The organism is Schleiferilactobacillus harbinensis (assembly GCF_008694105.1).
Lineage (GTDB): Bacteria > Bacillota > Bacilli > Lactobacillales > Lactobacillaceae > Schleiferilactobacillus > Schleiferilactobacillus harbinensis.
The window spans coordinates 57672-288357 of the sequence record NZ_CP041364.1 but is presented as its reverse complement, the minus strand read 5'-3'; the positions used below and the strand labels follow the sequence as shown (position 1 = coordinate 288357).

Sequence of the window (230686 nt, the reverse complement as noted above, 5' to 3'; positions counted from 1 at the left end):
GAACTCCTTGCCGGAGAACACTTTCAGATCTGTTTCCTGGACCAGCTTAGCCACTGGTACTGCATCTGCCATAGTTCAACCCTCCATTGCGATATACATGCTAAATCATACCATAATCGGCGCCGCTTTTTTCTCGCTGACAGAAAAACGACGCTCACCGAAGTCAGCGTCGTTAGTTGATTTGTTAATTAGCCGGACAATTAGAAATCATCCCAAGTATCATCCTTGCCCTTGTCCTGTTTCGGCTTGGCCTCGTTATGGATCTCGCGGCGCGGCCGATTAGGTTGATACGGATGGGCATAGGGCGTCCCGCGGAAATCAGTGGGCCGCTTCGGCCGCTTCGGTGCGAAAAGCCACCGGTAGATCAGATAGATGACCAGCACCGGGAAGAAGAAGCGCAGCAAACCGATGACCATGGCCAGCATCCCAATCCCAGTCGCAAACAGGACCACGAGTAAAACGGGAATCAGAATCAAAAGCACCAATAGTGTAATCATTTTTAGAAATCACTCCAATTATCATCGCTGCTATTCTTAGACCGCGGCTCTTCCTGGGGCTGACTCGGCTTCGCCGGCTTTTCCGGCCGCGGCGCCAGCGGCATGATCATGTCCAGGACGATGTAGACCACGAACATGGTCCCAAAACTGGGCATTAACAGGACAACGAAGAGAATCCGCAGCAGCGTGCTGTCCCAGCCGAAGTATGCGGCAATCCCGCCGAGGACACCATCGACCTTGCGATCGGTCCGCGACTTCATTAATCGTCTCGTGTTATTTCGTTCATTCATGGTCTGCTCGTCTCCTCTAATTCTTAGTCGTTATCCTTTAACATGATGGCGCCAGCGCCAGCGGTCAATTGCAGTTCCGCCACATCACCGGAATCCGTAGTGCGATCCAGTGTCAAGCGCTGACCAACCGTGCCGCGGACCGGTTCACTGGTTAAGCCGGACAAACGTGAGCGCACAGCCCCAACCTTGCTCTGGGCCTCGCCGGTCAGGCCGAGACTAGCCGGTACGGATACCTTGATCGTGCCGCTGGTAGAATTGGCCACCAGCTTGTGCAGGTCGTTGGTTTCCGCAGTGACCCGAATCGTCCCATTGACGGTGCTCAACTCGGCACTCTTGAACGGCGCCTTGGCGGTCAGCGTACCGTTCATGGTCTGGGCCAGCAATTCATCCACTTTGCCGCTGTCGTAGTTCACGGTGCCGTTGATGTCTTCCACATTCAGCAATTGCAGCGTCACGTTGGCAAAGCTCCCAGTCCCATTGGTCAGCTTGGCATAGAAGTCTTGACCATTGAATCCGTCGACGGCCAGGTTGCCGTTGAGGATCTTCACCGAGGTGTGATCGTACAACCGCTTGGGCAGATAAACATCCAGGTCGGCCCGAATCCGCTTATTGGGTACTGAGAATACAATGTGCTCATTTGAAACGTCGATCTGACTGCGGGCAGTCAATGCCGCCAACGGAGTCGGTTCATCATAGTGGCCATAAATCTTGAACTGACCGCGAATCGATACGTTGTCGTTGATGGACGGCTTAATACGAATGTCACCATTGGCGATACGCATCTCAACCGCCGGCGCGTCAATGTGCTCGAACAAGAATTCATGGTCGAAACTGGCACTGACCACACCGGGCACCTTGATCTTCACGTCTTTCCAATCCACGTTGTCGGTGACACTGGTCACCGCGTCGCGGACGGCTTGGCCGACTTGAGTGCCTAAGCTGCCCATCCGCTTGCCAAAGTCGCTGAAGGTTTGGGAGAAATCCCCGGCCCAATCCGTATCTTCGAATTCCTTCTTCGCATTTTGCCAAGTCTTGGCTTGCAAATCATCAACGACTTGCTTCGCTGCCTGCACTTGATCGCTCAGCCGATCCACGTCTTCCTTCAGCGTGATCAGGCTGGCCTGCAGCTTGGAACGCTCTTCCGCCTTTTCAGCCGGCAGATCTTCCAAATCTTCCAGTGTATCCAAGACGGTGATCTGTTCCTCTGTGGCCCGAATCTGACGCTGCTTCTCCTGCAACTGCTGCTGCAAGTCAGCCAAAGTCTCATGGGCATTGCGTAAATCATCGGAAGCCTGCGCGTCGGCCTCTTCCTGCGCTGCATCGGCACTCTCTTGCTCCGCCGACTTGGCCTCTTCCGCCGCCGATTGCTTCTCTTCTGTGCCGTTATCGGCCTTGTTCGCTAAATTTTCCAATAGTACAATCGCTTCTTGCGAGCTGATGACCCCGTCCTTGACGAGCTGCATAATCCGTTCACGTTCGTTCATTAGTATTTGCCTCCATCCACATTGGGTACATGGCTTTATTTACATTCTCATTATGCCAAGGAACCGGCGAGAGTGCATAGGTCCAAAGGTTGATATTTGAATGGGCTATAGTATGGAAGAGAGGGCTCAGGCCGACGGTCAGAAGCGTAAGCAGAAGGACAGCAGGGCACAAAACCCGCACTTAGGTTTTTTGCCCTGCTGTCCTTCTGCTCTAGCTTCTGTCGGCCTGAACCCGTTTACGCGGAAAAGCAGCCCCCTCCGACGAAGCTTGCGGAGCATTGGCACGGCGCACAACGACAAATCTCCCATTTCCTACCGCAAAACAAAAAGACCCGCCAACACCGCTGGCAGGTCACCTGAAAACAACCCCTAAAAGTCGTCTTCCTTCGCATTCGAATTCAATTCCACGATCTTCCCCGTCTGCAAGTAAACGATCCACTCACAGATATTCGTTACATAATCGCCGATCCGCTCCAAATACGAACTCACAAACAAATAATCCATACTTCCCGGCACCGTTGCCGGGTCCTTTTGCATGATCTCCAGACAGGTCTCATAGATCAAGTCTGAATAATGGTTGATCCCGTGGTCTTCATTGGCGATTTGCAACGCCCGCTTATCGTCACTCTTGACATAAGCGTCCAAGACCTCGTTCACCATTTCTTTGACCAGCTCCGCCATTGAGGCGATATCCTGCTCCACCTTCGGCACCCGGGTCGTGCCCTTCACTCGAATGGTGGATTTCGAGATGGATACGGCGTGGTCCCCCATCCGCTCCAGATCTGAACTGGCCTTCATGACCGTCACGATCGTCCGCAGATCCGTCGTTACCGGCTGCTGCAACGCAATTAATTCAAAACTGCGCTTCTCCAAATCGACTTCCCGCTCGTTGATCAAATGATCACTGGTGATCACGTCCCGAGCGAGTTCCTTGTCGTGGTTGATGAACGCTTTAACTGACTTATATATGGCCTCATTGACCATCATGCCCATTTCTGAAAAACGGACGTGTAAATCGTTCAACTCATCTTCAAATACGCGGCGCACGCTGCCACCTCCTGCTCCTTTTATGATTACCCGAACCGCCCGCTGATGTAGTCTTCGGTTTCTTTCTTATGGGGATTCAAGAAAATCGTCTTAGTATCATCATACTCGACCAGATGCCCCTGAAGGAAGAAAGCCGTGCGGTCAGAAATTCGGGATGCCTGCGACATGTTGTGCGTAACTAAAATTATAGTATAGTCCTTTTTCAACGCTACGAGCATACTTTCAATCTGACTGGACGAAATTGGATCCAACGCGGAGGTCGGTTCGTCCAGTAAAACCACATCCGGCTTCACCGCCAGCACCCGAGCAATGCACACCCGCTGTTGCTGACCGCCGGACAGGCCTAATGCACTGTCATGCAGCTTATCTTTGACCTCTTCCCACACAGCCGCTTGCCGCAACGCGGTCTCGACCGCTTCATCCAGCTGTTCCCGGGTGTGCTGCTTGCCCAAGCGCAACCCGTAAGTCACGTTATCATAGATCGAGAACGGGAACGGGTTCGGCTGCTGGAAAACCATACCGACTTCCTTACGCAGGGATACCGTATCGTTTCCCGGCGCGTAAATATCTTTTCCCTTTAATTTCACTTCACCCTTGATGGTCACTCCGGGAATCAGATCATTCATCCGGTTCAAGGTCCGCAGATAGGTGGATTTCCCGCATCCGCTGGGCCCAATCAAGGCGGTGATTTCATGTTCCTTGAAGGTCAAGTTGATGCCCTTCAATGCTTCATTGCTGCCATACCACAGATGCACATCCTCGGTATCAATGATTGGCGGGGCTGCTGTCTTATCCGGTTCTGTTGCTTCAATCGCCATTGCCATATACCGTCACCTCTCTACGGATTAACCGAAGTGTCCAGACACATAATCGTCTGTTGCTTTGACCTTCGGCGTCGTGAAGATTTCTTTCGTCGTATTAAATTCCAACACATGGCCCAAGTGGAAGAATGCTGTGTAGTCGCTGATTCGAGCCGCTTGCTGCATATTGTGGGTCACAATGATAATCGTGTAGTGCTCCCGCAACCGAATCAAGGTCTCTTCCACCGTTGAGGTCGAGATCGGGTCCAACGCACTGGCCGGTTCGTCCAGCAGCAGGATGTCCGGCTTCATGGCAATTGCCCGGGCAATACACAGCCGCTGCTGCTGACCGCCAGAAAGAGCCAGCGCAGATTGGTGCAGGTCATCTTTAACCTGATCCCAAAGCGCGGCCTCCTTCAGTGTCGTCTCTACCATCTCATCCAACTTAGCTTTATCTTTCAAGCCGTGCCGTTTTGGTGCGAACGTAATGTTGTCATATATTGATTTAGAAAACGGGTTGGGCCGCTGGAAAACCATTCCAATGTGCTTGCGCATCTCATAAGTATCGATACCGCTGCCGTTGATATCCAAATCCCGGTACATGATTTTACCAGTCACTTTAGCGCTGGCAATATTGTCATTCATGCGGTTCAAAGAACGCAAATAGGTGGATTTACCAGACCCGGAAGCGCCAATCAAGGCGGTGATTTTGAAGCGTTCGAATTGCAGTGACGCATCGAAGATGGCTTGATTATCGCCATAGTACACATTGAGATCATCGGTAGATATCGCAATTTCGTGTTTTTTCGGGTCCAGGGGTAGAAAATACGTATCATCAAATGAATAGTTCTGCATCGTTTGCCTCCTCTAGACCCCAGTGAGCCGTTTGTAAACCTTGTTACCAATCAGCCGGGCCAGAATATTGAACAGCAAAACGGCAATGATCAACACCGCACTGGCACCAGCAGAAACAGCGGCCGCATCGGGAATGATCCCTTCTGAGTTGATCTTCCAGATGTGTACGGCCAAAGTTTCAGCCGGCCGCATAGGATTAAGCGGTGACGCAATGTAGAACGGATTCCAGTTCGTAAAGTCCAGCGTCGGCGCGCTTTGCCCGGCAGTGTAAATCAATGCTGCGGCTTCCCCAAATACCCGGCCCGCTGACAGAATCATCCCAGTGATGATCCCCGGGAGCGCCTCCGGCAAGATCACGTGAATCACAGTTTCCCACCGGGAAAGGCCAAGCGCTAAACCCGCCTCCCGTTGCGTGAAGGCAACGGAACGCAGTGAATCCTCCACGTTCCGGGTCAACAGCGGCAGGTTGAAAACAGTTAGCGCCAATGCTCCGGAAAGAATAGAGAAACCAAACCCAGCCTGGACGGCGAAAACTAGGAAACCGAACAAACCCACGACAACTGACGGCAGTGACGACAAAATTTCGATGGAGGTGCGAATAATATTGGTCAATCGATTAGGCTTCGCGTACTCCGATAAATAAATCCCAGCCCAGATGGAAATTGGCGTCGAAATCACCATGGACAAAATCAGCAAGTAGAAGGAATTAAAAAGCTGGACGCCAATCCCGCCGCCTTTCTCAAAACTCTGGGCGGGGGCGGTAAGAAAGTGCCAGCTGATATGGGGCAGTCCATTGGCTAAGATATAGAACAGCAGCAAGGCCAGAATCAATACGATGATTCCGGACATGGCGTACAATACCCCCGTGGCAATTTTATCGCTTCGCTTAGCGTTCATTAATGTAACGCTCCCTTCTTACTGATGCGGTGAATCAAAATATTGAACAACAATGACATCAGCAATAGCAGTAATGCCAGCGACCACAAAGCGTTGTTGGACACACTGCCCATTACAGAGTTGCCCATACCCATGGTCAGAATACTGGTCAAAGTCGACGCCGGGGACACCAGGTTCTGGGGCAGAAGAGCAGCATTCCCGATGACCATTTGGACAGCTAGGGCCTCACCAAAGGCTCGGGACATACCAAAGATCACCGCCGTCATGATTCCGGGGACTGCTGCCCGCAGGACGACTTTATAGGTTGTTTGCCAGCGCGTAGCCCCCAAAGCCAACGATGCCTCCCGATAATAGCGAGGGACAGACCGCAGCGCATCCACACTCATGGACGTTACAGTGGGCAAAATCATCACGAACAATACCATCGTCCCGGCTAAAATACCAAATCCAGTTCCGCCAAAGTGATTGCGAATGAACGGTACGACCAGCGACAACCCGACAAACCCATAAACAACAGACGGGATCCCAACCAGCAATTCAATGACCGGTTGTAAAATCTTATATCCTCGCCGGGGCGAAATTTCCACCATATAGATGGCCGCCGCAATCGCAAACGGCGTCGCCACGACGGCGGATAACAGAGTCACGGCAAAGGAACCGACAATCATTGGCAGTGCCCCGATCAGCGGATGCCCGCTTTTATCCGTTGCCCCCGGATTCCATTGGCTCTTTGTGAAGAAGTCCCACAAACTGCCCTTATCCACGGTAAACGTCGCAATTCCCCGGGTGGCAACAAAGATGAAAATCGCCACCACCACGATGACGATCAAGCCAATGGCGGCGAAACTCAGTATTTTGCCGTGCTTTTCCCGTTTGGAAGCTTTCGACTCCTTTAACAGACTGGCTCGAATTTTATCCTCTGCCATACCTACTGCCCCACTCTCTTTGTCACGTGACCGGCAAGATCACGTGCAACTTGCATTTCATTCACAGCAATGTATCCTAATTTCTTAACAATTTTTTGTTGTACAGTATTGCTCAATACATAATCGATGAACCGCTTCGTCAGCCCAGTAGGCGTGCCCTTGGTGTACATATGCTCATAGGACCAGATCACCCATTTGTTGGTCTGCACATTGCGATCCGTCGCCGCGATACCATCCAGCTTGATGGTCTTCACGGTCTTGTTCACATAAGGGAAGGCCACGTAGCTGATGGCGCCGGGGGTGGACGAAACGATCTGCCGTACCATCCCAGTAGAATCCTGTTCCTGAGCCGCTTTGGTCGGCACTTTGTTCATGACCCATCGTTCAAAGGTCACCCGTGTCCCAGAACCAGTGGCGCGATTAACCAGAACAACAGGGACATCAGGACCGCCAACCTGGGACCAATTCGTATATTGGCCAGAAAAAATGCCCCGTAATTGGGCCATCGTTAAATTATCCAGGGGAATATCTTTATTCACGATTGGCACAACGCCGACCACCGCGACCTCATGGTCAACAAGCTTCTTAGCATTGATGCCGCTCTTCTCCTGGGCATACAGATCAGAATTACCGATATCCACGGCGCCGCTTTGGATCTGACTCAAGCCGGTCCCGGAGCCGCCGCCTTGGACATTAATAAACTCACCGCTATGTTCACTGCTATAGCGTTCGCCCGCAGCTTCCACGAGCGGCTGTAAAGCCGACGACCCCACGGCGGTAATGGCCGCTCCCTGCTGTTTGCATCCGGCCAAAATAAACAGGCCAAAGACTGCGGCCAAAAGCCATAATTTATGTTGTCTCACTGGGCATTCCTCAATTCACCAAATATCTCTCTCTATACCAGCATACGGTAGCTATGTAACGATTTATCTTGGGAAATGTAAATTTCTTGTAAATGCATTGCGTACCGGGTGTTTTTTTCCGTATCCGGATTCATTGTACCAGATACCGTCCGGTAAACCGGTGCTTCCTGCTCAACTGAAAAAGCCCTGCCGGCAAAGGCAGAGCTGGGGAAATTAAGCATTCTGTTTTTTGAGCGGCAGAGTGACCGTGAATGATGAGCCGACACCCACTTGGCTGTGCAATGTGATTTCGCCGCCAGCCCGTTGAACAATTGCCTGAACAATGGCCAACCCTAAGCCAGTGCCGCCGTTGCGCCGGGAGCGCATCTTATCCACCCGATAGAAGCGTTCAAAGATCCGCTGCTGGTCATCTTCAGGAATACCGATACCGGTATCCGCCACCACCAGCTTGAAGTTATCCTGGTCGCTGCTGTACCGGACATCAATACTGCCCTGATGGTGATTGTAAATCACTGCATTGGTCAGCAGATTCTTGATGATATCTTCAAACTCAGCCGGGTCAAAGACGACGGTTAGATCCTCAGGACCCTCAATTCGCGTCTGCAAACTGCGTTCTTCGATCCGCGGCTTGAGCATGGTCAAACAATGATCGATCTCTTTCCGCACCGTTACTGGTTGCGGATGGATAGGATGGGGATTGGCAAACTTCGCCACAGAAATCGTGTCAGTGACCAAATCATTCAAACGATCGGCCTCTTGCAAAATGATATGCAGAAATTGATCCAGCGCCTTGGGATCATCCTTTGCCCCGCCCAATAGGGTCTCGGCAAAACCGGCAATCGACGTAATCGGGGTCTTTAATTCGTGGGACACATTGCTTACAAAGTCCAGCTGCATTTGTTCAGCCGCTCGAATCAAAGCCAGATCATAAAGGACAACCACGACTTGTCCGGATTCCTTATCGCCGATCCAAATCACATAGGCATCCACCGGCCGTTCGTTATTCTGCACCAATTTGATCTCCGCGTGATGCGTCTGATGATTCCGCTCCGTATGCTCAATCAAGCTGCTCAGACCATACGTTTTTACGTCATCCAAATAGGAGTGGGGTTCCTGGTCGATGGGTACATCCAGCAGCGTGGCCATAACATCATTGGCCATCTGGACCATATCGTCCGGATTGATGACCATCACGCCCACGGGCAGATGATTGATCAGCCGGTCAAAATCGGCCTGTTTTTGATCAATGGCTACTTTAAACCGATGCGTCTGCAAGTTGACCTGGTTGGCGGCCTGATAAAACTGCTGCCACTCCGGGGCATCCTCCGCCAGCATCAGTTCCGGCGCTTGCAGATGCTGAATCTGTTCCATGTAACGGGTCGCCATTGTCAGCTGCCGCCGATACCGGCGCATGCGGAGATCCCGCAGGGTGCTGAGGAGCAGATAGAGCACCCAGTAAACCACGATTATGCCCCAGAAGATTCCAGGGGCGGCCACTTGGAACGGCTGAGTCAGCCCCAGCATCGGTCCCCACTGGGTCATCCAGATCAGCAAGCCGACGAACAGCACACCGGCGCCCAACAAGCGAAACAACTGTACCCGAAATCTCATTCAGACACCTCCGAAGTCGGCTGCGTCAACTTATACCCGAACCCGCGAATCGTTTGCAGATATTGCGGTTCTTTGGGATTAGCTTCAATCTTTTCCCGGAGATGGGAGATCTGCATGTCCACAGTCCGGGTTTCGGTGGGATAATCCACACCCCAAACGGCATCCAGGATGTGTTCCCGGGAAATGACTCGATTCGGGCGCTGGACCAGATAAGCCAAAACATCGAATTCCTTCGGCGTGAGGGTCAGCGGTGCACCACGCAAGGACGCCTGCAAGCCGTCGATATCCACCGTCAAGGGGCCGAAGGTGACTACCCGGCCGGTTGCCAGCGCTTCAGTGGGTGCCTCCATCCGCCGCAGGACCGCATGAATGCGGGCCAGCAGTTCCTTGACGGAGAACGGCTTGGTGACGTAATCGTCGGCACCCAGCTCCAGGCCAACGATCTTATCCGTCTCGCTGTCCTTCGCGGTGAGCATAATGATCGGTGTCGCATTTTTCTCCTGGCGCAGCGTTTTGGTTACGGCCAAGCCGTCTTTGCCTGGCAGCATCAGGTCCAGCAAGATGAGGTCATAGTCTTGACCCTCGGCCTTTTGCAGTGCCTCATCACCGTCTTCTGCCGTATCCACGGTAAAACCTTCTTGACTTAGGTTGTACTCGATCAGCGTGCGAATGGTAGATTCGTCATCCACCACCAGAATGCGTGTGGTCATGGTATCCCCTCCAATTTCACCAATAGTATACCAGAAAAAAACACCCGCCTGATATTTTCTGAAAAAAATCAGAAAACAGGTGAGTGTTTGACCGTCTTAAATCTTCAAGAAGCGGCCCATGGAGATGGCCGCGCCGACGGCCCCAATGACGATACCGATGACTGCCAAGAGCAAGTCCATGCCGAACAGCAGGCTGCCCGGCGACAACAGTGCATAGCCAGCAGAGGCAAAAGTCTTCGCCGAGGCGCCATAGAGTACTGCATAGCCGATATCCACAATAATGATGGGAATAATCGCGCCGAACAGTCCCGTCCAGGCTCCCTCAAGCAGGAACGGCCAACGAATATAGGAGTTCGTCGCCCCGACCAGCCGCATGATCCCAATTTCTGTCTGACGGCTGAGAATCGTGATCCGCACGGTGTTCGAAATGAGGAAGACGGCCACCAGCAGGAGCAGAATACTGAAGCCCAGCCCCCATTGGCGCAGACTATCCGTCGCCCGGAACAAGTTGCGGGCGTTAGCCCCGCCGTAGTTAGCCTCGGACACATGGGCCAGTTTCTTCGCCGCCTTGGCCACTTTTTCCGTCGCCTGGGGTGTCTTGGTCTTCACGATAAAGACATCGTTCAATGGGTTTGAATCGCCGCCAAACATTTGGAAGGCACTGCCGTAGCTGCCGACCACCTTATCCAGCTCCTGTTGGCGGCTGGAATAGGTGACGCTGCTCACGTCTGCCATCGCCTGCAATTCATCGCGCAGGTCATTGCGCTGGGTCTTGGTCGTCTTTTGATCGATCATCACCCGTACCCGCACATCATTTTCCACTTCCCGGGAGACGTGGTTCACGTTGAAAATCAGGGCGAGAAAGATACCGACTAGCAGCAGAGTCACGGTAACGGACACAATGGCCGCCACGGACATCCCGCCATTCCGCTTGAGACTGCGGAAACTGTCGGTCACGTGGCGCTTGAATGTACTAGCCTTCATTGGCGTAAGTCCCCTCCTTCTCGTCCCGTACGATATCGCCGTTGTTGATCTCCAGCAATCGGTGGACGTGACTGTTCACCAGCTGGTCATTATGGGTAGCCATGATCACAGTCGTCCCCTTCGCATTGATCTTTTCCAATAACGCCATGATTTCTTCAGACGTATTCGGATCCAGGTTGCCGGTAGGTTCGTCGGCAATCAGAATATGGGGATTGTTCGCGATTGCCCGGGCGATCGCGACCCGCTGCTGTTCCCCGCCAGAGAGCTCGTTGGGGAACCGGGCGGCCTTGCCAGTCAGGCCGACTTCAGCCAGCACTTGGGTGACCCGCTGTTTAATTTCTTCCGGATCTGTTTCAATTACTTCCATTGCGTACGCAATATTCTCGGCCACTGTTAATCGGGAGAGCAGTTTGAAATCCTGGAACACGACACCGATTTTTCGGCGCAGAAAGGGGACTTCTCGATCTTTGAGCTGGGTCAGATCGAAATCATCGATCATGATCAAGCCGCTGGTCGCGCGCAATTCCCGGTAGAGCAGCTTGATGAACGTGGATTTCCCGGCCCCTGAAGGACCGACCACGTACACGAAGTCACCCTGAGCAATTTCGACGTTGACGTTTTCTAAGGCCGTCACTTTATTGTCGTATACCTTTGACACATCTACCATACGAATCATAGGGGTGGACTATTCCTTTCCTGTTAAAAGCACGTCGCTATTGTATCAAGCCAACGTAACAATTCGTTTACGAAACAATACAGAGTTGTCTCAAAGTTGTGAATTCCGGTTTTGATGACGGGCCAGTTCCCATTGCAGGTACGCATAAATGAACCCGTCGATGTCGCCATCCATCACAGCTTGGCCATTGCTTGTCTCGTAATTGGTCCGGTGATCCTTGACCATGGTGTAGGGATGGAAGACGTAGGAGCGGATCTGGGAACCCCAGCCGATCTCCTTTTGCTCGCCCTGAATAGCGGCTTCCTTTTCCTTCTGCTCCTCTTGGGCCCGTTCATACAGCTTGGCCCGCAGCATATTCATTGCCGTTTCCCGGTTTTGCAGCTGAGACCGCTGCGCCTGGGATTGGGTAACGATACCGGTGGGCAGGTGGGTGATCCGGACGGCACTGGAGGTCTTATTAATGTGCTGACCACCAGCCCCAGAGGACCGGTAAACATCGACCCGCAAGTCCTCCGGCCGAATATCAATATTGATGCTGTCGTCCAGCACCGGCATGATATCCACGGAGGCAAAGGAGGTGTGCCGCCGGCCGGCGGAATCGAAGGGCGAGATTCGCACCAGCCGGTGGATACCCTTTTCACTCCGCAGCAACCCGTAGGCGTTATGCCCGCTGATCTGCAGCGTCACCGACTTCACGCCGGCTTCATCGCCAGCGAGAAAGTCCAATGTTTCCACCTTAAAGCCCCGGTTCTGGGCCCAGCGGGTGTACATCCGCAACAGCATTGATGCCCAATCCTGAGCCTCAGTACCGCCAGCCCCAGGATGGATTTCGACTAAAACGTCATGACTGTCATAGGGGCCGGTCAGCAACTGGCTCAATTCATAATCATGCATCGCTTTTTGTAATTTAGGAATGCCGGTATCCAGCTGTTTGGCAATATCCGGATCCGGTTCGTCAGCTAATAGTTCCGCTGCTACCTGAAGATTCTGCCAGCCATCGTCTAATTGCTTAAACGTATCCAGTTGGGCCTTGGCCGCATTCGTTTCATCAATGATCTTCTGGGCATGTTCGGAATCATTCCAGAAGTCGGGTTCAGCCATTTTGGCTTCATTCACTGCAATTGTTTCCTGCAAGTGAGGGAAGTCAAAGAGACCCCCTAAACTGATTTATTTTGGTGCGCATTTCATCCAGCACATGACGTGCATCGGCTAATTCCATAGTGTGAGCCTCTTTCTATTCATTTCTTGGATATACGAAAGGCTGGCGACAACGAGCCCCCAGCCTCTCTTTGGTTAACGCCGAATATTCTGGCGGATCTCAGCCCGCATGAATAACCGGGTGGCATCGTAATCGATGTCGGCGATCATTTCTTCAAACATGCGATAGCCTTCTTCTTGGTACTCCACCAACGGGTTCATCTGGCCGTAGCCCCGCAACCCGATGGATTGGCGCAGCTGATCCATGGCGTCGATATGGTCCGTCCAGTGGGAGTCAACAACCCGCAGGATAACGACCTTCTCGAATTCCAGCATTTGCGCCGGATCTTGCAGCGCATGAGCCTTCTCGTCATAGTTTTCTTCAGCCAGCTTATACATGAAGGCCTCGATCTGTTCCGGGGTCTTGCCTTTGATATCCTTCATACTGATCTTGTCTTCGTTGACCATGGCGGTATATGCAAAGTCCAAGATGGCCTGCAAATCCCACTCTTCAGGTTTGCCCTGGGTATGAATGTCCACCTGATTGGCGATGGTCCGCTTGATCATGGGCATCAGCACCGGCTTCAAGTCCTTCTGTTCAGAAATGACTTCCAGCCGCTGCTTGTACATCACTTCCCGCTGTTCCCGCATCACGTCGTCGTACTGCAAGGTGTTCTTCCGGGTATCGTAGTTGTTCCCTTCGACCCGTTTCTGGGCCGATTCAACTTGGCGAGTGATCAAGCGGCTCTCGATCACTTTGTCTTCATCGGGGCCGCTGAGCCGATCCATGAAGCTCTTGATTCGGTCGCCGCCGAACCGTTTCATCAGGTCATCTTCCAGCGACATGTAGAAGCGGGTCTCGCCCGGATCCCCCTGTCGTCCGGAACGGCCCCGCAACTGGTTATCGATCCGCCGGGATTCATGCCGTTCAGTCCCCAGTACGGTCAAGCCGCCCAGTTCCTTAACGCCCGGTCCAAGCTTGATATCGGTCCCCCGGCCGGCCATGTTAGTGGCGATGGTGACCGCTCCGCGTTGGCCGGCATTCATGATGATCTCGGCTTCCTTGGCGTGGTTCTTCGCGTTCAGCACGGCGTGGGGAATATTCAATTGATCCAGCATGTGGGACAAACGTTCCGAGTTTTCTACGGCAACAGTCCCGACCAGCATCGGCTGGCCCTTGGCGTGGCGTTCTTGGATTTCTTTCACCACAGCGTTGAACTTGCTGTCCAATGTTGGATACAGCACATCCGGATTGTCCACCCGGATGACCGGTTTGTTTGTCGGGATAGAAATGACTTCCATGTTGTAAATCTCACGGAATTCTTCCTCTTCGGTCTTCGCAGTCCCGGTCATCCCGGCCAGCTTGTTGTACATCCGGAAGTAGTTCTGATAGGTGATGTTGGCCATGGTCTTGGTCTCATCCTCGATCTTGACGCCTTCCTTGGCTTCAATGGCCTGGTGCAGTCCATCAGAGTACCGGCGGCCTTCCATGACCCGGCCGGTGAATTGGTCAACGATCAGGACTTTGCCGTCTTGGACCACGTAATCGATATCCCGAAGCATGATGTAATTGGCCCGCAGTGCCTGGTCCAAGTGATGGTTCAAGACCATGTTGTCGGTATCATACAGGTTATCCAAGCCAAAGTTCTTTTCGGCCTTGCGAATCCCCTGCTCAGTGAGGGAAATACTCTTGGTCGGCCAATCGATCTTATAATCGTCTTTTTCTTTCAAAGTCTTGACGAAACGATCGGTCCGGATGTAGAGGGCCGTCGACTTTTCGGCTTGACCAGAAATGATCAGCGGTGTCCGGGCTTCATCGATCAGGATCGAGTCGACTTCATCGACAATGGCAAAGTTCAACGGGCGCTGTACCATTTGGTCTTTATACACGACCATGTTGTCCCGCAGATAGTCGAACCCAAGCTCGCTGTTGGTGGAATACGTGATATCGGAATTGTAGGCTTCCCGCTTCTCATCCGTACTCTTTTCGTTCAGGTTCAAACCAACCGTCAGGCCCAGCCAGTTGTACAACTGGCCCATTTCGGTGGCGTCCCGGCTGGACAGATATTCGTTGACGGTGACCACGTGGACCCCTTTGCCGTCCAAGGCATTCAGGTAAACCGGCATGGTCGCGGTCAAGGTTTTCCCTTCCCCGGTCTTCATTTCAGCGATATTCCCCTCATGCAGAGTGATCCCGCCGATAATCTGGACCCGGAACGGGAATAGCCCCAGGACCCGCTTGGCGCCTTCGCGCACGGTGGCGAAAGCTTCGGGTAAAATGTCATCCAGGGTTTCACCGTTGGCTAATCGTTCTTTGAACTTGGGCGTCTTGGCTTGCAGCTGTTCATCAGACAACTTGGCATATTCATCCTCGTAACTGATCACCTGGTCCGCAATCTTACCCATCCGTTTGACTTCGCGGGCGTCGGATTCGACCCACCGCTTCAATACATTTGCCATTTCTAGACCTCACAACCTCAATTGACGTAATATTTCTTTAGCTAACTTCGATAAACAGAGTTCGTTACATTTTACCATAGGGGGCAAGGAGAACGCAAAAAGGCTGGGACAAAGTGGGATTTCCGGGCACTGCCGCGCCAATGCTGCGCTCCGATTGCTCCGCATTGGCACTAGATACACTTGAAATCTTTACTTTGTCCCAGTCCGATCAATTATCTAAATTCTAAAATGGTCGCGCCTATTTTATTCGTCGGTCTCGATCAAGCCGTAACGGCCGTCGCGGCGGCGATAAACGATGCTTGTGCCATTGGTTTCTGCATCTTCGAAGATAAAGAAGTTATGCCCCAGCATGTCCATTTGCAGGACAGCTTCTTCGGGATCCATGGGCTTCAAAGAAACCTGCTTAGTCCGGACAATGGTGAAGTTGTCGCTAGGTTCTGCCGGTTCAGGGATCGGTGCATCCTGTACCCCTTCGGAAGGACCGGTCAAATCAAAGTTCTTGATGCCCTTTTCCCGGCTCTTGCGGTTGATCTTGGTCTTGTACTTGCGGATCTGCCGCTCCAGCTTATCAGTGACCAGATCAATACTGGCGTAAAGGTCCGGAGAAGTCTCCTCTGCCCGTAATACTAAGTACGGCAACGGAATCGTGACTTCGACCTTGGCGTTCTTGTTGGAATACAATTTCAAGTTCACATGAGCGATGGAGTCAGGCGCGTCTTCGAAATACTTATTGAGCTTGCTCAGCCGTTTCTCGACATACGCACGAATGGCCTCAGTGACCTCAATATTTTCGCCACGGACATTAAAAGATAACATAGTACTTCTCTCCCTTCAAAGTGTATCAAAAAAGGTACACCCGGTGGTGAGTAAAACCTCTTGCACCACCCTTACTACGTCTTAATTATAACAAAGTAGGCGCCGTAGATAAACAGCTTTGTAAGCATTTTCGACTTATCGGGCTAAAGTGAAGGTATCCATGACGGCGTCGCTGCCAGCGGCGTGCAATACAGCGGCCGTTTGATGGAGGGTACTGCCCGTGGTGTAGATGTCATCGACGAGCAGAATGCGGCGCCATTGGCGCAGCCTAACGCCGCGCTGGGGCTGATAGATAAACGGCTGGCGCGTGGTCAGACGGGTGGCCCGATCCTGCTGCGCTTGTTCTGGTGTCGTGCCTTGTTTTTCCAGTACCGGCGTGAGCGGCAGGACTGACGCAAACAGGGCCGTCACGGGGTCAAACCCCCGTTGTCGGGCCCGGACCGGGTCACTTGGCACCGGAATGACCGCATCGTAGTGCCGGCGCCGAGTGCGCCACCAATCACCAATGTCTGCCGCAAACACTGCAGCCAATTGATAGTCTCCCTGGCGCTTAAACCGTTCAAAATACGTTTGGATGGGTGAGTGATAGGCAAAAAGGTGCTGGGCTTGGCCGTCCAGCCAGGGCAGCTGCTGCTGCCAATACTGACAATCAGCGCACAGGACCGCGGCCCCCGGCCGGTGGCACCGGGGACATTGGACCATTTCGGCGGACCAGGGCAGAAAAGTGGCCCGACACTCTGGACAAAGGGTCGCGGGCCGCTGCCGCCGCAGGCTGCACAGCGCACCAAAGGTAGGCGTAATCGTCCACGGCCGCCCGCACCAGCCGCATGCCGGCGTCATCGAAAACCGCCTCGCCGATTCATCTGCCGAATCTCCCGCCGGGCCCGGGCAATGGCCAAGGTATAACGGTGGTAAAAGAAATCCACCCGGCCCCAGGGATCATCCGCCGCTCGACCGGCGCGTCCAGCCACTTGAACCAGGGCATTGGTTTGAAAGTGCTCATGATCGGCAGCCCACACGATCACCTGCAAATGCGGAATTGTCACGCCTCGCTCCAGAATCGTTGTGGTGACCAGCAGTGTTGTGCGCCCGTCCCGGAAGGCTTGGACCTTGGCCACCCGTTCGGGGTCATCAGCATGAACACTGACCACGGTTTCTGCTGGGAAGCGGCTGCTTAGCCAAACAGTCAGTGCTGTCAGCAACGGGACAGTCGGGACAAACAGCATTACCGGCCGCCGGGCACTGCGGTGGCACCGTACAAGCCTTTGTAACGGCTGAAAACCCGTGGTCAGTGTATGTTGGCGGCACCAATGCAAGCGGGGCACCGGCAGCGGCGCCCCATGGAACCGCCGAGGCAAATACGCCACCGCCAATTGCCCGCGCCGCAACTGGCGGCGCAAGTGGGCATCCGGCGTGGCGGTCAAATAGACTGGTGCCGTTCCCGGCTGCAGCGCCTGGGCCACCGCTGCGTGCAGCAAGCGCGAATTATGCATAGGAAACGCATCCACTTCATCCACGATAATCAGGGAGAAAGCATGATAGAATCGAAGTAGTTGATGGGTCGTACACACAATAAGCTGCTCACCCATATAGGGCTGTTCCTCCCGGCCGTGACGCAGGCCGGTGCTGATCGTTGGAAAGGCCGTTTGGATTCGCGGAAATAATTCATTGCACACGTCGATCCGGGGTGACGCATAAGCCACAAACCCGCCGGCGGCCAGAGCAGCCGTGACGACCGGGAAGGTCATCTCAGTTTTGCCGGCCCCAGTCACCGCCCAGACCAGGATCCCCCGACCAGCAGTGTGGGCGTGTTGAATCGCCTGCGCTGCCCGGACTTGATTCGGCGTCAGGGTCCCCTGCCATGCACAGCATTGGCCGGCTGGCCGCTCAGGAAATACTGGCGGCGCCAAACGCCATAGCCGATCCCGGGTCGTCACTCGCCCCAGCCCAATACAGTCCTGGCAATACGCCCCGCCCAACGGTAAAGTCTGTATTCCGCGAGGCCAAATCGCCCCGCAGCGCTGGCAGCACAATTGCCGCCCCTGAGCGCGCACGGCCGATACCAGCTGACCGCCCTGCGGCGGTGTCTCACCGGCTGGGACCACCAATTGCTGCCCGGGATAAAATGACCCCGTCATCATTATTCTCGCCGCCTTTCTTCCTTACATAGTTAAATTACGCAAAGGAGCTGCAAGCATGCAAAATAATTACCTCACCATTGCCCAAAATGGCGAATACGAAATCGAAATCAAAAAGTCCCGTTTCATCGGTCAACTCGCCCGAGTCACCACCGAAGACGAGGCGGCAGCGTTCATCGCCCAAATCAAGAAAAAGCAATACAAGGCGACTCATAATTGCAGTGCCTACGTGATTGGCGACAACGATGAACACCAGCGCGCCAATGATGACGGCGAACCCAGCGGCACGGCAGGAATTCCCATGCTGGAATCTTTGAAACTGATGCAGCTGAAAAACGTCGTCGCGGTAACGACCCGCTACTTTGGCGGGATCAAACTGGGGGCTGGCGGTTTGATCCGAGCATACAGCAACTCCGTCACGGAAGCGGCCCACCACATCGGTATCGTCCGCGGCGTCTTGCAGCAAGCGCTCACCTTCACGATTGATTACAACCAAGTGGATCCCATCCAGCATTTCTTCAGCGAAAGTCCTTATACCATCGAAAAGACGGACTACGGGGTGCAAGTCACCATGACCGCGTTGGTCGACATCACTGAAATCGATACGTACCAAAAGCAGCTCCAAGACTTAACCAATGGCCGCATCACCATGACCGTCGGGGCCCAGCAGTTCCGGGAGGTACCTTACACGGATACTGCCGCGCCGCGGTATGAAAATTAGTTAGAGAGCGCAGGCCAACGGTCAGAAGCCAGAGCGCGTTTAAGCAAAAAAAATAGACGGTCGCCCGTCTATTTTTTGCTTAAACTGGATGATCCGAATGGGACAGGCGCTTCACGAAGCGCTGAATTGCATGGAGCAGCGGCTGACGGCCAGCCCCGACCAAGCCGATGGATTCCACAAAGAGTTCCAAGCCCAGAATCACCGCGATCGTCAGCAGAATGCTGCCCCACAGCGTGGACAGCGGATAAATCAAAGCAATGGCAGCGAAAATCAAGGCCAACCCGTAGATTACCATGACGGTTTGCCGCTGGGTCAAGCCCAGAGCCATCAGCTGATGATGCAGATGGTGTTTATCCGCTTGGGAAATCGGTTTGTTGTTCAGCTTGCGCCGTAAAATGGCATAGACTGTATCCGTAATCGGCACCCCGAGGATGATGACCGGAATAACCATGGTCACGAAGGTCACGTTTTTTAGCCCCTTCAGGGAGAAAACGGCCACCATGAAGCCGATGAACAGCGCGCCCGTATCCCCCAAGAAAATACTGGCCGGGTGAAAATTATGGGGTAAAAAGCCGATCAGGGCCGCTACTAAGCAGAAGATCCAAATCGGCACATAGATCTCGCCGGGAAGCAGGAAGAAGACCCCGATGACCCCCATGGTGAACAGCGCGATGATGGCCACCCCAGTGGCCAAGCCGTCCAACCCATCGATCAGGTTCACGGCATTAGTCAGCGCGGCGATCCAGAAGACGGTCACGAAATAACTGGCCCAGCCCAGGTTGAAGTGCAACCCAAACAGGGAGACATCGTCCATCCGAATGCCGGCCAAGAAGTAGATGATACTGGCGGCAATAACGATTCCCAGCATCTTTTGCCAGGGCTTGAGTTCTTTGATATCGTCGATCATCCCGGTCAGAATGATCACACTGCCGGCGAGCAGGACACTGAACAGTTCGTGAGTGGGAAATTGATTGCGCAGCAGGACAAACGTCACAAAGACGAACGCAATGAAGATCCCCAAGCCGCCCATGGTGGGCATCGGTTTGCGGTTTACTCGCCGCGCGTTGGGCATATCCACCGCCCCTAGGACGAAGGCCAATTTTCTAACAAACGGCGTGATGACGGCCGAGAAGAACATGGTACCGAAAAGGGCGACGATTACACGAAACATAGAATGAGCTCCTGTCTAGTCAATTACACTTATTATACCGATTCATCGGGCAAAACAAAAGCAGTCCTGCGCCGATCGGCTGACCGGTGCGGGACTGCTGCTGATAATGCAATTTGCTGTCACTTTAGAAACCCAAGAATCATGGCTACTTAGCAGTTTCGATAAATCGGGTTTCCCGAATGACCGTTACCTTGATATGACCTGGATATTCCAGCTCTTTCTCAATCCGCAAGCGGATCTCGTGGGCCAAAATGGCCGCCTGATCATCAGTGACCTGATTGGGGGCCACAATGACTCGGACTTCACGGCCGGCTTGAATGGCGAAGCTGTGATCCACGCCAGGGAAGCTGTTAGTAATATTCTCCAGCTTCTCCAACCGATGGATATAATTCTCCAGCGATTCAGACCGGGCCCCTGGCCGGGCGGCTGAAATGGCATCGCCAGCCGCGACCAGTACAGCAATGATGCTCTGCGGTTCCACGTCCCCATGATGGGACGCAATGGTGTTGATCACTGTAGGGGACTCGTGATACTTCTTGGCGAGTTCCACACCAATCTCCACATGGGAGCCATCGACCTCATGGTCAATGGCCTTCCCAATATCGTGTAATAATCCTGCGCGTTTAGCCAGGGTAACATCTTCACCAAGCTCACCAGCCAAAATACCGGCCAGCTTTGCCACTTCAATCGAATGATTGAGAACGTTTTGTCCATAACTGGTGCGGAAGTGCATCCGCCCCACCAGTTTGATCAGATCCGGATGCATGTGGTGAATGCCCAATTCAAATAACGCCTGCTCACCGATTTCGCGGATCCGGGCATCCATTTCTTTCCGGGCTTTCTCCACCGCTTCTTCGATCCGGGCCGGATGAATCCGGCCGTCAGCGATGAGTTTTTCCAGTGCGATCCGGGCGATCTCCCGCCGAACGGGGTCAAATCCGGACAACACAACAGCTTCAGGTGTATCATCGATAATCAGGTCAATTCCGGTCAATGTCTCCAAAGTCCGGATATTACGGCCCTCTTTACCAATAATGCGGCCTTTCATGTCGTCACTCGGCAGCGATACAACAGTGACAGTAGTTTCCGTCACCACATCTGCCGCGCTGCGTTGAATGGCTTGGGCAATTAGGTCTTTGGCCTTATGCTCCGCCTCTTCTTTGGCGGTCTGCTCGCTTTCGCGAATCAGAGCCGCGCGTTCATGGGTCAATTCTTCTTTAGTGGAATCAAGGATCTCCTGACGAGCATCATCCCGGGTAAATTGGGCGATGCGGGCCAGTTCATCTTCTTGAGCTTGCAGTGTATCTGTTACTTTTTGTTTGGCTTCATCGATCTGCTGCTGTTGCTGCGCCAGTTTGTCCTCACGTTTATCCAGACTGCCTTCCTTATTGTTCAGAATGTCGTCTTTGTGGTCCAAGGAGTCTTCCCGTTGCAGCAACCGATTTTCTTGCTTTTGTAATTCCTCGCGCCGACTCTTCAGCTCCGCTTCCTGCTCTGCGCGGTAGCGATGGGCTTCATCTTTAGCGGCGAGGAGTTGTTCCTTCTTAGCGGTGTCTGCCTCCCGCTTAATGGCGGCAGCATCCCGCTTGGCACTCGCAATGATCCCCGCGGCATTCGTATGGGCATCGTTAACTGCCCGCTGATGCGCGGCTTTCTTGGTCAAATACCCAGCAACAAAACCAACAACACACATGATGACGGCGAGGATTATTGGAATCCAAAGTTCCATTAGTTCACCTCCGCATCATCAAAAAGTGGTACTCATTTCTTAGAGAATCTTTTCATGATGGTTAATTGTAGATTATTGACACAATCACAATTCTAGAGGGAAACGGTAGGGGTGTCAATAGACAGAGGGCGCAGGCGACCGTTCAGAAGCGTAGGCGGAAGGCCAGGGGCGCAGAAAAACCGCACTTAGGTTTTTTGCGCCCCTGGCCTTCCGCCCTAGCTTCTGGTCGCTGGAGCCCGTTTAAGGGAGAGGCAGCCGCAACCAATTTACGTGATGCGCTGCCTGCCGTGACAATGCTCCGCAAGCTGCGGCAAAATGGGCTGGAACGTGGTGACGGCGCTTGAAGCCAGCAAAAACCGCTGTCTTCAAGTCGCCTAACCACATCAGCGGCAAAGCCGCTGTGTGGTTACCACCACTGAGCCCATTTTGCCTCCGCTTGCTACGCATTGGCACTAGATTCCATACACTAAGAAGCCTCTTTCTTCAGCTCAACCAAAAAAAGCCCACCGGTCACCCGGCGAGCTCATCTCACTCTTAACGAAATCCTTACTTCTTCGCGTCCGTACCCTCAAAGATATCGATCGACTCGCCATCCGCGGCTGCCTTCGTATCCTTGGTCTTCGGCGTATCTTTCGCACTGTCTTTGCTTTCCGACTTCTTCGCGTCCGTTGCGGCAGATTTGGTGTCCCTCGTACCCTTGGCATCTTTATCGGCCTTAGGGGTGTCTTTAGAATCCTTATCCTTGGCCTGATCATCGGCATCCTTCGCATCCGGATCCGCGGCACCGTCAATGCCGTAAGCATGCCGGACCTTAGTCCGCAATTCGGCTTCCATGTCCGGATGATCCGCAATATATTGCTTCGCGTTCTCCCGGCCTTGGCCGATCCGGTCTGAATTATAAGAGTACCAGGAACCGCTCTTATCCACGATATCCTTCTCGACCGCCATATCCAGCAATTCGCCGGTACGGGAGATGCCCTTGCCGTACATAATGTCGACTTCGGCAACCTTAAACGGCGGGGCAACCTTGTTCTTCACAACCTTGATCTTCGTCCGGTTGCCGATGATGTCGGTACCGTCTTTGATCTGTTCTGACCGGCGTACTTCCAACCGAATCGTGGCGTAGAACTTCAGCGCCCGACCGCCCGGAGTCGTTTCCGGGCTGCCGAACATAACACCGACTTTTTCCCGGATCTGGTTGATAAAAATAGCAATGGTTTTTGTCTTATTAATGGATCCAGACAACTTGCGCAATGCCTGGGACATCAACCGGGCCTGCAGCCCAACGTGGGCATCGCCCATTTCACCATCGATTTCAGCCCGCGGAACTAACGCTGCCACTGAGTCGACAACGACCAGATCCACGGCGCCGCTGGTGACCAGCGCGTCCGCAATTTCCAAGCCTTGTTCGCCAGTGTCCGGTTGGGACAGCAGCAAATCATCAATGTTGACGCCCAAATGCTTAGCGTATTCAGGGTCCAAGGCGTTTTCCGCGTCGATATACGCCGCCGTACCGCCTTCGCGCTGTACTTCAGCGACTGCGTGCAGCGCCACCGTCGTCTTACCGGATGATTCAGGTCCGTAAATTTCGACGATCCGGCCGCGGGGGTAGCCGCCGACTCCCAGTGCTGTATCTAAGGCTAATGAGCCCGTGGAAATGGTCCGAATTTGCGTATCGGCTTTATCGCCCATCCGCATAATGGCCCCTTTCCCGAAGTTTTTTTCAATTTTCTTCAGAGCATCATTCAAAGCAGTCTTGCGTTCTTGCTTGTCGGTTAATTCAACGACTTCTTTAAGCTTGGTATTTTTAACAGCCAAAAGCGTCCCTCCTCAATTAGGTTGCTCGTTTTCGTTCACTTTATGCGTCTTATATAGTTTATCGGATTGCCCGGCAAAACACAACAAAAAAGCGAACGAACGTTCAAATTTAATTTTTTAAGGCGTTCTGCAGCATCTTGAATCCCCAAGCCACGGCCCGGGCGCGGACTTCATTACGGCTGCCCAGCAAATGGAACTCCTGCACCGTGGTGCCCTGGGGCCCGGCCAAACCGATGAATACTGTGCCGGCCGGCTGTCCTTCCAAGGTATCGGGTCCGGCCACGCCGGTGAAGCCCAGGGCGTAATCAGTACCGACTTTAGCCCGGGCACCCTCAGCCATCGCCGCCGCCGTTTCCCGGCTGACCACTCCGTACTGCTTAATCGTGGCTGCCGGCACGCCGATCATCGCTGTTTTTTGAGCCGGGGCATAGGTGACAAAACCGCCGGGAAAGACGGCAGAAATACCGGAAATGGTCCCCAGTGACGCCTGAAATTCGCCCGCCGTCAGGCTCTCCGCCGCCGTGATCGTCAAATGCCGCGTAATCAGCTGCTGCCCCACGACCTGGGCCAACGAGCCGTGTTCGCCAGTACCGTAATAGGCATCGCCCAGCAAGTCCTTCACCTGGGCGGCCACCGGCGCCACCAGCTGTTCCGCCGCGGCATGGTCCGCCGCTTGGGCGGTGACCCGCACGGCAATATCTGGAAATTGGTAATAAATGGCGATCGTCGGATTCGTCTGGGCATCGATCAGCGGTGCCAGCTTGGTCGCGATCACTGATTCCGTCAGCCCATAAAAGCGCAGCATGGTCGACGCCAACACCTTATGCGTATGCTGGGCCAGCCGGGGGATCAGCTGCTCGCTGACCATCGGTTTGAACTCTTGGGGCGGGCCGGGCAGCGTCACGTAAATCGTCCCCTGCATGACATTCCAACTGCCCACCGCGAGCCCGGTCCGGTTCGGCAGCGGCTCGCCGCCGGCCGGTAATTGGGCCTGAACCAGGTTGTTCGAGGTTAATGCATGCTGCAGCCGGGCTGCCGTGGCCGTTAATTTTTCCTTGGCCTGAGCGTTAGTCACCAGCGGCTGATGCAGAAACTCCGCTACCGTACGTTTCGTCACATCATCGGCGGTCGGGCCTAAACCGCCGCTGAGAATGACCAAGTCGCTGCGCTGGCTGGCCTGTTGCAGCAAAGCCGTGATTCGCTGGGGATTGTCCCCCACCGTTTCCTGATAATAAATATCGATGCCCAATTGAGCCAGCTGCCGGGCTAAATACGGGCTGTTGGTATCGGTGATTTCTCCCAACAGCATTTCTGTACCGACCGCGATGATCTCTGCTTGCATTGTTGTCCTTCCTTTCCCCACATCATTACATTACGCAATCTGGTGTCAAATAAACGAAGCAAGCCCCAACAACCAGAAAATGGTCATCGGGGCTCACGACTGAAAAAATCTATTCCTTACTGGCGTCCTTAAAGGCATCCTTGCCCTTGATAAAGTACTCCGCCCCCGAGTAAATCGTGAAGAACAGGCAGATATACAGGAGGATCTCGCCAAAGGGAATGTGCCAGTTGCTGAAGCCGATATTGTTCAGCAATAAGAAGATGATGGCGAACATCTGGGTGTTGGTCTTGATTTTGCCGGGCCAAGCGGCCGCCATAACGGTACCGTTCTGCTCAACGATCAAGAGCCGCAAGCCCGTGACAGCCAACTCCCGGCAAACAATAATGGCGACGACCCACGCCGGGGCCTTGCCCAATTCCACCAAGAAGATGAACGCCGTCATGACCAGCATCTTGTCCGCCAACGGATCAGCAAATTTACCAAAGTTGGTGACCAAGTGCTGGCCCCGGGCAATACGTCCGTCCAGCAAATCTGTCAATGACGCGACAATGAAGACAATGGCGGCAATTAGGTAAGTCGTCGAAATACCGGTTCCCAGGAGGACGACGCTGCCCATGTTCCAAGGCACCGCCAGCAATAGGATGAAGACCGGGATCAAAATGATCCGAAAGACCGTTAACTTATTGGGTAAGTTCATTTATTTTTCTCCCCCTGCACAATCAATCCTGACCCGTATCACTGCTGCTGGAACTGGCCGCGCCGCTTTGATCACTGCTGGCTGCGGCTGCGCCGCTGATGGTCAGATTCGCCGTCCGCACAATACTGGTCACACCCGCTTGATTCATATCAATCGTCTGATCATTCAGCTTAGCGGTGGTGTAAGTGGCATTCCCCGTGCGGATCTGAATACTTTGCGTGCCGCTGGGAACCTCCACGGTATGGTCCGCGCCGGCCTGCAGTGTTCCCTGCCAGCTCTGGACATTACCGAAGGAAACGGCCAGCCAAACGGCTTGCGTCGATGCCGCCACCGTGATCTTGTTGCCGGAATCCGGCAAGTCAGTCACCGTATAGTTCATCTGGGACCCGCTGACGCCGGCCGCAGTGATCTTCAATTCCTTCTTGCTGCTTTCCTTCTTCTTACTGGATGACTTGGCACTGCTGCTCTTAGCTGAGCTGCTGGTCTCCTTGCTGCTGGACTTGGCTACTTCACTGGAAGTGGCTTCAGTACTGGGAATAGCCCGTTTGTTGCCCTGGGTTCCCCGCCACGTGAAGTAACTCAGAATAATGATAATGATCGTCACAACAGCAACAATGATGATCTGCGGCAAGTAATTCTTCGCCCGGGCAGTCACTGTAGACGCCCCAAGCAGCGGCCGGGCTTCCCGGCGCTTGTCGGTCGGCTGTTCTTCTTCCTCAGCGGCAGCGGTCGTTGACGCCGACTGGGGCAGCTCGTCAGAATATTGGTCTAATAATTTCTGACCATCCAGGCCGACAGTCTCGGCATACTGTTTGATAAACGCGCGTACGTAAAAGTCACCGGGCAAGGCATCAAAATTACCTTCCTCAATGGCGATCAAATAGCGTTTTTGTATTTTTGTAATCTGTTGCAGGTCATCAATGGTATAGCCCTTATCAATACGGGCCTCCCGCAACTTTTTACCAACTTCATCCATATTCTATATTCACCTACTAGGTATTATTCAAAAACAGTATATCATAGGCCGCCAACGACACCAATGAAAGAAAGTCTTAAGGCCCGCTGGTCTATACCAGCCAGCCGCCGGTGACGTAAATCGTCTGACCCGTTAAATATTGGGCTTCCGGCGCCAGCAGCACCTGCAGCCAGTATGCAACATCCTGGGGCTGGGCCATGCGGCCGGCGGGGATCTCATCCGTCAACGCAGCCTTCGCCCCGCCAGCCAGCATCGCTGCGTTCATCGGGGTATCCACCGCTCCGGGGGCAATGACATTCACCGTGATCCCCAAGGACGCCACTTCGCGGGAATAGGCCTGGGCAAACGCAGACAACGCCCCTTTAGTCATACTATACACGGCTTCCATTGGACTGCCGTGTCCACCATAAACAGACCCTAAGTATATCACACGGCCATGGCCGGTTTGTGCTAATTTTTCCTGTAGTGCTTGGGTGATCAGCAGCGGTGTGCGGACATTGATTTGCCACAGCCGGTCGAGCTGCGCTGCCGGCGTGTCCGCAAATAATTCATAATCCGTGACACCCTGGCTAAAGACCACGGCATCAACACCAAAGAGTGCTGGGCGCAGTTGATCCACCACAGTGGGGTTGGTGAAATCCAATTGAACGGGTAAAAACTCTTGGCCGGGATAACGTACCGTTAATTCCCGGACCAGGTCAGCCACCCGAGTCATGTGCTGCCAGCCCTGCAAGTAAAGGGACCAGCCGGCCGCCGCTAAGGCTCTGGCGGCTGCTTGGCCAATGGCCCCTGTGGCGCCGCAAAGCAAAACGCGTTTCATCCGGCGGCCTCCTCGTCTGGCGAAACCAGCACGGTGGTCATTGCGGCCGGTTGAAACAACTCGTTCGCTAAGGCCAGCACATCGGTATACCGCAAACTGGCGATGATCGCGGCCAGTTTCGGCAGCGGATAAACCACCCGCCGATCGGCCGCCCGGGTATCCGCGGCGTCCACCAATTGAGCACCCAACCAGCCGAAATGGTCGAACCCGGTAATATTGCGCCCAATCAGTTCACGCTGCAGTCGAGTAAAGGCCGCCGGGGTCAGTGCCGCCCGGGCGTGGGCGGGGGTCAAAATTTCTTTCAAGGACTGCGCCAGGGTCGCTGGCGCCGGGGTCTTCCCGCCGACGGTTAAGACGCCAAAGTTGCTGTGCAGTTCCGCGTCAACTAAGAATGAATCATCAATTAAGCCGCTTTGATACAGGCGCAAAAAGTCCGGCGCGGATTCCAATAATAACCCGCTCAGCAGCAGATCCAGCTGCAGTGATACCCGCAAGCGTTGGGTCGGATCCGGCAAAGCCGGCAGCCGCACCCCGACCCAAGCCTCCGGCAGGCTTAAGGGTGCCCGCAGCAGCCGGGGGGCCGTGATCACCGGCGCCGTGGCCACTGCACTGCGGGGAATCGGGCCAGCTGAAGCAGCAGCAGTGGGAATCGCCAGCTGGGTCAGCAGTGTATCGAAGTTGAAGTCCCCCACCACAACCAGCTGCATATTGTTCGGCCGATAAAACGTCTGGTACGCCGCCGTCAATAATTCTGGGGTGATGCCGGCAATACTTTGGCGGGAACCCGCCACATCCTCGGCAATCACACTGGCGGGAAAGAGATGGTCCCAGACCGTCTGCTGCGGCTCATAATCCGGATCATCCCGATACATTTGTATTTCCTGGGAAATAATGCCCTGTTCTTTAGCCACCGTGGCCGCCGTAAAATACGGCGTCAGGACGAAGTTCAGCAAATCCTGAACGTTTTCTTGCAGGTGAGCCAAACCGGAACAATAATAATTGGTCACGTTCCGGGTCGTGAACGCATTGACATCCGCCCCCCGAGCCGCAAACGCGTCGGCAGCATCGTGGTCGCCCTTATCAAACATTTTATGCTCCAAGAAATGGGCCACCCCGGCGGGTAATGACGCGCCCGGGTTGGCCCCCGTCAACCGGCGGGCACTCGCACTGCCGAAAAATACGGTGAGCTGGGCGTAATGCCGGACAAAACCGGGTTTTTCAATTCCCACGACGGTCAGGCCGTTGGGCAGCACGGCTTGGCGCACTTGCTCCGGCAATGGTGGAAAGTCATTCGCCATTCTGGGCCACCCCTTCCTGTAAATAATCCACAACCAAGGCGTAGTGCTGGGCACACGCCTGCACCGCTGCCGGCGTCACCGCCCGCACCTGGCGGACAAAGGCCGCTGTACGCATATCAGCCGCTGGGAGGCGGTATTGCAAAATCAGGCGGCTGTTCACATCGCTCTGGCGATCACTCTCGCCCAACCGATTAGCAATCAGCTCTTCCTGCACACTATGCAGCCGGGCTGCGGTAAACTGGCCGGTTTGCATCCGCTGCAGGGTGTCTGCCACGATTTGGCGCACTTGCGGCGCAGTCCCCGGATCGATGCCGGCTTGCAGCAGGGTGGCCCCCGTCTGGGCATCCAGTTCCGTCCCAGCATAATAAGCCAAACTGGCCTGCTCGCGGACCGCGGCAAACAATAGCGAATTCGCTGAGCCGCCGAACAAGGCATCAGTCACCATATATTGGAAATAGGTCGGGCCGTAATACGTGACCGGCAGATGATACAAGGCCACATATTGTCTTTGCTGAAAATTCTCCATCGTTTGCCACTGACGAAAAGCCGGTACCTGCCCAGTCCATTGCAGCGGCGTGGTTACTGCCGGCCGGGCCGCCAGCGGCCACGCGGCCACCTGGCTCAGTACCGCCGCTGGATCCACATCGCCGGTCACGATGATTTCAATTTCATCCTGACTTACCATCTGCTGCCAATACGCCGCCAAGTTTTCGGCCGTGGCCGCTTCAATGGTCGCCGCTGTCCCCCCAAGCACCGCCGCTTGTTCCGGCGCATGCTGGAAATACTGGGCCTGGGCAGTCAAAACAGCCTTATTGTCAGCACTATCTGTGACGCTCTGCAGCTCATGGCGCAGATTATCCTGTTCCGGCGTGAAGAAAGGCGCTGCATATCCCGCCGTACTGAGCAGCGGGTGCAGCGTAATGGCCTGCAGCAACGCCAAAGCTGGGCCCAAAATGGATTCTCCCTTGGGCAGGACCGCATCGCTTAGAAATTGCAGCTGGCAAGTGGCAATGCTGAGTGCCCCTTCCCGATCGACGCCTGTGCGCAGCGACGCGCCGTACAGATCCTGCAGTGCAACAGTGAGCGCAGTCGGATCCGGATATTGAGCGTTCGCCACCGGCCACAGATTAACGATCAACTGCCGAGGCGTCAGCGTTTCTAGTTGCAGCGGGGCAATAAAATTGACCGTGGCCGCCACTGTTTTAAACTTCTTGCTGGGGACGACCGTCAGCCGCACCCCAGACTTTAATCGTTGTGAAAAAGCCATACACCGTCTGCTTTCTAATCGGCCGCTTGGCCGGTCTTATTGAGTACCTTCCGGGGTTTAGACCCGTCCGGTCCGCTCACGACTCCGTGGGCTTCCAATTCATCCATCAACCGCGCCGCCCGGTTATAACCGATCCGGAACCGCCGCTGGAGCATGGATACACTCGCTGTATCCTGATCTTTCAACATCGTGACAGCGTCATTGAAATATTCGTCTTCACTGTCTTTACCCTGATCACCGCCCAGACCATTAATGTCGTCGTCCGTCGGCTCCATGGACTCATCGTATTCAGCCGGCTGCTGCTCCGCCACGAAGGCCACCACTTTTTCCACATCGTCTGAGGAAATATAAGCCCCCTGGACCCGGACTGGTTTGCTGGCGCCCATGGGCAGAAAAAGCATATCGCCTCGGCCGAGGAGCTTTTCCGCCCCAACTTGATCCAAAATCGTGCGGGAATCGATCCCGCTGGATACTGCGAAGGCAATCCGCGACGGAATATTGGCTTTGATCAGCCCCGTGATAACATCCACGGAAGGCCGCTGGGTGGCAATAATCATGTGGATTCCCGCCGCCCGGGCCATTTGGGCCAACCGGACGATGGCATTTTCCACTTCATTGCCGGCGACCATCATCAGATCGGACAACTCGTCCACGATCACGACAATATACGGCAGAACCGGCATCGGCGTCTTTTTGCCTGCATCGGTCTGGTTAAATTCTTCGGCCTTGGCATTGTATTCATCCATGTTGCGCAAACTGGCATGGGCAAAAAGCTCATAGCGCCGTTCCATTTCGGCCACGACTTTGTTTAACGCTCCGGCTGCCTTCTTGGCCTCGGTGACGACTGGGATCAGCAGATGGGGAACGCCGTTATAAACGTTCAATTCCACCATCTTGGGATCGATCAGCAGCAGTTTCACTTGATCCGGTCGGGTCCGCATCAGCAGGCTGGTGATCATCGTATTGATCATGACCGATTTCCCGCTGCCGGTAGATCCGGCGATCAGTAAATGGGGCATTTTTGCCAAATTAGCGCTGATCACTTTACCCGTGACATCTTTCCCCAGCGGTACCCGCAGCAGATGTTTCCGGTCAGCCGGCAGATGCTCCGCAACATCCCGGAAGGAAACCGTGGAGACTTGCTGGTTGGGTACTTCAATGCCGACGTAAGGCTTCCCAGGAATCGGCGCTTCCATCCGAATATCCTTAGCGGCCAAGGCCAGGGCTAGGTCGTCGGTCAAATTGACGATCCGGGACACCTTCACACCAGCCGCCGGTTGGACTTCATACTTCGTAATCGCCGGGCCTAAGCTAGCCTTTTTTACTGACGCGTGCACGCCGAAACTGGCTAAAGTCTCTTCCAGCTTATTCTTATTGGTATTGATCGTTGCCACCTCCCCGCTCTGATCCGTCGGCGGAATCGCGGTGAGCAGACTGGTGGGCGGCAGCTCGTAATCTTCAGCCACCTGAGTGTCTCCTAAAGGCAGGTCCTTGGGTTCATCTTTGAGCGGCTCCGGCACCGGTGCCGCCGAAGTGGGCGCAGGCGGCGTATCAATAACAAAATCATTCTGGGCCGCCGGTTTAGGCTTAGCCGGGGCTGGGGGAGCTATTTCTTCAGGTGCCGCCGGAGCCGGTTTTTCTGCCGGAGCCGGTTTCTTTGCCGGCCGCGGACCAGCATCATTGAGAAAACGATCAGCCAATGCCTGCCAGAACGACACGGTATGGTGCCGCGCCGCCCGACTCATGGCCGCGCCGCCGGATTCCACAGCTTGCGCGACGTGGGCCACCTTGGCAAAGGGAATACCAAAGAAAATCATCGCCCCGGCCAGCATGAACAAAGTCGCCAGGATATACGTGCCGACCTGCGACACTAGGAAATACGTGCCTGTATAGAGCACAGTCCCGACCATGCCGCCGCCCACACTTTCGGTAATCGTCGCCCGCACGAATTCTTCACGCAAGATCATCCACAAATATTGCAGGAACCGGCTGTGCACGTCCGCCTGGCCAAAATACAGGGCCGCTACAAAGAGCAGACTGCCGCCATAGGTCAGCGCCAGCCCGCCCAGCTTGCTCAACGCAATGTGCGGCAGTTCACCGTTGGCCATCAACGTGAAGCCGCAAAAGCCCAGCAGAAAAGCGGCGATCATGTAAGTATCCCCCACCAGCAGGCGCAGGATATTCACCATGAAAACGCCGATGAAACCCAGCCGAAAAAGAGCCAGTACCGCCAGCAACAGAAAAACAAACCCCACCACATTCATTGTGGGAATCGGCTGTTTTTTACTGGTGCGCGGCCGGCTGGTCGTTGGTCGTTTTTTGGTTGTCCGGGCTGCTCTGCGCTTAGCCATGGTGTACTCCTTCTACTGTATTCTCGGTCTGAAAACCTGTTCCCCATTATAAGTTAAAAAAGCAGGCAAAACCAAACGGTTCCGTCTGCTTTCTACCTTAATGGGCCTTACTTGGCATCGTCTTTCGTTTCCGGTTCGCCAGAGGCTTGGAAGTTCAAAGAAACGCCCTCGTTCAAAGCCACCGAAGTCACCTGATAAGTCAAGGTTTCAATGTACTCCACTAACGGCCGGGACAGCTTCTCCAGCTCTTCCGGCGGCAAATCGCTGGCTTCACCAAAGTAGTTCAGCACTTGGACCACCCGGCTGATGGACCCGGAGATGCGGAAGCCGTTGTTCTCCACAGTCACATCGAAGGGCACCATAATTTCAAAGAAATTACCGTCCTTCTCCGTCCCCTTCAACCGGTCGTCGTTGGGTTGGACTGTCCGCATGGCCACTTGCACGTCCTGGCTGGCTTGATCGTCTTTTTGCAATAAATCATAATGGAACGAATTCACGATGATTGGGAATTTTTTAGTCTCCATGATTATCCTCCAAAGTTTCAGATTGCACTCTCTTTAGTATGGCAATTTTTTGCCAACCTCGCAACCTACTTCCACTTATCGTGGGGATAAACATGATGTTCTTCCAACCCCGTGAAGTGCTGCTGCCGGACTGCTTCGTAAATCACGATGGCCACCGAATTGGCTAGATTCAGTGCCCGCACTTTATCCGTCATGGGAATCCGCAGGCAGCGATCGTGGTACTTGTCCATGAAGTCCTTAGGCAGGCCCGTGGTTTCCTTGCCGAACATGAAATAGTGATCCGCATCGGTATCGCTGAAGTCTTGGTCCGTATACACGAGATCCGAGAATTTAGTGATCAAATAAAGATGCTGGGTATCCGGCAAGGTCGCCATGAACGCATCTAAATCATCATGTTCCACCAGATTCACATTATCCCAATAATCCAGCCCCGCCCGCTTCATGTTCCGGTCGCTTAGTTCAAAGCCCAGGGGATAAATCAAATCCAAAGTCGCCCCAGTCGCCGCACACGTCCGGGCAATATTCCCGGTGTTTGCCGGCATCAGGGGTTCATAAAGTACAATATGGTTCGTCAAGGAAGGTCCTTCTTTCATTGTCAGTTATGGTTTCTAGCATACAGCGGTCGGCGGAACTTTTCACGTAATGCTAGTAATGCTAAAGGATGTTCCCGTACACTGCCGTGCCAAAGCTACGCAATCTCCGGCGGAATGGGCTGGCGACGCGCAGCAAGTGCGAAGCCGAAGGCGTAGCTAGTGGTGACGGCGGTTTAAGCCCGCTGAGGACCGCGGTCTTAAACACGCCTAACAACATCGGCGGCAAGCCGCCGTGTTGTTCCCACCACTGAGCCCATTCCGCCTCCGATTGCTTCGCATTGGCACTACACTGTGGCTCAGCTAACAACACGCCTATCTATACTAAACAACAAAAAAACGCATCGCCTCGGTGACAACCACAGCAAGGCAATACGTTAGTACGTCCTTTTCGTTTATTTTTATCAAAAAAACTTCTGAGAAAAGTAAGCGGAAAGGTCATTGGCAATATAATAACACCTGCTCCAAGGGGTTGCAACAGGTCTAGACTAATTATTTTCAGCAGGTTATAGTCAAGTTAATTCGATGGAAAGTGAGCAAAACCATGCTAAAAATCTACGAGTACGATCGGCGCAACCACCAAGTGGTGCCCACTGATCATTTCGCCAACCAAACCTGGATCAATGCCGTCGACCCCAGTGCCGAGGAAATCGCCACCCTGTTAGGCAAAACAGATCTGCCGGAGTCCTTCGTCTTCTATGGCCTGGATAAGGATGAGAATGCCCGGACTGAATATAATGAGGACGATGATGCGACCCTGATTATTTTCGACGTCCCCATTCTGCAAAAAGATGGCAGCAATACCAACGCAGTGTATCGGACTGTTCCTCTGGGTATTATTTTGACGAAGAATCACATTGTTACAATTTCGAATATGCATATGCCCTTTTTAGATTCCTTCAGCGACAATCGGCGCCATTTGAATCCCACCAAGCCGATCCATGCGGTGCTCAGTATTTTGGCCCACGTGGTGTCCAACTATCAGCGCTATCTGCGGGACATGAATAAGAGCCGGGAACGCACCGAAGACCGGTTGCAGCGGAACATGCACAACCGAGATCTTTACAGTCTCATGCGAATCCAGCGCGGTCTTGTCTATTTCCTAATGTCCCTGCGGACCGACCGTCTGGCGCTGGAGGCTTTGCGTAAGGCGCCCCATTTCCCACTGAACGACGTGGATGATGAATACATCGACGACATCCTCACCGAAGTGCAGCAGAGTATCGAGATGGCCCAGATCAGCAATAACATCCTGACGGAGTCCATGGACACTTACTCTTCGGTGATCAATAACAACATGAACAACGTCATGAAGTTTCTTACGGTTTACTCCATCCTGTTGACGATCCCGACACTGGTCTTCAGCTTCTACGGGATGAACATGACCCTGCCGATTGCCAACTTGGGCGTCAGCTGGGTGATCGCGATTGTGTTATCGCTGATTATCGGTGCTTTGGTCGCATTTCACTTTTGGCGCAAGCATCTTTTCTGAATAGGTGTTCATATGAGCACTTACTAATTGTTAGTCCTTTACTGGCGTGGTATACTAATCTTGTTTGTGGTTCGCTTAAATCGAGTATCCATATTTTTCAATTGAAGGGAGGCCATTGTATGGCCAAAAAGTCAAAGATCCTCAAGGAACAAAAGATCGAGGCCACCGTCGCGAAGTATGCGCCGCTGCGGGCTAAGCTGAAGGCAGAACATAACTATGCCGCGCTGTCCCTGCTGCCGCGGAATGCGTCGCCGGTCCGGATCCATCACCGCGATCGCCTTGACGGCCGGCCGCACGCTTACTACCGTAAGTTCGGTCTGAGCCGGATCAACTTCCGGGAACTCGCCCACAAAGGCGAAATTCCGGGTGTCCGTAAAGCCAGCTGGTAATCAGCTGAAAAAAATCCCAATCATTGGCCGGTCGCCTTTGATTGGGATTTTTTGCTGTCTATTTTTTATCGGCCGGCGGCTCCGGAGCTGGCGATGTCGGCTTATCGGCCGGTGCTGCCGCGGGGGCAGTCGCCGGTGTCGGCAGTTGCGCTTGTTCTTCATAAAGCGACGACGTCGACACGAACCAGTGCCAGATGCGCACCCAGATGATCTTGATGATTGCATAGACTGGAATCCCGAATAGGACACCCGGCAGACCGTACAGCCCGCCAGCCCCCAATAGGACCAGCAAAGTCGTCACCGGGTGCATATCCATCTTACTGCCGACGACCAGCGGCGAAACGACCCGCTGCTCAATGGTCTGCTCGATGGCAAAGACCACCAGCACCCATAGGATCATTTGCGGTGACGTCATCGCCGCCACCAGCAAACTGGGGATCATAGCCAAAAATGATCCCAGATACGGAATGAGGTTCAGGATAGCCGCCAGAATTGCCAGGGTCACGCCGTAGCGCTGGCCGATGACCGTATAGCCGATGGCAAACATCACCCCGACCCAGAAGGCGACGGTGAGCTGCCCGGTGATGTAATTACTGATGGATTGACTGATTTCAGTCAAAATATGACGCAAATGATCCTGCCAGCGCAGAGGCACCACCCGCACCATAGCCTCGCGGAACCCATTGGGGTCCTTCAGCATGAAGAACAGCAAGAAGGGGGCCGTGACGATGGTCATCACCACGCTGGTAATTGTCCCCACCGCCCCGCCAATATTCAGCAGTGTTGCCCCAGCAGCACTTTGCACCGTGGACATCCATGAACTGGAGACATTCTTCAACGCATTTTCCACCTGCTGGGTGACCTGACTGAAGCGGGAGTCCTGAAGCAGCTCGCCGATCCATTTCTCCAGTCCGTTCCAATACCCGGGAAAGGCCGTCAGAAACTGGGTGATCTGGGATTGAATCAGTGGAATCACGGAGACCAGTCCCCAAATCACCAGAGCCAGGATTACGACAAACAAAAGCAGCGTGGAGACGACCCGGGGAATATGCCACTTGCGCTGCATGAAGGATACCGGCGGTTCCATCAGGTAATACAGGACGCCAGCCAGCAGAACGGGCGGCAGTAAAATATTGAAGACTTTGCCGACAGGGTCAAAAATACTGCTTACTTTAGTGAAAACAAAAATCACGATCAGCACCAGCAGCACATTGATCAGTGCCGCGGTGACTTTGTTATTCACGAACCAGCGGAAAAACCACGATTGATTGAACCGGTCAAACCGCCGATTCGGTTGCGATTGTTTAGCTGCCATCGCCTGGCTCCTTTCTTCCTAATAGAACTTACACGTGATGCGTATAGCTGATCGTCGTGCCCGCTTGAAAATCAGGGAACCGCGGGGCATCAGCGATGGGATGCAAATAAAGTCCGTTTTGCAGCCGGTCGCCCTGGGCCGTGTCGCTGAACACAAACGCCACATGACCCAGAGAGCGTAAATTATTCTGGGCCGCCCGGCCGACGTAGGTGATCGTGTAGGCCGCCGCCCCGACCTGGATCGTGTCACCCACAGCGACAGTCAAAGCGTGCTGCTGGGCCGGGTCGGCAAACCGTTGGATCACTGCAATGGCAGCAATCTCCGCCGTGGCTTCTTCGCCAAACAATACCACGATCGGATCCGCATGGCCCAATGCCTGCTCACCGATCTGCGTCACCGTTGCCTGTGTTGTTGTCATCTCATTTTGCCTGCCTTTGTCAATAGTTAGCACATAGTTATAGTTTAGCATAATCCCACCGGCTGACTGCCGGTCCCGAGACCGGTTTCTCTGTTATAATCGATTTAGCTTAGAAATTAAAGGAGTCGATTCGCGTGCAAGAGAAAATCTACCTGGGCGGATACACAAAACGCGTATCCCAAGGCATTTATGAAACGGTTCTGGATACTGACAAAGAAACGGTCGCTCAGCCGCATCTGCTGATCAAAAACAACGGCAGCACCTACATTGCTTGGGATGACAAACACCAGCGTCTTTTTGCCATCACCAGTCAAGACGGTCAAGGCGGCGTGGCCAGCTATGACCTCAGCGGTGATACGCCCCGGCTGATCAATACGGTGCTGGCTCCCGGCTCGTCCCCCGCCCATGTCTTCTACGACGGCGGCCGCTCCCTGCTCTACGCGGCTAACTACCATAAAGGCCAAGTCCTGGTATACAGTGTCGCGGCCGATGGCACCTTGGCGCTAGTGGACACTGTTCAGCATGAAGGCCATGGCCCCAAACCGGAACAAGAAGCCGCCCATGTCCACGAGACGATCCTGACCCCCGATAACCGGCTCATTGCCTGCGATCTCGGCATGGATCAAATCGACACCTTCGACATCAGCGCGTCCGGCCACTTGACCCACGCCGCCACCTTCACGACGCCCGCCGGTTTTGGTCCCCGGCACATTGTTTTCCATCCCAGTGCGCCGATCGCCTATCTCTTAGGCGAACTCGGCAGCGCCGTGATCGTCTTAGCCTATGACGCCGCCAAGGGCAGTTTCACCCAGCTGGAAGAAAAATCTTTGATTCCCGACGACTGGACCGCGTTCAACGGTTCCGCCGCCATCCGCGTCAGCCAAGACGGCCGGTTCCTGTATGCTTCTAACCGCGGCCACAACTCCATCGCCGTCTTCAGCATCAGCCCCGATGGCCGCAAAATCAGCTTGATCCAGCGCATCAGTACCGAAGGCCGGATTCCCCGGGACTTCAACCTAGACCCGACGGACCGTTACGTCCTGGCGGTAAACCAGGATTCCGATAACGGTACTCTGTACCGCCGCGATCCGGAAAGCGGCTTTTTGACCATGATTCAAAAAGATATTGATACCCCGGAAAGCACCTGTGTGCTGTTTGTCTAAGTTTCTGTAAAAACACTACAGTCATAATCCTCCATACGTTATACTTGAGAACGTCAAAGTACTAACGAGGAGGATTTTTCTTGTGCTGAATATTTTCAAAGCAGTGCTGCTGGGCATTATCGAAGGAATTACCGAATTTCTGCCCATCAGTTCCACCGGCCACTTATACCTGGCCAATGAATTCATCAAACTCGACGAGACCCCAGCCTTTATTACCATGTTCATGGTCGTCATTCAACTGGGCGCGATCCTGGCGGTGGTCGTGCTCTACTTCCACCGGCTGAATCCTTTTTCGCCAAAGAAGAGTCATCAGGAAAAAAACGATACCTGGAAGCTCTGGTTCAAGGTCATTCTGGCTGTTATTCCGTCCATGATCATTGGCTTATTGCTGAATGACTGGATGGATGCCCATCTGAATACGTGGCCGGTGATCAGTGCCACCTTGATCATTTACGGGGTCCTGTTCATCGTTATTGAGCGCTGGAACGCCCACCGCACACCCCGGGAGACGGATCTGAACGCGATCAGTCCGAAGACGGGTTTAGAAATCGGGTTCTTCCAGCTGCTGAGTCTGGTTCCTGGGACGTCCCGGTCCGGCGCCACGATCCTCGGCGGGATCACCATCGGGGCCTCCCGCTACGTCGCCACCGAGTTCTCGTTCTTCCTGGCGATTCCGACGATGGTCGGGGCTTCCGGTTTGAAGCTGGCGAAGTATATCTTGAAGGGCAACACGTTCACCGGGGATCAGCTCATGGTCCTGCTGGTCGGCACCGTCGTGTCCTTCCTCGTTGCCTATGTGGCGATCCGCTTCTTGCTCAACTTCATTAAGAAAAACGACTTCCAAGGCTTCGGCTGGTACCGGATCGTTCTCGGCTTGCTGGTCATCGCTTGGTTTGGTTTGCACAGATAGGAGAGATTAGGTTGGCTCAATTTCTGAAAGAACTGGCTGTTGAAAACTTTACCCATATTCCCGCCTTGTTGGCTGCGGGGGCGGATCGGATCGAACTCAACGACAATCTGGCCGTCGGCGGCACCACCGTCAGCCGCGGCGTGATGGCTGAGGCCACCCGCTACATTCACGAAAAGCAGCGCAGCGTGGCCGTCATGATTCGGCCCCGGGGCGGTGATTTCGTTTATAACGATACCGAGATCAAGATCATGGAAGCAGATGTCTTCAGTGCCCAAGAATTGGGCGCGGACGCCATCGTCACCGGTGCGCTGACGCCAGCCGGGGACATCGATACCGATGCCATGGAACAGCTGATCGCCGCGGCCGCGGGCATGGACGTGGTCTTCCACATGGCCTTCGATGCGATTCCCAAAGAAAAACAGGCAACGGCCCTCACTTGGTTGGCCGCCCACGACGTCGTCCGGGTCTTGACCCACGGCGGTCCTTTGACGACCCCGATCGCCAACACCCTGCCGCATTTAGCCGAAACGATCAAAGCGGCCCCAGCCGGCTTGACGATTCTGCCCGGCGGCGGCGTCACCGCGGTGAACGCGGACCAAATTGCTGAGACACTGCACGTTAAGCAGCTGCACGGGACGAAACTGATCACAATTTAAGCAGTCAACAGAAAGAGCGTCTGCCAGGAATCACCCAGCAGGCGCTCTTTTTATATCCTCACTCACTCGTTCGGCAAATCGCCGCTCGCAAATTCTGAATATCCGGCGGCAGCGGCGCCACGACGGTCAGCGGCGCGCCCGTCAACGGCTGAATCAGCCGCAATACGTGGGCATGCAGCGCTTGGCGCGCAATCGCTGGACTAACCTGACCGTAAACGTCATCCCCCACCAAAGGATGGCCCAGCGCGGCGAAGTGGACCCGAATCTGGTGGGTCCGGCCGGTGAGCAGCCGCACCGTGACCACACTGGCATCGGTATTGTAAGCCGTCACTGCAAACGCGGTCTGGGATGGTTTGCCGCCCGCACCCACCATCCGTTCGTAGGTGCTGTTGGGCGCCCGCCGAATCGGCAGATCGATCAAGCCGCTGGGCACAGCCAGCGTCCCGCTCACGATGGCCAAATATTCCTTTTGCATCGTTTTATCCTGCAACTGGGTGTCCAGCAAACTATGGGCCAGACTGTGTTTGGCAAACAGCATCACCCCGCTGGTGTCCCGATCCAAGCGGGACACGACATGGACCGAGTCGCTTTCGTTATGCTGGGCCTGTAAATAACCCTTGACCCGATTGGCCATCGTATCGAAATGATGGTTGGGCGATGGGATTGATGCCACAAAGGGCGGTTTATTCACCACCAGAATATCTTGATCCTCATACAATATCCGCAACGGCTTAGCCGACGGGATAATGGTATCCGCGCCCTGCTCCGGCGGGGCGATCAGCCGGATCACGTCGCCAGGATGAACGGGATAATCGGAATTGCGCTGGCGGCTATTCACAAAAAGGGCCCCACCGTTGAACTTGGTGCGGCCGATGAACGCCCGGGACAAACCCCGGTGGGTCAAAAACTTCTGCACCGTGGCCGGAGCGGGATCCGGGACCACCCATTTAAAAATCACGCCTGGGGCCCCCGTTTGCCATGGGCCTGCTTGCTGCCGATGAACGCATCCTCCACCCGATCCCAGAAGTGCATGTGGCGGTAGCGGGCAAAGTGGATCCGTTCTTTGGCCACCCGGAAGGTCACTTGGGAAATCGGCCGTTCCCGGTGGGTGAAGGAATCAATGGTCAAAATATAGTCTTCCTGGGCGTCCGGGCGCAGCGTGATATCCTCATCCGGGGCAATCACGATGGGCGACGACAACGTCCGGAACAGACGGTTGTTGATCGAGGCAATCTCGGCCATTTGTAAGGCTTCCAGCCGCGGGTGGAGCACCGCGCCGCCCAAAGACTTGGAATACGCCGTGGACCCGGTCGGCGTCGAAATACAGAGCCCGTCGCCCCGGAAACTCTCAAACAGCTCGCTGCGAATATAGACATCCGTCTTCATCGTCTTGTTCACCCGACGAATCGTCGATTCATTCAACGCAATGTAGTGTTCCTTCGTCTGATCGAAATACTGAATCACCACGTCCAGCAACGGATAGCTGACACTTTGACCCGAGTCGTTGGCTAAGGCTTCCACCAGCTCCGGCAGTTCATAATCCCGCCAATCGGTGTAAAAGCCCAAGTGGCCTGTGTGCACGCCAATAAAGCGGATATGGTCGATCTGGTGGGCATACCGGTGAAAGGCGCTGAGCAGCGTGCCATCGCCGCCCACAGTGATGACAATGTCCGGGTCCTGGTTCGTGACAACAATATCCAACCGGCGCAGTTCCCGCATCAATTTGCGGCGGAACATGCGGGATTTCTGTTTATCGTTACTAAATATTGCGATCTTCATGGGTGTTTTCGTCTCCTGTGTCCGGATCCTCGGGATCGTCCGGCGATTGTTGGCCCCGCCGATACATCGTCTGGGCATCCTGGATCTCTTCACGGATCGCGGACATTTCTTTATCCAGCATGAACGCGGCCTCAGCGGCCCGCTTCAAGCGGTCATTGATTTCTTCGGGAAAAGCCTTAGGGTACTTATAACTCAGCGAATGTTCGATCGTCGCCCAGAAATTCATGGCGAGTGTCCGAATCTGAATCTCAGCAAGAATTTTCTTTTCTCCCTCGGCCATTTGCACTGAATACTCGATGACAACATGATAGCTGCGGTAACCGCTGGGCTTATCGTTTTTGACGTAATCCCGTTCCTCAACCACATGCATATCGCTGCGCTCGCGAATCAGGGCGACGACGTCGTAGATATCCTCCACGAACTGGCACTGGACCCGGAGTCCGGCAATATCCTGCATATCTTCTTCCAGCAGAGCGGGGTCGATCACCCGCCGGTGCATCTTTTCCTTGATACTGGCCACGGGCTTGACCCGCCCCGTGACGAACTCGATCGGGGTGTGTTCCCCTTTTTCCAAAAACTCCTTGCGCAGTGCGCGGAGCTTGATCTTTAACTCATTGACGGCCTGCTCATAGGGTAACAAAAATGTTGGCCAATCTCTGTCCATCGTACGTCCCTGCTTTCTCTGTGCCGACTGCCGCGCGCAGTTGACACACAACCTTTGTCATTTTAACATAGTTAGGTGCTTATCCATCAGAAATAAGGCGGCCCGCTTGACCGGACTGGCGCTTGCAGCCAGTCTCCGGCTTAGCGGACCGCCTTACCTTGATTAACGCGAAAGCATATTGCAACACTTCCCCGTAAAAATACGGTATGATTCAGTTAGTTAATCACGTGGTTCACATCGCTGTTGCCATGGTGCTTCTAAAAATTGGAGGTATTCCCGTGCTCGAGATTTTTTTATTTGTCAATCCAATCGGCATCGAATGTCTGTCGGCGGAACGTTCCACCCTCAAGGCCATTGAAGATTACCCGGATACCGTACACTTCTCGTTCATCCCGTTAGTTAATCTGAAAGTAATCAAGCGCTATATGGCGCTTAAACACATTGACCCAGCAGATCTCGCGGCGCAAAACGAGATCAACCGGATCGCTTATTCGGTCGCCCTGGACTTCAAGGCGGCCAACTTCCAGGGTACGAAAAAGGCCCGGGAGTTCCTCTTGTTCATGCAATCCGCCATTAACGAACACGACCGGGAATACACCCCCGACCTCATCGAAGAAGGTCTGCGTGAAGCCGGACTCGATTCGGCCATGTTTTGGGAAGATCGGCACAGCACTTACGTCAAGAGCGGGTACGAAAAGGACCTGGCCGCTGCCACGCGAATGGGCGTGGAGATTGCCCCATCCATGGTGCTGTTCGACTATTCAAAAGATATCGATCATGCCGGCCTGCTCGTGGCCGGGTGTACGAATGAGAACATCATCCGCGGTCTCTTCTCCCACGCCGGCGATTTGCACACCACGAAGGAAATTCAGTCGCGCCGGCATTTTCACGTGCTATAAACCCTGCTGCTGATGCAGCCAGTGGATCGGAAAATCGATCCACTTTTTTTGTGCCGCGATACTGAGCAGGGGCGCGTTCAGCCGCGGCACCACCGGTATAATCCCCAGCCAGTGCTGCACGGCCCAAATGAAAAATGAACCGCTGAATACCGGCGGCAGCGGGGTCAACGGAAAACACCACGCCGGAACATCGTTGACTTGCCGGCCATGGGTGTACAGCAGCTGAAGCAGCTGCTGATACCGCGGATCCCGCCGCCGGCCCTGCCAGACCAAGTGCTCCCGCCACGCCGCCACGGTTAGCGGCGAATACGGCCGACTGGGATGCGGTGCGTTATGCCAGCGCTGAAAATGCGCCCAGTCTTCCGTCAGGGCGAAGCGGTCACAGCCCCCAGCGATCCACTGACTTTTGTGTGGTGCCCGGGTCAAATGATGCCACAATTCTAACTGGCGATACGGTGCGCGAAACAGATACAGATAAAAGCCTAGGGCCGGACTGTATTGGCAGAACTGGGCGGTCTGGGCCTGCCAGCGCTGCTGGGGGACGTAATTTTCTCCCAGGATCCACCAATCCCGCCAGTTGGCCATCTGGTAGCCCTGATGCCGCTGCCGCAGGGCCGTCAGTGCCAACGGACTGCACTGGTACTCGCCGGCCAAGATCAAACTCGGTACACAGACATCGATCCGCTGCGCCCCCGTTAAAATGACCCGCTCATTCTCCGGCGCCAGCCCGCTGGCTGCCAGCCACTGGGTAAGTGCCGCTTTGCCTGCTTGGTGTGCTTCGCTTTCCGGCACGTGCGGGCGCCGTCCCTGCACGTGGCTGAAATACCATTTCTCCCGGCGGCGGCGCAGCACGACGGCTTGGCCGCAATCACAGCAGGTATACGGCGGGCACGGACACTGATTGGCTTCCGCCCCAACTTGCAACTGACCGCGCTGATTCAACGCAACTTTCACGACGATCGCCTCCTCGTCATTACATTACGCAAACCGAGGCGCTGACAACAAAAAAAGCCGTCAAGTTAACTACCCTTGCCGGCCATAGTGCATTGACTGCTTATTTAGATGCTTTCGCGCGCTTCTTCGGTTTCTTAGGTTGCGGGCCGAAGAAATGAGCAACTTGATGCAACGCACTCTTTGCCATCAATTGTTTGCCGTGTTCCGACAACAGTTCCGGCGTGACATTCTGTACTTCCTGCCCGTATTCATTGGCCACCGCTAAGTAGTCTTCCCGGGTCATATCCAACAGGTCTTGATCCGGCATCGTAAATACGAGGTAGTACTTATTCTTGTAAGAGTAAAGATCCACATCAACTTCATCATCGTTCAGCACATCGGCCAACGCGACGATATCTTCAAAATCATCAAAGGCTAATACCTTAGTAAACGGCTGATTGCCATACCGGCTCCGATTCGCGCCAGGGGTGCTGACTTGGCTTTGTGCGCTGGAATCATCATCATAACCGCCCAACTGCCGCTTAACGAATTCAGAGACATCCTCATCACTGGGCCGATCGTCGTGACGGCGGCGACCATGATTTTGATCATCGTCATCCTCTTCATCACGGTCGCCCTTACTAATAAGAAGTTCCAAGCCATTCTTATTGGGCATCACTTGGAAGGTCACAGCATCGTTACTGACAAAGGTGTGGTCTTTATCGACCTCTTCCAAGATGCTGTAGAAAAAGCGTTCGATCTGCTTGCGGTTACCCAGCAAGTCCAGAACAGTGACGCCCCGCTCGGCGAGATCTTCACTGCCCAGTATCACCCGAATCGTATTATTATTGATCCGTTCCATTTCCATTCCGGATGCACCTCGCTTCCAGGAACTGCGTTAACATCGTTCTCAACAACTTAATTATAACAGTGTCTTTGAAAAATGCCCAATGCGCAGTACCCGTCATACTAATGCAGAAAGACAAGCGCGTCAAGTGGGCGCGGCGGGTCTTTCTGTACGTCTGGTTCTGTGATTACTGGTGTATATTGTACCGCACTTTGAGAGAAGGAGTCTCGGTCGGGAGGCGGAGGGAGAAATGGGCGTTGATTGCCGTGCCAAGTGCTCCGCAGGCTGCGGCAAAATTGGGCTGGCGACGCGCAGCAAGTGCGAAGCCGAAGGCGTAGCTAGCTGTGACGGCGGTTTGAGCCGGCAAAAACCGCCGTCTCAAACACGCCTAACAGCATCGGCGGCAAAGCCGCCGTGCTGTTCCCACAGCTGAGCCCATTTTGCCTCCGCCTGCTACGCACTTGGCACTAGCCCCACTGTAATCAATAGACGTTCATCAGCCCGACACTTCAAATTTCTCTGGCCAAAACAAAAAAGCAACCTTACCCCCAGGTAAGACTGCCCTCCTCGTTTTGATCAGGCTAACCCCAAACTCATTGCCTGATCGCACTCCTTTGTTTCTTTAGAACCCAGCCATCATCTGGGCCTGATGTAACTCCAACGCGCGCACTTCCCGTGGCAAGAAGCGGCGGATCTCGTCTTCGTTGTACCCGACTTGCAGGCGTTTGTCATCCAAGATGATCGGCCGCCGTAACAGGCCTGGGTGCTGTTGGACTAAATCGAGCAGCGCGTCAATGGTTAAATCATCCAAATTGATCCCCAGCTCTTGGAAAACCTTAGACCGGGTGGAAATAATTTCTTCCGTCCCGTCTTCAGTCATCCGTAGAATATTCATAATTTCCGCTTTGTTCAGCGGATCAGTGAAAATATTCCGTTCCACGAAAGGAATATTATGTTGTTGAAGCCAAGCACGCGCTTTCCGGCAAGATGTGCAGCTCGGCGAAATGAAAAGTGTCACCATGGTGCAGGACCCCCTCTACCTCTGTGACAATAATTAAATTCAACTACAAGGTTATTATACACAACCCACCAAAAAATGGCTATACAATTTTGATTAAAAAACACTAGGCATACCGAGTGGGACCTTTTCCCACTCTTGGTGGGAACGCTTTTACCGTCAACTTTTGCAGTTTTCAGCGCAAAAGTTGAAATGTAAATGATTAGTGACAAATATGTAAGGCTGGCGACCCTTGTACGGATAAATATACCCCTGCAGATGACCTGCAGGGGTATGTCACGGCTTTGTAATAAAAACCACGCAAGTGTCCTAGATCAATTCTAGACCATGAATATTGCTTGCTAATGTAACCTTAATTGAACCCGCCGCGGCCTGGGCTTGTTCTTGCAGCTTGGTTAGCGATGCTTCCTGGGGCAAGTGGGAGATAATCAAATGTTTGACCCCTGCATCTTGGGCGAGCTGGCCCGACTGTCCGGCTGTCATGTGCCAAGCCACGCCCTGGTGGTCGTTCAGGAAATTCGTGTCGGTGATCAGGACGTCGGCGCCCTGAACAAAATCAGCGAGCTCTGGATAGTAACGAGTGTCTGCAGTGAAAGCCAGCACTTTGCCAGTCCCAGCTTCTGTGATCCGCATGGCAAACGCTGGGACTGGGTGAATCGTCCGCTGGAAGGTGAACGTCAACGGGCCGATGGTCACTGGCGCAGTATCCGTATACGCCCGGCCAACTGTGGCGCCAGGCCAGGTGAGGGTGGCAAACTCAATGGGATTCTGAGTATTGCCGTAGATGGGCAAGATGGGCTCTTTCTTTGGTCCCTGTTTCAATTGCCACAAATATTGCAGGACCCCCACATCCGCGGTATGGTCATGGTGGTAATGGGACAGCACGACGGCATCCAGCTGCAAGGGATCCATGACTTTTTCCAATTCGCGCAGCACGCCGCTGCCCGCATCAAGCAGAATATTAGTATCCCCGCTGCGCAGCAAGTAGCCGCTAGTCCCAGCCGCGGCAGTGGGATAGCCGCCGTAATAACCCAATACTTGAAATTCCATATGCAGTAACCTCCTAAAAGAAAAGTGAGATGATTTTTTTGACCACATTGATCACTGTACTCGGTTCGGCCGAGTACTTGCACAGTAAGCAGGCCAACCTGCCGGCGAGCCGATTGCTCGTCCCGTGGCACGATGACGGCGATGCGTTGCTGTACAGCGTCACTAACCGCACCTTACCACAATTTTCAGCGGCCGCCTATTTTTCTGAAACGAATCGGCTGGGAAATTTTGGCCCAGATGATTTCTACCACTTCTGGTATCTGCATTTTAAACGGACCGACAATGCACTCTTCAACAACGCCTTGACGCCGGCCTTTTTGCAAAATATTTTGAATCAAACCGGCGCAGCCGGGTTATGGCTGGGCCAATCCGCCACGGAAAAACGAGCCTGGCTGATGATCCTTGCGGTGCAGGAGCCGCCCTTGGCGGGAGGCCATTTGCGGGATCAGGCCCCGGCGCAGATGCAGGACTATATCGAACGCAGCCGGCATAGCCTGAGCGGTTTCTTTGCCCACGTATACATCACCGAAGAAAAAGCTAACGCGATACGATCGACCGGCGGACCAGCTGCGCCGACAGCATAAAGAACAGCCAGGAGACCAGTGCCACTGCCCCCAGGACCAGCAGGAACAGGGCTGCTGATTCAGCCGTCCAGGCGACAGTCCACAGCATTTGCAGGGCAAACAGACCATTCAGCGCGGCCATGATCACCGGCAGGGCATAACGCCAAGCCAAGGCATCATTTTGCACGTGACGGATCTCATCGGCGGTCATGCCTAAACTGAAGAACAGGCCCACCCCCTCTTCCCGTTCCGCCCAAGCCCGCAGCGTGAGCATACTGTTCACGGCAAAGAGAATGACGACGCTGAGGACACAGCCGACAAAAACATCAATGCCGGTTTCCCGCCGGAACGTTTGGCGAATCTTGGGGGCCGTCCACAGGGTTTGATCTCGGGAGTCAGTGTAGTGCCGCGTGACGACTTTCCCTTTTTCAGAAAAATAGGCCGCGTTCCGATACTTGCTGGGCATCGTTGCCAGCAGCCGATCGATCTGGGTCACCGTCAGGGGCTTCGTTGCCTGCCCGCCGTACCAGGTAATGGTCGCTTCCGGTTTGATTTGCGGCCACAGCGTATCGCTGACGACCATCACCATATCGGTGGCATAGGCCGTGTTGAAAGTCGTGGCATAGGGTGTCGCGGTGAGAAATCCCACTCGACGCAGGGGTGGCAGGCCCTTTTGGTTCAGGTGCAGCGTGATGTTTGGCCGATACAGCGACCAGGCTGTGTTGCTCAGGGCATCACCGATCATCACGGCGCGGCCCGTCAGCCGCGGCAGCTCCGGCAGGTTCTGCATGCGCTGCACCCGGCGGTATTCCGCTTGGGACATGATCGCCACCGTGTTGTGCACTGCCTGCGCCTGACCCGTTTGGTGATTCACCAGCCGGAACTGAACCACCCTTATTTTGAACGTCGATTGCACGCGCTGCACATCACTGATTGAAAATCGGGTCAGGGCCTTATCTAAGTCCTGCCAGGCCCGCGGATTGTGGGTCACAAACGTCATCCGCGCCTGGTTGGCCGCTTCCCGATTGGCAACACTGATGGTGGTGGTCAGCATCCCCGCCCACGTCACGACGATCGACAGGAGGATCGCGCCGATCCACAGCACGGTGGCTTCGCCGCGGAACTGCCGGGTAAGCCGGGCCAGCTTGAGCAGCCTGTTCCTCTTCAGCGGCCAGCGCGGCAGCCGGCGCAACCCCATTAACAATAATGGAATGGTGGTGTGAATCAGCGCGTGTTCGCCGGAAATGACCAGGATCAAAATCGCGCTCAGCAAGCCCAGCAGCCGCAGGCCCGTCGTGTCCGGCCGAATGAGCCAGAGCCACCAGAAATGCTGGGCAATAATCAGACCGCTTACGGTCGCCAGGACACCGTACACTCCGGCCACCAGCGACAGCCGATGGCGGCCGTGCAAGGTATCCGCCTTTTTGCCATGGAGCAGCTGAACGGGCCGAACCCGATAAACCTGGCGCACCAGCACCAGTTGGGACAACAGGCCGATCGCCGCGAAAGTGGCTAACGTGCGCACCAGGGCAGCACCCTGCCAGGGGGCAACGAACTGCGTGGCCAAGCCCATGAACCGTTGCAGCAGCAGGACCGCCAACGGCATAAACAGAGCACCAAAAGCCAACCCCGCCGTGACCATCAAGCCCAGCACGATCAGATTCAGGGTCAGAATCGTACCGTATAGTTGCCGGCGCGGCACGCCCCACAGCTGATACAGGGCAATTTCTTGGCGATATTGGCCGATGATGTAGCGCTGGCCATAATAGAAAAAGGCCATGAAAAATAAGGCGTTGGTCACTGCCGCGACCAAAAAGACGTTCTGACTCGTGGCCGTCCAGTTTGCCGCCACGGCGTAACAGCACATCATGATGTAAAAAACCGCGACGAGGAAAACCGTCGCCAGCCAAAACAGGACATTGTGGTGCAGGACTCGGCCGATTATCTTACTCTTGGTGCGCCACGTCATGCCAATGCCCCCCTCCACCGATGGTCGCCTGCATATCAATGATCGCATCGAAAAAGGCCTGGCGGTCGCCGGACCGGCGAATCTCCGCAAACAGCGTGCCGTCTTTGATAAAAATGACCCGCGAACAATAACTGGCAGTGAAGGCGTCATGGGTCGCCATCATGATCGTGGTGTGCCACTGCTGATTGATGGTGGTCAGGTAGCGCAGCAGCTCCGTCGCTGCTTTCGAATCCAGCGACCCCGTCGGCTCATCCGCAAAAACCAGGGTTGGCTGGGTGATCAGCGCCCGGGCCACCGCCACCCGCTGCTGCTGACCAATCGACAGCTCCTGGGGATAGCGTTCGGCCAAACTGGTCAGCCCCGTCACTGTCAATACCGCTGCGAGCCGGTCCTGGGCATCCGCGACACCCTGCCGGGCAATCGACAGCGGGAGCAGGATATTCTCCCGTACCGTCATCCCGGATAACAGATTAAAGTCCTGGAACACATACCCGAGATTGGCGCGGCGGAATTCGGCCAGCTTGTCCCCGCGCAGCCGGGTCACATTCGTGTTCGCCACCGTCACCGTGCCGTGGGTCGGGACATCGATGGTCGAAATAATACTGAGCAGCGTCGTTTTGCCCGCCCCGGACGGACCCATGATACCCACGAACTCCCCCTTTTCCACCGCAAACGAGAGACCGTTCAGCGCCCGCACGGGATGGAGCCGGTGGCCAAAAATCTTAGTTAAACCTTGAACAGTAACCAGGGCCATAGCAGTGATCCTTTCTTGTCATTCAGAGTCGGAATCGGTACGATAATACCAGTATACAGAAGGAGGCAACATCCGTGTTCAAAATTCTCATTGTGGAAGACGACCCCACCGTCAGTCGGCACATTGCCCAGGCGGTTACGGAAGCCGGCTGGCAGCCCTTGCTCGTCACGGACTTCAGCGATGTACTGGCGGCCTTTGTCAGTCAACAGCCGGATCTGGTCTTGATGGACATCAATCTCCCCGGCGGCCACGACGGTTTCTATTGGAACAGCCAAATCCGCAGCCACTCCCAAGTCCCAGTGATCTTCATTTCATCCCGCAACAGCAATATGGACATGATCACCGCCATGAACAGCGGCGCGGACGATTACGTGGAGAAACCCTTCTCGGCATCGGTGCTGCTGGCCAAAATCAATGCGCTGCTGCGCCGCACTTATCATTATAGCAACCAAAGCACTAAGACTTTGGAATATGGCGGGGTCGTATTGAATTTGGAGGATTCATCCGTACAAGTTAACGGTGCTAATGTCGATTTAACCAAAAACGAGTATAAATTATTGCAATATCTCCTTCGTCGGCACGGTCAACTCGTCCCCCGCGCCAGTCTGCTCCGCGCCATGTGGGAAGACGAACGCTTCGTGGATGACAACACCCTGACCGTGAATATCAATCGACTCCGCAAGAAACTCAGTGATGCCGGCTTAGCGACCTTGATCCAAACCAAGGTCGGGAAAGGGTATCTGATTCCGTGAACGTTCGCAAATACCTGCAGGACCATCTGCCCCACATCCTATTCTGGATCGCCGGCCTGCTGGTCGCCGATCTGTTATTATGGTTAGCCCCCGGCCAGCGGCTGCTGTCCTGGCCGACCTTAGTCTATCTGGACATTCTGCTGACCGTCTTCTTTTTTATTTTCATGGTCGGCGTTTATTTCTACCGTGCCCGTTGGTATCGCGGCATTCAGCAGCGGGAAGACGCCGGCTCCGATGCTTTGAATTGGCCGCTGACTGGCGCCCAAAACGAAGCCCAGCAGTATACCCAAGATTACGTGAACCGTATCTTGCAGCTGCATCGCGAAGCCACGGACCAGCTGCTGCAGCAACAGGAAGACCAGCTGGCCTTCATCACCCGCTGGGTCCACGATATTAAGGTGCCCCTGGCTGGGCTGCAGCTGACCAGCGATCACTTGGCCGGCCAAGTTGATGAAGAAACCTATGACGACGTGACCACCCAGCTGGAGCGGGTCAATCACTACGTGGAAGAAGTGCTGTATTATTCCCGGCTGAGCAGTTTTGCCAATGACTACCTGCTGCGGGACCACAATCTGCGGGAAATCGTCGCCACCGCGCTGCGCAGCCAAATGAACGGCTTCTTCAGCAAGCACTTCCAACTTTCGGTGTTTGACGAGGACTACCAAGTGCTCACCGATGATAAATGGCTGCTTTTCATCATCAACCAGATTCTCGCCAACAGCGTTCAGTACACCCCGGCCGGCGGCAAGATCACGATTACCGCCGGGCAGGATAAGACAGCCACCTGGCTGGCCATCGCTGATACTGGCGTGGGAATCGACCCCGCCGATTTGCCCCGGATCTTTCAAAAGGGCTTCACCGGCCAAAACGGCCGCCAAGTCAACTCCCAAGCCACTGGTCTGGGTCTCTATCTCGCCCACACGATGGCCGAGCGGTTAGGTCACGAACTGACCGTCACTTCCACTCCGGGCCAAGGCACTACCGTCAAAATCACGTTCCCGTTTCTCAGCTATTACGGCGACGACCAGGCCACAGTCCAAGCACCCAAGTTAAAGAAATAGCGTCCAGACCGCAATGGCTGGACGCTATTTGCTTGGGTTAGAAGCCCTTCAACCGATTCAATGGCCAATACCGGAACTTGACGACGCCGACAATGGCGCTGCGTTTGACATAACCGAACATCCGGCTGTCCTTGGAATCGTCCCGGTGATCCCCCATGACGAAGTAGGAATCCGCCGGCACCTTTTTGCCTAACCCCTTAGATTGCAAGGTGAAGTCGTCGGTGTACAGATCACCCCGAGCCTCGTCGCCCTTCATCAGGGAATTTTTGAGATAGGGCTGGGCGATTTTTTTGCCATTAATGTACATGACATCATTTTTTGATTCCACGGTCTCTCCCGGCAGCCCGATCACCCGCTTGATGTACAGCGCGCCCGGTTCATCCGGCGCGTTCAAGATGACGACGTCGTTGCGGTCTACGTGCCCGTGGCGCAGGGCGATCACCCGGTCATTGCCCTCAAACGTCGGCTGCATCGATGGTCCGGAGACTTGGTCATTGGCCAGAACGAAGGTGAACAGCAGGGTCACGATTCCCACAAACACCAGCGCCATGGCGAAGGTCTGGAGCCACCATTTGCCCCAGCTCTCTTCCTGATTTTCTTGGGCCTTAACCTCTTTGCGACTGCTCGGTTCTTTCACGATTTTGCCACCTCAAATAAGATATATTTCCATTGTACCTTATTCGACCCCAACAAGTGGGGGAAATGTGTTACTGGGCGACGGCCATTGCCGGACGCTGAGTCAACCACCCCTGTATCAGTCGGCTGACGACCATCAAGGCAATCAAGATGGCGCTGCTGCCAATTAATACGCCCAAGCCAAGCCCAGTCGTGTACTGTGCATTATCCATTTGCTTGGCTAAAGTACCCGTAATGACTGGGTCTAATTTGAAATAAGTCAATGGTGAATAGCGCATCGGCGGAGCGATCCAAGCCACTGCTAAAAGAATCAGCTGCAACGCAGTAACCACCCAGGAATTACGAAGCCAATCAGCAAGCACTAAATTGACTGCCGTCAAAAATAGAATTAAGCCGATACTTAACAATAATGCTTGCCCGAGGTATTGGCCCAGCTCGATGAACAGTGGGCCAAAGCCTAGGCCGGTATCACCAAAAGCAACGACCGGATAATCTAGTGCGCCAAAGCCCTGGATGATGCCAATAATGATGCCCATCAACACGATGGGGATAAAAACGATCTGACCGAGTGTATACCCAATCACGCCAAATTCGACGAGTAACTGCTTGCTGAAGGCTGCCCCTTGTAATCTCAACCAATTACTATGGACGTTGCAATTTGCCACCTCTTTTGCCCACTGCCGTCCTGTCACGATCAACCCCACCGCGAGTAGTAAAAACACGACATTTTGTTGCACTAAATCCCAAATATAATACCAGGCCTTTTCATAAAAGAACTGATTATTCCGGCGTAAAAACTTGACCGTATCTGGTGAGACTGTTCCCAAATCGTCTGCACTGAGGATCAGACTATCCGGACGCATGGGGGTAATATGCCGTTTCTGCATCAATTGATAAGCCTTGATCGTCAGGAATGTTGATGACAACAACTGCATTCCCTTGAGTTCATCACCGTTTGGGATTCGCCAGCCTACACCGGAGATGGCCTTTGTTCCCTGTTTTTCCCCAGATCGCACACGCAACGATTCATAGAACCAATGACTATAAGCCGCCGGCGATTGCTTAAAGGCTGTTAATTCCTGGCCCAGAGTGTAAACTGCTGAATGACTCAGCTTTTCCAATTGCGTACGATAAGTCTGCACATACTGACTGCGCTGCTGTTGTAATCTGACAAAGCCGCCAGCCAGTACTGCAGTAAGCACGCCGATCAACAGCCAAACTGGCCACCGGCGATTCCTTTTTTTGATTTCAAAACGCCAGACCGGCCACATTACCATCGCCTCCATCGTTGAACTTGCTGAGTAAAGATGAGCCACATGCCATATCCGCCAACAAAAAATAACCATCCCTGCGCCAGCGCAGCAAGCCATGCCTGAATATTCGTGACTTGGGTGCCGGTTCGCACGGCATGCCATGACATGCGGCCGCTCAACAACGGTTGGCCCCACAATTGGCCCAGTAAATACATCATCCCATTGGCCAGCAGCAGCATGCCTGCCCATAATCCGCTCATCAGAAGCCAATTAGCAACGAGCCAATACCAGCCGGGTTGGACATTCAGCTGCATCCACTGTTGGTTGGGCGTAAAAACAGCGATCACCCAAAGCGTTGATAAAATCAAAACAACCAAAACCAACGTCGCGGGTGAGGCCAACAATTTCTGCCAATTAACGAGCAATCCAGGCACCTGCAAAGTTTCGTCTGGATTCTCAAATGCTTGGCGGGCCTTAGTCAATGCACGATACTGTTTCTCTTGAAGCTGCAGTTGCTGCGTACTCCCCCCTACCGCATAGGCAGGTGCATTTTGGTTGGCTTCAATACCATAGCGGGCCGCTCGCAAACCACCGGCCAGAAACGCTGGGCTTTGCCGCTTTTTAAGCGCATCAATTTGAGCAGCAATGCCATCGTCAGCTGCTATTACGGTACGCAATTGGTCTTGCATTTGTTTTTTCTGCGCCTGGTCATCGCTGTCCTTGATCAGTGAGCGCAATGTATTGATGGCCTGTCCCCAACGCGTATCCTGCTGGATTAATTCTTGTTGTAACTGGACCCGATATTGATTAACTTCAACTTGCGTGAACCAAAAAAAGATACCTGTCATCACCATCGTGAGCATCACCAGTCCGCTCAGCATCCAGCTGTGATACAGCCGCCGACTCTCAAACCATAAGACATGCTTCATCGCACGTGCCCATACAACTCATTGTAACGAGTCTCCGCCGTCTCGCCGGCTTCCAAGTGGAAGAACTCAATATGCTGATTCACGATAAAGAAAATATTGTTGGTGACCCGCATCAGCTCATCCAGATTATGTGACGAAATCAGCGCTGTCTGACCGGCTTCCTTTGTACTAATCAAGGCCTCGCGAACGATCTGCAAACTCGTCGGATCCAATCCGTTCAACGGTTCATCCAGCAGCATCAGCGGCCGCTTCACCAAGAGCGCCATGGCCAGCAGCAAGCGCTGTTTCATCCCCAGCGAATACTTCTGCGTCTTCCGGTCCAAATAATCAGTCATTTCCAGTTCGTCAGCAATCGGCTGGATGGCTTGAATCGGCAGCTGATGCATCTGGGCGACAAAAATCAGATGCTCCCGGCCTGTTAGATATGGGTACAATACCGAATTGTCCTGTAAGAAAGCCACTTGTTCAAAAACCTGGCGGGTCGAATTGGGTGCATCCATGATTTTGATCGTCCCACTCTGTGGTTTCAGCAAATTAGTGATGAGATTCAGCAAGGTGGACTTGCCGGAACCATTGGGTGCCACTAAGCCATAAAGGCCGGGTTCCTTTAATTGCAAATTAGCTTGATTGAACACGGGTTGTTTGCGCCAACCAAAGGACAGCCCATTAATATCGAGAATCATTGTCGTTTGCCTCCCCTTTGCATCCGATTACACTGCTTAATGGAATTGTACCGCCAAACGATGAGAAACGATAGGAAAACGATGATATTAATTTAGGAAATTGCCAAAAGCTACACAAAAACGGCACCGCGCAGAATTTGATCTGTACGGTGCCGCTTGGCTTACCCGGTCAATCTATTCTTTGATCTTCGCCGCCGTCAACCCCATGGCGTTCAACGCCACGATGACGGTGGACAGGGACATCAGAATCGCGCCGACTGCCGGATCAAGGATGATCCCGGCAAAGGCCAGGATCCCCGCTGCCAGCGGAATTGCCAGAATGTTGTAGCCAGCGCCCCACCAGAGGTTCTGGACCATCTTCCGGTTGGTGATCCGGGCCAGATCCAAGAAGTGAAGAATATCCTGGGGATCGGATTTTACCAGCACAACATCGGCGGAGTCGATTGCCACATCGGTCCCCGCCCCAATGGCGATGCCGATATCCGCCTTGGCCAGACTGGGCGCATCGTTAACGCCGTCGCCGACCATGATCACGTGGTGGCCGTCGGCTTGATACTGGCCGACCATTTTCTGCTTGTCATCCGGCAGCAGACCGCCATGAAACTCGGTCAGCCCCAACAGGTTGGCTACGTGGGCCGCCGCCTTGGGGTTATCGCCGGTGAGCATCACCGGGGTAATACCCCGCTTTTGCAAACCAGTAATCAAGTGCTTGGCGCCGGCTTTGATCGTATCCCCCTCAGCCACCAGCCCTTGGACGGTTTCGCCCTGGAGCAGGAAGCTGACAGAGTTGCCCTTGCCGGCCCACTCGTCAGAGACCTGTTCATCAAAGGCGATGTGCCGAGCCGTTAAGTACTTGGCATTGACGATGGTGTATTCAGTGCCGTCAATTGTTCCCTTAATCCCCACCCCGGGCAGGTTCTGCGTATTCTTGGCCGGTGTGAAATCGACCTTGGCCGCTTTCGCCGCCGATAGGATGGCTTGGGCCAACGGGTGGGTCGAGTTGCTTTCAAGAGCCGCTAACCGGCGCAACAACGTATCTTTATCGGTATCACCCGCCGGGACCAGCGCGTTCACAGTGAACTTGCCCTCCGTCAAGGTGCCGGTCTTATCCAGCAGCACATGACTGATCTGGGTGCTGGCCTCAATCGCTTGCCGGTTGCGGATCAGCAGTCCGTTTTGGGCCCCGATCGCCGTTGACCGCGCCACGACCAGCGGGATGGCTAACCCTAAGGCATGGGGGCAGGCAATGATGAAGACAGTGACCATCCGCGCAAAGGCAGTGTCCAGCCCCTGGGGCAGCCAAGCGAAGAAGGCAATAATGCCCACGGACAAAGCCGCATAGAACAGGTACTTGGCCACAGTGTCCGCTTTGCTTTCGGCATTGGACTTGGCCTGCTGAGCACTTTGCACCAGCTGCATGACTTGCGCCAGGTAGCCAGATTGGCCGGTTCCCGTGATGGCGACGGTTAGGGTGCCATCGTTGTTGGTCGCCCCGCCGATCACCTTGTCGCCGCTCTTTTTCGCGACGGCGGCGGATTCCCCGGTAACCAGGGATTCATTCACCGTGGATGTGCCAGCCGTGATCGTCCCGTCGGCCGGAATACTCTCGCCGGCCCGAACTTGGAAGGACTCGCCGACTTGCAGCTGGCTGACCGGCACGTCCTCGGTCCGACCGTCCGCCGTCACCCGGTGCGCCGTCTTCGGCAGCAAGGCCGCCATCTTCTGCAGCGCGTCGCCAGCGCCCATCACCGCGTTCATTTCGATCCAATGACCCAGCAGCATGATCAGGATCAAGGTCGCCAGTTCAAACGAGAAATCCATGACCATGGTCTGGGGATGCAGGAAGTTGTTGGCGATGAAGGCATAGAGGCTGTATACATAAGACACGGTGATACCCATGGCGATCAAGGTCATCATGGCCGGTTCCTTGCTCTGCAATTCGGCCTTCGCCCCTTGCAGGAAGACTTTCCCGCCATAGAAGAAGATGATCGTGTCAAACAAGACGACGACCCAATCTTGGATGATGGAATTGAAATTAAAAACTGGTCGGTTCAAACCCATGATCGGTGCCAGCAGCAGCACCGGCAGGGACAATACCACCGAGACCCAAAACTTCTGCTTCAGGTTGCCCATATGCATCATTTGGCCGCCGTGCATCATCATGTCGTGGCCGCCCATGTCCATATCGCCGTGATCCATATGGCTGTGGTCCATGCCGGACATCTGGCTATGATCCATGCCGGCCGTCTCATGAGTCATCTTGCTGTGCGCCATACCGTGATGATCCATCTTCGCCATCTCATCATGACTCATGTGCGCGTGGTCCATCTTACTGTGGTCCATCTCTTGGTGCGTCATTTGCGAGTGATCCATCCCAGACATGTCATGATCCTTATGCGTCATCTTGTCATCGTTGGCCATCAACATCGTCTCCTTCACTCATACAATTCTCGCCCATCCCCGCCGGCAGACAATTACAGGCCACCATCTGCGGCGCGGTTTTCGCTTTTTCTTGTAAAATCTGCTGCAGCTGGGCAATATCCGCCTGGGACAATTCGCGACTGTTGATCACCGCCGCCACCGCGCTGCCGGCGCGCATGGCACACATCTGGTCAAACAGCCGCACCGCGGCGGCATCCATGGACGCTTGCTCCTGCACCGCCGGGACGTAATCATAGGGCCGGGCATCGCCCACTGGGGTAATAGCGCCCTTCTTGATCAGGCGGCGGAGCAGCGTCTTCGTCGTAGAATCCGCCCACTGCCGTTCTTCTTCCATAATGGTGATCAATTGCCGGCTGGACACGCGTTTCAAGGTCCAGACCGCCCGCATTAATTCCCATTCAGAATCAGTAATCGCGACTTGTTGTTCGTCAATCATGGGTTTCTTCCTTCCTTGGTTACAAATGTAAACTCTCAACACCAATTAGTTTACAACTGTAAACTTAAAAATGCAAGAGGCAGACCCCGCGCTTCAAAAAAAGTTTATGCCCAGCCCAGCAGCCGAATCACCGCCATCGACGCGATTCCAACAATAACGATCACCAGCAGATTTTTCGAAATAATGGCCGCCAAAAAGGTGGGCAGCGACGCTAATAAATTGGCGGCGTTCACCCCCGGCCACTGCCCCGGCCGATACGTGAGCAGGCTTTCCACATAAATTGCCGTCAATATCGCCACGGGAACAAAGCTTAAAAATTCCACCAGCCAGGCCGGCAGCGTAAACCGTTTGACCAAAATGAATGGCACCACGCGAATCAGCCAGGTCGCCAGGCCGCTTAAAATAATGGCTGCTAAAACATACTCAGTCATGCCGGCTCACCGCCATTCCAAACAGACAGCCGAGTACGGTGGCCGCTAAAATCGCCAAGTTGCCGGCCATGAAGCGCATCAAAATGACCATCAGCGCCGCCACAAATACGGCGATATCGACCTGTTTCACCAGCGGGTGGGTCCGGTCCGTGATCACCTGCAAATACAATAGACCAATGAACATCGCCACCACGGCAAAATCCAGTCCGAGAATATCCGGGTCCGGAATCAGCTGGCCGGCCATGGCACCGACCAGCGTCGCCAGCGCCCAAACTAAATAGGCCGCCAGATTCGCCGCGTGCAGCCAGCTGCTGTGCAGGGTGCGGCCAGTATGGTTCAGCTTATTCATCGTCAGCGCAAAGGTCTCATCCGTCAGCAATGACCCCGCGGTGATGTTCTGGAATAAACTTTCCCGCTGTAATAATGGCGCCACGGTCATACTCATCAAGCCCATCCGTGCATTGATCAGCGCTGAGGACAAGACCACCGCCCCCAGCGGACTGTGCACAGCGAGCATACTGACCATCACAAATTGGGCGGAGCCGCCGTACACGATGAGCGACATGAGCACCGCTGCCAAAACAGAAAAACGGCTGGTCTTCGCAATGATCCCGAAGGCCAGACCGATTCCTATGTAACCAAAAACCGTGGGCAGCACATCCTTAAACCCGCTGCGCCACGTGAGTTCATCATCCACCGAACCACCTGCTCCCTGCTTTTTCCCTAGTGTAGCAAAATCCGCCGGCAAAGCAAGGCAGTTTCCATTAAATTAGTCTACTGCATTTTTCTCCCCGTAGGCCTGATTGATCAATTCCTGCAGCTGCTGGGTATCGCTGGACGCGGAGGCCAGGCCGAAATGATACACATGGCCATGCCAGTCCTTGGGCACGTATCGCGGCGCGGACACGATCAATAAATCCGGCGGATCGGCCGGGTTATACGGGATCATATCCACCAGCGGAATGTGTTCCAGTAAATTCCGCACCGGCTGCTGCAAGTGGTAACTCAGCCCCATCCGTAAACTGACCCGGAGATGATGGGTCGTGTAATGGGCCCGATAAGCCGGCCAGAACAAATAGGTCAACAGATTCGTCAGCTGGTCAACCGTGTGGTGCAGCCAGTAGCAGTCCTTGCGCCGCGCCACCTTTTCCCAAAAGGCCCGAATCGACCGGCGCAGTTCTTGGTAGTGGCGGTTATTCGGGGTCAGCTGCATCCGAATCAGCGGGAACAGCACCGGTAAGGGCTGCTGGAAATAAAAGATGGGAATCAGCATCAAATACGTATTCGCCAGCAATACCGTCCAGCGCTCATGGGTCGGTTCCCCGCCCATCTTGTTGGCCAGCGTTTCCGCCAATTCGTCCGTTAACTTGGCCCACGGATCCGCTTCCTGAGCCAGCCGGGCACAAACCAAGGAATGGATGCGGTCACTGGTGGCCAGCACCACAGGACCGGAAAACAGCGCGAACCCCGCAAAAGCCACTTCCGCTTCAATATTAGGGATATGCCGGGCAGCAAAAACATCCGCGATCATTTGTTTGTAAGCGGTCGTTGACATAGGTATCGTGACCCGGTGCAGGCCTCCTTGTAAACTTGGTTTATCAAGTAAACAAGGAGGCCTTTCATGGTTCAAATCAAAGATATCGTGCCGATCCAGGTGACCGACCGGTCGCCGAAGCCGCTGGTCAAACCGCAGGTTGCGGCACGAGTGAAGCTCAAGGACGCCGAGGTCGTGTTTTACACCGGTGTTGACCGGGCAATTCTGCACGTGGTGCTCCAGGAGTTGACAGGCAATGTTCCCCAATATCCAAGAGCTTAACATCTATATCATTTGCGGAAAAACGGACCTGCGCAAAGGAATCGACGGTTTGGCCGCTTCCTTGCGGGAGCTGTACGGCGAAGACGAAGTGCCTTATGATCACTCGCTGTTCTTATTCTGCGGCAGTCAGCGCGATCGGTTCAAGGCTCTGTACTGGGACCGCAGTGGGTTTGTTCTTTACTACAAACGGTACGAGAACGGCCACCTGCAGTGGCCGCGAACGCGCTCTGAGGTGCAGCATCTCAGTCATTACCAGCTGAAGCGATTGATTACTGGTCTAAGTATTCAAGAACGGAGTACCATTCATGATTTCAAGCCAGGATATACCAACTAATTGAGGAGGAGAAGCCATGATTTATTAGCATCTCCTCTTTCCTTCGCCGTATAAAACATGATATAATCCATTTATTATATTTATTGGAGGAACACCGATTGGTAGACACAAAAGATGCAGTGCGATTGGTGGACGCTTCGCCAGAACAATTACGCACCGCACTGCAGAATTCGATAAATGAAAATCAGGACCTCCGGGAACAGATCGCCGTCTTGAAGCGCATGTTGTTCGGTCGGCGCCGGGAATCAAGCGATAACCTGCCGCATGGCCAGACGAACCTGTTCAATGAGCACATCATCACCGGTGAAGAACAAAGCATCATCGACAAGCTCACCGGTGATGACCGCAAGGTCGCCAAGAAGAAGCTCAAGAAAGCGACACGGACCAAGAGCACCGACTTGAACAAGCTGCCGCTGGACGAGCAGGATTGCCTGCTCGAAGGTGAGGAGCGCAAGTGCCCGGTCTGTGGTGAAGAGATGCAGGATATCGGCCGGTCGAAAGTACGCGAAGAAGCAACCTTGATTCCGGCACAGCTCCTGCACACAATCGTCTATCGGCACACCTACGCGTGTCCTAACGGCTGCTTGAATCAGCGCGGCAACCAGTTCCTTAAGAAGTCCGATGTGCCTCGCCCAGCCATACCGCATAGTCCAGCTTCTTCAAGCGTCTTGACCGAATCCATCATGGCTAAGTTTGCCTACAAGATTCCGGACAACCGGCAAGAACGCTTGTGGCACAGTCGCGGGGTCGATTTCACCCGGCAATCAATTGCCAACTGGCACATCAAGGCGTCAGAAGGCTACCTGGAGTCCCTATACAAGCTGATGCACCGAGATCTGCTGACTCAAGACGTTATCCATGCGGACGAAACGCCCTACCGGGTGTTGGATCTAAAGAAGGCGCAGACCTATTACTGGGTCTACACGTCCAGCAAGCACAGCGCCCACCAGATCGTCATGTATGAGCACGGTAATAGCCGCGGTTACGAGGAAGCTGCCCGGTTCCTGGCCGGCTACGAAGGCTACCTGCAAAGTGATGCCTACGCCGTTTACCCTAATTTGCTTGGGGTCACCAATGTCTTCTGCTGGGCTCACGTGCGTCGTAAGTTTGACGAAGCCGTGACCGCCGGAGACAAGGGGCTGGCCCCAACGGGCCGCCAGTATTGCAATGATCTCTTCCAATGGGAAAAGAAATGGCAAGACTTGTCGGCTGATGAACGTCAAACCCAGCGCGAACAACGACTCAAACCTGTCATGGATGCGTTCTTCGCTTGGCTGGTCTCGTTGGACGGCAGCTATCTGCCAAAATCCAAGGTGGGCAAAGCCATCACCTATGCGTTGAAGCATGAGGCTGGCTTGCGGGCAGTCCTGTTGGACGGCCGACTTGAACTATCGAACAACCGGGCCGAACGCGCCGTCAAAGAACTGGTCATCGGTCGTAAAAATTGGCTGTTTTCGCAGAGCAAACGCGGCGCGACGGCTGCGGGGGTCATTCTTAGTCTGCTCACGACAGCACGGGCTAATCACCTCGATCCGAGTAAATATTTCAACTATCTATTCGACACAGTGCCTAATTTGCCGGCTCCCGGCGACATGGTCGCCTTGCAGGACTATTTGCCGTGGGCGCCGAAGGTGCAGGCGTTCTGTCACGAATAACAGCGGGTAAAGCAATGGTGCAATCTTCATGATAGAGGATTGCACCATTTTTGTCTTCACACCTATTTCAACGACCGCTTACATTTGTTTTTCCGGCAGACGGAACCACAAGTCCGGGATCGTCGTATCCTCGACGGCAAAGCCGTGCCGAGCCCGCTCCAGTCCTACGCCCAACACGACCAGCAGCCGTTCCTTGATCACGATTGGACCGGCATTAGCATTGAAGTAATGGCCCAGACGGTCTACCACCGGCAGCAGTTCCGGGTAGCGCACGGCATAGTCCTTAGCGGAACACAGCCCCACATCCACTAATAAGTTAAAAATCATGTACCGGACCAAAGGCTCGCTGCCGACAAACGTCAGCTGGCGTACGTTGATCCGAATACCGTACTGTTCATTCAAATAATCCACCAGCGGCTTCAAGCGGCGAATGACCGTCATCGTGGACAGGTACACCGATTGGCTGAACTCTTCGATCGTGCCCGCCGGGTGATGCAGCATATACGCCATCGCCTGCATCGCCAGACTGTCACTGATCAAATATTGGAAATACACCTCCGCCGCCGGCAGCCGGTCATCGACTGCCACGTCGCCATTAGCATCAACGAAAGCCGACATATTCGGCTCCACAGTAGCCAGGTCGGTACTGATCAGGTGTACCAGGGACCGCAGCCGGGTGACGCCGTAATCGCCATATTCAGCATCCAGTGCCCGGACGGTGTAGACTCCCGGGGACGCCTGCCGCACCGCCGTATACAAGTGCAGCTTGTCATTGGCGGTCTTATCCAGGAATAAATCAGCGACATTAGGCATGATGATAACCTCTTTTCTCAAGCAAACATTCTATGTCTTATCATTACCATAAGGATAACATAATAGCCGAGAAAAAAGGAATAAAATATTTGCCCCAAGACGAAAAAAAATCCCCACTGTCATAGACAGCAGGGAAATTCTTAATCCAGTAACAGCAGATCCCAGCGGGAGATAAAACACCGCGTATCCAATTGAACCCACTGGCGGCCCTGATCATCGGCTAAAATACCGGTGGTCGTCACGATACTGCCCGAGGCCACAGTGTTCGCGGCCTGCCCGAAGTGCGGGAAATCGAAGACCGGCACCTGCTGCGCCGTATGGCTGACGACCTCTGCCCGGTGGGCAAAAGCGGTCAACTGCGGCGGCGTAGTTAAAATCGGCCGGCCTAGCAGCGTCATCCGCTCTGAGCGTTTGACCCAAATACCGCCGCCCAAATCGTACCACTGGGTGCGGCTGATCCGATCGACCACCGCCCGATACACCGGCCAAGTCGACCCGGCGGGCAGCGCCGCCGCCAGAGGCTTCGGCGCCAGCGGATCGGCAAACGGGTACACCGCCATATCCATCTTCATCAGCAATTGTTTGTCCACCGGCAGCCGCATGAGCTGCAGCGTGTCATAAACATACTGGGCAACTTTGCTTTTGGTGGTAAACACCCCGGCACTCGCGTCGGGTGTTTTGATGATCGGAAACGGATTGCCCGGCAGCGGTGTCAAATGATACGGCGCATTCAAATCGCCGGACACGTACTGGGGCGGGACCAGCAAGTTGCCCTCGGCGTTTTTGTGGTACACCACCACCGGTGCCGCCTGCTGGGCCGTATAAATCATGCGGATCCCGTCCGGTACTGGTTGGAAAATTTCCGAGTAATTTTCCACCCGAATCAGTTTGTATCCCTGAATCACCCGCCAGGGTAAATCAAGATGGCTATGGGCCGGGCCAGAAACCTGGGTATCTTTTAACAAGCGGTCGCCTAGTACCGATAAATAACGTACAATAATCCGCACCGGTGCCACGTTCAACGGCGACTCCCGGCGTGCCGGTATCCGTTCAGGATGATCGACTTCTGTCACCGCTGTGTCCCCTCCGCTCATTACCAGAATAACACCTAACTGATTTCTGTTCGGCGCATATCCATGGGAATCGATACTTCCGCCAAATGATGACCACGGACCAGATCAACTTCGTTCTGCTTCGCCTTGCACAATTTATCTAAGACATAATCGATTTCGGCGTCCAAAATATTGCGCCGCTCATTCGTCAGCAATATTTCCTGATGTGCCGGCGCCTGGGTATATACGACCGTCGTCGGCCCCAGTGAGTATACCTTCACGAATTGGGCATCGGTCGCTGATAACTGTTGCGCTACCAGATGGGAATAACTATTGGTGATATCAATGAGACGCATGCTTTTCCACCCCTATCCAAGAAACTCCGTTCACAAATCTATTATAGAAGAAAAACGCGCACGGGGAAACCAAGAAACACGAAAACACCGTGGTTTTCGTGCGTTTCCCCCAAGCGGTCGTGATACTCATCATGTTACACCAAATACCGCCGGAAGAGAACAAAACGGCCATCTCCAGCGATTGGGCCGGAGATGGTCGTTTTATCAAGGTACTTCAATTACATTAATTACTTTTTAGCAGAATCCGCTTTGGCATCCACGGCTGCTGCAGGACTGTCGCCGCTGATGGTGATTTCGCCGTCACTCATCCGCGCTTCCAATTCCTTAACATCCGGATGGGCCAGATAGTAGTCAGCAACCCGGTCTTCGATCTGTTCCTGGATCACCCGGCGTAACGGCCGCGCGCCCATGGACGGATCATAGCCCAGATCCACTAGTCTTTCCTTCACAGGTTCAGTGACATGGATGTGCAACCCTTGATCCGCAATCATACTGTTGGTATCTGCAATCATCAAGGATACGATCTTCATCAGATTATCCTTAGTCAAGGAGTTGAACTCGATGATGCCATCGAACCGATTCAGGAATTCCGGTTGGAAGTAATCTTTCAAAGAGCCCAGGACAGAATGTGTCTTGCCCGATGCTTCTGCCGCGAAACCAACATTGGCTTCTTGGTTTGCTTGGCCGGCATTGGACGTCATGATGATGATGGTGTCCTTGAAGCTGACCGTGCGGCCTTGGCTGTCGGTCAACCGGCCGTCATCCAAGATCTGCAGGAACATGTGCATCACGTCCGGGTGCGCCTTTTCGATTTCATCCAGCAGGATCAAGCTGTACGGATGACGCCGTACCTGCTCAGTCAACTGACCAGCCTCTTCGTAGCCGACATAACCCGGAGGCGAACCGATCAGCTTGGAGACGCTGAACTTCTCCATGTACTCACTCATGTCAAAGCGAATCATCGAATCCTCGGAACCGAAGAGCTGCTTAGCCAATTGCTTGGCCAATTCCGTCTTGCCGACCCCAGTGGGGCCAACGAACAGGAAGGAACCGATCGGCCGGCCGGACTTGTTGAAGCCGACCCGGTTGCGCCGAATGGCGCGGGCCACATCTTCCACGGCCTTGTTCTGACCGATGATGTGTTTCTCCAATTCAGGGGCCAGGTTGACCAGCTGATGCTGTTCCTGATCCTTGATCTGGCCGACGGGGATACCAGTCTTCTCTTCAACGATGTTTTCCATGTCCTTTTCGGTCACGGTCGGCTCGTTCTTGGGATCAATGGTATCCTTCTTCTTCATATCCCCGAGCTTGTCGATCTGGTCACGGTAGTAAGCAGCCTTCTCGTAGTCTTCCTGCTTGAGGGCGGCCTGCTTTTCTTTCTCCGCGGCGTCGATCTTTTCTTGGATCGTCTCGGGATCAACAACAGTCAAAGTCAAATTCTTGCGGGAACCAGACTCATCCAACAAGTCAATCGCCTTGTCAGGCAGGAACCGATCTTGGATATACCGGCTGCTCAACTCCGCAGCTGCCTTGATGGCCTCCGCGGTGTAGTGCACGTGGTGATAATCCTCGTACCGCTTCTGAATGCCCTGCAGGATCTTGATGGTTTCCTTGACACTCGGTTCATCCACTTGGATGGGCTGTAACCGGCGAGCCAGAGCAGAATCCTTCTCGATCGTCCGATACTCGTCACTGGTCGTTGCGCCGACCAGCTGCAGTTCACCCCGGGCCAACGCTGGCTTCAAGACGTTACCTGCGTCCATACCGCCTTCCGCGTTGCCCGCCCCGACGATCTCATGGATCTCGTCGATGAACAAGATGATGTCTTTATTCTTCTTTAATTCTTCCATTAACTGGGTCATGCGTTGTTCGAATTGACCGCGGATCCCGGTGCCTTGCACCAGAGAAACAACGTCCAAGCGAATCACGCGCTTGTTTTGCAGCTTAGCGGGCACATCGCCATCGACGATCTTCTGAGCTAAGCCTTCCACCACGGCCGTTTTACCGACCCCGGCCTCACCAATCAGGACAGGATTGTTCTTGGTCCGGCGATTGAGGATCTCAATCACCCGGGCAATTTCCTTATCCCGGCCGATCACTGGATCGATCTGGCCATTCTTGGCTTCGGCAGTCAGGTCAACCCCGAATTGTCCGAGCAGACCACCGCCGTTGCCGCGCCCGCCTCGACCACCAGCTTGGGTCTGGGGACGCTGTTGTTGGAAGTTCTCGTTTGCTTGGTTTTGGGCGGCTGGATTCATGGCTTGGAAAATATCGTTTAAGCTGCTAAACCCGAATGGATCATTCGGGCCGGCGTCACGAGTGCCATTCTGTGCCTGGTTCTTCAGCAGTTGATAGCAGTCTTGGCAAAGATTGATTTCCTTGCGCTGGCCATTAACGCTGGTGTACAGATGGATCGTGGCTTCATTCTTATGACAGTTGTCACACAGCATACGCTTGCCACCTTTCTTCACTGGCCGAAACTTGCTTTCGACCTACGCTTATTATCATACAACTAGCACTCTCTTGATGCAAGTGCTAACGCTTGGGGCAAATCGCCGATTTTTCGCGGCTTTTTAATGCACTGTGCTGTGAGGGGGTATAATAGGAAGCGGATCAATGTTCCTAACAGAAAGGAGGCTGTGGGGCTCATGCCTGACTACCAACAAGCGCTGCAACAGCTGGTGGCCGGGAAGATCAGCGAGATCACCATTAAACCGGAGAACTTCTTCGCGTTTCGAAAGGTCTGGACCGATTTTCCCCAGCGCAACGAGATTGTGGGCACCGCCCAGCGCGGCGGCACCATCGTTTACCAGTTCCATGAAAGCGGTAAACACTAACAGCCATCGTACTTTTTACGGGGCTTGAAGGTTGTATCACTACTGAAAAAATGGTACTCTGAAAGATGAAATGTAGGGCTTTCGCCGTGCCATTTCCCGACCACCTGACGTGGTTAATTAACTGATCAAAAGGAGATATGAATCATGGAAAAACGCGATTTTCACATCATTGCTGACACAGGTATCCACGCTCGTCCCGCTACGCTGCTGGTCCAAACAGCAAGCAAGTACGACTCTGACATCAACTTGGAATACAAGGGCAAGTCAGTGAACCTGAAGTCGATCATGGGCGTTATGTCCCTGGGCGTTGGCCAAGGGGCTGATGTGACCATTTCTGCCGAAGGCGCGGATGAAAAGGATGCCATCACTGCCGTAGCCGACACGATGAAGAAGGAAGGACTCGCTGAATAATGAGTAAGCACCTCAAAGGGATTGCCGCCAGTGACGGGATTGCCGTCGCGCCCGCCTACCTGTTGGTAGAGCCGGATCTGTCGTTCGACAAGAAGACGATCAGCGATCCTGATACAGAGGTTAGCCGCTTACAAGATGCACTTGATAAATCAACTGCAGAATTAAAGATTATTCGGGACAAGGCCAAGGAAACTTTGGGTGCAGACGAGGCACAAGTCTTCGAAGCACACATGATGATCCTGGCCGATCCTGATTATATCGGTGCAATCAAGTCCAAAATCAAGGACGATAAAATCAATGCAGAAGCGGCATTATCTGCTGTATCGGATCAGTTCATCAGCACCTTCGAAGCCATGACGGACAACAAGTACATGCAAGAACGTGCCGCCGACGTGCGGGATGTCACGAAGCGGGTGATGAGTCACCTGCTGGGTGTCACCCTGCCCAACCCGGCATTGATCGACCATGAAGTCGTCATTGTGGCCCACGACCTGGCGCCCAGTGATACGGCGCAATTGAACAAGAAATTCGTTAAAGGATTCGTCACCGATATCGGCGGCCGGACGGCCCACTCGGCCATCATGGCCCGGTCGCTTGAGATTCCCGCCATTGTTGGTGCAGAATCCGTCACGAAGGACATCAAGGACAATGACATGGTCATTGCTGATGGTCTGACTGGCGATATCGTGATCGATCCTTCTGCTGATCAAATCAGCCAGTACAAGGACGCCGCTGAGAAGTTTGCCGCGCAAAAGGCGGAATGGGAGAAGCTGAAGGATCAGCCTTCTGTCACCGCTGACGGCAAGCAATATACTGTTGGGGCCAACATTGGTACGCCGAAGGATATGGCGGCCGTGAACGCCAACGGCGGCGAAGCAGTCGGGTTGTATCGGACCGAGTTCTTATACATGGACTCCGACGAGATGCCCACTGAAGACGCCCAGTTCGAAGCGTACAAGTCCGTACTGGAAGACATGAAGGGCAAGCCGGTCGTTGTTCGTACCATGGACATCGGCGGCGACAAGCACCTGCCTTACATGCCGTTACCGCACGAAATGAATCCGTTCCTGGGTTACCGGGCCATCCGGATCTCTCTGGATCGCCAAGACATCTTCCGCACCCAATTGCGGGCTTTGCTGCGGGCTTCCGCCTTCGGCAAGCTGCGGATCATGTTCCCGATGGTCGCCACGCTGGATGAATTCCGGCAGGCGAAGAAGATCTACTTGGAAGAAAAGAAGAAGTTGGAAGACGCTGGCACCAAGGTTTCTGATGATATCCAAACTGGTATCATGATCGAAATCCCGGCTGCCGCTGTTCTGGCCGATCAATTCGCCAAGGAAGTCGACTTCTTCTCCATCGGTACCAACGACCTGATTCAATACTCCATGGCCGCTGACCGGGGCAACGAGCACGTTTCCTACCTGTATCAACCTTATAACCCGTCCATCCTGCGCTTAGTCAAGCATACGATTGAGTCTGCGCACAAGGAAGGCAAATGGGCTGGTATGTGTGGGGAAGCCGCTGGCGACCCGATCATGGTTCCCCTCTTGCTGGGGATGGGCTTGGATGAATATTCCATGTCCGCCACCAGTATCCTCAAGGTCCGCAGCTTGATGAAGCGGCTGGACACTAAGGATATGAAGAAGTTAGCTGACAAGGCAGTCAACGAGATGACCTCCAACGAGGAAGTCGCCGAGATGGTCAAGAAGGCAACTGGGCAAGAGTAAGTTGTGTCCATAGCTTAAATAAAACACCGAGTTCTGCACAAGCAGCGACTCGGTGTTTTTTTATCGTTTTTCCCAGTCAGTTGGACTACAATCCAATGGAGAAAGGAAGTGTTTTGCAATGGCAAAAAAGATTTATCAGACCCGGACTGCCAGAACGCTGGCTCCTCTAACAATCAGCGGTGAGGACGTCTTTTCCAAGACAGTACCCGTTTATGCCGAGGTGGATGATCAAACAGGTGAAGTGAAACTATTCGTCGGCCACGACGATATGGCACGCTTAAAGCGGCTCAAACCCCTATCAGATACAGACGGGTACTGAAACTAGCACGACCGGTCAAAGACCAGATAAAGGAAAAACGCCGCTTCCAGCAGCAGCAAAAGTCCCGCGATCTTTGGCCACTTCGGGTGCTGCTGGTGCAGACCCAGATAGCCCAGCAGAATCGTAAACAAGACCGCCGCCAGAATAATCACTGTCATGCTCTACTTCCCCTCCTTCGGTAACAGCACCGGCAAATATCGCGGCCGCCAGCGAATGGTCATCGGCAGCGCCGGTCCCTTGTCCCCGTCCAGCCGCAGCCGAATCGTGTGCTTCGCATTCACCGGCACCAACCGTAGCTTTTCCGTGGTGAAATAGGTCACACCCTTCATCTGATCGAAGTGGCCGCTGAGGAAGTAGCGCAAGTATGTCAGCGTCTCGTTCCAGCGGAAATGATGGAGCAGCGAGACGTGCAGCAAGTCGGACTCATCGTCGGGGATATACTGCACTCGGCCGACCCCGTTCGTGGTCGTCACCAAACCGGTCCAAATCCGCGAGGTCTCACTGCCGCCGTCATGGATCATTTCGATCCGATACGAGCGATTCGTCACCAGCAGCTGCACCCCCTTCGCTAAATAGACGATGGGCCCGAACTTGCGCTTCTCCTGTTGCCGTACTTGGTTCGAAATATCGGCCAACGCCCCGAAGACCAGCGAACTGACGAAGGCGTGGTCACCGCATTGGCCGATGCCGATACTGACGGTATGATCCTGAGTCATCGCCGTGACCAGTCGATCAATCGCGATCAAGGGCAGCGGCGGAATATTCAGCTGATGGGCTAAGTTATTCACCGTGCCGCCCGGGATAATTCCCAGCGGCACGGTCTTTTTAGCGCGCAGAAAGGCCGTCGCCACCAAGTTCAGCGTGCCGTCACCGCCGATCGCCACCAGCGCGTCATACCTGTGCGCCGCCTTAGCCACCGCCGTGATCGCCTCATCCACGCTGGGCGCGGTGATATAGGCGGACTGGATGCCTTGTTTGGCCGCTTTGGCCGCGAACTGTCTGGCCAGCCGAGCCGATTGGCTGTGACCGGCTTGGTCATTGTAAAAAATACCTACCCGTTGAATCACGAAAACCCCACCTTTCCCACTTTCAGTATCTAAAAACACGCCCTGCCGGTGGGCAAAGCGTGGCATTCTTATAGTTATCTTAGCATACCGGGCGGCTTGCGCGCCGCCTGGTAGATTAATCCATCTCGAACTTGGCGGTCAGCTTCACGTCCGGGTACTTATCGTGGAACCAATTCTCGGCAAAGCGGTTCTCGAAGAGGAACAGCGGATTGCCCGCCAAATCTTTGACCAGCAGGTTCCGGGACGAGGCCATGCTCGGATCCAGTTGTTCTGGATCGATCCACCTGGCCGTCCGGGAACCGATCGGGGTCATTTCAACCTCTGAATTGTATTCGTGGAGCATCCGATACTGGAAGACTTCGAATTGCAGCTGACCGACCGCCCCCAGGACATAATCCTCGGTGTTATAGGTCCGATACAGCTGAATGGCCCCCTCTTGGACCAGCTGCTTCATGCCTTTATGGAAGGACTTCTGTTTCATCACGTTCTTCGGCGTCACCCGGACAAAGAGTTCCGGGGTGAATTGAGGCAGCTTAGGGAATTGAACCTTCGTCTTGCCGGTATAAATACTATCACCAATGGCGAAGTTGCCGGTGTCGTACAGACCAACGATATCCCCGGCCACGGCCTGGCTGACCTGTTCCCGTTCATCGGACATGAATTCGGTGGCATTGTTCAGCCTCAGCGTCTTGCCGGTCCGGGCCAAGGTGACGTCCATGCCTTTCTCGAAGGCGCCGGAGGTCACCCGAACAAAGGCGATCCGGTCCCGGTGGTTGGGGTTCATGTTGGCCTGAATCTTGAAAACGAAGCCGGAAAAGTCATCGGAATCCGGCTGGATTTTATCACCGTCCACAGTCTCATGGGCACTGGGTCCTGGCGCCATGCTCAAAAAGCTGTCCAAAAACGTTTTGACCCCGAAATTGGTCAGCGCTGATCCGAAGAACACCGGCGTCTGTTCACCCTTGGCGATCTTCGCCAAGTCGAACTTATTTCCGGCTTCATTCAGCAGGTCAATATCGCCCAAGGCATCCTGATACTCGCCCTCTTCAGTCAAGGGATTACTGGGATCAATGGTGCCGTCCGCATTCAACGGGATAAAGTTCTCGCCCTTGGCTTCGGAGCGGTACAGCTCGATCCGCTTGTTTTGCCGATCGTAGATGCCTTTGAGCCCCTTGCCCATCCCGATGGGCCAGTCCATGGCGTAGCCCTCAATGTGCAGCAGGTCTTCCAGCTCCGCGATCAGATCCAGCGGTTCCCGGCCATCCCGGTCCAGCTTGTTCATGAAGGTAAAAATGGGAATCCCCCGTTTTTTCACGACCTGGAACAGCTTCTTGGTCTGGGGCTCGACCCCTTTAGCCGTGTCGATGACCATGACCGCGGCATCCACCGCCATCAAGGTCCGGTAGGTATCTTCCGAGAAGTCCTCATGCCCCGGGGTGTCCAGAATGTTGACCCGCTTGCCGGCGTAATCAAACTGCATCACGGAACTGGTCACCGAGATGCCCCGTTTCTTTTCGATTTCCATCCAGTCACTGGTGGCGTACTGGCCGCTCTTTTTACCCTTAACGGTCCCGGCCGAGCGAATCACCCCGCCGAACAACAGCATCTGTTCAGTGATCGTCGTCTTCCCGGCGTCTGGGTGGGAAATAATAGCGAAGGTCCGGCGCTTGGCAATGGCCTGGTCCAGATCCTTCTTGGTTAATGTATCAATCATAATTGGTTGTCTCCTTTATTCTCTGCTTAAGTAACTGACAATGAGAATAAAGGCCGTTACCAGACGGTCCCGCGCATAATGGTCCTCCTCGAATTCTTGAAAACAAAGCAATGGCGCTACAGCCTCTGCGGCTGTAACGCCTATTTTAGCACAAAATGAAATTATCCGGCATTCACCGACATGTGCTGCGGATCATTGGTCTTGGCTTCCTCTTGAGCGGCAACAGCAGCGGCGGAGCGTTGGGGCAGACGCAGGTAAACTGTTTCCAGTCGCGACCCGTCCATATGACCCGTGACCAGCTGCAAACCGTAGCCGATATCCAGTGTCATCGGATGGCCGTTGGTGGGGATACTCCCCAACTCCGTGACCACGTATCCGGCGATGGTATCGACGTCATCCGCCGATAAGTCCAACCCGAATTCATCGTTGAAATCAGTGATGGTCATTTTCCCAGAAACAACGAACTCATAGTCATTGACCTTATGGTACAGCGTGGTCACGTGATCGGATTCGTCGTCGATATCGCCGACGATTTCTTCCAGCAAGTCCTCAATGGTGGCTAAGCCCACCACGCCGCCGTACTCATCCAGCAGAATAGCCATTTGCTGCTGGGTCTTCTGCATCTCGCGCAGCAGTTCATCAATAGTGATGGTTTCTGGCACGAAGAGCGGTTCGGACATCACGTCCGCGATCTGCAAGTGATCGAAGCCCACAGCCCGGGCCCGCTTCAGCAGGCGCTTGATGTGGACGATCCCGACGACCTCATCCTTGTCGCCCCGGTACACCGGGACCCGGGAGAACGGTTGGGACAGAATATCATCGATATTTTCCTGGTCGTTATCCTGAATGTCGATCATGAAGGCGTCCGTCCGGGGCACCATCACTTCCCGGGCCATCTTATCGTTGAAGGTGATGATCCCTTCCAGCATTTGATACTCATCCGGCCGAATCAGCCCCGTCTTGCGGGAGGTTTCGATGACCTGGAGCATTTCTTCCCGGGTCATATTATCCTCTTCCCGCTTGACCTTCTGGCCGGTCAGCTTCGTCAGAATATTGGTCGAAGCCGACAACAACCAAACGAACGGTTTGGTGAACGTACTGGTGAACTTAACGATGCCGACAGTCGCCTTAGCGACCCCCTCTGGATTGGCCAGCGCCACTTGTTTCGGGAAGAGTTCCCCGAAGACCAGCGATATGTAGGACAACGCCAGGGTAATGATTACTGTCGAGGCCTCTTCGCCCCACGCGACATCCCCGAAGACTGGTGCCAAGCGCGATGCCATGGATGTGGCCGCACTGGCGGAGGAGAGAAAGCCGGCGAAGGTGATGGCCACTTGAATCGTCGCCAGAAATTGACTGGAATTGTTCATCACCAGCAGCAGTTTGGCTGCCTTCTTGTCGCCGTCCTTGGCTTCCGCCTCGATTCGCGGCCGATTAACGGATACGATCGCCATTTCCGCGGCCGCGAAGATCGCGTTCACCGCTGTCAAAATGACGATCAAAATTATCTGACCACCCATGCTCGTACTTCCAGGGTCACCACTCATTATAGAACCACACTCGCTTTCGATTGAAAAAATGTAATATTACTAGAATTATAGCAACGCAACCGGGTGAATACAAGCCGGCCCCTACTTATCTTTCTTCGTCGGTTCTTGGGGCAAATGCCAGCGCACCGGCGTCGTACTGAACTCCGTCAGTTCGCCCTTCTCCCGCAACACGCGGATGCTGTGCCAATACTGAACGACGGTCTTGACCACAGCATAGATCGGTACCCCGATGATCATGCCGATGATGCCCCATAGATTGCCCACCACCAGCAGCAGAATAATGATCGTCAGCGGATGGATATCCAGCGCCTTGCCCACGACATTGGGATAAATAAAGTTGCCGTCCAGCTGCTGAACGATAACGACGACGACACAGACTAGCGCCGCCTGCTCCCAAGAAATCGTGGACGCGATGATCAAGGCCGGCGCCAAGCCAATATAGGGTCCCAGGTACGGAATGATATTCATGAAACCAGCCACCACGCCCAGCAGCAGCGCGTAAGGCATCCCAATGATCAGGTAACCCAGGCCGGTGAACGTGCCGACAAACAGCAGCTCCAGCGCTTCGCCCGCCACATAGTGGGAAATCGTCTCGTTCATCTTCGTCAGGACATCACTGATCTGATCATTCAGCCGATTCGGGAAGAACCGCTGAATGTTGGGGATCAGCTTGTGCCCATCCTGCAAGAAGTAATACAGCATGACTGGGACCGTGATGGCCGAAATCACCACACTGCCCACCGAGGACACCACCCCGCCAATGTTATTGGATACACCGCTCAGGACGGAGCGCAAGATCGTCGCCGGATCCAGCTTCAACTGAGTCAGCGACTCCGTTAAATTGAAGCGGCGCAATAGCGGCGTATTGAGAAAGGCGGTGGAGGACTTGCGCAATTCGCTCAAAAAGCCGGGAAAGTTATCCACCACCTGGGTCACTTGCTCGATCAAGTTGGGGATAATTGCCGCAAACACCAGCGCCACCGCCGCCAGCAAGAGCACGAACAACAGCACGATGGCCATTCGCCGGGGAACATGAAGCTTCATCAACAATTTGACCAGCGGATTGAGCATATAAAATAGGAAACCCGCCGCGATGATCGGGCCAAAAAGTGTACTAAAAAACGTCGCGATAGGCGTAAACACCCAGCCAATTTGCGAAAACACCCAAACCAGCGTCGCGATGACCAGAATCTGGACCGACCAGTAAAACAGCTTCGACTCCCGCATTTCCTTGAACATAACGCTCCCTGCCCTTCTTCTTCTAGTTTAGCAGACCAGTGCCGGAAGAAGTAGAAAAGCCGCCCCGCTTTTCCGAAGAAAATGCAGGGCGGCGCGGCCGGATTGACTTAACGCCGAGACGACTTCCCAAGGAAATCGTCTCGGATCAGATGGTGCGACTATCAGATACTGCCGTTGTCACTTATGGTATACGTCACTGTTGACGTGTACTTACCCGGTGTAATTATTTGGGGCGGCACAGTCAGGTTGGCGTTTGGATAATATCGCTTGATTGAATTGACGTCGTAGCTCTGCGTATCTGGTTCCTTCATTGGATCGACGTAGAATAACCGAGATGACGAGTAGCCGTCAGACATCAAGCCATTGACATCTGGTCGGTGTTCGTCGACACTGTCGATCTGTGTGCCGGCTGCGTCCAGATAAGGGTTGCCAAGAATGACGTTGAAGTTGTTATACCCAGTATCGGTCATTGAACGTTTGAACGGGTTCATGGTGGCTGAAAGCATCCAAGTATACGTGTTTGTATATGGCAAACCATCATTTTCTTGTGCTTCAAAGTACGCATCAGCCTTGCCAGCATCGGTCAACTTGTAGTTTGCAGCAGTAGTCGGCGTTGTGTTTTTCCCAAAGTCAAAATTCGGGGCATGGAGCAGGTTAACGCCTTGCGAAATCTTGAAGTCAATGGCATTCGTCTGACCCAGCAATTGTGAACTGCTCATAACCAGATCGACTAACTGCTGATTGTACGCAGTCGCAGTCACCCCGCTCGTACCAACATGGTACGCATAGGTGTAAGAGAAGTTGGCTGGCACTTTACTGAATTGCGCCGAATACACATAGTACTGGGCTTGAATCTGGGTGGACTGCTGACTTGTTGTATTGGTCACTGTTGCCGTTGAACCATCGGCGGAAGTCACCACTGGCAAATCATCAATCGTCGTTCCTGCGACTTTAGGCACCCAAATTGAAAGTGTCTGACTCGTATTCTTGCCCGCCGTCGATACTGTGGCGTCCGCTTTGACCGGAATCTTCTGACCGTTGTCAGCAGTTGTGAGGAGATGGGTCGTGGGATTGCCGGTTGTATTGAAATACTTCTTGATCTGGTACGTGTTAGTTGATGGTGTTTCGCTGTTCCGAATGATCAGATAGTTCGCTGTCGCTGTGTTATCGGCCGCACCAAGATTTAACGTGTAACTGTTTCGAAGCGGTACAGCAGCTGCTCGGGTTAAATCGACCTGTCCATAATACACACGGGAAGTGTCGGTCTGATTCCAGGGCAGTTTGTAATTAAACGTTACGGCCTGCGGATCGCTTTGATCATCATGGGTAATGCCGCCGGCCTTGGTAGAAGGCTGGGTTGGATCAGGCAGCACATTGGCACTCGCTGCATTAAATGACATCCCGTGTACCTTCGTATCCATGTTCTGAATACTATCCCAGTTAGTATTCTGCTTTTGGGTATTGGAGGCAGATACAGTCCCTCTGAGGTTGTCACTTTGGGCGGTTTGGACCACCAAGCCCAACGGATCACGCCATGTGCCCAGCTGTTTGGTCACGCCACCGCCGGCATTGAGCTGGGCGTCGCTCACAATGTAAGGGCTCTGACCATTCAGTGTAAGTTGCGGTTTCAATGGTTGAGAAAGGCTGATTGTAGCATCTGCCAGTGCTAAAGCACCACCGCCGCTGTCCATGGTTCCGGTGTAACGCCATCTCCCCTTATCCAGAGACGACGTAACACTTGTGGCTCCCTTAGCCGCATTAGTCGCGACAGCCGGTTTCGTTGCAACTTCCTGACCAGCTGTAACGCTGAGATTGTTACCGCCAGTTCCTGTGCTTGTATAAACCGGCACAGGCTCATTACTGCTCGGCAACGTTCCCACACCATTGACGTAATTATACAGCGAATAAACATTGGCGTAACGCTGCGGTTTGACGACCCCCGCAGTGGTTAGCTTTGCCGTGTTGGTCTTATCAAAAATCGGGGTATATTGATCAATATAGTTGGTCTTGAAATCCGCCGGTTTATCGATATTGAACGGGGAGCCATCATTCACTAGTACCCCATCATTAGCCGGATCGGGGGACGCGGTACGGTATCTTAAGTCGGACCCAAATTTACCCTGGGAATGCATTGTGTCAGTGAATGAGGTGCTTTCTGTACTGTCATCGTCAGACCAGTGCTCTCGATCGTATGGGACGATGGCCCCCGTCCAAGATGTAAAGTTAGTGTACGTTGGGTATACAGTCCCCCCTTTATCTGGATTGGCCGAATCAGTAATGTCATCCTTATTGATAACTGCATAGTCCGCTGGAGTCATCCCAGATTGGCCAGACTGTCCAGTTTGGTCTGCTTGCACAATATGCAGCGCCTTACGTAGTGGACTGGCTGCATCATCAGATTGTCGATCCAGTCCGCTAGTTGTATTATAAGGATCAACCAGCTGTGAAGAATCGTACATGGTAATCCGAATCGCACTCGTTGATGATGTCCCATCACCCATATTAAATGTGCCGTCAGCATTCGGTGCTGCGAAGAAACGTCCGGCCGTAAGCGCCTGTTGATCTTTGGATGTTCCCGCAGTGTATTTTGACATATCAAAAGAGAAGTTTATATGGGCTGTACCTTTAAATGTACTCTTACCAAAATATGCACTGATTCCATTCAATAAGTCTGAAATTATATTGCCCCCAGTACTTCTGAAGCTTGTTTCATTGCCCGTAATTGCATTAATCATTGAAATCATTCGTCCGGTTTGGCCTGTCTGAGTCACAGGACTCTTATATCCCCCAAGCAAAATACTACCTGGAATTAAATCGTATATACTCCAAAGTGACGTGACGCTCGCCGCGGGCACGTTAGTTTTGGGAAATAGAGGCTGAATGTCGTCTCCAGTTTTTTTAATCATATTGAGAGAAGAATCATCCAGCGAAGTACCCGGAGTACCATAATTATATTGTTTATTGTCAGTAGCTGTACCATCTGCTCCCAGATTATCCAAAGTTTGCGCTGATGTTGGACTTATTTGCCTATTGTGTAAATAATCAACGTAATCAGCATTCCCGTCTTGCAGTTGCAATTGATTATAACCATAAGCGGTGGGTACCCATGTTGACCAAAGCGGAATTCCTGTCCAATGGCCATCAACAGTTGCCTTTTGATTCATCCAGAAAGGAATCCCCTTCACCTTCAAATAAAACGTTTGTGGATGAGCTGGATCAAGATAAACATGGTGATCGAACTGCATGGGAAAGTTGATGCTGACGCTCTGCCCCAGCAACGATACGGAATCAACCTTTAAATAGTAATACGACTTATCCCATGCAATACTTGATGCAAATGCCTTAGTGTCAATGCCCTGCGCAACTTGAACCCGAACCATAACCGCCCAGTCACCAGCCATCGTGGCGTCTACTGTACTTTTAGACCCTGCCACTGCGGCCTGAATTGGGACGTTCCCAGTAGCTTGCATATAACCACCATCAAATGACTCGTTATTGGCCGTATCCAAAACGTACTTTCCGTTGGATAGTACCATTTTTGACTTGGCTGGTGTTGAATCCGTACCTGTCCCCTGACTAAATATTGCTTTTTGCTGGGCAGCCGTAAGATTTTGGCCAGCCCATGCTCGACTAATAGTTAATGGGTCCATACCAGCGGTTGTGTTACTGCCGAAATCTACCAGACTATCTTTATTTACATAATTCAATGAAAAATAAGGGCTGCCATGACTGTTGCCAGTGTTCTTGAACGAAATTGCTACTGGTGATGCGGTTGTTTTACCATTCCAAGCTGATGAAATATTTGACACAGCATTCGTTCCAGCATTAGAAATATCCGGCGACAAAGGCATCCCAGCGCTTGCGCCAGACCAGCCATTGTACCCCCATTTAACAAACGATCCCTCACTTGGCTCTCGCTCTCGGCCTAATCCTGGAATCTGGTACATACTCCACGGATTGCCTGTAGGTGTAACTACTTGCGGTATCCCGCTGCTATTTGTCTTTGTTGAAAGCGTGCTATTATCCAACACATCCCCAATGGTCACCGCCTTCACCTGCGGCCCACTACCAGCAATCAACGCACCCCCCATGAGGGCGGCCAGTAGGAGGCCGACGAGTCCCTGCTTAGTTCTATGTCTCTTGATGATCCTCATCAAAATTCCCCCAGTAATTATGTCTGAAATCCTAAGTATCTTAATGCTTTAATTTATCCCAAAGCCGTTCGCCATGGCGGCGGCCTTTATTGTAGATCAAGACCCAGCCGGCAATCATCAAAATGATGATCAGTATCACCAGAATAACGACGATGATCATGTTGCGCCGATTGGGCGACGAGTAATCAGCCAGGGCTTGGACCTGGCTTTGTTCAATAGTGAAATTGCGGGTGATGGTTTGGCGGGCAACATTATTGCCGGCCACCACCAGTGTCATGCGGTACGCCCCGGCGGGCAAGTTATGTATCGGAAACTGCCAATTGAATCGGCTTTGCGGGGCGACCTTGCCGTTTTGGGCGGTCGTATGGATGACTCGTTTCTTAGTACCGCGATTAGTGACCGTCAGATCGGTCGTCAATGCGTAAGCGTACATTGGAGCGTCGTTGCTGGTGGCCAGCCGCAGGGCCAGCTCACCGGCTTCCGCCACGGGCTGCACCGCGCCAAACTTCAGCTTGGGCCGCTCGGTGTTGATATTACTGCCTTGGAGCACGACGCTGCGCTGATAGGCCACTTTCTGCCGAATCGGCGTCGCGGTCGTGGTCACATCGGCTTCTGAATAGAGACCGCCGAGAATCATACCCGAAAACTGCTTGGCTGGGGCCCGGATCGTAAACTCGACGACTTTCACCGCTGCCGGCGCCAGCGTCACACTTTTCTTCCTCGCCCCTACGACTAATGAGGCAAAACTTGTAGCCGTCTTGGGATACACGCTGGTGGCCGCCTGACTGTATATAATCTGCGGATTGCTGTCGGTGGTGCCGTTGTTGGCATAGACATCGACGGTAATCGGCTCGCTGCCGATATTGGCGACCTGCAATTGCAGGGTCTGCGTCTGGTTTGGCGTCAGTCTGAGCTGCCAATAATTCAACGCGCCATCCACCTGATTGGGCGGCAGCACCGCACTCACGGCGTAGGCCTTCTTCGGCGTTTTTGTGGCGGCGCCATGCACAGTGACGGCACTGCTAAACAAGCCGACCAACACCGCCAGGATGCTGAGCAGCCACCACGGCCGGATGATATATTTCCTGGGCACGACATCACCTCCAATGAAACCAGTACTCTTACCGGCAAGAATAACGTAAGAATCAGAATCCGTTTTCCGAAAATAGTCGGCCAAACTCCCTATTCACAACTATCTGAAATGGTAGCATCACAACGGTTAAAAAACAACGGGTGTTTTGCTTCACTGGCCTAGTTATTCCAGATTTCCATCGGAAGTTCCACTTCACCCATTTTTTATTATATACCGCTCAGTTCCCACTGGTATTTCAGAAATGACAAAATATCATTTGAACCCGAATTGTCAAATTAAGTGCAACAGTGAAGACTCATCCATGTGAATTGGTTTAGGTAGTGGGCAGGGATTCCTCCAGGCCCAGGGGGGAGGCCTGGAGCGCCGCGATTGCGCTGCGGTATCCAAGGCACTTCCTTAACCGGTGGTTTAAGACATCTTGGCTCTTACGAATCTTCTCCTTAGAGACTTCCCATAGTGATTGACCCTTTGGAATGAATTCTCGAATCAAGCCGTTGGCATTCTCGTTACTGCCACGTTCACTGGGTGTATAGGGATGGCAGTAGTAGATCTTTGTTCCTCTGAGTTGGTCCAAGAGGGCGAACTCAGAACCGTTGTCGAAGGTGATGGAGTGGAATAGATAAGGATCATGTGTGTTCAGAACGTATTGCATGGCCTCTAAGCAAGTCCGGGCGTGATAGTTTGGGATCTTGTAGATCAGCTCATAACGTGTGACACGTTCTGTCAGGGTGAGTAATGCTGGTTGGTCGGCAGAACGCTTCCCCTTCACCAGGTCGCCTTCCCAGTCACCAACAAACCAGCGGTTATTGATTTGTTTGGGCCGCTTGTCGATGGACGTTCCAGCGATGCGTTTATTCTTACGCGCATGACTACGGCCTGGCCTTTTCTCGCGACGCCGCAACTTCTCAGGCAGATCCATGTTGGTCACTGACAACAGTCCGGCATCAATGTAGCGATACACGGTCGGCGTTGAGGGGCACGAACGATTAGGCCAGAGTTGCTGGAACTGATGCACGTACCCATCAATACTTTGTTCACGATACGCATGCTTCTTGATCTGAGCGGTCAGCCAGTTAAAGAAGTAGGTACACTTCTCCAACATGCTCTTGGCGTGGGAATGGGTCTGTCGTTCTTCGTGTTGTCGTTGGGCAGCATCAAAGAAGTAATCCTTGTAGTAATGATAATTCGAATCCCGTTGCTGGACTCGGCCGCGCTTAAGCTCACGGCTTACCGTACTAGGGGAATGATGGATGATGTGTGCAATATCGCGAATGGAATATTCATGGGAGTGCCAAAGCGCATCAATTATTCCGCGCTCGCCCTCTGTGAGTTGAGTGTACGAGCCGAGACTGTTAGACTGATTGTGGGTCATGAAGGTCACCTTTCTTGGTAGTTTAGTCGCTTCAAGGATAGGTCTTCATGGCCTATTTTGTTAAATCAACCCGGTCGATTGGTCTAACTCAATCGGTGTTGCACTTCAATTTTAAATCCGGCTATCATTTGAAAATTGGTATTGACATATTCAGGCAGCGTCGTGGAACCGATCGAGCATGGTATAATACGGACATATTGACTGACTTTTAAACGAAAGAAGTGGCTTCCTTGGCAATTGAAATCACGACCTCCCTGAGTTCTCCTGTATACGACGACGCCTTGGCCATTCGCCAAGAAGTGTTTGTCCAAGAACAGCACGTCCCCGCTGACTTAGAGGTGGACAGCGACGAAGGCAAAGCAATCTATTTCGTCGCCTACGATGACGACCATCACGCCGAAGGGACGGTGCGCCTGGTACCGGATGAGCACGGCGTCGGCGATGTGCAGCGCATGGCGGTACGCAAAACCGACCGGCACCACGGCATTGGCCGGGTCCTGCTGAATGCGGTGGCCGACTATGCCGCGAAGAACGCCTACGCGGCCCTGCTGCTGCATGCCCAGGTGCACGCGATTCCTTTTTATGAGAAATTAGGCTATACGCTAACGGATCGGCCGGAATTTTTGGATGCCGGCATTCGCCATCGGGAAATGGTCAAGCCGCTAGCCGCCGATGCTAAGGGAGCTAACCATGTCCAATAAGAAAATCGCCGCGGTTTATCTGTTCTTGTTCCTGCTGCCCTATTTATGTGCCCTGCTGGTCATCGGCACCAGCTACAACGCACTGGTGCTGCACAGTGCCAGTCTCTGGCGGACCTTCGTCGGCGCCGCGGTCGGGGCCGTGGTCATGAGTGCCTTGAAAGTCACCGTAGAACGGCCCCTCGCCATCCTGGTGGCCAACGCCACCCGGCCCCTGCTGCGGGACATTCTGGACTTCTTCAAAGTCGATGGCGACATGAAGAAACGGGTGCTGAACCTGGGCATCGATTTCGTCTTCTGCGGGGTCGCCACTTGGGTAGTGCGCAACGTCTTTCCCCGGGAATGGATCATGTGGTCGCTGATCGGCTGGCTGATGCTGATCATGTTCATTTCGGTATTGATTGGCGGATATATCGATTATGATTTACTCAGTGTGGAGCGGACGGGCACCAAAGAGGTTCAAGTCCGCAACCCACGACCTAAATCAATCAAGACGAATAAATAACGAACTATTTGGATTAAAAAGGCGCTCTCACAACATCTAATTTTCTGAAACCATCCCTATCCATGTCCGATACGGACTTTCAAGCACAACAAAAACGCCCTTCATCTGGAGGGTGTTTTTGTTGTGACCGATTATAGGGAACCGTTATCGGACAACAGGTAGGTAATCGTGGAAGTGTATTTACCATTTGTGATGGTTTCTGCCGGCACCGTTAACCCGGCCTTGGGATAGTAGCGGGTCAATGGATTCTCTGTATTATCAACATCACCCTGCAACCGATTCAACTCGTAGAGTTTGGTTTGCTGATTGTTTGAAATCATGTCGTGGGGGTAATGGTTGAAATACCGCATTTGGCTGTAGTCCCACGCTGGATCGAACGCACCGGTAACGTCGACCGGAGTAACGCCGCTTTCGCCAGTACCTTTGACGTCCGTCCCCGGTACACCCAGACTGGTCCTGAAGTCCGTGTACTGCGTATTGTGGTCCGCACTGGTAAAGGGCCCCATTGCCCCATACAAGGTCCACGATCCGATGTGATTCGTATTATCCTGCACTTGGAAGTACGCATCTTGCGGATCAGTCAGGCTATATGGTGCATTGGTTCCCGTTGCACTGGGCGTCTGATGTTTACCAAAATCGAGTGATGGCACATGAACCAGGTTTTCGTTCTTGAACTCATTGAACGAAATGCCATTGGACACCCCTAACGCCTGGGTACCATTCACCGCCAAGTCTTGTAATGACCGCTGATACGGCAGTTGGGTCGGATCCGTGATCTTGTACTGGTAAGTAAACTTGAATTCCTCCGGGGGACTCGCGAACGATACTTGATAGGAAGCATATTTCTTATCAATATCCCCATTCCCCGACGAAACCTTGGTCGGACCACTGGTTAGTGAGTTGCCTGAATCACTTGTGGTGACTTGCGGTGTCCCGTCAATGTCTGCACCCGGGACAATCGGAATCATCAACGTAACATCTTTCCCATAGTTCTTGCCGCCAAGCTGATTACTGATACCTTCAGTGGTCACCCCGACATCTTTGCCAGTGTCACCGCTCTGAACAAAGTGGACGAGCGAACCATCCGAAAATTGCTTCTTGATCGTATACCAGTCTTTATCTGGGGTGTTGTCATCAATGACCAGCATGGTATCATCCGAAGCCGTGTTATCCACGTTAGCGCCCAGCTTGTAGCTGTTGACAATATTGACCTTGGTGTTATCTCGATCAACATCTGCATAACCATAATATAGAATCGATGTCGGGTCGCTTTGCAATGGTACTTGAAATTTACCCACAGCCGAACCGTCTGAGTTGAAACTCATGGCTGTGTTGTTCGCCATATTTTGGTTTTGATCAAGTGCCACATCATTCTTGCTAGAAAAGTTGCCGCTCAACAGTTTAGGTGTTGGACTGTATGTTACCCCTTCGCCAGTTTTGTTCCAAGCGTCTTGTTGTGTCTGCTTCGTGGAGAAGCCGAGATGCAAATTCGACGCATTGGTCCCGGTGGCCAACGGGTCCCGGAAGTACCCCACCGGCTTGGTCTGACTCTTGCCGCCTGTAATTTCACTGCGGTTGACGTAAATCGGGAAGTAATCGGACAAATCAATCGTCGGTTTCAACGACTGATTCAACCCCAACGTCGCATCCGCCAGAGGTAACGTATTCAGCGTCCCGGTGTAATGCCATTGGCTGTTGTTCAACGCGCTGTTGATCGTGGTGCCGTCAAAGTTGACGCCATCATTGGCTGTCACGGAGACTTTGTTGTTATCCACCCCGTCATAGACCGCTTTAGGTGTTTCCAACGGCGTCGGAGTACTCTTGGAATAATCGTACAACTGATACACGTTCGCGTACCGCTGCGGTCGAATCACGCCGGCGGTGGTGAACTTATCCTTGTTAAAGACCGGTTGATACGCTTGCTCCTGATTGTAGAAAGTCGTCTGGTCTTGTACTGGGAATGCTTTTCCGTCGTTGACCAAAATGCCGTCCTTCGCCGGATCCGGCGTGGCACTGCGAGAATTCAGATCACTAGCCAGCTTGTCCTGGGAGTGCAACGTATCTGTTGCAATCTTCGGTAAAGGCTTGCTGCTGTCGTCAGCCCAGTGGAGCCGGTCGTAAGGGGTAATTGCCCCGGTCCAGGAAGTAAAGTTCGTGTACACCGGATAAGGCGTTCCTTTTTCACCCGTTTTCACCAGGGCATAATCTATCGGCGTGACCCCCGCTTTTAAGTGCTGGAAAATGGCGTCGTTACTGGATGCTGAATTGCTGTCCATTGTATTTGACCCAGTCAACACCCGATACGGGTCAACCAGCTGAGCCGTGTTAAACATCGTAATCCCAAATCCACGTCTGTCGCCGGACTGCAGCCCATCACCATCATTGATTTTTCCGTCTGAATACGGCGCCGCAAACAATTTGCCCGACGTCAACGCTTCTCGGTCTGCGCTACTGTGGTCAGCGTATTTCGAAATGTCGAACGTAAAGTTGATATGTGCTGTACCCTTGAAGTAGTTCTGGGTAAAGTATGAGGCAAGGTTGTTGATAATCGGGGCAACGATGATGCTATTAAGTGCACCTAAAATATTCCCATTGGTTGTCTTACGATCAGCTGACTGCATCTTAGTAACACCGTTCAACATAGCCAAAGTACGTCCGGTTAGCCCCGTTTTGTAAACCGGGCTTTCAGGAACTAACGTGGTGAGAATGACCGATGCTGCCCAGGACGCAAATTGTCCAAGCAATCCCTGACCTTGTAAAGGATCAATGACTAGCTCGTGAGCTATGCCATACCAGGCATCCCACGGCATCCCACGGCCAGTTCCTTGCGTTTGAAACTCCGGCTGACCATTCAAATCGAGGCTATTGTCTGAATCACTATCTAGATTATCCAATGGCTCCATTTGACCGCCATCATAGTATCTGTTGTGCAGGTAATCCAGCGCATCTGATTTTGGCTTTTGCAATTGCATCTGCGCACTTGATCCATCCGAGGGAATGTTATAGCTAAACGGAATTCCCTTGACCTTCAAGTAAAAATCATTGCCGTCTGGATTGTTCTTGTCCAAGTATATATGATGATCAAACTGGAGTGGAAATGTTAGATTTTTGAATGTGATTGGGATCTTAATAGGGATAAATAAAAAATTATAATCTATATTAAACGTGTACGTGTCCAGAGTTAGGTAAAAATACGAGGAATTCCAAGCAACGGTACTTGCCAAGTCCTTTGCATTGACGCCTTTGGGTAAGTCAACCCGGACCATAACCCCCCAGTTGCCTGCCATGATCGCATTGATTGTTGTCGGGGTGGTGGCAATCCGGGCTCTAATTGGAACGTTTCCGGAAATCTGCAGATAGCCGCCGTTGAATGATTCGCCATCTTTCAATTTTCCAGTATTGCCATCCATCTTACTCTGTACGCCATCGGGATTATACAGATAGTGGTTGGCATCGGTATCAAACGGAGTTGATGACTTGCTGAAATTATTGGCAATATCCGCATTGCCATAGTCAACAAAGCCAAGCTTATTGACATAGTTAATAACGAACCACGGATTACCGTGCGTCCCGTCATCCGAATCCTGGAATTGAATATCCGCTGGCGACTCAGCTTGGGGCGAGTTCGTCGTCGAATCCATATCCTGATAACCAGTTCCTGACGAATCCGGCGTCGTCGATAAAGGCGCCCCAGACGCTGCCGTCCCAGACCGTACAAAGGACCCTTCATTCATCCCATGGTCCCGGGAAACGCCCTGATTATTCGTCAGCCCAGGCACTTGATACATATTCCACGGTTGCCCATTCTTATCCTTGGGTACTGTGGTTCCAGTATTATCGAGTACATCCCCGATTGTATCGGCGGCAACCTGAGCCGGCTGCCCTAGCCACAGAACACTGCTCGCCAGGATTACGAGTAACAGCCCCCAGACTCCCTTCTTCATCAAATTGCGTTGCATGACAGATCCCCCCATTACGATTGATTACCGTTAAACACTATGGTTAATGACTCTAAATAACATTTCTTTGGTTGAAAAGCTTTGTATGTAAACCAGACCACAAGATAAAAAATAGTAGTCCAATCAATAGGCCCAGGCAGTTTATCACCAAGCCATTTTCTACTGTAACACTTGTTACCGGTATTCCCACTTCGAATACGGAAAAGTACGCATATGAAAACTGACATAACAGATGATACGCCTGTATTGTCAAATACCAATTCAATTTTGAGGAAAACAAAAACCGGGCGGCTGCAATTACTTGCTGCCGCCCGGCATAATGGGGTTTTGCTAATTAATCGTCATATTCGTCCGGCTGGCTGTCTTGTTCCTTGCCAATATACATGATGCCGGCGTGGTCGCAAATCTTGTCCTGCTCATCCATCCGCCAGCTGTCCACCAAATACGGCTTGCTGGTCATGGCCAAATGTTCCGGAATTTTCAGCTCAGACTTTTCGAACTGCTTCATCAGCCGTTCGATCCCTTGATTGACCCCGATCTGGTAGATGACCGTATCGGCAGTTTCGGTGTGCACTGCCGCCTTACTATCCGGCAGGTCGAAGGTAACGAAATCGCCGAACTTTTCTGTGCCCACTGGGAATAAGGAACCAATGTAGTACACGAAGGAGTATGGGGAAAAGACGATCAGGGCGGTCCGGTTCTTTTGCCCGGTCTGATGCGCGTCCAACTGGGCCGGCGCGTCACTGTGCATGAATTCCTCCCAAGCTGAATAGAAGCTGCCGTTACCATCCATCATTGTGGGCAGGTAGGGATACCCGATCATCCGCATTGCGTCCACGTTTTTAATTTCTGCCATTGTGCACTCCTCTTTCTTCTTTAATATACATGATAAAAGCCGAGGCTGACCCCGGCTTTTTTATTTTCGAGACTATGATTACAACTAGCGGCGATGAGACAGCTCCAAATACCGCTGATACCAGATGTCGACGTACTCCTGGGAAAACGGCCCTTTGCCGTTATTGATCCAATCCACCAACACCTTCACGTTCTCCTTGAGGATATGGTCGATCTCCGGCGAATAGGACCAGCGTTTGGCGTGGGCTTCGTATTCGTCCACGTCCAGCAGGCGCTTTTCGCCGTCTGGAAACACTTTTACATCAAGATCGTAGTCGATGTATTTCAAGGCTTCCTTGTCAATCACAAACGGGCTGGCCAAGTTGCAGTAATAAGACACCCCGTTATCGCGGATCATCGCGATGATGTTGAACCAATATTTACGGTGGAAATAGACGATTGCCGGCTCGCGGGTCAGCCAGTGACGGCCATCCGATTCGGTCACTAAAGTGTGATCGTTGCACCCAATGAGCGAATTCTCGCTCGTTTTGAGCACCATTGTATCGCGCCAGGTACGATGTAAGCTCCCATCATGCTTGTAGCTCTGAATCGCAATATAGTCTCCTTCCTTGGGAAGATGCACTGCGAACCCAGCTTTCGTGGAACTGTTAGTCACTAAGAATTATAGCAGAAATGCCAGGGGGGCTCCACCCTGGCATTTTCTACCTTAATCCACCGACTTCAACGCCTCCAGCATATCGACGTTCTTCAGTCGATGATTCACGAAGAAACCCAGCAGCAGCGTGATGATGGCCACCACAATGAACGGAATGATGAAGCCCATGGCGCCCAGCGCCGGATTGAACATCACTTCATCCGGCGGCACCGCCCAGAGGATATAGCGGTGCAGCAGTTCGCCGAGGACGTAACCAGCTGCGATCCCGAACAGGGAGAGAATAATTGTCTCCCGATAGATATACATGGTGACTTCGTTGTTGTAGAAACCCAGGACCTTGATCGTGGACAACTCACGCATCCGTTCGGACACGTTGATGTTGGTCAAGTTGTACAGGATAACGACGGCCAGCAAGCCGGCGATGACGATCAGGACCATCATGATCTTGTCCAGGGAGTTGACGATGACGTTAATCTGCGAGCGCAGCGTGGTGTTCTGCACCACCCCGGCGACGCCGCTGAGTTTCATGAACTTCGCAGATTGCCGTCGCGTATTGCTGGTGCTGCGGTCCTTCAGATTGATCAGATCGGCATTGGTCGAGAAGGATGTGTCGAACGTTCGGGCATAAGCTTGCGGGCTCATGAACGCGAAGTGGCCCATGTACATCTCGGTAATCCCGGTCACCTTCATCCGCCGCGGAGTATTGTTCGCGTCCCGCAGCGTGATGGTGTCCCCAACTTTAGCCCCCAATAGATTCGCCAATCGTTCAGAAATAACGACACCACTATTTTTGAGTGTCAGCTTCTGCTGAGACTGGCGATTCACGAGCTGAATGTAATCCGTGAAGGACTGGGTGTCGCTAGGAACGATCAGCTTGATTTGCTGTGTATCGCCGCTCTTACCGGCGACCCGGGTCAGCTGCTCGTAGTGGACCTTGGTGTGTTCTTTGACTGCCGTCTCGTCTAGCAGTTTGTTGATCTTCTTCTGTTGACTGGTCGGCACGTAATCCGTGTGGGCGACGATCATGTCGTAGTGCACCAGATCACCGAATTGGCGGTCATTGATGCCGGCAATCGAATGCTGCACGGCTAGGCCGGTGAAGAGCAAGGCGACAGAGCCGGCCACCCCGAAGATGGTCATGAACATCCGCTTCTTGTAGCGGAAGATGTTGCGGGCCGTGACTTTGTGGGTGAAGCTCAGGTGCTTCCAGATGACCGTGATGCGTTCCAGAAAAATCTTCGAGCCGGCTGCTGGCGGTTTCGGCAGCAGCAGGGCCGCCGGCTTGTCCCGCAGTTCCCGCATGGCCACATAATACGCGGGGACGACGGCACTAAGCAGAGCTAACGCGAAGGCAATCAGGGTCACGCCCCAATGGATGTGGAATTGAATCCGCGGCAAGGTAAAGCCGGTGGAATAGGCGTTGTACACAATGTACGGCAGCAAGGTGTGACCCAGGATCACCCCGAGCACCGTGCCCACCATACTGGCGGCGAAGCCGTAGATGGTGAATTTCTTGATCACGTCGCGGTTATCGTATCCCAGCGCCTTCAGCGTGCCGGAATTGATCCGTTCTTCGTCGACGAACCGGGTCATTGTGGTGATCGTCACCAAGGCGGCGACGAAGTACAAGAAGATAGGAAAAATCGCAGCTAAGGAGTCAACGATCCAGGAAATCGTGCCATAGATCTTATAGCCGTCGCCCCAAGGGACTTCCCGCCGGGAGTCGCGGGCATAAACCGGTGCTTGCAGATGCTTCAGCGTGGCCTTGGCCTCTTTTAGGGTGGCCTCTGCCGTCGCGATTTTCTTCTCTGCTGCCGGTTTGGCGTCGTTAAACTTAGCCAGACTGTCTTGGTACTGCTTTTCCTTCGTGCTTAATTCCGTTTTAGCGGCGGCTAATTGCTGCTCGCCCGTTGCCTGTTGCGTTGCTAACGTCGATTTAGCCGTGGCTAATTGGTTAACTTTGCTTTGCAATTCGGTACGAGCCTGGGCAATTTTGGCCGCATTTTGCTGATATTCAGCGGACTTCTGGCTTAGGGTGTCCGTTGCGGCCAACCAGGTCTGCAAGCCGCCGCGGTACTGGTTCTGCCCGCTGTTGTAAGCTTGGACTCCTTGATTGTATTGGGTCAGCCCGGCTTGGTATTCTTGTTTCTTGGCGACTAACAGTTTTTCACTGGCCGCCAGTTTGGCCTTTGCCGCCGCCAGGGCTTGGATGTTGTCCTGGAGCTTGGTCTGGGCCGCGGTTAATTCTTGGGCAGCAGCGGCGTACTTCGCTTGGCTGGCATCCAGCTGGCTGCGCGCGGCCTGCAATTGCTGGGCGCTTTGGGCCAACTGGGTCTTTGTGGCGGCCAGCTCTTTGGCGGAGGCATCAATTTGGTCTTGGGCTTGCGCGATTTGGGCCATGCCGGGGGTGTATTTCTCCTGCATGAAGGTTTGATAGGTACTCTGGGTCTCGCTCAGTTTCTGCTGTGCCGCCTGTAATTGGCCGGTCAGCTGGGCGCGTTCCGCGTCCGTCAACTGAGCGTTCGCCAGTTGCTGGTTAAGCTGATTGATTTGGGCCTGGAGTTGGCTGATACCCGTCGTATATTGGTTCTTGCCGGCGGTGAGGGCGTCCTGCTGCTTGGTCAAGGCCGCCTGTTTTTCATTCAGCGTCGTGTTGGCTGCGTCCCACTGAGCCTGCTTGGTCGCCAGTGCTTGGGCGTTTGCTTGGTACTCTGTTTCTTTGGCATCAAGCAGCGCCTTCTGTTGGGCCAGCGTCTGGGCGGACGCCGTGATTTGCGCTTGAGCGTCATTGATCTTAGCCTGATTGGCGTCGATCTGTTTGTACCCCGCGGCGATTTGGCTCTGCCCCTCATCAATGGCTTGGGCTGCCGCTGCTAACTGCTGCTTGGCGGCCGCCAACTGTGTTTGGGTTTGAGCCAAGGCGGTTTTGGCGGTTTGGAGCTGGGTCCATTTTTGATTGAGCGTGGTTTGCCCGTTATCCAGCTGGGCTTTGGCGGCGTTCAATTGGTCCGTACTCGCGGCCAGCGTCGTCTGCGCGGTTTGGATCTGCTTTTCACCGGCGCTGATCTGGCTTTGGGCACTGGCGACTTGGGTGTTCAGCTTCTCTTGATTAGCACTGATCTGCTGATTGGCCTGGGCAATTTGCGTTTTGGCGGAAGCCAGCTGGTTCTGGGTATCGATCAGCTTCTGTTTCGCCGCGTCGATTTTCTCTTGGCCGCTGGCAATCTTGGCATTGGCCTGCTTCTTAATGGCGGCCAGCCGCTTTTGCGGTTGATTCTTCAGCAAGGTCTTGAGCTGGTCCTTATGGGTGTCCAGCAATTGGGTGTACTGGCTGGAATAGGGATCAACGCCCTGCGTGTTTTTGAACGTCAAGCGGGCCAGCATGTAGTAATCGGACCGGAAAGCCTGCTTGGTGACGACCCCGAAACCCTTCAGGCTGCCGGACCCGGAAGTCGACTGGCCCATGTTCACGTCCGAAATCAGCTCCGCTGAATTAACAAAGCCGACGACTTTGAAGGTGTGCCGTTTCAGGACTTTGTTGCCCAGGGCGTCGGCTTTCTCCGTTACCTTGAACTCCTGGCCGAGTTTGTAGGCTTGTTCTTGCTTCGCGTTGAGGGCGATCTCGTCCGCCTGCCGCGGCATCCGGCCCTTAACGACCTGGTACTGGGATACCTTGGTCGGTGCTGAGAAAATCCGGACACTGGTATCAGTGCCTTGAATGGCGACGTCCTTAAGATAACCGAATTCGGCGTCTTGGACCCCTTTGGCCTGTTTGATGGTTTGTACGTCGCTTTTATCCAACCCATAATCGGCGATGACGGAGACATCAGCGGTGTGGTGCTGATTGAAATACGTCGTCCCTGTGGCCCGCATATCCGGACCGGTGACGTACAGCCCCACCAAGGCAAACGACCCGAGGAGCATTAAGCCCATGATCGAGAAGAACCGCCCCCAGGAGCCGGAGAATGATTTGCGAATGTCTTGCCACAATGCTTTTTTCTTCAATGCTCAACACTCCTTACCATTCAATATTGGCAATTGCTTCGGGATTGGGATTCTCTTCAATCTTTTCCACCTTGGCGTCCCGGAAATGAATCACTCGGTCGCCAATGGGGGCGATCGCCGCGTTATGGGTCACGATGATGACGGTGGCGCCCTGCTTGCGGCTCATGTCTTGAACGATTTGCAGGACCTGCTTACCGGTGGTGTAATCCAAGGCGCCGGTGGGCTCATCGCAGAGCAGAATTTTGGGATTCTTGGCGACTGCCCGAGCAATGGCCACCCGTTGCTGTTCCCCGCCGGATAATTGGGACGGAAAGTTGTTGATCCGGTTAGCCAGACCCACGTCTTTCAGCGTCTGCTCCGGATCCCGGGCATCCTTGACGATTTCTGACGCCAGTTCTACATTTTCCTTCGCGGTGAGATTCTCCACCAGATTGTAAAACTGGAAGACGAAGCCGACATCATCGCGCCGATACGTCGTTAATTCCCTGGCGTTGTACTTGGCGATGTTCTTACCGTCAATGATCACGTCCCCTTCGTCATTGGTATCCATGCCGCCAAGAATATTCAGCATTGTCGACTTGCCGGCACCGGACGCGCCAAGGATCACGACCAGTTCCCCTTTATTCACTGTAAAATCAATATCGTTGTTGGCGACGATGGTGGTGTCGCCCATTTCATAGCGCTTATAGCTGTGCGTCACTTCAATATAAGCCATCTCGATTAACCTCCTAGAAATTAAATCCAACATCGTGTTGTCTTGTGTCGAGTATACGGGGTCGCCTTGGCTTCTAGCAACCATCAAAAAGCCAAAAAGTGTTGGTTTGAACGTCAAAACAGGAAATACACCAACATGTTGTTGCTTTTAATCATCGACCACTGCATAATGAGCCCTGAGGTGATCATCATGACAACCCATGCCAAAGTGACAAAAACGCAGCAGAAAATCAAAGAAGCGTTTATTTATTTGATCCACACGAAGGGCTTCGAACGCCTGACCATCAGCGACATCACGAAATACGCCCACATCAACCGGAGCACGTTCTACGCCCATTATCAAGATAAGTTCGATTTGATCCAGTTCTTTGAGCAGGAATCAATTCAGGCCCTGCAAGACATCATTACCAATCGCCTGGCCGCCGCCATGGTGTCGCCGGAGAATGGCCCGGAAACCATGGTCACCTATGATGCCATCCGCAAGATGCTGCATTATATCGGCGATAATTTCGACCTGCTGCGGGCACTGATCGGTCCCGGCGGTGATCCGCACTTTGTCGATGAAATGAAGAAAATCCTGCGCAGCATTATCGACGCTGATCTGTATCAAGTCAAAGGCAACACAAAAATGACCACGGTAATTCCAGACAACTATGCCCATGAAATCGTGGTCGGTGATATTGCGAATATTGTGACGTTTTGGCTCAGTCAGGACAATCCCGAGAGCCCGGATGAAGTGGCGGATATTATTATGAAGACGCGGTTTATGAGCCCTTACGAGTTGCTGGGAATTGCGGAAACAAATGGTTCAGGCCGGTGACCCAAAACCGCCCCAGACCGCATTTTTCAGCGATTCGGGGCGGTTTCAAAATCAACGATTTATCCTTGCAGCTGTTTGAACGCTGCTTGCAGCTTGGCCGGCGCGTCCTGGCCTGCTTCCGCCGCCACGGCGGGGAAAATGGTGTCCAGGTAAACGCCATCGACTTGATCTAGGATCGGTGCAGGAACCGGCGTGATGGGCAGGCCGATTTCAGCGATCACCGGCAGATCCGTGTGCTGTCGAATCTCCGGGACCAGCTGTTGCAGTTGCGCCGCCGTGGCCTCGGGACCGGAACCGGGAATCGGCATGACGAAGATATAATTCTTCGCGGCGGCCACGATGGGGGCGACGTGACCCAGAGAATTCGTGGTGACCACCGTCACCAGATTCACCCCGGCGGCGGCCAGCGCGCCGGGCAGCGGATCATCTTCCTGGCTCGGGAGATCCAGCACCAGCACGTCAGTCACCCCGAGACTGGCACATTTCTTGGCGAATTTCTCATCGCCGTATTTGTAGGCCAAGTTGGCGTAAATCGTCAATTGCAGCGGCACCTGAGTCTTGGTCCGGGCCGCTTCAATGGCCGTGAAGATGCCGGGCAGGTTCGTGCCGGCGGCTAAGGCTCGCACATCGGCGGCTTGGATCACCGGTCCATCACCGACGGGATCGGAGAATGGCACGGAAATGGCCACCAGTTTAGCGCCGGCCTCGCTCAAAGCAATGATCTGTTCTGTGGTGCTGGTCAAACTGGGATCGCCGGCGACGATTACCGGCACAATGGTTTTAGTTACAGTCGTATTAGTCATCGATTTCTACCCCCCGATACTTGGCAATGCTGGCGACATCCTTGTCGCCCCGGCCGGACAGCGTGCAAATAATAATTTTGTCTTTCGGCAGTTTCGGCGCCATCTTCATCACTTGGGCCACCGCGTGGCAGCTCTCAATCGCCGCGATGATGCCCTCTTCTTTAGCAATATATTCGAAGGCGTCCACCGCTTCATCATCGGTGATCGGGTAATACTGGGCCCGGCCGCTTTCTTGGAGCATCACGTGCTCCGGCCCCACACCCGGATAATCCAGCCCGGCGGAAATGGAATAGACCTTGTCGATTTGGCCGTCCGCGTCCTGCAAGAACTTGGACTTCATCCCGTGGAAGATGCCGGTGCTGCCGTTAGTCATCGTCGCCGCGTTCTCCGGCGTATCCGCCCCCTTGCCGGCACCCTCGGCCCCGACCAGATGGACTTCCGGCTGATCGATGTACTCGGCGAAGGAGCCGATAGCGTTAGAACCGCCGCCGACACAGGCGACCACGTAATCCGGCAGCCGGCCGGCCTGGTCCAGAATCTGTTTTTTCGATTCTTTAGAAATCACGCTTTGGAAATCGTGGACCATCGCCGGGAACGGATACGGCCCCACAGCACTGCCCAACAGGTAGAACGTGTCGTCGGACCGGGCGGCCCAATTCTGCAAAGCGGCGTTGACCGCGTCCTTTAGGACCGCGGACCCGTTAGTCACCGGCGTGACTTTGGCGCCGAGCAGCTGCATCCGGTAGACATTCAGTTTTTGCCGCTCGGTGTCGACTTTGCCCATGAAGATCTCACATTCCATGCCGAACAACGCGGCGACGGTGGCCGTCGCCACGCCATGCTGACCGGCACCAGTTTCGGCAATCAGCCGTTTCTTGCCCATCCGCTTGGCGACCAGGGCTTGACCCAGAACATTATTGATCTTGTGGGCCCCGGTGTGGTTCAAGTCTTCCCGCTTGAAGTAAATTTGGGCCCCGCCCAAGTCCTTGGTCATATTGGCCGCGTAATACAGCAGCGACGGCCGGCCGGCATAATTCACCAGCAGATCATTCAATTCCTTGTTAAACTCTGGGTCCTTGCGCGCCGCGTGATACGCGTCGGCCACCCGTTGCAATTCGGGGTACAGCAATTCCGGAACGTAGGTCCCGCCGAACTCGCCGTAATGGCCCGGTGCCTTAAATGTGTGCTGCTTTTCGATTTCTTGCATGTTACTCGCCCTTTCTGAGAACTAAAGTAGTCAAAAAAAGTCCGTCCTCAAACAACAACTGTTGCTTAAGGACGGATTTTTCCGCGGTGCCACCTTAATTGGGATTCCAGGTTATCAAAATAACGCCAGAGTCCCCGACTTAGCAGAGAGCCAACACTCTCCCGGCAACTGACGTATGCCTAACGTTCTTCCGTACTCCATATGTTTCGGGAAGACCCTCAGTGGTCCATTTATCGACTAGCATCCAATCGCACTCTCAACAACGGCGACTCTCTGTATGGGCCCGATCGACTTGACTTCCACCTCAGCGGTTTGAGGACGAACTTATTTGATTGACTAGGGAGTGTCTGAAAATCCCGAAATCCTGTATACTTCTTGTTAAAAACAAAACGGAGTGTTTAGGATGGTTATACCCAAACGTTATGAAGTAACCGACGAACAGTGGGAACGGATCGCTGATCTGTTTCCAAAGCGGTCAACGCGCGGCCGACCGCCTAAGGTCGACAATCGTACTGCTTTTAACGCCACATTATGGCTTATTCGCAGCGGTGCAGCTTGGCGGGATTTGCCCGAGCGTTACGGCCCCTGGAAGACAATCTACAGTCGGTTCCGGTTGTGGGTTGACGCGGGCGTGTTTGAGCAGATCTTCAAAGCTGTATCTGCCGATGCGGACATGGAAAACGTGAGCTTAGACTCAACCAGCATCCGCGTTCATCAGAAAGCCAGCGGTGCGAAAAAAACGCGGTAAATGCCGATGTGAATCAGTACATTGGCCGGAGTCGCGGCGGCTTGACCACTAAGATTCACGCCATCGTCGATGGCCTTGGCAATCCTCTGAGCTTCTGCCTGAGCGGCGGCGAGGTACACGATAGTACAGTGGCTGCACCGTTGCTCGGTACTATTCCATTGAAGAGCGTCAATGTCCTGGCGGACAAAGCGTACGGGACGCAGGCGCTACGAGACTTCATCACGTCTCAGGAGGGATACTACACAATCCCACCCAAAAGCAATGCAGTGAACCCCTGGCCGTGCGACTTCTATCTTTACAAGGAGCGACATCTAATCGAAGGCTTCTTCAACCAGATGAAGGAGTTCAGGCGTATAGCCACACGCTATGATAAGCTCGCGCATGTCTTTCTGGGCGCGGTTTACGTTGCAGCAATATGGGTATGGCTTAAGTAATTTTCAGACACCCCCTAGGATACTACACGCTCATTTTAAGGGTGTCAAGCCTAATTTGATTAGAAATTGTACCAGGCATTTTCGTTGACGGAAACAACGCCGGCGGTATAGTTATGGTGCATGGTGCTAATTGATGTGCAGTGAACCGATTCGAGAGGAGTGGACAACCGTGTTTTGGGTTAAAAAGTATTTGCACTCAGATCGCAACATTAATATTTTGGGCGTGGTAATCCTGCTGGCTTGCGTTGGGTTCGCCCTATCCTTACCGAAAATTGCGCCGCCGCACATCTATGAGGGTGATGTGGTGGCGGCAGCCGCTTTTGTACAAGACACCATACTGCGTTTTGTCGCATTCGCCCTGGTCTGGCTCATCGGTGCTGTCATTGGTCTATACCTTACGCTATATCAAAGCAAATCGGTTTAGTTCTGACTTTGTATATACGGTATACTCGCGCTAAAGAAAAGGAGGCTGAAAAGTAGCCCAGAAAAAGAACCCGGACGTAGATTTGATCGCTGAAAAGTGGCTGAAAGAAATCCAGACAACCTTCCAATTTTCCTGCGTTGATGACAGCCACATCCGCTTTAACACGCCCCTCACTGCTCCTTATGGTGATGGTATCACATTACTAATTACGGCCCACGATGATGACCGCTTTTTGGTCTCCGATCAAGGCTATACGATCTGGAACTTAGAAAGCCGTGGCATCTCCATGACCCGGTCGGGCAGTGCTCGCTTTGACCAACTCCAGAAAATAGTACACAACAATTACGCTGATTTTGACCCCGCTACTCTGAATATTTTCATGGCGGGTACACGGGCAGTACTGCCCACGATGATCAACGCGGTATTGAACACTGTGTTGACAGTATCCGACTTTGCATTTAGCAAAGTTTTTTGCCCGAATAAGGAAATCTTGATTCAGCGTTAGTTGTATTGTCCATGTATGCCATGAGAAAGGGCCAATCGCAATGCTCAAACTTGCGATTGGCCCTTTCAATCAATTAATCCTGCTCCGCGTACTCATCAATCGCCGCAACCAAGTCATCCACGCTGGTCACGATCTTGCCGTTCAGCTTGATCAGCCCAGTAGTGTACAGATTCAGGTAGTGGAACTGATTCTCGGCCACTTCTTGCAAGGCATCCAGCTTCTGCTGGTTGTCCGCGCCCAAGCGGCGGGTATCGGTGTATAACCCGATGATGGGCACCTTGGCTTGATAGGCCACGCCGATTTCACTGGCGACGCCATTATCGATTGTCGGGCCGTCCAGCACGGCGATCAGCAGATCGCTGGCCAGCACTTCGTCAGTGTCGGCCTTGGCAATCATTAGTGAATTGGCATAGTTATTCTTGTCATTGATGCTGGCATTCTCTTGGGGCAGGTAGACTTCGACCAGCGGATATTGCGCGCGAATCTTCGCCACAATCTTGGCGTTGAATTCGGCATCGGCTTGGGAGAACAAGCCATTGGCAAAATAGACTTTCACGGCATTAACCTACTTTCTCAAACTGAGTTTCACGACACATTCGCAACGGGCGGTCTGGGGGAACATGTCGATGGATTGGAGCCAGTCCACGTCATAGGCTTCGGTCAAGGTGACCAGATCCCGAGCGAGCGTGGACGGGTTGCAGGAAATGTACACAAACTTGGGCGGACGTTCCTGGACGATGGTCTTGCGCAAGGCGACATCCAGACCGGTGCGCGGGGGATCGACGATCAGAGCGGTCGGAGTGAAGCCCTCTTTCCGCCAGCGGGGAATGACGTTTTCAGCCTTGCCCACTTCGTAAACGGCGTTGGTGATGCCGTTGATCTCAGCGTTGCGCTGGGCATCGTGGACCGCGGCGGCGATGGTTTCCATCCCCCGCACGGCGGCGACGTGTTTAGCTGCCGTCAAGCCCAGGGTCCCGACCCCGGCATAGGCATCGATCAGGCGGTCCGCTTTATCCAGATTCAACGCCCGCAGCGCGATTGCGTACAATTCTTCGGTTTGGACCGGATTGAGCTGGAAGAAGGCTTCTGGGGACAGGACAAATTTATTACCCCGCAACTCTTCGGTAATCGTGCTGGCGCCGGCCAGATGGATCGTCTTCGGGCCCCAGATCAGCGAGGTATCATCCGGATTGACGTTTTCCATCACGCTGGTCACTGCCGGCATCGTGGCCTTGACCGCTGCGACTAACCGGTCGCGATCCCGGAAGTCTTCGACGCTGCTGACAAAGGTCACTTGCAGGTCCTCAGTGCTGGCCGATTCCCGCACGACCAAGGTGCGCAGGCCCTGGCGGTGTTGCTGCAAATCATAGATCGGCATGTGCAGCGCGTTCAGAATCTCCACCAGCGCATTGATGGTTTGCATCGTCCGGGGACTTTGGGTAATACTATGGGTAATGGAAATCAGATCATGTGTGCCCGGGGCATACATGCCAGCAATGATCTTGCCGCCCTTCTCCACCGCCAGCGGGAATTGCGCCTTGTGCCGGTAATGGGTGGGGTTCGCCATGCCGATCCCCGGTTTGATCTGATAATCCTTGTAATCCCGGGGCGCAAATTTCTCCAAAGACTGACGCAGCACATCGTCTTTGAAGGCCACTTGGGCCGGATAGGCCAAATGGTTCAGTTCGAGCCCGCCGACTTTACCGAAATTCTTGTCGGCCGGCTGGACCCGATCCTTGTTGGGTTTCTCAATATGGGTCATCTCGCCCCGTAAGAACTTGGGCGCAACCGCCGTGATCGTGGCTGAAACGACTTCGCCGGGCAGTACCCCGGGGATAAAGATGATCTTATGGCGCAGGTAACCAATCCCCTCACCATTGATCCCGATGCGTTTGATGGTAATGATCACCCGTTCGCCGACAACGGCTTCAACGGGTTTGGTGCGCGTATAACGTGACATGAATTTAAAATTCCTTTCAGAAAGCAGGTCAACCGTGGCAACGATAACCAAGATCTCGGCCCAGAAACGTCCGGGCCGCTACAATATTTTTCTCGACGGCGAGTATGCCTTTGCGGTGGATGAGGGCGTCCTGGTCCAGTTTGCTCTGGCCAAGGGGCAGGAACTGACGCCGGACCAGATTGCCCGCATCCAAGAGCAGGATAATTTTCGCCATGCTTATAATATAGCAGTGAACTACCTGGCACACCAGCTCCGGACCCGCCATGAGATTTGGGCGAAGCTGGAAGAAAAAGAAGTGCCGCCCGCTTATATCAAGCAAGTGGCGGCAGAATTGACGGAACAGGGGTATTTAGACGACCACGCCTACCGGGACAGTTTTGTCCGGACGCAGATGGTCACCACGGAAAACGGCCCGACGATCATCGAACGCAAGCTGCGGGAAAAGGGCATCAGCCCGGAACTCGCCAACCGCGAGGCGATTACCGATATTTTTACCCCGGCTGAGCAGCTGGCAACACTGGCCAAACTGATTGCCAAGCAGCGCAACCACTATCGCCGGAATTCCGCTCGGGAACAAGAACGGAAGATTCGGCAGCATCTGTACACCAAAGGCTTCGCTGGCGATTTGATCACTCAGGCGATGGATGCGGCCGACTTCACCCCGGATCCGGAGGAAGAAGCCGATGCCTTGGCTGCCCAGGGGGCCAAGTACTGGCGACGATATGCCAGCAAAGGGGCCGCGGTGCAAAAGCGGAAGACGAAGCAGATGCTGTATCAAAAAGGCTTTGATCTGGGGGCCATTGATACTTGGATTGCTGAGCAGGAAACGGAAGACGCCTAAGGGCGTCTTTTTAATTTACCCCATCTGTCAGGGTATATTCGACAGTGGCGGTGTAGCGGCCTGAACTGATCGTGTTAGCCGCGCTGGGCGCCGGCACTTCCAGACGAATATCGTTGTAATGCAGCGCATAGTCGGCCGTGGTCACGGTGTTGGTGAACAGAGTCTGACTGGCCTGCATCCCCACCCTGGTGATGCTGCTGCCCTGGACAAAGGCCAAGTCGGCCCCCTGGAGACCGGCAGCATCAGTGTCAGCCTGCTTGAACGCGGTCAGCTTGGCATCGACAGTGTATTGCGTCCCCAGGGTGTCCGCCAGCGTGGCATCGGTAATGGTACCCGCAGCAGTGACCACAATGGTGTTGGCCTCGCTGCCACTGATGTTGGTGTTCGAATACGCCGCCGCTGCGGTGGGCAGCGGTTGGGTACCAAAATCCAGATTCGGCACTTTCAGCTGGAGCAGCGCTGCTTCTGGGGCCAGCCCCATGTTCACGTTGGTCACGGCCGAATTCTTGGTCACTTGGATCGTTTGGGTAACCAGCACAGTTTGTTTATCCGCAGTGGTCGCGTGGGTCGGCAGCAGTTGCGAAGCCACTGTCGGGTCACTGCCGACGCCATTCTTGGTCGGGAACAAGCCGGCACTGACATTATCCACCAAAATACCCACTTGATATGTACCGGCCGGAATATTGCTGAACTGATAGCGGCCCATGGAATCCGTCGTGATCGCATAAGCCAAGCCCGTGCCATCCGCGCCGACAATGGCGTGGGTCGCTGCATTGATCAAGACCAGGGGCAGGCCGGTGAGCCGGGCTTCATTGTCCGCCATCAGGCCATCCCCGTTATTATCCCGCCAAACCGTGCCGCTGATGGTGTTTGAAATCGGCGTGTCCTGAGCGGTGACCGTCGCGTTCTGGGCGGCATTCGTGATCGTGACCGGCACCGCCTGCGGATTTAATGCATAGCCGACAGGCGCTTTCGTTTCCACAAAATTATATGTACCGTTGGCCAGACTGCCCACGGTCACTTGGCCGACTTGGTTAGTCGTCATCCCGCTGGCAACGGTCTGGCCGCTGCTGTCCGTCAGTTTGTACTCAGCGCCGGCCAACACCTGCTGCGTCGTCGCATCGACTTTCGTCAGCGTCGCCTGCCCCGTGTAGTGACTGGTGGCATCGGCCACCGCAACGGTTTCGTGGCTGCCGGGAGTCGTCACGCTGCTGCCCTGGGTGATCGTAAACCAATGGGGCGTTTGATCCAATTTATACCCATTAGGGGCCTGCGTTTCCACAAATTGATACGTGCCGATATAGACGCTCGGCAGCGTGATCTGCCCCTTGGCATCCGTCGTCAGTCCGGTCACTTCCACCCGACCGCCATTGTCCAGCAAACTGAAGACGGCCCCTGGCAAGGCCTGGCCCTGGTCAGTCGTCTTCGTCAAGGTCACGGACCCCAACTGATCACTGCTGATCGACCCGGTCCCGCCCCACTGGACGTACGCCGGCACATTGGCTGTCACAGTTTCGGTACTGGCCAGCATGGCGGCACTGGTCCATTTGTTCACGGTACTGGCCTGGACATTGCTCAGCTTAACCTGCACGGTCATGTTCACGGCCTTAGTCATGTTGCCAAAGTCATAGATCACGGTACTGCCGGCACTGCCATGGCTGGTCTCCGAAATCTTCGGCTGAACCGTCCCGCCGTCATTAATAAAGTTGCTGGTGCCCGGCGCGTACGACCCAGTCGGGGCATACACGCTGGTGGGAATTAACGTCTCGTTGGGCCCAATTTGCTGAGTGACAATAACGTCATTCAGCTCTTTGGTATTCATATTGACTGCGATATTCCACGTCAGTTCACTAGGGGCCCCGTTGATACTCCGAGAGAAGATCCAGCCGACAATGTTGACATCCGGCAGTGCCCCTGGCGCATCGGGCATCGTACCGTTAGTTGTGAAACTCAGCGCACCGCGATAAGTCTTTACCGCCTGGCCCACGGTGGCATTGAAGGTGATCGTTCCTGTTTGCGCGCCCTTGGCAATTTTAAAGATCCCGATCACTATGCCGGTCGAGTCTTGCACCTGTAATGACAGATCATCGTTAGCTTGCAGGTAACTGGGCAGTGCAACCGGGGCCGTATCGCCGCTGGCAATCTTGGTGTTTTCAGGAATAGACCAGTTATACGTCACGGTATAAAAATTTGAAACCGTCATACTGGGACTGTTCGCCACCGGATTGTTGTTGAAGTCAAAAATACTGGCATCGTCTGCAGTCAATCCCTGCACAGTCGTTACCGCAGTGGCCTGGGTTGTTGCCGGGCGGCTCAGCCCGACGGCCGCCACGACCCAGATCAGCAGCAGTGTCATGCCATATACCAAACGTCTTGTCCACGTCATGTTTCGAATCCTCTTTTATTCATTCCATTTTCATACCAATTATTTAGTATAACGCAATTTTCCCACTCCCCAAGAACAAGTGGGAAATCGGGCAAAAAAATACCGCCAAATTGCGGCGGTATTGGTCAGTTTATCCAAATTAATTTAAGCGTCTGCCAGCTTCGCCACGTCCAATTCATGGGGCGCGTGGCCGGTTTCGACGAACGCCTTAGCGTTATTCAGGGAGACCGTGACCATATTTTCCACGGCCGTCTCGGTGTGGTAGGCAATATGCGGGGTCATGATCACCCGGGGATCGGCCAACAGTTTTTCGTACAGCGGGTTAGCCGGCGCTTCGTTCTTTTCCCAAGCCGGATAGACATCGGCTTCGAATTCGAAGGTGTCAATGCCTGCCCCAGCAATCTTGCCGCTGGCCAGACCAGCGATGAGGGCTTGGGTATCGATCAGATTGCCCCGGGCAGTGTTGATCAAATATACCCCGTCCTTCATCTGGGCAATTTGGTCGGCGCCGATCAGATGGGTATTTTCCTTCGTGCCCGGGATGTGCAGATCAACGACATCCACCCGCGGCCAGAGGTCTGCCAAGTCATCAACGTACTCGACTTGATCCTTAAGCGCTGGATTCGGATAGGGATCATAGGCGATGACCTGGCTGCCGAAACCTTGGAACAGCTTGACCGCCGACGCGCCGATGCGGCCGGTACCGACCACGCCAATGGTCAGCGTGCCCAGTTCTTTACCGGTCCGCTGCATGGCATCGGTATACTGGTGATGGCTAATGGATTGGATCACATAACCGAAGTTGCGCACCAATTGCAGTGTCAGACTCACGGCGAATTCCGCGATGGATTGGGGCGAATACGCCGGGACGTTAGCCAGCTGAATCCCGTTAGCGGCCAGGGTCGCAAAGGGGACGTTATCCGTCCCAACGTTGCGCAGCGCCAAGTATTTCACCCCGGCTTGAGCCATTGCTTCAATAGCCGCGGGCGGGTAAGCAACCGTTTGCAACGCGACAACGACATCATCGCCGGCAAAATCCGCCGGGGTCTGACCGCCTAGAATTTCCTGATGAAACTGCAGCGTCACGCCGTTTTCTGCTGCCCAGGCGTCAAAGAATTCCTTTTCTTCCGGCTTTAATCCATAGATCCCAAATTGCATTATTTTAGTCTCCTTCTGTCATTGACTTGGTTGTGTCCCGGTACCAGCGGGCATGATCCCGCCGACCGCCAACGGTAAACCGGGCAGTGCTTTGTTCTGCCGGCAGCGCGGCCGCTGCATCACCGAGGGGCAGCTGGTCATTGAACATCTGCTCATACGCCGGGATAGTCAGTTCTTCCCGCTCCGCCAGTAGCTGAATCACCGCAGCTTGACCGATATGGTCGGCAAAGCCAGGGGCCAGGATGCCGCTGAAGAACTCGCCCACCGCACCGGAACCGTAGCTGAACAGGCCGATGCGGTCACCCGCCTGCATTGTTTTATCATGACACAACAGACTGAGTAGGCTCAAGTACAGAGAACCGGTATAGATGTTGCCAACTTGGCGAGACAGGCGGCTGGCGGCGGTTAACCGCTGCCCTAAGCGGACGCTGTCAGTGAGGGCCGCCAGGGCTTTCTTCCCCATCTTGGTGAAGGGCAGGTGGAACAATAGCGCGGCGTAATCAGTGATCGTGTCGTGGTATTGGACTTGGTGCTGACCGACGATTTTGGTGACAAAATCCAAATAAGCGGCCGTGGAATAGTGGCCATCCACCACTGGGACGGTCATGCCGGTGGGCCGGAAAAAATCAGGGATGTCTTCGGTATAGGCGACGGCGTCATCCTGCAGGGCGAGAACCCGCGGCTGGGCACTGATCACCATGGCCACGGCACCAGCGCCCTGGGTGACTTCCCCGCCGCTGGCTAGGCCGTACCGAGCGATATCGCTGGCGATGACCAGCGCTGTCTTAGTCGGATGCGCGGCCACATAATCCCGGGCCATCAGCAAACCGGCGGTGGCACCGTAACAGGCTTCTTTAATGTCAAAGGCGCGCACCCAGGGATTCAGCCCGGTTAAGCGAGCGACAGTGATTGCTGCGGCTTTGCTTTCGTCCACGCCGGATTCGCTGGCCACGATCACCATGCCCAAGCGGCCGTCCAGCCGGGCACTGGGCAGCGCATCGACCGCGTTAGCCGCCATACTGATGATATCCTGGGTGGCCGGCGCGACGGCCATTTGGTCTTGACCAATGCCGATCGTATATTTATCAGGGTCATCGCCCCGCGCCTTGGCCAATTTCACTAAATCCACATAATAGTGCGGGGTATAAAAACCAATTGCGTCAATCCCGATGTCCATGATCCTTCTCCTTTGCCCGCAGTTGGGCGAGTAGTTGTTGGGCCAGCGCTTCTGAGGGGCGGCCGGCGGCTGCGAGCTGGGCAGCCAGCGGCGCGATTTCAGCGGCTGTCGCCCCAACCCGCACCGCCAATGAGCCGTATTGCAGCCGCATGTGGCCGCGCTGAATGCCGTCAGTCACTAAAGCATGCAGTGCCGCCAGGTTGGCCGCTAAGCCGACGCTGGCCGCAATTGCTTGAAGCTGCAGGACCGTGGGCCGACCGAGCAGCGTCAGCGCCTGCTGAGCACTGGGCAAGACCTTGGTGGCCCCGCCCACGGTACCCACTGGAATGGGCAAGGTGATCGTGCCCACCAGAGTGTCATCTTGCACGTGCCAAGTGCTGAGCCCGCGATAGGTGCCGCTGCTCGCCGCATAGGCATGGGCGGCCGCGTTGACCGCGCGGGTATCGTTGCCCGTCGCCAAGGCCAGGGCCGCCACGCCGTTCATGATGCCCTTGTTATGGGTCACTGCCCGCCGGCTGTCCTGCTGGGCCCAGTCGGCGATGGCCGCGATCCGCTGACCGACTGTCCGGCCTGATTGCCTGGGTGTCTGCAAATTGGCTAGCGGAAGCGCGGCTTGCACCTGGGTCACACTGTCGCGCCCGTCATTGGTCAGGACCGCAAACAGCACCGCACCGCCGGTGACTTCAGCAGCAGCGGGGGCAACGGCTTCTAAAATATCGTTCATGATGTTGGCCCCCATGGCTTCGCCGGGGGTGACGGTAACCAAAAGCTGCAAACTGTCATCAACGGCACCCGGGGCCACGGTGATCCGCTCGATACGGCCCCCGTGGCTCTTAAGGGTGGGATGAGCAGCATAGCCGATTGCCATCAACCGGGACAGATTGGCCTGTAATTCCTGCGCCGCATAGGCAGATACATTTTGCAGGGCAATCTGGCCAGTTAACGCATGGGCATTGGTGATAATGGTGAGGTCCCGCCCTTGGTCCAGCATCTTAAACCCGTGATTGATTGCCGCCACCACGGACGGTTCCTCCGTCGCCAGCGGGATTGTCCGGGGTGTTCCAGCAATGACCACGCCAGGCACGACCCCCACCGGCAGACTCATTTGACCGATCACGTTTTCACTGAGACCGGTCAAGACTGTTTCCGGTAAGGGCTGTTGGGCAGACCAAAATTGTGCTTGGTCAACAGATAAAATGCCCTGGTCAACCAACAAAGCCCGGCGCTCCGCAGGTGTCAGCTGCCAGAATTTCTTAGTCATCGGGCAGGGTCACTCCCATACCAACGGCCATCCCGCCGCCGACACATAACGCGGCTACCCCCCGGTGCAGTTGCCGCTGCTTCAGGGCATAGATCAGCGTGGTCAAAATGCGGGCGCCAGAAGCCCCCAGCGGATGGCCCAAGGCCAGTGCCCCGCCGTTGACATTCACTTTCTCAGCCGGCAATTCCAATGCCTGCACAACGGCCATGGATTGGGCCGCGAAGGCCTCGTTCAGTTCATACAGGTCAACATCATCAGCGGCCCAGCCGGCCTTGCGCAGCACGTGCGGAATCACCCGAGCGGGGGCAAAGCCCATCACGGCCGGATCGATTCCCCGTTCGTCAAAGGCGGTTAATTCCGCCAACCACGATAGTCCCTGGGCCTCGGCGGCATCCTTCGCCATCAGGACCAAAGCAGCCGCACCGTCATTGATACCGGAAGCGTTACCGGCGGTGACAGTACCATCGGTTTTAAAAATCGTCCGTAATTTGCCCAGGGCGGCCATTGACGAGTCCGGGCGAATGCCCTCGTCCATCGTCATCAGGCCAATGGGAGTGATTTCTTCAGTAAATCGACCGGCGGCCGTTGCCGCAGCAGCTTTTTGATGGGAATGCAGGGTGAATTCATCCTGTATTTCCCGGGAAATATGAAAGTCATCGGCCACCCGTTCCGCTGTCATGCCCATAGGTTCATGGTTAATGGCGTCGGTCAGCCCATCAATATTCAGGCTTTCTTCCACTTCCGGCGAGGCTGTATTGTGGCGCACCAGACCTGGGGCATTGGACATACTTTCCGTGCCGCCGACTAAGACGGCATCTGCTTCGCCCAGTTGAATGGCTGCCTGACCCAGATGGACCGCCTTCAGACCGGAGCCGCAAACCTGGTTGATGGTCATCGCAGTGCTGTCGTCACTGAGTCCGACCCGCAGGGCAATTTGGCGCGACACGTTTTGCCCATTGCCGGCGGCCAGCACGTGGCCAAAAATTGCTTGATCGATCGCCTCAGCCGGAATTCCGCTCTGAGCAATGGCGGCCTGTGCCGCATGCACCCCGAGATCGACTGCGGACAGCTCCCTCAACGCCCCGCCCCGCTTGCCGATCGGCGTCCGTTGGGCACTTAATACCACGACTTGTCGCAAAATAATGGTTCCTCCGTTCGGAATTTTCTAGAACCTAAAGCATACCGGAAACTGGGCGAGAATACTAGCTGGAAAGCCCGACCTTAACGCAATATTCAGCAAACCACGGTACAATATAAGTGAAGGAGATGACCTCGGATGCACGTTGGTGAATTACTGTTGCTGCTGGCTGATATTCGGCCGAATACGGCGGTCTTTTATAATCAAAATGGCGAACCGCTGCCGATCACCGCTATCACCTGGACCAAGCCAGACGTCGAAGCACCAGCGGCCCTGCTCCACGTTGGCACTCCGGGGCATCCCCGCCGGCAATGGGAATTGGTCGCCCTGCTCAAAGAACCCAACCGCCCCCAGGACCAGATTCTTGTCGTGACCAAAGATGGACCAATGCCGATTTTCGGCTTTCGTCTCGTACAGCGGCATATTTGGCTTGGCTGACGGATCAAAAAAGCAGCCCCGCAGGACTGCGCAAAGTAAATTATTATTTCTTCTTCGGCGCCGCCGGGACATCATCAAACCCGGCCACCAATTTCTTCAAATACGCATGCAGCTCATCCTTGATCTCCGGATGCCGCAAGCCGTACTCAATCGTCGTCTGGACGTATCCGAACTTATTGCCGACATCATACCGCTTGCCCGTGAATTCCCGGGCAAATACCCGCTGGGTCTTGTTCAGCCGATCGATCGCATCAGTCAGTTGAATTTCGCCGCCCCGGCCGGGTTCTTGGGTGTCCAGCAAATCAAAGATTTCCGGATTGAGCAGGTACCGGCCGATAATAGCCAAGTCGCTGGGCGCTTTATCCACCGGCGGCTTCTCCACGAAGTTCTTGACGTTATACAGGCCCGGTTCCATTTCGGACGTGGGGTTGATGACACCATACTTGGAGACTTCCTCGTGGGGCACGCGCATGACGGCCAGCGTGGAGGCGTGGGTCTTTTCATAATCGTCCATTAATTGCTTGGTCAAGGGCACCTTGCTCATGGCTAAATCGTCGCCCAGCATGACGACAAAGGGTTCGTTGGCGACAAAGGACTTGGCCAGCCGGACAGCGTCGCCCAACCCGCGCTGGTAGGACTGACGAATGAAGTACAGATTGACGCCAATGTTGGTCGTCTCCTGCTCCAGCTTCAGCAGATCGTCCTTGCCCTGGGCCCGCAACTGTTCTTCGAGTTCAGGCGCAGAGTCGAAATGGTCCTCGATCGGCCGCTTGCCCTTCCCAGTGATGATCAAAATATCTTCGATCCCCGAGGCTTTAGCCTCTTCAACGATGAATTGAATCGTGGGCTTATCCACGATGGGGAACATTTCCTTAGCCATCGCCTTGGTGGCGGGCAGAAGCCGGGTCCCAAAGCCGGCCGCCGGGATCACTGCTTTGCGTACCTTCATTGATTATCAGTCCTCACTCTTAATATTGTGTACTCGCTTACCATACCACATGCTGGTTAAGAATCTACCATTATTCTGTGTGCTTTTTGTGCCGCCGCCACCAATCGACAAACCGGCTGCCGCTGGTGGGCGCCGTGCCATGGGCAGTTTCTTGAGTCACCGCGTTGACCACCGCCCCAAAGACAAAAATTGTTGCCGTCCAGTTGATCCACAACAGGACGATCATCACCGTCCCAATTCGACCGTAGGAGTTCCAGCCCGTTCCGAAATACCGCATGTAGACGGAAAAGCCTTGAGACAGCAGCATCGTGCCTGTCGTGGCCACGGCCGTCCCGGGCAGCACCGTCCACCAGCGCATCCGGGCATTGGGCAAAAAGAAATAGAGCAGCATGCCCAGAATCAAGTTAGCCCCCACGGCGACCGGCCAGCGCAAGGTCCGATAAGTATCCAACCAAGATGTGGGTAGGCGCAACAGCGGAATCAGCCACTCCAAAAATTGGCCGCCAAAGATAAACAGCAGCATCAGCACACCCAATACCAGGATAAACGCCAGGGTGAGCAAGAAAGAAAAAAGGCGACGACCAAAGAAGGTGATGATCCCTTCCCGCGCACTGGCCGCCCGGGGCACCCCATAGGCATAATTCATACTATTGCGCATCGCGTTGAATCCCCGACTCGCCGTCCAGAGCGTCGTCACGATACCAAAAGACAGCAAGCCGCCGCTGCGGTCCCGCAGCAGGGCAATGATTGCTGGTTCAAAGGCGGCCATGATGCTGCTGGGGACGATCGGCGCCAAATAGCTCAGCGCAAACTGCGGTGTGATTCCGACCAGCGGCAGCAAATTTCCTACAACGATGATCAAAGGAAAAACCGACAGCAGCAGGTAGTACGTGATCACTGGCGGCGCCGACAGGACCGCCGGTTCCGAAAAGCGGGCAATAATGTCCGCAATAAACTGCCCCACCCGGGCCCACCGCGTGGGCTTAACGACTGGGGCGGACGGCACCAGCCGATACCGGGGCATTGGGCGGGCCATGGCGCCGCCTCCTTTCCGACTTATTCTTCAATTGTACCAAAAAACGCGCCCGGCCAGCTGGTCGAACGCGCGGTGAAACAGAAATTATTTGGCGACTTTCTCGACAAACGGATTCTCGGTGACGCCATTGTACAGATACTTCGCGTCAAAGACGGGATCCTGACTGGTCAAGATCTTCGGCCCATCATTGGTGATCACCAAGGTGTGCTCATATTGGCAAGACGTGGAGCCGTCAGCAGACACGTAGTATTCCCACGTATCGCCCGGCAGTGTCTTCGCTTTGATCTTCCATGTCCCCAAGTTGACCATCGGTTCGATGGTGATGGTCATCCCGGCCTTCAGGCGCAAGCCCTGACCCGGTTCGCCATAATGGGGCACGTTCGGTGCTTCGTGCATCGTGGGCCCGATGCCGTGACCGATGAGATCCCGGACATCGCCCATGCCCTCTTCGTCTTCGACATAGCTCTGAATGGCCCAGCCGATATCGCCGATCCGGTTGCCCACCGTGGCGGCATCGATCCCCAGGTAAAGCGCCTTGTGGGTCACCGCCATCAAGTGTGCGTCCTCAGGGGATAATTGCCCCACTGCATAAGCCCAGCAAGAGTCGCTTTCGTAACCGTCCAGATTCACGGTCATATCGACTTTAACAACATCGCCATTGTGTAAGTATAAGTTCTTCCGCGGCTCTGCATGGGCCACTTCATCATTGACAGCGACACAGGTCGCATATTTATATCCTTCAAAGCCCTTTTCCGAAGGCTTCCCGCCATGACTGGTAATGAAATGGTCGGCAAACTCTTCGATCTCCCAGCTGGAGATGCCCGGCTTGATGATGTCCCGCAAACCGATATGGGTCGCTGCCAGCAATTGTGCTGAACGCTGCATCCCGTCCAATTCCCGGGGTGATTTTAATGTAATCACTTAACAGATTCCTCCTTGTGTTGTTCATCAGAATTATAGCACAGGTTAGCCTTTATTTTCTGAAACCGCAACTGGGTCATGGGGTGCCGTCCGCATTCGCCGGCTTTCCGCCGAAATATCCCGCTCTTTCTGGCGAGTGAAAGGATAGAGAATCATCGCCAGCAGCCCCACCCAAATACTGATCAAAGGCAAGACACCGGTGGCGAAGCGAATCCCCCGCACTGCCTGGGCACTTTGCACGGCGACTTGGCCGCGGTAGCCCGTGGCACTCATGATTGAGGTGTAAAGAATCATTTGGATACTGCCCAGCGACGTGGTGAAAATGGAAAACAGCCCGCTGTACAGGCCGGTCTTGCGAATCCCGGTGCGCCACTCGTCTTCGTCAATGATCAAGGCATTCATCGGCGCAGTCGCGGTGGCGAAGTAGATCGTACAGCAGACGATCAAGCCGTAATAGAGATAGACCTCCGGAATCGTATGGGCAAACGTCAGCCCAATATACCCGATCGTCGCCGGGATCATCCCGATGTAAATATTGGTCTTCGTCCCCCAGCGCTTCACCGCGTAATTCATCAGCGGCATCAAGGCCAAGGCCACAAAGTGGGTGATGAAATTCAGCAGCGTCGCCGTCGTGCCAGGGGCGTGGATCACTGCGTCCATATAATAGAGGAATGCCGTGGAATAGTAGCTGATGGCCCCCATGGCAATGATGGAATAGGTAATACTGGTCAAAAACGGCCGGGACTTGATGATCACCCAGGCGGCCCGCAGCGTTTCTTTGTTGTTCCGCTTGGCCGGTTTCAGCGTCGCGTACATCTCCGGTGTATCCTTCAAGCCCCGCAGTGCCAGGATGAAGATTAACGTTTGGACGGCCACTACCACAGAGAGCACGGGAATGAAGAGACTCTTATTGCCGCCTTGGAACAGCAGCAAAGTGGGAATCATGGTGGCCAGGAAGGACATCCCATAGGTCAAGTAGTTGCCGATGGTGCCGATATCCAGCCGTTCTTCCTTCGTCGGCGCGGCAATCTGCACGTAGGACCCATAGGCGACCCCGTACGCCGTGGCGGCCGTGTCGAAGAAGAACAGCTCCGCGGTGAAGACGCCGAACTTCGCCCACTGACTCCAGCTGGGTTGGGTAAAGGCCATCGCGATTGTCGTCAGCATCATGAACGGGACCGTCACATGCAGCAGGTACACGTATTTGCCCCGGCCCGGGCGATAAGGCTGGCGGTCGATCAAAGCCCCGATCAGCGGATCATTCAGGGCGTTCCAGATGTTGTAGATCACGTAGACCAGCCCGACCAAGTTAGCGTTCAAGCCGATCACGTCAGTGTAATATTTGATGTAGACCTGGTGAATAATGACTTGACTGACCGACAGGATCGGTGCCGGCAGCGATATTTTTAGTTTTTGAATAAACGATAAGCCAGTGCTCTTGAAAGTGAACGAATCAATCAGAACCTGCAACCACTTGGGCCGCCGCGTATTCTTGGCCATCCCCATGCCCCCAGACAACTGTTATTTAATCCTCTTCAGGATAGCACAATCAGCTAAAAAAATCGTGAAAACTGCCTAGGCCGGTCCATCACTATTTTTGCTTTTGAAAAACGCTTACGGTATAGTTGATAGGTGAGAGATTGGAGTGCTTAATATGAGAATAGGAATTCCCAAAGAAACCAAGAATAATGAAAATCGAGTCGCGCTGCCCCCTGAGGGCGTGCATGAATTGATCCACGACGGTCAGACCGTCTGTGTCGAACGCGGTGCCGGGGTTGGCTCCGGTATCCAGGATGCCGCCTACCAAGAAGCCGGCGCCACGCTGGGGTCGGCAGATGACGCCTGGGCCAGCGATATGGTAATGAAGGTCAAGGAGCCTACCCCCGCGGAGTACCACTACCTGCGGCCCGGCCTGCTGCTGTTCACCTACCTGCATTTGGCCGCCAACAAGCCGTTGACCGAGGCGCTGCTTAAAGCCAAGGTCAACGCGGTGGCGTACGAGAACGTGCAAAAAGAGGACGGCTCCCTGCCGCTGCTCTCGCCAATGAGTGAGATCGCCGGCAGTCTGGCCGCTCAAATCGGCACTGAATATTTGGAGAAAAACCACGGCGGCAAAGGTATCCTGCTGGCCGGCGTCCCCGGTGTCCGCAAGGGCCGGGTCGTCGTCATCGGCGGCGGGGTCTCCGGGACTAACGCGGCCCGGGTCGCCCTGGGCTTAGGCGCTCGGGTCACGATCCTCGACGTGAACGTGGAGCGGCTCAAGGAAATCGACGACCAATTCAATGGTCGGGTCCAAACGCTGCTGTCCAACACCAGCAACATCGCCAATGCCTTGAAGACCGCCGACGTCGCTATCGGGGCCGTCTTGCTGCCGGGGCACCGGGCACCGACCTTGGTCAGCCGCCAGATGGTCCGCGACATGCCGGACGGCTCTGTGATCGTCGATATTGCCATTGATCAGGGCGGCATCTTCGAAACCGGCAGCCGGGTCACCATTCATGACGATCCCACTTATGTCCAAGAAGGGGTCATTCATTATGCCGTGGCCAACATGCCCGGGGCTGTACCGCAAACGGCCACCTACGCCTTGAGCAACGCCACCATCGGCTACGCCCGCCAGCTGGCCAGCACCCCGCTGGTTGAACTGTTGCAGACAAACCAGGACCTTTACCGGGGTACGGCCACTTATCAAGGGCACATGACCCTGGGAGCCGCCGCCGCTGATCTGGATATTCCTTTCACACCATTGAACAAGTTGCTCTAAATCCAAATTGCTTTCCCCCTGGCCTTTGTTATAATCTATCCATATATCTATCCTTGCCTGACGCAAGGTAATCGGAGGAATTTAACTCATGGCCAGTGCCAAAATTGTGTATGCTTCTATGACCGGTAACGACGAAGAAATCGCCGACATTTTGGAAGAAGCGTTTGAAAACCTAGACGTCGACGTGGATGTATCTGAAATCTCCCAGACCGACGCCGCTGAATTCGAAGACTACGACATCGATATCATTGTCACCTACACGTATGGTGACGGCGAACTGCCCGATGAAGCGGTGGATTTCTTTGAAGATCTTCAAGAGGAAGACCTAAACGGCAAGATCTTTGGCTGTGCCGGCTCCGGCGACACTTTTTACGATGACTTTGCCAAGTCCGTGGACGACTTCGCCGACGCCTTTAAAAAAACCGGCGCCGTTGAGGGCGCTCCGGTGGTCAAAATCGATTTAGCCCCCGAAGAAGACGATATTACGGCGCTGCAAGCCTTTGCCAAACAACTGTTGGCAACGTACAACGCGCAAAACTAAAAGCAGGTGATCCCCGTGCCCAATTGGCGTGCGTTGATGCATAAGTATCGACATTTCCTACGGTACATGGTGTATGGCTTCATGGCTTCGGTCGTGAACATCCTGGTGTATTTCGTGTTCACTCATGTGTGGCACATTCCGTACGTGATCGGCAACAACGTCGCCTGGATCATCAGCAATACCGTCTCCTTTGCTCTCACCAAGTCCCTGGTGTTCCATAGCCGCTATGAAGACTGGCTGGTCGTCGGCAGTGAAATTGTGTCGTTCTTCGGCTTCCGCCTGCTGTCCCTCGTTGCGGACAACGTGATCATGATCGTTGGTATTTCATTCCTGGGGATTCCCAGCATGTGGGCCAAGATCATTGACCAAGTATTAGTCGGCCTGTTCAATTACGCCACCTCCCGCTGGACCTTTTTGCGGCAAAATCATTTTGCTGTCAAACGGCTGCGGAAACGGCAGGCAAACAAAAAGCGCATCGATTAAATTCGGTGCGCTTTTTGCGTAGCGTTACTGATTACTCAAATTCAGCCGGCCGTTCTTTCCGTTCGCCAAAGGAATACAGAATCGCGTCCAGGATCCGCTCAGTGGCGTGCCCGTCACCATACGGATTCTTGGCGTCGGCCATCCGCTGATATTCGGCCGGGTCATCCAGCAGCTGACGCATGGCCTGTTCCACCTTATCAGTCTGCGTGCCGACCAGCTTCAGCGTACCCGCGGCCACCCCTTCCGGCCGTTCGGTGGTGTCCCGCAAGACCAGGACTGGTTTACCCAAAGACGGGGCCTCTTCCTGGACACCGCCGGAATCGCTCATGATGAAATAGCTGCGGGCGGCGAGATTATGGAAGTCCACCACGTCCAACGGATCGATCAAATGGATCCGAGGATCGTCGCCGAGAATATCATGGGCGGTTTTTTGGACCACCGGGCTCAAATGCACGGGGTACACGATCTCGACGTTATCGTAGCTGTCGATCACCCGGCGCATCACCTTGAAGACCCGGCGCATGGGTTCGCCCTGGTTCTCCCGCCGATGCATCGTCACCAGGATCATCCGCTTCTTAGGATCCACCAGATCCAGCACCGCGTGGTGATAATCGTCATGGACCGTATAATGCAGCGCATCGATGGCGGTATTGCCGGTGATGAAAATGTGCTCCGCGGGATGATTCTCCTTCAATAGATTATCCCGGCTGGTCGTGGTCGGCGCAAAATACAAGTCGGCCAAAACATCCGTCAGCTGGCGGTTCATTTCTTCTGGGAACGGGGAATACTTATTCCACGTCCGCAAACCAGCCTCTACGTGGCCCACTTTGACCTGCTGATAATAGGCTGAAATGGCCGCCGCAAAGGTGGTGGTCGTATCACCGTGGACCAGCAGGATGTCCGGCTTTTCCTTGACGATGATCGCCCCCAGGTTTTCTAACACCCGGGTCGTGATATCCGCCAGCGTCTGGTTCTGGTGCATGATGTGCAGGTCGTAATCCGGGACGATCTTGAAGATGTCCAATACCTGCTGGAGCATCTCCCGGTGCTGACCGGTGACCACGGTGACCGTATCAAAATCTGCGGTGCGTTTCTTCAGCGCCAGCACGACCGGCGCCATTTTGATGGCTTCCGGCCGGGTGCCGAACACCGTCATTACTTTTACTTTTGCCAAATCCACAAACCTCCGATAACGTTACTCTTGATTTCTTCTCCATTATACAGCAGTTGCGGCCAGCGCCAAGGTATAGCAAAACGCCGTACCAGCCAAGTGATACCTAGCTGGTACGGCGCTTTGATCTCCCAAGTGTCCCCAAAAAGATTAGCGAATGTTGATCTGCGGCCGGACCCGCGTGTCGCTGGTCCGGGTCAAAGTCTGATGCACCGGGGTCTTATCGTTGCTGTGGAACCGATCATTGGCGATAAAATCATTGATCTGGGCCGTCAGGATCTGGACCATCTGATCCTGAGAAATATCCAAGTAGCCGGCCGAAACCAAGGCGGATAAACCGGTGGAAATAATCCAGTTACCGGTAATGATGTCTTTTTTACGGCGTTCCGACAGTTGCTGGATCTCCGGATACATCTGCAGCCGCTCCATGCCCAATTCATAGCAGAATCGCCGCATGGCTTCGTGGCCGAAATGATCCTCGATATAAATGGCCCGGTACAGCTGCTTGTCATTCTTGGCCAAATCTATATAAGATAACGCCAAGTCGATCAGCGGATCGCCGGTATAATGCCGGTTAAACACGTCGGACCGCAGGTAATCCTGGATCTTGTCGATCACTGCCCGCTTCAAATCATCCATGCAGCTGAACTCCAGGTACAGCGGTTGGGTCGAACAACCCATTGCCTTGGCAATGTTCCGGGCCGTAAAACTCTTGAATCCCTCACTCACGACAAGGTCGTAGGCACTGGTGAGGATCATCTCGCGAGTTATTGTCTTCTTACGTGCCATGGTGCGCCTCCTTACTCAATACCACGTTATTTTTCACACGTTGCATACACGTCCGAGGTGAACGGAAAAGCCGACTTATAAAATTCGGTCTGTTGTTGCAATTTCCTCCACCGTTATATTATCACATTGTGCACAATTAACAAACGTTTTTTAACTATTCTTTTTCGCGAAAAATTCTGGCCGTTCTGTTAACCAGCCGCCATCCCACGGCTGTGTTATACTGAGTGACACAAATCTGTTATTTTAGAAATGAGGAATTTGTATGTCCCATAGTTTTTCTGAACAGCTTTCCCGCTATGCAGACCTCATTGTCCAGTACGGTGTCCAGATCAAGGCGGGCGACACCGTTTTGCTGGGAATCAGTACCGACCAGACGGTGCTGGCGGAGAAAATCGTCGCTGCGGCCTACGCCGCTGGGGCGGCGGAAGTCCTGGTGGAATGGCACGACGACGCCATTACCCGCCAGCGCCTGCTGCACGAAACAACGGAACGGCTGGTCGCTGTCCCCCGCCACCAATCGGCCAAGGTCCGTTATTGGCTGCAGCACAAGGCCAAACGGATCTCGGTCGTTTCCCAGGATCCCAATGCCCTGCACGGGGTGGATTCAGAGAAGGCCGCCAAATACCAGCAGGCTCTGGGTGCGGTCAATCGGCCGTGGCGGGATGCGGTGCAAAATAATGATATTTCCTGGACCGTCGTGGCCGCGGCCAGCCCCGCTTGGGCCCAAGTTGTCTTCCCTGATCTCAGCGCTGCTGCCGCGACACAGAAACTCTGGAAAGCGATTTTCACAACGGTCCGCTTGACTGAAGATGATTACCAGAGCGCCTGGGACCGGCACATTGCCGATCTCACAGCCCGCGCCCAGTGGCTGAATCAGCAGCAATTCACCGCGCTGCACTACACCTCACCGCGTACCGACCTAACCATCGGCCTGCCGGCCCACCACGTCTGGGAGGCAGCCACGGCGCAAAACCCCGAGGGCGACAACTTCGTTCCGAACATGCCCACCGAGGAAGTCTTCACCGCCCCCGACCGGACCCGCATTGATGGCCGGGTAACGGCCACCAAACCGCTGGTTTACGGCGGCCAGACCATCAGCGGGATGTGGTTCGAGTTCAAGGCCGGCCGAGTCGTCCAGGCCCATGCCGATCAAGGCGACACCGTGCTCCAGCAGCTGCTGGCAACGGATGCCGGCGCTCGCTCTCTGGGCGAAGTTGCGCTGGTGCCGGACCCCTCGCCCATTTCGCGATCCGGCATTATTTTCTATAGTACGCTGTTTGACGAAAATGCCTCGGACCATCTGGCGCTGGGCGCGGCCTATCCCTTCTCCGTTGCCGGCGGCACCGCCATGACCGACGACCAATTGCAGGCTGCCGGCCTCAACCGCAGTTTAGTCCACGTGGACTTCATGGTCGGCAGTGCCGATATGGATATCGACGGCATCAAGGCCGACGGGACGCGGATTCCCGTATTCCGTAACGGTGATTGGGCCAAATAATCGGGCAATTAAATAACACCGGCCAGCTGATTTTCGGCCGCCGGTGTTATTTAATTCCTGCTATTCAGCAATTATCTGCTTGCGCCCGTTGGCGGTCACTTTCAATCCCCACCAGGCCACAGCGATGTCCACCAGCACGGTGATGACGATCCGCCAAATCCCGAAGCTGGCCGGGACGATTTCTTGATAAATCCCGTAACTGAAGATGGCCACGCCGCCGACCACCAGAATGACGGTGGCCAGATACCACATCGGCCGGCCAAACGCCAAACCGTGCTGCCGCTGACGCTTGGCGATCCAAGGCATCAGGACGCCTAGAAGGACCATCCCCAGGGTCACCAGGATGTTCAGGATCAGCGACCAGGTATACAGCCGCGTGCCCGGTTTCGCGTCCACCGGTTGGAAGGCCATGATGGCGAAGAACAGCGTGATGGCAAACATCCACAGGCCAACGATGAAGCCGACCTTGTCGTTTTTCAAATACGTATAACTCGGCGTCGGATACCGGTCAGAATGCAGCCGGACCATCATGAACGCCCAGAACAGGAAGCAGGTGGAGAATGGTGAGACGATCCCGTTCAGGTTGAGCAGCCAGTTGAAGATGTCGTTGATTTGAGGCAGAAAGCCGGCCACAACCATGATGATGCCGCACAGGATCGTCGTCATCCAGTAACCGTTGATCGGCAGGCCGGCATCGTTGACTTTCGTCAGCTGCGTGGGCATATATTTTTTGGCCATATCCCCCAGAAAGACCCGGGTGGACGCGTCCAGAATCACCGCCAGCTGAGCCAGCATGTAAATACATTGGACGCCGGCAAACAGATAGAGCAGGATGTTGCCCAGCCCGAACTGGCGGCCAATCGCTTGGAAGGCATAGTAGGACCCGTTCATCTTCAAGTCATTGGGCAGATGGTGGGCATTGAAATACACCCCCAGGGAGAACGTCCCCAGCAGGGTCATGAACATAGTCATCACGGCGATCATCTTCAAGGCCTTGGGAAAATCCCGGCTGGGGTGCTTCATGTCCGCCGTATACGGCGCCGCCAGCTCCGACCCGTTCATAGCAAAGATGAACAGGGCGAAGGTAGCGAGAAATTGCAGATTGAAGTGTTTCGGTAAAAATGCGCCAAAGTTGAACGGCTGGGTCTTGATCGGATTACCCGCCGTCAACCCGGCAATGGTCATGAACACGAAAAGCACGGTCATGATGAACATCGCCCCGCCGCCGACCACCGACATGATCTCCAGCGACTTGTTCTTAAAGCGGCTTTGGAACCAAATGAAGAGCACGAATACCACTGCCGTGAGCAGGCCGAACCAGGCATTGGTCATGTGGGACTGAATATCCCCGTCCCCATTGACCATCCAGCCAAAGGACACGACCACGGAATTGGCCACATCCACCACGTAGGGCAGGCCGGTGATCCAGTAGAACCAGGCGGCGAAGTAGCCGATCAGGTCCCCATTGGTTTCCCGCACCCAGCTGGTAATCCCGCCAGCGTCGGCGCTGAACGTCGAGCCCAGATGCGCTACAATTAAGGAATAAGGAATCACGTAGAGAAAGGTCATCAGCACCCAGCTGGTGACGGCCACGAGACCTTGATTCTGAAAGTTATAAATAATATCGTCGAAACCAATAACGGTCACAAAATCCATTAACGCGACGACGATCCACGGAATATAGTGGGACCTCGCCTTGGCTGTATCAGGCATTGCAATTACCTCCGGGTATGTGTTGTTCAGTGACGGACGGCAATGGCAGTGCCCGGCGGTTTGTTGCGAAACGGCATTTTATGCACGCATGTTTTCCTCCCGGGAATTTATTCTTATTGATTTTAAGGGATTAAGGGTGTTATTTCAAAGCTATTTTCAGAAAAGTGGCGTAGAAACAGTTCTGTGCTTCCGCACCCGTACCAATGCTGCGCAATCTCCGGCAGAATTGGGCTGGCGACGCGCAGCAAGTGCGAAGCCGAAGGCGTAGCTAGCTGTGACGGCGGTTTGAGCCAGCAAAGACCGCTGTCTCAAACACGCCTAACCACATCGACGGCAAAGCTGCCGTGTGGTTTCCACAGCTGAGCCCATTCTGCCTCCGATTGCTCCGCATTGGCACTCGACACGCCGAAAAATTCAGGATGCATCTCAATTTTGATTAGAAAGGAGCCACTCCCATGTCATCCTTATTCGATTCCATCAATGAAGCCCGTGAACCGCTGGCGGCGCGGATGCGGCCGCGAACTTTGGCGGATTTTGTTGGTCAGGATCAGCTGGTGGGTAAAAACGGGCCGTTGCGGGACATGATCGATCATGACGATGTGCCTTCCCTGATTTTCTGGGGACCACCGGGAACGGGTAAAACGACATTGGCCGAAATCATTGCCGAACAGACCAAGGCGCACTTCATTCATTTCAGTGCGGTGACCAGCGGCATCAAGGAAATCCGGCAGGTGATGAAAACGGCCGAGGAAGACCGGCAATACGGCGACCGGACGATCGTTTTTGTAGACGAAATCCACCGCTTCAACAAAGCCCAGCAGGACGCTTTTTTGCCCTACGTTGAAAAAGGCAGCATTATTCTCATCGGCGCCACGACCGAGAACCCGTCCTTCGAAATCAATTCCGCCCTGCTCTCCCGAGCGAAAGTCTTTGTCCTCCACCCCCTCACCACAGATGATATCGCGACGATCATCCAGCGCGCCGCCACCAGTCCGGCGGGGCTGGGCAAGCAGCATGTACACATTAGTAAGGATGCACTGCAGATCATGGCGGAGTTTGCCAACGGCGATGCCCGGGTGGCATTGAACACGCTGGAGATGGCGGTGCTGAACAGTCCCCGGAATAAAGCGGGGGTTACTTTAACCAAGGAGACACTCGTCCCGTTATTGGGCAAGAAATCCCTGCTTTACGATAAAACAGGCGAAGAACACTACAACATCATTTCTGCACTGCATAAGTCCATGCGCAATAGCGACCCCGACGCCGCGATTTACTGGCTGGCGCGGATGCTGGAGGGCGGTGAGGACCCATTATACGTTGCCCGCCGGCTGGTGCGGTTTGCCAGTGAAGACGTGGGCCTGGCCGATTCCCGGGCGCTGGAGATTGCCGTCGCGGCCTACCAGGCGGCCCACTTCATCGGCATGCCGGAGTGTACGGTGAACTTGACGCAATGCGTGATCTATTTGAGTCTGGCGCCGAAGTCCAACGCGGCTTACACGGCCTATGATGCCGCGAAGAAAGACGCTCTGGCCACTACCGCTGAGCCGGTACCGCTGCAGATCCGCAATGCACCGACCAAGCTGATGGCGGACCTGCATTATGGAGAGAACTACCAGTATGCACACAATACGAAGGATAAGCTGACCACCATGCAGACGATGCCGGATAATCTGGTGGGTCACGAGTACTACCACCCGACGGATCAGGGGTCGGAGGCCAAGTTTGCGGCGCGGCTGGCGCAGATCAAATCGTGGCATGCAGCGCATGATCCGAAAAGTGGCCCTGAAGATGGGAAAAAGCCGGCGGAGTAAGGTGAAATTTTGTCCCACTGGGTTGCAATTTCACTGATGAGTTGTATAGTAGTTATTGTTATTGGTTTTTGGAGGCTTAGCTCAGCTGGGAGAGCATTTGCACCACATGCAAGGGGTCGCAGGTTCGAGCCCTGTAGCCTCCATAATGTCCCACAAAACGATATAAAAACACCGTTGATTTTCCCACTGATCAACGGTGTTTTTATATACAACTGGGGTGTCACTGGTTAGTTCAACGTCGAATCCGGTGTCGTCAGCGTATACGTAATCGTCGCCTTATATTGCGTATCCTGCACCACGCCGGTGCCAGTCGGCACTTGCAGCTTGGCCTCTGGATAATAGCGGATCAAATCCGCCGCCTGGGCATCGGGTTCGGTCAACCGATCCAGTGTATAGCATACCGTCGGCGTGTCATTCGCCGTTACATACGCCGCCTGGTGGTTATAGTAGTTCCAAAAGTCATTGGGTGCCGGGTTGCCGGCCGGGAAAACGGTGCGGTCGGTGGGGTTGTGATAGCCATCCGGCTTGCCCTCGACCGGACCGGTCTTGGTAACTGATGGACCGCCCCAATGAATCCTAAAGTCATTCCGGTCCTGGGCCCCAATGGCCACGAACGGCGACATGGCCGCAGTGAGCGTCCAGGAATGCGGCGTTTTGCCAATGCTCTGGTCGTTATCCCGCACTTGAAAGTACGATTCCTCCAGACTTTCTGCCGGTAACGCATAGATCGCCCCATTGCTTCCCGGGGCCGGCTGTTTCTTGAAGTCCAGATTGGGCACATGATGCAGGTTCACAGCCTTGAGGTCGTCAAAAGTGAGGCCGTTGGAAATCGCCAAGGCCTGGGTATCACTCATCAGCATATCTTGGAACGGCTCATCCCGAGGAATGTCAGTCGCCTTGGTTACCTCATATTCATAAGTATAACTAAACGGCTTATCCACTGCCCGATTAAAGGTGAGCTGGTAAGTGTCAAAGTAGTCTGTAATCGCCGACAATTGATTGGGCTGCACGGTTACTGGGACTGCCTTCACCGTCATCCCAGTCGGCGCCGCAACCCGTACATTGGTCGATTTAGTTCCCTTTACCTTAGGAATGTACAACATCAGATTTTGGGGATATTTGCCCACCCCTTTACCGTTGGGGTCTACCGTCGCTGCAATTGAAAATTTGGTCTCTTTGCCATCCATGAAATGAATCGTTGGATCGCCGGTCTCGACGAAGGACTTCTTCATCGTGTACCACATTTCATCCGGGGTATCATTATTTAGGAGGACAAAATAGTAATCTTCTGCTGTGCCGGCAACCGTAGTCGGTATGGTAATATCGGCGGAAGTCTCAATTGCTTGCGTTCTCTGCACCTTGACCTTTCCTCGGAAGAATGTACTTTTTGGTGCCTTTTGCGGCGGCATCTGATAATACATTTTGGCTTTTTTATCCTTGTCGACTGAGAATTGTCCTGGCTTGTTGGGATCCCCCTGGGGATTGTCATCTGCCCAATTGGCCGCTATGCTGTGCGTTGTGCCTGGGGCATTGAATGACGATGACACCACATCCTGCTGGGCCAGTGTTGATGAAATTTGGCCAGTTAATTTGTTTTCTGTGTAATCACCAAGTGGATCCCGCCAAGTCCCGACATTCGTGTCCCGTTTCTGCGGTGCCTTAACTTCACTGCGGTTCAGCCAGATATAACGCGGGGTGGACAGGTCAATTGTTGGCGTGAGCGGCTGACGTAACTGGACTGTTGCATCAGCCAATGGCAAACCGTTCAAAGTACCTTCGTAGTGCCATACTTCTCCATCTAATGGTCGCGTCATTACGTCCTTTCCTTGACTATTCGTTTGCACATTAACACCCTTGGGGTTAGTCACCTTCACTGCTAAACCGCTATGCTGATCGACATATATTTGTTTTGGCCCCGCCTCATCGCTAACCGGTACTGGGGCCGAACTCGGATTGTCATAGTCATAGTAAGTGAATACATTGGCATAGCGCGATGGCGCAATCACTCCGGCCTTTTTTTCATTGGGTTTGGGCAATAAGTCATCCATAAACCCCTTTAAATCACCAATCGGATAAATCGGTACTTCTTCTGAGGCCGAATTATTCACCAAAATACCGTCTCGGCCAGGATCCGGCGTCGCCGTGCGCCGGGAAAAACCCGGGGTAATCTTACCCGTTGGAATGCAGTGTGTCACTGCTCCCGTTGTTTTCATGATAATGCCGGTCGTAAGGCACAATGGCGCCAGTCCATGAGGAGAAGTTTGAATAGACCTTGTACTTAGTGCCGCCATTCTCGACAAATTTCTGATCAATAACAGCGTAATCCATGGGTGTGATCCCTGGCTGCAACTGACCACGCAATCTTGGATTTTTATCAAGCTTTTCCCTTGGCATCCCCTCATTAACCGAATATGGATCTACTAACTGAGACGAATCGTACATCGTAATTTCGATTGGTGCCCGATCGGGATTGTCCTTGGCCAAACTGCCAGTTCCCATGCCATGGTTGAATTCACCATCTGCATAGGGTGCTGCCGGTAAGCGACCTTGGGTGAAGGCTGCTTTGACTGGATCGGTACTGCCCTTGTATTTACTTATGTCAAACGAAAAATTAATTCTGGCGCGTCCACGAAACGGCGCCTTCATGAAGTTTTTCGATATTGCACTTAAGATTGGGTCAATGGCTTGCGAGCGAAGAAAATTCTTCAATAAATCCCAAAAATCTTTTGACACGGTCATCTTACGATCTTCAGCAGGTCTTGCCGTATTGAGCAAAGACGCAGTTCTTCCTAAATCTCCAAGGCTGTATATTGGACTGGATGTGAACCAGCCAATCACGTTTTTCATAATTCCTGGAATGACTGGAATTGTGATTTTATCAACCATCTCAGTCAACATACCCTTAAAGGGATCCCAAATTGCAGTGTTTTTCTCTGTACTAGTGAAAAAAGACGGTTGTTTGAACTGATTCCAATTAATCAAGGCTGAATCATTCAATGTGGTTGGCCGCTGATCGCCATTAATCTTGTCTAGTGTGTAAGCATTATTTCCTTTAATGTTCCGGTTGTGCAAATAGTCCAAGTGGTCGGCATTGCTTCGAGGCAAATACATTTGTGCACGATTACCAGACTCTTCTTTGAAACCGTATGGAATTCCCTTCACTTTTAAGAAAAAAACGTGTGAATCCGTTGGATCAAGATACACGTGATGATCGAACTGGAGCGGAAAATTCAGGTCGGAAATCTGCGTGCCGAAAATTTGGACAGAATCAACCGTTAAATAATAATACGACTTGCCCCAATCAATAGCTGCTGCTAACGATCGTGCATCAATTCCATCAGCCACTTTGATTCTGACCATAACGCCCCAATTACCCGCTAACATACCGTCAACAGCACTCTCTGACTCCGCAATCTGAGCAGCAATCGGCACGTTCCCTGTAGCCTGAATAAACCCATTATCAAACGTCGCACCGTCGGCTAATCGAAATTTATTGTTAGTCGCGGCGCTGCGTTTCATTTTAGACTGAACCTGCGTCGGATTAAAAATACTACCGCTTTGAGATTGAGATAATGGGGTCCCGCCTTTGCCTGATCCAGAGAAATTAGCCGCGTCAAGAGGATTTTCTACGTTGACTAAGTCATTGCGATCCACATAGTTTAAAGAAAAGAAGGGTTCCCCATACTTCAAATCAATCGGCCCGTTGCTACTTGGGTCTTTAAAAGAAATGTAGGCGATGGAGCCCAATGCTTGGTTGTTCCATCGTGCGGTATTTTCTTTAGGATCTTCTGGTGATAACGGCATACCTTGATTATTCCAAGAATAGCCCTGTTTCACAAACGATCCCTCATCCGCCGTCCGTTCCCGCTGCTGGATATACGTCTTCTTGCCGTCCTTATCCCAAACCTGTCGCGGAATGGAATACATATTCCACGCCTTGCCATTCGCATCCAACAATTTGTTATTCGTCGTGGCGGTATTATCCAGCACATCCCCAATCGTCGCCGCCTGCACTCCACCGCTCGGCCCAACCAACGATATCCCCATCATCACCAGCAACGCTGACCGCAGCCACCATCGCCGCCAATTGCCATTCTGTCTTTCCATTTCGCGTACGCCTCCTGGTCTCGTTCCCCCCGAATATCACCCTGCAGGCTGAGTCAAAGAAACCGTTTACTCAGTCCGCTGCCCCTCCACTGTATCAACTTTATTGAATATTCAAGTTTCATCATTCACAACTTAAAGTTGTGCGAAATGAGTATTCCCACAAGTGGTCTGCATACCCCTTACGGCCCCGGCGTGCTATGCTGGTAGTGGAAGAAAAAAGTAAGGGGGAGTCACAAATGGACATTGGTTTTATTGGTACTGGTAACGTGGGCAAGGCCTTGGCGCAACTGTTCGTCCACGCTGGTCACCACGTCGTGATGAGCCACCGGCATAGTGTCGAAAGTTTAAGTCCGCTGATCGAAAAATTGGGGGTCAACGCCAGTGCGGGCACTATCGCGGAAGCGACGAAACAGGACCTGGTCGTCTTGGCAGTACCGTTCTTCGCGGTGCGGGAACTGCCGGCGCCTTTCCCGAATGACCCAATCATTTTGGACGTTACCAACTATTTCCCGAATCGGGATGGTAATATCATGAACTTGCAGAAGCACGAAGAAGCCACATCGGAATTCGTGGCCCGGCAGCTGCAAAGCAAGAAAGTCGTCAAGGCCTTTAATACCATCGCCATGGCCCGCATCACTGCCATGCCGCGGCCGACCGGGGACCCGCGGCGCATCGCCGTGCCAGTGGCCAGCGACAACAAGCACGCCAAAGCCACGGTCATTGACCTGATTGACCAAATCGGTTTTGACGCTTACGATTTAGGTGACTTGAAAGACAGTCTGCCGGCCCAATCCGACGGTCCGCTGTTCATCTCGGTCGGTACGAAGAAAGACATTGCCCAACGGTTGAAAGAATCACCGAATAATTAATAGAAAGGCTGATATCGTCAATGGAAACTTATACTCTCGCTGATGGTCTGCAATTGCCCAAAGTGGGCTTTGGTACATACAAGCTGAACGGCGCCAGCGGCGTTAACGCCATGGTCTCCGCGCTGAATGTGGGCTATCGCCTGCTGGATACTGCCTATAATTATGAAAACGAAGGGGCCGTTGGTGAAGCCATTCGCCGCAGCGGTATTCCCCGGGCCGACATCCTGGTTTCGTCCAAACTGCCCGGCCGCCATCAACACTATCAAGAGGCCTTGCAAACAATTCAGGAGTCGCTGTACCGGGCCAACTTGGATTATTTCGACCTCTATCTGATTCATTGGCCCAATCCTAAGGAAGGCCTATACGTCGAAGCCTGGCAGGCACTCATTGACGCCCAGAAGTTCGGCCTGATCCGCAGCATCGGGGTGTCTAATTTCTTACCGGAACACATTGATAAACTGCAAAAGGAAACCGGCGTGCTGCCGGTCATCAACCAAGTGGAGCTGCATCCCTTCTTCAATCAGCAAGCCCAAATCGACTACGACCGGGCCCACCACATTCTGACGGAAGCTTGGAGTCCGCTGGGCCGAGCCAGTGCCAACAATGTGCTGAAGAACCCGGTGATCAACGAACTGGCCGAAAAGTACCACCGCGGTCCCGGTCAAATCATTTTGCGCTGGCACATTCAGCGCGGGGTCCTGCCGATTCCCAAGTCGACCCACGTGTCCCGTCAGGAGGAAAACTTCAATCTCTTTGATTTCACGATTGATGACGCCGACATGGCTAAAATCAATGCCCTGACCCGTCCGGACGGCCGGTATAACAACCAGGATCCAGCAGTCTATGAAGAATTCTAGAACTTTGCACGTCAAAAAAAGCCCCGCGGGGCTTTTTTTGACGTGCAAAGTAGTTACTCTTCAGCAGTGGCTGAACGTGCCACTACCGCACTTTCTGTCTTGGGCGTGACCATAAGGATCGGTTGATCAGCCGCGACCGTTTGCGTTGCGGGCGTCACCGCAGCAAAGTGGTCGGTATTCGTCACCACCAGCATCACCGTCGGATCATACCCGGCCGCTTTAATCCGGGCAAAATCCACCTGGAGCAATGCTTGGCCTACGTACACATGGTCATTCTGCTGGACCCGCAGTTGGAAGAACTGACCGTTGAGCTGCACCGTATTGATCCCAATATGCAGCAAAATTTCGATCCCGCGATCACTCGTGATTCCAATGGCGTGGCCTGTGGGATACAAAGCCGTAATGGTCCCGCTCACCGGTGCTTGGATCGTATCCGCAGCTGGCGTCAGCGCGACACCCTGGCCCATTACCTCTGTGGCAAACACCTCATCATTCACGCGATTGAGCGGGATCAATGTGCCGGCAACTGGTGAAAAAACAGGAATGTCTTCATTCACTTCGCCGCCTGCTTCTGCTGTTTGCTTCGGCACACCAACCAAATACGTCAGTATCGCCGCCCCAAAGAAGGCCACGGCAATGCCCAGCGAACCGATTAGGATACCCTGCCCTTGATACCCTGGAATGGCGAGTAGGGATGGCATCGCGAAGGCACTAGTGCGCACCCCGCCCAGCCCAATAATTGCACCGCCGACCGCGCCACTGGCAACGGCTAAATAGAAGGGTCGCTTGAGCTTCAGCGTCACTCCGTAAATCGTTGGTTCAGTAATCCCAAACAACGACGTAATCACTCCCGAACCGGCGAGTGCTTTCATTTTTTTATCCTTTGTGCGTAGAAAAACGCCCAATGCTGCCCCGCCTTGAGACAGTACCGCCGCGGCTAGGATCGGCATCAACGGATCATAACCCATTTTTGCTACGTTATTCATAATTAGCGGGGTAAAAGTCCAGTGGACGCCAAAGATCACAAAGACTTGCCAGAAAGCACCCAGGACCGCCCCGGCTAGAAATGGGGCAAAATTATAAACGGCCATCACGCCAATGGCTAATCCGTTGCCGATCGCACTGCCGACTGGCCCAACCACAATCAATGTCAACGGTGCCATGATAATTAATGAAAAGAGCGGTGTGAAGATGGTCCGAACCGCCTCTGGAAAAAGCCGATTTAGCACAGGTTCCAGGTAGGAAAGCACCCAGACCGCCAAAAGAATCGGAATCACCGTTGACGTATAGGTAGCCGAGATGACCGGTATACCGAGGAAATACAGTTTGGTCCCCTTGCCGGCTGCGGCCACCAAACTGGGGTAAACCAGCGTGGCGCCGAGTGTCACCGCGACGAATTGGCTAACGTGAAACTGCTTGGCCGCGGTGAAAGCTAAGAATATGGGTAAAAAGTAGAACAAAGCGTCACTCGCCGCAAATAGAATTTGATACGTACCGGACTGGGGTGGCAGCCAATACATGGCACTGGCCAGCGTCAGCAACCCTTTCAAAATCCCTGCTCCGGCCAAAGCCCCCAGAAACGGTGTGAACACGCCGGAGATAAAACCAATAAATCGATTAAGCAAATTACCCCGGGCAGATTTGCCCATATCGTGCGCAGTACCATCCGGATTGATGCCGGCAGTTTGAATCAGCGCTTCATAGACGCCAGCCACGTTATTGCCGATGACGATCTGATACTGGCCAGCACTTTGTACCACAGTAATCACGCCTTTGAGCTGTTCTACGCGCTTAGTATGTGCCTGACCGGGATTCTTTAAATAAAATCGTAACCGTGTGGCACAGTGCCATACCTCTTCAATATTCTGCCGACCACCGATATTGGTCAGAATATCCTGGGCCAATTGTTGTTGCTCCATCGCCTAACCTCCTTGAATAGGGGTAAAGTCCAAAACCGCCAGCATGCTGAAGACAGCAGCGCGGGTAATCTTGGTTTCACCGAATTGAATCGTTACGATTCCGAGTATCAATAATTGCGGTAAGCCAGGGCAATCCGGCCCCCTTTCCAGGGTATACAAAAAGCCTGTGCGTTGCCGTCTATCATAGATAGACCAATCAACGTTCACAGGCTTTGCCCACTTCTTTGAGCGGTTACAACCCTTGCTTACAAAGACATACTAGCAAAGTCGGTATCTTATTGCAAGGGGTTTCAAACAATAACTAATGTTTCTTAATTCAGGTCTGTACCATTGCTGGCAATAACTTTCCGATACCAAGCAAACGAGTCCTTCTTGATTCGGCGCAGACTGCCGTGGCCTTCGTCATCTTGGTCCACGTAGACGAAACCGTACCGCTTAGACATCTCGGACGTGGAGAAACTGATCAGGTCGATAGGCCCCCACATGGTGTAGCCCAGAAGACAGACACCGTCGCTGATGGCTTCCTTCATCTGCTGGATATGGGCCCGCAGGTAGTCGATGCGGTAGCTGTCATGCACCTGGCCGTCTGCGAGCTTATCCTCGGCGCCCAGCCCGTTTTCTACAATGAACAGCGGCTTGCGGTACCGATCCCACATGGCATTCAAGGTAATCCGCAAACCAATGGGGTCGATCTGCCAGCCCCAGGCGGATTCCTTCAGATATGGGTTGCGCCCGCCGGTGGCCATGTTGCCGTTGATTGCGGCGCCCTGGTCGGCCGCGGTGACGGTGGTCATGTAGTAGCTGAACGAAATGAAGTCCACCGGATTGGCTTTCAATACGGCTTGGTCATCCGGCTGCATGGCGATCTGAATATGATGTTCCGCAAAGTAGCGATTCATATACTCCGGATACTCGCCCCGGGCTTGGACATCCGTAAAGAACAGGTTGCGCTGATCCGCCTGCTGGGCCGCCAGGACATCCTCCGGTTTCGGTGTTGCCGGATATGTCTGCATCCGAGCCAGCATACAGCCCATCTGGGCCGCAGGATCAATGGTGTGCAGCTGTTTAGTCGCCAAGGCACTGGCCACGAATTGGTGATGCAAAGCTTGGTAGCGCAGCTGCAGCTGGGCATTGGCGCTCAGACCATCATCCAGCGCCCCAGTTTCATGGAAGCCCCAGGTGCCGGTGTTGATTTCATTGAACGTCAGATAGTACGGCACACGGCCCTTGAAGTGGGTAAAGACCGTTTCCGTGAACCGGGTGAACGCCGCGATCGTGGCCCGGCTGGCCCAGCCATTTTGCTTCAGCGTCAGCTGGATCGGCATTTCGTAGTGGGACAACGTGACTAACGGTTGGATGTGGTACTTTGCCAACGTACTGATGACCCGATCATAGAAAGCTAAACCGGCTGCGTTGGGCGTCGAATCGTCACCGTTCGGGAAAATCCGGCCCCAGGCAATGGAGAAGCGGAACACTTTGAAGCCCATTTCAGCCATTAAGGCAATATCTTCCTCGTAGCGGTGATAAAAATCATTACCCCGCCGCTTCGGGTAATGGGTATCGGTGGTATCGGCCACCGCGGCCTCAATGGAGGCCCGGGTGACGTCGCCCATGGACATCTTCTTCCGGTCGCTGGCCCGGCGGACCACTTCCGCCGTGGTCAGGCCCTTGCCGTCTTGATTCCACGCCCCTTCAATCTGGTTGGCGGCAGTGGCGCCGCCCCACAGGAAGTCTTGGGGAAAGTCATGGGGATAATTTGGTTTATACATTAGCAGCAGTTGCTCCTTCCGTGGTCGTTTCAGTTTGCGGGGTCAAGGTGAGGATCGGTTGGCTAGCCGCCTCCGTGTCGCTGGTGGGCGTCACGGCCGCATAGCTGGCCGTATTGGTGACGATCACCATCACCGTCGGATCGTAGCCGGCCGCTTTGATTTGGGCAAAATCAGCCTTGACCAACGGATCGCCGACAGTGACGTGGTCATTTTGTTTCGTTAGCGCTTCGAAAAACTGGCCGTTTAATTGAACCGTGTTGATGCCAATATGGATCAAGATCTCGGCCCCATTATCGGCCGTGATCCCGATGGCGTGGCCGGTAGGATACAAGGCGCTGATTGTCCCGCTGACCGGGGCTTTCACTGTATTGTCCGTGGGCACAATGGCAATGCCTTTACCCATGGCTTCAGTGGCGAAGACTTCATCATCCACGTTCTTCAACGGAATCAGTGTGCCGGCCACCGGCGCGTCAATGGTAATGGCGCCATCTTGACTGACGGATGCCGCATCCGCCACGTTATCTTCTTTCTTAATCCCAAACAGATAGGTCAGAATCGCGCCGCCGAAGAAAGCGACGGCGATCCCCAGCAAACCAATCACCACACCGTTACCTGTATAGCCCGGCACCGCCAGCAAAGACGGTAACGCGAAGGCATTGGTATGCACGGCCCCGGCACCGATGATGGCCCCGCCGATGGCGCCACTGGCGACGGCGCAATAGAACGGCCGCTTCAATTTCAAAGTGACCCCGTAAATCGTTGGTTCCGTAATGCCGAACAGGGAAGTGATGACCCCGGACCCGGCAAGAGCTTTCATTTTCTGATTCTTAGACTTGAGGAAGACACCCAGCGCGGCACCGCCCTGGGACAGAACGGCGGCAGCCAGGATCGGCAGCAGCGGATCATAGCCCATCTTGGCAATATTGTTCATCATCAGCGGCACGAACGTCCAGTGCACGCCGAAGATCACGAAGACCTGCCAGAAGGCGCCCATGATGGCCCCAGCGAGGAACGGTGCGAAGTTGTAAACCCCCATCACGCCGGCAGCCAGCACATTACTGATGGCACTGCCGATGGGGCCGACGACGATCAAAGTCACCGGGGCCATGATGGCCAGGGAAAGCAGCGGCGTAAAGATCGTGCGCACCGCTTCCGGGAAGATTTTGTCCAAGACCGGTTCCAGGTAAGAAAGGACCCAGATCGCCAACAGAATGGGAATCACGGTGGACGTGTAGGTGGCGGAAACCACGGGAATCCCTAAGAAATGCAGGACCGTCCCCTTGCCCGCCGTGGCCACAAGGGTCGGATAAACCAGCGTGGCACCCAAGGCAACGGCCACGAATTGGCTAACGTGGAGTTGTTTGGCGGCAGTAAACGCCAGGAAGATCGGCAGGAAGTAGAAAATCCCGTCACTGGCCGCGTAAAGAATTTCATAAGTCCCGGATTTTGTGGACATCCAGCCCAGGGCTGTAAACAGCGCCAAGAGCCCCTTCAGAATCCCGGCGCCGGCCATGGCGCCCAAGAAAGGGGTGAAGACGCCGGAGATAAAGCCGATAAAGCGGTTGACGATGCTGCCTTGGGCTTGCTTTTCAGCCTTTTTATCAACGGGTGCTTCATCCTCGCTGATGCCAGCCAGATCAGCCAGTGCATCATAGACGCTAGCCACGGCGTTACCGATGACGACTTGATACTGCCCGGCCGACTTCACGACGGTGATCACACCGTCCAGTTTTTCGACGGTGGGCGTGTCGGCCTTTTTATCATCCTTCAAATAGAACCGCAGACGGGTAGCACAATGCCAAGCTTTTTCAATATTGTCTTTGCCGCCGACACCAGTCAAGATGCCTTGGGCGAGCTGCTTTTGATCCATGGTGAAAACCTCCTGTAAGTAATAGAAAAACCCAAACCGGTTACTCCGGCCGTGCGGTCTGAAGTAAAGGATTTGGGTTTCGCCTAGTTGAGTAGTTACGATCCCGATATTAAATTATGGCTGCTGAGACTCTGCAAGGAGCCGCTGGATGTGAACGGTGAGGTAGACTTGCTCGCCCTGGGCCACCGGATGGCCAGTACTCTTGGTGACGAAGGTCACGACCTTCTGGGCACAGGCAAACGCGGTGGGATATTTCTGAGCGAGGTGATCGAAGAGAAAGTCATCTTTGGTGCTGGCGTTGGGATCAGCCAGCCGCATCACGGTCCGTTGGGCGAAAAAGCGCAGATGCACCAGCAAGCGCTGGAAACTCAGGCTGTCGCTGTCCAGCGTCATTTTTAACTGATACTGAATGACGTCCAGCATACCGTTGATCAGTTTGGTCATTTCCCGAGTCGTGCGATCCGTAGAGCCCTGCATGCTGTTCTCCACGAACTTCATGGCCATGAAGCCGGCTTCGTCGGGCAGCAGCGTGACGTCAAACTGGTCATTGACCAGTCGCAGCGCTTCTTCCCCGACGGCATATTCCCGGGGATAAATCCGCTTAATTTCCCACAACAGTTCGTTCTTGATATCCATGCCATGATGATGGCGGTAAATGGCGAACTGGATATGGTCCGCCAGCGCGATCAGCAAGTAACTGTTGAACGTTGTTTGCAATTGAGCGGCCGCCGTCTTGATGATCTGGGACGCCACTTCGAAGTATTCCGGCGGAATGGCCGTTACCGCTTCTTGGAAGTTCTTGACCCAATTAGCCGCCGCTGGCCGATACACATCGACCTGGGCGGTGACGGTCACCGGATTGCCCGGCTTCTTGCCAAAGCCGATACCCTTGCCGATCAGCACCACTTCTTGATCCTGGTCTTTGGCCAAGACCACGTTGTTATTGAAGACCTTCTCAACTTCCACGATTCTTTGTCTACCTCCTTTCGTGCGAATTGGATAGAAAAAGCCTGTGCGCTGTCGTCTATCGTAGATAGACCAATCCAACGATCACAGGCTTTGCCCACTTCAGAGAGCGGTTACAATCCTTGCATCTGTATTTATACTAGCAAATATGGTGGGAGAATGCAAGGGGTTTCTAAACCGTCTTCCTAGTCGGATTTCAGCATTCTGTTCAAGGATTTCTACACAGACCGTTTCAAAGGGATAATCTCTGCTGAAGAGAACGTCGCCTGCTTGTGCTGCATATACGGTTCAAAGAAATTGGCATCCAAGCTGAACAGTCTGATAATAAATGCTGGGGTCACGTGTAACGTCTGGCCTAAGTCACTCACCGTCAGTACTTGCTTACTGAAAAGCAGCTGAATCAGCGACTTGATCCGGCTGGGCCGCACTGGTGCCAGTTGATCATCCAACGGTTCCAGCGCCGCATAGCCTTTCTTATGCATTTGACCAAAGAAATAACGATTCTCCTGATACGTCAGCAAGCCCAACTTGTACGCTCGGTATTCCAACGCCACGATTGACACTAAATACTTCTGCTTCAATTTAATGTAGGAATCTGGATTGGACCGCCGCCGCAGATTAGTAAAGTCTGCTTTGAAAGCCGCGGCTGGCATCAAAAAGACGGACGCAAACATATTCGCCTGCTGTTCAATGAGCTTATGCTCAGCCTTCGTGAGTGTCGCCATGTCCACAGTGGTATGCAGCAAGAGGTGCCCCAGTTCATGGGCCAGATCAAAATTACGGCGCACCGCGGACTTTTTAATATTACCCAGTACAATAAAAGCCCGCCCGTCTTTGGTCACCGTGCTGTACGCATCAACGACCGGACCCAAGTCTTTCTCAACGATATAGATGCCGCTCATTTCCAGCACATACATCAAATCTCGATTGCTCGTGAGACCAAGGAATTGCCGCGCCTCCTCGGCCGCCTGAGCAATAACCGTATCAGTCAATTCGGTATGCGCCTGAACCAGCGCAATGATCCGCCTTTGCAGGGCTCGAATACTCGCTGTTGGGGAAACAAGAAATCGTTCAAAATAGTTGAGATAGTTATCCAAATAGTTGATATACGCGAGTTCCAGTTTGGTTTTCTTCCGCGATTCCCGATCCCTGGCCCGATATGCCACGTGCTCTTCAGTAGCAACAGCAGTCAGCCTATCTTTGGTGAAAAAATATCTGGTATCCACCTGAAAAAGCTGCCGCAAATGGTTTAATACGCCAATGCCCGGCACCATTGACTCAGCTTCGTATTGCCAAACAGCCTGTTCAGAAACAGTCAATCGATCCGCCAATTCTTTTCGGGAGAGACCATTAAGTTCCCGCAAATTCCTGAGTTTCTCACCGAAAAACATGTTGTTTCATCCTTCCGTTCACCCTACTGTTCTTTTTTCTGCTCGCCCTCGGGAATCTCATACCCGAATGGCTGATTATCCGGTGAATAAACGCTCGCTGGTACCCGATCCCTTTGCACAACGGCCAGTTCTTCCGGGGTGATATCAATACCGCTTTTAGCAATCATTGGTGTCAGATCCGCCGCCTGAAATAGGCTCATGGTGTTTTGCTTGGGCATCGTGAGGCGAATCGACTTGATCATTTTAACATCGTCAATCTCATAAGTGACAATGTAGAAACGATTAAAGCCTTGCGGCTGGTCCGTTGTCACATTTTGTTGGATGGCCGCCAACTCCGGCATTGACAATTCCAATTGCACGCCGGCACCTGTACGTTTACCTTTGAGGTAGCCTTTTTTCACCAGTTCATTGTTGATTCCGGCGTACTGATACAAGTAGTTTTTAGGATCGGCCTGTTGCGGCTTTTCATTAAAATTACTCGCCGCTGCCCGCTGATTTTTAACAATGATCATTGATTGACCATTGGCATCGTCGTACGAAAATTGGAGATATTCCCAGGCGTAACCAGCCAAATCGTGTTTCACTTCGATTCCTGGAATATCGGCACATTTTTCTTTGACCTGCGAATCAATGTGATTGCCCTTTACCCAGGCATAAGCACTGCTGACTGCCAGCCGCTTCTGGGCAGATCGGCGTATACTTAAATAATCCTTGTAGCCGGCCAGGATACCATCAACAAGCTGCTGTTCCAGCAATTCGGGTAATTCCAGTGACTTGCCCATCTGAACCCCTCCAGTGATTGGTCTTTTCTACAATTATACAGTGTTCATTTAAAGAAACACAGTAAAAAGAGAGGATTTTTTAAAGTGACAGGCGGTCTCTGCCCCTTTAGACCCGTTCTTTCTCCCGCGCATTATACGCCGCGCCCCACGCGGCCATGGCCTCAATTACCGGCGCGAGTGTTTGGCCAAACGGCGTGAGGACATACTCCGTCGCCCGGCGGTCGTCGTCACTGTCTTGTTTGGCAATCACACCGTCTTCTTCCAACTGAGCCAATTGCAACGCCAGCATCCGTGCCGTCACCGACGGAATTGCCCGATCCAAGGTACTGAACCGGGTCGCATCGCCCTGAAATAAATGGTACAAAATCACACTCTTCCACTTGCCAGCAATGATCTGCACGGTGCTCTGCACCGGACAACCGGCGGCACAATCATAGATTTCACGGGACATAATCAGGCCTCCTTCGGTCACTTACATTTTGCTCACTTACATTTCAATAGTAGGGTTGGTACCATGGGTTTGCAAGTGAGAAAGGAAGTTTGCAAATCATGAAAGCAATCGGTTTTACGCAGCATTTACCAATTTCTGATCCGCATAGTTTAGAGGATCTGACCCTGCCGCAGCCAGTGCCAACTGGCCATGATCTGCTGGTCAATGTGCACGCGGTCTCGGTCAATCCGGTGGATACCGGCACCCGGGGCGGCGGCCGCCGCCAGCTCGCCCAACCGAAAATCATCGGCTGGGATGCTTTGGGTACTGTCACCGCTGTTGGTGACGCGGTGACCCTGTTCCACCCAGGGGATCGGGTCTATTATGCCGGCAGTTACAAGCGTTCCGGCAGCGACGCTGAATATCAGCTCGTCGATGAACGGATCGTCGGCCATGCCCCCACCCAACTGACCGACGCCCAGGCTGCCGCCATGCCACTGACCAGTTTAACGGCCTGGGAGGCTTTGTTCGAAAAGCTCCATATTCCGTTGAACAACAAAGCCGCTAACGCCCGCCATACGCTCCTGATCATTAACGGCTCCGGCGGTGTCGGTTCCGTGGCGACGCAACTCGCCCATTGGGCCGGCCTGCAAGTCATCGCCACCGCTTCCCGGCCGGAATCCCAGCAGTGGGTCCGGGCCCATGGTGCCGACCAGGTCCTGAATCATCGCCAGCCATTGCCGGCGCAACTGCACGCGGCCGGGTTTAAAAACGTCGATTATATCTTGAATCTGTCCCACTTGGACGAGCATTGGTCCGAAATCGCCGAGATGATCCGCCCCGACGGCTGGATCGCGGCGATCACCGAGAATCGCCAGGGCATCGACTTGCAGCGGCTGACCAAGAAACGAGCAACTTTTGCCTGGGAATGGATGTTTTCTAAATCCTGGTACGGCTATGACTTGGCTTCCCAAGGAGAGATTTTAGACCGTGCCGCCGCCATGCTGGATGCCGGCACTTTGCAAAATACACTGACCAAGACGCTGAGTCCGCTGAACGCAGCCAATTTACGGCAGGCCCACGCCTTGGTCGAATCTGGGCACATGATTGGGAAGGTGGTCGTCACCGGTCCTTGGGCAAACTAAACGGAATACGAGAAAAGCGGTCCAGTGCGGCCGCTTTTCTCGTATCATGATAAATGCCGTTCATAAATCCGCAGCTTTGCGCCCCAGGGCTGGTAACCATCACCGATATAGTGAAAGGCTTGCTGCTCATAAAAGCCCAGCAGATCCGTGCCTAAATACAAATCGGCAAAACCCAACCGCCGAGCATCGGCTGCCACCCGGTCGATCAATTGCCGGCTGACCCCCTGCTGGCGAAAGTCGCGTTCCACAAATAACGCGCACAACCAAGGCATCAGGTCCATCCGGCTGATAAAATCGTTGGGGATCAAGCCGCAGCCGCCCACCACCCGATTATCCGCCGACACCGCCAAATACCACTGGGGCAGCGGACCGTTTGGCGCGACACTGTGCGTCAGGGCATCCGTGTAGACCGGATTGCTCTCTGGAGAGCCCCAATGATTCTGGAAGAATTGAATCATCGTCGGCAGCAGCTCCGGTTTTTCGCGTAACGACACAATATGGATTATCGAGGCCGTACCGTATCCCACCATTTCTGTAATTCCGCCGTCGCCTTGCTGGTCTTCGCCACGACAGCATCCGCCATGCCCAAAGCCGCCAGGCTATTGGCCCCCAGCAGCCGGTCAATTTCTTTGGCATAATCCCCCGGATCAGTCGCATAAGTGAAGAAAGGCGCCACGGGTACACTGCCCAAGTTCACGTCCTGTAAAAAGCGCAGCAGCGGTGTTGCTGGATGCCCATTCCAGACCGGCCCGCCCAACAGGATGATTCTGTAATCCGCCACGTTGGGCAGCTTGCCAGATAATTCCGGATAGGTATGATCCTCGCGCTGGGCTTCCGCAATATCGTTGGTCTTGTACATATCTTCCGGAAACGGGGTGACCACTTGGATTGGATGTACTGTCCCATTGGAAATCTTTGCCAGCAGGTCGGCCACTTGTTCAGTCGATCCGGACAAAGAGAAATAGACAATGAGTGCCTTGTTAGCCATTTGAAATCCCTCCTCGTATAGTTCCAGTGTACCGCACTGGCTCGGTAAACATCAGGATTCCGCACTGGACGGCTAATTTAAGCAAAGCATCGGTACTTACTTCACGTTGAAAGTCTGAATCATACTTCGTTTTAGGACCGTTTTACCAGAAAAACGAAGTGTAATTCCTTTTGACATCGGTGACGCTAGTCCGACGAACATGTATCTGCACCAATTATTGAAGAAAAAGCCGCTGACGATTCAGGTCAACGGCGAAAATGACGATGCTGACCAGTTTAACCATAACGCCGGCCATATCCACTACTTCGACGCCACCATCAACGGTCGCCCGATCATGTTGCAACTGACACGCAACTGGACGCCATGGCCGCAATACCACTTGGTCCAAATTGAGTATGCTGGCAGTCGAATAAAATAAAGAGCGTTCATTATTGTCCTGATCGCGGCGACAGCGTATGCTGAGGGCGAAAGAAATAGATTCATGTTGATGGGAGGGACTCACCAATGAACAACTCACTCATTCGACTCATTGTTCCAGGTATTGTAGTGCTTTTTTCACTTGTCCTATTAATCAATCAAATTCAACAAAGACGCCACGCACCGGCAAATCAACCGCCGCAACCGCAGATTCCTTTGCGTTATCTGGCAATTGGTTTGATTTTGCTGGTCCTCGGAGTGTTGTTTATTCCCTGGGGGCCGCGGACATGGGCGGAATATCAGAACGAATTCCCGATTCATCTGGTACTAGGGGCGATGATCGGTTTTCTATCCTTAATTGGTTTTCTCGGCACCTATTTCTACCGGCGCTGGTCCAACCGGCATTGATGCACTAAATTCAAAAACGGTCTCGTCAATTCCGCAACCGGAATGATGGTAAGCGGTCGTTGACATAGGTATCGTGACCCGGTGCAGGCCTCCTTGTAAACTTGGTTTATCAAGTAAACAAGGAGGCCTTTCATGGTTCAAATCAAAGATATCGTGCCGATCCAGGTGACCGACCGGTCGCCGAAGCCGCTGGTCAAACCGCAGGTTGCGGCACGAGTGAAGCTCAAGGACGCCGAGGTCGTGTTTTACACCGGTGTTGACCGGGCAATTCTGCACGTGGTGCTCCAGGAGTTGACAGGCAATGTTCCCCAATATCCAAGAGCTTAACATCTATATCATTTGCGGAAAAACGGACCTGCGCAAAGGAATCGACGGTTTGGCCGCTTCCTTGCGGGAGCTGTACGGCGAAGACGAAGTGCCTTATGATCACTCGCTGTTCTTATTCTGCGGCAGTCAGCGCGATCGGTTCAAGGCTCTGTACTGGGACCGCAGTGGGTTTGTTCTTTACTACAAACGGTACGAGAACGGCCACCTGCAGTGGCCGCGAACGCGCTCTGAGGTGCAGCATCTCAGTCATTACCAGCTGAAGCGATTGATTACTGGTCTAAGTATTCAAGAACGGAGTACCATTCATGATTTCAAGCCAGGATATACCAACTAATTGAGGAGGAGAAGCCATGATTTATTAGCATCTCCTCTTTCCTTCGCCGTATAAAACATGATATAATCCATTTATTATATTTATTGGAGGAACACCGATTGGTAGACACAAAAGATGCAGTGCGATTGGTGGACGCTTCGCCAGAACAATTACGCACCGCACTGCAGAATTCGATAAATGAAAATCAGGACCTCCGGGAACAGATCGCCGTCTTGAAGCGCATGTTGTTCGGTCGGCGCCGGGAATCAAGCGATAACCTGCCGCATGGCCAGACGAACCTGTTCAATGAGCACATCATCACCGGTGAAGAACAAAGCATCATCGACAAGCTCACCGGTGATGACCGCAAGGTCGCCAAGAAGAAGCTCAAGAAAGCGACACGGACCAAGAGCACCGACTTGAACAAGCTGCCGCTGGACGAGCAGGATTGCCTGCTCGAAGGTGAGGAGCGCAAGTGCCCGGTCTGTGGTGAAGAGATGCAGGATATCGGCCGGTCGAAAGTACGCGAAGAAGCAACCTTGATTCCGGCACAGCTCCTGCACACAATCGTCTATCGGCACACCTACGCGTGTCCTAACGGCTGCTTGAATCAGCGCGGCAACCAGTTCCTTAAGAAGTCCGATGTGCCTCGCCCAGCCATACCGCATAGTCCAGCTTCTTCAAGCGTCTTGACCGAATCCATCATGGCTAAGTTTGCCTACAAGATTCCGGACAACCGGCAAGAACGCTTGTGGCACAGTCGCGGGGTCGATTTCACCCGGCAATCAATTGCCAACTGGCACATCAAGGCGTCAGAAGGCTACCTGGAGTCCCTATACAAGCTGATGCACCGAGATCTGCTGACTCAAGACGTTATCCATGCGGACGAAACGCCCTACCGGGTGTTGGATCTAAAGAAGGCGCAGACCTATTACTGGGTCTACACGTCCAGCAAGCACAGCGCCCACCAGATCGTCATGTATGAGCACGGTAATAGCCGCGGTTACGAGGAAGCTGCCCGGTTCCTGGCCGGCTACGAAGGCTACCTGCAAAGTGATGCCTACGCCGTTTACCCTAATTTGCTTGGGGTCACCAATGTCTTCTGCTGGGCTCACGTGCGTCGTAAGTTTGACGAAGCCGTGACCGCCGGAGACAAGGGGCTGGCCCCAACGGGCCGCCAGTATTGCAATGATCTCTTCCAATGGGAAAAGAAATGGCAAGACTTGTCGGCTGATGAACGTCAAACCCAGCGCGAACAACGACTCAAACCTGTCATGGATGCGTTCTTCGCTTGGCTGGTCTCGTTGGACGGCAGCTATCTGCCAAAATCCAAGGTGGGCAAAGCCATCACCTATGCGTTGAAGCATGAGGCTGGCTTGCGGGCAGTCCTGTTGGACGGCCGACTTGAACTATCGAACAACCGGGCCGAACGCGCCGTCAAAGAACTGGTCATCGGTCGTAAAAATTGGCTGTTTTCGCAGAGCAAACGCGGCGCGACGGCTGCGGGGGTCATTCTTAGTCTGCTCACGACAGCACGGGCTAATCACCTCGATCCGAGTAAATATTTCAACTATCTATTCGACACAGTGCCTAATTTGCCGGCTCCCGGCGACATGGTCGCCTTGCAGGACTATTTGCCGTGGGCGCCGAAGGTGCAGGCGTTCTGTCACGAATAACAGCGGGTAAAGCAATGGTGCAATCTTCATGATAGAGGATTGCACCATTTTTGTCTTCACACCTATTTCAACGACCGCTTACGAATGATGAGACCGTTCTTTTAGTCGCTCTGCCGCCATTTTTCATCTAAAATCAGCCGGGCCGCAAACAACCCCATGGGCAGAAACATAATGATCAGCACCGCGCGCGTCAGCCACATCGCGCCGACACTCAGCGAGTTGGACCCAATATTGTACATCGCCCGATAAATATACAGGCCCGGTACCATGATAACAATGGATGGCACCGTGAGCGAGATTCGGGGGAACCCTTGGTAACGATTGATCAGCGAGGCCAGCAGCCCCGCGGTCAGTGCGCCAATGAAGGCCGCGGCGGCGGCCGGGATAATCGTCAAGTCCACGAGTTCCAGGCGCAGCGTATTAGCTACGGCCCCGACAAGTCCGGCCGTGATCGCCATCTTCTGGGGGCTGTTGAACATAATGGAGAACCCATACACGCCGCAGAAGCTGGCCAAAACGCGGCAAGCGGCGAGAACGAACGGGTTCAGGCCCAACGGCATAAAATTACCCGGCCGCGAGTTGACCATCAGCGCAAAGAGCCAGCCAACCAGTGCCGCTACGGTGGTGATCATTGTAGCATACACCAGCCGTTCGATGCCGGACCGCATATCCAATTTCGACATATCCAGCATACTGGTGATGAACGGGAAACCAGGGATAACAAACAGCATCGCGCCGATATACCCAGCCTCATGCCCGGCCGCGACATTAAACAGCGCCACCAGACTTTGGAAAACCGCCGCGTAGGAAAGGCACGCCGCCGCTACCCCGACGCCAATGCAGGCCAAGGTCGTGATATGCTTTTTGATCATCCAGCCGCGGATCAGATTGCCCACACCGGCGCCAATGAAGGCACACAGCATTTCGATCAGCCCGCCGCCCAGTAAAAAGACGAAGGCACTGCATGCCAGCGCGGCGGCAAGGCCGCCAACCACCACCGAATAGTTGCCGGACCGGTGCTGAATATGGTCCAGGGTCAGATGCAGCTCCCGCATCGTCAAATGCGCATATTTCCCTTCGAACTGATGGACAAACCGTTCCATCCGATTTAATTTATCGGTATTGACCCCGCTCGTGGGCAGCGACAGGACCTGGGAATAATGGTGATGCGGGCTGAAACAGGTATATTCAATAGAAATCAGGCCAATATCGGCCGAACAAGTCAGTCCCAGTACCCGGGCCACCGTATCCATCGCGTCCCGCACGCGCCACGCCCCGGTCCCGCAGGATAGCAGAATGATGCCGACCCGCCCGACGATCGTCGCCCGCGCTGCCAAACTGGCTTCCTTTGCCGGGATGTCATCTTCGTGGATCAAATCCTGCCACGGGATGGCCATATGATGTTTTTCAGAAAGTGTCCAATGTGTTTTCGGTCGAAATTGCTGCTTGCCGTCCACGGCGGTGTCCCCTTTTCTTCATTAATGTTTCAGAAAGTCACTTTTGTTATCTTAGCACAAAATTTTCTGAAAACCGAATAGACGAGGCGGCGAAGCAATCCCGCTAGACCGCACTATGTTAATTGCTTTTTGTCTTTTCCCGATGCGCAATGGCGGCCCATACTCGCGGCTCTTTGCGGATCGCCAGCATGATGTAAACGATACTGGCCACCGCGGATTGCAGCATAATGTTCCAACTGGCCGCTTGCGAGAAGTTCTTAAAAACAAACAGATCTTTGACCAGCTCGTCGGTCAGCTCGCCCATGATGCTGACCCGTTCCCCTGACCACCAGGCAAACAGGATCCCGTACGCAAAAATCACGATCCACCCCAGTAAATACTGCCAGTTGCGCCGGGCTTTAACAATCGGCCGCTGGTTCTCATCCTGCTCATCGGTCACTTGCAGCACCAGCCCCGTCGCCTGGAACCAGCCAACCAGTGCCCCAATCACCACCGTAAGCACCAGCGGCAGCAATGCCGGCGGTCGCTTGATAATCAGCACACACCCCATGATCAAGGTATATGCCGGCACAATCACCATCTCCAGCCGAGATATTTTCTCGTACTGAAAAATATGACGCGTAAAAAAGCGCAGTGCCACAGCTAACAAAATAATTTGACCCATGATTAACCTCCCATTTCGTATTGATTGCCGCATTGTACTGCGAACCAGGCAGTGATTCAACGTCCCCGCGAGCGAATCAGTCCGCACTTCACTGCCGCGGCGGTATACTTAGGGAGTAATTGCAGAAAGGAAGCGGCCTTATGAACAAAGCCCGTGTCGAAGCTTTTACTGACGCCGTGGTCGCCATTATCATGACGATCATGGTCTTAGAATTCAAAACTCCGGAATCGCCCAAGTGGACGGCCATTCTCCACGAGGGTCCCTATCTGTTTGCCTTCGGCGTCAGTTTCGTCTTCATCGCCGTAGCCTGGTACAACCATCATTATATGTTCTCCCTGGCCGAACGGATCTCCAAACGGGTCTATTGGCTGAACATTGCCTGGTTGTTCGCGATGTCGTTATTGCCGGTGGCGACGGCCTGGGCCGGCCGCTATCTGCAAGCGCGCGGACCAGAGTATTTCTACTTGCTGGTTTTCTTCCTCTGGAGCAAGACCTATCTTTATCTCAGCGTAGCCATCGCCAACGACTTGGATGCCACGAATACCGAGAAAGCCGCCCGGCTGCGGCAGATGCCGATATTTCGCTTCCTGCGCGGTTGGCGGCTGCCGGCCGAGACGGCCGCGGTAGCCGTCATTGTCTACTTCTATCCGCCCAGCTGTCTGCTGATCACGCTGTCGGAACTAGTCTATATGGCGATCCACACGACACCGGATAGTGATCGGGTTTCTTAAACCAAAAAAACTCCCTGACACCGTCAGAGAGTTTCGCTATTTAATCAAGCCGAATCACGAGTTTGATTTTCGGCCGCTTGACGCGACCCGTTTGTAAGTAATCGGCCGCCTGATCAGCAGATGCCCGATCGGTCACCACCGCCGTGAGATCCATATCCAGATGCATCGCCACCCGGCTCCACAGGTTAACCACTTGGTCTGTTCGATTGGCCGTCGGCAGGACCAGCACCATCTGTTTCCGGGGACAGTTCGTGAACTGCTCGCGGCTGGCCAGCACCCGCTGGGCAAAGGCAGTCATTGCCGACTGCTGCCGGCCGGCCGGAACGCCAACCACGAGGATGTTGGCGTCTTGGATGGATTCACAGACCCCGGCAAATTGATCGTCGGGCCTATTTTCTCCCGGTGCGGCTACTGGGCTCTCCACTAAACGGACAGTGCAATAGTCTTGACCGGCCAACAGCTGATCAGTGAGTGCTTGGACGCGCTGATTCGGCGGTGCACTGGTGTCCAAAAATAAAATTGGCCGCATGGACCATCATCCCTTGATATGGGCTTTGTCAGAGTCCGTGTCTTTACCCTCATAGGCCAGCATCTCGTTTTCGTAGCCCAGCATGTGGTCTTCAAAATGATCGATCTTAAAATCGAGGTAGCGAATGGTTTTATCAATATTATCCCTTTGTTCCGCCAGGTCTGCCCGTTGTTTGACGAACAAGGCTTTGCGGGCCGCGACCGTTTGATCGCCCTCACGCAATAGTTTGACAAACTCCGACAGCGCTTCGATCGACATCCCTGCCTTGCGCAGCACCATGACGTAATACACCCAGTTCACGGCATGCTGGTCATAGTCCCGATAGCCGCTCTCATTCCGGGTAATCTCCGGCAACAACCCAATGCGTTCCCAATACCGCAAAGTATCTTTGGTTAAGTTGAATTTCTTGCTGACTTCATCAATGGTCATTCGACTCACTCCTTCAATTGACTAGCGGCTGACAAACACTAATGACTTGATTGCTTTACGCTGATCCATGGCATCATAGGCATCCTGAATGTGGTCCAAATCGAATCGCTGCGTAAAGACTTTGCCTGGGTGAATCGTACCATCCAAGACCGCCTTCAGCAGAATCTGCTTGTCATATGTGGTCACGGAGGCGATGCCGCCCCGCAACCCAATATTACGCCAGAATAAGTTGTTGGTGTTCATTTCCGCCTTTTGCGGCAGCCAAAACGGATCGGTCAAACGGATCCCAGTCGGGAGACTGTGATCAACGGCGACGTGAACGACTATCCGACCCTTGCCCAAGCCATGGCTGGTCAAGATCTGGTTTATGCCAACTTGGGCGGCGAGTTTGAACCCATGGCCAAAAACATTGTTCAGGCTATGACAGCGGCCCACGTCAATCGCCTGATCTATGTCACCGGTCTGGGCCTGTACCACGAAGTACCCGGCGAATTCGGCCGGTGGGTGGAGGAATCAATTGGCACACCAGTCATGGACGACACCCGCCGAGCGGCGAAAATCATTGAGGAATCGACCGTGAATTACACCATCATCCGCGCCGCTTACATGACCAATGATGACGAGATTGACTACGAGCTCACCGAAAAAGGGTCGCCGTTCAAAGGCACGACCATCTCCCGCCAGAGTATTGCCGATTTGATCGTCAAGACAATCAAGAATCCCGCGCTGCACCAGCACAGCAGTCTAGGCATCGATAAACCTGGTACCGATGGCGATCGGCCCTATTAGCAAGTGATGCCAGCCCTGCCTTCGCAGGGCTTTTTTTGGGCGAAAAAAAAGGCCTGCTCGCAATGAGCAGACCTTCTCAATGTCGTTATCAGTACGGCAATTAATCGATGATTAACGCTTGCTGAATTGACTCGCCTTACGGGCCTTCTTCAGACCAGGCTTCTTCCGTTCCTTCATCCGCGGGTCACGGGTCAGTAACCCGGCCTTCTTCAAGGCGCCACGGAAATCAGGATCGACTTGTAACAATGCCCGGGCGATACCATGACGGATCGCACCGGCTTGGCCAGAATAGCCGCCGCCGAAAACATTGACCTTAACATCGTAAGTGTCAGTGGTTTCAGTAACGCCAAACGGTTGCTTCAAGTCAAGGATCAGGAGCGCGGATTGAATGTAATCTTCAACCGGCCGACCATTGACCGTGATCTTACCAGTACCAGGTACTAAACGAACACGGGCAACGGAATTCTTGCGCCGGCCTGTGCCGAGATAATCTGCTGTTTGTGCCACAATGAATTCCTCCTTTAAATAAGCTTGTTAATATCAAGCACTTCGGGTTGTTGCGCAGTCTGTTTATGCTCTGCGCCAGCATAGACGTGAAGCTTCAGGAACTGCTTGTGACCAAGCGAGTTCTTCGGCATCATGCCCTTGATCGATAATTCGATCAGCTCTGTCGGATGGTTCTCCCGGATTTCTCCAGCAGTCCGTGTCCGCAACCCGCCAGCATAGTTGCTGTGGTGATGATATAACTTGCGGGAGGCCTTGCGGCCAGTCAGCTTCACGTTCGCGGCGTTGATAATAATCACATTGTCACCCGTATCCACATTCGGAGTGAATTGTGGCTTATTCTTGCCCCGCAGAATCGTGGCAGCGGCAGCCGACATACGTCCCAAGGGAATATCTGTGGCGTCGAGTACATACCATTTACGTTCGATTTCAGTTGGCTTAGCCAGATAAGTTGTACGCAAAATTAGTTCCTCCATTTTCGGTGTTTACACCAATCTAAGTTTCCGGGGCTCACAGTGGGGTAAACAATACCGTTAACAATCATACCGGTTGAAAAGCGCAAAGTCAACGGCTAATCCGGAATGGTGCTTGACAAATTCACCGATCTATTATATTGCAGCGCCAGGCTACCCGTCACTGGAGTCAGACCCCGACCCGGCATTACGGCCCATGCGCAATACCCCGGTGAACCAGTCCCAGGGATCAAGGAAGAACGTGCCGAAGAAAAAGGCCACAAAGGTGAGTGAATTGAGCCAGTGGCTGGCGCGGAACACAAAATGGGCCAAAAGATAGCTCACCAGCAGCGCCAGGACGATCCAGTGGGCGGCCTTGACCGGGATATGCCAGCCCATGACCTGCCATAATCGCGGCCGATCCCACCAATAGTTCCGACCGGTCTTTTCCCGATGCCGTAAGCTGCTCATGCGCAGTACGATGGCGATGACGACGCGCAAAACCACTAAACCGATGGCCATCAAGATACTTAAAACAAGATGGTCCATGATCCAATCCGCAGCTTCACCAGCCACTGAATAAGCGCATCGGTTCGCTGCACGATCGCTGGCTTGTTCTTCCCCGCTGCGGGAATGACCGCTTTGGCCACCCGATCGAAGACCCGGCGGAGGCCTTTATCCACCGTGTCCGGGTCTTTAGACTGCAATAACTGGCGATTGGCATCGAGAATATCGCCAATTTGGGGGCTACTCAGCACTGCTGTCAGGCCATTTCCGACTTCAATCTTCACATAGCGCGTCCCGTGGCGATTATTGGTCATGATTAGGACGCCGACATTCTTTTTCCCCTGACCGACGTTCCAGGCTTTGTACAAATCAGCAGCCAACTGGTCAATGTCTTCATCGGCATCCGCCAAAGTCGCGACCGCGATCTCCGGCGCGTTGGGCGTGTCCATCAGTTGCCAATTGATCTGCTTAATACGGGCAATCGTCGCGGTACTGAGCACATCGTCACCATCATAATAGTAGCCCGCCATGTCGCCGGGCAGGTCCACTGCGGCCGTGACCGACTGTCCCAGACCGCTGCCCCAAATGGCCAGCAGAATAACCGCCATACCGATCCAGACCGCCGCCAGTCGATGTTGGGTATTAGTCTCCCCCATACCTGCTCCCCCAAACAGTGCGTTTTGTTATTTACCGCGCAGCTAGTATTTCCGCGACAGCGCCGCATCGGCTTCCGCCCGGGTAATTTCACCCGCATTGAACTTCGCCATCACCTGAACGTCCTTGTCGTTCAGTTTGTAGAAATGATACGGAATCAGGGCCAACGCCGTGCCAATCACCGGCACCAAGGTCGCCGTGATCCATAACCCGTTCAGCGCCATCGCTGTCTGTTCAATGTGCATCGATTGCAACTGAGCGAAACTGCTGGCATCGATCGTCACCCAGCCGAACAGACTGAGGATAAACAAGCCGATGGGCTGGGCCAGGGAAGTGAACTTAGCCGCGAAGGATTGGATGGCAAAGGCCACGCCCCGGGCATCCACCCCCGTCTTGAACTGGCCATACTCAACGGCATCCGGCGTGAAGGTCAGATTGATCGTATAAATCAGGCCATAGGGAATCGACCGGATAATCACCAAAATGATATAGAGCAGCACATTTTTATACCCGACCAGATAGACCACTAGGCCAGTGACCACAAAGGCGGCGTTGGCCCAATAGAACAGCCGGAACTTGTCCACGTGTTTCAATATCCGGTTGATCAGCGGCGAAATAATGAGCATCGGCAGGGCCGAAAGGACCAACATCAAGGTACTGAACAGCGCGCTGCCAAATAAATAATAGGAAACGAACAGATCAATGGCCGCCTGGGTCATCAGTACCCCGGAAATAATATAGCCGGAATAGAATAATAGCAGATACTTGTTGCTCCGCAGGTAATGGAGCATCTTGCCGAAGCTGTACTTTTCCTCACTCGGCTTGGTCTTGATTCGCTCCTTGCCCTTGATCGCCACCGGGATCATCGTCAGGACAACGATCAGCGATATGAGCAGCGCGGTCTGGGCAAAGCTGAAGCCGACCCGTTCACTGACCAGTACCGTCGCCAGCATGGAGGTGACGAATGCCCCGCCCAGGGCGAAGACCCGGGCAATGGAAAGGATACTGTTGCGCTCGATCAGATTGGTGGTCATCATCGTGACCAGGTTATAAATGGGAATGTCGCTCAACGTATACGCGGTGTCCCACAATATATAGCCGACGACAAACCAGACAATCTTCGCCGTCTGGCTTAGAGCACCGGGAATTTGGTAGATAAAAATCGTCGTCAGCGGAATCAAGACCAGTGTCATCCGCAGCCACGGCAGGCTCTTGTTGCCGCTCTTGAATTTCACCCGGTCAAAAATCACGCCGAAAATCGTATCATTCACGGCGTCCCACAGTTTGACGATCACCATTGCCGTCGCAATCTTGGTCAAGTCAATGCCGATCATCATCATGTAGGTGGTGAGAAAGCCGCCGAGCATGGTGTAGGACATACTTTGGCCGACAAAGTAGGACCAATAGCTGAGACGTTCGCCAGCGCTGGTCATTGGCGGCGGCGCAGCCTGAATCGTTTTTTCTGCCTTAACCGGTACTTTTGCCATGATTACACTTCCCCTCGTTACTTGTTTCCTTAAGCATAGCATTGAACGGGGAGAAAACGGTTGCTGAGTGCTTACTTAGGTCGAAGACGATGACGCACCCGCACTATCTTGGGCCTTCACATAATCAATCGCCAATACCAGCGCAATAACAAGCCCTTCATAATCTTCGTTGCTGATGTCTAACTCGTAGGCATGGCCGAACGAAAAGGCATCTTCATGAATCTGCGCGACCTCTTGGCCCTGGGCAGTGACGGTGAAATTAAAGCCCCACCAACTGCCCTGAACATCCACCGCCCCGCTGTCGATTTCGTATTGGCTGCGCAGAAACGTGATCTTCTTGCGAATTGTTGCAATAGTCCGGCCGTTCATATCCACATCGAAAGTGTCGAGAAAGTGAAAGGGCTGATGGATGACCTTCGCCACTTCATTGCCGCTGGGATCAAGCAGCTGGAATTCCTTGGGAAACTTGAAGAAACTGCCGACCACGGTATAGCGGGTGTTCCCATTGGCGTCAGTCACATCAAAGTGGCCGCCGAGGCTGAAAAAGTGTTGGCGCACGTAGAGCTGGCTCATATGAATCGCACTCCTTTGCTGGTTTGGCTTCAGAATACCACGCCGCAGCAAACCGGGGTATGACGTTTTTGTAAGATTGCCGTCATATTTGTGTCACTGGGGACCACTTGCAGTATCGTCAAACCAGCGCCTAAAATGGTGAAAAGGAGTTGTTGTCTCATGAAAGTACTCGCCCTCATGGCCATTCCCGCGCCCATCAAAGACCAAATTGCCGCTCTGCCCAACGTGCAGATCGAAGGCCCCGACTACTTAGCCCAACACGGTTTGACTGATATCACTGCGATTTTCGGCTGGCAAAGCCGGTTAAACGACTTGATCAAAGAAAATTCGACGGTTCGCTTCGTTCAATCATTTTCTGCCGGCGTCGATTATTTCCCGTTGGCCACGTTCCAGGAAAAGAACATCGTCATGGCCAATACCAGCGGTATCCATGCTCGGCCGATCGCCGAATCCGTCCTCGCCTACGTGCTGGCCTTTGCTCGGGGCATAGCGGACAGCGCTCACCGGACACCCGAGAATTTCTGGGATAGGGACGCCTCGCGCGGAGACGTCTTTACACTGCCGGGTAAGACCGCGCTGATTTATGGCACTGGCCATATCGGCCGCGCCATCGCCGAGATCCTGACTCAACAGGGCATGACGGTCACCGGCATTTCCCACCATGGGGAAGCCGTCGCCCCCTTTGCCGCCGTCGGTACCGATCAAGACAGTGCCGCATTTGCCAAGGCCGCGGACGTGATCATCAATATCATGCCGCTGACACCGGAGACGCATCACTTCTTCAACGCTGCATTCTTCGATGCGCTGACGAAGAAACCGTTGTTTATCAATGTTGGTCGCGGTCCCTCGGTGGATACTGAAGCGCTGGTGGCGGCTTTGCAGACTGGCCAGCTCAGCGGTGCTGCGCTGGACGTGTTCGAACAAGAACCGCTGCCGGCGACGTCACCGCTCTGGCAAGCGCCGCATTTGCTCATGACGCCCCACGTGTCCGGTGCATTCACCGAAATATACACGGCAGCAGCAACGATTCTTTACCACAATCTCGCCCAATTTATCCGCGATGGGTCACTGGCCGAAAACCAAGTTGACCTGAGCCAGGGCTATTGATCGCATACTGATTAGCAGCCTGCCGAGCATTAAACTGCTCAGCAGGTTTTTCTTGTCACCATAGGATAACGGTGTTATCCTATGGTCATCAAAGAAAAGAGATGACTACCCCATGGCTGGAAAAACAAACGATACGGAAGATCGCATCATTGCGGCTACGATCGCGACCATCACGAAACACGGCAGCGCCGCGATCTCTCTGCGTCAACTCGCCCAACACGTCGGCTTGACCACCGGCGCCTTTTACAAACACTTTGCCAGTAAAGACGACCTGTTTCGCGCCGTCACGGTCACTCTCTCGCAGCAATTGACCGCCCAAGTCATGCCGCTGCTTGCGGCCGCCGACACCGCGAAAGAAAAACTGTGCTTGCTGGGTGAGCAGCTGCTCCAAGCCAGCGCGGCCCAGCCCCACGTGATCGACTTTTTGTTTTTCAATCCCCAGGCGACGCAGCAATACCAACCCGGCACCGACACAACCGATTTTCCATTGCTGACCCTCACCCGCCAATTGATTGCCGCGACGTTAGCCAGCAGTGCCAGCACCACCCCACCCGCTGACTTCTTCACCCAGGTATGGTCCTTCATCCTGGGTTACGCGCTGCTGATTAAGAATGGTGCCGCGGTATATGACCGAGCACTGCTGGCGCGAACGCTGGACCAAATGCTGGTTTAGGAAAGGAAGTCTTGAATAATGACCCAATTTTTGATTATCTATGCGCATCCTTATGACCGCAGTTTCAACCATGCTGAACTGGATCGCGTGACAGCCAAGCTGACTGAGCAAGGCGATCCTTACCAGGTCATTGATCTGTATCACGATGGGTTCAACCCTGCTTATGACGCCGAAGAACTGCGGCTGTTCCACAGCGGCCAGACCCATGATCCGCTGGTCACCCAGTATCTGACTCAACTCAAAGCGGCCGATGCCGTGATCTTTATCACGCCCATTTGGTGGAACGATTTGCCGGGGATGCTGAAAGGGTTCATCGATAAAGTGATGAAGGAAGGCGCCGGTTTGACCCATGTGGTGACAAAGACCGGAGTGAAGGGCACGCTGACCAACATTCAGAAAACCTATGTCCTGACGACCTCCACGTCACCCACGTTCTATCTGCGATTCTTCTGCGGCAATGCCGTTAAGCAAGTATTTATCGGAGCCACATTGAAGCAGCTGGGGATGCGGCACGTGCGCTGGTCGAATTTTGGCGGGATCACGAATGCCCCAGAGGAGAAACGAAAGGCGTATTTGGAAAAAGTCGGTCAAATGGCTTTCTAAAAATTCCGGTGGGAAATGTTTGACTTATCTTGCACCCCCTTCCTATAATTTGGTCGATGTAAAGAAGTGGCCTTTTCAATACAGGTGTGGGGTGATGATGATGGCAAAGAATCGCGGATTAGTCATCGTGCTGAAAATCATTGCGGCACTTTCAATTATTATGTTTTTCGTCTCTTACATTGTTCAGTCCATGCGGCAATACGCGCAGATCTTTGTTTTTGCAGCTCTTCTCTGTGCACTGGGGATTTATGCCCTGACCAAAAAGAAGTGAGCAGCCATGACAACCAAGGGCGCATTCGTCAGTGCTGACACTGTCAGTAAAACTTATCCCAAGTTGGTCCTAACAGATTTTTCAATCCAGGCCGCCGCTAATGAAACCATTGGCCTACTGGGCGATACTGGCGCCGGCAAAACCACGATTCTCGATATTTTAGCCGGTCTAATATCGCCAGACGGCGGCAGTATCCAGCGGGAGACTGACAATATCGGTTATTGTTTCGCCCAGCTGCCCTTCCCCCAGAATCTGACCATCAACCAGCTGGTCCATATTTTTCGCCATTTGGCCTGGCCTTGGCAGGACAGGGTGTTTGCCGACTACATGACTGACTTTGCATTGCCCCGCCGCACCCCCGTTGCGCGGTTGGCCAAAAGCCAGCAGGCCGCTTTGAACTTAGCGGTGACTCTGGCGCACAATGCCCCGCTGCTCCTGCTGGACGAAGCGACAGAAAACCTGGCTCCTGACGACCGGCCGCCCGTGTTGGCCGCTTTGCAGGCCTATCGCCACCAGCACCAGTCTGGGATTGTTTTGGCCACCCGCAGGCTTGATGACATTCAGACCTTATGCGACCGCTTTATTTTGCTGAAGCAGGGCCAAACGGTCACGACGCTGGCCGCTGATGCATACCGGGGCCAGGATTTGACTGGCATCATTCAACACGCACTGTCAGATCGGAGGCAAGACTAATGTTGGGTCTGATAATTAAAGATATCGGTCAGTTGCGCCATCTTTGGCTGCGTCCTTTAGTTTTGCTTGTGGGCCTCGCCATTTTGGCGGCCGGGGTCTTTCTTAAAGAATTGGCCCCCATTGTTGGTGCGATCGTTATCATGGCAGCAATTTATGGCCTAACAGCCCTTTTTGTTGACGACGACCGCACCCGCTGGCTCGATTTTGCCAAAATGGCCCGAGAATCCGCGACTGCCATCGTTTTGAGCCGTTACATTGTCCTTATCTTTTTGGCCGGAATCATCGCGGCAGTGGCCAGTGCCTATACTGTTGTTGTCCACTTGATTTTCCCCAATATATCAACCACCGAATTGGCCATCGTCACTGGTGCGGCTATTGTGTTTTTTCTGTTTATGTATTTTTGGACGATTCCATTTTTCTACCAATTTGGGCAAAAAGGCGCGCAATACGGCGCGATTTCTTTCCTGTTCCTATTTTTTGCTTTAGTCAGAGTGTTGATTCCAGAGCAATACCTGAAGGTGTTTTTTAACAAAAAACACCCCAGCCAGACACTGTGGCAAAGTTGCCTGGTCCTATTGGTGCTGATCATTTTGTCCCTCATCGTCTCGCTCACCATCGTGCATCGGCGGCAAACGCAGTAAGCGGCTGCAATCTAAAAAAGATGGGCACCCAACCCCAACGGCTAGGTGCCCTTCTTTCGTACTCTGTGATTCCTAAGTATTGCTGACGCTGATGTTAGTGCGCATCAGATTGGTTCACTGGCCAGCGGGTGTCGGCCTTGCTGGGCAGCAGGTACAGGATAAGCAGCCAGATACCACCAATTATCGGTACGAGAGCGATACAAATCCACCAGTTGCTGCGGTTCGTATCGTGCAGCCGCCGGGCCCGAATGGTGAAGTTGGCGATCCATACAATGATGGCATAAACCAGCCAAATCGTTGCACCAGTGGTCAATTGGTAATGGAAAATGTCGTTAGCGTCGTATAGTTTGTAAGCACCGGTCGCCCAAGCCAGTAACGCCGAAATGATGATTGTAGCAAAGTACGGAATCCAAAACTGCTTTCTTGTCGCGCGGGCATTGAAGACGAACATCTTCGTGAAATACTCTGTGACTGATTGCATGTGAGACCATTCCCCTCAATTGATTGACAACGGTATGGAATTTCTTAACCGCCGTATATTAATTTTAGCATGCCGAATCGGTGATTGCTGAGTTGACGTCTCGATTCGCCATACAATCGTGCATGACTGATTCTAATCACTTACGAGGCCATCACTGTCAAATACTTGGCTGGCACATGGTCCACCAGCCAAATATGACTTTCGGTGGGATAGAATAGCAAGCCAGCGGCCGCGGCCTGCTGGGCTGCCACTTGGAAAATAACGGGGCGCGGATCCCGGCGCTGGCCGACACTGACGGCCATGGGCACGGTGGCTGAAAGATGAACAAAGTCTCGGTCCATTTTCTTCAAGCCTTCCGTTTCGATCATCACCGCCGCTTGATATGATGTGCCGTGATACAGCACTGCCGGCGGCGTGGCCGGCGCTTGCAGCAGCTTGACGGGAATACTGTGCCCGTATAACGCGCGAATCTGACCATTTTCAATAGCAAACCGCTGCTTATCGCTGGCCGCCATGATCGTCCGGATGATCTGTTCGTCAATCGGTGTTTGATAGTGGGCGTTGTACTGCGCCAACAGTGTGGCCAAACTAACGCGGCCATAGGCATCCAAGTGTAGCCCAAGCCGCTCTGGATGGTGACGCAGTGCGAACGATAACCGCTTGCTGACTTTGATCAATTGTTTATCCATGCCGATCTCCCCCTGATTTTCAGTATAGTATGTCTCCGCAAAAATGGCGGTGCCCGTTGCAGGCATCGCCATTTTTTGTCCCAATATTAATGCAGCGTCGCTAAACGCTTGATCTGTTCCGGATCCCGGTGGTCAAAGAACTGACTCTCATGGCGATCCAATTGGCTGATCTGAGCCATATCATCATCACTCAGCTGGAAGTCGAAGATGTCGATATTTTCAGCCATCCGTTCCGCATGCACACTCTTCGCCAGGGCGACAACGTGCTGCTGCACAACCCAGCGGAGAATGACTTGGCCAACCGACTTGCCGTACTTTTTACCGATGGCTTCCAGTACGGGATTGTGGAAAATCTCGTGCTTGCCCTCCGCAAATGGCGCCCAGGCTTCTGGCTGGATATTTTCCTGCGCCATGAAAGCCAAGGCTTCTTTCTGCTGCTGCCACGGATTGATTTCAATCTGGTTGACCGCCGGCGTGACACCGCTGAAGGCGGACAGATCCATTAACCGATCAGGTTCGAAGTTCGATACCCCGATGGCTCGAATCTTACCGGCCTGCTCAGCTTCCTGCATAGCGCGCCATGCACCGAAGATATCATTGTACGGTTGATGAATTAAGTAGAGGTCCACATAGTCCAGATCCAGCTTCTTGAGGGAGACGTCCAACGCCTTTTGGGTCTTTTCGTAACCCACATCGGTGATCCACACCTTCGTGGTGATAAATAATTGGTCCCGGGGGACACCAGACCGTTTAATGCCTTTACCGACAGCCTCTTCATTGCCGTAGGCTTGCGCTGTGTCAATCAGGCGATAGCCGGCGTGGATGGCATCCACCACCGCTTGTTCCGCTTGATCTTGATCGCGAATTTGAAACACGCCAAACCCGGCGATGGGCATTTCCACCCCATTATTCAATTTAACTGTATCCATATGTGATGCACCCCTTTTAAACAATTTGTTTGGTTGGGCGAATTAAAATCTCGTTAATTGATGTATCCTCTGGGGCCGCAATCGCATAAGCCACTGCTTCGGCAATCCGGTCGGCGGCGATCGCATCTTCCGCGTAGAATGCATCCACATTCTTCTTCGTTGCCGGATCAGTAATCGTATTCGGCAATTCGGTCGCCACCGCGCCAGGAGAAATCACTGTCACCCGAATATGGCTGCCCGCTGCTGCTTCTTCTTGGCGCAGCCCATCACTGATGGCCCGGACCGCGAACTTTGTGCCCGCATAGACGCCACTGCCGGCATGGACGACATGGCCAGCCACAGACGACAAGTTAATAAACTGCCCGCTCTGTTGTTTACGCATCACTGGTAACGCGGCGGCGATGCCATAGAGCACGCCCTTAATGTTGACATCCACCATCCGGTCCCATTCATCGACCTTCAATTGATCAAAGGTGGATTGCGGCATCAAGCCAGCGTTGTTCATCCAAACATCAATTTTGCCGAACTTGCTCAAGGCGAAGTCCGCCAGGGATTGCACCTGCTGGCGATCCGTGACATCCGTTTCCTGGTAAGCGGCCTGGCCGCCGGCCGCCTCAATATCCTTAACGATCGCCTGCAACCGGCTGGCCCGGCGCGCCGCCAGGACCACTGAATTGCCCTGCTTGGCTAACAGCTTGGCCGTAGCTTCCCCGATACCGCTGGATGCCCCAGTAATCACAATTACTTTACTCATGTGCAAAGCCCCTTTCCTTATTGACTGACTACAGTGTAAACCTTGAAGTGAACTCCAAGGCAAGCAGAAATGTTACACTATTTGAAAAAGGAGACGATTTTTCATGAAAGCAATCGTGGTCACTCATCCCGGCGGGCCGGAAGTACTCCAATACACTGATGTCCCCACACCGCCGGTGAAACCCGGCTGGACGCGGGTTAAGGTACGCGGCTTTGGCATCAATCATTCCGAGATTTTTACCCGCGAAGGCCAATCACCCAGCGTACAATTCCCGCGGATTCTGGGCATTGAGGCAGTCGGAACGATTGACGAAACTTCCGCCCCAGATAAATTCCATCGGGGCCAGAAAGTCATTTCCATCATGGGCGAAACGGGCCGGGCCTTCGATGGCGGCTATGCCGAGTACGTCCTGCTGCCCAATGATCAGATCTATCCGGTCACCACCAACCTCTCTTGGGCCGACTTGGCGGCGGTGCCTGAAACTTACTACACCGCGTGGGGGATTGTCCGCAGTTTGCAGGTCAAAGCGCACGACCGCATCTTGATCCGGGCCGCCACCAGCGGCGTTGGTGTTGCCGTATTCAAGCTGATCCAAGCGCTGAACCGGCATACTGATATCGTTGGCACAACCCGATCAGCGAAAAAGAAACCCTTGCTGGCCGCAGTCGGTATGGATCAAATCCTCGTAACCCCGGATGCACTGAAGCTGCCCGCCGATATCCAGCCCTTCGATAAGATCATTGATCTGATTGGCCCGGCATCGACCCGGGATTCGTTGCAGCACCTGACCGAATTCGGCATTGCCAACGTCACCGGCGAACTCGGCGGCGTGTGGTACTTGCAAGACTTCGACCCCATCAGCGATATTCCAAATAACCGGTACCTCACCGGCTTCTCTTCTGGTGACCAGGTCTCCGCCGCGGTGCTTCAGGAGATCATCACGTTCATTGAAGAGCACCATATTGATGTCTCCCCGGTAAAAACGTTCCCGCTGGCGGAAACCCGAGAAGCCCACGAATTTTTGGCCAGCAGTCAAGGATTTGGTAAAGTGGTCGTATTACCCTAAGGAGGTCCATATTATGTCCAAACAATCAGTCACCGACCAAGCTAAGACGCTTGTTTCTGAAATGTATAACGTCCTGGATGATCAATTTCCAACGGTTAAATCATTGCTCCTACAAGCTTACAAAGAACTTGACCGAGATAACCAAGCTCCCCAGGCAATCCTTACCCGATTGTTGGATGGCGTTTACGCCAATAGCATTAAGCCCCGGGCACCGTATCCCCAGGGTTTCCAAGATAATCTAGCGCAGCTGACCCTGCTGACCCGCTCCAACGGGTACGGGTATACCATGCGCCCGACCTTATAAGCACAAATCACCCGCTGAGCATTGCTGTCAGCGGGTGATTTTTTAGGCGGTTAATCCGTCATTTTAATTTTCCGTAACACTTTTGCCGGTGATCCGATCACAACGGTATCTGCTAGTACATCCTTAGTCACCAGTGACCCAGCCCCGATAATCGCATTTTCGCCAATCGTCACCCCGGGCAGCACGGTCACATTGGCGCCCAACCATGCACCTGCTTCGACGTGGACGGCTTGGCACCGGAGATTGCGCCGGGCCGCTGGATTCTCCTCATGATTCACGGTCAAGATCGTCACGTTCGGGCCAATCAACACCCGGTCCCCGATATAGATACCGCCTAAATCGACCAGCATGCAGTTGCGGTTGATAAAGACGTCGTGCCCGAGAAAAATGTGTCCGCCAAAATCCGTTTGCAACGGCGGCAGCAGCGTCGTCGTGGGCGCCACAGGCCGTTGAATCAGCTTCTCCAGCAAAGCATTGACCGCCCCCCGGTCGCGATAGCCAGTATTCAGTTGCATCAAAAGCTGACTATTCCGGGCAACGACTGCGTCCACCGCTTGGAATCCGGGATCATCGAATTGAATTGGTTGACCGGCCAGTGCTTTGGTTAATACATCACTCATTTTTTAGTCTGCCTTTCGTTTTCTTTCTTCAGTCTATGGGAGAAAACGCAGCATGTCGAATGCCTATGCTGGATGGTGAGTCATGCGTCTTGCATATAGAAAGACCGCCGCCAATGAGTCTGACGACGGTCTTGGACTGTTACGGCTGCTTTTCAGCCAAATCCTTCAGAATCTGCTCTTGGTACGGTGGAATCGTCCCGTCTTTCTCTGGGCCAACATTCAGCAGTAAGCGGCCTTTCTGCGGTCGGACCTTGGCGACGATATCCCGTACTTCATCAGCGGTAATATAATCCTGCGGCCGGCTGTACTGGTTATAGCCAAAGGACTTATCCATCCCCCGGGTCGTCTCAAAATAGTCGGTCCCATGCCAGTCGTCGGTATACTCCAATGTCCGATAGTCATAATACTTGGGCGGGGTGTCCGCGCCTTTTTTGTCTTCCCGGTTCGTGACGATCTGGGCGGCAACGTTAAAGAGCGGCCGCAGTACCGGGTTATCCAGCCAGTTGGGATAATTCCCCCAGCGATCATTGACCATCCCTTCTGGCACCGCGCGATAATAATCCTTGAAAAGCTGCGGCAGCCGAGGATCCACTGGATAGCCGATATCACTCCACAAAACGTCAGGGTGATAGCGGTCAATCAGTTCATGCCACTGATCCCAGGCATAGTCCAGATAAGTCTGACTCTTGTCATTCCCCACCATCATATCCGCGGCGGTTTGAATGGGCTTCTTGGTGAAAGTCCAATCCAGCAATGACGAGTAATACACGCCAAAACGCATGCCTCGCTTACGCACGGCTGCCGCTAATTGACCAACAAAGTCAAAATTCAAATGGTAATCAGTCACATTGGGATTGGCAATCTGCGTGTCATACATCACGAATCCGTCGTGGTGTTTCGTGACCACGACCACATATTTCGCCCCCGCCTGGGCAAACATGTCGGCCCACTTCTCGACATCCACCTGCTGGGCGGTATGCTGGAAGCTTTTAGCGAAGCTGGTGTATGGCGTATGGTCGCCGTAGTGGGCATGATGATATTGCGCCACTGGACTCCCAGGAATTTTGAGACTATTGGCATACCATTCTGCGTACGGTGTGTGTTTGTACATATACTTGATGCTGTGGTGCTTTTTAATCGTGTCAAAATCTTCGCTCTCCACCGGTGCAAAGGCTGGTACGCTGTACACGCCCCAGTGGATAAAGATGCCAAAGTCGGCCGCTTTGAACCAAGCTGGCGGATTTTGGCGATGAATATTGACGATTGGCTGCTCTTCTGTCATATGTTGTGCTCCTCCCAAGTTGTTACTTCCTTTGTAACCGGATTCGCGGGATAAGTCAATTGATTGGTTCGTTTGTTGAGTTGCTAATGGAGGCGTTTACACGGTATCGGTGTAAACTATCCTTAGTGAGTAGTTCTCTTCCGGTCATTTGAAAGAAGGTCGTCACTATGGATGCATTACTCGATTGGCTATGTCTCTTTCTGGACAGTTTATCTCTGGGCAGTCGTGATGATCAACACCGGGTGCGGGCGTGGATTCACTGGCGGGCTAAAGTATTTATTGAGAAACGCCAGCAGAAACAGGCTAGACGGTAAACGAACAGCGCTGATTGGGGAAAACCCGAGCAGCGCTGTTTTGCGTTATTTTTCATTCCTGGCCAGCATCTTTTTAGAAAAGGACTGGACGTTTTGCTCGCTGTCATCACGCCATGGATTGATTTTGATAAGTAAACCGCGCTTCCTCAATTTAGCCACTGTTGGCCGCACGATCCGCTCGCCATTTTTCAATGTGATTGCATCCACTGATGTGATCAGTCCTTCTTTCGTAATCGTTCGGTCCACTGTTTTGACATTCTTGACGTAAACAAAATAGGGCATCATCGCAATGTTATTGGTGTATGTGTCATACGTTGATCGGGCGAAAGTGATCCCGACATACGCAATCAGCAGAATTGCAATTGTAGAAACCAATATCTTCGCCTGCCGCGTCAGCCACATCGCCTTTTCTCGCTTCTTGTTCATAGTCAGCACCTGGACGGGGTCCAAATTTAGAGTGCGCCGATTGACGAGCTGGTCAATGGTGACGCCGTATAACTCACTGAGTAGTATCAAATTCTCGAAGTCCGGATAGCCCCGACCGTTTTCCCATTTAGAAATCGTCTGCCGCGTGAGGTTCAATTTGTCAGCGACCTGCTGCTGGGAAAGGCCTTGGGCGAGCCGGACTTTCTTAAGTGTGCTCCCAAATTCAATCATGGCGCTCTATACCCCCTTTCAACACTGATCGTAACAAGAATCCGGGTGACTCATCAGGAACGAACCGTTGCTGCGGCGGGGGGAAACGAATCGTTGCCCCCGAAAAGATAGCCGTTTATTGAGAAAAAGTCATGGTGATGATACAGGCACCGGCTTGATAAGCGGCCGTCAAAGTGCCGGCCATCTGCACCACCAGTGTCCGAGCGGTGGCCAGACCCAGGCCGCCAGCAGGTCGTGCCATTTCAACTGAGTCGTACTGATCAAACAGGCGCCCGACTTTGCCCATATCAAGCGCGGCGGCGGAAAATGTGACGGTGAGTGTACCTGCGGTAGTCAAGACAACTTGCACCCGGCTGGGCTGGTAATGCACCACGACTTGAAAAATATTGGCCAATACAGCCTGCATGGCTGTTGCATCCAGTGCGCGCGGCACGGGCGCTTCTGGCAACTGAACAGTCGGCACGATCTGGCGGTCACGGAATGCCGCATACTGCGCCGCCAACGCCGCAGCCACAGCATCCGTTAAATTGACCGTTGTAATTGTCAACGCCCCATTATTGACCTTGGCCAACGAATACTGAAATAAGGCCTCCGTTAATTGATTCATTGCATTGGTGCGTTCAGTAATGATGGCCAAATACCGTTGGGTCACTGCCGACCGCGGTTCTTTCGCTAACAATTCCAAATATCCATTGATCGTGGTTAAGGGTGTGCGCAAATCATGGGCGACGTTGGTAATGGCTTGTTTCAAGGCGTTGTCCCCGGCGGTGTAGCGCTGGCGGGCAAGCCGAGTATCGGCTAATTGCTGATTCAGGGTGTGGGTGAAATGACGCAGAACTCGGTCCCGACTGGTCACCGTCAGCAGCCGATTAGTAGTTGTTTGCGCTTGGGCCACCAATTGCCGGTCCAGCTCGCGGATGCTGGCGCGTAAATACGCTAACCAGGCGGCTAGAATCAGTACGATAATCAGCAGCACACCAATCAACCAAGCCATCACAGCCACCGCTTTCTGTTTATTTGAGATCCCTGCGTTTGAAAATAATCCCGCCAAGTGCTGTAGCGCTGCCAATGATCAGCATATCGTACAGCACCAGCACAACCAAACTGCTTGATCCCGGCATAATAACTCGGACCGTCTGCCCAATCGGTGTCATATCAGTGACCGTTTGGACGATTTGGCGTTTCGTACCGCCCAAGTAACTGCGATTTTTCCGCCGCACCGGTTTGCCGCTATCCGAATAGCTGGTATAAACGGCCGGCTCAGCTAACTTCATCGAGGCCATGCCGCCGCCAATCAACAGTGTCAAAAACAGAAAGATCACCGCCGCGGTGGCCGCCGTACGATTACTCAACACCATGCAGAGGCCAACGAACAGCGATGTGCAGCTAAACAACCCAAAAATAATGAGCAGGAATTGGCCGCCGATGCGGCCGCGCCAAATCGCAGTGAGCCTGAATCCCGAGACGGTCAGCCGGGCTAAACCAACCGCCGTCACAAGATAAGCGACGTACAACAGGCCAACGACTGCCAGACAGGCCACCAGATTGGCGCCGTAAATCTGCCAACGCGTATGCCCCGCGATCACTTTATTCCGCACCGTGCCATCGCTGTAATCCGTCCCGATAAACACCGCGACCCAAATGGTCATGATCAGCGGGAGTATGACGCTGCCGACAATCAGCAAATAGGTTGTAAAAAATGGATCCACAGGCCCAATGTGCCGGGCATCCAACACAGTGATCAGCGCCGTCGCCAGCATAATCGCCAAGGCCGCGAAAAACAGTTTTCCCCGCCAGGCGCGGTTTAAGTTGGCCACCACCAGTTTATGCATGCTGACCACCGCCCACTAAGTTGATGTAGTAACTTTCCAGACTTTCGTCCACCTCAGTCAGCCGCTGCACCGTACACCCGGCCGCTGCTAAGGCCATGACGAACGCCGTAACTTCCGGCACATCAAATACCGCTGCGTGATGGGCATCCGTAATTTCAAACGCCATCTGTTTTTCAGTCAATACCCGCGCAAGAATCCGCGTATCATTCACCGTCACCACCGTGCGTTTTTTAAAGGCCTTTTGCAATTCAGCCGCACTCACCTCACGCACCATCCGGCCATGGTCGATAAACCCATAATGGGTCGCTAGGCGGGCTAATTCATCCAAGATATGGCTGGAAATCAAAAACGTGATCTGCTGTTCCCGATTCAATTTCAAAATTAATTCGCGTGTTTCGATAATTCCTTGGGGATCCAGCCCATTCGCCGGTTCATCCAGAATCAGGAAGTCCGGTCCGCCGGCCAGTGCAATGGCAATCCCGAGGCGCTGGCGCATACCGAGGGAAAAATGTTTAACTTTCTTCTTACCGGTGTCCGCCAAGCCCACCGTTTGGAGCAGCGCGGGAATCGTCTCATCGGCAGGCAGACCCAGTATTTGATATTGCTGGCGCAAGTTGGCCGCCGCCGTCATGTCGAGGTAGACCGACGGCGTTTCGACCACCGCCCCGATCCGCTGCCGGGCCTGCACGATGCCCGGTTCCCGATGATCGATACCGAATAGAGTCACCGTGCCCCCACTGGGCGTTTGTAAGCCGCAGACCTGGCGAATCAGGGTCGTCTTGCCTGCGCCATTCTGGCCAACCAGGCCGTAAATCACCCCCCGGGGCACGTGCATGGTCAGCCCTGCCAAGGCCGTGAAGTGCCGGTACTGTTTCGTCAGATCAGTGATTGTTAACACATCCATGGATATCCCATCCTTTCACTGATCCCAGCGTACCAACCCAGTGTTCAGCGGCCGGTTAAGAAAAGCATCAAGAAATCGTCAAGATTCATCCGTTAATTTGAAGCCAATCCCCCAAACAGCCTCAATATAATCTTTCCCGGTAACGGCGCGCAATTTTTGCCGCAAGTTACTGATATGCACCCGCAGCGATTGTTCGTCCCCATCCAAAGTATCGACACTGATCCGTTCCAGCAGCACCGCTTTCGTCAGCACCTGACCGGGATTGCGCAGCAGGACCTTGAGCAAGGCAAATTCCGTCGGCGTTAAATGGACCGGGTGGGCCGCTACGGTGACGCTGTGCTGATCCGGATCCAGCCGAATCTCAGCGAAAGTCAGCGCGGCCAGCGGCTGCGCAGCCTGTTGGGCCAGCCGCAGCTGAACCTGGATCCGAGCTAACAATTCAGCAATCGAGAACGGTTTGCTGATATAATCCACCGCTCCGTGGGTGAGCATGGCCACTTTATCGACGACAGCCGTTTTGGCGCTCACGACAATGATCGGCACCGGCGGCAATTGGGCGAGCACGTCTTCGCCAGAGCGGCCCGGCAGCATGAGGTCCAGCAAAATCAAATCCGGTTGCGGCGCCTGCTGTAAAACAAGCAAGGCCTCGGTCCCCGAATAAGCATTAATCACCGCATACCCCGCCTGCGTGAGCGCCTCCGTCAGCATCGCGTTGATCTGGCTATCGTCATCCACAACTAAAATGGTTTGCATCAGCCCACCCCCTTGGTTACTAGTATCGCAAAGAATTGTAAGCCCTTCAAATAATCCGGTCAAAAAAAGCCCCAGAATAGTTACCCATTCTGGAACCTGTACCGTTATGCCACTGCTTCTGCTTTTGTCTGTAACTTCGTCCGATTCAACAGTAATGAGCTCGCCACAACAGACAAGGAACTCAGAGCCATGCCTAAGCCGGCAAGTTCTGGACTGAGGACCAGGCCAAGCCCAGCGAACACCCCCGCAGCAATCGGAATTCCCAGCGTGTTATAGATAAACGCCCAGAACAGATTGAGCCGAATCCGGTTAAATGTCTTGCGGGCCAGCATCAGGGCGGTAACCACGTCCATTAAGTCGTTCTTCACCAGTACGATACCGCCGGATTCGATGGCGATATCAGTACCGGAGCCCATGGCAATACCGACAGCGGCCGTCGTCAGAGCCGGCGCGTCATTGATACCATCCCCGACAAAGACCACCGGGGCATCCGCTTGCAGCTTAGCAACAGCGGCTGCCTTTTCACCGGGCAGCACGTCTGCAATCACGTCATCAATGCCCACTTGTTGGGCGATGGCGGCGGCAACGCGCTGGTTGTCCCCCGTCAGCATCACAGTCCGGTAGCCGCGTTGTTTCAACGCGGCAATGGCCGGCGCTGAACTTGCTTTCGGCGTATCCTGAATGGCGATCAGGCCGATGGCGTGCTGGTCCTCGCCAACGACCACGACGGTCTTAGCTTCTTTTTGCAAGGCCGTCATCTGGGTGGCTAGCGCTGCCGGCAGCTGATCGATCATCTTGCTGTTGCCGATAAAGGCTGACCGGCCGGCCACCAAACCGGTCACCCCGCGGCCTTCAACCGCTTTGAAATCCGTAACCGGGGCAGCGGTCACCTGGCTTACTTTGGCCTGCGCCAACACGGCGGCCGCCAGCGGATGTTCCGATGCCGCTTCAAGACTGGCCGCCAGTTGCAGCACAGTCTTCTCGTCACCAACAATATCCGTTACTTTTGGCTGGTCCACGGTAATTGTCCCAGTCTTATCAAAGACGATCGTCTTCACGGTAGTGGCCGCTTCCAGGACTTCCCCGTTCTTGATCAAAATCCCCAGCTTCGCACTGCGGCCAGTCCCAACCATCAAGGCCGTCGGCGTCGCGATACCTAACGCGCACGGGCAGGCGATGATCACGACAGAGACCGCGAACAGCAAGGCATTGACCAGGCTGGCATGCAAGAACACGTACCACACCGCAAAGGTGGCAATCGCGGCAATCAGCACCACCGGCACAAAGATGTCCGCAATTTTATCCACCGTCTTCTGGATCGGCGCATGACTGGTTTGGGCTTTCTTCACCATCTCCACGATTTGGGCGAGCAGCGTATCGTCGCCGACTTTGCTGGCCCGGAAAAGAAAGGTGCCGTTGCTGTTCAGCGTAGCGCCAATCACTTTATCGCCGACTTTCTTAACCACCGGCATGCTTTCGCCAGTGACCATGGATTCATCCACCGTCGAGCTGCCCTCAATGATTTCGCCGTCCACTGCAATCTTTTGCCCCGGCCGCACCCGGATCACGTCGCCGACTTGCACCTCGGCCAGCGGGACCCGCACTGGGTGACCATCCCGGACCACTTCGGCGTCTTTGGCCTGCAAATCCATCAACTTGCCCACCGCGTTGGACGCCGTGTCTTTCATCCGCGCTTCTAAGTATTGGCCCAGCAGAATGAAGGTAATGACGAAGGCGGCACTTTCAAAGAACACCGCCCGGTCCGTCAATAACGCATAAACCGAGTAGACGTACGCCGTCACCGTCCCAATGGCGACCAGCGTATCCATATTGGCATGATGATGGCGGAAGCTGGCCCAGGCACTTTGCAGAAAGGGCCACGCGGCCACCGCCATGATCGCCGACGTCAGCCAGAACTGCGTCCACGCCCCGCCCGGCAGCATGAAGCCAAAGGGCATCCCAATCATATTCACCAGCAGCGGCAAGGAAAAGACCAGGGAGAAAATGAACCGATTGCGTACACTCATCATTGAATCACAACCTTGCCGTGGGCCATGTCCATGCCGCAGCTAAAGGTGTACTCGCCGGGCTTGCTGGTATCAACGGGAAAGGTCTTGGCTTCATTCAGCGGCAGATCTGCGCGGAAGTTAAAATCCGCCGATTGCACCTGATCCAAACACCCCTGACCGCTGATCCGCTTGAAGATCAATTCCGCGGGCACGCCCTGCTTGAAGGTGACCTGCGCCGGTTGGTAGTTGCCGTTAACGATAATGGTTGCTTGTTGTTTAGTCATGATTGAAAACCTCCGCTTAACTTATTTAATGATGAGCTTGCCGTGGAACATATTCATCCCGCAGGCGAATTCGTATTCGCCGGGTTTCGTGGTATCAATGCTGATCGTATGGGCCTGGTCCTGGGGCAGAAAATCATTGATCCCCATGTCCGGGAAAACAACGTGATCCAAACAGGCGGACGGATCCTTGCGCATAAACGTGAGCTTGGCCGGCACACCTTGCTGCAACACGACCGTCTCCGGCGAATACCCGCCGCTGACCACAACTTGGGCGTCTTGCCCAGTCTTGGCCACCGTCGCTGCAACGGCGGCTGTTTCGTGTTTGCCGAAGAACCACCAAACGATAAAGCCGATGAGGGCCACTGCCCCGATAAGTACGCTGATTTTTATCATGCTGGCCTCCTAAGTTTACATTTGTAAACCAACGAGATTCATCATACACCGTGAAGTTTACAATTGTCAACTTCGAAAATAAAAAAATACCTTTAGTCGTCATGCACACGGCTAAAGGTGTCTCAATATTACCGTTACAAAGCCTTTTCAAGAATAAAATCAGTTTGGGGATCATCACCGAGGACAAACGAATGCTGGCCAACCTTTTGAAATCCCATTTTTGCGTAAAACGCCTTGGCATTCTCGTTATGCTCCCACACCCCAAGCCACACGTAATGCTTACCGTCTGCCCGTGCTACTTGCTCGGCGTATGCAATGAACTGCCGCCCTAGGCCATGGTGCTGCCATTCCGGCAAGAAGTATATCCGTTCCACTTCCAGCCGATCGTTGCCGCGCTTTTCGGTCTGAGCATCATCAATGTTCAGCTTCAAGTACCCCGCTACTGTATTGTCCACTTCTGCAAAGACGAAGCGGGAATGGGGATTCTCCAGTTCAGCGGTCAGTTGCGCCGGTGCATACGCGGTGGCCAAATAGTCGGCCATTTTCTCTGGCTGGTTTTCTGCCCCAAAAGTGGCCGAAAAAGTTTGGCAGCTCAATGCCTGCAAAGTATCCAGGTCAGCGATGGTCGCAATTCGATAGGTCGTCGTCATGTCATCCCTCTTTCGTGAATTAATTTCCCAACCATATCAACCAAGGCATCATCCGTCAAGGCAGACCTGCGACTAGGATTGCGGTGCGGATTTGCGGTCCGTCCACCACGCAACGGGCAAGCAAACCAGCGTCACCAATGCGGCGACCAGATACACCTGGGCAAAGGCGGCCGTGATCTTTTGATTCTTCGTGTGTTGAATCTTACTGAAGGCGCTTTGCACCGCCATGCCTTGCGCCAGTTGGGCAATGCCGGTCGAAACCTGCTGCTGACCAGACGCCAGCTGCAATTCACCGTTCGTCAGTTGGCCCGCGGCCTGTGCGAGCTTCGCTGTTCCGGTTGCGGCCTGGCCGCTGGCTTGAGCCAGCTCAGTTAAGGCGGCCGCCGTCGGAATCGCCTTGGCCGCCGCGGTCAGCCCGACCGTAATGTGCTGCTGACCCTCACTCAACTGTTCTAAACCGCTCTTCAATGGGCTGACTCCGGCACTTATTTTTTCTGTGCCAGTGGCCAATTGCTGACTCGCGGTATAGAGCTTGCCCAGTGTCGTGCCCCTTGCCGGCGCAATGGGGTCGTGGCCTTTGATGATGGCTGTGACTTGCTTGGTGGTGATCGTTGCGGAATGCTGCACTGCCTGCATCAGCGCTGTCTTGGTCGATTGGGCCAAGTGCTGCTTTTGAATCTCAGTGACCGCACTCGTCCGAATATCATGCCGGGCAGTCGTCAGGTTGCTGCTTAAGCAGGTCATCAGTATCGCAATACCCAGGCAGGTCCCAATCTGCCGGGCGGCATTGACCACACCGGAAGCAATGCCATTTTTTTCAATTGGAATATGCTTCACCGCGGAGACCACCGACTGGGCTGAGAAACCGAACCCCAACCCGAAGACAATCAGGAAGACGACGATGATTGCTGGCGCAGTCGCGAGCTTGATCAATCCGAACGCCCCTAAGCCAAAGACCATCAGCGCCATCCCCATCAGGTTCACCCAACGGGCATCCAACCCGTCGGCAATTTTCGTCCCCAGCGGCATTGAGATAATGATCGTCAATGAAACAGTCATAATAATCAGCGCCGCGTGCAGCGGTGAATAGGTCTTCACGTCCTGTAAGAAATAATTGAGGATCAGCGTTGGGGCAACCAAACTGAAGCCGACAATGAAGAAAACAATCGTGGAGCTGGTGAAAGTTTTCTCCCGGAACAGTGATAGATCCAGCATCGGGTACTGGCTGAACTTTTCAACCAGCAGAAAGGCGATCAGAAAGACAGCAGCGACAATCAAATTGCCCCAAATCCAAATCGAGGACCAGCCAAAGTCATGACTCTTTAGTAGTGCGAAGACTAATGCAAATAGTGCAATCGTAAAGAGTACGATACCAAAAACATCCACATGCTTGCTGCTGGTTTCATCATACGTTTCGCGAATGCAGAAAGTCACCAAAACCAGAGCGATTAAAGCAAACGGGAGGTTGATTCCAAAAATCCAGCGCCAAGAGGCGACCCGTAACAGAATACCCCCCAAGGGCGGGCCAGCGGCGGCAGCCGCAGCGGATACGGCCGCTCCCACACTGGCGACAAAGGGCAATTTGTCTTTTCCAAAAATGGCGATCCCCATGGGCAGCACGATCGGCGTAATGATGGCACCGCCGATACCCTGGAAGAAACGGAAGACCACCAACGCCCAAATCGACTGAGCAAACGCGGACGCTAGAGAGAAGCCGCCAAAGATGACTAACCCAATCAGCATCAGTTTCTTCCGGCCGAACTGATCAGCAATTTTCGCGCTGGTAATTAGAAATACAGATAACGATAACAGGTAGCTGGTGGCTACCCAACTGACGGTCGTGGCGCTCACGTTGAACGCGGTTTGCAATTTGGGCAGCGCAATGTTGACCACGGTGCTATCCAAGATTCCCATGAACATGGCGATGACCAAACCGGTGAAGGCCAATCCTTTAACTGTCTTAGACATTGTTTCCTCCTCCAGTCACACATGAGACAACGTGTCGCATATGTGACATCTCATTTCTTCCCGAGTATACTGTGGAGGAAGCCTCGCAGCAATGGGTTCGCTGCAAGTGCTACAAATTGGCAGTCAGTGTGACAGAAAGGACGATCGGCATGAGCGGTAAACAACAGATTGCGGAACAATCCAAGGAATGGCTATGGGCCGCCCTCTTGCGGTTGATGGCGAAGGAAAACTTTGCCGATATTTCGATTACGGAAATTGCCCAGGAGGCAGACTTGTCTCGCCGCACCTTCTACCGGGCATTTAAAAGCAAAGACGACTTAGTGGATTATTTTACGGGTCAACTGACCAGCGGCTACTTCGATGCGCTGCTGGTCACCGTCAAAGACGACCAGCCAATCACCATTGACGACACCCTGAATGTCTTTTTCCATTATTTCTGGCAGCAAAGAGACCTTGTTCGCTTGTTGATCAAACAAGGCCTCTTCGACCGGGCCAACGCGCGATGGCTGCAACAAGCGACGACCCACTATGATTTGTTCCCGGCCCCTTGGCATCCGCAAAACAGTGATACCAACGTACTGTTCATTGTTGGCTACATGATTGGCGGCTTCGCCGGGATTTTGAAGATCTGGCTGGGTCAAGACGACCCCGAACCGCCAGCCCAGATTCAGCCGCAGATGATTGCTGCCTTGAAACAATTTGCGGCAGGCATTATGACTGCTCAGTAATTAGGGGTGCAAGCCTTTCATCAGAAACGCGACAATCTCTTGCGTGGCCTGCTCCGCATCCATCGACGCGGTACCGGTAATCACACTAGGGAGCACATACGCCAGGACCGTACTGATGATGTACCGGCCGATGCGGACGGCGTCCCACCGGACCAGCTCGCCCGTGTCCTGAAACTGTTTGAACAGCGGCGCTAAGCCTTGTGTGAACAAGCGGCTCGCCCGGGCGGCGAGCATGCTGAACATCTTCGGGTCACTGACAATTTCCTGGACGAAGATTTTTAATTCCCGCCGATTGGTCAGGCCAAACATGATCCGATCGTGCACGGCAAAGGTCAGCAAACTGCGGAAATCCGGAAATGCGGTACCGGCTATTTCTTGGAAAAATTCACCCGCCGCCGTGGGCAGGACTTGATCGACAAAGGGCGCGATGATCGCTTCAAAAATCTTCCGCTTGGTCTTGAACTTTTTATACACCGTCCCCTCTGACACGCCCGCCAGCCGTGCAATATCGGCCGTTGAGGTGCGATCATACCCTTTGTCTGCGAACAGCGTCAGGCTAGCCCGGAGGACCGCCTTTTGCTTCTCGGATAAATCGGCTTCCTGCAAGCTGGCCGCAAAGAGGGATTCCACATTATTTAACGGCATTTCGCTCCGCCTTTCTAAACATTCCGATACTTGCGCATGGTCACCAGATTGAGCATCAAGAAGCCGGCGACGAATACCAGCAAGATTAACAGGCTCGGGGCGATACTGGCCAGCGACGCACCTTTTTCCACCACATTGCTCATGCTGGTGGCCCCGTAATACAACGGCATGATGTGGGCAATGGCTTGCAGCCAATTGGGCATGGTACTCACCGGAATGATGCCGGAGAAGAAAATTTGGGGAATGACAACGATGGGAATGAACTGCATCATCTGGAACTCAGACGAGGCAAAGGTCGAAATGAACAAGCCCATGGTCAACGCCACCGCCGCCAGCAAGATATTGATCAGCAGCACGTTCCAAATACTGCCGATGATCTGCACTTTGAAGACGAAGATCGTGTATAGCAAGACCAGCAAGGTTTGGACTAAAGCAAAGGCGCCATATCCCGCCAGATAGCCGCTGATAATTTCACCCCGCTTCACTGGTGTGGCTAACAACCGATAGAGGGTACCGGTGGTGCGTTCTTTGAGAAGCGCGATACCGGAGATCAGAAAGACGAAGAAAAACACGACGAAGCCCATCATGATCGGCAACAGAGTGTCAAAGTACGTGGAATCGCTGCTGCCGTATAGGTAGTGGGTCTTGACCGTGTAATTTTTACTCTGGCTCGGCTGCGCCGGTGTTTGAGCGGCCACCGCCGGATTACGGGTCGCTGCTGCCAGGGCTTGCTGCAATTTCTTGATGGCAGCCGCTTCCCGCTTGATGGCTGAGGCCGCCGCCTTAGTTTTCAGCCTAATTTGGGCAGCCTGTAGGCTTTGCTTGAGAACGGCACTCTTAGTTTGGTCGCTATTCGCCAAGGTGAGGGTGAGCTTATCGCCTTTTTGGATCAGCATCCCGGCATAATCATGCTTCCGAATTACTTTGTCTGCAGATTGCTTGGACGTATCGTGCTTAATGGTCACGTGGTCGGTGTCCACCGCTGAGACCAGAGTACTATCAACCCCGCGGACCGCCAGCGTGGCGGTTGTGGTGCCGTTGGATTGAAACAGAAAATAAATCAGCGTCAAGATAAACAGCGGTGCGATGAACATCAAGGCAATCGTCCGTTTATCCCGCAGCATTTCCCGTAAAACCCGTTTAATCATTCCGGCGATGCGCATCTTGATCCCTCCCCGCTTGTAAGAATACTTCTTCAATCGTGGCCACGTCGTACTGCTTAGTCAGTTCGGCCGGTGTCCCCTGGGCAATGGCCTCGCCGTTGCGGATCATCATCACATGATCGGCTTCCTCCGCGTCTTCCATCACGTGGGTCGTCAGCAGAATGGTCTTACCCGCGCCAGCGATCTTATGCAGTTCCTGCCAGATCTGCTGGCGCAATTCCGGATCAATGCCCACGGTCGGTTCATCAAGGATCAAGAGCGGCGGGTCAGAAATCAACGCAATCGCCAGCGAGAGGCGGCGCTTCATCCCGCCGGAATAATCCTTGACGTATTTGTCGAGATCATCATTCAAATTGACCACCCCGGCAGCATGGGGAATGCGTTCGGCCATCTGGGCTTTGGTCACACCCTGCATCGTGCCGAAGAAATCCAGATTCTCCCGGCCCGTGAGAACATCGTATAACGCGTCGGTTTGCGCCATGTAGCCAATTTGAGCCAGGATCTGCCGGTTGGGCATGGCGGTATCCAGCACCATCACGCTGCCCTGTTTCGGTTTCAACATCCCCATAATCGTACTGATCAAGGTCGTCTTCCCGGCGCCGCTGGGACCGATCAGGGCGAGAATCTCTCCGCTGGCCACGGTGAGGTTGATATCCCGCAATACAATGGTTTTGCCATACCCCTGTTGCAGGTCATGGACTTGAATGGTTTCGGTCATTTGGTGCACCTTCGATTTCTTTTTCTTGGTAAGTGAGTGCTCACTTACTATACAACGAAATCAGCAAGATGCAACCTTGTGGATTAAAAAAGTCGAGATTTCTCTCGACCGTATTCTTTCCTATTGCCACAAGAACTTGATCAGTAACCGATCGACCTCTGGATTCTCGTGCAGTTTGCTGTGCTGGGCATCTGGACCAACAATTTTCTTTTCCTGATACGACTTTGCCCGGTCAGCGATCAGATAGCGCAGCGACTGGGAAGACGCATTGCTCACGTCGCCGTCTGAATGGGTACCATCGTTTTTGTCGCCATAAATATTCAGCACATCCACTTGGTCGCGCGGATACTTTGTCCGCAAGCCCAAGAGCTCTTTGTAGTCAGCATCCATCACGGTCGGCTGACCGGTTTTGCGCAGCTTCATCCGATTCGGGGCATCGTTCAGGCCAAGAATTCCGTTGAAATGGCCGGCAATATCCACTTGTTTCTGCAATTGCGGCAGCCGCGTGTTGCCGGCATTGTCCAGCAGGTAAAAAGCAATCGCCATATTCCCCATCGAATGACCAACCACGTTGAATTTCGTAATCCGATACTTGGCTTGCAGTGTCGTCAACACGTTGCGCAGCCAGCGGCCATCCGTATGGTACTGCGTATTCTTGTTATCCGCATACCCGACTTCAACGATTGGATTCTTCGCTTTGGCGGGAATTGTCCCGCTGAGGGTGACTCGTCCCTGCCGGTCTACATCGGCCCGGATAATGGTATCCGTCACGCCAGCCTGTTTGGCCGCATTGGTCATGTGTTCTTCCGCGTGATAGCTGCTGCCCCACCCATGGAGAAACAGCGTCGGTGTTGTGGTTTGAACATAGCGTTGGGACTCAGCAGCAGTGCGCTGCCGCACCAGCCAGCTGCCTGCCACCGCTGCCGCAATGATGACCACACTCAGACTGGCAATCAGTATCTTAGTCCGTTTCTGCATATTATCTTCCCCTTCATCGTTAGGGTAACGGGCGTGGCTGACGATGTCTAATACTCATGCGGAATAGATTACTATTCTAAAACTGAATAACAGTTAGCCCTGCCCATCCTTAAAGGCTGGATACAAAGTCATCCCGCCATCAATAAACAGCGTGATCCCGGTCACGTAACTGGATTCGGCCGATGCCAGCCAAGCAGCGCCGGCCGCCACTTCCTCCGGCTTGCCGATGCGGTTCATGGGGACCATCGCCACGGTCTGATCATATTGGGCTTTGTCCGCAAACTTCTCTGCATTGATCGGCGTATTGATCGCGCCCGGGCCGATACCGTTAACCCGAATACCATTTTTGGCGTATTCCATCGCAATCGTCTGGGTGAACAGCTTCACGCCACCCTTAGCGGCGGCATAGCTGGCGAAGGTCGGCCACGGGATCTGCTCGTGGACCGATGACATATTGATAATATTGCCAGGCTGGTGGTGCGCCATGAAATAGTTCAACGCTGCCTTAGCACCCAAAAACACGCCGGTTTCGTTGATCGTAATCACTTTGTTCCAATCCGCCAACGACAACTCATGGGTGGGGGACTTAATTTCCATTCCCGCGTTATTCACCCACACATCGAGCCGGCCAAACTGCTGCACGGCGGCATCCAGCAGTCCCTGGACCCCGGCCTCGCTGCTGACATCGCCATGGACACTGACGGCTTGGCCGCCCTGGGCCTCAATCGCCTGGACTGCCTCAGCCGCTTGTTGCGCATCACTGTTGTAATTCACCACGACGCGCATCTGTTCCTTACCGAAGCGTTCGGCAACAGCCCGGCCAATCCCTTTAGAACCGCCGGTAACGACAGCGACTTTATTTTTCAAATCCTTATACATGTGGCTTCACCCCTTTACTTTAGGATACCACGTACACCTCTCAGGACTACGAGAAATCAACGGCGGCTTTGAACCACTGCGCTCGCAAACAAAGAAGCAGATTGCTCAGACCCATCAATCGGTCCCCGCAATCTGCTTCGCTTTACAACTCAATTTCTTTTCCAGCTCGCCCGCATCACGGCCCAAACGATCAGCTCCACGATGACGATCAATAACAGAAAAGCGCCTAATACAGCCAATGCCGCTAAGCGCGACCCCGGTGTTTCGACATGCCCCGCCCCGTCCACTTGCCGCAGCAGGATCAGCACCGCGCCGCTGATAAAAGCGGCCGCAAAAAAGAGATTGACGATCCACCATACTTTGTGTTGCATACCCATCTATCCTCTCACCTGTTGGTTTCGCTGCCGGCGGTACCAGGTCCCGCCAGCGGTCGCTACTGGAATGATCAGCACGACAGCGGTCAATAAATAAACCAGCTGCAGGCCAAAGTCCATGGCAAAGAGATTATTCCAAGCCGCACTCACCAACAAGATACTGAGAATCAGCGCGCCGCCGCGCAAAACCAGCACCGGAAAGTGCTGACGCCACCAGCCGACCAGTAAAACAGCGAGCCCAAGCAAGAATACATCGGACAAAAGCAGCATCGCCGGCCAGGCTGGCAAGGCCAGGCGACCGACAGCCATGATCGCCAGCGCCGGCCCCAGCATGGTCACCGGCCGGGTCACCGATCGAGCGGCAGTACCCAGCAAATCATCCACCGAGGTCTGGTATATGGCGGCCAGACGCTGGATCATGAACAGGTCCGGCAGATTCCGCCCGGTCTCCCAACTGGAAACCGTTTTGCGAGAAACAAAGAGCTGGTCAGCAACTTGCTGCTGAGTCAAACACCGTGCCTTGCGCCGCTGCTGCAGCCGCTGGTTGAATGCTGTATGCGTCATGGAATGATCCTGCTTTCTAAAACGTACTCAAATGTATACACATCTGATCTATGGTGGCACTTTAAATTTAGACCATTAAGAGTACAGTGTGTTTAGTCAATTTCGTAATTGCCGGCACCCCCGTCTGATTGGAATCAGACGAGTATGGAGAATAACAGTGCCGACTAGAAATCATCTCTGAACGGTTTCCCATTCCGGCGTAAGCCCCGCCGCATACTGAATTAAATTTTGCACAGCATTATCGTCTCGGTCAATAACAAGACCGCACTCGTAGCAACGGTACACGTCATGCTGGTGGTAAATGCTGTCGCCTTGCAGTGTCATCTTGCCGCCATAGCTTTCCTTGGTTTTGATGCAGCCGCAGTTTGAACAGCGCTGAGTCGACGGAAAGAAACGATTGGCAATTACCAAATTGCGATGATGCCAAGCCGCCTTGTACTCAATTGCCGTACGCAAGCGGCGAAAGAGCCCGCGCTGAAGACCTTTGGCCTTCTTCTCGTCCATCATCATCCGGTGGACATCCAGATCCTCTAAACAGGGAACAGGATAATTCTTTATAATCATGTGGCTGAATTTGTGAATCAGATCATCCTGCAACGCGTGCACCTGCTCGTAAGCGCGGTTCATCTTTGCTGTAATCCGCTGATAGGTCTTGGACCGGTAGTCGCCCGGATTTCTCCGCCGTTTCCGGTTCAGGCACTTTTGGTAATACTTGATCCGTTGATGCAACGCTGCCATGCGGGGCGTAAAGGTGTTGATATCCCCGCCGTTCCAGCGGACGTGGCCCACATTCACATCAACACCGACGATGTCCCAGGAGTCATAAAAAGCCGGGTGTGGGGTATCTTCAACCAATACGTTGACACTGGCGTAGAACTTCTTTCCGCGCTTGGTTATCGTCACGGTTTTGATCTCGCCAGTAAAACGTAAAGTCTCCGCCATTTTGATGGTGCCGAACCGATGGCTGGCCGCATGGGGCCGATCCAGGGTCAGATACTTGCCAGTAATCACCGCCCGATCCGTCGTAAAGCTTTGCTTAGGATCCCACTTATGATGGAATTTGGGCTTGTTGGCGTCCGGCATAGCTGGATTAAAGAAATTCTGCCAAGCTTGATGCAGCCGGTGGACCGCGGTTTGGAGCACCCGCGCGGAAAATTGATGCTGCCAGTCGGTTTTATTCTTCACCAGCTCGTCGCGGACTTTGTACTCGCTGGGGCGCAGTTTCTTGTTCGCCATGGCTAATGATGCGTCATACATGTCATTCCATGCGGCCAAACCTTTGTTCCAGCAAAAACGGTTGTAGTCCATCAGCTCAATGATGACCGTGGCCATCTCGGCGTTGGGATAGATCCGGATCTTGTGTGTTTTGATTGGCATTCGATTCACCTCCTCATAATTCAAGGATACCGAATCGAATGTACGTTTGTCTTCTTCCGTGCTCAGCTGCTTCGAATCAAGATTCATCCAGAGAAGCTGTATTACGTGATAAAAAACGCCCAGGATCTTGATGGCCCTTGATTATCGATGCTTACATTTGATCCTTTAATCAGCAATCATTCCGATACTGCCTTCACCGTATCTGCTGCAGGTCATTTTGCCAAGCTGCGTTCTCTAGCATTAGCGATCTGTCCTTCTTTACTTTCAGATTACCTGTTTCCCACACGGCAAGCAATCAAAAAACGGCTTGATCCAGAAAGGACCAAGCCGCTGCATGAACTACTCTTGCCGCTCAGCCACCGCTTGGGCTAAAGCCGCCTCGTCATAATACACTTCTTGCAGATATAACCCGCTGGCCGGTGCGGTGATCCGGGCCTCTTGCCGATCCTTCACCGCATATAACCTGGGAAATTCTGTCACCGGCCGCCGATTATTGCCGATTTCCAGCAACACGCCGACGAGAATGCGCACCATGTTGTACAGAAAACCGTTACCGATAAATTCAAAATAGAGTTCATCATCATCAGGATGGTCCGTCATTGTCGCAGTGTAAATCGTCCGCACCTTGTTTTTGATCACGCCGCCGGAAGCGGCAAAACTGGTGTAGTCGTGGGTTCCGACAACATCTGCCAACGCCGTGCGAATCCGGTCTAACGCCAGCACATAGGGATAATGGCCGGTATAAAAGCGTTTAAACGGATCGGTGAACCGCGTACGCGACACCCGGTAGCCGTACCGCTTCCCCACAGTGGAGAACTGGGCATGGAACGTGTCCGGAACGATCGCCACGTCTTTGATCACAATATCCAGGGGCATGATCGAGTTCAGTCCCAGCAGCATGTTCCGCGGCGGAATATTTCCCGGGAAATCAAAATGCACGACTTGTCCCTGAGCGTGCACCCCAGCATCGGTCCGGCCGGCGCCAAAGACCGTCACCGGGATGCCCTTCGTCATCTTACTCAGGCCCTGCTCGATCGTTCCCTGCACAGTCCGTAACTGGGGCTGACTTTGAAAGCCATGGAACTTGGTGCCATCATAGGCAAGAATCACACGGTAACGCGGCATGAATTGACTCCTTTCTCTCTATCCATTATGCCCGTACGAAGAGGATCACAACAGTGAGCGCAGCAAATGCAATAATACTTAAGGTGTCCCGCCGGTGCCACTGAATGATGCGGTAAGTGGTCCGAGGCGCATCGGTGCGATAACCCCGGGCCGTCATGGCATCGTCCAAATCCTCGGCATGGTGCATGGCGCTGACGAATAGCGGGATCAAAATGGGCACAATGGCCTTGATCTGCTGAAGCAAGCTGCCGCTGCCGAAATCGACGCCCCGAGCGCGCTGAGCGTTCATGATACGCACGGTCTCGTCCATCAACGTGGGGACGAAACGCAGCGCGATGGAGAGCATCAGAGCGATGATGTCCACCGGCACCCGAATCCACTTCAATGGCGTCATCAAGGACGACAGCGCGCTGGAGATATCCAGCGGTGATGTGGTCAGCGTCAGCAGCGTCGACATGCAGATAATAATCACCAACCGGAAGAAGATGAACCACGCGTTGACCACGCCGGCACTGGACAGTGCAAACGGCCCCCACTGCCAATAAATCTGACCGCCGCGGGTGAAGAAGACCTGAATCAGCACAGTGAATAGAATCAGAATAATGGCCGGTTGAATCCCGCGCCAAAAGTAGATGAGCTTCAAGCGGGTCAACAGAACCGCCCCCAGCGTGAATAACCCCAGGACCAAGTAGGACCAAATATTGTTCGCCATAAACACGATACAGATGAAGTAAAACGTGAGCACCATTTTGCCCCGCGGGTCCATCTGGTGGACCACCGAATGACCAGGCAGATACCGGCCAATCATCAACTTATTCATGGTCGGACTCCCTTCTCGGACGTAAAATTGCCAGCACTTCAGCGGCCAGCGCCTGTTCCGTGAGAGGAATATCGGGCAGCGGCAGGCCCTTAGCCCGCAGCTCCCGGGCAAACTGGGCTGCTCGCGGCAGACCCAAATGATGCTCTGCCAACCAAGCGGGATCAGAAAAGATCTCCGCCGGCGGCCCCTGCTTGATCAAGCGTCCATCAGCCATCACCAAAACGAACTCGGCGTAATTGGCCACATCTTCCATCTGGTGGGTGACCAGAACGATGCCGATGCCCTGCTCGCGGTGAAGTGTCTCAAATAGCGTCATCAATTCGGTCCGCCCCTTGGGATCCAACCCCGCCGTCGGTTCATCCAGAATGAGCAGCTCCGGCGTCATCGCCAATACCCCCGCAATCGCCACCCGACGCATTTGCCCGCCGGATAGATCAAAGGGCGAATTCTCGTAATATTCCGGGCCGATGCCCACTAAATCCAGTGCATGATGGGCCCGGGCCAGGGCTTCTTTTTCAGGAACACCAAAGTTTTTCGGACCGAAGGCGACATCTTTTTCCACCGTTTCTTCAAACAATTGGTTTTCGGCAAATTGAAAGACTAATCCCACCTTGGCCCGCAATGGCTTCAGATTCTTGTTGCTGGTCTTCGGGGTGATCTCCCGGTCACCAATCCGCACTGTGCCCGTTGTGGGCTTCAGGAGCGCGTTGAGGTGCTGCAGAAGCGTGGACTTGCCGCTGCCGGTCTGGCCGATGATTGCTGTGTAGGAGCCGTCTGGGATCGTCACACTGACGTCGCGCAGGCCATCCCCCGCGAAGGGGGTGCCGGCCTGATAGGTGTAGCTTACATGGTCGAGTACAATTTCCATAGCTGGTCTGCCATTTCCTCTTCGTTAAGATAGTCAGCGGGCAAGCCGGTAATCCCGCCCGCCGCCAGGTCTGACTTCAACTGCTCGGTGAACGGCACCGACAACCCCATATCGATCAAAGCAGGGCCTTCTGCAAAAATCTCCGGCGGCGTCCCGCTGGCCACGAGACGGCCGTTGTCGATCACAATCACATGGTCGGCCGCTGCCGCTTCTTCCAAGTCATGGGTCACTGACAGGATGGTCAGGTTTTCTTTCGCCTTCAAGTCGCGCATCGTCTGCAACACCGAGGCCCGCCCCTGGGGGTCCAGCATGCTGGTGGCCTCATCCAAAGCGATGATGGCCGGTGCCAAGGCTAAGATACCGGCAATGGCGACCCGCTGCTTCTGACCGCCGGACAAATGGGCGGGTTCCCGGTCTGCAAAGTCAGTCATCCCGACCTGAGCCAGGGCATTATCGACCCGAGTCAGCATCTCCGGCCGCGGTACCTGGGCATTCTCCAGCCCAAAAGCCACGTCATCGGCTACCGTTGCGCCGACAAACTGGTTCTCCGGGTTCTGAAAAACCACCCCCAGGCGTTGGCGAATCTGCCAGATGTTCTGTTCCGTGACGGCCAGACCAGCCACGGTCATTTGGCCGCCGTCAGCTGTCACTAAGCCATCCATCGCCTTGATCAGCGTTGATTTGCCGCTGCCGTTATGGCCGATAATGGCCGTCCAGGAATGGGCGGGGATGGTCAAACTGATGCTGTCCAGCGCCGGCTGCTCCTGTTCCGCATAACGCACGGTCAGGTGATCAATACTGATAATTGGCGGTTCCTCTGCCATGAGCACAACGCCCCCTTTTTGCTGCGTGATAAACACTTTCCATTATACAAGAAAAAACGCCCAGCTAAAGCCAGACGCCCTTCAATAAAACATATTAAGAAACGAATTCAATGGTGAGCACAGCGCCGATCAACTGATCAGCACCGGCCGAAGCTAGACTCGGAGTTGCCATTCCACCATCGTAACGCCCGTTTTTCGCCAAAGAAGACGTTCCCTAAGCGGTCTGCGAATTAAACTAATTCGATAATGACCATGGGAGCTGCATCGCCGCGACGCGGTGCAGTCTTGTAGATGCGAGTATAACCGCCTTGGCGTTCAGTGTACCGCGGGGCGATATCACTGAATAACTTTTGCAATACGGATTGAATAACGACACTGTCGTCTTCTTCCTTCACATCGGCAACAACGTCGCGTACATACGCGGCCGCTTGGCGCCGAGCAGACAGATCACCCTTCTTACCCAGTGTGATCATCTTTTCAGTGCTCTTGCGAATTTCTTTAGCACGGGTCTCAGTAGTGACGATCCGTTCGTTGATCAGCAGAGCAGTGGTCAGGTCCCGCAGCATCGCACGACGTGCAGAACTGTTCCGACCGAGCTTACGATAACTCATGTATGATTCCCTCCTTCGTTGTGTGTTAGTCGGCGCTCTTTAAGGACAAGCCTAAAGCAGCCAGCTTGGATTTAACTTCTTCCAATGACTTGCGGCCCAAGTTGCGGACCTTCATCATATCGGCCTCAGTTTTGTTGGTGAGCTCTTGAACTGTGTTGATACCGGCCCGTTTGAGACAATTGTAGGAGCGTACGGAGAGATCTAACTCTTCGATGGTCATCTCCATCATTTTCTCTTTGTGGTTTTCTTCCTTTTGGACCATGACTTCGGCGTTCTTTGCTTCGTCCGTCAAATTGACGAACCCAGCCAGATGCTCCGTCAAGATCTTAGCCGCCAGGGAGATCGCTTCACGGGGACCGATTGAACCGTTCGTCCATACCGCCAGCGTTAACTTATCGAAGTCGTTGCGTTTACCCACCCGGGTACTCTCGACTTGGTAGTTAACACGTTCGATCGGGGTAAAAATAGAATCCACCGGCAATACACCAATTGGCATATCTTCACTCTTGTTCTGATCAGCCGGTACATAGCCGCGACCGCTCTTGATGGTCATGCGCATATGGAAATGGCCGCCATCGGCAATCGTGCAAATGTACTGTTCCGGATTGAGGATCTCCACATCGTCATCGGTGATGATATTTGCGGCGGTAACAGTCGTCGGCCCCTCTGCATCAATCTCCACCGTTTTTTCAGTGTCGGTGTTCAGTTTCAAGGCAAGCTTCTTAATGTTCAAAATGATTTGAGTAACGTCTTCAAGAACCCCATCAATGGTGGAGAACTCGTGCAGTACGCCATCAATTTGAACACTCGACACAGCTGCGCCGGGAAGAGAGGACAAAAGGACGCGCCGTAACGAATTACCAAGGGTTGTGCCGTAACCACGTTCCAGAGGTTCGACAACAAACTCCCCATAATTCGTAGTTTCGTCGACCTTAGTAATATTCGGCTTTTCAAATTCGATCATATTAGTGATGAGTACCCCTTTCAAAACGTGTCTTCGATCAAATATAAGCGGCAATACAAACTGCGATCACGCAACTGGGGTCTTATACACGACGACGTTTTGGCGGACGGGAACCATTATGCGGTACCGGGGTCACATCACGAATCGCGGTAACTTCCAAACCAGTCGCTTGCAGCGAACGGATTGCAGCTTCACGACCGGAGCCAGGGCCTTTGACAGCCACTTCAACGCTCTTCATGCCGTGTTCCATGGATTCCTTGGCAGCAGACTCAGCAGCCATTTGTGCGGCGAACGGAGTCGACTTACGTGAACCCTTAAAGCCTAAAGCGCCAGCTGAGGACCAAGCAATCGCGTTGCCTTGCGGGTCCGTGATCATGATCAATGTGTTATTAAACGTGGAATGGATATGAGCCACGCCGGACTCAATATTCTTCCGCACACGGCGTTTGCGTGTGTTCTTACGAGTAGCCATTCGTTAACCTCCCTTTTTACTTTTTGCGCCCAGCGATAGAAGTCTTAGGACCTTTACGCGTACGAGCATTGTTCTTCGTGTTTTGGCCACGGACGGGCAGACCCCGACGGTGACGCATACCACGGTAAGAACCGATTTCTTGCAGCCGCTTGATGTTCATGGAAACACTCCGACGCAGATCACCTTCAACGGGGATCGTGTCAACGGCGGCACGAATCTTTTCTTCTTGATCGGGAGTCAGATCCCGGGTGCGGACGTCTGCAGAGACGCCAGCTTGGTCCAGAATCTTTTCTGCAGTGGTGTTGCCAATGCCAAAGATATAAGTCAAGGCAATGACGATCCGCTTATCACGGGGTAAATCGACACCTGCAATACGAGCCATTTAGTTCACCTCCAAATTAATGTTGTTAATTAACCTTGACGCTGCTTGTGCTTCGGGTTTGCGGAGCAGATGATGCAGACGCGCCCCTTACGCTTGATAACTTTGCAGTGTTCACACATCGGTTTAACAGACGGACGTACTTTCATAATGACGTTTCCTCCTTTGTGTGTTACTCACTTCAACCAGCTGAAGCTGGCAGTATTACTTGAAGCGGTAGGTGATCCGGCCCTTGGTCAGATCATACGGCGACAGCTCCACAGTGACCCGGTCGCCAGGCAGGATCCGAATGTAGTGCATCCGAATCTTACCGGAAACGTGGGCCAACACCGTGGCGCCATTCTCCAGTTCTACTTTAAACATTGCGTTGGGTAATGTATCGACTACTTTACCCTCGACTTCAATGACATCGTCTTTGGCCAAGAAGGCATCCTCCTCAAATTATCTACAATACGCAAAAAAATGTGCGAGCTACCCCCACACAACATACTGACCCAGTTTACCACAGCAATCACTGATTGCCAAGCGCACCGGATTAGTGCGTAAATGCTTGGAGAACTTGTTGAACCTCTGCGAATACCAGATCAATATCTTGATCACCATTGACCCGGTGCAGGATTCCCTTCTGATCATAGAAATCCAGCAGCGGCGTGTTCATTTTGATGTTCACGTCCAACCGATTCTTCACGGTCTCAGGCTTGTCATCGTCCCGTTGATAGAACTCGTGATGACCGCACCGATCACATGTACCGGCAACCTTCGGCGGATTGAAGTACTTATTGTAAGTGGCGCCGCAGAACTTGCAGATGAACCGGCCTGACAGCCGCTTCACGAGCTTCTCCGGGGCAACCTGGATATCGATGACCGCATCCAAAGGCTTCTTCACTTCGGCAGTGATGCCATCCAGTGCGTGAGCCTGGTCAATGTTGCGCGGATAACCGTCCAGCATATAACCCTTGTCCACGTCCGGCTGACTCAAACGTTCCTTGACCAGGTCGTTGGTGACGGAATCCGGCACCAAGTTGCCCTGATCAATGAAACTCTTGGCCTGCAGACCCACAGGGGTCTCATTGGCCATGGCTTCGCGGAACATATCGCCAGTGGAAATATGCACGATGGGGTAGGTATCTTCGATCTTTTCGGCTTGGGTGCCCTTACCAGCACCCGGCAGCCCCATTAACATCAAATTCATGTCGCTTGTCTCCTATTCTCGAATAAATCCGACGTACTTCCGCTTCATCAGCAAACCATCCAACTGCCGGGCCGTTTCGAGGGCTACCCCGACGACGATCAGCAAACTGGTACCGCCCAACCCGATGGATTGCGGCAGGTCCCAAATGTTGGCTGCTAACTGCGGCAGCAGTGCGATCACACCCAAGAATAAAGCCCCGACTGTGGAAAGCCGCATCAAAACACCGGACAGGTATTTTTCTGTGCTCTTCCCAGGCCAAACGCTGGGGATGTAACTCCCCTGCTTTTGCAGGTTTTCAGAAACCTTCTGGGGATTAACTTGGACGAACGCATAGAAGAAAGTGAACAGCACGATCAGGACGGTGTAAATAATCGCCCCAGTGGTCGTCTGCATACTGAAAATGTTGGACAGGGTCTGATACCAAGTCGTATCACCGAACTTCTCCTGGAAGACCATCAGGATGGTCTGGGGCGTTACGATGAACGAACTGGCAAAGATGACGGGAATTACCCCGGCGACGTTCACCTTCAAGGGCAAGTAGCTTTCGCTGCCGCCACCCACGGCGCGTCGGGTGTAACGAATGGGAATCTTCCGGTTAGCTTGCTGCATAAACGTCGTGAACTGCACAATCAGCAGAACGGCGATGGCAATCGCAACCAACACGAGAATACCCAGGAACAGATTGCCAGCCTCCTGGTTGATAATCTGCTGCGAAATCAATTGGTAGATACCGCTGGGGAGACGGGCGATGATCCCGGCAAAGATCAGCATGGAAATCCCATTGCCGATCCCCTTATCGGTGATCTGTTCACCCAACCAAGTCAGCAGCATCGTCCCACCAGTGAGAATGATCCCAATGGTGATATAGGTGCCCCAGCCTGGTGTGTTGACCAGTTTATACTGACTCAACGCGTTGAATCCCGCAGTGATCCCGATGGACTGTAAGAAGCCCAGGACGATCGTCAGGTAACGGGTCACTTGGTTCAGCTTGCGCCGTCCCACTTCACCCTGTTTGCTCCATTCCACAAACTTCGGAATGATATCCATCTGCAACAACTGGACGACAATTTGGGCGGTGATGTATGGAGAAACCCCCATCGAGAAGATGGAATAGTTGGCCAAGCCCCCACCGGAGACGGTATCCAGTAACGGGATCAAACCCGTTTGGGAGATCTTGGTCAAACTCGCCGCATCGATTCCCGGCACCGCAATTTGCGCACCCAGCCGATACACGATGAAAATGCCCAGAGTGAAGAAGATCTTGTTACGGATCTCCTTGACCTTAAAGGCATTTCGAATAGTAGCAAACATTAAATCACCTCAACAGTACCGCCTGCTGCTTCAACAGCATCTTTGGCGGCTGGTGAGAACTTGTTGACTTGGATCTTAAGATCCTTAACAGTCAGTTCGCCTTTCGCCAACAATTTGATTCCGGATAATTCTTTCTTAACCACGCCGGATTCGACGAGGAGTGCCGGAGTGATCTCAGTGCCGTCGTTGAACCGGTTAAGATCTTGCAGGTTGATCACAGCATATTCCTTGCGGTTAATGTTGCTGAATCCGCGTTTCGGCATGCGCCGGAACAAAGGCATTTGGCCACCTTCGAAACCGAGCCGCGTCTTGCCGCCTTGACGAGCCAATTGGCCCTTGGTACCTTTACCGGCTGTCTTACCATAGCCGGAACTTGTGCCACGGCCGACCCGCTTGCGGGCATGACGTGCACCGGTGCTGGGTTGCAATTCATGTAACTTCAAATCGTGCACCTCCTTAATTGCTTTTTTAGTCCTCTACGACTTTGACGTCGATCAAGTGTGCGATCTTGGTCAGGGCACCGCGTGTTGCTGCGTTATCCGGCAGCGTAACAGTGCTGTTGACCCGCCCTAAGCCTAATTCCTTCACAACCAAACGCTGTTCGGGGATCCGGTGGGCAACGGAACGTACTAACGTAATTTTCAATTGTGCCACGGTGATGCCTCCTATTCAGCAGTGAGTGAATCAACGGAGACGCCCCGAAGATCTGCTAATTCAGCAGCGGTCTTCATTTGAGCAATCCCGTCGAAAGTAGCCCGGATGACGTTGATGGGCGTATTCGAACCCAGGGACTTACTGGTGATATCACCAACGCCACCGAGTTCCATGATTGACCGGACGGCACCGCCAGAAGCGATCCCGGACCCGGCAACGGCCGGCTTCAACAGAATACGACCAGAACCGAAGTGACCGATCACTTCATGGGGAATCGTTGTGCCCACGATGGGCAACTCAACCAGGTTCTTCTTCGCATTCTCGACAGCCTTGCGGATTGCTTCCGGTACTTCTTGTGCTTTACCGGTACCAAAACCGACATGGCCTTCATGGTCGCCAACGATAACCAGGGCGGCGAACCGCAGACGCCGGCCACCTTTGACAACCTTAGTAACCCGGTTGATCGATACAACGTTGTCTTCCAGATCTAAATGACTCGGATCGATAACTGCCATAAAAGTATTTGCCTCCCTTTTGATTAGAATTGTAAGCCGTTTTCACGGGCAGCTTCGGCCAAGGCTTCAACCCGGCCGTGGTACAGGTAACCGCCACGATCAAATACAACTTCTTTGACGCCTTTATCCGCTGCACGCTTGGCAACAGCTTCGCCAACCTTAGCAGCTTGTTCTGTCTTGGTCCCTTGGGCCAAATCAGCTTCGATGGTTGAGGCACTTGCGAGCGTAACACCCGCTACGTCATCAATTACTTGCGCGTAGATGTGTTGATTAGAACGGAAAATGTTCAAACGTGGGCGCTCAGCAGTACCAGAAAGCTTGCCGCGGACACGTGCATGACGCCGTTGCCGCGTCTTGTTTTTATCTGGTTTCGAAATCACAATGTTCACCTCATACGATTATTTGCAGTCGCACCAGTATGCCGGTGCGGCTATAGTTCCACGAAACAGCTGGTAGAGATTACTTACCAGTCTTACCTTCCTTACGGCGTACGTATTCATCAACGTAACGAATACCTTTGCCCTTGTAAGGTTCCGGCGGCCGAACTTCGCGGATCGTGGCAGCAAAAGCGCCAATGACCTGCTTAGAAATACCGCTCAGGTTGATTTCTGTGTTAGACGGCACTTCGATCTTAACACCCTTGGGGGCGTGCATCTCGACCGGGTGGGAGTAACCAACGTTCAGAATCAACGTGTCACCCTTCAATTGGGCCCGGTAGCCGACCCCAACCAATTGCAGCTTCTTCGTGTAACCCTCGGTCACGCCGACCACCATGTTGTTCAGGTTGGCCCGGGTGGTACCGTGGATTGCCTTCAAGCTGTCATTCGGCCGATCCAGATGGATCTCATTGTCTTCTTGATTGATGCTGATGGCCGGATCGAATTGACGAGTCATTTCGCCTTTCGGCCCCTTGACAGTCAACTGATCGCCATTAACAGTTACCGTGACCCCAGCGGGGACGGTGATGGCTTTATAACCAATACGACTCACTGTGTTACACCTCCTCTAGTAATGAATTACCAAATGTAGGCAACTACTTCGCCGCCGACATCTTTTGCCCGTGCTTCCTTGTCCGTGATAACGCCCTGGGACGTGGAAATGATGGCGATCCCTAAGCCGTTTAAGACCTTGGGTACATCGCTAGACTTAACGTAGCTGCGCAAGCCAGGCTTGGAAATCCGCTTTAAGCCGGAAATAACCCGCTCATTGTTCTTGCCGTATTTCAGGAAGATACGAATGATGCCTTGCTTGTCATCGTCGATGACTTCGTAGTCCCGGATGAAGCCTTCACGCTTCAGGATTTCAGAAATGTCTTTTTTCATTTTGGATGCAGGTACTTCCAATGATTCGTGGCGCACCATATTGGCGTTACGAATCCGTGTTAAGTAATCTGCAATCGGATCAGTCATGACCATGTGGTTTTAACCTCCTTCTGACTGGTATTACCAGCTCGCTTTGTGCATACCGGGAATCTGACCTTCATGCGCCAGTTCACGCAAGCAGATCCGGCAGAGCTTGAACTTACGATAAACAGAGTGTGGCCGACCACAGCGCTGGCACCGGGTGTAGGCCTGCGAGCTAAACTTAGCAGGCCGCTCATTTTTGACGATCAAAGATTTCTTAGCCAAAGTGCTCCTCCTTATTTGCTAAACGGCATGCCGATTTGGGTTAACAGTTCCCGAGCTTCTTCGTCAGTCTTGGCAGTCGTAACGATGACGACATCCAAACCACGAACCCGATCAACTTTGTCGTAGTCGATTTCAGGGAAGATCAGTTGTTCCTTGATACCCAGAGTATAGTTGCCCCGGCCGTCGAAGGAATTCTTGCTGACCCCACGGAAATCACGCACACGGGGAAGAGAAACATTGATCAGTTTGTCCAGGAAGTCATACATGCGGTCGCCCCGCAGTGTGACCTTAGCCCCAATGGACATCCCTTCACGCAAACGGAATGTGGCGATGGACTTCTTAGCCTTGGTGATGAGCGGTTGCTGACCAGCGATCAGGCGCAATTCATCAACGGCGTTGTCCAAGTTCTTGGCGTTTGATACAGCGTCACCGACACCCATGTTGAGCACGATCTTTGCGACCTTAGGTGCTTGCATCACGGAAGAGTAGTGGAACTTCTCCATCATAGACGGAGTGATTTCTTTAGTGTAACGTTCTTTTAAACGATTAGCCATTTAGGTGTAGTCCTCCTTTCGCTGGCAGATTACTTCTTGTCGTCCTTGTCCGCATTGTCTTCGTCAGACTTTGCGACAGGAGCGGCATATTCGATTGCTTGGCCAGACTTCTTGGCATAACGAACCTTCTTGCCGTCTACTTCTTTGTAGCCGACCCGAGTCGGTTGGTTATCCTTGGGATCCAATAATTGAACATTGGAAGCGTGGATGGCTGCCTCGACGTCTTGAACTGAGCCTTGCGGTTGAGCCTGGGACGGTTTGGTGTGCTTCTTAACTTTGTTCACACCTTCGACAATGACACGGTCGCGCTTGGGAAATACCTTAGTGACGGTACCTTCCTTGCCCTTGTCTTTGCCTGCAATGACCCGGACCTTATCACCGGTTTTTACAAACATGTTTTTGCCTCCTTGCTGTTATGGAATTGGTGGAATTAAAGTACTTCCGGTGCTAAAGACACGATCTTCATGAAGTCGTGTTCACGCAATTCCCGCGCAACGGGGCCAAAGATACGAGTTCCCCGCGGGCTCTTGTCCGCATTGATCAGGACCGCTGCATTCTCGTCGAAACGAATGTAGGAGCCGTCCACACGGCGTGCACCGGATACAGTCCGGACGATAACAGCCTTGACGACGTCACCCTTCTTGACAACGCCACCGGGTGTAGCCTGTTTCACAGTTGCGACGATAATGTCACCAATATTCGCCGTCTTGCGGTTAGAGCCACCCAGGACTTTGATTGTCAGCAGTTGCCGGGCACCGGAGTTATCGGCGACACTCAACCGAGTTTCTTGTTGAATCACTTGTGTTTCCTCCTTTCGTCACGACGTGCGTTACTTCGATTGCTCCACAATGTCGAGTAATCGGAAGCGCTTGGTCTTGGACAACGGACGGGTCTCCATGATCCGTACAAAATCGCCAACTTTGGCTTCGTTCTTCTCGTCGTGGGCATAGTACTTCTTGGAATACTTGACCCGCTTCTTATATACGGGATGCGTCTTGTACGTTTGCACAACGACCGTGATCGTCTTATCGCCTTTGTCTGCTACGACGCGGCCTTGATAGACGTGACGGTGGTTACGTTCAGTAGTTGCTTCGCTCAAGTTTACTTTCTCCCTTCCGATTACTTATTCGCCGCTTGCTCGCGCAAGACAGTCTTGATCCGGGCAATGCTCTTGCGAACGACAGACAAGCGCGCAGTGTTTTGCAACTGGCCAGTCGCCTGTTGGAAACGGAGGTTAAAAAGCTCTTCCTTATACTGTTGCTCACGCTTCAGCATTTCGTCAGTGGACAAACCACGTAATTCCTTTGTGAAATCTTTAGCCTTCATTAGATTCGCCACCTACTTCCTGACGCTTAACGATCTTAGTCTTGATCGGGAGCTTGTTTGAAGCCAACCGCAGTGCTTCTTTGGCTGCTTCTTCGGATACGCCGCCGATTTCGAACATGATCTTTTCACGCTTAACGGGTGATACCCAACCAGCTGGTGCACCTTTCCCGGAACCCATCCGGACGCCGACACCTTTAGCAGTGTAGGACTTATGAGGGAAAATACGGATCCAGACCTTACCACCACGTTTGGTGTACCGGGTCATGGCGATACGCGCCGCTTCGATCTGACGGTTGGTGATCCAGTGCGATTGGAGTGCTTCCAAACCATAATCGCCGAATTCAACTGTCTTGCCGCCTTTAGCTGCGCCCCGCATTTTACCACGGAATTCACGACGGTGCTTAACACGCTTAGGCACTAACATGGATTATTTCCCTCCTCTGCTGTTGTTGTTCCGACGCGGCCGTTGAGGACGGTCATTACGCCGTTGTTGATTTTGGCTGGGACCAGCGTCATCTGCAACTGGCTTTTGACCAGGCAGTACTTCGCCACGGTAGATCCAAGTCTTGATACCTAACTTACCGTAAGTTGTATGGGCTTCATCCCATGAATAGTCGATGTCGGCACGCAGGGTGTGCAAAGGCACAGAACCTTGGTGCTGCATTTCCTTCCGGGCAATATCGGCACCATTCAATCGACCGGAGACAAGAATCTTGACCCCTTCTGCGCCTGCGCGCATGGTCCGTTGAACGGCTTGCCGTTGTGCACGACGGAAGGCGATCCGGGCTTCCAGCTGCTTGGCAACAGAATCGCCAACCAGGTGGGCATCCAGATCAGGCTTCTTGATTTCCACGATGTTGATGTGGACCCGCTTGCCTGTCAAGTTGTTTAACTCTTTACGCAAGTTTTCCACTTCAGCGCCGCCCTTACCGATCACCATTCCTGGCTTAGCGGTATGGATGGAAACATTCACCCGATTAGCAGCCCGCTCAATTTCCACACGGGAAACGGAGGCGTCAACTAATCGTTTGGCGATGTAATTACGGATCGCCAGGTCTTCATGCAGGTTATCTGCAAAGTCTTTGCGTTCGGCATACCAGCGTGCATCCCAATCGCGGATGACACCAACCCGGAAGCCGGTCGGATTAATTTTCTGACCCACTCGTAATTCCCTCCTTTATTCTTCTTTTTCAGAAACGATGACCGTGATGTGGCTCGTGCGCTTGTTGATTGCTGATGCTGAGCCTTTGGCACGGGGGCGGAACCGCTTGAGGGTTGGGCCTTCGTCGACAAATGCTTTAGAAACAAACAAGTTTTGGGCTTCAAGATCAAAGTTGTGCTCAGCGTTGGCAACTGCCGACTTCAGCACTTTCGTGATGATCGGGCTGCCAGCACGGGGCGTAAATTGTAAAATTGCCAGTGCTTCCGCAACACTGCGTCCACGGATCAAGTCAATGACCAGACGCGCCTTTCGGGGAGCGATGCGGACTGTCCGCGCGATGGCAGTTGCTGAGGTAACTGTATCAGCCATGAGTTCTTTCCTCCCTTACTAACGTGCTGCAGGACGTGCTGCAGGTGCTGCTGTCTTCTTGTCGTCGGTACCGTGACCATGGAAAGTCCGGGTCGGTACGAATTCGCCTAACTTATGGCCGACCATGTCCTCTTGGACGTAAACCGGGACGTGCTTCCGACCATCATAAACGGCAATCGTGTTACCAACGAAACTTGGGAAAATCGTGGAACGTCGGGACCAAGTCTTGATTACTGTCTTCTTATCGTGACCCTCTTGGGCTTCGATCTTCTTCAGTAATGACTGATCCGCGAACGGTCCTTTTTTCAAACTGCGACCCATTCGTAAACCTCCCTTATGCGTAAAGTGAAATGAGTAAATAAGTCATGCTTACTTGCTCTTGCGGTGACGGACAATAAGTTTCTCGCTGCGGGCCTTCTTGTTCCGGGTCTTCTTACCCAAGGTCTTCTTGCCCCACGGGGACATCGGAGACGGGTGACCGATCGGAGCTTTACCTTCACCACCACCATGCGGGTGATCGTTAGGGTTCATAACTGACCCACGAACTGTCGGGCGAACGCCCATCCAGCGCTTACGGCCGGCTTTACCAATGGCGATCAATTCATGCTGTTCATTACCAACAGAACCGATAGTTGCACGGGCGGTCGAAATGATCATCCGTACTTCGCCGGAGCTGAGCCGAACCAGCGTATACTTGCCTTCGTTACCCAATACTTGAGCGGATGTACCAGCAGAACGAGCCAATTGGCCGCCCTTGCCAGGCTTCAACTCAACGTTATGGATCGTTGTCCCATCAGGAATGTTGCCCAGAGGCATGGTATTCCCGATTTGGATATCAATGTTGTCGCCGGATTCAACCGTTGCGCCAACTTGCAGACCCTTGGGAGCGATGATGTAAGACTTAGTGCCGTCTTCGTAGCCCAGCAAAGCGATGTTGGAAGTCCGGTTAGGATCGTATTCGATTGCCTTTACCGTAGCTTTAACACCATCTTTGATACGCTTGAAATCAATGATCCGGTAGGCCTTTTTATGACCGCCGCCCTTATGCCGAACAGTGATGTGCCCGTGGGCGTTACGACCTGCGATCCGATTCTTGGATTCAAGCAGGCTCTTTTCCGGCGTCGACTTAGTAATTTCAGCGAAGTCGGAACCGGTCATATTCCGACGGCCGTTTGTCGTCGGTTTATACTTAATAATGGCCAAGCGATTCCCCTCCTAATTATTCAAAATGTGTGACGTGGATTACTCTTCGAACAGTTTGATTTCTTTGCTGTCTGCAGACAACGTAACGATTGCCTTGCGCCGCTTCTTGGTCCGACCAATGTATTGGCCAACCCGCTTCTTCTTCGGCTTGATGTTGGCAATGTTCACAGACTTGACATGAACATCAAAGATTTCTTCAACTGCATGCTTCACAGCGATCTTGTTCGCGCCGATTGCAACATCGAACGTGTACTTCTTGTCGTCCATGAGGGCCATGGATTGTTCGGTGACAACGGGGCGTAAAATGATATCTCTTGCTGCCATTATGCGAGCACCTCCTCAATCTTGGAAAGCGCTGCTTGGGTCAAGATCAGCTTGTCGCTGTTCACAACGTCTAAGACGTTAACGCCGGTTGCTGGGACAACGGTAACGTTGGCCAGGTTGCGGGCGGACAAAGCAGCTTGTTCGTTGCCTGCTTCTAAAGCGATCAGTGTCTTGCTGGCCACCTTCAGGTTCTTCAGGACATTGGCGAATTCCTTCGTCTTCGGGCTGTCGAACTTCAAGGTATCAACAACGATCAAATCACCGTCAAGAACCTTTTGCGAAAGTGCGGACTTGATTGCCAAGCGGCGAACCTTCTTCGGTAACTTGTAGGCATAGGACCGTTGGGTCGGGCCAAAGACGATACCGCCGCCGCGCCATTGCGGTGCCCGGATCGAACCTTGCCGTGCCCGGCCAGTACCCTTTTGCTTCCAAGGCTTGCGGCCGCCGCCGCGGACTGCGGAACGATTAAGAACCGCATGGGTGCCGTGGCGCTGACCAGCCCGTTGCATGATCACGGCGTCGAAGATGACGCTGTTGTTCGGTTCAACACCGAAGATCTCGTCATTCAACGTAATTGTGCCGTTCTCACTGCCGTCTTGCTTGTATAATGTGACGTCTGCCATTTAGTGCTCCTCCTTTCTCTAAATGATTATTTCTTAAGCTTGCCGTGTTTAACGGTCGAACGAATCGTTACTAATGATTTATTTGCGCCAGGTACATTGCCCCGGATCAAAATCACGTTGTTTTCAGTATCAGTGGACACCACTTCAAGGTTTTGCATAGTGACCTTGTGGTTGCCCATACGACCAGGAAGAGCCTTGTTCTTGAATACCCGGTTGATGATGGAACCCATTGAACCTGGTACTCGGTGGTAACGAGAACCGTGGGTTTCAGGACCGCGGGACTGGTTGTTCTTCTTGATGTTACCTTGGAAACCATGGCCCTTCGAACGACCGGTGACATCAACGATGTCGCCTGTCTTGAATTCGTCGACTGTAACTGTCGCACCAACTTTATAATCGTCTAGCGCAACATCGCGAATTTCCCGAATGTAGCGCTTAGGCGTCGTGTTAGCTTTTGCTGCATGACCTTGCGCAGGTTTGGTACTCAATACTTTACGCAGATCGTCGTAGCCGAGTTGGACCGCTTCGTAGCCGTCTGTCTCTGGAGTCTTAACTTGTAAGACCACGTTCGGTTCTGCCTTGATGACAGTCACCGGAATCAGCTCGCCGTTCTTGGTAAAGACTTGAGTCATTCCCACTTTTGTTCCTAAGATACCTTTTCTGGCCATGAGTACACCTCCAATAAATTTGAATTAATTTGTTTACAGCTTGATTTCGATATCGACACCACTCGGCAGATCCAGCTTCATCAGTGAATCAACCGTCTTGGGCGTCGGATCAATGATATCAATCAGGCGCTTATGTGTCCGCATTTCGAATTGTTCACGCGAATCCTTGTACTTATGGGGTGAACGAATCACCGTATACAGGGAGCGTTCTGTGGGCAGCGGGATCGGGCCAGAAATCTGAGCGCCGGTACGTTGTGCGGTTTGCACGATCTTATCAGCAGCTTGGTCCAAAGTCCGATGCTCGTATGCCTTCAAACGAATACGAATCTTTTGTTTTGCCATGTTGTGACCTCCTTCGTCTATTTTCGCAAAGTAGACTAGCTCGGCAGAAATTTCCGGCTTAACCCGTGGCAAAGCATCCGGGCGTGTCGCAACCTCCTGCGTCTGCGCTACTTGATCCTGTTCTCCATCGGGGGTATATTAATCCCCCTGAAAAAACAGCACCTTTGATATTCTACAAGATAGCCTGCCTGATTACAAGCAGGAATTGAGATTTGCAGAAAAAAAGAGGCTGGCATGCAGCAAGCGCTGGCGCTTTCTTGCAAGCTCAGACCTCTTTTGCCTCATTCAATGCGTTACCCAGCATTGTACCACGAAATCCAGCGGACACCAAAACAGCCCGGCAGGACGCGTTGTTCGCGTTGCCGAGCTGTGGGTTTCTTCTATTGAATAGGCACTGCGTTACTGCTTAAAACGCGCGGCCTTGGAAGCCGTCGTGGCGAAAGTCCCGGCGCGGGCCGCCGCCAAAGCCGTGGGGGCCGTGGTGCGGACCGCCATGGCGCGGACCTGGGCCGCCGAATCGGGGACCATCGGGAATATCCGGGCCATCTTGAACCTTCGCCGCCAGGCTTTCATCAGCCTTGGTCAGCAGAGTCAGCAATTGCTGCTGTTCCTCGTCGGTCAACCCCGCGAAGGCTTGGTCGGCGAAGTCAGTCTGGGCCTGCTGGGCTTCCGTCAGCTTGGCTTGGCCGGCATCGGTGATGTGGATCCGGCTGGCCCGCTTGTCATCGGGATCCGGCTCCCGAGTGATGAAGCCGGCATCTTCCAGTTTCTTCAATAATTCAGAAACGGAGGACGGCCGAATATCGAGAATCTCAGCGAGTTGGGCCGAAGTCGGCTCGTTTTCATGGGCGATCACCGCCAGCAGGCGGGCCTGCCCATGATGATGGGGCGGTTGCGGCTGCTGCCAGGCAAAACGCCGGGTCAGGTGGCCAAAACGACGGAAAGCGCGAAACAGGTTATCGGTTTGTTCAGTCATAGAAAATCGTCTCCTTGAGTTGTTTTAGTTAGGGCCCTTAATATCAGGTACCTAACATATGCCTAGAATACACCCAACTTTTGACTTTGTCAAACTATGCAGGTACCTATCATTCTTTGCCTTACGAATTCGTTAGCGCACAACCTAGCAGGCGGCGCTATACTATTTTCAATCAATCAATCGGAGGAAAATTCCATGAAGAAAATACTGACCGTCATCCTGTTCGCCCTGCTCATTGTCGCCGCGTTCTTCGGCTACCGCTATTGGAATGCGACCTATAATGGCAAGACCTCTTATGCTGTGGTGAAAACGACTCCGCCGCGCACGGAAACGGTGGATGCCGACGGGAAGAAAGTTACGGATAACGGGCAGCAGCTGTACTCCTACGACTACACCTTCGAATTTGTCCGGGAAGACGGCTCCAAAGTCACCGTTCCCTTCGAAATCAGCGCGCTGGATCCCAAACCGCTGACGCAGGGCATCTACATCACCGGCAAGGTATCACAAACCCGCGTTGTCGAAGGTCCGAGCCCTGTGGCTGCCGATAAGGTCCCGCAAAAGGTGAAAGATCAATTGAAGTAGCACCACAGTCCCGCGCCGCCGCCATTTCTGGTGGGCGGCTTTTTTAATTCTGTGCGGCTTTCAAATCTTCATACTTTTCTGGCCATTCACCCCTACTTTCACCCCCTTGAATCGGCTTACACTATCCTTGTAAAGCCTGTCAGAGGCTAATTTCAAATACGAGGTGAATTATTGTGGAATTTGATATTCGGTGGTTGGACGATCCTCAGACTTTTCGGGTGGGGCAATTGCCGGCCCATAGCGACCACCGCTTCTATCAGCATTACCATGAAATTGACGCCCATGATTCCAGTCTCAGCCAAAGCCTGAACGGGCAGTGGCGCTTCCACTACGCGCCTAATCCCCAGGCGCGGCTGAAGGACTTCTGGGCGGCTGATTTCGATACCAGCGGCTTCGATACAATTGATGTGCCTGGACACATCGAACTGGCCGGATACGCCAAATTGCACTACATTAACACGATGTATCCCTGGGAAGGCCACCATTTCCGCCGGCCGGCCCATACTGTGGGTCAGGACACCAGTGGTGCCGGCATGTTCAGTACCGCCGAGGATAATCCGGTGGGCCAGTATGTCACCGACTTCACCCTCGCCCCAGAATTTGCTAACAAGGCGGTCACCATTCAGTTTGCCGGCGTTGAACAGGCCATGTACCTCTGGCTCAACGGTCATTTCCTGGGCTACGACGAGGACAGCTTCACGCCCTCCGAGTTTGATCTGACCCCTTACCTGCAGGCCGGCAGCAACCGTCTGGCCGTGGAAGTCTTCAAGCGCAGTACGGCGGCTTACCTGGAGGATCAGGACTTCTTCCGGTTCTTCGGCATTTTTCGGGATGTCACTTTGCTGGCCAAGCCGGCGGCGCACATCGAAGACCTGCACATCCAGCCGACGCTGGCGGATGATTTGCAAAGCGGTGTCGTGCGCTTGGACCTGCAGTTCAGTCCCGTGACTCCCTATGCCACCGTCCGCGCCATTATCCGAGACGACGAGGGCCAAACCTTGCTGGACACCACGCAGCCAGTGGCCGCCAGTCAGACGATCACCAGCGACACGCTAGTCCACGTCCATCTGTGGGATTACCGCCATCCCTACTTATATCAACTCTATCTGGAGGTGCGGGATGGTCAGGGTCAACTGTTAGAAATCGTGCCCTATCAGTTCGGCTTCCGCAAAATTGAAATTGACGCCGAGCGGGTGATCCGCTTGAACGGTCAGCGGCTGATCATCAATGGGGTCAACCGCCATGAGTGGGACGACGAGCGCGGCCGGGCGATCACCGAAGCCGACATGTTCCACGACATGCACACGATGAAGACCAACCATATCAATGCGGTACGCACCTGCCACTACCCGGATCAGATTCCGTGGTACTACCTGTGCGACGAGAACGGTATCTATATGATGGCCGAAACGAACCTGGAATCCCATGGCACCTGGCAAAAGATGGGCGCCGTGGAGCCTTCCTATAATGTACCGGGCTCTGTCCCAGAATGGCGGGACGTGGTGCTGGACCGGGCCAAGACGAATTATGAAGTATTCAAGAACCACACTGCGATTCTGTTCTGGTCCCTGGGCAATGAGTCTTACGCCGGCGATAATATTGCAGCGATGAATCATTACTTCAAAACCGTCGATCCCACCCGCTTGGTCCACTATGAAGGCGTCGTCCATGACCGCGCCTACGAAGAGCGCATTTCTGACGTTGAAAGCCGAATGTATGCCCACCCTGACGACATCGTCAAGTATCTCAGCGATCACCCGAAGAAGCCGTTCCTACTATGCGAGTACATGCACGACATGGGCAACTCGCTGGGCGGCATGCAGGCTTACATGGACCTGATCGACCGCTTCCCGCAGTACGCCGGCGGCTTCATCTGGGACTTCATTGATCAAGCCATCGCCATCACCGACCCGGTGACTGGCCAGCATGTGCTGCGCTACGGCGGCGACTTCGATGATCGACCGGCCGACTATGAATTCTCTGGTGACGGTCTGCTCTTCGCTGACCGGACACCGAAACCCGCATTACAGGAGGTGCGCTGCTACTATGGCCGATACGACAAGTAAACCATTACGGGTCATCTATGGTGACGTGACCCTGGGCGTGCAAAGCGCCCGGACCCACTACATCTTCAATTACACCCGCCACGGGTTGGAATCTCTGGTGATCGACGGCAAAGAATGGCTGTACCGTACGCCGCTGCCGACATTTTGGCGGGCAACTACGGATAATGACCGAGGCAATGGCTTCTCCCAGAAGTCTGTCCAATGGCTGGGCGCGGACATGTTCATCCAAGATGCTGGCGCTACGGTGAAAATCGACGGGCAGCCTATCGACCTGCCCATTGCGCCGGGCAACAACCAGTATTCAGACCACGAATACGCCGCCAGCGTTGAGGTCACGATCAACTTTACGACCGTCACGATCCCCACCACGGCAGTTCAGGTGACGTACACCATCGCCGGCGACGGAACATTGACCGTGCACGTGCACTACACCGGCAACGCGAATCTGCCGGATCTGCCCGTCTTCGGGTTCCGGCTGATCATGCCGACTAAGGCCGTGCGCTATGAATACGCCGGCCTGTCCGGCGAGACATACCCCGACCGGATGGCCGGCGGGGTGCCTGGCACGTATACGGTTCAGGGGCTGCCGGTCACGCCGTACCTGGTGCCGCAGGATTGCGGCGTGCACATGGCCACTAAGTGGGTTAAAGTCACCCGGGATACCACCCAGGACAATACGAATCTGCACCCCGGCGAGTTCGGCCTGCAGATCAGCAGCGTGGATGCCCCGTTTGCTTTCTCCTGTCTGCCCTACACAGCGGAAGAGTTAGAAAACGCCACGCACATTGAAGAACTGCCGCCAGCCCGGCGGACCGTGCTCAGCATTCTCGGGGCGGTTCGCGGGGTCGGCGGGATCGACAGCTGGGGGGCAGATGTGGCCAAGCAATACCACATTCCCGCCAGCCGCGACATTGATTTCAGTTTCACTGTGGCGCCGGCCTAATTAACCCGCGCACCCAAAAAACAGGATTCACGGCCCACACCCCAATCGGCGTGCCGTGAATCCTGTTTTGCTGTCTGCCAGACTAAATCTTGCCGACTAGGGCGGCACCAGGCTTCAATGTCTTTTCACCCGGATGCCAATTAGCGGGACATACCTGGTCCCCGTGGGCCGCCACGAACTGGGCAGCTTCCAGAGTGCGCAGGAACTCAGCCGCATTGCGGCCAATACCCATGTTGTTGATCGTATAGGATTGAATCTTGCCTTCGGGGTCGATGATGAACGTCCCCCGAAATGCTTGACCGCTGGCCTCGTCCCGGACACCTAAAGCATTGGCCAAAACGCCGGCCGGATCAGCCAACATCGGAAATTGAATCTTCTTGATGGTCGGGCTCTGATCGTGCCACGCCATGTGGACGAATTCCGTATCTTCAGAGACCGAGTACACCTCCGCATTGTGGGCCTTGAATTGTTCGTAATGGTCCTGCAGATCGCCCAGCTCCGTAGGGCAGACAAAGGAAAAGTCTGCCGGATAGAAGGTCAAAATGGCCCAGTGACCCAGCATGTCAGTGCGGCTGACATCATGAAAATCACCGTTTTGATAGGCTTTGACGGTGAAGTCCGGCAGTGTTTTACCAATAAAACTCATTTCGGTTCCCCCAATTTAGAATCATTCTTGATTCACTTTCTAGGATAGAACACCGGAGTATGTTTGGCAAGCCTAAAAAAACAATTTATCTATTCTCGCGATCATGGACTCGTTTGCGGAGAAAGTTGACCAGTACCGCCAGCCACAACAAACCGCTCACGCCCACAAAGAGCCAGACCCCGAACAATTCCAGTCCCGTCGCGTCGCCTTCGTACACGTCCAAACAATAAAACACCAGCCACGCCGCTAAGGCCACCGTGGCAAAAATGGCACCATGCACTAAATACTGTCGAATTTTCCCCATGGCGGCTGCCTCTTTTCTTCACTACCCCGCCATTAACGGGCTGCGCCGACCAGAAGCTAGGCCAGAAGACCCGGCAGACATAAAACCTAAGCCCGGGTTTTCTATCTGCCGGGTCTTCTGGCTACACTTCTAACCGGTCGGCTCCGCCCTCACGCAAAAAAAGCACCCCGCAACACCGTCTCTATTATATAGAGAAAGCGCTGCAGGGTGCTGTTTAACGACTTAGCAGATCAATCTTAGTTTTCACGCGGATTGTTGTTGCCGCCGTTCTTCTTGATGATCTCGGCTTGGATACTCTTCGGTGTCGCTTCGTAGTGGTCGAAGGTCATGGTGAAAGTACCACGGCCCTGAGTCGCACTACGCAGGGTTGTCGCGTAACCAAACATTTCGGATAACGGTACGAAGGCATTGATCACCTTGGCATTGCCGCGGTCTTCCATGCCGTCGATCCGGCCCCGGCGACCATTGATCTGGCCCATGACGTCGCCCAAGTATTCTTCAGGCATAACGACTTCGACCTTCATGATCGGTTCGAGGATTACTGCACCGGCAGTCGGGACAGCGTTCCGCAGAGCCAGCGAAGCAGCAACCTTGAACGCCGCTTCAGAGGAATCGACTTCGTGGTAAGACCCGTCATACAGCTTAGCCTTGACGTCGATCAGCGGATAGCCAGCCAATACACCAGTGGCCATGGATTCCTTCAGACCTTGTTCAACAGCCGGAATGTATTCCCGGGGAACAACACCACCGACAATGGCGTCTTCGAATTCGAAGCCCTTGCCCGGATCGTTCGGTGTGAACTGAATCCAAACATCACCATATTGACCTTTACCACCGGACTGACGAACGAACCGGCCTTGGGCAGAAGTTTCCTTGGTGAAGGTTTCACGGTAAGCAACCTGCGGTTCACCGACCTTAGCGGCCACGTGGAACTCACGGCGCATCCGGTCAACCATGATGTCCAAATGCAGTTCGCCCATGCCGGCGATCAGCGTTTGACCAGTTTCCGGGTTTGTCTCGGCCTGGAAGGTCGGGTCTTCTTCAGACAGCTTCTGAATCGCGTTGTCCAGCTTGTCCCGGTCTTCCTTGGAATCAGGTTCGATCGATACTTGGATAACGGGATCCGGAATTTCCAGAGATTCCAGAATCAAGGGATGATCCGGATCAGTCAAAGAGTCACCAGTGGTGGTGTTCTTCAAACCAATGGCGGCGGCGATATCACCGGAGAAGACTTCAGGGATTTCCTGACGGTGGTTGGCGTGCATTTGCAGCAGACGGCCAACCCGTTCACGGACTTCCTTCGTCGCATTCAGCACGTAGGAACCAGATTCCAGCGAGCCGGTGTATACCCGGATGTAAGTCAGACGGCCAACGAACGGGTCGGTGGCAATCTTGAAGGCCAACGCGGCAAAGGACTTGTCGTCGCCGGCAACCAGTTCAACGGGATCGCCAGTTTCAGGATCCTTGGCGTTGTACGGCTTAACATCCAACGGAGACGGCAGATAGTCGATAACGGCATCCAACAGCATCTGCACACCCTTGTTCTTGAAGGCTGACCCAGCCAAAACCGGGTAGAACTTCAAGTCGATGGTGGCCCGACGGATAGCAGCACGCAATTCATCATTGCTGATTTCGTCGCCTTCCAGATACTTCTCCATGATGTCGTCGTCCACGTCGGCAACGGCTTCAACTAATTCCGTCCGGCGCTTCTTGGCTTGTTCCAAGTAATCAGCAGGAACATCTACTGTATCCCACTTAGTACCCAGTTCATCTTCATCATAAAGGTCGGCCTTCATATCGATTAAGTCGATGACCCCTTCGAAGGAATCTTCGGCCCCGATAGGCATTTGCACGGCGTGAGCATTCGCACCCAAGCGATCGTGCAGCGTCTGTACGGAATAATCGAAGTCGGCGCCAATCTTATCCATCTTATTGACGAACACGATCCGCGGTACGCTGTACGTGGTCGCCTGCCGCCAAACGTTTTCTGTCTGCGGTTCAACACCAGACTGGGCATCCAGAACAGTGATCGCACCATCCAGTACCCGCAGGGAACGTTCTACTTCAATTGTGAAGTCCACGTGTCCTGGGGTATCAATGATGTTGATCCGGTGATCCTTCCATTGGGCCGTTGTCGCCGCAGAAGTGATCGTGATCCCACGTTCCTGTTCTTGAGCCATCCAGTCCATCTGTGAAGCCCCTTCGTGGGTTTCACCGATTTTGTGAATTTTACCGGTATAGTACAGAATACGTTCAGTCGTGGTCGTCTTCCCCGCATCGATATGGGCCATGATCCCGATGTTACGGGTCTTGGCGAGGGGGAATTCACGCGTATTTGCCATGAATTAATGTTTCTCCTTCCAATATTGTTACATGTTTACTGCTGCGTTGGCCCATTCAAGATGAGGCTGGTCAGCGCAGTCCGTCAATTGTTCATGCAGACGTTCGCTGCTGGCAGACCAGAGGTCGGTATTGTTCGGCTTCTGGCACCGTTTCGTTTAGAAAAAGTTGGCTATCCGGTGAACCAGACTTCGATCCAAGGAATAGCCAACAGCGTCGATTAGAAGCGGTAATGTGCGAATGCCCGGTTGGCATCGGCCATCTTATGAGTGTCCTCACGCTTCTTCACGGCTGCACCGGTGTTGTTCGCTGCGTCCATGATTTCGCCAGCCAAACGCTCCTCCATGGAGTGTTCGCCGCGCAGACGAGCGTAGTTAACGAGCCAGCGCATACCTAATGTGGTCCGCCGTTCAGGGCGTACTTCGATCGGTACCTGGTAGTTAGAACCACCGATCCGACGAGCCTTAACTTCCAGAACAGGCATAACATTCTTCATGGCTTGTTCGAAGACTTCTAAGGGTTCGTTACCGGTTTGTTCCTTGACGATGTCGAAGGCATGGTAAAGGATCGTTGCTGCAGTCCCCCGCTTGCCGTCATACATCAAGTGGTTGATCAAACGAGATACTAATTTTGAATTATAAATCGGATCCGGCAAGACGTCGCGTGTCGGAACATGTCCTTTTCTTGGCATTGTGCAAAAACCTCCTGTACGTTTACTTGATTGGTGGAACTAATTACTTCTTCTTCGGCCGCTTAGCACCGTACTTGGAACGGCCTTGCATCCGGCCATCAACACCCGCAGTATCCAATGCACCACGGACGATATGGTAACGAACACCAGGTAAATCCTTAACACGGCCGCCACGGATCAAGACAACACTATGTTCCTGCAGGTTGTGGCCAATACCAGGAATATAAGCAGTGACTTCGATCAAGTTAGACAAGCGCACACGAGCGTACTTCCGCAAAGCGGAGTTCGGCTTCTTCGGTGTCATGGTACCGACACGAGTTGCAACGCCCCGCTTTTGCGGTGCAGGATTATTTGTCAATTGTTTCTTCATACTGTTGTAGCCAAAGTTCAATGCAGGAGCATCGGACTTGGATGTACGAGACTTACGACCTTGACGTACCAATTGGTTAATTGTTGGCATGTATATGGGTCTCCTTCCAAATTTTGGATTTATTTGCTGTCCACATATCCAGGCGTGCCCCACTGTCTAAAAAAATAGGAAAACCCTGGATTATTCGACTTAATAATGCCCATCAGTCAGTTCAGCACGTTCCGATTAATGGAAACACTGGATGAAAAAGCACCTTGAAAATAATACCATGCACGGCGAGTGAAAGCAACACTCACTTCGTCGATTTCCGCCACCAGAAATGACCGCCGACTAATGCAGCGAGAATCAGTGCGGTATCGGTAATACCCATGAGTGTGCCATAGACCAGCACATTCCGCAACCCAACATGGGTACTCAGACCCAACTGATAGAATGGGTTCAAAGCCGCCAGCAGATTCGTACTCGCCTCGCCGAAGAACAGCGCGCCGCTGCCCAGGACCGCGATCATGGCCACGATCACCGTAAACTGATCCCGTAACAGAATGCTGAGCCAATATAATAGAACGATCACGAGCGTGCTGACCAGAATGATGGTCAACATGTTGGTCAGCAGGACGCTGTTCAAGGTCACGATCCGAGTGCCCACCGCACGCCAAGGATACGCGCCGCCCCATCGCTGCCCCGACCGGATAGCGGCCAACAGATAGCCGAATACTGACCAAAGCACGAGCTCACTGCCGGCAATCACCAGGGCCAGCCCCAGCTTGTGCCGGCTCAGCCGCTGACGTTCCTGGGGCAGCATCAGCAACAGCCGAATACTGCCCGTTTCCCAATCCCGAGCGAAGAGGCCGCCAAATTGCAGAACCAAGAGGCTCAAAATGAGCAGAAAGACTGCGGCGTTTTGGCTGCGGCCAAAGGCGGCCGCCGGGGTTAAGGCCGACACGTTTTCCCGCGGGACAAGTTCGTGCTGCTGCAAGTATCTGTCCCGCGTGATTGCTTGTTGGATGACGGTCGCACTGCGCTGTGAAAATGGAAAGGCCGGGTGCTGGAGCAGGCGGTAATAGGCCAGCCGGTGCGTCAGCAGGTTCCCGCGATGGCCCGTCAGTGCGCGCCCGTAACGGCTGATGATCGTCTGCTCCCGTTGAATGGCTGCACGCTGCTTGGTCACTTTCTCCGTTTGCGTTTGATCGGCCAAGTTTTTATCAGCATCAGCCAGCTGCTGGCTTTCGGCCAGCAGGGTATCGTATTCCCGGGCGTTGGCCTGCCGGGCCTGGTTGCTGGCATAAACATAGCTGCCCAGAATCACCGCGAAGCCCAGCGCAAGCAACGCCCAGTTGAGCCACTGCCGCCGCCATTGCCGAAATTCCCACCACATACCAGCACCGCCTTTCTAAATCAGTTCATTCCGTTTCGTCGCCCGCCACATCAGCCAACCGGCAATCAGCGCGCCCGTGATTGTTAAGCTGCCGACAGCCGTGAGCAGTCCCACCTGCCCGGCTTGGCTGGGTGGAAAAAGATTGCTGATGGTGCCGCCATCGTAATAACTCAGGTTACTCACCGGCAGCATCACCGCTGCCTGACCATACCGGCCGAACTGGCCAAACCGATCCAGCGACTGCATATACATGGATTGCATGGGCAAATAATCAGTGCCGAAGAACAACCGGCTGGCCTGCAGGTAATTCAACGGCAGCCAGCTGAGCAGGATGCCGGTCAGATTCGGCAGCAAACTCACGGCCGCCTGCCCGACCAGGACCAAGTATGCCGCCATCGCCAGCAGCATTCGGCCCAGATCGCTCTTGATCCGAATGATATAGGTTAAGGCCAAGCGGCCAAAGAGATACAGCAGGATGAGGCCGAGCATAAAAAGCAGCAGTGTCCCCAGCACCACCCGCCACGCCGGCCAGATGGCGATCGCCCCGGAGACTCGGGTGAGTACCGGATAGTCCGCCCGCAAATGACCGCCGCGCAAAACGGCCAGGGCGGTCCCGCCGCCCAGCATCAGGCCGACTGTCAGTGCGGCATCGGTACAAAAGACCAGACACTGGGCAACAAATAACTGCCACCGCCGACCGGGCAGACAGGCCAGCAAACGCCGGCGGGCACTGATCGTGTCGCTGATTTCTTCCACAAATAAGACCAGTGTCACCACGAGGATGCCAACAATGGAGGTCAATACTGGCAGGAAGCTGATCAGGAAACTCCAATCCTGAGTGCCGTACCGCATGGACACCGGCGGTTGGCGCTCGGTCTGCAGCTGTTTAGCCAATTGTGCCCGGTGGCGCAGCGTTTGGGTAAAGGAGATGGGGCCGAAGCGGTCCGTACCGGGCAAAGCACCCGCTCCCAGCGGCAGGATGAAGTTATCCTGGAAGGCCGCCCGGGTCGCTGCCAGTTCATTCTGGGTCTGCTGCACCGCAGTCAGGGCCCTTTTCTGCTGAACGGCGGCAAAGAAGTCAGTCAGCCCTACCTTATCTGTCGCCTGCGGACTCGGCGGTACGATACTGGCCATCGGGAACCCTTTGGTAATCAAAGTAACATTATCCTGCCGAATCTCATTATTGAGCCGCGTCTCGGCGGCATTCTGCTGGGCAAACCAGAACCATGCCACCCAGGTGAGCAGCACTAAGAGGCCCACCAGCAGGACGCGCCGGCGGGAATGCCAGTGACTTTTCAGTAGGAACCGATAGAGTGCCCCCATCATGCGCCTCCTTAGCGGATCTCGTTTTGACTAAATAGTTTAAAATACAAGGCTTCAGTCCCCTGACGGGTGGCCACCGCATCCAGAATCGCGTGGGCCGTACCTTGCAGCTTAGTCTGGAGGGCTGCCATTTCTGCTGGCGGTACCGTCACCGTCGCCTTGGTAGGCGTGAGCAGCTGCACTTGCTCTGCATCCAGGAGCGTCGTCAGGAAGCGGGCATCGGGCAGCACCACCGTGTATGTGGTCGTCGGCGCTAATGTCGTGATCGGCACCAGCTTGCCGCGCACCAGAAAGACAACATTATCCGTCAGCCGATCGACTTCGCTCAAATCATGGGAAGAAAAAATGATCGTGCTGCCCTGATCATTCAGCCGCTGCAAGGCATTCCGCAGACTCTGGACCGCCTTAGGATCCAAGCCGTTCACTGGCTCATCCAGCATCACCAGCTTGGGCGCCGGCAGCAGGGCCAGCGTGATCAGCAGTAATTGCTTCATCCCCAGGGAATAGGTCTTTACTTTTTTCTGCAAGAATTGGCCAATACCAAACTCGCCGACGACTTGCTCGACCCGCTCTGCTGGCAGATGGTAACTGCGCTGAATCAGCTCAATGTGGTCCTGCCCGGTCATGTTCATAAACAAGGTAGTGTCGCCCTGCATATAGGTCATATCGGTGTACAGCATCTGATCCGTATGCGGGCGGTCCAGCACCGTGACCGTCCCGCTGTCCACACGACCCAGATTGGCAATAATATCCATTAAAGTCGTTTTGCCGCTGCCATTGGGCGCGACTAACGCCATAATGGTGGGTGCATCGATGGTGAAATCGACATGATCCAAAATCTGCTGCGGGCCAAAGGATTTCGTGACCTGCTGTAAAGCCAAGATACTCATTGTGCCGCCTCCCTGCGTCTGCGCCGAATATGGCGCACTGCAAAAATCAAAGCAATCACCACTATCCCGCCAACCGCAATACCCATCAGCCAGCGCTGAATCAGGCCCTGCGTTTGCAATTCTGCTTTGCTGGCCGCCGTCGCCAAACGCCGGTCCACCGTCACGGCAAATGTCTGCTGCTTAACCGTTTTGTTCTTTTGCCGAGCGGCCATCGTTACGACATACTTCCCCATCCTGAGGTCAGCATGGGGAATGAAGAAAGTAAAGTTGGAGTGCGGCGCCATTTTAATCCGTTTAAGCGTCCGGCGCCGCGGCTGTATCGCTTGGTCCACGGCCCGGATGTCGCCGGTAATTGACTGGGCGGAAAAAATATTGCCGACGTGGTTGGCGACATCCACCGTAATGCCGTCCCGGCCGTTGTATTCACCGGCCGCGGTTTGGGTAAAATCAACGCGGGCCTGGGGCAATGGTGCCGCGCTAGTACGCACTTGAATATTGGTACTAAATGTTGTCCCGCCACCGCCAATTAACGTGTTGATATTCGCCACCCCTACAGAAATTGATCCAACAATTAACGTCGACGCGGGTTGCTCTGCCGCCGGAATCGCCACAGTGAAGGGGAAGTCTTTAGTCTCTCCCGCGGCCATCGGCACCTTTTCCTTGGGCAGACCGCTAACAATCTTTGGCCAGCTGAGGGCATTGTCCAAGGTCGTGCGTTTAACCGTGTGTTGATCAGCAAGCTGACCAAAATCGTTGGTCAGTGCGGCATCGACGCCGATATCAATATGTGTATCCTGATCACCATTGGTGACCCGGACAATCATTTTTCTCTGAGTACCTGGTCTGACCAGCACGGGACCAACCACTTCGCGTTGGCTGTCGGCGTACAGGACCTGAGAAAGACTAATGTCGGCCGCTTGCGCAGACCGCGGCAGCAGCATGAACGCCGCTAAGATAATTATCCAAACACCGGTAATGATGCATTGCTTGCGCTTCATCTGCTCAATCCTCCCCGGTCCCAGTTGGTGTATACCCCTACTTAATATATTTACGGTATCACACCCCCCCATTTTTACAAAACAAAATACGCTGGCAAGCCGCACCGGCGTATTACTATTCTCTCAGTCAACATTTGGCAGCAGGACACCTAAAGCTAAAACGGTCCGAACGACCCAACCGCCGCACTGATCCCGACCGCCACCAAAATAATACCGAAGGCCAGTCCGCCATACAGAGCCAGCGGCATGAATGGCGATATATCCTTACCACCGCTGGTTTTAATCTTCCGAAAAGTCCGATACGCAATATAGATCTGAATCAAACCGATCAAAATGAACAGACCGCCAATCAGAATCGACATGATGATTTTCCTCCCCCTTTGAATGCCGCCGACAACCGTCTTATTGAAGCCGCACTGCGAAACCATGACCCGGATAACTAGCTTGAACTTTCGCCCGATCACCCAAAGCGTCATTCAATTCGGTGCGCAGATCATCCACATTGATGGCTAAGTTGGTCACCGTGAAATAATAGGCATTCTTCCGATGCGTCACCAACCGAAAATTGCCATTGCCCACACTTCGAGCCACTTGAGCGGTCACTTCCTGATCAGTCAGCATGTCCGGTTTCAAGATAGTGATGACGACATAGAACGGCGTCATTACCGCTTGATTCCCGCTCAAAAACAGACCATTATTCACTGCCCGGAACAACCGCCAAATGCCTAGAGCCAGCACCCCAAGGGCGGCCAGTACAGCCAGGATATAAACGATCACCGCCGGCCCGACCGGCGGCACCAGCATCGCTAAGCCAATGATCCCTGCCGCCAAAACAAAGAAGCCAAGACCGCCGAATTCCTGACGCACGATCCCTTGCCGCATGTAGGCGAGATAATCCATGTAGGCGTCTTCCCCCGGCTGGACGGTCAAGTCTTCCGGCCGCATCGTCGCTGGCACATACAAATAATGCAAGAACAATTTGGGCTGCAATCGCACCGTCGTTACGCGCCCGCCGGCATAGCCGGTGTTCAAGGTGCTTTCGTGGGAAACAAACAAGTACACCTGTTGCGGCTCAGCGACTTTCGCAAACTGCCGAAAGTTCCCCCACTGGCGCTGCAGCACATACCCCTCTTGAGCAAATCGATTCATATACTCAATTTCTGCCTCTAAACGCGCATTGCGCGGATAATATCGCCACATCACAGCTCACTTCTTTCGTGTAAGGCTTTGCAATATACCATGGGTATCCGATCCCATGGATATCATACCACATATGTTGAGAAAAAAAGCTTTGGAACCACCGAATATTCGGTGATGCCAAAGCTTATTAAAATCGTGTTGCGCTAAGCGTTCTTCTTGGCTGCTTCCTCAGCGGCTAAGTTAGCTTGTTCTTCTGCATACATCTGTTTGTCCATCCGACGCGCGAACGGCAGATAGATGAAGAAGGTCATAACCAGCATCAATGCCTGCCAAGCAGCAGTCTTCCAACTTGCGCCGACCAAGAATCCAGAAATGATTGGCGGCGTTGTCCAAGGCGGCATAAACCCAGTAAACAGCGGTATGATGCCCAACTTAATCGCCCAGTACGTCAAGCCCATGGAAATGGCTGGCGTGATAGCAAATGGAATGAACATCAACGGATTCATTACGATGGGTAAACCGAATAGAATTGGTTCATTGATGTTGAATATTGCTGGGGCCACTTCCAATGCCCCTAATGATTTCATTTGCGCCGACTTCGCGAATACAACCATGAAGATGACCAAACCGATTGTCATCCCGGAACCAGTAACAGTGCCAAATTGATCCAGCAGGGATTGCGTGACAATGTGCCCACCGTTAGCAACAGTCAGCGCCTTGCCAGCCTTAAGAATACGGGCATTGTCCAAGGCATTTGCTTGCAGCAACGGTCCCATAATGCCGCCGATGATAATCGCCCCGTGAACGCCGAAGAACCACATAAATGGGATGATTAAGGCGATCACCAAGGTGCCACCGAACGAATCAGTAACCCCCTGTAACGGTGTTTGGACAACCTTATAAATAAATTGGGTCATCGTAGTATGGCCAAACTTATCAAAGAGGATGTACACGACTTCCCACATAACAGTAATTGAAAATGCTGGAATTAAAGCTGTGAACGAAGCTGCAACATTTGCAGGAACCTGTTCAGGCAGCTTAATCGTAATGTTCTTGCGCAAGAACCACGAATAAATCCAACCAGTAATCAAGCCAATAATGATTGCAGCAATCATCCCTTGGCCGCCCAGCCATGTCCGGTCAATAAAACCTGACAGGTAAGACGTATCCTTAATTAGTACCTTAGTCCCAGCCGGGTTCATGATGGCTGCTGTTGGCCGCATAACCAAAATGAAACCAACCAATGCAGTAATCCCGCCAGATAACGGCTCAAAGCCTTCGTTTTTAACCCAGGAATAGCCGATTCCCAGAACTGCGAATAACGCCATAATCCCAAACGACGCATTGTATGCTTGGTTGAACCAGGCCGACCAGCCTGTCTTCGCCATAAAGGCTGCCCAAGACGGAACTGGTAATGATGATAATAGCAAGAATACAGAACCAACCATGATGAAGGGGATGGAGAAAATCATCCCGTCACGTAAAGCCATAATGGCTTTTGTGTTCACGAACTTCATCACAGGAGGCAGTATTTTGTTGTTAACAAAATCGTTCATATTGTTTTTCCTCCCAAATATTGAGTGAATAATTTCGCTTTCGTTCCCAACGAACAAATTCAATTATGCCCACTGAAAACGGTTTTGTATACCGTTTACATGGTTGAAGGAACAAAGTCATGGAATAAAAACAAATATGTCAGTTGATACCGGTTTCTTAGTGCACCAATCACTGTTCACGTATACACAAAGAAGAGATAAAAAAACACCCACCGCCGTCTTGCAATGACGGATGGGTGCCTAGACCACTAATCCAAAGCGTGTAACTTCGCCAGATTCTCTTTGATCGTATCGGCGGAATGGGCGTATTGGTTTACTTCATCGCCGGTCAAATGCATCGGCGGATTACTGATGACACCAGCCCGGCCAATCATGGTCGGGTGGCCAATGCTCACGCCGTACTGGGGGTCGTAGGACGAGCACGGGAAAATCCGGCCGGCATCGCTCATCACCGCCAGGGCCATTTCACAAGCAATCGTCGCGATGCCGAAGTTGGTGTAGTGCTTGGCATTGAAAATCTGCCAGCCGCCGAGCCGGGCAGCCTCAGCTAAGTCCTTTTCCTTGAAGTCCGGTGAGGCCTTCACTGGCTCGTTGTTCACCCGGACGGTCGACCAGGCGGTGAATTGGGATTCGCCATGTTCGCCAAGGTTGAAGCCGCGGACATCAGCAACGTTGACGTTCATGGCTTCAGCCACCGCCCGCCGCATCCGGTAAGTATCCAGGGCGGTCCCGGTGCCGATGATCTGGTTCCGGTGCAGGTCCAGCTTTTCTTGCCAATAGGTCACCGCCACGTCACAGGGATTGCTGATGTCGATGAGCACACCGTGGAAGCCGGCAGCGGTCAGCTTCGGGGCAGCATCATCAATGGCGGCCTTCGTCGTCTTGATTTCCGAATTGCGGTCACCATCCTTGATCACGCTGATGTCGCCGCCGCTGAAGATCACGACGTCCGCATCCCGCAGCAAGCTGTAATCATTTGCCACGATGCGGGTATACGTATTCAATCCGCCCAGACTGTCTTGCAGATCCAGCCGTTCGGCCTCCGCCCAGCCGGGTTTCGTATCAATCATCACTAATGTATCGGCCAATCCTTTGGTCACAATATTGAAACTGGTCGTCACGCCAACGTGACCAATCCCGATGACACCAATCGTTCTTGCCATAATGCATTCCTCTTTTCTTGCTACCGCTCTATTATACCGTCACTGGCCGTTGGTCACGTGCCGTTCGATCCGCCGTTCGGGCAGGACCCACAGCAATAACAGCAGTGTATCAACGATCACGGTCAAGGGCGGCCAAATCAAGGCCAAAAAGATGGCCGCCAAGTTGCCGATCATCGAAATATACGGTTTATTGTAGCCTTTCCCCACCAGTTTGCGAATCTCCGGGTTCTCCCCGTCGGCGTGGATCAGGGTCCGCACCAGCACGAAGAACATGGCATCCATCAACAGCATCACTGTGCCAAAAAGCATCTCCGGTGCCACACTATCCACGTGGTTATCCCCCACCCAGGCGGTGGCAAACGGGAACAGCGAGATGAACAAAATAAAGATTGTATTCGCCCAGAGCACGACGCCGTCAATGGAGCGTACGATTTGGAAGAGATGGTGGTGGTTGTTCCAATAGACCGCCAGGATCAGAAATGAGGCGAGATAGATGGCAAAGGTATGCCGCAGCGACCAGAGGGCACTGAATTTTCCACTCGCCGGAGCGTGCAGTTCCAGCACCATCACGGTAATAATAATCGCAAAGATTGCATCGGTAAAGGCTTCCATTCTTTGTTTGGGCAAGGTCGTCCTCCCCTTTCTAACCAACCCAGTATACACAAAAACAGCCAGAAGCGGCGGCTTGATGCTCGCTTCTGACTGCTTGAATGACTGCTAACGGACCTTAACCACAAATGCCTCATAGGGCCGCAGCTTGAGTCGACCAGTCTGAATATCCTGATCATCATAATTTCCAATGATGTGCTCGGTCACCGCGTCGGTTAGCGCAAACTCATTTGTTTCCGCGGACACGTTAGCCGCGATCAACCAGCGCTCGCCCTGATACGTCCGATAATAAGCAAACACATTATCCGCCGTATCTGGAATCAACGCATAATCGCCCCAAACCACCAGATCGTTAGCCTGCCGCAGCGCGATCAGCCGCTGATACGTCGCCAATATTGAGTGGGGATCGGCAAGATTGTCTTTGACGTTGTACTGCCCGTAATTCGGGTTCACGTGCAGCCACGGCGCCCCGGTGGTGAAGCCGGCATTGGCTGTGGCATCCCACTGCATGGGCGTTCGCGCGTTGTCTCGGCCTTTGGCGTTGATGGATCGCAGAATATCTTCTTTGGAATAGCCAGCCTTGATCCGGGCGTGGTACATCCGGATACTTTCGATATCGTTGATTTCATCCACGGAAGTGACTGGATAATTGGTCATGCCAATTTCTTCCCCCTGATAGATATAGGGTGTCCCCTTCATCATGTGCAGGAGGATAGCAAACAGCTTGGCGCTTTGGTCATGGTATTGACCGTCATTACCCCAGCGGGACACGATGCGGGGCAAATCATGGTTGTTCCAAAAGAGACTATTCCAGCCTTGATCGCCCAGAGCGGTCTGCCATTTGGACAGAACCCGCTTCAGCGCCGGTACTGAGAGCGGCTTGAGATCCCATTTCTCACCGTCAGGCTGTTGATCCAAGCCGACATGCTCAAACTGAAAGACCATGGATAATTCGTGGCGGGCAGGATCGGAATATTCTTTGGCAATGGCTGGGGTGGCCCCCCAGGTTTCGCCGACAGTCATCAGATTCTTGCCGCCAAAAGTGGCCTGGTTCATTTCTTGCAAATAGTCATGCAGCTTGGGTCCGTTGCCGGTGATCATTTTGTCCGGTTCTTTCCCGATCAGGTCAATGACATCCATCCGGAAGCCGCCGATGCCTTTATTGATCCAGAAATTCATCATCGCGTAGACCGCATGGCGGACTTTGTCATTTTGCCAATTGAGATCCGGCTGCTTCTTGCTGAAAAGATGCAGGTAATATTGGCCGACGGCGGGTTCATAGGTCCAGGCAGACCCGCCGAAAGTTGACTGCAGGTCGTTGGGGACATCGCCATCGCCTTGGCCATCCCGCCAGACATAGTAGTCGTGGTAAGGATTGTCCCGGGACTGGCGTGCTTCTACGAACCACTTGTGTTCGTCGCTGGTGTGGTTGACGACCAGATCCATAACGATGCGAATGTTTCGCCGTTTCGCTTCCGCAATCAATTCTTCCATGTCCGCCATGGTCCCAAACTCGGGCATGATTGCTTCATAGTCAGAAATATCGTAGCCGTTATCGTCGTTTGGCGATTGATACACCGGGCTTAGCCAAATCCCGCCGATACCCAGTTCTTGCAAATAGTCCAGCCGTGAAATAATACCCTGGATGTCCCCGATACCGTCTCCGTTGCTATCTTGGAAACTGCGCGGATAGATTTGATACATGACAACGTTTTGCCACCATTTTCCCTTACTCATTCAATGACCTCAATTCTTATCGATTCGTTGATATTTTCCGTTTTCTAATTGCAGTGCAAAGGACTGATCGCCGGCCGTGACGGTGATGTGCGAATACAAGCCTGCCGGATAACCGGCTTTTGTTAACGTTACGGCCGCTTTGCCCTGGGCGAAGGTGATGTGATGCTGGTTAAACTCACCCTTTTGATAAGCAAAGTCATACCCGTTATCTTGATAATGATCATAACTGGCGGCATCGCCAAACACCTTGAAGCTCATGGCCCGGTCTGGTTCATCGGTGATGAAGTCATGCGCTGGTCCCCAAGGAATCATGGTGCCTGCTTGGCCGTACAACGGCAAGGTGTCCAGCGGGGCGGCAGTTTGGATTTCTTGACCGCCGGCAATGACTGCTCCGGTCCAGAAATCGATCCATTGACCAGCCGGCAGGTAAACCAACCGGCTGGTCTTTCCCTTCGTCACCACCGGCGCCGCCAATAGTGCATCGCCGATTAGGTACTCATCATCGATGTCGTACACTTGCCGATCTTGGTCAAAATCATAGACAAGCGGGCGCATCACTGGCCGGCCGGTACTTTGCGCCAGGGCAAAGAGGTCATACAGGTACGGAATGAAGCGATAGCGCAGCTTAAGGTATTTGCGATAAATGGCTAAAGTCGATTCACCGAATAACCACGGTTCCTGGCGCCGGGTACCCAGCGCGCTGTGATTCCGGAATAACGGACTGAACAGCCCCGCTTCAATCCAACGGGTAAGCAATTCAGGAGTCGTGTCGGAACCGAAACCGCCCAGATCCGTCCCCGCAAAGCTGAATCCGCTCGTGCTGAGATTACACAATTGCGGAATCATCATTTGCAGGTGAGCCCACAGGCTGTGGTTGTCGCCCGTCCACACCGTCGCGTAGCGTTGGGTGCCAGCATAAGCCGCCCGCGTAATGACAAACGGGCGCCGACCAGTCTGTTCTTTCAGTCCAGCGTAGGTGGCATGGGACATGTTGTGCCCATAAAGATTGTGCATCTTAGCGTGGGTCGACTTTTTATCATTGTCTGAAAAAACTGTATCGTCCGGGATTGGTCCGTCGAACGCCGCCGGCTCGTTCATATCATTCCAGATGCCATCAACGCCGATCTGAGTCAGGGCTGTATGACACTGGCCCCACCACTGGCGGGTTTTGGTGCTGCCGAAATCTGGGTACACCGTGTGTCCCGGCCAGACGCGATTCACATAGTCCTTGCCAGCAGGTGTTTTGACAAATACTTGATGCTTTTTACCGTCGTCATAAATTGGGTAGCCCGGTTCCCTTTTCACCCCTGGATCAATAATGGTGACCGCCTTGAACCCTTTTTTATGCAGCTGGGTAATGAGCATCTCGGGGTCCGGGTAACGTGCAGGATCCCAGGTGAAGACCCGATAGCCATGCATATAGTCAATGTCGAAATACAGTGCGTCGCAGGGCAAATCGTGCTGGCGAAAATCATCGGCGATTTGATTGATTTCCGGTGCGTCTTGGTAGCCGTAACGGGAATGCTGATACCCAAGGGTCCAACGCTGGGGTAACGGCACAGTACCAGTGAGATGGGCGTAATTAGCGACCACATCGGCCAAGCGGTGCCCCCCAATGATGTAATAGTTCAACGGCCCGTGGACCACACTGTAGGCATAGTAATCGGGACTTTCCTTGCCCAGATCAACGTGACTGCGGTATGGATTGTCAAAGAACAGGCCATAGGGGCGGCCTTGGCGCAGACCATACAATACTGGGATTGATTTGTAGAGCCGGGTAAAATTTTCCATTTGCGGCGCTGGATCGTCAGTGTTCCAGTTTTCGTATTCATAGCCGCGCTTGTTCATGAAGCCCGTCTTGTCGCCCAAACCATAAAAGACTTCGTCCGGGTCTAGTTGTTTGATGAGCGTTAAGGCCGCCGCCGCGTTGACCGCTTCATGACCGGCGTGCCCTTCCTCCTCTAAGAGCGACGTCTCGTCAGCGGCCAGGTCGCGGTTCAGCGGTTGGCGCTGCCCGCGATAATCCATGATGAGTGGGCGGTCGTTTTGGTCGTACACGTCCATATGGTGATCGGGATAAACTTTGACATGGAGCGCGGCAGTACTGATTGCTGCAACACCGGCCTCAACTTGCACAGTAAAGTGCGTGGGCTGCGGTTTAGCCACCACGGCATAGGACGGATTGGCTAAGGCATCAATGGGACAGACGCGGATGATCGTGTCGCTGAAGACTTGCAGGGCAAGCCTGGTATGATCGGCAAACGTGATTTCTGCAACATTCTGGTTTTTCAGTGCCGCTAGCGGCTTTTCACTCAATTCAATTAGCCTCCTTGATATTAATTAGCTTGGCAATGGTATGTTGGTAAACGGCTTGGGCAAATTTGCCAATCACTGCTGGCAGGAAAAAGAACACAATGGGGAAGAGGGTACTATGAAACGTCAGGTACACCGCCGCTCCCACCAACCCAATGCCCAAGACCGCCTTGAGCGGATTGCCCAATGTAACCAACAGTCCGTTCTTAAGGTATTGGCCAAAGGTTTCATTCCGCCCGGCCACAAATGCCAAGCTCATGAGGTAAGAAAATGCCGTGAGGCCAAAGAATAAGGCATACACCCAGAACAGAATCGCAAATTGGGCACCATAGACTAAGGCGGCGTTAGCAATTAACCCGATCATGACAGCGTAGACCGCCCCGACGGCACAACTGGCCCAGTAGTTTTGCCGATATGAGCTGCAGATAAACGGAATGAGTTTGGTCGGTACGCCTTCTGGCTCTGCCCGGAAACGCCGAATGACCCGATCCACCACGACTAATGCCGGCGATAACACAAACGGGATCAAGGCCACCGCCAGTAACGTAATGGATTTGATTTCGTCGGGGGTCTTGGCATAACTGACCATCATCATCAACGCCGCATAGGGCAGGTCCAGCATGAACCACAGGATACTGAGCACAATAAACTGATAAACCGTGTGGGCCAGACCGTCGGCCATTCTCATAAAGTTCATGGGCTTACTCCTTTACCGATCCAATCGTCATCCCAGTGACGAAGTATTTCTGCAGTAATGGATAGATCAGCAGCAACGGTACCGTGGACACGACGATCTTCGCCGAGTTCAGGGTCTTATTAGAAATCGACGCTAAAGAACTCAGTTGGGAGACATCAGTGATTTTGGTGATATCGATATTCAGTTGCTGGATGTAGGTTTGCAGCGGATAATTCACTGCTCGGTTCATGTATAACAAACCACTGAAGTAATCGTTCCAGTGGCCAACGATGGCGAACAGGGACACCGTCGCCAGTGCCGGCAAGGACAGCGGCAGATAGATTTTAAACAGAATCGTCATTTTCGACGCGCCATCCATAATGGCTGCTTCTTCCAATGCATCGGGTAAGCCCTTAAAGAAGTTCATCAATAAAATGACATTGAAAATCGGCACAGCCCCAGGCAGGACCAATGCCCAAATGGTATCCATCAAGCCGAGACTTTTCACTACGATAAACGTCGGGATCATGCCGCCGTTGAACAGCATGGCGAAGATCAGCAGATTCATGTAAATATTGCGGGCATGGAACACCCGCTTATTCTTAGAGAGCGGATAAGCCATCAAGACGATCAGGATTAAATTGATGGCCGTGCCTAAAATAACCCGTTCCACGGAAATCCCAAAGGACCGCCAGAACTGACTGTCTTCCAGGATCAACTTATAGGAATTCAAGTTGAAGTGGATGGGAATCAACCCGACTTCATTGGCTGCCGCCGAGGCACTATCACTAAACGAAATAGCCACCATGTTCAGCAATGGTAATAGGCAGGAAGCAGTTAATGCCAATACGACGAGCCAAATGAAGAAATTGGCTGTTTTGCTAGTATGAGCTTTCACTCTTTCTCACCCTTCCTAAAAGATTTGCATGTTGGCAAATTTCTTTGACGCCTGATTGGCCGAAATCATCAAGGTGGCCCCAACCACAGATTTCAAAAGCCCAATCGCCGTCCCTAGACTGTACTGCTGCCCTAGCAAGCCAACGCGGTAAACATAGGTATCAATGATATCGCCTGTCTCGTACACAATCGGGTTGTACAGGTTGAAGATTTGATCGAAGCCGGCGTTCAGAATATTGGTTAAATTCAACGCGGTCATCATCATGATGATTGGCAGCATTCCTGGCAGCGTGACATGCAGCAATTGCTGCCAACGGCTGGCACCGTCGATTTCGGCGGCCTCGTAAAGTCCAGGATCGATCCCGGTTAAGGCGGCTAGATAGATAATGGAGCCATAACCGAAGCCTTTCCATACATCCGAGCCAATGATAATTTGCCGGAACCAGTGGTTGCTGCCCATGAATAGGATCGGCTTGACCCCGAACGTGGCCAGAAACGTATTCACCGGCCCGTGGTAGTCGAACAGATTCACCACAACAGCGGCAAGAACCACCCAGGACAGGAAGTTCGGCAGATAAACAATCGTTTGAATCGTGCGCTTTGCCCATTTGATGCGGATTTCATTCAGCAAGAGGGCAAATACGACCGGGACAATTGTTCCGAGCACGATCTTCCAACTGGCGATGATCACCGTGTTCATCAGAATCTGCAGACTGTCTGGAATTTCAAGCATGTACTTGAAGTTGGCCAAGGCGACCCAGGTCGACCCCAATATTCCTTTGGCAGGAATATAGTTTTGAAAGGCCATCACGATGCCCAGCATCGGCACAAAGCTAAAGACTAACAGAAACAGCATACCCGGCAGCATCATTAAGTGGTACATGAGCTGGGAGTTTTTGCCCTTCCCCTGCTTACGGGTCAGCTGCAGATCGACCCCTTTTTTACGAGTCAATTGCATATGGAAATCTCCTCTCCACGATTTTTCTTCAAAATCAGCTTATTGCTAATCGACTCGTTAATGGGCTGCGGCATCCTTTTCAACTTCCTTAGTAATTTGATCGCCGCCCAGTTTCTTCCATTCTTTGACAAAATCATCAAACTTGTCAGGACTTTCTTGGTTCGTAACGATCTTTAAGAAAGTCGCGTCTTCCAGCTTAGCAAGGTTCGCGCCCTTTTGTTTCATGGTCTTGGTTTGACCAAAGAATACAGGGTGAACTTCTTCTACATCCTTCAGCGCTGCTTTCATCTTACCGGTGGAAACGATTCGGGTAATATGGCCGCTCCAGGCATTGTTATCGGGATGCTTAGGATCTTTGTCGTAATCCTTGATCTTCAAATAGTTTTGATAGTCATCCAATACCAGCGTCTTGGGATCTTTTTTACCGTCTAATGCTTTCACGATGTTATCGTGCATATCAGTAGTTGCTGTCGCGTAGTTCACTAGAATATCGAAAGGCTTGCCGCCGTCGTACCCTTTTTTACCAAATTCCACGATTGGCTTGTAATCATAGTCTTCATAAACCAATTTATCGTTAAGCAGGCTGGCAATCTTCGGTAACAGTTCAGGATGCTTGAAGCCCTTGCGGACAACGAAGAAAGTGCCGGCTGTGTTTTGGGTATACGCCTTGATTTTGCCGCTATTGTCTTTAATGATGTAGGGTTGCCAATTTGCCTTCGGGTTATTCTTATACGCATCAGTCAGCGGGTAATCGCCAGACCACCACGGCCCAAAGAATGCCCCGCATTGGCCGTTGGTGATCACTGTTTCAATCTTGTCCCGCACACTCATTTGCGGATCAATAATGCCTTCTTTGAACCAGCCCTGCAGGTAGGTCAACGCCTTCTTGGTTTGCGGGGTGATCGAACCATAGACGATCTTACCGTCCTGTTTGATCCATTGCCGCGGGAAGGAGTCGAACTTGGACATGATATCGTCGGCTTGGAATAGGGCGGCGTAATTACCGCCGACATTCTTGGACAAGCCTAACCCGATAGTCTTACCTTTGCCGTTATTACCAGGATCTTTGGCGACGAATTCCTTCAGGATCTTTTCAACATCGTTGATGGTCTTGGGCTCGGCTAAATGCAGTTTGTCCATCCAATCCTTACGAATCCACAGCATGGTAGGGATATTGTTGGTTTGGGTGGATGGCAGCGCCATCAATTTGCCGTTGAAAGTAGCTTGCTGCAAAGCTCGGCCATCGTAGGAATCATACATGGCCTTGATTCGTTTGGTCGTACTGGTCTTATACACGGACGACAGGTTGGCAATCAAATCGTTATCCACCAATTGTTCCAGCTGACTCTGGTTCACCGCCATAATATCGGGCAGATCGCCGCTGGAAATGGCCATGGCTACTTTTTGGTCATAGTTATCGCCGGTTTCGGCTTCAAACTTATCTTTGCTGACGGCGTTCAGGTTCTTTTTAATATAGCGGGTATAGTCATTGTTCTCGTAAGTATCCCCTTTAGGCAGCTTAGGAGCGCCGGGGATGGCTTTGCCAATCGTATACGTGACGGATTGGCTGTACTTGCCATAAGGCTTGAGCTCAGCCGTCGTGGCCTTGCTCGTGTTATCAGATGCGCCGGAGTCTCCCTTACTCATGCAGGCAGCTAACAATAATGGTGCGGCTAAGATAACCGCAGATAAAACCAACTTGCGAATCTTCATGGAAAAATCCTCCTAATTAGTTTGGCTTACGTATACGTTTACGTAAGCCGTAAATTGAGGCAATATTGAATTATACCGACCGCCGTTCAACGATCGTGTGGGGTAAAATTTCAGACTCAATGGGCTGATTAGATTCCACCGCATCGATAATCTTTCGGCCGGCCTTAGCCCCCATCTCGAAAAATGGCTGGCTGATCGCCGTTAATGGCGGGTTAGACATCTCGGCCACTCGGGTATTGTCGTACCCAATGACCGCAATGTCTTTTGGCACCTGTAACCCTTCCTGTGTGGCCGTCACAATGATCCCGATGGCGGTATCGTCAGATACGGAAAACACCGCTTCGGGTCGATTGCTTAATTGGAAATAGTATTTCATCGCCTGGATCCCGGATTCAAACGAGAACGTGCCATAAAAAATCCAGTCAGGATCGACCGGCAAATGGTGCTTCTGCATGGCGCGCTTGTAGCCATTGATTCGCGGTACCCCAGCGATTTGGTCGCTGATATTTGGCCCGGCAATGGCAATCTTTTCATAGCCATGGTGAATCAAATATTCGGTGGCATCAAAGGAAGCCGACTCATCATCGACTTTGATATACGGAATGCTTTTATCCGACTTGGTGGAAACCAAGACAACCGGAAAGGGCAGACCATTGATTTGGGTAATCACGTTTTGCACTAAAGCCATGGACGCAATGACCAGACCTTCGACCCGGCGTTCTGCCATGAGACTGATGATTTCGCTGAGGTTGATCCCATCAGCACTGGCATGCGCGATAATGACCCCATAACCATGCTTTTGGGCTTCTGACTCGAGCCCTTCGATAATATCCCCATAGAACAGAGTCGGTGACGTGGGCATGATCAGGCCAATGATGTGGGCCGAACTTTTTTTCAGACCGGCCGCCATTTCGTTGCGGTAGTAGTTCATACTCTCCGCTGCTGCCATGACTTTCTTTCTTGTCTCTTCGCTGTACCCTCCCAAATTGTTGAGCACCCTAGAGACGGTGGCGATCGATACACCGGCTAAGGTGGCGATGTCCTTGATAGTTGGCATTTGCTTTCCTCCACGTAAACGTTTACTAAGACAGAGTAACACATGTTGGCACGGATGCCAACATGTAATCGCTTAAATAACGTCTTATTTTCTCGATTTTGTACAGCTTTGAGAAATATTGTCAAATCGTCACTTCTGTAAGTCCTTAAAATAACACTTCCTTTCTTCTGGCAGAAACCGTATGCACTAGCAAGAGCCATCAAGAAAAATGTTCTGCTGAACACTGACTTGGCTGTGCAAGCCAAAATAAGCAAACCGCTTGCCTTTCAAGGCAATTGGTCTGCTTATTCAAAAAATGTTTGACTGCTCAAACCAGCAATAATACTTGCTGAAGTTTACTGCTTGGCGGGTACGACATCCGAGAGGTCAGCCCCGTTGGTTTGAATCACATGCTGGTACCAGTAGAAGGAATCCTTCTTAGACCGGGCCAGCGTGCCTTCGCCGGCATCATTCTTGTCGACATAGATGAAACCGTAACGCTTATCCATTTGACCGCTGCCGGCGGAGACCAGATCAATGAAGCCCCAAGGGGTATAGCCCATCAGCTTGATGCCGTCTTCTTCGACTGCCAGCTTCATCTGTTCAATATGCTGGCGCAGGTAGTCGACCCGATACGGATCGTGGACACTGCCGTCCGCTTCGCGCTTATCGATTGCCCCAAAACCGTTCTCAACGATGAACAGGGGCAGATCATAGCGATCGGCGAACCAGTTCATGGCATAGCGCAATCCTTGGGGATCGATCTGCCAGCCCCATTCTGAACGCTTGACAGTGGGATTCTCCACCCCATCCCGGCCTTCGACATACTTGAAGCTGGCCGGTTCGTTCTTTTGCGCCTTCACAGCGAAGGACATGTAGTAGCTGAAGCCAATGTAATCAACTGTCCCCGCCTTGAGCACGTCCAAGTCAGCCAGGGTAATATCCAGATTGAAGTGCTGATTCTTCTGGTATTGCCGCAGCCATTCCGGATAACGGCCCTTGGCCTGGACATCAGCGAACCAGTAGCGCGTCTGCATCGCCCGTTCGGCCTTGAAGACATCCCGCGGATCGGGGCTGGCCGGATAGATCGGCACCATGGCGATCATCGCGCCAATTTGGAAGTCCGGGTTGATTTCATGGCCAATCTGAACCGCCAGTGCACTGGCCACCGTCTCATAATGGGCCGCTTGGTACATCACTGCTTCGGCGTTTTCCCCTGGCTTGATTTGAATTCCAGAATTGGTGAACAGAGCAAACGTGCCATTGTATTCAGTTTGGTTGTTGATCTCGTTGAACGTCATCCAATACTTGACCTTATCCTTATACCGCTTGAATACAGTCGTGGCAAAACGGACGAAGAAATCGATGACCTGCCGATTGCGCCAGCCGCCGTATTCTGTCACCAAATGGTAGGGCATCTCGAAGTGGGACAACGTAATCACCGGTTCGATGCCATATTTCAGCAATTCATCGAACAAGTCATCATAGAACTGCAAGCCTGCTTCGTTCGGCTCCGTTTCGTCCCCATTAGGATAGATTCGGGTCCAAGCGATCGATGTCCGAAAGGCCTTCAATCCCAATTCAGCAAAGAGCTTCACGTCTTCTTTGTAATGGTGGTAGAAATCAATGGCCTCATGGTTCGGGTAGTTCTCACCGGGCTGTACGCCGTCGGTGATCCGCCGAGGCGTCCCATTACCCCCAGCTGTCATGACGTCGGCCACACTGACGCCCTTGCCGCCAGCCTGCCAGCCGCCCTCCAGTTGATGGGCCGCCACAGCGCCGCCCCATAAGAAATTCTTTGGTAATCCACTCATAATCGATAATCCGCCTTTCTTCATAACTCTCCTTGTTAGTGTATCCGCTATCAGAAAGGAGGGCTAGAGCAAAACCGGGCAAAAAAACACCCTTCAGGAAACAAAATATGTTCCTTGGCGGGTGACTTGTTTTGCAGTGGGAAAAGTGGCAGGGATGATTGTAATGCGCGAGTAGTGCCAATGCGGCGCAAGCGGAGGCAAAATGGGCTCAGCCGTGCAACCACACGGCGGCTTGAAGACCGCGCACTTTGCGGGCTTCAAGCGCCGTCACAGCTAGCTACGCCTTCGGCTTCGCACTTGCTGCGCGTCGCCAGCCCATTTTGCCGCAGCTTGCGGAGCATTAGCACGGGTATCAAAGACCAATCTTTCAACCACACCCTACTCCGACTTTTCTTCCTCCCCCATCCGCAACTTCTCCAACCGGTGCCCCAGCAATTCCAGCAAATACACCACCGGTACCTGAGTCGTATTATTCAGCGACCCATTCTTGATTTCCGGCATATAGTAGGCGATGACCAAGTCCGACAAATGGGCCAGCGTCGAATTCGTCCGGTTCGTCACCGCAATGATCTGCGCATCCGTCCGCCGGATCTGGGTGACCATGTCCAGCACTTCCTTAGTCTCGCCGGACACCGACAGAATCAAAAACACCGTGTGCTTCAGAATCGTCGGATCATCGGCTAACGGCTGGAAAGGATCAACAATGGGCAGCGTCAGCTTGCCGGTATTGGCAATAAACCGGGCACCATATTGCGCCAGATAACCGCTGCTGCCGATACCGAACGTATAGATCTGGTTGGCCGCCGCCAGCCATTTCACCGCTTGGTCCAGCAAATCGGTGAAGTCCCGGGAATTCACCTTTCTGAAAAAATCAGCCAACGGGACTGTAATATCATATTGTTCCGGATGACCCTGATGCTCTTGGTTCAACCGATCTTGTTTCAATGAGAACTTCAATTCTGCGAATCCGGCATAGCCCATTTTAGTCGCAAACCGCAGGATCGTAGTCGTAGAAACGTGAGACTCGCTGGCCAGCTCGCGAATCGTCATTTTTTCCACCGCATCCCGATGTTTCATAATGTAGGCGTACACATCCGTCTCCAAACCATTCAGTGCCTGTACCTTGTCATAGGGAAACATTCATCCGCCGTCCTTTCGGAAAACCTTGATATATCCAGAATACAGCAGGATCAGCGCAACATACAACTCACCTTGCGTAATGTATGAGTGAGGTGAGCAAAATGATGATGATCTTTGGCGGTTTAACGGGAGCGTGTTGGGCGTCTTTTCTCTTATGCCAAGCATGGCGCAGTACGCAAAACGGGCCGCAGCCGGCTCGGTCGTACTGCCCAGCCTGCCGCGGCCCGATCGCGGGCTACGATAATATTCCGATACTCAGTTTCTTGATCCTGCGCGGCCGCTGCCGGCAGTGCCGAGCAGCAATTGATCCGCTGGGGTGGTACGGCGAAATTGCGGGCCTGGTGGGCGGCAGTCTAGTCATCCGCCAACCGCCCAGCGTCATTGCCTTCGCAGTGCTGCTCAGCATCCTTGCCGCCAGTGATCTCTACCGGTACAGCTTCACCGACGGCTGGTTCTGAATCGGCGCCGCGGTCTGCCTAGCCTGCGCCTGGCAAACCCTCCACTGGCTCCCCGCCGCTCTCATCTTCGCCGCTGGTATCTTACCCGTGTACTACCGCAAACTTGGTGACGGTGATTGGGAAATCATCGCTCTCGCCGCCCTGCTTTTCGGCCTAACCCAAGTGCTGCTCTGGCTACTCGTCGCCAGCGGTTTGGGGATTGTCTTGATTCTGCTACGGCGGGGCAACCAACACCAGCCACTGCCTTTTTTACCGGTCCTGTTTATCTCCTTGCTAGTACTGATCAGTCGCTAACAGATGGTAAATTTAGCAGGCTCTCTAGTGCCAATGCGTAGCAAGCGGAGGCGGATGGGGCTCAGCCATGGGAACAACACGGCGGCTTTGCCGCCGATGTTGTTAGGCGATTTTGAGACCGCGAAGCGGGCTCAAAACGCCGTCATGGCTAGCTACGCCTTCGGCTTCGCACTTGCTGCGTGTCGCCAGCCCCCTCCGCCGCAGCTTGCGGAGCATTGGCACGGCGGTGCTAGACGGACGAAAAAAGCACGTCACCAATTTGCGATGACGTGCTTTCTCCCAAAAACCTATTACTTATCCGAATCCTTAGGCTTCGTCGCCGTCTTCGTCGCCGAAATCGACGGATCATCGTCCGGTGCAGTGCCATCGGCAGCCGTACCATCACTGGCCGACTGACGCTTCATCTGCGCCTCGATATCGGAAATGGAATAAACACTCTCCGGCTTCTCGCCGACAGTCTTCGGTTCCATCTCGCGGTACTTCGCCATCCCGGTACCAGCCGGAATGATCTTCCCGATGATGACGTTCTCCTTCAACCCGATCAACGGGTCGTTCTTGCCCCGGATCGATGCGTCGGTCAATACCCGAGTCGTTTCCTGGAAGGACGCAGCAGACAAGAAGCTGTTGGTCTCCAGGGCAGCCTTGGTGATCCCGAGCAGTACCGGCCGCGCAGTGGCGGGGATACTCCCCTTGATCAGGGTTTGCCGGTTCTGTTCGCCGAAATCAGCAATATCGAGCAAGGTACCCGGCAGAATGTCGGTGTCGCCCGGATCCATGACCCGCACCTTCTGGAGCATCTGGCGGATCATGACTTCGATATGCTTATCGCTGATATCCACACCCTGCATCCGGTATACCTTCTGGACTTCATCCAGCAGGTAGTTCTCGGTAGTCAGCGCATCGCGGACCTTGATCAGTTCCTTCGGGTCGATCGAACCAACGGTCAGCTTGTCGCCACGATGGACGTGGTCGCCTTCCTTGACCGTGACACTGGACGCATAAGGCACACTGTAAGTCCGGGTATCGGTCTTCCCTTCCACGGTGATCTCCCGGGTATGTTCAGCCGGGTTCTCATCAATGGCCGTGATCTCACCGGTGACTTCAGTAATGACCGACAGACCTTTAGGATTCCGCGCTTCAACAATTTCTTGCACACGGGGAAGCCCTTGGGTAATATCTTCGCCGCCGGCAACACCGCCGGTATGGAAGTTCCGCATGGTCAGCTGGGTACCAGGTTCGCCGATGGACTGCGCAGCAACTGTACCGACTGCTTCGCCGACTTCGACTTCTTCACCAGTAGCCAAGTTCCGGCCATAGCAGCGACGGCAGACACCATGCTGCGTGTTGCAGGTGAAGACGGAACGAATCGTGACACTTTCAACACCAGCGTCAACGATCTTTTCAGCCAGGTCTTCGTCGATCAGGGTATTCTTCGGGGCGATGACTTCGCCCGTCTTAGGATCCATGACCGCCTTCATCGTGAACCGGCCGAAGATCCGGTCGTGGAGCGGTTCAATCATTTCGTTACCTTCACGAATGGCCGAAACCTTCACACCGCGATCCGTACCACAGTCCTCTTCACGGACAATGACGTCTTGGGCCACGTCGACCAGCCGCCGGGTCAAATACCCGGAGTTGGCGGTCTTCAAGGCCGTATCGGTCATACCCTTCCGGGCACCGTGAGTGGACATGAACATTTCCATGACGGACAAGCCTTCACGGAAGTTCGAGGTAACCGGAACTTCCATCATCCCGCCGTTCGGCGCGGCCATCAGGCCCCGCATCCCAGCCAGCTGAGTGAAGTTAGAAATGTTACCCCGGGCACCGGAATCACTCATCATGGAGATGGGGTTCGCCGGATCGAAACTATCGATCAAGCGTTGTTGAATGGTGTCCTTGGCTTCATTCCAGATGCTGATGATCCGGTTATGGCGTTCCTCGTCGGTAATCAAGCCCCGCCGGAACTGCTTGGAAACCGTCGCTACCTTCTTGTGGGCATCGTCAACGATTTCCTGCTTATCAGCCAATTCCGGTACATCGGCGATCCCGACTGTGATCCCAGACAACGTGGAGATGGTGTAACCCAAAGTCTTCATGTCATCCAACAATTCGCTGGTCCGTTGTACCTTATAGATCTTGAATACTTGGGCAATGATATCGCTCAGGTAGCCCTTCTTAAACGGCTGAATCAATTCTGCGTTATCCAAATAATCATGGATATCTTGCCCCGCCTTCAGGAAGTACTTATCGGGTACCCCGTTGGTCAGGTTCTCAGTCGTCGGCTCGTTCAAATAAGGGAAGTCATCGGGCAGAATCTCGTTGAAGAGAATCTTGCCGATGCTGGTCACCAGGATCTGGTGGCGCTGGGCGTCCGTGAACGGCTTCTGCTTCAAACCGTCAATCGCTAACCCAACCCGAGTGTGGTAATGAACCTTGCCGGTACGATAAGCCATAACGGCTTCATTCGTATCCTTGAAGATCATCCCTTCACCACGGCGGCCCTTATCTTCCAGCGTCAGGTAGTAGTTCCCCAATACGACGTCCTGAGACGGCGTAAC

At 53.5% G+C, this 230686-nt stretch carries 242 protein-coding genes, 1 tRNA gene and 1 pseudogene (2 of these 244 only partly in view); 57 read left to right on the top strand and 187 right to left on the bottom strand.

Annotation, left to right across the window (positions count from 1 at the left end):
• The 19 genes from hprK to FMM01_RS01390 form a co-directional block, all read right to left on the bottom strand.
• Positions 1-72: the 5' end (the start) of an HPr(Ser) kinase/phosphatase gene (gene hprK / locus FMM01_RS01480; RefSeq protein WP_027827522.1), read on the bottom strand. Its footprint begins 876 nt before the window's first position; 72 of the gene's 948 nt are visible here — the first part of the coding sequence; its start codon is at positions 70-72; the stop codon falls past the left edge of the window.
• A 128-nt stretch (positions 73-200) separates the two neighbouring features.
• The gene (locus FMM01_RS01475) at positions 201-497 is read right to left on the bottom strand and encodes a hypothetical protein (protein ID WP_027827523.1); all 297 of its coding nucleotides are present in this window, start codon (positions 495-497) and stop codon (positions 201-203) included.
• Between the two features lie 2 nt (positions 498-499).
• Complete coding sequence (locus tag FMM01_RS01470; protein WP_051225083.1) at positions 500-787, bottom strand: PspC domain-containing protein; 288 nt, start codon at positions 785-787, stop codon at positions 500-502.
• A gap of 23 nt (positions 788-810) precedes the next feature.
• Complete coding sequence (gene liaX / locus FMM01_RS01465) at positions 811-2271, bottom strand: daptomycin-sensing surface protein LiaX (protein WP_027827524.1); 1461 nt, start codon at positions 2269-2271, stop codon at positions 811-813.
• Between the two features lie 369 nt (positions 2272-2640).
• A complete protein-coding gene (gene phoU, locus FMM01_RS01460; RefSeq protein WP_027827525.1) occupies positions 2641-3318 on the bottom strand; it encodes a phosphate signaling complex protein PhoU in 678 nt (225 codons plus the stop codon).
• A 26-nt stretch (positions 3319-3344) separates the two neighbouring features.
• Positions 3345-4136 (bottom strand): phosphate ABC transporter ATP-binding protein PstB, encoded by a 792-nt coding sequence (gene pstB / locus FMM01_RS01455; protein WP_051225102.1) that lies wholly within the window; start codon positions 4134-4136, stop codon positions 3345-3347.
• A 27-nt stretch (positions 4137-4163) separates the two neighbouring features.
• Complete coding sequence (gene pstB, locus FMM01_RS01450; RefSeq protein ID WP_027827527.1) at positions 4164-4973, bottom strand: phosphate ABC transporter ATP-binding protein PstB; 810 nt, start codon at positions 4971-4973, stop codon at positions 4164-4166.
• Between the two features lie 12 nt (positions 4974-4985).
• Positions 4986-5870 (bottom strand): phosphate ABC transporter permease PstA, encoded by an 885-nt coding sequence (gene pstA, locus FMM01_RS01445; protein WP_027827528.1) that lies wholly within the window; start codon positions 5868-5870, stop codon positions 4986-4988.
• Positions 5870-6796, bottom strand: coding sequence for a phosphate ABC transporter permease subunit PstC (gene pstC, locus FMM01_RS01440; RefSeq protein ID WP_027827529.1), 927 nt, complete (start codon positions 6794-6796; stop codon positions 5870-5872). The genes pstA and pstC overlap by 1 nt, the downstream gene beginning before the upstream one ends.
• 2 nt (positions 6797-6798) lie before the next feature.
• Entirely contained in the window at positions 6799-7659 is an 861-nt protein-coding gene (locus tag FMM01_RS01435; RefSeq protein ID WP_150391493.1) for a phosphate ABC transporter substrate-binding protein PstS family protein, read from the bottom strand.
• A 213-nt stretch (positions 7660-7872) separates the two neighbouring features.
• Positions 7873-9270, bottom strand: coding sequence for a two-component system histidine kinase PnpS (gene pnpS / locus FMM01_RS01430; RefSeq protein ID WP_150391492.1), 1398 nt, complete (start codon positions 9268-9270; stop codon positions 7873-7875).
• Complete coding sequence (locus FMM01_RS01425; protein ID WP_027827531.1) at positions 9267-9980, bottom strand: response regulator transcription factor; 714 nt, start codon at positions 9978-9980, stop codon at positions 9267-9269. Before FMM01_RS01425 ends, pnpS begins: the two co-directional genes overlap by 4 nt.
• Before the next feature lie 96 nt (positions 9981-10076).
• Positions 10077-10964, bottom strand: coding sequence for a permease-like cell division protein FtsX (ftsX, locus tag FMM01_RS01420; protein ID WP_027827532.1), 888 nt, complete (start codon positions 10962-10964; stop codon positions 10077-10079).
• Positions 10954-11640: a cell division ATP-binding protein FtsE gene (ftsE, locus tag FMM01_RS01415; protein WP_150391491.1), complete on the bottom strand. Its 687-nt coding sequence runs from the start codon at positions 11638-11640 to the stop codon at positions 10954-10956. Before ftsE ends, ftsX begins: the two co-directional genes overlap by 11 nt.
• A 90-nt stretch (positions 11641-11730) precedes the next feature.
• Positions 11731-12859, bottom strand: a protein-coding gene (gene prfB / locus FMM01_RS01410; RefSeq protein WP_121499932.1) for a peptide chain release factor 2 whose coding sequence is annotated in 2 segments (ribosomal slippage) — positions 11731-12786 and positions 12788-12859 — 1128 coding nt in all. Because the reading frame shifts where the segments join, the coding sequence is not laid out codon by codon here.
• Between the two features lie 74 nt (positions 12860-12933).
• Positions 12934-15297 (bottom strand): preprotein translocase subunit SecA, encoded by a 2364-nt coding sequence (gene secA, locus FMM01_RS01405; RefSeq protein WP_027827535.1) that lies wholly within the window; start codon positions 15295-15297, stop codon positions 12934-12936.
• 243 nt (positions 15298-15540) lie between these two features.
• Positions 15541-16113: a ribosome hibernation-promoting factor, HPF/YfiA family gene (gene hpf, locus FMM01_RS01400; protein WP_027827536.1), complete on the bottom strand. Its 573-nt coding sequence runs from the start codon at positions 16111-16113 to the stop codon at positions 15541-15543.
• 135 nt (positions 16114-16248) lie between these two features.
• Positions 16249-16953, bottom strand: coding sequence for a ComF family protein (locus FMM01_RS01395; protein ID WP_150391490.1), 705 nt, complete (start codon positions 16951-16953; stop codon positions 16249-16251).
• Positions 16950-18254 carry a helicase-related protein gene (locus FMM01_RS01390; RefSeq protein WP_150391489.1) on the bottom strand — a complete coding sequence of 435 codons (1305 nt, stop codon included), beginning with the start codon at positions 18252-18254 and terminating at the stop codon, positions 16950-16952. Before FMM01_RS01390 ends, FMM01_RS01395 begins: the two co-directional genes overlap by 4 nt.
• Before the next feature lie 55 nt (positions 18255-18309).
• Here FMM01_RS01390 and FMM01_RS01385 point away from each other — a divergent pair, with 55 nt between their 5' ends.
• Positions 18310-18972, top strand: a complete 663-nt coding sequence (locus tag FMM01_RS01385; RefSeq protein ID WP_027827538.1) for a YigZ family protein — start codon at positions 18310-18312, stop codon at positions 18970-18972.
• 79 nt (positions 18973-19051) lie between these two features.
• Here the strand turns inward: FMM01_RS01385 and FMM01_RS01380 are convergent, their stop codons facing one another.
• The 12 genes from FMM01_RS01380 to trmL form a co-directional block, all read right to left on the bottom strand.
• On the bottom strand, positions 19052-20143 hold the full coding sequence (locus FMM01_RS01380) for a glycosyltransferase family 4 protein (protein ID WP_035439738.1): 1092 nt from the start codon (positions 20141-20143) through the stop codon (positions 19052-19054).
• 145 nt (positions 20144-20288) lie between these two features.
• The gene (rny, locus tag FMM01_RS01375; protein WP_027827539.1) at positions 20289-21872 is read right to left on the bottom strand and encodes a ribonuclease Y; all 1584 of its coding nucleotides are present in this window, start codon (positions 21870-21872) and stop codon (positions 20289-20291) included.
• A 546-nt stretch (positions 21873-22418) separates the two neighbouring features.
• A complete protein-coding gene (gene recA / locus FMM01_RS01370) occupies positions 22419-23690 on the bottom strand; it encodes a recombinase RecA (protein ID WP_150391488.1) in 1272 nt (423 codons plus the stop codon).
• Positions 23691-23799: 109 nt separating this feature from the next.
• A complete protein-coding gene (locus tag FMM01_RS01365; RefSeq protein WP_150391487.1) occupies positions 23800-25032 on the bottom strand; it encodes a competence/damage-inducible protein A in 1233 nt (410 codons plus the stop codon).
• A gap of 109 nt (positions 25033-25141) precedes the next feature.
• Positions 25142-25729 carry a CDP-diacylglycerol--glycerol-3-phosphate 3-phosphatidyltransferase gene (gene pgsA, locus FMM01_RS01360; RefSeq protein WP_027827542.1) on the bottom strand — a complete coding sequence of 196 codons (588 nt, stop codon included), beginning with the start codon at positions 25727-25729 and terminating at the stop codon, positions 25142-25144.
• 22 nt (positions 25730-25751) lie between these two features.
• Positions 25752-26705 (bottom strand): helix-turn-helix domain-containing protein, encoded by a 954-nt coding sequence (locus tag FMM01_RS01355; RefSeq protein WP_150391486.1) that lies wholly within the window; start codon positions 26703-26705, stop codon positions 25752-25754.
• 91 nt (positions 26706-26796) lie between these two features.
• The gene (gene ymfI, locus FMM01_RS01350; RefSeq protein ID WP_150391485.1) at positions 26797-27525 is read right to left on the bottom strand and encodes an elongation factor P 5-aminopentanone reductase; all 729 of its coding nucleotides are present in this window, start codon (positions 27523-27525) and stop codon (positions 26797-26799) included.
• A complete protein-coding gene (gene yfmH, locus FMM01_RS01345) occupies positions 27522-28823 on the bottom strand; it encodes an EF-P 5-aminopentanol modification-associated protein YfmH (RefSeq protein ID WP_150391484.1) in 1302 nt (433 codons plus the stop codon). Before yfmH ends, ymfI begins: the two co-directional genes overlap by 4 nt.
• Positions 28813-30090 carry an EF-P 5-aminopentanol modification-associated protein YfmF gene (yfmF, locus tag FMM01_RS01340; RefSeq protein WP_150391483.1) on the bottom strand — a complete coding sequence of 426 codons (1278 nt, stop codon included), beginning with the start codon at positions 30088-30090 and terminating at the stop codon, positions 28813-28815. The genes yfmH and yfmF overlap by 11 nt, the downstream gene beginning before the upstream one ends.
• A gap of 14 nt (positions 30091-30104) precedes the next feature.
• On the bottom strand, positions 30105-32441 hold the full coding sequence (locus tag FMM01_RS01335; RefSeq protein ID WP_150391482.1) for a DNA translocase FtsK: 2337 nt from the start codon (positions 32439-32441) through the stop codon (positions 30105-30107).
• 107 nt (positions 32442-32548) lie between these two features.
• A complete protein-coding gene (locus FMM01_RS01330; protein WP_027827547.1) occupies positions 32549-32965 on the bottom strand; it encodes a DUF1149 family protein in 417 nt (138 codons plus the stop codon).
• Positions 32966-33030: 65 nt separating this feature from the next.
• A complete protein-coding gene (trmL, locus tag FMM01_RS01325) occupies positions 33031-33540 on the bottom strand; it encodes a tRNA (uridine(34)/cytosine(34)/5-carboxymethylaminomethyluridine(34)-2'-O)-methyltransferase TrmL (protein ID WP_027827548.1) in 510 nt (169 codons plus the stop codon).
• A 559-nt stretch (positions 33541-34099) separates the two neighbouring features.
• Here trmL and FMM01_RS01320 point away from each other — a divergent pair.
• Positions 34100-35047, top strand: coding sequence for a magnesium transporter CorA family protein (locus FMM01_RS01320; RefSeq protein ID WP_063515319.1), 948 nt, complete (start codon positions 34100-34102; stop codon positions 35045-35047).
• A gap of 119 nt (positions 35048-35166) precedes the next feature.
• Positions 35167-35436, top strand: coding sequence for a 30S ribosomal protein S14 (gene rpsN / locus FMM01_RS01315; RefSeq protein ID WP_027827550.1), 270 nt, complete (start codon positions 35167-35169; stop codon positions 35434-35436).
• A gap of 58 nt (positions 35437-35494) precedes the next feature.
• On the opposite strand, the gene FMM01_RS01310 is transcribed toward rpsN, so the two are convergent.
• Both FMM01_RS01310 and FMM01_RS01305 read right to left on the bottom strand, forming a co-directional pair.
• Positions 35495-36751: an AI-2E family transporter gene (locus tag FMM01_RS01310; RefSeq protein ID WP_063515320.1), complete on the bottom strand. Its 1257-nt coding sequence runs from the start codon at positions 36749-36751 to the stop codon at positions 35495-35497.
• Between the two features lie 28 nt (positions 36752-36779).
• Positions 36780-37169, bottom strand: a complete 390-nt coding sequence (locus FMM01_RS01305; protein WP_190973425.1) for a PTS glucitol/sorbitol transporter subunit IIA — start codon at positions 37167-37169, stop codon at positions 36780-36782.
• Positions 37170-37303: 134 nt separating this feature from the next.
• On the opposite strand from FMM01_RS01305, the gene FMM01_RS01300 reads away from it, so the two are divergent.
• The 3 genes from FMM01_RS01300 to FMM01_RS01290 all read left to right on the top strand — a co-directional run bounded on the left by FMM01_RS01300 (position 37304) and on the right by FMM01_RS01290 (position 39898).
• The gene (locus tag FMM01_RS01300; protein ID WP_150391480.1) at positions 37304-38332 is read left to right on the top strand and encodes a lactonase family protein; all 1029 of its coding nucleotides are present in this window, start codon (positions 37304-37306) and stop codon (positions 38330-38332) included.
• Positions 38333-38414: 82 nt separating this feature from the next.
• Positions 38415-39242: an undecaprenyl-diphosphate phosphatase gene (locus FMM01_RS01295; protein WP_150391479.1), complete on the top strand. Its 828-nt coding sequence runs from the start codon at positions 38415-38417 to the stop codon at positions 39240-39242.
• Between the two features lie 11 nt (positions 39243-39253).
• Positions 39254-39898 carry a copper homeostasis protein CutC gene (locus FMM01_RS01290; protein ID WP_223849987.1) on the top strand — a complete coding sequence of 215 codons (645 nt, stop codon included), beginning with the start codon at positions 39254-39256 and terminating at the stop codon, positions 39896-39898.
• A gap of 58 nt (positions 39899-39956) precedes the next feature.
• Here FMM01_RS01290 and FMM01_RS01285 read toward each other — a convergent pair whose 3' ends face one another.
• The 3 genes from FMM01_RS01285 to yjbM are packed head-to-tail and all read right to left on the bottom strand — an operon-like array spanning position 39957 to position 42341.
• Positions 39957-40856: an RluA family pseudouridine synthase gene (locus tag FMM01_RS01285; RefSeq protein ID WP_223849986.1), complete on the bottom strand. Its 900-nt coding sequence runs from the start codon at positions 40854-40856 to the stop codon at positions 39957-39959.
• The gene (locus FMM01_RS01280) at positions 40853-41677 is read right to left on the bottom strand and encodes an NAD kinase (protein WP_027827555.1); all 825 of its coding nucleotides are present in this window, start codon (positions 41675-41677) and stop codon (positions 40853-40855) included. The genes FMM01_RS01285 and FMM01_RS01280 overlap by 4 nt, the downstream gene beginning before the upstream one ends.
• Positions 41658-42341 (bottom strand): GTP diphosphokinase, encoded by a 684-nt coding sequence (gene yjbM / locus FMM01_RS01275; RefSeq protein ID WP_027827556.1) that lies wholly within the window; start codon positions 42339-42341, stop codon positions 41658-41660. The genes FMM01_RS01280 and yjbM overlap by 20 nt, the downstream gene beginning before the upstream one ends.
• 278 nt (positions 42342-42619) lie before the next feature.
• Here yjbM and FMM01_RS01270 point away from each other — a divergent pair, with 278 nt between their 5' ends.
• Positions 42620-43240 carry a DsbA family protein gene (locus tag FMM01_RS01270; RefSeq protein ID WP_190973424.1) on the top strand — a complete coding sequence of 207 codons (621 nt, stop codon included), beginning with the start codon at positions 42620-42622 and terminating at the stop codon, positions 43238-43240.
• Here the strand turns inward: FMM01_RS01270 and FMM01_RS01265 are convergent.
• From FMM01_RS01265 to FMM01_RS01250, 4 genes are all read right to left on the bottom strand, one after another.
• Positions 43235-44194, bottom strand: a complete 960-nt coding sequence (locus FMM01_RS01265; RefSeq protein WP_190973423.1) for a competence protein CoiA family protein — start codon at positions 44192-44194, stop codon at positions 43235-43237. The two genes, FMM01_RS01270 and FMM01_RS01265, sit on opposite strands and share 6 nt — an antisense overlap.
• Before the next feature lie 100 nt (positions 44195-44294).
• Complete coding sequence (locus tag FMM01_RS01260) at positions 44295-45041, bottom strand: adaptor protein MecA (RefSeq protein ID WP_051225091.1); 747 nt, start codon at positions 45039-45041, stop codon at positions 44295-44297.
• Positions 45042-45642: 601 nt separating this feature from the next.
• Positions 45643-46041: a Spx/MgsR family RNA polymerase-binding regulatory protein gene (locus tag FMM01_RS01255; protein WP_027827558.1), complete on the bottom strand. Its 399-nt coding sequence runs from the start codon at positions 46039-46041 to the stop codon at positions 45643-45645.
• Positions 46042-46347: 306 nt separating this feature from the next.
• Complete coding sequence (locus FMM01_RS01250; protein ID WP_150391476.1) at positions 46348-47088, bottom strand: MBL fold metallo-hydrolase; 741 nt, start codon at positions 47086-47088, stop codon at positions 46348-46350.
• A 38-nt stretch (positions 47089-47126) separates the two neighbouring features.
• Here FMM01_RS01250 and FMM01_RS01245 point away from each other — a divergent pair, with 38 nt between their 5' ends.
• Positions 47127-47672 carry a hypothetical protein gene (locus tag FMM01_RS01245; protein WP_150391475.1) on the top strand — a complete coding sequence of 182 codons (546 nt, stop codon included), beginning with the start codon at positions 47127-47129 and terminating at the stop codon, positions 47670-47672.
• Here the strand turns inward: FMM01_RS01245 and FMM01_RS01240 are convergent.
• Positions 47626-49620, bottom strand: a complete 1995-nt coding sequence (locus tag FMM01_RS01240) for an FtsX-like permease family protein (RefSeq protein WP_150391474.1) — start codon at positions 49618-49620, stop codon at positions 47626-47628. The two genes, FMM01_RS01245 and FMM01_RS01240, sit on opposite strands and share 47 nt — an antisense overlap.
• The gene (locus tag FMM01_RS01235) at positions 49598-50374 is read right to left on the bottom strand and encodes an ABC transporter ATP-binding protein (RefSeq protein WP_035439743.1); all 777 of its coding nucleotides are present in this window, start codon (positions 50372-50374) and stop codon (positions 49598-49600) included. Before FMM01_RS01235 ends, FMM01_RS01240 begins: the two co-directional genes overlap by 23 nt.
• Positions 50375-50448: 74 nt before the next feature.
• Between FMM01_RS01235 and FMM01_RS01230 the strand changes: the two genes are divergently transcribed.
• Both FMM01_RS01230 and FMM01_RS01225 read left to right on the top strand, forming a co-directional pair.
• A complete protein-coding gene (locus FMM01_RS01230) occupies positions 50449-51126 on the top strand; it encodes a response regulator transcription factor (protein ID WP_027827563.1) in 678 nt (225 codons plus the stop codon).
• A complete protein-coding gene (locus FMM01_RS01225; RefSeq protein WP_150391473.1) occupies positions 51123-52187 on the top strand; it encodes a sensor histidine kinase in 1065 nt (354 codons plus the stop codon). Before FMM01_RS01230 ends, FMM01_RS01225 begins: the two co-directional genes overlap by 4 nt.
• 37 nt (positions 52188-52224) lie before the next feature.
• Here FMM01_RS01225 and lepB read toward each other — a convergent pair whose 3' ends face one another.
• Positions 52225-52737 carry a signal peptidase I gene (gene lepB / locus FMM01_RS01220; RefSeq protein WP_150393215.1) on the bottom strand — a complete coding sequence of 171 codons (513 nt, stop codon included), beginning with the start codon at positions 52735-52737 and terminating at the stop codon, positions 52225-52227.
• Positions 52738-52891: 154 nt separating this feature from the next.
• Between lepB and FMM01_RS16730 the strand changes: the two genes are divergently transcribed.
• Positions 52892-52993 (top strand): hypothetical protein, encoded by a 102-nt coding sequence (locus FMM01_RS16730; protein WP_419555024.1) that lies wholly within the window; start codon positions 52892-52894, stop codon positions 52991-52993.
• 1100 nt (positions 52994-54093) lie between these two features.
• Here FMM01_RS16730 and FMM01_RS01210 read toward each other — a convergent pair.
• From FMM01_RS01210 to FMM01_RS01180, 7 genes are all read right to left on the bottom strand, one after another.
• The gene (locus tag FMM01_RS01210) at positions 54094-54942 is read right to left on the bottom strand and encodes a hypothetical protein (protein ID WP_190973422.1); all 849 of its coding nucleotides are present in this window, start codon (positions 54940-54942) and stop codon (positions 54094-54096) included.
• Between the two features lie 59 nt (positions 54943-55001).
• Positions 55002-55688 carry an ATP-binding cassette domain-containing protein gene (locus FMM01_RS01205; protein ID WP_150391470.1) on the bottom strand — a complete coding sequence of 229 codons (687 nt, stop codon included), beginning with the start codon at positions 55686-55688 and terminating at the stop codon, positions 55002-55004.
• 174 nt (positions 55689-55862) lie between these two features.
• Positions 55863-58109, bottom strand: a complete 2247-nt coding sequence (locus tag FMM01_RS01200; protein ID WP_150391469.1) for a heavy metal translocating P-type ATPase — start codon at positions 58107-58109, stop codon at positions 55863-55865.
• Positions 58096-58566, bottom strand: coding sequence for a CopY/TcrY family copper transport repressor (locus FMM01_RS01195; RefSeq protein ID WP_051225092.1), 471 nt, complete (start codon positions 58564-58566; stop codon positions 58096-58098). Before FMM01_RS01195 ends, FMM01_RS01200 begins: the two co-directional genes overlap by 14 nt.
• Positions 58567-58670: 104 nt before the next feature.
• Positions 58671-58997, bottom strand: a complete 327-nt coding sequence (locus tag FMM01_RS01190) for an AzlD domain-containing protein (RefSeq protein ID WP_150391468.1) — start codon at positions 58995-58997, stop codon at positions 58671-58673.
• Entirely contained in the window at positions 58990-59694 is a 705-nt protein-coding gene (locus tag FMM01_RS01185) for an AzlC family ABC transporter permease (protein ID WP_150391467.1), read from the bottom strand. The genes FMM01_RS01190 and FMM01_RS01185 overlap by 8 nt, the downstream gene beginning before the upstream one ends.
• A 72-nt stretch (positions 59695-59766) precedes the next feature.
• The gene (locus FMM01_RS01180) at positions 59767-60552 is read right to left on the bottom strand and encodes a hypothetical protein (protein WP_150391466.1); all 786 of its coding nucleotides are present in this window, start codon (positions 60550-60552) and stop codon (positions 59767-59769) included.
• Positions 60553-60618: 66 nt separating this feature from the next.
• On the opposite strand from FMM01_RS01180, the gene FMM01_RS01175 reads away from it, so the two are divergent.
• The 3 genes from FMM01_RS01175 to tnpC (FMM01_RS01165) all read left to right on the top strand — a co-directional run bounded on the left by FMM01_RS01175 (position 60619) and on the right by tnpC (FMM01_RS01165) (position 62802).
• Entirely contained in the window at positions 60619-60813 is a 195-nt protein-coding gene (locus FMM01_RS01175; RefSeq protein ID WP_027827606.1) for a hypothetical protein, read from the top strand.
• On the top strand, positions 60788-61147 hold the full coding sequence (tnpB, locus tag FMM01_RS01170; protein WP_150391429.1) for an IS66 family insertion sequence element accessory protein TnpB: 360 nt from the start codon (positions 60788-60790) through the stop codon (positions 61145-61147). The genes FMM01_RS01175 and tnpB (FMM01_RS01170) overlap by 26 nt, the downstream gene beginning before the upstream one ends.
• Before the next feature lie 98 nt (positions 61148-61245).
• Positions 61246-62802, top strand: a complete 1557-nt coding sequence (gene tnpC, locus FMM01_RS01165; protein WP_150391428.1) for an IS66 family transposase — start codon at positions 61246-61248, stop codon at positions 62800-62802.
• Positions 62803-62880: 78 nt separating this feature from the next.
• Here the strand turns inward: tnpC (FMM01_RS01165) and FMM01_RS01160 are convergent, their stop codons facing one another.
• From FMM01_RS01160 to FMM01_RS01145, 4 genes are all read right to left on the bottom strand, one after another.
• Positions 62881-63615: a helix-turn-helix domain-containing protein gene (locus FMM01_RS01160; RefSeq protein WP_150391465.1), complete on the bottom strand. Its 735-nt coding sequence runs from the start codon at positions 63613-63615 to the stop codon at positions 62881-62883.
• Between the two features lie 140 nt (positions 63616-63755).
• Positions 63756-64688: a MucBP domain-containing protein gene (locus tag FMM01_RS01155; protein WP_027827574.1), complete on the bottom strand. Its 933-nt coding sequence runs from the start codon at positions 64686-64688 to the stop codon at positions 63756-63758.
• 35 nt (positions 64689-64723) lie between these two features.
• On the bottom strand, positions 64724-65023 hold the full coding sequence (locus FMM01_RS01150) for a DUF1827 family protein (protein WP_027827575.1): 300 nt from the start codon (positions 65021-65023) through the stop codon (positions 64724-64726).
• 227 nt (positions 65024-65250) lie between these two features.
• On the bottom strand, positions 65251-67473 hold the full coding sequence (locus tag FMM01_RS01145; RefSeq protein WP_027827576.1) for an ATP-dependent Clp protease ATP-binding subunit: 2223 nt from the start codon (positions 67471-67473) through the stop codon (positions 65251-65253).
• Positions 67474-67671: 198 nt separating this feature from the next.
• On the opposite strand from FMM01_RS01145, the gene FMM01_RS01140 reads away from it, so the two are divergent.
• The 4 genes from FMM01_RS01140 (at position 67672) to FMM01_RS01125 (ending at position 70317) form a co-directional block, all read left to right on the top strand.
• The gene (locus tag FMM01_RS01140; RefSeq protein ID WP_027827577.1) at positions 67672-67860 is read left to right on the top strand and encodes a hypothetical protein; all 189 of its coding nucleotides are present in this window, start codon (positions 67672-67674) and stop codon (positions 67858-67860) included.
• 144 nt (positions 67861-68004) lie between these two features.
• Complete coding sequence (locus FMM01_RS01135) at positions 68005-68271, top strand: phosphocarrier protein HPr (RefSeq protein ID WP_027827578.1); 267 nt, start codon at positions 68005-68007, stop codon at positions 68269-68271.
• The gene (gene ptsP, locus FMM01_RS01130) at positions 68271-69998 is read left to right on the top strand and encodes a phosphoenolpyruvate--protein phosphotransferase (protein WP_027827579.1); all 1728 of its coding nucleotides are present in this window, start codon (positions 68271-68273) and stop codon (positions 69996-69998) included. The genes FMM01_RS01135 and ptsP overlap by 1 nt, the downstream gene beginning before the upstream one ends.
• 118 nt (positions 69999-70116) lie before the next feature.
• Positions 70117-70317: a hypothetical protein gene (locus FMM01_RS01125; RefSeq protein ID WP_150391464.1), complete on the top strand. Its 201-nt coding sequence runs from the start codon at positions 70117-70119 to the stop codon at positions 70315-70317.
• Between the two features lie 2 nt (positions 70318-70319).
• Here the strand turns inward: FMM01_RS01125 and FMM01_RS16140 are convergent, their stop codons facing one another.
• From FMM01_RS16140 to FMM01_RS01090, 8 genes are all read right to left on the bottom strand, one after another.
• A complete protein-coding gene (locus FMM01_RS16140) occupies positions 70320-70475 on the bottom strand; it encodes a hypothetical protein (protein WP_190973421.1) in 156 nt (51 codons plus the stop codon).
• Positions 70476-70478: 3 nt separating this feature from the next.
• Positions 70479-71384, bottom strand: a complete 906-nt coding sequence (locus tag FMM01_RS01120; protein WP_027827581.1) for a diacylglycerol/lipid kinase family protein — start codon at positions 71382-71384, stop codon at positions 70479-70481.
• A gap of 115 nt (positions 71385-71499) precedes the next feature.
• Positions 71500-73098, bottom strand: coding sequence for a peptide chain release factor 3 (locus FMM01_RS01115; RefSeq protein WP_063515345.1), 1599 nt, complete (start codon positions 73096-73098; stop codon positions 71500-71502).
• 161 nt (positions 73099-73259) lie between these two features.
• Positions 73260-74645 carry a hemolysin family protein gene (locus tag FMM01_RS01110; RefSeq protein ID WP_051225093.1) on the bottom strand — a complete coding sequence of 462 codons (1386 nt, stop codon included), beginning with the start codon at positions 74643-74645 and terminating at the stop codon, positions 73260-73262.
• Between the two features lie 84 nt (positions 74646-74729).
• On the bottom strand, positions 74730-75887 hold the full coding sequence (locus tag FMM01_RS01105; protein WP_150391462.1) for an AI-2E family transporter: 1158 nt from the start codon (positions 75885-75887) through the stop codon (positions 74730-74732).
• Between the two features lie 161 nt (positions 75888-76048).
• Positions 76049-80041 (bottom strand): hypothetical protein, encoded by a 3993-nt coding sequence (locus FMM01_RS01100; protein WP_150391461.1) that lies wholly within the window; start codon positions 80039-80041, stop codon positions 76049-76051.
• A 40-nt stretch (positions 80042-80081) separates the two neighbouring features.
• A complete protein-coding gene (locus FMM01_RS01095; RefSeq protein ID WP_150391460.1) occupies positions 80082-81134 on the bottom strand; it encodes a DUF916 domain-containing protein in 1053 nt (350 codons plus the stop codon).
• Positions 81135-81447: 313 nt separating this feature from the next.
• The gene (locus FMM01_RS01090; protein WP_150391459.1) at positions 81448-82506 is read right to left on the bottom strand and encodes an IS30 family transposase; all 1059 of its coding nucleotides are present in this window, start codon (positions 82504-82506) and stop codon (positions 81448-81450) included.
• 230 nt (positions 82507-82736) lie between these two features.
• Here FMM01_RS01090 and FMM01_RS01085 point away from each other — a divergent pair, with 230 nt between their 5' ends.
• Positions 82737-83207, top strand: a complete 471-nt coding sequence (locus tag FMM01_RS01085) for a GNAT family N-acetyltransferase (RefSeq protein ID WP_027827585.1) — start codon at positions 82737-82739, stop codon at positions 83205-83207.
• On the top strand, positions 83197-83709 hold the full coding sequence (locus FMM01_RS01080; protein ID WP_051225095.1) for a hypothetical protein: 513 nt from the start codon (positions 83197-83199) through the stop codon (positions 83707-83709). The genes FMM01_RS01085 and FMM01_RS01080 overlap by 11 nt, the downstream gene beginning before the upstream one ends.
• A 131-nt stretch (positions 83710-83840) precedes the next feature.
• Here the strand turns inward: FMM01_RS01080 and FMM01_RS01075 are convergent, their stop codons facing one another.
• The 5 genes from FMM01_RS01075 to FMM01_RS01055 form a co-directional block, all read right to left on the bottom strand.
• Positions 83841-87668: a hypothetical protein gene (locus FMM01_RS01075; RefSeq protein WP_027827586.1), complete on the bottom strand. Its 3828-nt coding sequence runs from the start codon at positions 87666-87668 to the stop codon at positions 83841-83843.
• A 334-nt stretch (positions 87669-88002) separates the two neighbouring features.
• A complete protein-coding gene (locus FMM01_RS01070) occupies positions 88003-88524 on the bottom strand; it encodes a hypothetical protein (protein WP_027827587.1) in 522 nt (173 codons plus the stop codon).
• A gap of 84 nt (positions 88525-88608) precedes the next feature.
• Positions 88609-89145 (bottom strand): nucleoside tri-diphosphate phosphatase, encoded by a 537-nt coding sequence (gene ntdP / locus FMM01_RS01065; protein ID WP_027827588.1) that lies wholly within the window; start codon positions 89143-89145, stop codon positions 88609-88611.
• Positions 89146-89229: 84 nt separating this feature from the next.
• On the bottom strand, positions 89230-93183 hold the full coding sequence (locus tag FMM01_RS01060; protein ID WP_150391458.1) for an FtsX-like permease family protein: 3954 nt from the start codon (positions 93181-93183) through the stop codon (positions 89230-89232).
• A 13-nt stretch (positions 93184-93196) separates the two neighbouring features.
• Positions 93197-93898, bottom strand: a complete 702-nt coding sequence (locus FMM01_RS01055; RefSeq protein WP_150391457.1) for an ABC transporter ATP-binding protein — start codon at positions 93896-93898, stop codon at positions 93197-93199.
• Positions 93899-94087: 189 nt separating this feature from the next.
• On the opposite strand from FMM01_RS01055, the gene FMM01_RS01050 reads away from it, so the two are divergent.
• Positions 94088-94717: a TetR/AcrR family transcriptional regulator gene (locus tag FMM01_RS01050; RefSeq protein ID WP_223850028.1), complete on the top strand. Its 630-nt coding sequence runs from the start codon at positions 94088-94090 to the stop codon at positions 94715-94717.
• Between the two features lie 59 nt (positions 94718-94776).
• Here FMM01_RS01050 and trpA read toward each other — a convergent pair whose 3' ends face one another.
• Together trpA and trpB are read right to left on the bottom strand one after the other, a co-directional pair.
• Positions 94777-95520 carry a tryptophan synthase subunit alpha gene (gene trpA, locus FMM01_RS01045; RefSeq protein ID WP_150391455.1) on the bottom strand — a complete coding sequence of 248 codons (744 nt, stop codon included), beginning with the start codon at positions 95518-95520 and terminating at the stop codon, positions 94777-94779.
• Positions 95513-96727, bottom strand: coding sequence for a tryptophan synthase subunit beta (gene trpB, locus FMM01_RS01040; protein ID WP_150391454.1), 1215 nt, complete (start codon positions 96725-96727; stop codon positions 95513-95515). The genes trpA and trpB overlap by 8 nt, the downstream gene beginning before the upstream one ends.
• 403 nt (positions 96728-97130) lie before the next feature.
• Between trpB and FMM01_RS01035 the strand changes: the two genes are divergently transcribed.
• The 3 genes from FMM01_RS01035 to FMM01_RS01025 all read left to right on the top strand — a co-directional run bounded on the left by FMM01_RS01035 (position 97131) and on the right by FMM01_RS01025 (position 98838).
• Positions 97131-97909, top strand: a protein-coding gene (locus FMM01_RS01035; RefSeq protein ID WP_375708622.1) for an IS5 family transposase whose coding sequence is annotated in 2 segments (ribosomal slippage) — positions 97131-97461 and positions 97461-97909 — 780 coding nt in all. Because the reading frame shifts where the segments join, the coding sequence is not laid out codon by codon here.
• Positions 97910-98078: 169 nt separating this feature from the next.
• Entirely contained in the window at positions 98079-98333 is a 255-nt protein-coding gene (locus tag FMM01_RS01030) for a hypothetical protein (RefSeq protein WP_150391453.1), read from the top strand.
• Between the two features lie 82 nt (positions 98334-98415).
• Positions 98416-98838 carry a DUF1828 domain-containing protein gene (locus FMM01_RS01025; protein ID WP_150391452.1) on the top strand — a complete coding sequence of 141 codons (423 nt, stop codon included), beginning with the start codon at positions 98416-98418 and terminating at the stop codon, positions 98836-98838.
• 73 nt (positions 98839-98911) lie between these two features.
• On the opposite strand, the gene FMM01_RS01020 is transcribed toward FMM01_RS01025, so the two are convergent.
• Together FMM01_RS01020 and rlmD are read right to left on the bottom strand one after the other, a co-directional pair.
• On the bottom strand, positions 98912-99394 hold the full coding sequence (locus FMM01_RS01020; protein WP_150391451.1) for a nucleoside 2-deoxyribosyltransferase: 483 nt from the start codon (positions 99392-99394) through the stop codon (positions 98912-98914).
• 9 nt (positions 99395-99403) lie between these two features.
• On the bottom strand, positions 99404-100798 hold the full coding sequence (gene rlmD, locus FMM01_RS01015) for a 23S rRNA (uracil(1939)-C(5))-methyltransferase RlmD (protein ID WP_150391450.1): 1395 nt from the start codon (positions 100796-100798) through the stop codon (positions 99404-99406).
• Between the two features lie 34 nt (positions 100799-100832).
• Here rlmD and recX point away from each other — a divergent pair, with 34 nt between their 5' ends.
• Positions 100833-101639: a recombination regulator RecX gene (recX, locus tag FMM01_RS01010; protein ID WP_027827596.1), complete on the top strand. Its 807-nt coding sequence runs from the start codon at positions 100833-100835 to the stop codon at positions 101637-101639.
• Positions 101640-101649: 10 nt separating this feature from the next.
• Here recX and FMM01_RS01005 read toward each other — a convergent pair whose 3' ends face one another.
• From FMM01_RS01005 to FMM01_RS00985, 5 genes are all read right to left on the bottom strand, one after another.
• Positions 101650-104025 (bottom strand): SpaA isopeptide-forming pilin-related protein, encoded by a 2376-nt coding sequence (locus FMM01_RS01005; protein WP_150391449.1) that lies wholly within the window; start codon positions 104023-104025, stop codon positions 101650-101652.
• Positions 104026-104169: 144 nt separating this feature from the next.
• The gene (locus FMM01_RS01000; RefSeq protein WP_150391448.1) at positions 104170-105183 is read right to left on the bottom strand and encodes an NAD(P)-dependent oxidoreductase; all 1014 of its coding nucleotides are present in this window, start codon (positions 105181-105183) and stop codon (positions 104170-104172) included.
• 4 nt (positions 105184-105187) lie between these two features.
• Positions 105188-106360, bottom strand: a complete 1173-nt coding sequence (locus tag FMM01_RS00995) for a hydroxymethylglutaryl-CoA synthase (protein WP_150391447.1) — start codon at positions 106358-106360, stop codon at positions 105188-105190.
• Positions 106344-107621: a 3-hydroxy-3-methylglutaryl-CoA reductase gene (locus FMM01_RS00990; protein WP_150391446.1), complete on the bottom strand. Its 1278-nt coding sequence runs from the start codon at positions 107619-107621 to the stop codon at positions 106344-106346. Before FMM01_RS00990 ends, FMM01_RS00995 begins: the two co-directional genes overlap by 17 nt.
• Entirely contained in the window at positions 107614-108759 is a 1146-nt protein-coding gene (locus tag FMM01_RS00985; protein WP_150391445.1) for a thiolase family protein, read from the bottom strand. The genes FMM01_RS00990 and FMM01_RS00985 overlap by 8 nt, the downstream gene beginning before the upstream one ends.
• Before the next feature lie 138 nt (positions 108760-108897).
• Here FMM01_RS00985 and FMM01_RS00980 point away from each other — a divergent pair, with 138 nt between their 5' ends.
• On the top strand, positions 108898-109197 hold the full coding sequence (locus tag FMM01_RS00980; protein ID WP_027827602.1) for a hypothetical protein: 300 nt from the start codon (positions 108898-108900) through the stop codon (positions 109195-109197).
• Between the two features lie 43 nt (positions 109198-109240).
• On the opposite strand, the gene galU is transcribed toward FMM01_RS00980, so the two are convergent.
• The 4 genes from galU to FMM01_RS00960 form a co-directional block, all read right to left on the bottom strand.
• The gene (gene galU, locus FMM01_RS00975; protein ID WP_027827603.1) at positions 109241-110146 is read right to left on the bottom strand and encodes a UTP--glucose-1-phosphate uridylyltransferase GalU; all 906 of its coding nucleotides are present in this window, start codon (positions 110144-110146) and stop codon (positions 109241-109243) included.
• Positions 110147-110216: 70 nt separating this feature from the next.
• Complete coding sequence (locus FMM01_RS00970; protein ID WP_051225097.1) at positions 110217-111182, bottom strand: YihY/virulence factor BrkB family protein; 966 nt, start codon at positions 111180-111182, stop codon at positions 110217-110219.
• A gap of 84 nt (positions 111183-111266) precedes the next feature.
• A complete protein-coding gene (gene map / locus FMM01_RS00965; protein WP_051225098.1) occupies positions 111267-112103 on the bottom strand; it encodes a type I methionyl aminopeptidase in 837 nt (278 codons plus the stop codon).
• Between the two features lie 45 nt (positions 112104-112148).
• Positions 112149-113603 carry an MFS transporter gene (locus tag FMM01_RS00960; RefSeq protein ID WP_205527462.1) on the bottom strand — a complete coding sequence of 485 codons (1455 nt, stop codon included), beginning with the start codon at positions 113601-113603 and terminating at the stop codon, positions 112149-112151.
• Positions 113604-113757: 154 nt separating this feature from the next.
• Between FMM01_RS00960 and ald the strand changes: the two genes are divergently transcribed.
• From ald to FMM01_RS00945, 3 genes are all read left to right on the top strand, one after another.
• Positions 113758-114867, top strand: coding sequence for an alanine dehydrogenase (gene ald, locus FMM01_RS00955; RefSeq protein ID WP_150391444.1), 1110 nt, complete (start codon positions 113758-113760; stop codon positions 114865-114867).
• Positions 114868-114955: 88 nt separating this feature from the next.
• Complete coding sequence (locus FMM01_RS00950; protein ID WP_027827605.1) at positions 114956-115408, top strand: flavodoxin; 453 nt, start codon at positions 114956-114958, stop codon at positions 115406-115408.
• A gap of 15 nt (positions 115409-115423) precedes the next feature.
• Entirely contained in the window at positions 115424-115891 is a 468-nt protein-coding gene (locus tag FMM01_RS00945; RefSeq protein ID WP_150391443.1) for a GtrA family protein, read from the top strand.
• Positions 115892-115922: 31 nt separating this feature from the next.
• Here the strand turns inward: FMM01_RS00945 and wecB are convergent, their stop codons facing one another.
• Positions 115923-117065, bottom strand: coding sequence for a non-hydrolyzing UDP-N-acetylglucosamine 2-epimerase (wecB, locus tag FMM01_RS00940; RefSeq protein ID WP_146994033.1), 1143 nt, complete (start codon positions 117063-117065; stop codon positions 115923-115925).
• A gap of 147 nt (positions 117066-117212) precedes the next feature.
• Positions 117213-117851, bottom strand: a complete 639-nt coding sequence (locus FMM01_RS00935) for a TetR/AcrR family transcriptional regulator (RefSeq protein ID WP_063515374.1) — start codon at positions 117849-117851, stop codon at positions 117213-117215.
• A 262-nt stretch (positions 117852-118113) separates the two neighbouring features.
• On the opposite strand from FMM01_RS00935, the gene FMM01_RS00930 reads away from it, so the two are divergent.
• Entirely contained in the window at positions 118114-119349 is a 1236-nt protein-coding gene (locus tag FMM01_RS00930; protein ID WP_150391442.1) for an aminopeptidase, read from the top strand.
• Between the two features lie 60 nt (positions 119350-119409).
• Here the strand turns inward: FMM01_RS00930 and FMM01_RS00925 are convergent, their stop codons facing one another.
• Positions 119410-121062, bottom strand: coding sequence for an APC family permease (locus FMM01_RS00925; RefSeq protein ID WP_150391441.1), 1653 nt, complete (start codon positions 121060-121062; stop codon positions 119410-119412).
• 455 nt (positions 121063-121517) lie between these two features.
• On the opposite strand from FMM01_RS00925, the gene FMM01_RS00915 reads away from it, so the two are divergent.
• Entirely contained in the window at positions 121518-122873 is a 1356-nt protein-coding gene (locus FMM01_RS00915; protein WP_150391440.1) for a replication-associated recombination protein A, read from the top strand.
• A gap of 70 nt (positions 122874-122943) precedes the next feature.
• A tRNA-Val gene (locus tag FMM01_RS00910) sits at positions 122944-123016 on the top strand.
• A gap of 84 nt (positions 123017-123100) precedes the next feature.
• On the opposite strand, the gene FMM01_RS00905 is transcribed toward FMM01_RS00910, so the two are convergent.
• Positions 123101-125086 carry a hypothetical protein gene (locus tag FMM01_RS00905; protein ID WP_150391439.1) on the bottom strand — a complete coding sequence of 662 codons (1986 nt, stop codon included), beginning with the start codon at positions 125084-125086 and terminating at the stop codon, positions 123101-123103.
• On the bottom strand, positions 125043-126980 hold the full coding sequence (locus FMM01_RS00900) for a hypothetical protein (protein WP_150391438.1): 1938 nt from the start codon (positions 126978-126980) through the stop codon (positions 125043-125045). The genes FMM01_RS00905 and FMM01_RS00900 overlap by 44 nt, the downstream gene beginning before the upstream one ends.
• Positions 126981-127216: 236 nt before the next feature.
• On the opposite strand from FMM01_RS00900, the gene FMM01_RS00895 reads away from it, so the two are divergent.
• Both FMM01_RS00895 and FMM01_RS00890 read left to right on the top strand, forming a co-directional pair.
• Entirely contained in the window at positions 127217-127849 is a 633-nt protein-coding gene (locus FMM01_RS00895) for an NADPH-dependent F420 reductase (RefSeq protein ID WP_063516417.1), read from the top strand.
• Positions 127850-127869: 20 nt separating this feature from the next.
• Positions 127870-128706 (top strand): aldo/keto reductase, encoded by an 837-nt coding sequence (locus tag FMM01_RS00890; RefSeq protein WP_027829356.1) that lies wholly within the window; start codon positions 127870-127872, stop codon positions 128704-128706.
• 53 nt (positions 128707-128759) lie between these two features.
• On the opposite strand, the gene FMM01_RS00885 is transcribed toward FMM01_RS00890, so the two are convergent.
• From FMM01_RS00885 to FMM01_RS00855, 7 genes are all read right to left on the bottom strand, one after another.
• Positions 128760-130625, bottom strand: coding sequence for a beta-glucoside-specific PTS transporter subunit IIABC (locus FMM01_RS00885; RefSeq protein WP_150391437.1), 1866 nt, complete (start codon positions 130623-130625; stop codon positions 128760-128762).
• 311 nt (positions 130626-130936) lie between these two features.
• The gene (locus FMM01_RS00880; RefSeq protein ID WP_150391436.1) at positions 130937-132394 is read right to left on the bottom strand and encodes a glycoside hydrolase family 1 protein; all 1458 of its coding nucleotides are present in this window, start codon (positions 132392-132394) and stop codon (positions 130937-130939) included.
• A complete protein-coding gene (locus FMM01_RS00875; protein WP_150391435.1) occupies positions 132387-134264 on the bottom strand; it encodes a beta-glucoside-specific PTS transporter subunit IIABC in 1878 nt (625 codons plus the stop codon). The genes FMM01_RS00880 and FMM01_RS00875 overlap by 8 nt, the downstream gene beginning before the upstream one ends.
• 114 nt (positions 134265-134378) lie before the next feature.
• Positions 134379-135230: a PRD domain-containing protein gene (locus FMM01_RS00870; RefSeq protein ID WP_150391434.1), complete on the bottom strand. Its 852-nt coding sequence runs from the start codon at positions 135228-135230 to the stop codon at positions 134379-134381.
• A 218-nt stretch (positions 135231-135448) separates the two neighbouring features.
• Positions 135449-136621, bottom strand: a complete 1173-nt coding sequence (locus FMM01_RS00865; RefSeq protein ID WP_150391433.1) for a spr1629 family repressor/antitoxin — start codon at positions 136619-136621, stop codon at positions 135449-135451.
• A gap of 23 nt (positions 136622-136644) precedes the next feature.
• Positions 136645-137403: a spr1630 family ClpXP-sensitive toxin gene (locus FMM01_RS00860; RefSeq protein WP_063516413.1), complete on the bottom strand. Its 759-nt coding sequence runs from the start codon at positions 137401-137403 to the stop codon at positions 136645-136647.
• A gap of 106 nt (positions 137404-137509) precedes the next feature.
• Entirely contained in the window at positions 137510-137854 is a 345-nt protein-coding gene (locus FMM01_RS00855; protein ID WP_063516412.1) for a winged helix-turn-helix transcriptional regulator, read from the bottom strand.
• Positions 137855-137952: 98 nt separating this feature from the next.
• Between FMM01_RS00855 and FMM01_RS00850 the strand changes: the two genes are divergently transcribed.
• Entirely contained in the window at positions 137953-138978 is a 1026-nt protein-coding gene (locus FMM01_RS00850) for a zinc-binding alcohol dehydrogenase family protein (RefSeq protein WP_150391432.1), read from the top strand.
• Between the two features lie 44 nt (positions 138979-139022).
• Here the strand turns inward: FMM01_RS00850 and FMM01_RS00845 are convergent, their stop codons facing one another.
• A complete protein-coding gene (locus FMM01_RS00845) occupies positions 139023-139481 on the bottom strand; it encodes a GNAT family N-acetyltransferase (RefSeq protein ID WP_201782790.1) in 459 nt (152 codons plus the stop codon).
• Complete coding sequence (locus FMM01_RS00840; protein WP_063516410.1) at positions 139481-139966, bottom strand: flavodoxin; 486 nt, start codon at positions 139964-139966, stop codon at positions 139481-139483. The genes FMM01_RS00845 and FMM01_RS00840 overlap by 1 nt, the downstream gene beginning before the upstream one ends.
• A 199-nt stretch (positions 139967-140165) precedes the next feature.
• Here FMM01_RS00840 and FMM01_RS00835 point away from each other — a divergent pair, with 199 nt between their 5' ends.
• The 5 genes from FMM01_RS00835 (at position 140166) to tnpC (FMM01_RS00815) (ending at position 143107) form a co-directional block, all read left to right on the top strand.
• Positions 140166-140384: a hypothetical protein gene (locus FMM01_RS00835; protein ID WP_150391431.1), complete on the top strand. Its 219-nt coding sequence runs from the start codon at positions 140166-140168 to the stop codon at positions 140382-140384.
• A gap of 86 nt (positions 140385-140470) precedes the next feature.
• Positions 140471-140791: a hypothetical protein gene (locus FMM01_RS00830; RefSeq protein WP_150391430.1), complete on the top strand. Its 321-nt coding sequence runs from the start codon at positions 140471-140473 to the stop codon at positions 140789-140791.
• 132 nt (positions 140792-140923) lie between these two features.
• Positions 140924-141118: a hypothetical protein gene (locus tag FMM01_RS00825; RefSeq protein WP_027827606.1), complete on the top strand. Its 195-nt coding sequence runs from the start codon at positions 140924-140926 to the stop codon at positions 141116-141118.
• The gene (tnpB, locus tag FMM01_RS00820; RefSeq protein ID WP_150391429.1) at positions 141093-141452 is read left to right on the top strand and encodes an IS66 family insertion sequence element accessory protein TnpB; all 360 of its coding nucleotides are present in this window, start codon (positions 141093-141095) and stop codon (positions 141450-141452) included. The genes FMM01_RS00825 and tnpB (FMM01_RS00820) overlap by 26 nt, the downstream gene beginning before the upstream one ends.
• Positions 141453-141550: 98 nt before the next feature.
• Entirely contained in the window at positions 141551-143107 is a 1557-nt protein-coding gene (gene tnpC, locus FMM01_RS00815) for an IS66 family transposase (RefSeq protein WP_150391428.1), read from the top strand.
• 101 nt (positions 143108-143208) lie between these two features.
• Here tnpC (FMM01_RS00815) and FMM01_RS00810 read toward each other — a convergent pair whose 3' ends face one another.
• Entirely contained in the window at positions 143209-144504 is a 1296-nt protein-coding gene (locus FMM01_RS00810) for a threonine/serine exporter family protein (protein ID WP_063516407.1), read from the bottom strand.
• Between the two features lie 178 nt (positions 144505-144682).
• On the bottom strand, positions 144683-145228 hold the full coding sequence (locus FMM01_RS00805) for a hydrophobic protein (RefSeq protein WP_150391427.1): 546 nt from the start codon (positions 145226-145228) through the stop codon (positions 144683-144685).
• A 140-nt stretch (positions 145229-145368) separates the two neighbouring features.
• Here FMM01_RS00805 and FMM01_RS00800 point away from each other — a divergent pair, with 140 nt between their 5' ends.
• Positions 145369-145959 carry a TMEM175 family protein gene (locus FMM01_RS00800; RefSeq protein ID WP_150391426.1) on the top strand — a complete coding sequence of 197 codons (591 nt, stop codon included), beginning with the start codon at positions 145369-145371 and terminating at the stop codon, positions 145957-145959.
• A 40-nt stretch (positions 145960-145999) separates the two neighbouring features.
• Here the strand turns inward: FMM01_RS00800 and FMM01_RS00795 are convergent, their stop codons facing one another.
• From FMM01_RS00795 to FMM01_RS00785, 3 genes and pseudogenes are all read right to left on the bottom strand, one after another.
• Complete coding sequence (locus tag FMM01_RS00795; RefSeq protein ID WP_150391425.1) at positions 146000-146488, bottom strand: hypothetical protein; 489 nt, start codon at positions 146486-146488, stop codon at positions 146000-146002.
• A gap of 6 nt (positions 146489-146494) precedes the next feature.
• On the bottom strand, positions 146495-146917 hold the full coding sequence (locus FMM01_RS00790; RefSeq protein ID WP_150391424.1) for a MerR family transcriptional regulator: 423 nt from the start codon (positions 146915-146917) through the stop codon (positions 146495-146497).
• A gap of 21 nt (positions 146918-146938) precedes the next feature.
• Positions 146939-147178, bottom strand: a pseudogene (locus tag FMM01_RS00785) (Zn-dependent alcohol dehydrogenase); the annotation flags it as partial.
• Between FMM01_RS00785 and FMM01_RS00780 the strand changes: the two are divergent.
• Complete coding sequence (locus FMM01_RS00780; protein WP_150391423.1) at positions 147170-147706, top strand: NAD(P)H-binding protein; 537 nt, start codon at positions 147170-147172, stop codon at positions 147704-147706. The pseudogene FMM01_RS00785 and the gene FMM01_RS00780 sit on opposite strands and share 9 nt — an antisense overlap.
• Before the next feature lie 111 nt (positions 147707-147817).
• Here the strand turns inward: FMM01_RS00780 and rpsI are convergent, their stop codons facing one another.
• From rpsI to FMM01_RS00750, 6 genes are all read right to left on the bottom strand, one after another.
• Positions 147818-148213: a 30S ribosomal protein S9 gene (gene rpsI / locus FMM01_RS00775; protein ID WP_027829538.1), complete on the bottom strand. Its 396-nt coding sequence runs from the start codon at positions 148211-148213 to the stop codon at positions 147818-147820.
• Positions 148214-148227: 14 nt separating this feature from the next.
• A complete protein-coding gene (gene rplM, locus FMM01_RS00770; RefSeq protein WP_150391422.1) occupies positions 148228-148671 on the bottom strand; it encodes a 50S ribosomal protein L13 in 444 nt (147 codons plus the stop codon).
• 165 nt (positions 148672-148836) lie between these two features.
• A complete protein-coding gene (locus FMM01_RS00765) occupies positions 148837-149211 on the bottom strand; it encodes a hypothetical protein (protein ID WP_150391421.1) in 375 nt (124 codons plus the stop codon).
• Positions 149193-149825, bottom strand: a complete 633-nt coding sequence (locus tag FMM01_RS00760; RefSeq protein ID WP_150391420.1) for a TPM domain-containing protein — start codon at positions 149823-149825, stop codon at positions 149193-149195. Before FMM01_RS00760 ends, FMM01_RS00765 begins: the two co-directional genes overlap by 19 nt.
• 42 nt (positions 149826-149867) lie before the next feature.
• Complete coding sequence (locus FMM01_RS00755; protein ID WP_190973419.1) at positions 149868-151310, bottom strand: MFS transporter; 1443 nt, start codon at positions 151308-151310, stop codon at positions 149868-149870.
• A gap of 75 nt (positions 151311-151385) precedes the next feature.
• Positions 151386-151883, bottom strand: coding sequence for an LURP-one-related/scramblase family protein (locus FMM01_RS00750; RefSeq protein WP_063516497.1), 498 nt, complete (start codon positions 151881-151883; stop codon positions 151386-151388).
• 159 nt (positions 151884-152042) lie between these two features.
• On the opposite strand from FMM01_RS00750, the gene FMM01_RS00745 reads away from it, so the two are divergent.
• The 6 genes from FMM01_RS00745 (at position 152043) to FMM01_RS00725 (ending at position 155871) form a co-directional block, all read left to right on the top strand.
• Complete coding sequence (locus tag FMM01_RS00745) at positions 152043-152990, top strand: NAD(P)-dependent oxidoreductase (protein WP_150391418.1); 948 nt, start codon at positions 152043-152045, stop codon at positions 152988-152990.
• 112 nt (positions 152991-153102) lie between these two features.
• Positions 153103-153663, top strand: coding sequence for a TetR/AcrR family transcriptional regulator (locus FMM01_RS00740; protein ID WP_150391417.1), 561 nt, complete (start codon positions 153103-153105; stop codon positions 153661-153663).
• An 18-nt stretch (positions 153664-153681) separates the two neighbouring features.
• Positions 153682-154266 (top strand): NAD(P)H-dependent oxidoreductase, encoded by a 585-nt coding sequence (locus FMM01_RS00735; RefSeq protein ID WP_150391416.1) that lies wholly within the window; start codon positions 153682-153684, stop codon positions 154264-154266.
• A gap of 100 nt (positions 154267-154366) precedes the next feature.
• Positions 154367-154537, top strand: coding sequence for a hypothetical protein (locus FMM01_RS16135; protein ID WP_186810208.1), 171 nt, complete (start codon positions 154367-154369; stop codon positions 154535-154537).
• A 6-nt stretch (positions 154538-154543) separates the two neighbouring features.
• On the top strand, positions 154544-155230 hold the full coding sequence (locus FMM01_RS00730) for an ATP-binding cassette domain-containing protein (RefSeq protein WP_150391415.1): 687 nt from the start codon (positions 154544-154546) through the stop codon (positions 155228-155230).
• Positions 155230-155871, top strand: a complete 642-nt coding sequence (locus tag FMM01_RS00725) for an ABC-2 transporter permease (RefSeq protein ID WP_150391414.1) — start codon at positions 155230-155232, stop codon at positions 155869-155871. The genes FMM01_RS00730 and FMM01_RS00725 overlap by 1 nt, the downstream gene beginning before the upstream one ends.
• A gap of 94 nt (positions 155872-155965) precedes the next feature.
• Here the strand turns inward: FMM01_RS00725 and FMM01_RS00720 are convergent, their stop codons facing one another.
• The 4 genes from FMM01_RS00720 to FMM01_RS00705 all read right to left on the bottom strand — a co-directional run bounded on the left by FMM01_RS00720 (position 155966) and on the right by FMM01_RS00705 (position 158724).
• Positions 155966-156352: a DUF805 domain-containing protein gene (locus tag FMM01_RS00720; RefSeq protein ID WP_150391413.1), complete on the bottom strand. Its 387-nt coding sequence runs from the start codon at positions 156350-156352 to the stop codon at positions 155966-155968.
• 140 nt (positions 156353-156492) lie between these two features.
• A complete protein-coding gene (locus FMM01_RS00715) occupies positions 156493-157041 on the bottom strand; it encodes an RNA 2'-phosphotransferase (RefSeq protein ID WP_150391412.1) in 549 nt (182 codons plus the stop codon).
• A gap of 86 nt (positions 157042-157127) precedes the next feature.
• Positions 157128-157970 (bottom strand): aldo/keto reductase, encoded by an 843-nt coding sequence (locus FMM01_RS00710; RefSeq protein WP_150391411.1) that lies wholly within the window; start codon positions 157968-157970, stop codon positions 157128-157130.
• Between the two features lie 16 nt (positions 157971-157986).
• Positions 157987-158724 (bottom strand): SDR family oxidoreductase, encoded by a 738-nt coding sequence (locus FMM01_RS00705; RefSeq protein WP_150391410.1) that lies wholly within the window; start codon positions 158722-158724, stop codon positions 157987-157989.
• A gap of 103 nt (positions 158725-158827) precedes the next feature.
• On the opposite strand from FMM01_RS00705, the gene FMM01_RS00700 reads away from it, so the two are divergent.
• A complete protein-coding gene (locus FMM01_RS00700; protein ID WP_150391409.1) occupies positions 158828-159790 on the top strand; it encodes a zinc-binding dehydrogenase in 963 nt (320 codons plus the stop codon).
• A gap of 13 nt (positions 159791-159803) precedes the next feature.
• On the top strand, positions 159804-160094 hold the full coding sequence (locus FMM01_RS00695) for a hypothetical protein (protein WP_146994720.1): 291 nt from the start codon (positions 159804-159806) through the stop codon (positions 160092-160094).
• 50 nt (positions 160095-160144) lie between these two features.
• On the opposite strand, the gene FMM01_RS00690 is transcribed toward FMM01_RS00695, so the two are convergent.
• Together FMM01_RS00690 and FMM01_RS00685 are read right to left on the bottom strand one after the other, a co-directional pair.
• Positions 160145-160714 carry a sugar O-acetyltransferase gene (locus tag FMM01_RS00690; protein ID WP_150391408.1) on the bottom strand — a complete coding sequence of 190 codons (570 nt, stop codon included), beginning with the start codon at positions 160712-160714 and terminating at the stop codon, positions 160145-160147.
• Between the two features lie 139 nt (positions 160715-160853).
• Complete coding sequence (locus tag FMM01_RS00685; RefSeq protein ID WP_150391407.1) at positions 160854-161996, bottom strand: alpha-L-fucosidase; 1143 nt, start codon at positions 161994-161996, stop codon at positions 160854-160856.
• A 167-nt stretch (positions 161997-162163) separates the two neighbouring features.
• On the opposite strand from FMM01_RS00685, the gene FMM01_RS16130 reads away from it, so the two are divergent.
• Positions 162164-162310: a hypothetical protein gene (locus FMM01_RS16130; RefSeq protein WP_190973418.1), complete on the top strand. Its 147-nt coding sequence runs from the start codon at positions 162164-162166 to the stop codon at positions 162308-162310.
• 45 nt (positions 162311-162355) lie between these two features.
• Here the strand turns inward: FMM01_RS16130 and FMM01_RS00680 are convergent, their stop codons facing one another.
• From FMM01_RS00680 to FMM01_RS00635, 10 genes are all read right to left on the bottom strand, one after another.
• A complete protein-coding gene (locus FMM01_RS00680) occupies positions 162356-162967 on the bottom strand; it encodes a helix-turn-helix domain-containing protein (protein WP_150391406.1) in 612 nt (203 codons plus the stop codon).
• Between the two features lie 115 nt (positions 162968-163082).
• Entirely contained in the window at positions 163083-163961 is an 879-nt protein-coding gene (locus FMM01_RS00675) for a sensor histidine kinase (protein ID WP_150391405.1), read from the bottom strand.
• Between the two features lie 19 nt (positions 163962-163980).
• The gene (locus FMM01_RS00670) at positions 163981-164799 is read right to left on the bottom strand and encodes an ABC-2 transporter permease (protein WP_150391404.1); all 819 of its coding nucleotides are present in this window, start codon (positions 164797-164799) and stop codon (positions 163981-163983) included.
• Positions 164792-165703: an ABC transporter ATP-binding protein gene (locus FMM01_RS00665; protein WP_150391403.1), complete on the bottom strand. Its 912-nt coding sequence runs from the start codon at positions 165701-165703 to the stop codon at positions 164792-164794. Before FMM01_RS00665 ends, FMM01_RS00670 begins: the two co-directional genes overlap by 8 nt.
• Before the next feature lie 78 nt (positions 165704-165781).
• Positions 165782-166456 (bottom strand): response regulator transcription factor, encoded by a 675-nt coding sequence (locus tag FMM01_RS00660; RefSeq protein ID WP_150391402.1) that lies wholly within the window; start codon positions 166454-166456, stop codon positions 165782-165784.
• 104 nt (positions 166457-166560) lie between these two features.
• Positions 166561-168483: a copper-translocating P-type ATPase gene (locus tag FMM01_RS00655; protein ID WP_150393214.1), complete on the bottom strand. Its 1923-nt coding sequence runs from the start codon at positions 168481-168483 to the stop codon at positions 166561-166563.
• The gene (locus FMM01_RS00650; RefSeq protein ID WP_150391401.1) at positions 168483-168749 is read right to left on the bottom strand and encodes a cupredoxin domain-containing protein; all 267 of its coding nucleotides are present in this window, start codon (positions 168747-168749) and stop codon (positions 168483-168485) included. Before FMM01_RS00650 ends, FMM01_RS00655 begins: the two co-directional genes overlap by 1 nt.
• A gap of 21 nt (positions 168750-168770) precedes the next feature.
• Positions 168771-169142 carry a cupredoxin domain-containing protein gene (locus FMM01_RS00645; RefSeq protein WP_150391400.1) on the bottom strand — a complete coding sequence of 124 codons (372 nt, stop codon included), beginning with the start codon at positions 169140-169142 and terminating at the stop codon, positions 168771-168773.
• A 134-nt stretch (positions 169143-169276) separates the two neighbouring features.
• On the bottom strand, positions 169277-169792 hold the full coding sequence (locus tag FMM01_RS00640) for a GNAT family N-acetyltransferase (RefSeq protein WP_150391399.1): 516 nt from the start codon (positions 169790-169792) through the stop codon (positions 169277-169279).
• Positions 169793-169864: 72 nt separating this feature from the next.
• A complete protein-coding gene (locus FMM01_RS00635) occupies positions 169865-171760 on the bottom strand; it encodes a DHA2 family efflux MFS transporter permease subunit (protein WP_150391398.1) in 1896 nt (631 codons plus the stop codon).
• Positions 171761-171909: 149 nt separating this feature from the next.
• Here FMM01_RS00635 and FMM01_RS00630 point away from each other — a divergent pair, with 149 nt between their 5' ends.
• Positions 171910-172488 carry a TetR/AcrR family transcriptional regulator gene (locus FMM01_RS00630; RefSeq protein WP_150391397.1) on the top strand — a complete coding sequence of 193 codons (579 nt, stop codon included), beginning with the start codon at positions 171910-171912 and terminating at the stop codon, positions 172486-172488.
• Here FMM01_RS00630 and FMM01_RS00625 read toward each other — a convergent pair whose 3' ends face one another.
• The 42 genes from FMM01_RS00625 to FMM01_RS00420 form a co-directional block, all read right to left on the bottom strand.
• On the bottom strand, positions 172489-173133 hold the full coding sequence (locus tag FMM01_RS00625) for a TetR/AcrR family transcriptional regulator (protein ID WP_150391396.1): 645 nt from the start codon (positions 173131-173133) through the stop codon (positions 172489-172491). It lies immediately after the preceding gene.
• A 14-nt stretch (positions 173134-173147) separates the two neighbouring features.
• Positions 173148-174296, bottom strand: coding sequence for an ABC transporter permease (locus FMM01_RS00620; protein ID WP_150391395.1), 1149 nt, complete (start codon positions 174294-174296; stop codon positions 173148-173150).
• The gene (locus tag FMM01_RS00615) at positions 174274-175014 is read right to left on the bottom strand and encodes an ABC transporter ATP-binding protein (protein WP_150391394.1); all 741 of its coding nucleotides are present in this window, start codon (positions 175012-175014) and stop codon (positions 174274-174276) included. Before FMM01_RS00615 ends, FMM01_RS00620 begins: the two co-directional genes overlap by 23 nt.
• Before the next feature lie 120 nt (positions 175015-175134).
• Positions 175135-175992 carry an alpha/beta hydrolase gene (locus FMM01_RS00610; RefSeq protein WP_150391393.1) on the bottom strand — a complete coding sequence of 286 codons (858 nt, stop codon included), beginning with the start codon at positions 175990-175992 and terminating at the stop codon, positions 175135-175137.
• A 93-nt stretch (positions 175993-176085) separates the two neighbouring features.
• Positions 176086-176871 (bottom strand): glucose-1-dehydrogenase, encoded by a 786-nt coding sequence (locus tag FMM01_RS00605; protein WP_150391392.1) that lies wholly within the window; start codon positions 176869-176871, stop codon positions 176086-176088.
• 149 nt (positions 176872-177020) lie between these two features.
• The gene (locus tag FMM01_RS00600; protein ID WP_150391391.1) at positions 177021-177242 is read right to left on the bottom strand and encodes a DUF3923 family protein; all 222 of its coding nucleotides are present in this window, start codon (positions 177240-177242) and stop codon (positions 177021-177023) included.
• 6 nt (positions 177243-177248) lie between these two features.
• A complete protein-coding gene (locus tag FMM01_RS00595) occupies positions 177249-177809 on the bottom strand; it encodes a helix-turn-helix domain-containing protein (RefSeq protein WP_150391390.1) in 561 nt (186 codons plus the stop codon).
• A gap of 171 nt (positions 177810-177980) precedes the next feature.
• A complete protein-coding gene (locus FMM01_RS00590; RefSeq protein WP_190973417.1) occupies positions 177981-179186 on the bottom strand; it encodes an RNA-guided endonuclease InsQ/TnpB family protein in 1206 nt (401 codons plus the stop codon).
• Positions 179187-179525: 339 nt separating this feature from the next.
• Complete coding sequence (truA, locus tag FMM01_RS00585) at positions 179526-180311, bottom strand: tRNA pseudouridine(38-40) synthase TruA (RefSeq protein ID WP_150391388.1); 786 nt, start codon at positions 180309-180311, stop codon at positions 179526-179528.
• Positions 180312-180336: 25 nt separating this feature from the next.
• Positions 180337-181131 carry an energy-coupling factor transporter transmembrane component T family protein gene (locus tag FMM01_RS00580; protein ID WP_150391387.1) on the bottom strand — a complete coding sequence of 265 codons (795 nt, stop codon included), beginning with the start codon at positions 181129-181131 and terminating at the stop codon, positions 180337-180339.
• Positions 181124-181999, bottom strand: coding sequence for an energy-coupling factor ABC transporter ATP-binding protein (locus FMM01_RS00575; RefSeq protein WP_150391386.1), 876 nt, complete (start codon positions 181997-181999; stop codon positions 181124-181126). The genes FMM01_RS00580 and FMM01_RS00575 overlap by 8 nt, the downstream gene beginning before the upstream one ends.
• On the bottom strand, positions 181975-182823 hold the full coding sequence (locus FMM01_RS00570; RefSeq protein WP_146994978.1) for an energy-coupling factor transporter ATPase: 849 nt from the start codon (positions 182821-182823) through the stop codon (positions 181975-181977). The genes FMM01_RS00575 and FMM01_RS00570 overlap by 25 nt, the downstream gene beginning before the upstream one ends.
• A 230-nt stretch (positions 182824-183053) precedes the next feature.
• The gene (gene rplQ, locus FMM01_RS00565) at positions 183054-183434 is read right to left on the bottom strand and encodes a 50S ribosomal protein L17 (protein ID WP_027829071.1); all 381 of its coding nucleotides are present in this window, start codon (positions 183432-183434) and stop codon (positions 183054-183056) included.
• A gap of 25 nt (positions 183435-183459) precedes the next feature.
• On the bottom strand, positions 183460-184398 hold the full coding sequence (locus tag FMM01_RS00560; protein ID WP_027829070.1) for a DNA-directed RNA polymerase subunit alpha: 939 nt from the start codon (positions 184396-184398) through the stop codon (positions 183460-183462).
• A gap of 82 nt (positions 184399-184480) precedes the next feature.
• Complete coding sequence (gene rpsK / locus FMM01_RS00555) at positions 184481-184870, bottom strand: 30S ribosomal protein S11 (protein ID WP_027829069.1); 390 nt, start codon at positions 184868-184870, stop codon at positions 184481-184483.
• Between the two features lie 16 nt (positions 184871-184886).
• Complete coding sequence (gene rpsM / locus FMM01_RS00550) at positions 184887-185252, bottom strand: 30S ribosomal protein S13 (RefSeq protein ID WP_027829068.1); 366 nt, start codon at positions 185250-185252, stop codon at positions 184887-184889.
• Between the two features lie 29 nt (positions 185253-185281).
• Positions 185282-185398 (bottom strand): 50S ribosomal protein L36, encoded by a 117-nt coding sequence (gene rpmJ, locus FMM01_RS00545; RefSeq protein WP_081674905.1) that lies wholly within the window; start codon positions 185396-185398, stop codon positions 185282-185284.
• 55 nt (positions 185399-185453) lie between these two features.
• The gene (infA, locus tag FMM01_RS00540) at positions 185454-185672 is read right to left on the bottom strand and encodes a translation initiation factor IF-1 (protein WP_022528431.1); all 219 of its coding nucleotides are present in this window, start codon (positions 185670-185672) and stop codon (positions 185454-185456) included.
• Between the two features lie 112 nt (positions 185673-185784).
• Complete coding sequence (locus FMM01_RS00535; protein WP_150391385.1) at positions 185785-186441, bottom strand: adenylate kinase; 657 nt, start codon at positions 186439-186441, stop codon at positions 185785-185787.
• Between the two features lie 12 nt (positions 186442-186453).
• Entirely contained in the window at positions 186454-187752 is a 1299-nt protein-coding gene (gene secY, locus FMM01_RS00530; protein ID WP_150391384.1) for a preprotein translocase subunit SecY, read from the bottom strand.
• The gene (gene rplO, locus FMM01_RS00525) at positions 187752-188195 is read right to left on the bottom strand and encodes a 50S ribosomal protein L15 (RefSeq protein ID WP_027829065.1); all 444 of its coding nucleotides are present in this window, start codon (positions 188193-188195) and stop codon (positions 187752-187754) included. Before rplO ends, secY begins: the two co-directional genes overlap by 1 nt.
• 25 nt (positions 188196-188220) lie before the next feature.
• On the bottom strand, positions 188221-188406 hold the full coding sequence (gene rpmD / locus FMM01_RS00520) for a 50S ribosomal protein L30 (RefSeq protein ID WP_027829064.1): 186 nt from the start codon (positions 188404-188406) through the stop codon (positions 188221-188223).
• A gap of 11 nt (positions 188407-188417) precedes the next feature.
• Complete coding sequence (rpsE, locus tag FMM01_RS00515; protein ID WP_027829063.1) at positions 188418-188921, bottom strand: 30S ribosomal protein S5; 504 nt, start codon at positions 188919-188921, stop codon at positions 188418-188420.
• Positions 188922-188944: 23 nt separating this feature from the next.
• Positions 188945-189310, bottom strand: a complete 366-nt coding sequence (gene rplR, locus FMM01_RS00510; RefSeq protein ID WP_035440815.1) for a 50S ribosomal protein L18 — start codon at positions 189308-189310, stop codon at positions 188945-188947.
• Between the two features lie 70 nt (positions 189311-189380).
• The gene (gene rplF, locus FMM01_RS00505; protein WP_027829061.1) at positions 189381-189911 is read right to left on the bottom strand and encodes a 50S ribosomal protein L6; all 531 of its coding nucleotides are present in this window, start codon (positions 189909-189911) and stop codon (positions 189381-189383) included.
• A 26-nt stretch (positions 189912-189937) separates the two neighbouring features.
• The gene (gene rpsH / locus FMM01_RS00500) at positions 189938-190336 is read right to left on the bottom strand and encodes a 30S ribosomal protein S8 (RefSeq protein ID WP_027829060.1); all 399 of its coding nucleotides are present in this window, start codon (positions 190334-190336) and stop codon (positions 189938-189940) included.
• Positions 190337-190363: 27 nt separating this feature from the next.
• Positions 190364-190549 (bottom strand): type Z 30S ribosomal protein S14, encoded by a 186-nt coding sequence (locus tag FMM01_RS00495; protein WP_081701176.1) that lies wholly within the window; start codon positions 190547-190549, stop codon positions 190364-190366.
• Between the two features lie 11 nt (positions 190550-190560).
• Positions 190561-191103 carry a 50S ribosomal protein L5 gene (gene rplE, locus FMM01_RS00490; protein WP_027829059.1) on the bottom strand — a complete coding sequence of 181 codons (543 nt, stop codon included), beginning with the start codon at positions 191101-191103 and terminating at the stop codon, positions 190561-190563.
• Between the two features lie 29 nt (positions 191104-191132).
• Entirely contained in the window at positions 191133-191498 is a 366-nt protein-coding gene (rplX, locus tag FMM01_RS00485; protein ID WP_051225382.1) for a 50S ribosomal protein L24, read from the bottom strand.
• 35 nt (positions 191499-191533) lie between these two features.
• Positions 191534-191902, bottom strand: coding sequence for a 50S ribosomal protein L14 (rplN, locus tag FMM01_RS00480; protein ID WP_027829058.1), 369 nt, complete (start codon positions 191900-191902; stop codon positions 191534-191536).
• 30 nt (positions 191903-191932) lie between these two features.
• Complete coding sequence (gene rpsQ, locus FMM01_RS00475) at positions 191933-192202, bottom strand: 30S ribosomal protein S17 (RefSeq protein ID WP_150391383.1); 270 nt, start codon at positions 192200-192202, stop codon at positions 191933-191935.
• A gap of 20 nt (positions 192203-192222) precedes the next feature.
• Positions 192223-192429 carry a 50S ribosomal protein L29 gene (rpmC, locus tag FMM01_RS00470; RefSeq protein WP_027829056.1) on the bottom strand — a complete coding sequence of 69 codons (207 nt, stop codon included), beginning with the start codon at positions 192427-192429 and terminating at the stop codon, positions 192223-192225.
• On the bottom strand, positions 192419-192853 hold the full coding sequence (gene rplP / locus FMM01_RS00465) for a 50S ribosomal protein L16 (RefSeq protein ID WP_027829055.1): 435 nt from the start codon (positions 192851-192853) through the stop codon (positions 192419-192421). The genes rpmC and rplP overlap by 11 nt, the downstream gene beginning before the upstream one ends.
• A 3-nt stretch (positions 192854-192856) precedes the next feature.
• Positions 192857-193591 carry a 30S ribosomal protein S3 gene (rpsC, locus tag FMM01_RS00460; protein WP_027829054.1) on the bottom strand — a complete coding sequence of 245 codons (735 nt, stop codon included), beginning with the start codon at positions 193589-193591 and terminating at the stop codon, positions 192857-192859.
• Between the two features lie 15 nt (positions 193592-193606).
• Positions 193607-193960: a 50S ribosomal protein L22 gene (gene rplV / locus FMM01_RS00455; RefSeq protein WP_027829053.1), complete on the bottom strand. Its 354-nt coding sequence runs from the start codon at positions 193958-193960 to the stop codon at positions 193607-193609.
• A gap of 18 nt (positions 193961-193978) precedes the next feature.
• Complete coding sequence (gene rpsS / locus FMM01_RS00450; protein WP_027829052.1) at positions 193979-194281, bottom strand: 30S ribosomal protein S19; 303 nt, start codon at positions 194279-194281, stop codon at positions 193979-193981.
• A 48-nt stretch (positions 194282-194329) separates the two neighbouring features.
• Positions 194330-195163: a 50S ribosomal protein L2 gene (gene rplB / locus FMM01_RS00445; RefSeq protein ID WP_063516241.1), complete on the bottom strand. Its 834-nt coding sequence runs from the start codon at positions 195161-195163 to the stop codon at positions 194330-194332.
• Positions 195164-195202: 39 nt separating this feature from the next.
• Entirely contained in the window at positions 195203-195487 is a 285-nt protein-coding gene (gene rplW, locus FMM01_RS00440) for a 50S ribosomal protein L23 (RefSeq protein ID WP_027829050.1), read from the bottom strand.
• Complete coding sequence (gene rplD, locus FMM01_RS00435; RefSeq protein ID WP_027829049.1) at positions 195487-196110, bottom strand: 50S ribosomal protein L4; 624 nt, start codon at positions 196108-196110, stop codon at positions 195487-195489. The genes rplW and rplD overlap by 1 nt, the downstream gene beginning before the upstream one ends.
• Before the next feature lie 26 nt (positions 196111-196136).
• Positions 196137-196778: a 50S ribosomal protein L3 gene (gene rplC / locus FMM01_RS00430; RefSeq protein WP_027829048.1), complete on the bottom strand. Its 642-nt coding sequence runs from the start codon at positions 196776-196778 to the stop codon at positions 196137-196139.
• 33 nt (positions 196779-196811) lie between these two features.
• On the bottom strand, positions 196812-197120 hold the full coding sequence (rpsJ, locus tag FMM01_RS00425) for a 30S ribosomal protein S10 (protein ID WP_022528409.1): 309 nt from the start codon (positions 197118-197120) through the stop codon (positions 196812-196814).
• 406 nt (positions 197121-197526) lie between these two features.
• Positions 197527-198096, bottom strand: coding sequence for a MarR family winged helix-turn-helix transcriptional regulator (locus FMM01_RS00420; protein ID WP_150391382.1), 570 nt, complete (start codon positions 198094-198096; stop codon positions 197527-197529).
• A gap of 195 nt (positions 198097-198291) precedes the next feature.
• Here FMM01_RS00420 and FMM01_RS00415 point away from each other — a divergent pair, with 195 nt between their 5' ends.
• The 3 genes from FMM01_RS00415 to FMM01_RS00405 all read left to right on the top strand — a co-directional run bounded on the left by FMM01_RS00415 (position 198292) and on the right by FMM01_RS00405 (position 201687).
• Entirely contained in the window at positions 198292-198678 is a 387-nt protein-coding gene (locus tag FMM01_RS00415; protein WP_027829047.1) for a DUF1093 domain-containing protein, read from the top strand.
• 173 nt (positions 198679-198851) lie between these two features.
• Positions 198852-200744 carry a glycoside hydrolase family 2 TIM barrel-domain containing protein gene (locus FMM01_RS00410; RefSeq protein WP_150391381.1) on the top strand — a complete coding sequence of 631 codons (1893 nt, stop codon included), beginning with the start codon at positions 198852-198854 and terminating at the stop codon, positions 200742-200744.
• Complete coding sequence (locus FMM01_RS00405) at positions 200725-201687, top strand: beta-galactosidase small subunit (protein WP_150391380.1); 963 nt, start codon at positions 200725-200727, stop codon at positions 201685-201687. The genes FMM01_RS00410 and FMM01_RS00405 overlap by 20 nt, the downstream gene beginning before the upstream one ends.
• An 82-nt stretch (positions 201688-201769) precedes the next feature.
• Here the strand turns inward: FMM01_RS00405 and FMM01_RS00400 are convergent, their stop codons facing one another.
• From FMM01_RS00400 to FMM01_RS00290, 23 genes are all read right to left on the bottom strand, one after another.
• Positions 201770-202333 carry a peroxiredoxin gene (locus FMM01_RS00400; protein ID WP_063516238.1) on the bottom strand — a complete coding sequence of 188 codons (564 nt, stop codon included), beginning with the start codon at positions 202331-202333 and terminating at the stop codon, positions 201770-201772.
• 85 nt (positions 202334-202418) lie between these two features.
• Positions 202419-202637, bottom strand: coding sequence for a hypothetical protein (locus tag FMM01_RS00395; protein ID WP_150391379.1), 219 nt, complete (start codon positions 202635-202637; stop codon positions 202419-202421).
• Between the two features lie 236 nt (positions 202638-202873).
• On the bottom strand, positions 202874-204979 hold the full coding sequence (gene fusA, locus FMM01_RS00390; RefSeq protein WP_150391378.1) for an elongation factor G: 2106 nt from the start codon (positions 204977-204979) through the stop codon (positions 202874-202876).
• Between the two features lie 218 nt (positions 204980-205197).
• On the bottom strand, positions 205198-205668 hold the full coding sequence (gene rpsG, locus FMM01_RS00385; protein WP_027829040.1) for a 30S ribosomal protein S7: 471 nt from the start codon (positions 205666-205668) through the stop codon (positions 205198-205200).
• 43 nt (positions 205669-205711) lie between these two features.
• Positions 205712-206128, bottom strand: a complete 417-nt coding sequence (gene rpsL, locus FMM01_RS00380) for a 30S ribosomal protein S12 (RefSeq protein WP_027829039.1) — start codon at positions 206126-206128, stop codon at positions 205712-205714.
• 202 nt (positions 206129-206330) lie between these two features.
• Positions 206331-207413, bottom strand: coding sequence for an ABC transporter permease subunit (locus FMM01_RS00375; protein ID WP_150391377.1), 1083 nt, complete (start codon positions 207411-207413; stop codon positions 206331-206333).
• Between the two features lie 15 nt (positions 207414-207428).
• The gene (locus FMM01_RS00370; protein WP_150391376.1) at positions 207429-208736 is read right to left on the bottom strand and encodes a hypothetical protein; all 1308 of its coding nucleotides are present in this window, start codon (positions 208734-208736) and stop codon (positions 207429-207431) included.
• Positions 208737-208747: 11 nt separating this feature from the next.
• Complete coding sequence (locus FMM01_RS00365) at positions 208748-209626, bottom strand: ABC transporter ATP-binding protein (protein ID WP_150391375.1); 879 nt, start codon at positions 209624-209626, stop codon at positions 208748-208750.
• Positions 209623-210624, bottom strand: coding sequence for a WxL protein host-binding domain-containing protein (locus tag FMM01_RS00360; RefSeq protein WP_190973416.1), 1002 nt, complete (start codon positions 210622-210624; stop codon positions 209623-209625). Before FMM01_RS00360 ends, FMM01_RS00365 begins: the two co-directional genes overlap by 4 nt.
• Positions 210625-210779: 155 nt before the next feature.
• On the bottom strand, positions 210780-210986 hold the full coding sequence (locus tag FMM01_RS00355; RefSeq protein ID WP_051225369.1) for a hypothetical protein: 207 nt from the start codon (positions 210984-210986) through the stop codon (positions 210780-210782).
• Between the two features lie 40 nt (positions 210987-211026).
• Complete coding sequence (locus tag FMM01_RS00350; RefSeq protein ID WP_146994968.1) at positions 211027-211824, bottom strand: hypothetical protein; 798 nt, start codon at positions 211822-211824, stop codon at positions 211027-211029.
• A 143-nt stretch (positions 211825-211967) separates the two neighbouring features.
• The gene (locus FMM01_RS00345) at positions 211968-213320 is read right to left on the bottom strand and encodes a PTS sugar transporter subunit IIC (protein ID WP_063516221.1); all 1353 of its coding nucleotides are present in this window, start codon (positions 213318-213320) and stop codon (positions 211968-211970) included.
• 248 nt (positions 213321-213568) lie between these two features.
• Positions 213569-214483, bottom strand: a complete 915-nt coding sequence (locus FMM01_RS00340; protein WP_150391373.1) for a lactate/malate family dehydrogenase — start codon at positions 214481-214483, stop codon at positions 213569-213571.
• A 39-nt stretch (positions 214484-214522) separates the two neighbouring features.
• Positions 214523-215110, bottom strand: a complete 588-nt coding sequence (locus tag FMM01_RS00335; RefSeq protein WP_150391372.1) for a TMEM175 family protein — start codon at positions 215108-215110, stop codon at positions 214523-214525.
• 90 nt (positions 215111-215200) lie between these two features.
• Positions 215201-216829, bottom strand: coding sequence for a glycoside hydrolase family 13 protein (locus FMM01_RS00330; protein WP_150391371.1), 1629 nt, complete (start codon positions 216827-216829; stop codon positions 215201-215203).
• A gap of 9 nt (positions 216830-216838) precedes the next feature.
• Positions 216839-219145: a glycoside hydrolase family 31 protein gene (locus tag FMM01_RS00325; protein WP_190973415.1), complete on the bottom strand. Its 2307-nt coding sequence runs from the start codon at positions 219143-219145 to the stop codon at positions 216839-216841.
• 1 nt (position 219146) lies between these two features.
• A complete protein-coding gene (locus FMM01_RS00320; protein ID WP_146994972.1) occupies positions 219147-219839 on the bottom strand; it encodes a YesL family protein in 693 nt (230 codons plus the stop codon).
• A gap of 4 nt (positions 219840-219843) precedes the next feature.
• Positions 219844-220716 (bottom strand): carbohydrate ABC transporter permease, encoded by an 873-nt coding sequence (locus FMM01_RS00315; protein WP_027828994.1) that lies wholly within the window; start codon positions 220714-220716, stop codon positions 219844-219846.
• Between the two features lie 15 nt (positions 220717-220731).
• On the bottom strand, positions 220732-221673 hold the full coding sequence (locus tag FMM01_RS00310) for an ABC transporter permease (RefSeq protein WP_223849983.1): 942 nt from the start codon (positions 221671-221673) through the stop codon (positions 220732-220734).
• 57 nt (positions 221674-221730) lie between these two features.
• The gene (locus tag FMM01_RS00305; RefSeq protein WP_027828996.1) at positions 221731-223386 is read right to left on the bottom strand and encodes a type 2 periplasmic-binding domain-containing protein; all 1656 of its coding nucleotides are present in this window, start codon (positions 223384-223386) and stop codon (positions 221731-221733) included.
• A gap of 70 nt (positions 223387-223456) precedes the next feature.
• Positions 223457-224443, bottom strand: a complete 987-nt coding sequence (locus FMM01_RS00300; protein WP_027828997.1) for a LacI family DNA-binding transcriptional regulator — start codon at positions 224441-224443, stop codon at positions 223457-223459.
• Positions 224444-224778: 335 nt separating this feature from the next.
• Positions 224779-226236, bottom strand: coding sequence for a 6-phospho-beta-glucosidase (locus tag FMM01_RS00295; protein ID WP_027828998.1), 1458 nt, complete (start codon positions 226234-226236; stop codon positions 224779-224781).
• 378 nt (positions 226237-226614) lie between these two features.
• On the bottom strand, positions 226615-227376 hold the full coding sequence (locus tag FMM01_RS00290) for a MurR/RpiR family transcriptional regulator (RefSeq protein WP_150391369.1): 762 nt from the start codon (positions 227374-227376) through the stop codon (positions 226615-226617).
• A 101-nt stretch (positions 227377-227477) separates the two neighbouring features.
• Between FMM01_RS00290 and FMM01_RS00285 the strand changes: the two genes are divergently transcribed.
• Positions 227478-227834 (top strand): prepilin peptidase, encoded by a 357-nt coding sequence (locus FMM01_RS00285; protein WP_190973414.1) that lies wholly within the window; start codon positions 227478-227480, stop codon positions 227832-227834.
• A gap of 87 nt (positions 227835-227921) precedes the next feature.
• On the top strand, positions 227922-228128 hold the full coding sequence (locus FMM01_RS00280) for a hypothetical protein (protein ID WP_150391367.1): 207 nt from the start codon (positions 227922-227924) through the stop codon (positions 228126-228128).
• Between the two features lie 290 nt (positions 228129-228418).
• Here the strand turns inward: FMM01_RS00280 and rpoC are convergent, their stop codons facing one another.
• Positions 228419-230686: the 3' portion of a DNA-directed RNA polymerase subunit beta' gene (rpoC, locus tag FMM01_RS00275; protein WP_150391366.1), read on the bottom strand. It continues 1464 nt past the right edge of the window; 2268 of the gene's 3732 nt are visible here — the last part of the coding sequence; the start codon falls outside the window, past its right edge; its stop codon occupies positions 228419-228421.

Coding starts and splice junctions, on each gene's coding strand:
- FMM01_RS00995 (WP_150391447.1), bottom strand. CDS start 106,360: ATGGACATCGGGATTGACGCAATTGGTTTTTATACCCCGCACTATTAT.
- FMM01_RS01195 (WP_051225092.1), bottom strand. CDS start 58,566: ATGATTGACGAACAACAAGTCGCGATTACTGATTCTGAATGGGAATTA.
- FMM01_RS00665 (WP_150391403.1), bottom strand. CDS start 165,703: ATGGATGTGTTAACAATCACTGATCTGACGAAACAGTACCGGCACTTC.
- ald (WP_150391444.1), top strand. CDS start 113,758: ATGAGAATAGGAATTCCCAAAGAAACCAAGAATAATGAAAATCGAGTC.
- FMM01_RS00970 (WP_051225097.1), bottom strand. CDS start 111,182: ATGGCCCGCCCAATGCCCCGGTATCGGCTGGTGCCGTCCGCCCCAGTC.
- rlmD (WP_150391450.1), bottom strand. CDS start 100,798: ATGTCACGTTATACGCGCACCAAACCCGTTGAAGCCGTTGTCGGCGAA.
- FMM01_RS01135 (WP_027827578.1), top strand. CDS start 68,005: ATGGAAAAACGCGATTTTCACATCATTGCTGACACAGGTATCCACGCT.
- FMM01_RS00725 (WP_150391414.1), top strand. CDS start 155,230: ATGTTGGGTCTGATAATTAAAGATATCGGTCAGTTGCGCCATCTTTGG.
- FMM01_RS00675 (WP_150391405.1), bottom strand. CDS start 163,961: ATGGCTTGGTTGATTGGTGTGCTGCTGATTATCGTACTGATTCTAGCC.
- FMM01_RS01205 (WP_150391470.1), bottom strand. CDS start 55,688: ATGATTCTCGATATTAATGGGCTGTCCTTTGGTTGGCGCAAACAACCC.
- FMM01_RS00825 (WP_027827606.1), top strand. CDS start 140,924: ATGGTTCAAATCAAAGATATCGTGCCGATCCAGGTGACCGACCGGTCG.
- pstB (WP_051225102.1), bottom strand. CDS start 4,136: ATGGCGATTGAAGCAACAGAACCGGATAAGACAGCAGCCCCGCCAATC.
- FMM01_RS00320 (WP_146994972.1), bottom strand. CDS start 219,839: ATGAACTTTATGAGAATGGCCGACGGTCTGGCCCACACGGTTTATCAG.
- FMM01_RS00415 (WP_027829047.1), top strand. CDS start 198,292: ATGAAGAAAATACTGACCGTCATCCTGTTCGCCCTGCTCATTGTCGCC.
- FMM01_RS00805 (WP_150391427.1), bottom strand. CDS start 145,228: ATGGGTCAAATTATTTTGTTAGCTGTGGCACTGCGCTTTTTTACGCGT.
- FMM01_RS00350 (WP_146994968.1), bottom strand. CDS start 211,824: ATGTGGCGATATTATCCGCGCAATGCGCGTTTAGAGGCAGAAATTGAG.
- FMM01_RS00810 (WP_063516407.1), bottom strand. CDS start 144,504: ATGGCCATCCCGTGGCAGGATTTGATCCACGAAGATGACATCCCGGCA.
- FMM01_RS00580 (WP_150391387.1), bottom strand. CDS start 181,131: ATGAATAAGTTGATGATTGGCCGGTATCTGCCTGGTCATTCGGTGGTC.
- FMM01_RS00660 (WP_150391402.1), bottom strand. CDS start 166,456: ATGCAAACCATTTTAGTTGTGGATGACGATAGCCAGATCAACGCGATG.
- ymfI (WP_150391485.1), bottom strand. CDS start 27,525: ATGAAACGCGTTTTGCTTTGCGGCGCCACAGGGGCCATTGGCCAAGCA.
- FMM01_RS01260 (WP_051225091.1), bottom strand. CDS start 45,041: ATGGAAATGGAACGGATCAATAATAATACGATTCGGGTGATACTGGGC.
- pstA (WP_027827528.1), bottom strand. CDS start 5,870: ATGAACGCTAAGCGAAGCGATAAAATTGCCACGGGGGTATTGTACGCC.
- FMM01_RS00560 (WP_027829070.1), bottom strand. CDS start 184,398: ATGATCGAATTTGAAAAGCCGAATATTACTAAGGTCGACGAAACTACG.
- FMM01_RS00885 (WP_150391437.1), bottom strand. CDS start 130,625: ATGGAGCAACAACAATTGGCCCAGGATATTCTGACCAATATCGGTGGT.
- FMM01_RS01255 (WP_027827558.1), bottom strand. CDS start 46,041: ATGGTGACACTTTTCATTTCGCCGAGCTGCACATCTTGCCGGAAAGCG.
- FMM01_RS01000 (WP_150391448.1), bottom strand. CDS start 105,183: ATGCAATTTGGGATCTATGGATTAAAGCCGGAAGAAAAGGAATTCTTT.
- FMM01_RS00755 (WP_190973419.1), bottom strand. CDS start 151,310: ATGGCAAAAGTACCGGTTAAGGCAGAAAAAACGATTCAGGCTGCGCCG.
- FMM01_RS00340 (WP_150391373.1), bottom strand. CDS start 214,483: ATGGCAAGAACGATTGGTGTCATCGGGATTGGTCACGTTGGCGTGACG.
- FMM01_RS00570 (WP_146994978.1), bottom strand. CDS start 182,823: ATGGCAGAGGAACCGCCAATTATCAGTATTGATCACCTGACCGTGCGT.
- FMM01_RS00645 (WP_150391400.1), bottom strand. CDS start 169,142: ATGATAAAAATCAGCGTACTTATCGGGGCAGTGGCCCTCATCGGCTTT.
- FMM01_RS01305 (WP_190973425.1), bottom strand. CDS start 37,169: ATGACAACAACACAGGCAACGGTGACGCAGATCGGTGAGCAGGCATTG.
- FMM01_RS16135 (WP_186810208.1), top strand. CDS start 154,367: ATGGCAAAGAATCGCGGATTAGTCATCGTGCTGAAAATCATTGCGGCA.
- FMM01_RS00850 (WP_150391432.1), top strand. CDS start 137,953: ATGAAAGCAATCGGTTTTACGCAGCATTTACCAATTTCTGATCCGCAT.
- FMM01_RS01160 (WP_150391465.1), bottom strand. CDS start 63,615: ATGCCTAATGTCGCTGATTTATTCCTGGATAAGACCGCCAATGACAAG.
- FMM01_RS00590 (WP_190973417.1), bottom strand. CDS start 179,186: ATGCCAATCAAAACACACAAGATCCGGATCTATCCCAACGCCGAGATG.
- rplQ (WP_027829071.1), bottom strand. CDS start 183,434: ATGAGTTATCGTAAGCTCGGTCGGAACAGTTCTGCACGTCGTGCGATG.
- rplV (WP_027829053.1), bottom strand. CDS start 193,960: ATGGCTGATACAGTTACCTCAGCAACTGCCATCGCGCGGACAGTCCGC.
- tnpB (WP_150391429.1), top strand. CDS start 60,788: ATGTTCCCCAATATCCAAGAGCTTAACATCTATATCATTTGCGGAAAA.
- FMM01_RS16130 (WP_190973418.1), top strand. CDS start 162,164: ATGGATGCATTACTCGATTGGCTATGTCTCTTTCTGGACAGTTTATCT.
- FMM01_RS01090 (WP_150391459.1), bottom strand. CDS start 82,506: ATGACCCACAATCAGTCTAACAGTCTCGGCTCGTACACTCAACTCACA.
- tnpB (WP_150391429.1), top strand. CDS start 141,093: ATGTTCCCCAATATCCAAGAGCTTAACATCTATATCATTTGCGGAAAA.
- FMM01_RS01240 (WP_150391474.1), bottom strand. CDS start 49,620: ATGACGTGGCGCACCAAGAGTAAGATAATCGGCCGAGTCCTGCACCAC.
- FMM01_RS00705 (WP_150391410.1), bottom strand. CDS start 158,724: ATGAGTAAAGTAATTGTGATTACTGGGGCATCCAGCGGTATCGGGGAA.
- FMM01_RS00865 (WP_150391433.1), bottom strand. CDS start 136,621: ATGTTTTTCGGTGAGAAACTCAGGAATTTGCGGGAACTTAATGGTCTC.
- FMM01_RS01330 (WP_027827547.1), bottom strand. CDS start 32,965: ATGGAGACTAAAAAATTCCCAATCATCGTGAATTCGTTCCATTATGAT.
- FMM01_RS00900 (WP_150391438.1), bottom strand. CDS start 126,980: ATGGAAAGACAGAATGGCAATTGGCGGCGATGGTGGCTGCGGTCAGCG.
- FMM01_RS01385 (WP_027827538.1), top strand. CDS start 18,310: ATGCAAAATAATTACCTCACCATTGCCCAAAATGGCGAATACGAAATC.
- truA (WP_150391388.1), bottom strand. CDS start 180,311: ATGCCGCGTTACCGTGTGATTCTTGCCTATGATGGCACCAAGTTCCAT.
- FMM01_RS00700 (WP_150391409.1), top strand. CDS start 158,828: ATGAAAGCAATCGTGGTCACTCATCCCGGCGGGCCGGAAGTACTCCAA.
- FMM01_RS00620 (WP_150391395.1), bottom strand. CDS start 174,296: ATGCGCATCGCCGGAATGATTAAACGGGTTTTACGGGAAATGCTGCGG.
- FMM01_RS00405 (WP_150391380.1), top strand. CDS start 200,725: ATGGCCGATACGACAAGTAAACCATTACGGGTCATCTATGGTGACGTG.
- FMM01_RS00615 (WP_150391394.1), bottom strand. CDS start 175,014: ATGACCGAAACCATTCAAGTCCATGACCTGCAACAGGGGTATGGCAAA.
- FMM01_RS00605 (WP_150391392.1), bottom strand. CDS start 176,871: ATGTATAAGGATTTGAAAAATAAAGTCGCTGTCGTTACCGGCGGTTCT.
- FMM01_RS00740 (WP_150391417.1), top strand. CDS start 153,103: ATGGCTGGAAAAACAAACGATACGGAAGATCGCATCATTGCGGCTACG.
- secA (WP_027827535.1), bottom strand. CDS start 15,297: ATGGCAAATGTATTGAAGCGGTGGGTCGAATCCGACGCCCGCGAAGTC.
- FMM01_RS00750 (WP_063516497.1), bottom strand. CDS start 151,883: ATGAGCCAGCTCTACGTGCGCCAACACTTTTTCAGCCTCGGCGGCCAC.
- rpsG (WP_027829040.1), bottom strand. CDS start 205,668: ATGCCAAGAAAAGGACATGTTCCGACACGCGACGTCTTGCCGGATCCG.
- fusA (WP_150391378.1), bottom strand. CDS start 204,979: ATGGCAAATACGCGTGAATTCCCCCTCGCCAAGACCCGTAACATCGGG.
- FMM01_RS00905 (WP_150391439.1), bottom strand. CDS start 125,086: ATGAAAACAACGGGAGCAGTGACACACTGCATTCCAACGGGTAAGATT.
- FMM01_RS00310 (WP_223849983.1), bottom strand. CDS start 221,673: ATGCAATTGACTCGTAAAAAAGGGGTCGATCTGCAGCTGACCCGTAAG.
- FMM01_RS00715 (WP_150391412.1), bottom strand. CDS start 157,041: ATGGATAAACAATTGATCAAAGTCAGCAAGCGGTTATCGTTCGCACTG.
- FMM01_RS00610 (WP_150391393.1), bottom strand. CDS start 175,992: ATGCAGAAACGGACTAAGATACTGATTGCCAGTCTGAGTGTGGTCATC.
- FMM01_RS00355 (WP_051225369.1), bottom strand. CDS start 210,986: ATGTCGATTCTGATTGGCGGTCTGTTCATTTTGATCGGTTTGATTCAG.
- FMM01_RS00655 (WP_150393214.1), bottom strand. CDS start 168,483: ATGAGTGTACGCAATCGGTTCATTTTCTCCCTGGTCTTTTCCTTGCCG.
- FMM01_RS01005 (WP_150391449.1), bottom strand. CDS start 104,025: ATGACGTGGACAAGACGTTTGGTATATGGCATGACACTGCTGCTGATC.
- pgsA (WP_027827542.1), bottom strand. CDS start 25,729: ATGAACTTACCCAATAAGTTAACGGTCTTTCGGATCATTTTGATCCCG.
- ptsP (WP_027827579.1), top strand. CDS start 68,271: ATGAGTAAGCACCTCAAAGGGATTGCCGCCAGTGACGGGATTGCCGTC.
- FMM01_RS00720 (WP_150391413.1), bottom strand. CDS start 156,352: ATGCAATCAGTCACAGAGTATTTCACGAAGATGTTCGTCTTCAATGCC.
- FMM01_RS00300 (WP_027828997.1), bottom strand. CDS start 224,443: ATGCCAACTATCAAGGACATCGCCACCTTAGCCGGTGTATCGATCGCC.
- FMM01_RS01125 (WP_150391464.1), top strand. CDS start 70,117: ATGGCAAAAAAGATTTATCAGACCCGGACTGCCAGAACGCTGGCTCCT.
- FMM01_RS00285 (WP_190973414.1), top strand. CDS start 227,478: ATGATGATGATCTTTGGCGGTTTAACGGGAGCGTGTTGGGCGTCTTTT.
- FMM01_RS00735 (WP_150391416.1), top strand. CDS start 153,682: ATGACCCAATTTTTGATTATCTATGCGCATCCTTATGACCGCAGTTTC.
- ftsX (WP_027827532.1), bottom strand. CDS start 10,964: ATGAAGGCTAGTACATTCAAGCGCCACGTGACCGACAGTTTCCGCAGT.
- FMM01_RS00925 (WP_150391441.1), bottom strand. CDS start 121,062: ATGCCTGATACAGCCAAGGCGAGGTCCCACTATATTCCGTGGATCGTC.
- FMM01_RS00625 (WP_150391396.1), bottom strand. CDS start 173,133: ATGCCGTTAAATAATGTGGAATCCCTCTTTGCGGCCAGCTTGCAGGAA.
- FMM01_RS01250 (WP_150391476.1), bottom strand. CDS start 47,088: ATGGAATTTCAAGTATTGGGTTATTACGGCGGCTATCCCACTGCCGCG.
- FMM01_RS00915 (WP_150391440.1), top strand. CDS start 121,518: ATGTCATCCTTATTCGATTCCATCAATGAAGCCCGTGAACCGCTGGCG.
- FMM01_RS00305 (WP_027828996.1), bottom strand. CDS start 223,386: ATGAAGATTCGCAAGTTGGTTTTATCTGCGGTTATCTTAGCCGCACCA.
- FMM01_RS00420 (WP_150391382.1), bottom strand. CDS start 198,096: ATGACTGAACAAACCGATAACCTGTTTCGCGCTTTCCGTCGTTTTGGC.
- FMM01_RS00600 (WP_150391391.1), bottom strand. CDS start 177,242: ATGCAACACAAAGTATGGTGGATCGTCAATCTCTTTTTTGCGGCCGCT.
- FMM01_RS01425 (WP_027827531.1), bottom strand. CDS start 9,980: ATGACCACACGCATTCTGGTGGTGGATGACGAATCTACCATTCGCACG.
- FMM01_RS00950 (WP_027827605.1), top strand. CDS start 114,956: ATGGCCAGTGCCAAAATTGTGTATGCTTCTATGACCGGTAACGACGAA.
- FMM01_RS00835 (WP_150391431.1), top strand. CDS start 140,166: ATGTATCTGCACCAATTATTGAAGAAAAAGCCGCTGACGATTCAGGTC.
- FMM01_RS00765 (WP_150391421.1), bottom strand. CDS start 149,211: ATGGACCATCTTGTTTTAAGTATCTTGATGGCCATCGGTTTAGTGGTT.
- hpf (WP_027827536.1), bottom strand. CDS start 16,113: ATGTTATCTTTTAATGTCCGTGGCGAAAATATTGAGGTCACTGAGGCC.
- yjbM (WP_027827556.1), bottom strand. CDS start 42,341: ATGGACAGAGATTGGCCAACATTTTTGTTACCCTATGAGCAGGCCGTC.
- FMM01_RS01190 (WP_150391468.1), bottom strand. CDS start 58,997: ATGACTGAGTATGTTTTAGCAGCCATTATTTTAAGCGGCCTGGCGACC.
- ftsE (WP_150391491.1), bottom strand. CDS start 11,640: ATGATTCGTATGGTAGATGTGTCAAAGGTATACGACAATAAAGTGACG.
- FMM01_RS00360 (WP_190973416.1), bottom strand. CDS start 210,624: ATGAAGCGCAAGCAATGCATCATTACCGGTGTTTGGATAATTATCTTA.
- FMM01_RS00980 (WP_027827602.1), top strand. CDS start 108,898: ATGCACGTTGGTGAATTACTGTTGCTGCTGGCTGATATTCGGCCGAAT.
- FMM01_RS00685 (WP_150391407.1), bottom strand. CDS start 161,996: ATGACAGAAGAGCAGCCAATCGTCAATATTCATCGCCAAAATCCGCCA.
- rpmJ (WP_081674905.1), bottom strand. CDS start 185,398: ATGAAAGTACGTCCGTCTGTTAAACCGATGTGTGAACACTGCAAAGTT.
- FMM01_RS01355 (WP_150391486.1), bottom strand. CDS start 26,705: ATGGATGAAGTTGGTAAAAAGTTGCGGGAGGCCCGTATTGATAAGGGC.
- FMM01_RS01235 (WP_035439743.1), bottom strand. CDS start 50,374: ATGGCCCTGGTTACTGTTCAAGGTTTAACTAAGATTTTTGGCCACCGG.
- rny (WP_027827539.1), bottom strand. CDS start 21,872: ATGGAACTTTGGATTCCAATAATCCTCGCCGTCATCATGTGTGTTGTT.
- FMM01_RS00365 (WP_150391375.1), bottom strand. CDS start 209,626: ATGAGTATCTTGGCTTTACAGCAGGTCACGAAATCCTTTGGCCCGCAG.
- FMM01_RS00370 (WP_150391376.1), bottom strand. CDS start 208,736: ATGGGGGCACTCTATCGGTTCCTACTGAAAAGTCACTGGCATTCCCGC.
- rplD (WP_027829049.1), bottom strand. CDS start 196,110: ATGGCAGACGTCACATTATACAAGCAAGACGGCAGTGAGAACGGCACA.
- rplE (WP_027829059.1), bottom strand. CDS start 191,103: ATGGCTAATCGTTTAAAAGAACGTTACACTAAAGAAATCACTCCGTCT.
- FMM01_RS00650 (WP_150391401.1), bottom strand. CDS start 168,749: ATGACTAAACAACAAGCAACCATTATCGTTAACGGCAACTACCAACCG.
- FMM01_RS00635 (WP_150391398.1), bottom strand. CDS start 171,760: ATGTCTAAGACAGTTAAAGGATTGGCCTTCACCGGTTTGGTCATCGCC.
- galU (WP_027827603.1), bottom strand. CDS start 110,146: ATGAAGGTACGCAAAGCAGTGATCCCGGCGGCCGGCTTTGGGACCCGG.
- FMM01_RS01180 (WP_150391466.1), bottom strand. CDS start 60,552: ATGTCAACGACCGCTTACAAACAAATGATCGCGGATGTTTTTGCTGCC.
- FMM01_RS01145 (WP_027827576.1), bottom strand. CDS start 67,473: ATGCTGTGTGACAACTGTCATAAGAATGAAGCCACGATCCATCTGTAC.
- FMM01_RS00295 (WP_027828998.1), bottom strand. CDS start 226,236: ATGAGTGGATTACCAAAGAATTTCTTATGGGGCGGCGCTGTGGCGGCC.
- FMM01_RS00745 (WP_150391418.1), top strand. CDS start 152,043: ATGAAAGTACTCGCCCTCATGGCCATTCCCGCGCCCATCAAAGACCAA.
- rplC (WP_027829048.1), bottom strand. CDS start 196,778: ATGGCCAGAAAAGGTATCTTAGGAACAAAAGTGGGAATGACTCAAGTC.
- FMM01_RS01390 (WP_150391489.1), bottom strand. CDS start 18,254: ATGATGACGGGGTCATTTTATCCCGGGCAGCAATTGGTGGTCCCAGCC.
- FMM01_RS00730 (WP_150391415.1), top strand. CDS start 154,544: ATGACAACCAAGGGCGCATTCGTCAGTGCTGACACTGTCAGTAAAACT.
- FMM01_RS00395 (WP_150391379.1), bottom strand. CDS start 202,637: ATGGGGAAAATTCGACAGTATTTAGTGCATGGTGCCATTTTTGCCACG.
- pstC (WP_027827529.1), bottom strand. CDS start 6,796: ATGGCAGAGGATAAAATTCGAGCCAGTCTGTTAAAGGAGTCGAAAGCT.
- rplW (WP_027829050.1), bottom strand. CDS start 195,487: ATGGCAGCAAGAGATATCATTTTACGCCCCGTTGTCACCGAACAATCC.
- trpB (WP_150391454.1), bottom strand. CDS start 96,727: ATGCAAGAAATCGAAAAGCAGCACACATTTAAGGCACCGGGCCATTAC.
- rplX (WP_051225382.1), bottom strand. CDS start 191,498: ATGTTTGTAAAAACCGGTGATAAGGTCCGGGTCATTGCAGGCAAAGAC.
- FMM01_RS01055 (WP_150391457.1), bottom strand. CDS start 93,898: ATGGCTTATATTGAAGTGACGCACAGCTATAAGCGCTATGAAATGGGC.
- FMM01_RS01100 (WP_150391461.1), bottom strand. CDS start 80,041: ATGAGGATCATCAAGAGACATAGAACTAAGCAGGGACTCGTCGGCCTC.
- FMM01_RS01150 (WP_027827575.1), bottom strand. CDS start 65,023: ATGCGTCTCATTGATATCACCAATAGTTATTCCCATCTGGTAGCGCAA.
- FMM01_RS01075 (WP_027827586.1), bottom strand. CDS start 87,668: ATGCAACGCAATTTGATGAAGAAGGGAGTCTGGGGGCTGTTACTCGTA.
- FMM01_RS01175 (WP_027827606.1), top strand. CDS start 60,619: ATGGTTCAAATCAAAGATATCGTGCCGATCCAGGTGACCGACCGGTCG.
- liaX (WP_027827524.1), bottom strand. CDS start 2,271: ATGAACGAACGTGAACGGATTATGCAGCTCGTCAAGGACGGGGTCATC.
- trpA (WP_150391455.1), bottom strand. CDS start 95,520: ATGACTAATACGACTGTAACTAAAACCATTGTGCCGGTAATCGTCGCC.
- FMM01_RS00400 (WP_063516238.1), bottom strand. CDS start 202,333: ATGAGTTTTATTGGTAAAACACTGCCGGACTTCACCGTCAAAGCCTAT.
- FMM01_RS00690 (WP_150391408.1), bottom strand. CDS start 160,714: ATGAGTGATGTATTAACCAAAGCACTGGCCGGTCAACCAATTCAATTC.
- FMM01_RS00930 (WP_150391442.1), top strand. CDS start 118,114: ATGTCCCATAGTTTTTCTGAACAGCTTTCCCGCTATGCAGACCTCATT.
- FMM01_RS01320 (WP_063515319.1), top strand. CDS start 34,100: ATGCTAAAAATCTACGAGTACGATCGGCGCAACCACCAAGTGGTGCCC.
- FMM01_RS00290 (WP_150391369.1), bottom strand. CDS start 227,376: ATGTTTCCCTATGACAAGGTACAGGCACTGAATGGTTTGGAGACGGAT.
- FMM01_RS00345 (WP_063516221.1), bottom strand. CDS start 213,320: ATGAACGATTTTGTTAACAACAAAATACTGCCTCCTGTGATGAAGTTC.
- FMM01_RS01110 (WP_051225093.1), bottom strand. CDS start 74,645: ATGAGTGGTGACCCTGGAAGTACGAGCATGGGTGGTCAGATAATTTTG.
- rpsN (WP_027827550.1), top strand. CDS start 35,167: ATGGCCAAAAAGTCAAAGATCCTCAAGGAACAAAAGATCGAGGCCACC.
- FMM01_RS00640 (WP_150391399.1), bottom strand. CDS start 169,792: ATGACGACGACCTATCGAATTGCGACCATCGCTGACCTGGATACTTTG.
- FMM01_RS01105 (WP_150391462.1), bottom strand. CDS start 75,887: ATGTTCAAGGAAATGCGGGAGTCGAAGCTGTTTTACTGGTCGGTCCAG.
- FMM01_RS00375 (WP_150391377.1), bottom strand. CDS start 207,413: ATGTGGTGGGAATTTCGGCAATGGCGGCGGCAGTGGCTCAACTGGGCG.
- FMM01_RS00855 (WP_063516412.1), bottom strand. CDS start 137,854: ATGTCCCGTGAAATCTATGATTGTGCCGCCGGTTGTCCGGTGCAGAGC.
- FMM01_RS00935 (WP_063515374.1), bottom strand. CDS start 117,851: ATGGCACGTAAGAAGACAATAACTCGCGAGATGATCCTCACCAGTGCC.
- rpsK (WP_027829069.1), bottom strand. CDS start 184,870: ATGGCTACTCGTAAGAACACACGCAAACGCCGTGTGCGGAAGAATATT.
- secY (WP_150391384.1), bottom strand. CDS start 187,752: ATGTTTGCTACTATTCGAAATGCCTTTAAGGTCAAGGAGATCCGTAAC.
- yfmF (WP_150391483.1), bottom strand. CDS start 30,090: ATGGCTTTTTCACAACGATTAAAGTCTGGGGTGCGGCTGACGGTCGTC.
- rpsE (WP_027829063.1), bottom strand. CDS start 188,921: ATGGCAGTTATCGATCCGAGTCATTTAGATCTGGAAGACAACGTTGTA.
- rpsH (WP_027829060.1), bottom strand. CDS start 190,336: ATGGTCATGACTGATCCGATTGCAGATTACTTAACACGGATTCGTAAC.
- FMM01_RS01475 (WP_027827523.1), bottom strand. CDS start 497: ATGATTACACTATTGGTGCTTTTGATTCTGATTCCCGTTTTACTCGTG.
- FMM01_RS00575 (WP_150391386.1), bottom strand. CDS start 181,999: ATGGAAATTGTACTCGACCATGTAAGCTACACCTATCAGGCCGGCACC.
- FMM01_RS00880 (WP_150391436.1), bottom strand. CDS start 132,394: ATGTATAAACCAAATTATCCCCATGACTTTCCCCAAGACTTCCTGTGG.
- FMM01_RS00830 (WP_150391430.1), top strand. CDS start 140,471: ATGAACAACTCACTCATTCGACTCATTGTTCCAGGTATTGTAGTGCTT.
- FMM01_RS00800 (WP_150391426.1), top strand. CDS start 145,369: ATGAACAAAGCCCGTGTCGAAGCTTTTACTGACGCCGTGGTCGCCATT.
- FMM01_RS00790 (WP_150391424.1), bottom strand. CDS start 146,917: ATGACCATTGATGAAGTCAGCAAGAAATTCAACTTAACCAAAGATACT.
- FMM01_RS01140 (WP_027827577.1), top strand. CDS start 67,672: ATGCCTGACTACCAACAAGCGCTGCAACAGCTGGTGGCCGGGAAGATC.
- FMM01_RS01050 (WP_223850028.1), top strand. CDS start 94,088: ATGACAACCCATGCCAAAGTGACAAAAACGCAGCAGAAAATCAAAGAA.
- FMM01_RS00895 (WP_063516417.1), top strand. CDS start 127,217: ATGGACATTGGTTTTATTGGTACTGGTAACGTGGGCAAGGCCTTGGCG.
- FMM01_RS00595 (WP_150391390.1), bottom strand. CDS start 177,809: ATGACGCATACAGCATTCAACCAGCGGCTGCAGCAGCGGCGCAAGGCA.
- FMM01_RS00535 (WP_150391385.1), bottom strand. CDS start 186,441: ATGAATTTGATGTTAATGGGGCTGCCGGGTGCTGGTAAGGGCACCCAA.
- FMM01_RS00795 (WP_150391425.1), bottom strand. CDS start 146,488: ATGCGGCCAATTTTATTTTTGGACACCAGTGCACCGCCGAATCAGCGC.
- pnpS (WP_150391492.1), bottom strand. CDS start 9,270: ATGAGATTTCGGGTACAGTTGTTTCGCTTGTTGGGCGCCGGTGTGCTG.
- FMM01_RS01200 (WP_150391469.1), bottom strand. CDS start 58,109: ATGGCCAACGATGACAAGATGACGCATAAGGATCATGACATGTCTGGG.
- FMM01_RS00860 (WP_063516413.1), bottom strand. CDS start 137,403: ATGGGCAAGTCACTGGAATTACCCGAATTGCTGGAACAGCAGCTTGTT.
- FMM01_RS16140 (WP_190973421.1), bottom strand. CDS start 70,475: ATGACAGTGATTATTCTGGCGGCGGTCTTGTTTACGATTCTGCTGGGC.
- pstB (WP_027827527.1), bottom strand. CDS start 4,973: ATGCAGAACTATTCATTTGATGATACGTATTTTCTACCCCTGGACCCG.
- FMM01_RS01070 (WP_027827587.1), bottom strand. CDS start 88,524: ATGGCAGAAATTAAAAACGTGGACGCAATGCGGATGATCGGGTATCCC.
- FMM01_RS01115 (WP_063515345.1), bottom strand. CDS start 73,098: ATGATTGATACATTAACCAAGAAGGATCTGGACCAGGCCATTGCCAAG.
- FMM01_RS00840 (WP_063516410.1), bottom strand. CDS start 139,966: ATGGCTAACAAGGCACTCATTGTCTATTTCTCTTTGTCCGGATCGACT.
- FMM01_RS01470 (WP_051225083.1), bottom strand. CDS start 787: ATGAATGAACGAAATAACACGAGACGATTAATGAAGTCGCGGACCGAT.
- FMM01_RS01380 (WP_035439738.1), bottom strand. CDS start 20,143: ATGTTTCGTGTAATCGTCGCCCTTTTCGGTACCATGTTCTTCTCGGCC.
- FMM01_RS00990 (WP_150391446.1), bottom strand. CDS start 107,621: ATGACTAAGAAATTCTGGCAGCTGACACCTGCGGAGCGCCGGGCTTTG.
- FMM01_RS00680 (WP_150391406.1), bottom strand. CDS start 162,967: ATGATTGAATTTGGGAGCACACTTAAGAAAGTCCGGCTCGCCCAAGGC.
- FMM01_RS01395 (WP_150391490.1), bottom strand. CDS start 16,953: ATGACGCCGGCATGCGGCTGGTGCGGGCGGCCGTGGACGATTACGCCT.
- FMM01_RS00330 (WP_150391371.1), bottom strand. CDS start 216,829: ATGAGTAAGGGAAAATGGTGGCAAAACGTTGTCATGTATCAAATCTAT.
- FMM01_RS01365 (WP_150391487.1), bottom strand. CDS start 25,032: ATGCAAGCAGAGATCATCGCGGTCGGTACAGAAATGCTGTTGGGAGAA.
- FMM01_RS00670 (WP_150391404.1), bottom strand. CDS start 164,799: ATGCATAAACTGGTGGTGGCCAACTTAAACCGCGCCTGGCGGGGAAAA.
- FMM01_RS00875 (WP_150391435.1), bottom strand. CDS start 134,264: ATGGATCAAAAGCAGCTCGCCCAAGGCATCTTGACTGGTGTCGGCGGC.
- FMM01_RS01335 (WP_150391482.1), bottom strand. CDS start 32,441: ATGGCTAAGCGCAGAGCAGCCCGGACAACCAAAAAACGACCAACGACC.
- rpsJ (WP_022528409.1), bottom strand. CDS start 197,120: ATGGCAAAACAAAAGATTCGTATTCGTTTGAAGGCATACGAGCATCGG.
- rpsS (WP_027829052.1), bottom strand. CDS start 194,281: ATGGGTCGCAGTTTGAAAAAAGGACCGTTCGCGGATCAGTCATTACTG.
- rpsL (WP_027829039.1), bottom strand. CDS start 206,128: ATGCCAACAATTAACCAATTGGTACGTCAAGGTCGTAAGTCTCGTACA.
- FMM01_RS01080 (WP_051225095.1), top strand. CDS start 83,197: ATGTCCAATAAGAAAATCGCCGCGGTTTATCTGTTCTTGTTCCTGCTG.
- FMM01_RS00710 (WP_150391411.1), bottom strand. CDS start 157,970: ATGGATACAGTTAAATTGAATAATGGGGTGGAAATGCCCATCGCCGGG.
- rplP (WP_027829055.1), bottom strand. CDS start 192,853: ATGTTAGTGCCTAAGCGTGTTAAGCACCGTCGTGAATTCCGTGGTAAA.
- FMM01_RS01310 (WP_063515320.1), bottom strand. CDS start 36,751: ATGGCAGCTAAACAATCGCAACCGAATCGGCGGTTTGACCGGTTCAAT.
- FMM01_RS00695 (WP_146994720.1), top strand. CDS start 159,804: ATGTCCAAACAATCAGTCACCGACCAAGCTAAGACGCTTGTTTCTGAA.
- lepB (WP_150393215.1), bottom strand. CDS start 52,737: ATGGCGCTGGTGTTTGTGGGAATCGTGACCCTGCTGTTCACCTTCGTT.
- FMM01_RS00760 (WP_150391420.1), bottom strand. CDS start 149,825: ATGGGGGAGACTAATACCCAACATCGACTGGCGGCGGTCTGGATCGGT.
- yfmH (WP_150391484.1), bottom strand. CDS start 28,823: ATGGCGAATGACTTTCCACCATTGCCGGAGCAAGTGCGCCAAGCCGTG.
- FMM01_RS00630 (WP_150391397.1), top strand. CDS start 171,910: ATGAGCGGTAAACAACAGATTGCGGAACAATCCAAGGAATGGCTATGG.
- FMM01_RS00890 (WP_027829356.1), top strand. CDS start 127,870: ATGGAAACTTATACTCTCGCTGATGGTCTGCAATTGCCCAAAGTGGGC.
- rpsM (WP_027829068.1), bottom strand. CDS start 185,252: ATGGCTCGTATTGCAGGTGTCGATTTACCCCGTGATAAGCGGATCGTC.
- FMM01_RS01280 (WP_027827555.1), bottom strand. CDS start 41,677: ATGAAGATCGCAATATTTAGTAACGATAAACAGAAATCCCGCATGTTC.
- rpmC (WP_027829056.1), bottom strand. CDS start 192,429: ATGAAGGCTAAAGATTTCACAAAGGAATTACGTGGTTTGTCCACTGAC.
- FMM01_RS00960 (WP_205527462.1), bottom strand. CDS start 113,603: ATGGCCAAGAATACGCGGCGGCCCAAGTGGTTGCAGGTTCTGATTGAT.